A 230,686-nucleotide genomic window follows, 5' to 3' on the forward strand; every position below is an offset into this window, starting at 1 on the left:
TTCGGTTAAATAGGAGCATGCTATGACCCCTGAACTAACCGTAACGTTATTTTCCGATGCAGTATGGCTGATCATTCTGATGGTTGCTGTACTGGTTGTTCCTGGCCTAATTGTCGGTTTGTGTATCGCCGTTTTCCAGGCCGCCACACAAATCAACGAGCAAACACTCAGCTTTTTACCACGTTTGCTCGTTACGCTATTGATGGTGATTTTTGCGGGTCATTGGATGCTCCGAAAAATCATGGAACTGTTTGATTTCTTATTCCACAACATACCGGGGATGATTGGCTAATGGCCATCACATTTGCAGAGCTCTCAGCGATACTCGGTCAACTCTGGTGGCCGTTTTTTCGTGTGGGAGCTGTATTTATTTCGATGCCCTTCTTTGGTGATGCAATCATTCCCGTTTGGATCCGTACCTTACTGGCACTCTCGATCGTCGTGATTACCGCACCATTGATGCCACCAATGCCACAAGTCGAATTATTCTCCATGACGTCTCTCTCCCTTGCTTTTGAGCAAGCGATTTGGGGCGTGATGTTTGGGCTAATTTTGCACATGCTCTTTAACGTTTTCACCATGCTTGGTCAGGTCGTTTCTCTGCAAATGGGATTGGGTATGGCAATGATGAATGATCCTATCAACGGACTTTCTGTCGCCATTTTGGGCCGCATATTTCTTATATTTTCAACCTTGTTATTTCTCGCGCTAGAAGGACACTTGCTCGTCATTGATATCGTGATTCAAAGTTTTGTCGTGTGGCCGGTCGGTTCTGGCATCACATCGCTTTCTCTGCAAGGCGTTGTAAATATTTTCGGCTGGATGTTTGCCTCTGCTTTAGCACTAGCGTTGCCTGCTATTGTTTCAATGCTCTTAGCCAACATAAGTTTTGGTGTGATGAATCGCGCCGCTCCCTCACTCAACGTGTATGCATTAGGTTTTCCAATGACGATGCTTCTTGGCCTGTTCAGCGTATTAATTTCAGTATCTGGTGTGCCGGGTCGCTACACCGCGCTTGTACACGACACCATCAGACACTTGAGTAACTTTATGTTGGGGGGCGCATGAGCGATCAATCGTCTCAGGACAAAACTGAAAAAGCCTCGCCGCAGAAAGTAAAAAAAGCACGTCAGGAAGGACAAATTCCTCGTGCAAAAGAGTTTACTACTGCGGTGATATTTCTAGCGGTAGCGCTCTACTTTTACTCTCAGCTCAATAGCATTTGGGAAAGTATGTCAGGTATTTTTCGCTACAACATGATGCTGACGCGAGCCGACCTAGAAAACCCTAAACAGCTTGTCGAGCAATTGGGACAAAGTTTAGCGGTAATCATCGACATGTTATTACCGTTGTTTACCGTCATTATTATCGTGACCTGTGGTAGCAGCCTTGTACTAGGCGGTTGGATGTTCCGTCCGGCGAACGTGATGCCAAAGCTGAGCAAAATTAATCCTTTAAGTGGGATAAAGCGCATTTTTTCGACACGCTCAGTGGTTGAGCTCTTAAAGTCCACATTCAAAGTAGCCGTTATTTTCGGCATCTTATATGGCTATTTAGACAACCACTTACAGCCTCTGCTAGGTATGCAAAACTTACCTTTAAGCCAAGGCTTTTCCCTCGTGATGTCTATTCTCTTTGAAGGCTTATTGTTGATGGGGTTTGCGTTGTTGTTATTTGGTGTTGTAGACATTCCCTACCAACGTTGGGAGCACCTAAAAGAGCTGCGTATGACCAAACAAGAGCTGAAGGAGGAATTCAAGAACAACGAAGGCCGCCCTGAAGTAAAGCAGCGAATCCGTCAAATTCAACAGCAGTTTGCACGCCGTAAAATCGATAAGATGGTACCAACGGCTGACGTAATCATCACTAACCCAACTCACTACGCTGTCGCTCTGAAGTACGAACCTTCACTTTCTGATGCTCCATTTGTGGTTGCAAAAGGCGTAGACGAAACAGCCATGCACATTCAACGAATCGCCCGAGAAAACAAGGTGGAGATCATCAACTCACCACCGTTGACTCGTTCGATCTATCACACCACGGCGATTGAACAAGCAATCCCAAGCCAACTGTACATTGCCGTGGCACATATTCTTACTTACGTTTTGCAATTGAAAGCCTTCCGTAAAGGTGAAGGAAAAGAGCCAACTCCTTTGCCTCATTTTTCGATTCCAAAACATTTGCAGCACTGATTAACCCGCGTTTATCCAAGGACACGAAAGTATGCTTAACCGGTTAAAACAACTTCAAACATCAACCAAAGGCTACATTGGCATTCCAATTGTCTTGCTAATGATTTTGGCAATGGTGATTTTACCTTTGCCTCCCCTGCTATTGGATGCGTTATTTACCTTCAATATCGTCTTGGCAATCCTAGTATTGCTGGTCAGCACTACCGCAAAGCGACCATTAGACTTCTCAGTTTTTCCAACGATTTTGTTAGTCGCGACATTATTACGTCTTACACTAAACGTCGCTTCCACACGAATCGTACTCCTAGAAGGACATAATGGGGGGGATGCGGCAGGTAAAGTCATCCAAGCGTTCGGTGAAGTCGTTATTGGCGGTAACTACGTCGTTGGTATGGTGGTGTTTGTTATCTTGATGATCATCAACTTCGTCGTAATTACCAAAGGTGGCGAACGTATCTCTGAGGTGTCAGCGCGCTTTACTTTGGATGCCTTACCGGGCAAACAGATGGCGATTGATGCCGACTTAAATGCCGGTCTTATCGATCAGGAAACCGCTCGATTGCGTCGTAAAGAAGTCGCTAACGAAGCCGATTTCCACGGCTCGATGGACGGTGCCTCAAAGTTTGTGCGAGGTGATGCTATCGCTGGTTTGCTGATTCTGTTTATCAACATCATTGGTGGTATCAGCATCGGCGTCTTTGAGCATGGACTCGCAGCATCTGACGCCTTTAAAACATACGCACTACTTACAATCGGTGATGGCTTAGTAGCTCAAATTCCGTCACTTCTATTGGCAACGGCTGCAGCGATTATCGTTACGCGAATTAATGATAGCGATAATGGCATGTCGGAAACCATGCAAAAACAATTGCTGGCAACCCCGGCGACACTGTTTACCGTCGCAGGCATCATGGCTGTGATAGGCATGGTACCAGGCATGCCACATTTGGCCTTTTTTGCTTTCGCGGGTGCTTTAGCTTTCGCGGGTTGGCGTCAAACGAAAAAGCCCGTGCAAGACTCCCAAATCGAGGAGGTCGAAGCACTTTCACAAGCCATGCAAGAGGACGATACACCGCTTACATGGGAAGATATTCCTCATGTTCAAACGTTGTCGCTTTCCCTGGGTTACCGTCTCGTTCACCTAGTCAACAAAGAACAAGGTGCACCTTTATCACAGCGTATTCGCGGTGTGCGCCGTAACCTATCTGAACAAGTCGGCTTTTTATTACCAGAGGTGCGTATTCGAGACAACCTAAGCCTTAAACCGAATCAGTATACAATTTCTCTCAATGGCGAAGTGATCGAACAAGGCTTTATCGAGCCAGAACGTTTGATGGCGATTGCAGTCGGAGAAACGTACGGTGAAGTAGATGGTATTTTGGGCAGTGATCCTGCTTACCAATTACCAGCGGTGTGGATTGAACATCAAGACAAAGCGAAAGCGCTGAACATGGGTTATCAAGTGGTCGATGATGGCACGGTCATCGCGACTCATATTAGCAAGATAATGAAAACAAACCTTGCTGAGTTGTTTACGCACGACGATGTTGAAGCCATGACGCAACGCTTGACACAGCAAGCACCGAAGTTAGCCGAAGCCCTAGCCGCGGCACTTAACCCTGCGCAGCAACTCAAAGTATATCGCCAGTTGTTACTAGACCAAGTGCCACTAAAAGATATTCGTACGATTGCTAACACGATGCTGGAGTCCGCGGAAAACACTAAAGACCCGATTTTACTGGCATCTGATGTGCGTTGCGCACTAAAACGCACGCTCGTAAACCTGATTGCGGGACAGAAAAACGAATTAAATGTCTATGCTCTCTCTGATGAACTAGAACAAATGCTACTGACTTCGCTACAACAAGCACAATCTTCTGGTACAGTAATGTTAGACAGCTTCCCAATTGAGCCAAATATTCTTGGTCAGTTCCAACAAAACTTGCCACTGATAAGACAACAGCTCAAACAACAGGGATTACCTCCGATTCTTCTCGTTATGCCTCAGTTACGTCCACTTCTGGCTCGTTACGCACGCACATTTACGCAAGGACTGGCAGTATTGTCTTACAACGAAATTCCAGAAAACAAACAAATCAATGTGGTAGGAAACCTTGGTTAATCTTATTTCAACACATGCGATGTACGAACATTTGGTTGGTCTCGCAGTACAACATATCGTCACGGATGACGATCAATTAGTATTTGATGCTTTAAAGCACAATGACATTCAACACGCGTGCCAAGCCATTCGCGAGACTCAATCAGGAGAGGTAGAATTCCAACACCTGACGTTGAGATTTGGCACGCGTGGCGAACAAAGCGTCTATCAATTCGAACTCTCTGAACAAATGCAGTACTGCCTAGATTTGTTCAGCCTTTATCTCGCATTGCGACAAACACAGTTTCAGCTAGAAGCCTTTCACCCCGACTTAATCAGTAACGTCGTCGTGCCGATAAGAATTGACGCATTACTATGGGAACCAGGCATATACTTTCTCGAACAGATGATTCAGTTTCACTCTTCCGCTTTTCAACATGTGATTCCTTCTCTTCAAGCAGACAAAACGCTATGCGCCTATGATAAAGTCTCAGCGCTGATAGAGAAGTTAAGAGAAAACGCCTACTCACTTTGGTTTGAAGTCGCGACATCACAAGTGAACTTCGAACGAGTCGCTGACTTTAGTCCCGATATGATCAAACTATCAGTCACATTAGAGGATAAAGAAGAAAGACATGCTTTCCTACCGATTGCTAAGTTCTTAAGAAAGCACAAATACCCTTGGGTAGCCGGGCGGGTAGCGAGCCAAACAGAGCTAAACCGCTATCGCTTGTTAGGGGCCAATTATTACTTTGGTTATTTCAGTGACATCCCGACCTCCCTCTCTTTTCAATCTTTTGGTGAGGAATGACAGAATCCTAACTATTAATCTTTATAAAACAGCGCGAATTATTCGCGCTGTTTTTTTATTTATAACGAAGAACGACAATATTGATAGATGACTGCTTCCCTGATTAAGTCAGGCTTATTCAGGTTATTTGATGTTATATCTGTATTTTCATGGAATACAAGTCACTAAAAATCATCAATTTTGATCTTTTTTAGGAATTTTTTAATTTTCAAATTAATCATTAAAGCTGACCGACCGCCTCTAGTTAGTGACTAGGGAATATCCCGAGGCCTGAAAGATATAGTGACTAACTAAGGAGACTAAGATGGCTTTATCAATGCACACTAACTACGCATCGCTTGTAACTCAAAACACTCTGAACAACACAAGCGGTCTTCTAAACACCGCAATGGAACGTCTAAGCACAGGCTACCGTGTAAACTCAGCTGCAGATGACGCTGCTGGTCTTCAAATTGCTAACCGTCTAGAAGCACAAACGCGTGGTATGTCAGTAGCAATGCGTAACGCTCAAGACGGCATCTCTATGATGCAAACAGCTGAAGGCGCAATGGATGAGATGACTAACATCACATACCGTATGAACGACCTAGCAACACAGTCTTTGAACGGTTCAAACAGCGATAAAGACCGCGCGGCAATGGACGCAGAATTTAAACAGCTTACAGCTGAACTAAAGAACATCGTGGACAACACCTCTTTTGGTGGCCAAAAACTACTAGCAACTGGTGGTGGTTTTGAAGCTGGTGCAGTTACCTTCCAAATCGGTGCTTCTTCTGCTGAAACTCTAGATGTTGACGCATCTGCAAGTATCCAGAAAGTTGCAGCGACTCTTGCTGACGCAGCAATCACAGACGGTATCGGTGATACAACTAAAGCGAAAGCAGCTCTTGATAAAATCAGTGGCGCAGCTGGTCTAGTGGAAGATATCGGTGCTACTCGTGCTCAGTTTGGTGCGAACATCAACCGTCTTGAGCACACTATGACTAACCTGGGTAACATGGTTGAGAATACTTCTGCTGCTAAAGGCCGTATCATGGACGCAGATTTCGCTGTAGAGTCTTCAAACATGACTAAGAACCAAATGCTAATGCAAGCTGGTACGACAGTTCTGTCTCAAACTAACCAGCTACCTGGTATGGCAATGTCTCTACTTCGTTAATAACGAACTAGAAATAAAATATACCAAAATAAAAAGCCTCCCTATGGGAGGCTTTTTTATCACCTGCGAATATAAATATAGCTTTTATTCCCACGTTGCTCTTCCGGTACTCTAAAACCTATTTTCCGCATTATATTATGAAGCACTTTATTAAATAGCTCCAACTCAACTGTCTCGCTTCCCTGTCCTTGCTGATATGTTTTCAACTCAGGGAACTTGGATATCGCTTCTTGTAGGATACTTGCTAGTTCATCTGAATTAATATTTTGTTTGCTCAGTAACTTAGCACTAATAAACGTTTCGTAAGATCGAGCACATTTCATCAGCCGCAAAACAAATTCATTCATTTCTGCCGTTCTTATCTAAGTGTAAAACTAACGTTGGAAAAATATCTTCAAACACCAAATACATACCAAGTTAAAGATACCAAAAAGCGACATTCCACTATGTAGGAATAGTCCCAATAAAATAGCAGGAAGAACCTAAAATACCGCACTATTGATAGTTTACTTAAACTCCCTCCCCCTAAAGTGGATTAAATAATTTAGTTTTTTAGTCGCCTTGTCTTATAAGGAAACACTAGATGTTTTCTAGAGGAAGGCGGAACACACTAGGTGGAAAATCTACTTCCTCTCAAATCCAAATAACATCGTAAGCTTATGTTTTAAAAGCTCATTTTAATTGGGCACGTATCTTGCGATAAGACATATATTCCAGGCATAGAGTTACGCCAATTACCGATGAGAGAGGGAATAAGCTCGTGAGTTCATTAGATCCAATATCCATGGCAACTAAGTTGGCTACGTACGACGTTCAACCATTTAAACAGCGCTATCAGCTACAAGCCGATAAATACCAATCTCAGTTATCTGCCTTGGGCAAAGTTGAAAGTGCAATGCGTGAGTTCCGAACTGCTCTCAAAGAGATGAACAGCAGTACTAGCAGCATCATTAAAAACTCAACAAGCATTTCTCAAGAAGGTTACTTTACAGCTAATGCTGACGCAAAAGCGCTATCCGGTAGCTACCAGATTTTCGTTGAACAAGTTGCAACATCACATCAAGTCTCTACAGGCATGCCTGCAGACCTTGACGCCACTACAGAGGTTCCGACTTCAGGAACTCTCGAATTCACCATCAACGGTGAAACGATGACACTTGATCTATCAACAGTCGATACCGACGGTGATGGTACAGCAACAATAAGTGACTTAGCGACTGCAATTAATAACGACAGCGATAACCCAGGTGTAAATGCAACCTTAGTGCGCTCAAACGGCCAGACTCACTTTATGCTTTCAAGCACTGAAACTGGTGTTGCTAACCAAATCAACGTATCGGCGTCTGGTACTGGCCAAGCCTGGTTTGAAGATGCATTCACAAACCTCAATCAGATAAGTGCTCCACAGGATGCTGTGATTTGGTTAGGAGCAGAAGGAACTGGGCTAAAACTAACAAACTCAAGCAATACGTTTGAAGGTGTTATCGATGGCGTAGATATTACCGTTACCAAGGCTCAAACCTCAGGAGAAACCGCTATTGGTTTAGGTATCGGAGCTGACGACGAAGCAACAAAAGAGCAGCTCAATAAGTTCGTAGAAGCCTACAACACATTGATATCTGCGATTGATGAGCACACGCAAATCGGCGGCGAAGATAAAAAGCGAGGCGCTTTGGCAAGCGATCCAACTATGCGTTCGATTGAAAGCCAGTTAACCAGCCTGGTTCGAGGTGAGCACGGCGGCATGCGCTTGAGCGAAATCGGTGTGACATTGGACCGCAATGGCAAAATGAAAGTGGACCAAGAAAAGTTTGCCGAGGCACAAAAAAACAACGGTGCGGGCTTGGAAGCGATGTTCAATGGCGACGGCGCTTTGCTCGACTCTATTGATGCTATGGTCGAACCATTCCTCAAATTCTCTTCTGGAGCGTTCAAATCTCGTAAAGAATCGCTACAAGCAAACATTGATCGCATCTCAGATAAACAAACTACTTTAGAGCGTAAATACGACATGTCGTACAAGCGTTACCTAAAACAGTTCACTCAAATGAATACATTAATGACCCAAATGAACCAAACCATGTCAATGTTTGGCTAAGGCTTTAGGAGAATATCTCATGCTTATGGACTCTGGCTATGACTCGTACCAACAAGTCGATCTCGACGCGCAAGCGGCAGCAGCAAACCCACACCAATTAGTCATTATGTTGATCGATGGCTTACTTGATGAAGTTGAACGTATTCGTGGCCATTTGGCTGCGAATCGCTTGGCTGAGAAAGGTAACGGAATCAACAAATGCATGAACATCTTGATTGGGCTCACAAGCGCTCTAGATGATGAGAATGGTGGCGAAATTGCTGAAAACTTACGCCAGCTGTATGACTTCTGCCAAGTTGAGCTTTATTACGCCAGCGTGCAGAACGATGCGAATCGCTTGGTTAATGTCGAGCGTGTAATGGGTAACATTCGTGAAGGTTGGATGAATTTTGGACAACAAGCATAAAGTGTCGCCAGAGCGATTTCGTCATTTATCTCAGCTCATCCAATTCGCTACAAAAACAGCAGATTGGCATGCGCTTAAGCGCTATGACTTGCAGTTGCGAGAGCTATTGATCAGTCACAAACCTTTTTTGAAGGATCCTAAGCTTGCACCTGAAATTCAACGTGCCAAAACCGTTCATGCAGATGCATTCGCTAGATTAGAAAAGTCGAAGAACGAGTTAGAAAAAGAGATGAACATGGTCAATGACCATCAAGAGCGCGCTATGGCCTATCAATTAGCGATGACCATGGAGCTAACTCAATGATCGTATCTCCTTCAACTCAAATATCCGGCAATTCATCACCTGGCCATGAAGGCAACATAAAACAAGCAAGAGCTGTACACGGTTTTTCTCATAACCCTATGTCTGAGCATAGCCAGTATGACGGCCAAGGTTTCGCCTCAGCTTCAACCGTGCCGAGTTTTCATCTTACCGCTCCAGCTTTGGACAGCGAAGAAAAGGCGCATGCTCGTGGTTCGGATACTGACGAGCACTCGGCTTCTGAAGCAGATGCTCACCTGACAAGTACACTGGGTTCAACAGAATCACCTGATCTTGCTATGCAAGCTCAGGCTCTAACCCAGAGTATGCTCACTATGGCAGAAAAGCAGTCGGGTCAGTTCGGAAAAACTCCGCCTTTATCGGTAGCTAACGATGTTAAGTCTACAATACAAGACTCAAATAACGCCTTGCTAAACACCTCTCCAAAACAACAAGAGGTGCAACAAAGCCAACCGATGTCATCGAACTCGCGTCTATCAATCTCCAGTGCCGACTTTCAGACCCTATTGAGTCAACCAGTTCAAGGGCAACCAACGGCCTCACCACTCCAAGGACAAACACCAACGCCACAAGCCCCGAACACCGCCGTTGCCACGAGTCATATTCAAACTCAAGGCTCTGAGTGGGCGGCTGTGCGCGTTGACACCAGTGCTGGGAAATGGGGAGAGCAAATGATGCAAGTTCTGCATGACCGTGTGACTCTTCAAGCGCAACAAAATGTACAAGAAGCCAAAATCCGCCTCGACCCACCGGATTTAGGTAAGCTGGATTTACTTGTACGTGTTGAAGGCGACCGACTAAGCGTGCACATCAATGCCAATGCAGCCGCAACACGAGAAGCTTTAATGCAAGTGTCTGAGCGTCTACGCACAGAACTGCAAGAGCAGAACTTCGTCCATGTCGATGTCAACGTGGGCTCTGATCAAAGCCAGAGTCGCAATGACCAACATACAAATGAAGAAGACGCCACTATTTTCGCAGCACGAGAATCTGGTGCATTCCAAACTACAACAACAAACTATTCAGAACACTGGCTGAACACTCAAGCCTAGTTAATCCTCGAGGAAAAAGGTTATGACCAAACAACAAATGATCGCCCTGTTTATCGCCATGATCATCACCAGCGCCCTCGTTTCGGCCGCCACGATTATGGGCGGAATCTGGTACTTAAACAAACACGCTCAAGAGTCACCTGACTCTGGTTCCTTGATCGATGATTCTCCATTGTCATTTTTAGTCACAGAAGAACCGACAAGCAAAGGTCCTAGCTTCCATCCTTTAGACAAAGTCGTTTTAACCGTAAAAGGTAAAAAGCAAACTCACTTTGTCATGCTAGAACTAGCAATTGAAACACGCCGTCCTGAGCGTATCAAAGACATTGATGAATACATGCCAATGGTACAAAACTCATTATTAAAATTGTTTAGCGACAAAACATTTGATGAGTTACAGCAAGCGGGTGCCATTGATATTCTGCAAAACGAAGTAAAACAAACGCTTTTACTGGCTTTTGCTAAGACAGACATCGTTCGCGAAATCGACGATGTTTTGTTGACTAAATATGTTGTGCAATAACGGAGCACAACCATGTTAGACATGAATATACAAGACACCTATACCACAGAAGAGGAAGTGACGACGCCATCACGCCCAATTGACGAAAATGCACTGCTGCAACGTCATCAAGTTATGGTGAAACGCGTCGTTAACCAGCTACGTGTTCATGCCACTTCTCACTGTAGTATTGAAGATATGCAGCAAATTGGCCTTATCGCTCTAGTTGAAGCTGGACGCCGATACGGCGATGTTGACGATCCTCATTTCCCTGCCTTTGCCGTGTGTCGCGTTCGAGGTGCAATTTTAGACGAATTGCGCCGGCTAGATTGGCGCTCACGTAAAACTCGCCAACAGGCTCACGAACTCAACGACGTGACTCGAGATCTCACACGCTCTTTAGGTCGGATGCCTACGGATGCAGAAATCATCCAAGCCTTGGGGACGAATGAGCAGGACTATTACAACCGCCAAAATGCCGCCCTTGCGGGAGAGATGCAAAGCCTTGACCAACTGATGGAAAGCAGTGGTGATAGCTATATTGGCGGGCAATATGATGGCATGGAACATGAGCATATTCGTCGTAGTTTAGATAGCGCTTTAGGCAAATTGCCGAAGCGTGATCAATTGCTGCTTACTCTGTTCTATCAACATGAACTCAACTTACACGAAATAGCTCTGGTATTGGATCTGACACCACCTCGTATATGTCAGCTTCACAAACAAGCGCTGAAACAACTCAACCAATTAATGTCCTCTTAGGAGTCACAAGATGCAAAAGTTTTTTGGAGTCCTCACTATCCTGGTGTGCGTCTTCGGTGGATACATGTGGGCCGGCGGTAACTTAGGCGCTATCTGGCAACCAGCCGAATTCCTTATCATCATTGGCGCTGCTGCTGGTTCTTTGATCATCGGTAACCCACCTCACGTACTGAAAGAAATGCGTCGCCAAGTGCCTGCGACCATCAAAGGCCCGACAGAAGAGCATGAGTACTACATGGAATTAATGGCGCTGCTCAATAACTTGCTCGAGACAGCGCGCAACCGTGGTTATAAGTTCCTCGACTCTCACATTGAGTCGCCAGAACAGAGCTCTATGTTTCTCGCTTACCCGACGATTGCTGAGGATCATCGCCTAATTTCTTTCATTACTGATAATTTACGTTTAATGGCAATGGGACAAATGTCGCCTCATGAATTAGAGGGACTGCTAGAGCAAGAAATTGAAGCTATCCAAAACGAAATGCTTTTGCCTTCACGCTCATTACAGCGTACAGCAGAAGCACTACCTGGCTTCGGTATTCTTGCAGCAGTTGGTGGCATCATTATCACCATGCAGGCCATTGATGGCTCAATCGCTATGATTGGTTATCACGTTGCAGCAGCTCTCGTAGGTACATTCATTGGTATTTTCGGTTGTTACTGTGGTTTAGACCCACTAAGTAACGCCATGGCTCAGCGAGTAAAACGTAATATGACTGCTTTTGAATGCGTACGCGCAACCTTGGTTGCCTACGTAGCGAAGAAGCCGACATTGCTCGCCATCGACGCTGGTCGTAAACATATTCAGCTAGACATCAAACCAACATTCAACCAAATGGAGAAGTGGTTAGCTGAACAGGAGGGATAATGCAAAAACAAGAGCATGTAGTGTTCAAACGTGCCAAAGCACACAGCCATGATGAACCTCATGGCGGCGCGTGGAAAGTCGCGTTTGCTGACTTCATGATCGCCCTAATGGCGCTGTTTCTTGTGCTTTGGGTTATGCAGGTGGTAGACAAAGAAGAGCGTAAAGCAATTGTCGCCCACTTACATAGCTCAAGCGTATTCGACAAGAGTTACGGTAATCCATTTGATACTTCACAAAGTATCTCTCCTATTGACTTGGCACAGGACTCTTCTGTGCCAAGTAAACACAATTCCAACCACGTGGTAAGCTCATACTTTCGAGGTGACGGCGATGGGCCAGAAATCGACTCGTTGATTCCTGGTAACTTCGATACTCAGGAGCAACTTGCAGCGCTGGCGAAAGTCATTGAACGAATGACCGCTCAGATTAACGCACAAGGGAATGTCAACGTAACCGTGACCCCACAAGGCTTACGTATCGTCCTTCAAGATGATTACAAACAGCATATGTTCAGTCGTGGTGGCGCAGAGCTGACCCCTTTCTTCGAAGACTTATTACTTGCACTTGCGCCTGTATTTCAGCGTGTGAACAACCCACTGATCATCAGCGGACATACGGATGCGATTCCATTTAAAAAACGCTTTGGTCGTCAATCAAACTGGGCGCTATCTGCATCTCGAGCTGATGTCGCAAGAAATACGCTGGTTGAAGGTGGCATGCCGGATGATCGCGTCATGCAGGTCACAGGCATGTCGGATAGAGCACTGCTTAACCCTGATGAACCAGATTCAAGCGAAAACCGCCGTATCGAGCTGTTCGTTTTAACGACGCCAGCAGCCAAAGTACTCGAAACTCTTTTTGGTAACCACCAAGAAAGTGAACTGCAAAAAGCGAAAGATAAAGCCGAATTTAACCAACCAGTCATTCGACAAGAAGTCATCAATTACTCGGGTGATACGGCCACCAACGAAGTAAATATTCAAGAATTATAACCTCAAAAGGTCACCTCGCCTGATGGTGACCTTTCTAACTGAAACCTCTGTTACTGTGACTTTTTAGTTGAGTTCTATATGCACATAACACCTTCCGAAAACAAAAAACGCGATCTGTTGAAGAAAGCCTTTTTATGGTTAATTGTCTTCGACTACCTTTTATTGGCGTTTTTCTTAACTCAGCTGTCCAGTTTAACGCTTAACAGTGGGACCATGATTAGTATGCTGCTCGTCGTCTACAACGTCTTACTCGTTTCTCTGTGCTTTCAAAGAACCAATAAACAGGACTCTTATATTATCTACCCTGTTTTATCCGCGACGTTGTTGGCATTTGTCTGCTTTCTTTATTTCTTTTTTTTAATTTAGATACCAGACTCCACCATTGATTTGATTTTTAATGCTTTCTCGAAGTGGTCGAGCCGATGGGTCTGAATCCACCACGTAGCCGCCTCCATCAACTGTTCAGGATCATCATTTTTGTTGGCGAAAAACGCATAAAATGAGAGCCCAACCTGCTCACCTTTGCTTGCGATCTTTTTGTCACAGACCTCTATTATTTTGTCTCTCAATGAAGCTCTCATTTCTATTCCCTTACGCTAGTACATACTCACTAACCATACGGTTGAAAGAAATCAGATCAAACGAGCCTTTAATTTCAAAACGTACTCTTCCCACCTCACTCATGAAGAACTCAATTTCACAGTCTAAGTCAAAGGTACCAGACGTCTCGATAGAAAATGCATTGATCTTGCTATAAGGCAGCGACGTGTAATCCACTTTTGAGCCCGTAATCCCTTGCACATTCGCCGCAATCACTCGCTTGTTGGTAAACACCACTTGGTCGCGAACCGTTTTAAAGCCCGCAAATACCGACTCGCCATCAATAAGAAACTTGTGAAAATCTTCCCTAACTTTTGATACCTCAATGGGTTTAAGCTTAAACACTGACGAATTGTCGAAATCGATCATAGTCATTCCTTTTTAGTTGATAGCGAACAAACTCAACGTAGCAGATACACAGACCGTTGCCTATCAGTTAAGTATCATCTTTCGATTTCAAACCCAGGAAAAAATTCAACAAAGTGCGTTACTTCCACCCTTGCAGCCATAGCTCTGGGTCTTTCAGATCTTGCCAGTTCATCTCTTGCTCACGTTTACTCATAACGGCTTCAATAACACATTTCACAACATTGCCTTCTTCATCCAGCTCCATTTCTGTTACGACAAAGTGCTTCTCTTTATTTTTAGGTGACGTCGCCGTCCATTTGCTGTGCAATAGTTTCTTTGGGTGAATTCTATTCATCGCAGTATACCAATTTAACTTTCATCTCTATGTATACGACTGAATACCAAGAGAGAATCAGATTTTATTTTTAAGCATCCACGAAAGGGAAAAGCCGCAAAAGAGGTCATCCCCCAATGCGGCCTTACTTGCAACCCACCTAGGTCTTTTGACCGTTCAAACGAGGGTTTAAGTACTGACTCTGTAGCAACTGCAACGCCTTACCAACCAGCACAATCACCACAGCGCCGATCAGTACTGGCGTGAACAGAAAGCTCCACCCCTGCCCAGATGCCATGATCAAGATAGGATTTGCACCCGCAGGTGGATGCGTTGTCTTCGTAATCAGCATCGCTGACACACCTAACCCAGTCGCAATCGCGAGCGTGATTGGCGTGATCTCAACGTATTGGCTAAACGCAATACCGATAGATGCCGTAATGAAGTGACCAATGATCACATTTTTTGGTTGAGCGAGAGGGCTGCTAGGCACCCCAAACACCAACACCGCCGTAGCACCAAATGGCGCCATGAGAAGTACAACCTCAGTAAGAGATACCTCGGCGTAAGACAACACACCAATAGCCAATGTCGCACCAAGCCCCGCGACCAACGATAAAATTAAATTATTCATAAACACCTCAAAGTAGACCGAATTGTCTACAAACTAAAATAGACAAACCTGTCTACCTTTGTCAATATGTGTTTGTAGAACTTTTTGAGGACGTAGTTATGAACAAAAAGAAACAGTTATTGATCGATACCGCGTTGTCGCTGTTTTACAAACAGGGCATCAACTCCATTGGCATCAATGAAGTCCTTAAAGTTTCTGGCGTGGCTAAACGCACGCTGTACAGCCATTTTGAGAGCAAAGAAGCGCTCATCCTCGCCGCACTAGAACAACGCCACCAAATCTTCATGGCGTGGCTAGAGGAGAAACTGTCATCAGCACAATCGAGCACAGACGTGATCGACCAGTTGTTTACCGCGCTTAACGGCTGGTTTCATGGTTCTGAGGAAAAATTGGGCGAGTTTCGCGGCTGTTTCTTCATCAACACGTCCGCCGAATTCAGTGACGACAGCGGCGAGATTGCAACGTATTGCCGCCACCATAAACAACAGGTTCGAGAGCTAATTCAACGCTATCTCAAATCAGACAACACATCATTACTCGATGCCATTTGCATCATGAAAGAAGGCGCCATCACTACCGCTTACATGACAAAAGAGTACGACGACGTCACAAAGAAATGCGTGGAAATTTTGCGCAAGCTGTAACGGTAAGAAAGCAAAAAACGAATCGACCGAGCACCAAGCTGGCGAGAATGTTCAGAAATGGTAAGGTTATTTTATCAACCTAATGAGACACGCTTGATATGAAAATTGGCGAACTGGCGCAAAAAACGGGCCTTGCTCCCTCGCGTATTCGATTTTACGAGCGCATCGGACTGCTAAAAACCGTGACCCGTAAAGCCAACGGGTACCGCGAGTATCCGCAAGAAGCATTAATGATTCTGGACATGATCACAACGGGTCAGCAAGCTGGATTCAGTTTGAATGAACTAAGTGCGTTACTGCCATCCGACCTTTCTAACTGGGATCATCATCAGTTATTGACAACCTTGCAGCAAAAAGTCCAAGAGCTCGACGAGCTTGAGCGAAAAATCGCGCAGAGCAAAAGCAAGTTAAAAGAAGTACTTAAAGAGATTGAAGCTAAGCCAGATGACATGGACTGTGCAATGAATGCAAAACGCGTCATGTCTCAACTTGGTCAAACGATTCTGGCCAAAGAAAACCCTTCAAATAAAAAGTAAAACCGTCACCAAATCAAGTCAACGTTAACAAGCGAAGCTTTACTCTTGATGTTGGATTATAGATTCGCCAATTCCCCTGCCAGCCACTAAATTGAGTCTGTCAAAACCATTCGCCCTTAGCTCAGATGTGCCATCTCCTTGTTTCTATAATCAATAAAAAATCAATCCGATTTATCTTCAAAATATGGGTTGACCTTAAACCTAACTTTAATCTTAGGATGAATATCAAAGCAACACAGCAGGAGATTGGCGAATGCAAACGATATTGGGTGCAAGTGGGCAAATTGGCCGTGAGCTGGCATTAAGCCTAAAACGAGACTTTACGAGCGACATCCGTTTGGTGAGCCGCAATCCACATCGAGTCAACGAGACGGATCAACTGGTAAAAGCGGACTTGCTCGACGCGAAACAAACATCAGATGCCGTAAAAGGTTCTAGTATCGTTTACCTTACTGCAGGGCTACCAATGGATACTCAACTGTGGGTGGAACAATGGCCAACAATGATGCGTAATGTCATCGCCGCATGTAAAACTCATCAAGCAAAGCTTGTTTACTTTGATAATACCTACATGTACCCGCAAACGGATACGCCTCAACAAGAAGATGCACCATTTCAACCTAATGGAGAAAAAGGTCGAATTCGTGCGGTCATTACTGACATGCTGCTAGAATCGATGAATAAAGGAGAAATCGAAGCCGTTATCTGTCGTGCTCCGGAATTTTACGGCCCGGGGAAAACACAAAGCATCACTAATTCCGCCATTATCGATAATCTACTTAACCAAAAGAGTGCAAAAGTGTTTTTACGTGATGACACCAAACGCAGCTTAATTTATACGCCAGACGCAAGCCGAGCGATGGCGCTAATTGGGAATACGCCCGATGCTTACGGACAAACTTGGCATTTGCCTTGCGACGATCGTCGACTGACGTATCGGGAGTTTATCGCTGTTGCAGCAAAGGTTTTTAACGTTCAACCGAAATACAAAGTCATCAAGCGCTGGCAATTGTGGCTAGCTGGGCGATTTAATCAAACCATTCGAGATGCAGCCGAGCTTTTGCCTCGCTACGAATCTGACAACCTTTTTGTTTCAGATAAGTTTCAAACTCGTTTTCCAGATTTTCAAATCACCACATTCGAACAAGGCTTGACCACAATTCAACAAGAAAAAGCCAATGACCAGAAACCTCTTTAAGCAGGCATTGATAGGAGCTTTTTGATGAAAGATAACACACCGGCATCATCCCCAGATCGTTGGATCATATACGGAGCCAATGGTTATACAGGCGAGCTCATTGCGAGAGAGGCCGTAAAACGAGGTCACCACCCAATCCTTGCTGGTAGAAGTTTAGAGAAAGTACAAAGCCTAGCGGCTGAACTAGGGCTGCAAAGTCTTGCTTTTTCTCTTGAGGATAAAAGCAGCGCAGTCCAACACATTTCGGGTTCATCACTGGTATTAAACTGCGCAGGACCCTTTTCTTCGACGGCAAAACCGATGATGAAAGCGTGCCTAGAAGCAGGCGCACATTACCTCGATATTACAGGTGAGATCTCTGTATTTGAGTTTGCACAAACGCTGCAATCACAAGCAAAGGAAGCTGGTGTCGTATTGTGCTCCGGTGTTGGTTTTGATGTTATTCCAACGGATTGCATTGCAGCCACATTGAAAGCTGCGCTACCAGATGCAACACACCTGTCTCTCGGTTTTGACTCTCGCTCTGGTTTTTCTCCGGGCACGGCGAAAACGTCTGTCGAAGGTTTGGCTCAAGGCGGTAAAGTGCGGCTTAACGGAAAAATCACCACCGTTCCGCTAGCGTATAAAGTTCGCAACATTGATTTTGGTGACGGCGAAAAACTTGCGATGACCATTCCGTGGGGCGATGTTTCAACCGCCTATTACACCACGGGGATTGAGAATATTGATGTTTTTATTCCCGGATCGCCGAACATGATAAAAAACGCTAAACGAGCGAATTGGGTTCGCCCCCTTCTCGGCATAACCTGGGTACAAAGCCTCATAAAAAGCCGTATTGAAAGAACCGTAAAAGGACCGAATGAGGATCAAAGAAACCAATTACCCACATATGTATGGGGTAAAGCAAGCAACAAGCTCGGACAAAGCAAAACAGCACGAGTACAAACGGCCAATGGCTACAGCTTAACCGTAACGGGATCTCTAGCGATTGTAGAGCACCTGCTACATACGAAGCCTGCAGCCGGTGTATACACACCCTCTAAACTTATGGGCTCCAGTTTTGTGTCGCAGCTTCCCGGCTCTAGTGACATAACCATTGAAGAGTAAACAAAAAGGCACCAATCGGTGCCTTCTGCATTAACAGGGGTTGAGGCCATCACAACTCGTGTTCGGTACGAGCGATGATGTCATCCTGCGCGTCTGGTGACAGCGCGGTAAAGAAGGCTGAGTAGCCCGCGACTCGCACGACAAGGTCACGATATTGTTCTGGGTTCTTTTTCGCCGCCAGCAAGGTTTCACGAGAAACGATGTTGTACTGTACGTGCCAACCTTTGTGGTGATTAAAGAAGGTACGAATCAGCATCGATAGCTTGAGCTTATCTCCTTCTGAAGCGACAGCCGCTGGGCTTAACTTCTGGTTAAGCAGCACACCACCCAAGATTTTATTAGCTTGAATTTTACCGACTGAGTTGTACACCGCCGTTGGTCCCAAACGGTCAGAGCCCGATGCTGGACTTGCGCCTTCTGCCAGTGGCGTTTTCGCTTTTCGACCATCTGGTGTTGCCATCGTGGATGCGCCAAATGGCACGTTAGCAGAGATGCTCGATGTTCCCGCGTAGTAGCCGCCACCAATTGGACCACGCCCATGACGTGTATTGACAAACTGCGCCAACTCATCAATGTAAACCTGATAAGCATCAGCCAGCAATTGGTCGACATAATCGTCGTCATTGCCGTATTTTGGCGCGAAGTTGATTAAGCGTTGGCGAAGTTGTTCGTTCTCAATACCATCGAAGTCTTCTTCTAATGCTTTTGCCAGTTCCGTTTGGCTGATTTGTGCTTCTTCAAACACCAAATGTTTGATCGCCGCCAAACTGTTACCCAAATTGGCGATGCCCACTTGCAGGCCAGATACCCAATCGCATTTCGCTCCGCCTTCTTTTACTGTTTTACCACGCGCCAAACAGTCATCCACCAGCGATGAGCAGAAAATATCTTGCGCTTGCTGCTCAAGCACGCTGTCGACTACGGTATCGATCTCAATCGATTTACGTGTGTAGTAGCGAATTTGCTCCGCCCAAGAAGCGGTGACTTGCTCAAAGCTCTCGAAGTTACCTTTTGCTAGCGACTTATCATGCGGCAAGAAGGCTTTGCCCGTCGTTGCATCCACACCTTCGTTAAGCGCAGCCAGTAAAATACGCGCAAAGTTAATGAAGCTCATGCCCGTGCAACGGTAACCCCACTTGCCTGGAACAGCGGTTTCAATACAGCCAATAGACGCGTAGTTGTAAGCGTCTTCTTTCTCGACACCTAGCTTGATGAATTCTGGAATGACGATTTCATCGTTGTTGAATGCAGGCATACCGAATCCGCATTTGATCACTTCAATACAGCCCATCAAGAACTCTTGATTCAGACCTTCATGATAGCGAACACTCAAGTTCGGTTGCGTGGAACGTAGCTGACCACAAGACTCTAAAATCGCCCAAGATAGCGGATTTACGGCGTCTTCAGGTTCTCCATTCTCATTCAGCTTTTGTCCACCGATACAGACGTTTTGATACAACGGAGAACCTGCCGATGCTTTTGAGTGCGCACCAGAGCGAATCTTGTTTACTTCAAGCAATTTCAACCAACAGCTTTGCAATAGCTCAAGGGCGAACGCTTTGTTCATCGTGCCACTTTCAAGATCACGCACGTAGTAGTCGTTTAGGAACTGGTCCATCCGACCGAATGAAACAGAGTGGCCATTCGATTCAATTTGCAACATCAACTGCACAAAATAGCTCAGTTGCAGAGCTTGCCAGAAGTTGGTTGGCGCATGGAAAGCCACATGACGACAGTTTTCTGCGATTGTCTCCAGTTCCGCTTTCCTCTCTGGTCGAGTTTCGTTTTGTGCCATTTCCAGAGCGAGATCGGCGTAACTCACCATGTGCTCCTGAATCGCAAGCAAGACAATTTCGACGGACTTATAAAACTGCTCTTTCTTCAACCCTTCATACGTCGACACGTCGTTATTAGCTCGATGCTGACGAACCTCATCCAGCAGACCGTTCATACCGATCTTCAGGATTTTTTCGTTATCCACTGCAAGGTGCGCGTCGCCCGAAGTCATGTTGCCCTCGGCTTTAATGATGGTGCTGGCTAGGATCTCTTGTTGCTCGTCGGTAAAAAGTCCATAGCAGCGATCTTGCACCGTTTTACCGCGCCAGTATGGCGTAATGGCGTGAATGCTTTGTTTGTCTTCTTCACTTACCGCAAAACCAGCCCCTGGTCGGTCGGCCAGTTCGTCGATTTCCGCTTCAATCCAACGCACCGTGTATTCAGGGAAGATCGGCGCAGCGCGTACTTTGCTCGCTTGGTTGCCTACAATCAGCTCGTCGTGCTTAATCCAAATGGTACGAGTGCGTAAGTGCTCTTGTAGCGCCAGCGCTCGTTGCACAATCACAGGTTTGTCTTCATTTGCCTGATACGCTCGAGTATAAGCCTCTGCGCGCTCAGTACAGATTGGCGGCGTTACGATGTTGACCAGTGCCAATTTGTGGGCTTTGATTCGCTCTGGAAGGGTATGTAGGTCCATGGTTAACCTCTAACAATCACGTTAAGTTGAGTATGTTCGCTTGCGTATTGCATTGCGTTTTCTAGCAGTTCTGGATTATTTAATGGTTTGTCAGAACACTCGTAAGGCATATCGAGCAAACGGTATTTATTGATGCCGAGGGTGTGATACGGCAACAAGTGGAGTTCTTGACAGCTTTCTAAAGAAGCAGCGAAATCAATGATCGCTTTGAGCTCATCAATGGTGTCATTGAAGCCCGGCACAACCGGCACGCGAATAACAATGCGTTTGGCAATTGGTGCCAATTTTCTAAAATTGTCTTTGATGCGTTTTAACGATCCCTTCGCCCAGAAGAGAAACTTTTCTTCGTCGGTGTGTTTAAGATCCGCTAACCAGCAATCGATATACGGCGCGACTTTTTCTACGTTTTTCCACGGAACATGCATGCACGACTCCACTGCCGTAGACACATGGTTTTGATGCAAACGTTCGGCAAGTTCTGCCACAAGACTTGGCTGCATCAGCGGCTCGCCACCAGAAAACGTCACGCCACCTTGGCTTTGATCGTAGAAAGGCTTGTCTTTCATCAACACTTCAAACAGGTTGTCCGATTTCGCCGCTTCTCCACATATGCTGAGCGCTTGTGTTGGACATACGTTTCGCAGCGCAATGATCTGCGCTTCGCTCATGGCTTTTCGATTGATGATGATTTGATCGTCAATGCGTCGGATACCATCGCTTGCCATGTCGCCGTTTACGGTTTGCTTATAAGCCGACACACAAAGCTGGCAGTCCGCCATACAACTGCGCTCATCAAACAACAGAGAGTGCTTTTCACTGCGGCTTTCTGGGTTTTGGCACCAAGGACAGGACAGACTGCATCCCTTCAGAAACAGAATGGTGCGAATACCATCACCATCGTGGGTCGAGAACCTCTGAATATTGAAATACATTACTGTCCGCCTCTTGGTTTGCTCTTCTACTTTTCACGCTTTTCTTTTGCTGAAAGCTTCACTTGATGATGAAATATTGGCACTTAACTTTCACTTTGTGAAATTATTATAGTTTCAATTGAAATTACAATTGATCAAAGTCAAGATCTAAGCGGATTGTCAGATCTATAGTGATCCCATCATCAAAACGAAGATTTTGTATAAGGTAGAACCCATGATCGAACTCTATTTAGATACTGCTGACGTGGCAGAAGTAAATCGCTTTAACCAATGCCTACCTCTGAAAGGGGTAACAACAAATCCAAGTATTTTGGCGAAATCAAAACAAGGCTTGAACCAAACCTTAGCTGGCATGCAAGAAGCGTTAGGGGGCACACCCCGTTTCCATGCTCAAGTGGTGAGCACAACTGTAGAAGGCATGGTGGAAGAAGCACGCCAAATCCATGAATTACCCTATGATATGGTCGTCAAAGTGCCAGCAATCGAAACGGGCTTAGCGGCAATTAAGTTAATGAAAAAAGAGGGAATTCAGGTGCTCGCCACTGCTATTTACTCTGCTCAGCAAGGTTTCCTTGCGGCATTGTGCGGCGCTGACTATCTTGCGCCTTATGTGAACCGTATTGATGCGATGAACGGAAACGGTGTAGAAGTGGTCGCAGACCTGCAATTGCTACTGGATCAAAACCAACTGCCTGCAAAAATTTTGGCAGCGAGTTTTAAAAATACCCAACAAGCGATGGAAGTGATGAAGTTAGGCATTGAAGCGATCACCTTGCCTGTCGATGTGGCCGCGCAGATGTTTTCTCATCCAGCAGTTCAGCCGGCTGTCGATCAATTTGATAAAGACTGGAAATCCGCGTTTGGCAACAAACTTTCATTTGAAAGTTAAGCATAAAATTATCGAAAGTCCCGTTCCTCCTCGATCGAGGGGCTTTTGATATGGGAATCTCTGAGAAAAAGTAACATTCGCGCAGGCAACTGTTTATAGATGCGGCTTACGAAGAGATTCCCACCCCACTAATCTCGCCTCAACCTTCACGGCAAAGCACTCTATTCGTAACATCACTACTGACGAAAAACGCTCGTTCCACAAGCAAAAATTTTTTGCTTCAAGCCGACAAACTCACAAGCGCAACGCATCAATAAGTCGGTAATTATTAATTTTATCTATTGGAAATGAACACTGTTCATTTATAATCAGCGAACCTAACGCAGTAACAAGGAATCCACTTCATGAAACGCATTGCGCTTCTCTTTGCCATATTTGCATTACTTTCTGGTTGTAGCAGCATGTCGCCAGAACAATGCCAAACCGCAGACTGGTATCGCGTCGGCTACCAAGATGGCCGCTCAGGCAACAACCCAAACATTTTGTACGAATACATTAAAGACTGTCGCGAAGCAGGCGTAACGCCAAATCACGTTGAGTGGCAAGACGGTTTTGATAAAGGCACCATTCTTTACTGTTCGCCAGACAATGGTTACACGGTGGGTGTAGAAGGAAAAACCTACTATGGCGTTTGCTCTAACGATCTTTTCCTTAAAAACTATCAGTTAGGTCATCAAGAATATCAGCGTCAACAACGCATTAACGCATTAGATGCGGAGATATCACGCCTTGATCATCAATTGGATGCAAACTTAGATAAAGACAACGCGAAGCGTATTAGAGAGAGAAGAAAACAACTGGCGCGTGAGCGTGCATCACTCATCTCGCCAGGAGCTAATTACTACTTTAACTTTTAGTCGCGACGGGTTACAACGCTAGGGTCATAAAGCGGCTGTTTGGATCAGGTTGATAGTCGCCAAACGGCTCGCAGTACGCGAAGCCATGTTTTTCATATAGGCGATGCGCGGGTTCAAAAAATGCCATCGACCCAGTTTCCAAACTTAGACGTTGTATCCCCTGATGTTTCGCTTGCTCAATCACGTGATTGAGTAAGCGGGATGCCACGCCCTGTTTTCTCGCCGACGGCGTCGTACGCATCGATTTCAACTCTGCGTGACCATCTTCTAGTTGGCTCATTGCCACACATCCCAATAGCAGCTCACCATCCAAGCCCGTCCAAAACGTGATTGAAGGCAACTTCAACTTACTTACATCTAACGCATGCACGCTCTCTGGTGGCGATGTAGCGTACATGTCCTGTAAATGCTCTTCCAACAACGCAATCACCTGCGGCCGTTCTAAATTGTCGATTTCAATTCTCATATTTCCATCCTTGGTGTTTTTCTAGTTAAAGCGGTTGTCTCATAATGTGCTGCGGTCCAACGGGGCCGCCGTGGTAAAGCTCATTGGAATCTTCAAACCCTGATTTTAAATAGCACTGATAAGCGGGTATGTTGCGGCAATTCACGGTGAGATAAAGCGCATCAAACTCGGGATAATGGCGTTTGGCGAAATCGGCAAACTGTTGAATGGCTTGCTTGGCGATGCCTTTGCCTTGATGACGGTGATCCACCAGCAAAGCACGCACGCCTAAGCTGTTTTTCGGGCAAAAATCGTATTTCTCGCTGTAAGCAGCATCGAACAGAAAAAAACCAACCACGTCATCGTCTGCCAAAATCAGATGCGGAAGTTCTGTAGGTTCAAGACGTGTCAGCATTTCACCCACATCCGCGACCGTAAACTGCGATTGCTCTTCTAGCACGCTAAGTTCGCAAGTTTGTTCATGTCGCTCGGGCGAATACTTTTCAATAGTAATCATAATCTTCCTTGTTGTTTTTATGCTCAATTCATACAGGGTATGTCGTAAATAGAAATACCTAGTGTCGTATTTCCCACTCGCAGGCAAACGTTTAGCACTCTATTATCCTCGCCATTCGATAGAGAGGTTTCCATGTCCCGTTTTTTACTTTGTAGTTTTGCACTCGTTTTACTCTACCCTACTGCCATTGATTTGTATCTTGTTGGTTTGCCTCAAATTGCGTCAGATCTCAACGCCAGTGAATCTCAGTTGCATATTGCGTTTTCGATATATTTAGCTGGCATGGCTACCACCATGTTATTCGCGGGGAAAATTGCAGACTCTGTGGGACGAAAGCCTGTTGCCGTCGTCGGCGCGATGATCTTCGTGCTCGCGTCTTTTCTCGGCGGGATGGCTGAGCAACCAAACGCTTTCTTGATTGCTCGCTTTTGCCAAGGCATCGGAGCTGGATCTTGCTATGTCGTCGCGTTCGCGATTTTACGCGACACGTTAGACGATGAGCGCCGCGCGAAAGTATTGTCGATGCTCAATGGCATCACCTGTATCATCCCAGTGATCGCACCCGTGATTGGTCACTTGATTATGCTGAAATTTCCTTGGCCGAGTTTGTTTACCACAATGGCAGGAATGGGCATTCTCGTCAGTGTATTGGCCATTTTTGTTCTCAAGGAATCACTACCCAACCAACAACGTGAAGAACAGACAGCGCCAGAGAGCCATCAAGAGACTTTCTTCGAGCGATTTTTTATCAGTAGGCTGATCATTACTGCGCTTGGAGTGACCACCATTCTGACCTTTGTTAACGCTTCACCAATTGTCGTGATGAGCATGCTTGGTTTTGATCGCGGTGGCTATTCTTCCATCATGGCAGGGGCTGCGACGATCAGTATGTTGATTTCGTTCTCGGCGCCATTGGCATTGGGGATTTTCAAGCAGCGTACCTTAATGATCACCTCTCAAGTATTGCTCGCTTGTGCAGGCATCGTGCTCAGTGCTGCCCATTTCCATGATGGACAATCTCTTTACTATGTATTCGGACTTGGGCTGATTTGCGCTGGCTTCGCTTGTGGCTTTGGCGTGGCCATGAGCCAAGCGCTCAGCCCATTCTCTCAACAAGCTGGCGTGGCAAGCTCGTTACTGGGCATTGCTCAAGTTTGTAGTTCAGCGTTCTATATTTGGTTTATGGGTTTCATCGGCGTTAGTGCTCTGAATATGTTGGTGTTTATCTTAGTGTTAGGTAGCGTAATCAGCCTTGCTCTAATACTATTGATTCCAAAGCCTGTTCACGATACCCATTATGAAGAAATCCCTAGCGCGACTTGATTTAAACTTATTGTTCACTCTGCAATTATTGCTGCAAGAACAAAGCGTCTCGAAAGCCTCGAAAAAGCTGAACGTTACGCCCTCTACCGTAAGTAAGTCGCTCAACAAACTTCGTCATTGGTTCGATGATCCTTTGTTTGTCAAAACACCTAAAGGTCTTGCGCCAACACCTTTGGCGCAAAGCATGGAGCAAGATCTTGCAGAATGGCTGCAAATTGGCAGCCAGATTGCAGAAAAACGCAGCGATATTACGCCTAAAGGAGTGCGTTTTGATATCACTATTGAGTCGCCATTAGTGCTCACGGTACTGGACAGACTCATCGTCGCTATCCACCAGCGATACCCTGAAGCGAAAGTAAAAACCAGTAACTGGGATTACGATTCACTCGACGCCATCATTCGAGGCGAGGCAGATATCGGTTTTACCGGCCGAGAAAGTCACCCGAGATCGAAAGAGTCGTTGGATCTTCTGCCGTATTTCTTGGATTTTGAGATTCTATTCTATGACCTGCCGATGGTGTATTTGCATAAAGATCATCCGGCATTACAGCAAGAGTGGAATCTCGAGACCTTTCTGAGCTACCAACACATTAATATTGTTTGGGAAAAAAGTGAAACTTGGGCGTTGGATGAAGTGTTAACGGAACTAGGGCTACAGCGCTCTATCGGGCTGACGATGTCCAACTTTGAGCAATCCCTTTTTATGGCAGCGCAGCCCACGCATGACATGATCACCACCGCGCCGCACTATTGCAAAAGCTACACAGAAAAGCTGCATCTCGATTTGGTGTGCTTGCCAATTCCGTTAGACCAAACTCAACAAGACAAGTTACTGATTCCATTTACCATGATTTGGCATAAACGCAATGCGTACAATCCCAAATTGCTATGGTTGAAAAACACCATCAAGTCATTGTACGAACAACCATCCCTACCACAGTAACACTTAGGCTAAGATCAGGTTTTCTCTGGTGATTTTTGATGATTTTCTCGCTCTGACAGCTATAAGTAATCACTTTATCAACTAATGAAAAAGGTCGTTTGACGCTACACTCAATCCATATTTCTGCGTTAAGGGCCAAGGATGTCGACCTTTTTACTCACTGCTATTACGATGCTGGCGTTCGCTGCCAATTCATTATTGTGCCGACTTGCATTGGCCGAAGGGTTGATTGATGCAGGAAGCTTCACTCTCGTTCGATTGATATCTGGCGCGATTACCTTAATCGCATTGCTTGTCGTGAGAGGTCAGTGGAAAACCGATCGGCCAACTTCTCGCTTTCGCTTTTTTGCTGGCGTGGCGTTATTTGGTTATGCTGCCCTTTTCTCTTTCGCGTACTTACAACTGGCGACAGGAACCGGTGCTTTGCTTTTGTTTGGTGCCGTGCAACTGACGTTACTGGCAATCTATTGGTGGCAAGGTGAGCGCTTTCAGTTTCTCGAAATCATCGGTATCGGCCTTTCGATCGTTGGCTTTGTTTGGTTAATGTTGCCATCAGCCACTCGCCCCGATATCAGTTCTGCACTTCTCATGTTGATTTCTGGCGTTTGTTGGGCTGTGTTTACTGCGCTCGGCAAACAAGCGCCTTCTCCAAGTAGTGGCATCACGTGGGGATTTATCGCTGCATCTATGATTGGCATATTCCTATCACCATTGATGCTGTCCTCAATCCATCTCTCTCTAGGCGGAATCTTGCTCGCTGTCACGTCTGGCGCCATTGCCTCTGGCCTTGGTTATACACTTTGGTACCAAGTCGTACGTAAGCTCTCTTTGCTTCAAGCCGCCGTCAGCCAACTTTCCGTGCCAGCCATTGCTTTGCTGTTAGGTACCGTCGTACTCCACGAACCTCTTTCACTACACACACTTTTAACCAGTGGCATCATTCTTGGTGGCATCGCTTTGGTTTTTTTATCTCGATCCAAAAAAGCAAGCGAACAATCGGCAAGCCGATAAAAAATAATAACTTTCCCTCTCAAATACCCATTCATCATCTATGCTTTTTAAAGCAGCAAAGCTCATTGCAGATGGTACGAGTGGCCTGCTTTAGTATCAGGCGAAGGATATAAGGTGAGAATTGGCTCACAAAACACGACGTTTTTGTTTCAAAAGTGAGAATCGTCACAGATCGCGATTTTGCTCGTTTTAGGCGTTTCGTCAATAACGCCAAGGGCTAGCGCGAGATCGAGCCAAATACGCTCTTTGTGTTTTGACAAAGGGTTTACAAAGCACACTTTTTCACCCGCTATATTCCGCCCCCCGAATTTATTCAGAACAAGATTCTGATTATTCACATAAGAAATTCATCAACTTATAACGATAAGCCTGAGCAAACTTTGACACTATGAACGACAAAATAAAATTCGCTATTAAAGTATCGCTTAGCCTGACTCTGGCTTATCTAATCCCGTTTGCCATGGGTTGGCCGCAAGCATCGACGGCCGCAACCACAGTGATGCTGATTGCATCCACAGGCAGTCGTCGTGAATCCCTCGCCAAAGGTACCTTACGCGTGTTCGGTACGTTGGTTGGCGCCGTCGTTGGCTTGTTACTGGTGGGATTGTTTGCCCAAGACCGCTTGCTGTACATGCTGAGCGTGTCGGTTGTGGTCTCTTTCATTTTTTACTTCCGTAATGCCTATCAAAAAGATCCAACGCTACTCATGCTGACCGGTGTGATGACGCTGATGATGTCCAATGGCGGTGACGCAGAAGGTGCGTTTCTTTATGGCGTTGACCGCGCTTATATGACGGTGTTTGGGGTGGTGGTTTACACACTCGTGGGGACTTTCTTATTCCCGACCAAAACAGAACAAAACCTAAGACAGCTCATCGAACAACTCAACCAAGCACAACGCGCGCTGTTCACCGCTATCTTGCAAAATTTCGAGCAAAAATCGGCAGGGCAAGTCTCTCCTCTAGAAGATGGAGAAGAAAACCCAGAAGCTGAAGAGCCACAACCTAGCGTGGATTCTCTTATCGAACAGATGTTTGCCGCCCAAAATGCGCTCGAACAGCGTTTTGCCACAGTCAGTGTGGAATGCAGCGACGTGTCGGCCTACATGAAAGAGTGGCGCTTGGCGGTTCATTTGAACAAGCAGGTAACGCAACAATTGACCGTTGCGGCGCACAGCCACTTTAGCCACCAGCAAGACCGTGAAAGCATCAGCAACTTTGATCAAGCCGTTGCGGAAATTGACGCGCTATTTGATACCTGCCAACAAGGCTGGGACGAAAAAGAGCCCGCTTTTCGTGCTCAAGAGTTCAAAGTCGAATACAACCAAGCGTTGCTTGAAGACGCAGCGCACCTAGAGAAAGGCTCTGCGCTTATGCTGGGGCACCTCTTGGGGCTCATGCATCAAAACTTGTCGCGTTTGGCGGAGAGCATTAGTTGTATTGACTCTGTGACGAACAATGTCTCCTTTGACGTGCCACTGCCAAAACCGAAAGGCAAGTTTCTATGGTGGGACGCAGAAAACTTTAAAACCGCGGTCAAAACCTTTGTCACTTATTGGGTGGCAGGACTGATTTGGATTTATTTCAATCCACCAGGCGGCTACTCGTTTGTAGTCTTCTCGACCATGTTTATGTCTTTGCTGTCGTTCGTACCTGTGCACCCGATTTTGTTGCTTGTGCTGTTCACTTTCGGCTTCTTGTTCGCGGTGCCTTCTTACGTCTTCATTCTTCCGCAATTGGATCTCGGGTTAGAGCTTGGCCTATTCATTTTTATCTACACCTTTATCGGCTTTTATCTGTTTAACGGGCCAGTGACGATTTTCTACATGGTGGGCTTGTTTGTTCTCGGTTTAGACAACAACATGTTTTATCACTTCGGGATCCTCATGACGATCATGCTGCTGTTCTACATGGTGGTGTTCATGATCATTTTCGCGCACTACTTCCCGTTTAGCTCACGACCAGAACACCTCTTTTTGACCATAAAAGAGCGCTATTTTAGGCACACTCGGGATCTGTTTGACTCCTATCAGAAGCAATCCAGCTCGATTATCACGCCGCTCAAACGGGCCTTGCATTTAGTGACGCTCAACGTTTCATCGAAAAAGCTCAAGGTGTGGGGTTCGAAAATCAACCACAAACACTTTGACAAAACCACGCCAGAAGCGATTGGCGCGTTTAGCAAAGCGTGTGATGTACTCAGTAATCACATCAACATCTTAATGGCCGCCGAGAAAAAGTTGCTGACCAATCCGTTGATTACTCAACTTCGCCAACAACACCGCGATTCCATCATTCCTTTGATGGCGGGCGCTTTAGCCAGCCATCAAGCAACACAAGAACTCGATTCCGTATTCGACCAATACAGTCAGGATTACCAAACATTCGAAGATAAACTGGAAGATTTTTTTAGTGAGTTGGATTTATCTGACTACGCTTATTCTGAGATAGCCGGTTTTTATATCTTGCTGAATTTAAAACGGAACGTGTTCGAAGCAATCAAGTATTGCAAGCAAACCTACGAGGATATCGATTGGGTGAACTTACAACAGAAGCGGTTTTAAAGGTGGGGATATGATGCTTCCAAAACTAACCAAACCAAGCCTCGCCATACTTTCTTTACTCGGACTCAGTGCGTGTACCACTATGGGGCCAGATTATGTTCATCCAAAGCTGGCGCCACTGCCAAGTGACTGGTCGGTGCAAAAAGCAGCCAAAGATACGCAGCAATCAGAGCAACAGCTACAACAATGGTGGCAGCAATTTAATGACTCAACTCTCAATCAACTGGTTGAGTTGGCGAGCAAACAAAACCTCGATTTAGAAGCCGCGGGACTGCGCATTGTCCAAGCTCGTTCATTGCTTGGCATTTCGACTGGCTTGCAATACCCGCAAGTTCAAACCATGTCAGGAAATCTAGCGCGTGCCTACGTGAATGATCAGGGTGTAAACAACGCCGCTCTGTCGTTTGATGCTGCGTGGGAAATGGATATTTGGGGCAAATACGCTCGTGGTATCGAATCTGCAGAAGCTGGTTATTACGCATCCATCGCGTCGTATCACGACATCATGGTCACCATCACCGCTGAGGTGGCGCGCAATTACATCAACTATCGCACATTCCAAGAACGTATTTTGCTGTCTCGCCGCAACATCGAAATTCAAGAGCGTGTCGTCCGCATTACACAGGTGCAGTTCGACTCTGGCAACGTTACAGAGCTAGACGTACAGCAAGCGAAAAACCAGCTTTACACCACAAAAGCCGCGCAACCAAGCCTCGAAGTGGCGATGAAGCAGTCGCGCACGGCACTTGCTTTGCTGTTGGGTGTACTGCCTGAAGAAGTAGAGAAATTGCTGCAATCGGACGGTTTGACACAGCAAATTGCTGACTACGAAAAACAGTTCAAATCGACAGGCAGAAAATCGGCGTTATCGGGCACCGACGAGCGCTCCATTGTGCCGCGTCCACCGCTGTTGGATACCCAAGTGGATGCGAACTTAGTGATGCGACGTCCAGATTTGCAAGTCTCTGAGATGCAAGCTCGCGCGCAGAGTGCGCAAATTGGCGTGGCGGAAACCGCTCTTTACCCAAGCTTTTCACTGTTCGGTTCCATCGGTATCGACAGTACGGTTCCCGATGGCAGCAGTTTCAGTTTTAGCGATTCGCTCACCATGGTGGTTGGCCCAACGTTCAGTTGGAATATTTTCCAATACGGACGCGTGAAAAATAACATTCGTTTCGAAGATGCTCGCTTCCAAGAAACGCTGACCAACTACAACAAAAAAGTGCTGCAAGCCGTTAATGAAGTGACCAATGCAATCGAAGCGTATGACCTGTATTTACAGCAAAAAGATTTACGTTTGCAATCAGTCAACTCTTCCATTCGTGCATTCAACATCTCCATGACGCAGTACGAAAACGGCCAAATCTCTTTTGAACGTCTGCTCAACTCGGTAGAGAAAATGACCCGTGCAGAAGACAGCTACGCAACGATCAAAGGGAACGTCGCGAACCAAGTTGTTGCACTCTATAAAGCCCTCGGTGGAGGCTGGCAAACCCAAACAGGCAAACCCTTCCTCAGTGATTCTATATCCAAGCAAATGACAGAACGAACTGACTGGGATGGTTATTTAAATGAAGAAAACCGCGTATTGCCGCCTTTGCGCCTCGAAACTCCGGATGAGACCAGTGATGAGAACAAAACGGAGGATCTCTAATGCCTCATGAACTCTCTTGGGGAGACATTTACTTTTCTCCCACGTTACTGGTGCTCTTTCTCGCCGTCACGGCAACGTGGATAACGGTGATGATATTGAACAAGACACGTCTGTCTCGCTTCATTGCTTTTCCGTCTCTGACGTTTATTGCCATCATGGTCGGTTATGTGGTGGCCATCGACAGCTTTTATATTCAATTTTAGGTGCCAAACAAGATGAAAAAACTATTCGTAATCGCACTCAATCTTGTCATTCTTGGTGGCGCAGCTTGGCTCGGCTATCAAAAATTTGAAGAGTATTTTAATAACCCTTGGACACGCGACGGCCAAGTGCGCGCGAACGTCATCAAAGTAGCTCCTCGTGTATCAGGCCCAATTGTAAATGTCGCGGTGCAAGACAACCAAGAAGTGAAAACAGGCGATTTACTGTTTGAAATCGACCCAGCGACTTACGAAGTTGCTTTGTCTCAAGCCGAAGTGGCACTAGAACGCGCCATTGTTAGCTCTCGCGGTAAAAAAATCGAATACGACCGCCTTAAAGATATTCGCGCGAAAGACCGCGGCGCAGTTTCTCACAAGGATCTGATTCGTCGTGAAATCGCTTACGAAGAATCGCTACTGCAAATCAAATCTGCAGAAGAGCAATTAAAGTCAGCGCGCCTTAACCTCAGCTTTACCAAAGTTTATGCGACCGTCGATGGTTTTGTGTCTAACCTCGATATTCGAAACGGTACGCAAGCGGTCGCAAACCAGCCACTGCTGGCGCTGATCGACAAGAACAGTTTCTGGGTGTTTGGTTTCTTCCGTGAAAACCAACTCGCGCAAATCGAACCTGGCAGCCAAGCACGTGTCACTTTGATGTCTCACCCAGACACGCCAATTGACGCAACGGTTGACTCTATCGGTTGGGGTATTGCGCCGAAAGACGGCACGGTCGGCTACAACCTTCTTCCAAACGTGAACCCTGTATTTCAGTGGATTCGCTTAGCACAACGTATTCCGGTGCGAATCTCAATCCAAGAACTTCCAGAAGATGTTGATCTTCGATTCGGGCTTTCTGCGTCCATCATGGTGATGAAAGATTCATCGGCAGAAAATGAACAGTAACTAAGTGAGAAGAACCATGGTCATTGGTAAAAAACTCAAAAACATTAATGAAGAAAACAACTTCTTCTATCTAACTTTAGCGCTGGTGATTTTGTTGCTAGGGAGTGCGATGGCGCAAGTGGTGGGCGAAGGGACGATTGAACACATACTGCAGGCGTTCACGGTTCTCACGTTCATTGTCTGTTTTGCCAGCCTTCGCTTCGACAAAAAGTGGTCTCGTTTCCTCTATACCCTGTTTGGCGTTTGGGTTCTTGTGATTGTGATCAAGACCGTTTTCAACATCCGAGAGATGAATGTAGTGATGCTTGCCCTCACCTTCGCGTTCTTTTTCGGCACTTTTAAATCCATCGCAAGACAGATTCTTTTCACTGGCCACGTCAACAGCAACAAAGTGATTGGCTCTGTCGCGCTTTTCTTGCTGCTTGGTCTGATGTGGGCAATTGCCTATCTCATTCTTCTAGAGTTCTCACCAACCTCATTCACTGGTATGGAAGCCATTTCTTGGGGGCAGAATTTCTCTAATGCGGCGTATTTTAGTTTCGTCACCTTAACCACGCTTGGTTATGGCGATATCAGCCCTCTAACACCATTGGCTCAAGTCGTGGTGTATTTAGAGGCCATTACAGGTGTGTTCTATATGGCGATTGTTGTTTCAAGTCTCGTCAGTTCTAACATTGATCATCAGGTAAACAAAAATGGATAAACAATCGGTAAAAATCGACAGTAAGCTTTTCATCAGTAATATGGTGGAATCGGCAATACGCATTGGCTTGATCTTCGTCTTGCTGATGTTTACGTACGACATCATCAAACCCTTCATTCTTCCCGTTATTTGGGGTGCAATTATAGCCGTCGCTTTAATGCCACTTACAAAAAAGCTGGAGCGTGCATATGGCGGTCGCAGAGGGCTGGCAGCCACGACGATAGCTTTACTTGGTATTGCACTCTTAGTCACACCACTTGTTATGGTGTCAGGTTCCATTGTGGATGGTGCAACGCATGCGCTTGAAGTATTGCAAAACGGACAAGTGAAGATCCCAGGTCCAAAACCTTCCGTTGCGGATTGGCCTGTCGTAGGTGATAAACTCTATGAGGTGTGGACCCTATTCGCGACTAACCTTGAACAAGCGATTCAAACCTTTATGCCGCAGATAAAGTCCGCGCTCACTTCTTTGCTAGGCACACTTGGCGGTGTATTGGGAAGTTTACTGCTTTCAATCTTATCACTTGCGATTGCAGCAGGTTTTATGACGTACTCTGAATCTGCAGCATCAGGTCTAAGAACCATCGCTATTCGTACCGCTGGTGAAAACGCTAAAAGCTGGACCACGCTTATCGCAGCAACCATTAAAAGCGTACTGCTTGGCGTAGTCGGTGTGGCGGCGATTCAAGCGCTACTGATCGGTGCTGGTTTCTTTGTATTTGGCGTTCCGGCAGCTGGTTTGCTCACTCTGATTCTGATGATCTTGTGCATCGCTCAGCTACCAGCGCTGCTTGCCGTACTACCAGTGATCGGCTTTATGTACATGACTCAAGATACAACGACAGCCACCATGTTTACTGTCTGGGTAGTAGTTGCAGCTCTTTCTGAAAACCTGTTCAAACCAATGTTAATGGGACGTGGTGTCGACGTACCAATGCCTGTGATTCTGCTTGGGGCCATCGGCGGTATGCTTTTCTACGGCATCGTTGGCCTGTTCCTCGGTGCAGTTATTCTGGCGATTTGGTATGAGTTGTTCGTTTGGTGGTTGAGCATCGAGAAAGCACAGCAGCAAGAAGAAATGGCAGAACAACAAGACGCTTCTGATGACCAATCAGAGCCTGGACACGGTGCAGGCATATAATAAATCAATAAGTTAGAAAGAAATTTAATCTATAACTTATGATATCAAACCGCTCTATTGCAGCGGTTTGATTCTATTTGGATCACAGTTTCCCCGTAATAAATGCGATAAAAATGACGTTCTTGTTAAATTTTCATACTTCTTACACTTGGGAGTTGCAATCGGGCAATGAACGATGCACTCTCGATGACCACTAATTTGCTTAGGATAAAAACAATGAAATTGATCAAGCCTTTAACTTGTGCGCTTGCTCTCGCAATGAGTGGCATGGCATTCGCAGATGTAACCGTGAGTGTTCCTGACAACGTTTCAGTATTAGCGGCTAACGGTGAAAAAGCAGACCTTTCGGGTGGTTTTTTCGCCTCGGAAAGAACACTAACGTTACCTGATGGCGTTAACCAAGTCGTATTTCGCTTCGCCCCTTACTTTAACCAAGGTAATGACCGTTTAAGTGTTGAAAGCGATGTTATCGTTACACGATTTGACGCTGCCAATGCCGAGCTGACACTACAAATGCCTGAATACCGCAACCTTCGCGATGCGGAAGAAAAGATCAAGGACTTAGATTGGAAACTGGTTGATGATTCAGGCAACACCGTCGCCGTTGAGCAAGACAAATTGATCAAACCGGGTATGCAAATCGGTCGTGATTACGTGCGTGAAGTGGAAAGCTACAACAAAACAGGCGGCGTTGCTGCTATCGCTGTTGCTGGTGCAGCCGTTGCTCAACCAGTCACACTGCCAGCAAAGATTCCTGAAGATATGAAACAAGCGAGAGCGACTGCGGTTAAATCAGATTCGACAGCAGAAGAGATGCTGCACTTCTGGTACCAAAAAGCAGACGCAGAAACCAAAGCTCGCTTTAAAGCGTACGTTAATCAACAATAAGTCTGATTAACTCTATCGATATTAAAAAAGCCACTTCATGTGGCTTTTTTGATCGAACAAGCTAGGACGTTTGAACGACTTTGGTATTGTTGATCGTCATGTGTTCAATATGGTTATATCAATTTAACCAAACGCTACCAGTAACGCTCATAGATGATATTGCCTCCTGTTTTAGGACGATACTTTTCCAACCCAAGCCCTTGTAAGACTGGCAAGGTATCTTTGATCATCTGCGGGTTCCCACACATCATGACAAAACTACTTTGAGCAGAGAATGGCACATCAGCAGCGTTGGACAGTCTACCCGATTCGATGAGTTCGGGAATTCGACCTTGTAACTGGCCATCCACCACTTCCCTACTGACTATCGGGATGTACTTTAATCTGCCTTCATATCGTTGCTGTAGTTGCTCAATCAGATATTTGTAGACCAGATCTTTTTCGTAGCGAACCGCATGAACAAGCACAATTCGCTCATTATGGGGTGGTAAGTTTATATCATCCAGTAGCGATAAAAACGGTCCAATACCTGTACCTGTAGATAGCAGCCACAGATCATGAGCCTGTTTAGGAATAGAGTCGTGGATTAAGTCACCATGTGCGGTCTCACCAACATAAATACTATCACCAGATTTAAGCTTTTGGAGCCTTGGGGAAAGTTGTCCTTGAGGGTCCGCTACTATTAGGAACTCCAACCAATCGAACTGTTCGCTTGGTGCATTAACCACAGAGTAAGCACGGCTGATCGGCTTGCCCTCATCATCTAGCAAAGCAAGCTTGGTGAACTGGCCGGCTTTAAAGGTAAGAGGCGCGCCTGAGACCCTTAAACTGAACAGCTCGCCAGTCCAGTCAATGCGTTTTTCCACCTTGGCTAGATTGAAACCTTTCAGCTCAGTCATGAGACACCTCCTATTTGGTTACTCTTAGTTAAACTTACGCCTTCAACTCGATTATGTAAAGTTTCTAGTTTACATAATAAGATTGCCATTTCATTTCACATTTTAAAAACAATTTTATTACATATTAAATGATTACATCTAGAATAAATGCTCAAAGTGATAAGTCGCGTCGCAATTTGTGGCAATGCAGATGAAAAAGGAGCACTAAAAATGGACACACTGTTAAAGGACTTTCCCGTTATCACAGAGATCAAAGTCGCATGGGGTGAAATGGATGCTCTGCAACACGTCAATAACGTTGTCTATTTTCGCTACTTTGAGACGGCGCGTTTAGATTACTTCAACAAAATTAATCTGCTAGTCGACCTGCAAACCTCGCAAATTGGGCCAGTACTGAGCGAGACGCAATGCCGCTACAAGCTTCCTGTCACTTACCCAGACACGTTATTAGTCGGCTCGCGCGTGATCGACATGCAAGAAGATCGCATCACGATGGAATACCAAGTGCTGAGTAAGAAGTGGGGTAAGATTGCGACCATCGCCACCGCTACTGGTGTGATGTTTGATTTTAAGAACAACGTAAAAGCGGCGATTCCAGACCACGTTCGCCAGTCGATTTTAGACTTGGAAGGAACTGTGGGTAGCACGCATCATTTAGAGTAGCAAGAAACGAGAGATTAAAGGCGAGGTTCCCGACAGCGCTTCTTCATCGCTATCGGGAATAATGCTGAGGTACTATTCCAGCCTACACGATAAGAAAAGCTGCGTCATTCTAGCGAGCCATAGCGAGACTAAGAATCTACTTACCGCTTGCTGCAGACCCTAGAGCGATGAACAAACTCAATACAATCTGAGAGTAGATTCTGAATCACGCTCGTTCCTCGCTGTTCAGAATGACGAACCTCGTTTAGGTTCTGACTCTAAAACACTATCTAAAAAAACCATCCCGGACGAGCACAAGCGAGTCATTCGGAATCTCGCTTTAGACGTAATAGCAGAGCTACTCTTCCAGCCTACGCGATAAGAAAAGCTGCGTCATTCTAGCGAGCCAAGGCGAGACTAAGAATCTATTACCGCTTGCTGCAGGCCATAGAGTGATTAGCAGAACGTCTCGATGTATAGCGCTTCCACCTTATCTCTTGCCCATTGCGTTTTACGCAAAAACTTCAGCGAAGATTTGATCGACGGATCTTTCTTAAAACAGTTCACTCGAACGCGCTCATACATGCCATTCCAACCAAAGTGTTCAACTAGTCGGGTGACGATTTTTTCTAAACTCAACCCATGCAGAGGGTTATTCGGCTGTTCGTTGCTCATGTTGTTGATCCAGTAGCGATGTAAGTGACGGGCTAATCTAACTCAAAGTGACCACTTAACCTAATGTTTTCACCTTCAAAGGCGTTTAGCTTGAATTACTTTGCTCATCTCCCCTATAGTAGCTCAAACTTCACAAACATCCTTTTCACGATGAAAGCCCTCAACGACCTCAATATTTTTGTCGAAACAGCGCGCCAAGGCAGCTTTTCAAAAGCCGCTAACAGCATGGACATGACACCTGCCGCCATTAGCGCATCGATTAAGCGTCTTGAAGGGCAAATCGGTTTCCCGCTGTTTGTGCGTTCCACCCGAAGCCTGCGTTTAACCTCAGAGGGCGAACTGTTTTTAGACAAAACCACGCAAGCGTTGGCAACATTGCAAGAGGGGTTGGATCAGATCTCAAGTGCGCGTGGCGAGTTATCTGGTCAACTGCACATTACTGCGCCCTCCGATTTTGGTCGCAATATGTTGCTCGATTGGGTGGATGAGTTCATCGATCTCTACCCAAATGTTTCCATCAAACTAGAGCTGTCCGATAGCTTGACGGATATGTACACCAAGCCTGTCGATATTGCGATTCGCTACGGCGAGCCGGCCGACTCTAATCTGGTCGTGTTGGCTTTGTGTGGGTCAAACGAACGGATCTTATGTGCATCGCCAGAGTACGTAGCTACACATCCAGAACTCACCTCTCCTGCCGATTTAACGCAACACAACTGTTTGTGCTATATGGTCGCGGATTCAGTCTACAACAAATGGACGCTCACGCGTGACGGCGAGAAAGAACAAGTCGTGGTCAGCGGTAACTTGATGAGCAACGATAGTGACTTGCCACATCGGTTAGCGATCAAAGGCAAAGGCATTGCGAATAAATCGTTGATGGACATCAGCCGAGACTTAATCGAGGGAAGATTGGTGCGAGTGTTACCAGAGTGGGATTGCGGCCCAGTGCCACTCTACATGGTGTGTGCCGATCGTCGCTTACTGACGCCAACGATTCGGACTTTCCGCGACTTTATCCAACAAAAATGCTGCCAACAACGCGCCAACGTGCTGGCAACCTTCTGTCATTAGGCGATAAATCGAAGAGGACGAATCTGGGTATATTCAACCCAATCGTTCTCTTCTAATGTTTCAAGAAACGTCGACATGTGCGGGCTTTGCAAATGCTTATCCAAGGCCTCTTGCGATGCCCAAATCTCTTGGAACATAAATAGGCCTTCAACTTTTTCGTCGAGATACAACTCGTATTGGCAACAGCCTTCTTCTTTGCGAGTTGGCTCTAGTAAACCAGCAAGCAAATTCACCACCTGATCCTTGCTGTCCGGGTAGGCTTTCACTTCTGCAACTAAGTGGATCATCGTTTTATCACTCTTTTGCAATTTATATATTGATTACAGGGTTCTACGTCACCTGTAAGTAAGCTCGAATTAGATCTCGGTGAATACGGTTTCTGCGTCCCAGCGAGACTTTGGCGTTTTCGCGTTGAAGTCATCTTCCGCGTGGTAGCCAAGCGGCACGATTACAACGCTGGTGTAACCTTTTTCACGCAAGCCAAATTCTTCATCCAGCACTTTTGGATCAAACCCTTCAATTGGCACTGCATCAATTTCTAGCGTCGAAGCACCCAGCAGCAACGTACCCACATTGAGGTAAACTTGTTTCTCCATCCAATGGTTCGCATCTTTCAGATCAAAACGGTGCATGTTTACAAAGTAGCTACGACCACCGCGCACAGCCGCTTTCGCTTCTTCAGTTGGGAATCGACCATCTTTTTCTTCTTGCACCATTAGCGCTTCAATGTAGTCGTTATCGATGCCTGTTTTTGCACAAAACACCAATACGTGAGATGCGTTGAGAATCTTCGCCGCGTTAAACGCGTAATTCTCTTGCGCCGCTTTAGCGATGCGCTGTTTGCCTTCTTCTGTGCTTGCCAGAATGAAATGCCAAGGCTGGGAGTTCACACTCGATGGACTAAAACGAATCAGCTCTTTAACTGCGTCGATTTTTTCTTGAGGTAGCTTGCGCGTTGGGTCAAACACTTTCGTTGAGTAACGAGATTTTGCAGCTTGTACGATATCCATGAGGCTCTCCAATTAATGAGTTTAAGCTGAGTAACAGCATAACCTCATGAGATAAAGGGAAAAACCGATTTCGATTAAAAACATTTTTAAAATAAATTTGAAAATAAAACGATAAGAAAGGCTTTGAGCGTTCTCACTGAACTTCTTCATCTTTTCGGCAATAATGCATGTTTGCTCGCAACCAAACTCAACTCATGCTGCCTCAAGATAACGTTATTACATCCTTTCTGTGCAAAAAGCTCGGTCACAATCACCTTCGAATTGCCGGCGAATATTGGCACATTGAGAAGTTGGTGGCCTTGCAATGCATGATGTTGAAAGAAGCGCCTAACCTCCAAGAAGGGCTGCTTTGGTGGAGTAAAAGTGTCTCATTATTCGACCGCCGTTTGTACGTCACATTGCAACATGGTGATGCCCAAATCCATCTGCAAGTAGAATGCAGAACAGCCGATATGCCAAATTGGGCGGAGTCGGTGTTTGGCTTGCTCAAAATGCAGTTGGAGACGCTTGAGCTAAGCGAATCAATACAAGTACAAGTTCAAGCCAGCAATCCACTCGCGGCCGATATTTTTCTAGGGGAAACGCGAGATTCTAAAACGAGTTCAAGCGTGTTTGAACTGGTGAAACATGTTTATTTGCTGCTTTCTCACCAACCAATTGAACAGCCAGAATTGCTGAGTGTTTTGAACGCCTTGTTCATCAAAAACAGTAATTACGCGCTCAAGTTAGAGCAAGCGGCAAGGCAACTGGGCGTCTCCAAACGCACCTTGCAACGTCGACTGCAAGAAAAGCAAATGAGCTACTCTCAATGCGTTGATTTCGCTAAAAGAAAGCAAGCACTCACTTTGCTTGCCGACACCCAACTCACGACGCAGCAAATCGCCTATCAACTTGGTTATGAAGAACCATCGAACTTTCACCGCACTTTTCGTCGTTGGTATCCGTTTTCACCCATGCAGTATCGCCAACAATGTTTGGATAACCGAACTCAACTAAATCAGCAACCGATCCGCTTGTACTACGCCAAAGCCAATACCTTCGACGATAACCACATCGACCAACCTGTCGGCAAAATCTGGATAGAAGTGGACAATATTGCGTTTGAAAAAGTGGTCTCGGTAGAATGCCGTGACCGTGATGGCGCATGGCGGCGCTATCCCGCCTTCTTCGAGCGTTTTTTAAGTCATGGCACCGAACTCTGGGCAACGACTGAACTTCCGGTGGCGCATCCCCTTACCTTTCGCCTGTGTTATGAAGTCGATGGGGAACGTTACATTGAGAATAACCACCAGCGTGATTATGTGGTTTCTAAGGGGCTTTTAATTGGCGCAACGGAATACATTGTTCCGACTCGGCAGCTGATTAATATTGGGGCGCAATACACGCTCTTTGTCGAACTGGCATGCCGACTTGAAAACGTTGCGAGGATTGACTGTTACGCCGATGATGACCCCACACCTCACGCAATGCGCTTGACCCAGCACTCGCTACATTATGCTTGTTGGGTGCTGCAATTATCGCTCACTCAAACTGCAAAGCAGTGCCGTTTCCGCCTTTATGATGAATCCGACAACGAGCTCGCGAAAGAGCATTACCCGATACAATATCCTATTGTGCAACCGCTCAATTAAAACTGTCGGTCAGATCAAAGTCGCCGCTTCGTGACATCATTTCACGTCTTTTTTGGCGTGAAATGACACTCTCAATTTCAAACCTTTGTTTTATTGTTTCCGCATTGCTGCATAACGGAGACAAAAACCGTGTTTGAAACATTACCTAACCCAATGAATAAAATAAAAATACTCCCTTTAGCGATCGCTCTTGCTCTTTCTGGCTGTGGAAGCGACGAAACCACACCAGTCGATACAGGCAGCCACGTGGCATCTCCTGATTGGCAAGATCAAATCATTTACTTCCTGATGATCGACCGTTTTAACGACGGCGACAGCGCTCTTAATGATCAAGGGCAAAACGAATTCGATCCGACTTCGGATAAAAAATTCAGCGGCGGCGACCTCGTTGGCGTGAGTGATAAGTTAAGCTACATCGAAGACCTAGGCGCTACCTCTATCTGGATTACTCCGCCAGTGGCAAACCAATGGTGGGATGCAGAACAAAACTACGGCGGCTACCACGGCTACTGGGCGCGCGATTTTCAAAAAGTGGATGAACACTTTGGTGACATGGAAAGCTACCAAGCGTTAGCACGCGAAGTGCATGCACGTAACATGTTCTTAATTCAGGACATCGTGACCAACCATGTAGGCAACTTCTTCACCTACGATGATCCTTACAGTTATGTTCCAAGCCTACCTTGCCAAGGCTTCCGTTTGATTAAAAATGCACTACCCGCCGGGCAAGAACTGCCGTACCCACTCAACATGAACGAGTGTAAAACAGACGGCACAGGCAGCTACCACTGGACGCCAACCATCACCGACCATAACGACCCAGTACAAGAAAAAACCTGGCAGCTCTCTGATTTGGATGACCTTAATACGTCCGATCCTGAAGTACGCGCTTATCTAAAAGAGAGCTACCGAAAATGGATTCGCGAAGTCGGCGTCGACGGATTCCGTATCGATACGGTGAAGTTTGTTGAACACGATTTCTGGAACGACTTCCTACACGCCGACGATGGTGTGATGACGCAAGCGGTTGATACTGGTCGTGACAACTTCCTCACTTTTGGTGAAGTATTCGAAACATCTACGCCTTACCACACCGAAGGCGAAGAGAAGATGCTGACTTACATCGGTGAAAGTGGCTCGCCGAAACAGCTAACCTCGGTACTGAACTTCCCATTGCAAGCGACCATGACGCGCGTATTTGCATCAGGGCAACCGACCGACTATTTACGTTTCCGTCTTGAGAAAATGATGGAGATGTTCCCGAATCCATACATCATGCCGAACTTCATTGATAACCACGATATGCCACGTTTTCTATCGCAAGGCAGTGTCAACGATATGAAGCAAGCGCTGATCACAATGATGGCAGTGCCGGGTATTCCTGTGATTTACCAAGGTACAGAGCAAGCGATGTCAGCGGCGCGTGATGCGATGTTCGCCGGAGGGTACCGTGAAGATGGCGACTACGTAGACTCGTTCGACCAAAACAGTGAGATGTACTTGTTTATTCAAGAACTTGCCAAGCTACGCACTGAAAACAAAGTCATGACACGCGGCGAAATAAAAGTGATTGGCAGCGATAAAGCGGGCGCGGGCGTGTTCGCCTTTACTCGAACGTTGGATAACGACGAAGTCTTGGTTGTGATGAATACATCCAACTCGCCGATGTTGATGAACCAACTCGATGTAGAACAAGTTGGCGGCACCGTCTTCAAACAACAAATCATGTCGAACTGGGCAAACGCTCCAGAGCAGTTAGTCGCAGATGAAAATGGTCACGTAACCCTTGAGCTACCAGCCAAATCTGCCGTGATTTACTCGAAAACTAACGACACCCAATCGGTAGATACACCAGACCTCAACATCCAACTAGCGCAGGATTGGGAAGGACAAACCATCACTGGTGATATTGTTATCGCGGGTAGTGCGAACGCCAACGAGAAGTTGAACCTCGTCATCGATGGTAACTTGGAAACAGCGCAAACCATTACTGTAGGCGCTGATGGTCAGTTTAGAGTCACGCTGTCGACTCGTCATTTTGCGATTGGCGAGCAACAGCACCGATTCGCGATTTATTCCACCGAGAAAAAAGCAGGCATCGAGGACGTGAATTTTGTCTCGAACCTAAGCTGGTCAAACACGCCGGATGACACTATTGATGATGCAGGCGATGCACAAGACGGCATGGGCGGTCCCAACGGTAACTACTCGCTACCAACTGATCCAACGTTCGACAAAGACAGCAACCAGCTCGCGATCAACAAAGCAGAAGTGTTTACCGTTGGCAGTAACGTACGTTTGACCTTCACCATGGACAAGATCACCGACACTTGGTTGCCACCAAACGGCTTCGACCACGTGGGTTTCACCATCTTTATTGATTTACCGGAAGAAGCAGCAACCAACTTGTCTGAGCTACCGAAGATCAACGCTTCTATGCCAAGCGGAACCTGGAGTCGCAATGCGGTTGTTTTTGGCTGGCAAAGCTCGATTTACAACACCAAAGGAGCGAACGCGACGACATGGGGAGAAGCCGTAACGCCAGCACCAACAGTGACAGTAGACAAAGCCAACAACACCATTTCAATGGACTTTGCTAGCGATGCACTAGGCCGCCCAGATTCGCTCGATGGTATCCGCTTCTATGTCACGACTTGGGACTTAGACGGTCTTTCAGCAACTTACCGTCCACTGGAACAAAACAAAGGCCCTTGGAACTTCTCCGGTGGCGCATCGGATGAGAGCAAGATTTGGGATGACTTACCAATCATCACCTTGTCTGAATAAACCGTTAAATAAGACACCGTCCAGCGTTTAGCTGGGCGGCCATCAACAAAAGAATGCAGAAAGACACTTCTGCTCGTTTTTATTCTAGTTAAAGAACGATTTCACCCACAGCACCAGACTGTCCCAAAGCTGACCGAACCACGAGCCCTCTTCTACCGCTTGGCTGCTGACCAGGGGATAACTCGCCACGGTACTGTCATCGCTTTTCCAAACGACCTTGCCAATTTCATCTCCTTGCGCGAGCGGCGCAATCAACGGTTCATTTAACACCACACTCTTATCAAGCCCAGCCGTCATAGAACGAGGCAGAGTGAGATAGGCATCTTTGGCGAAGATCGCCTCAACTTGATTGTCATTTCCCTTCCAAACGCGAACTTTAGACTCAACCTGCCCTTGTTTGGCAACTTGTTTGGTGTCATAAAAACGAAAACCATAACTGAGTAAATTCTTGGATTGGCTCGTTCGAGCCTGTTTACTTGGCGTGCCCATCACTACCGAAATCAACCGCATTTTCCCTTCTTTGGCGGAGCTCACCAAACTGTATCCCGCATTGCTGGTGTAACCGGTTTTGCCCCCGTCGACATCAATGGAATTGTCCCACAGTAATTTATTGCGGTTGTACTGCGTAATGTCGTTCCACTTGAAGACTTTCTCACTATATAGCGCATACACAGCGGGAACGTCGTTGATGATCGACTGCATGAGTTTTGCCATATCGGTGGGTGAGGTTTGGATGCCTTCACTATCGAGACCATGGGAGTTTACAAAATAAGTGTCTTGCAGCCCTAACTTCTCAGCCCAACCATTCATCAAGGCGACAAAGCCGCGTTCACTGCCAGCAACGTGCTCAGCCAGTGCAACGCACGCGTCATTACCCGATTGGATGATCACGCCGCGCATTAAGTTCGCAACACTAATTTCATCTTTCGGTTTGATGAACATTTTAGAAGAACCGGGAAACTTGGCCGACCACGCGTTTTCGCTCACGGTGACAACATCATCCCATTTCAAACGCCCCGCTTCGATTTCTTGTCCAACGACGTAAGCGGTCATCAACTTGGTTAAACTAGCCGGAGCAAGGCCTGCTCGCCCGTTATGCTCGGCAATAATGACACCGGATTGAAAGTCCATTAATACGTAGCCTTTTGCCTGTAACTGAGGTGGGTTGGGCGTAACAACGGCAAAAGTAGGTACGCTTATTAAACAAGTCACAATTGTCCATCGAGCCAGTGACACTTTCATCCGACTTCCTCCATGCTCTTACTTTGTCGCAACTCTATTGAGCATAGCTCACTCAACCAGTTGCACCAGTCGCTAATCGTTTCATTTTCTTGAACTTACATTGATTTGACCAAGGTATAGAACTGACGAAGCGATTTGGAAATAGCATTGGTTCTTCACGCCATTCGCAGTAAAGTAGCGCTACCCCTCAATAAGGAAATAAAGATAACAATGAACGCTCAATCATTTATCGACGCAGGATTGCATTACACTCCCCACAGTTTTACCGTTCCTCTGGATTACCAAGACGTGAGTAAAGGCACCATTGAAGTCTTCGCTCGTGCGGTTTGCCTAGTTGGCGATGAAGAATCGACCAAACCTTGGTTGGTTTACTTTCAGGGCGGGCCGGGCTTTCCCTCTCCGCGTCAAAACGGCAATAGCGGCTGGGTAAAACGCGCGCTGCAAGAGTACCGAGTGTTGCTTCTCGACCAGCGCGGTACGGGCAATAGTTCGGTGATTAATCATCAGACTCTGGCTCATTTCACACCGCAGCAACAAGCAGACTACTTGAGCCACTTCCGAGCGGATAACATCGTGCGCGACGCGGAATACATTCGTAAGCAATTTGGCGTCGAAAAATGGGCGATCTTAGGTCAAAGCTTTGGTGGTTTTTGCTCCCTCACCTATTTGTCTTTGTTCCCAGACAGCTTGCTACAAAGCTACATCACAGGTGGCGTGCCATCAGTCTCGCGTCATGCCGACGATGTGTATGAAGCCACCTTCAAACGCACCATGGAGAAAAACCAAGCGTTCTTCCAACAATTTCCAAGTGCGCAACAACTTTGCCAAAACATTGCGAATCACTTGCTGGAAAACGAAGAGTACCTACCAAATGGTCAACGCTTCACGGTGGAGCAATTTCAACAAATCGGCATCAACTTTGGTGTGAGTGATACTTTCTTGCCAACTTACTATTGGCTAGAAAGCGCGTTGATTGAAGTGAACGGCAAACCACAACTTCGTTATGAGTTCTTGAACGATATGTTGGCGCAGCAAAACTTCCAAACCAACCCGATCTACGCCATTTTGCATGAATCGATTTACTGCCAAGGCTTTGCGTCGAATTGGAGTGCACACCGTGTTCGCCAAACCCGACCAGAGTTTAATTATGAACCTGGCCAGCCATTTTACTTTACGGGGGAAATGGTCTTCCCGTGGATGTTCGACCAATACGTCAACCTCAAGCCACTAAAAGACGCCGCAGAAATATTGGCCGCGAAAGAAGATTGGGCTGCGCTGTACGATCAAACTCAACTGGCTCAAAATAAAGTGCCTGTCAGTTGCGCCGTTTACGCCGATGATATGTTTGTTGAAATGGATATCAGCCGAGAGACGCTCGCGTTAATCCCAAATTCAAAAGCGTGGATCACCAACGAGTACGAGCACAACGGTTTGCGTGCCGACGGTGAGCGCGTTTTAGATAAGTTAATTGCGATGGGGAATCAAACCGCCGCTAATTTGAAATAAATACTATAAAAACGCCTCTTCTAGAGGTAAGAGGCGTTTCATTCCTACCATCTTGTTTTTACGAATCTTTTACGCGCTTGGTCATACGTTTCGTCATCACCCGGTAGCCCATTTTATGATAGAAATCCTCACCTTCATGGTTAAATGACGCCACGGTTAAGCCGATTTCTTCTATTCCTTGAGCACACAAATCGCTTTCCATCTTATCCATCAGCGATAAACCTATTCCTAAGTTTCGATGGCTCTCTGAAACAATAAGCTCATTAATAAAACCAACGCGTTTTTCTGGTGAAATCAGCGACTGAACGTTACGAACCGAACCAGAGATAAAACCGACGACCTTTCTTTGCGAACAAGCAATAAAAGCGCTCACGCTGCCGTCAAAATACTTTTCGAAAGTGCCATGTGATTCTCTTAGTTGCGCCAATTCCTTGGGTGGACGATAGAAGTTCGGTTCAGCTTCATAGTGCGATGTATCGAGTTCAACGAGTAATTGTTTGAGCAAGGGAACATCTTCTTCCCTCAGCCGCCTGATATAAAACTGCTGCATGTCCTTTCCTTGCCAACTGATCCGATTATTATTTTGTAGCTCTTGCGCACAACTTTAATGAAGAGCCGAAGAAGGAATCACAGTACAAATTTAAACCAAAAGTGTCGAGTTCAACTTACCTTGTTCTCTACAATTTATGCTTATAATTTGAACACATAGCGATTTTACCCGCGTGACGCTTTGCCGCATCAAAACACCGCTACATCCTGCCTAGCCATAATATCCGCATAATTTGTCCGTATTTCCGACTAATTTAGTCAGGTATACTTCGTGCCGCTAAAATTTTAAGGTCGTTGACCACCTGTATTTTTAAAGGAAACCTCATGAGTCAGTATGTAGTTTGTGCGCTGTACAAGTTTGTTGAGCTGAATAACTATCAAGAACTACGCGAGCCATTACTTGCGTTGATGGAAAAACACCATATTCGCGGAACATTACTGCTGGCAAGTGAGGGCATCAACGGCACTGTTGCCTCTGATCGTGCAGGTATTGATACGCTACTGGAGTGGCTAAACAACGAGCCTCGTTTGACAGGCACCGTATACAAAGAGTCGTACTCTGAGACCCAGCCATTCAATCGCACCAAAGTGAAATTGAAAAAAGAGATCGTAACATTAGGTGTTGAAGGCATAGACCCTCGCCACGTAGTGGGTACTTACGTGAAACCTCAAGAGTGGAACGATCTTATTGCTGATCCTGAAGTGTTTGTTGTCGATACACGTAATGATTACGAAATCGAGATCGGCACATTCAAAGGCGCTGTAAACCCAAATACTGAAACCTTTCGTGAATTCCCAGACTATGTAAAAGAAAACATGGACCCGGAAAAGCATAAGAAAGTGGCGATGTTCTGTACCGGTGGTATCCGCTGCGAAAAATCAACTGCTTACATGAAAGAACAGGGCTTTGATGAGGTCTACCACTTAGAAGGCGGCATTCTTAAATATCTTGAAGAAGTTCCTCAAGAAGAGAGCATGTGGGAAGGTGACTGCTACGTTTTTGATGGCCGTGTTGCAGTAAACCACCAGCTAGAAAAAGCAGATTACGACTTATGTAACGCTTGTCGTCTACCGATCACTGAAGAAGACAAACAGTCTGATTTGTTCGAGCAAGGCGTGAGCTGCCCGAAATGTCACGGCACACACTCAGAAGAACAAATTGCTCGATTCCGCGAACGTGAAAAACAAATTGTTCTTGCAGAACAACGAGGCGAGCAGCATGTTGGTGGCGAAAGTGCCAAGCAAAGAGAAGCTCGACGTGCCGCTAAGTACGCACAAAAAGAAGCTCAGCGTAAACAAGACTAATCTCAACTCTAATTCTATTTTAAGCGAGCTGCCGTAAGGTGGCTCGCTTTTACTATGCACCAACACTCTTTCAATACAATTTTGTATCCCTCACCAAAACCTCTAGTTGATTGTCTCTTTTGCCTTCGGGTAGCCCCACCATCTCGTCATAAGCACTTTGATGTACTAAAACCTGCTTATTTGCTTTGATATTCTTGCACTTCTTTTGCATCTCGATAAGGGAATGAGCCCTCAAAAAGATACCGTTGTCATCAGTGATGAATTGCGCTTTCCCATCAACTACGACAGATGCTTGATACAATGCGAGATCAAGCGAGTGAATGATCAATTTATCTACGTAGAAGAACTTTTCTAACTTACTCAGTGGTATCGACATATCTCACCTCCTTGTGAGCAACCTCTACGTTTTAATGAACAAAACCGATCATTAGGTGAGATCTCTTCGGATCATTTGCGTACAACATCGGAAACAAAGAGGATTCCGATGCAAACAATCAATGTCGTGTGGTTAAAACGAGATTTAAGGCTGACTGACCATCAACCACTAACTCAAGCATTATCAACAAAGCACCTAACTGTGCTTTTATATATTGTTGAACCATTGCTATTGAACAACCCACACTATTCTGAGCGCCACTGGCGATTTGTTTGGCAATCACTGCAAGACATGGATGAGACGCTCAAAGCGTATGGGCATCGAATCACGGTGCTGTATGACGATGCCTTAGCATGTTTCCAATCAATTCAAGCGCAATATCAAATCAACGCTGTTTTTTCTCACCAAGAAATAGGACTCAACTGCACCTTTGAGCGCGATAAACAAGTTGCCGCTTGGCTGTATGAGCAGAACATCGACTGGTTTGAGTTCGAACACGGTGCTGTTATCAGAGGTGCAAAAAACCGGCAAGGTTGGGACAGACATTGGGATTTGGTCATGAGAGCCTCCATAAGCCCTCTTGAGCTCCAAACCGACTTATTGCATTCATTGGATGCAGAAACTCTCGGCTGTTCGTTTTCGCCACCATCATCCTGGCTATCAAAATGCAAAGGAATGCAAACGGGAGGAAGCCGGCTCGCTTGGAAAACACTAGAGGACTTTTTTCATCGTCGAGGTCGTGATTACTATCGAAGCATTTCTAGTCCCACAGCCTCACGCACAGCCTGTACTCGACTTTCTCCATATCTCGCTTGGGGTAACATATCCTTGCGTGAAGTTTATCAATACCTTTTGAAACACTGGAAAGTCGCTGGGTTTCGTCGCAGCTTAATTGCATTGTCTTCACGGCTTCATTGGCACTGTCACTTCATCCAAAAATTCGAATCGGAATACGACATGGAGTTTTACTGCGTTAATCGGGCTTACGAACCATTGATTAAACAAAGTAGTACTTTCGATGAAGAAAAGTTAGCAGCATGGAAATCCGGGCATACTGGTGTACCTTTGATTGATGCCTGCATGCGCTGTTTGCACCACACTGGTTACATTAACTTTCGCATGCGTGCCATGCTGGTTAGCTTTCTTACTCACCACATGAACATGGATTGGCGAGTAGGTGTAACGCATTTAGCGCAACTGTTTCTCGACTTTGAGCCTGGTATTCATTACCCACAATTCCAAATGCAAGCCGGGGTAACTGGGACCAATACAATCCGGATTTACAACCCGGTTAAGCAAGCCCAAGAACATGACCCTGATGGCGCGTTCATCTATAAATGGGTGCCTGAATTGCAAATGGTCCCCACCCCACTATTGTTCGAGCCCTGGAAAATGACACAGATGGAAACCGTCATGTACCACTTGAAACCGGATAGCCGTTACCTAGCGCCTATTATCGACCTAAATAGCGCAGCTAAAGACGCAAGGGAACGTCTATGGACATGGCGCAAACGGGCCGATGTAAAACAAGAAGGCAAACGGATTTTAACGCGACACGTGAGACCATCGAAAGAAAGCAGGGCTCGTTGATCATCTTTTCATTTAGATGCGTACAAACGAAGACATTCTCTAGGGAAACCGTTGTACCCCCAACTCGTAAGGAACACATTATGTTTAAACGTATCTTGGTTATCACGGCTACATTGATGGCGACTTTATCTTTTATGCTTCCCGTCAAAGCTCATGATCATGGCATGATGAAGACTGATATTGTCGACGTTGCCACTGAAAACGGCTCTTTCAATACACTTGTCGCTGCAGTGAAAGCGGCTGATCTAGTCGATACACTCAAAGGAGAAGGCCCATTTACTGTTTTTGCACCAACGGATGACGCTTTTGCAAAACTGCCTGACGGTACAATCGATATGCTCTTAATGCCGGAAAACAAAGACAAGTTAGTATCCATTTTGACTTATCACGTCGTCCCAGGGAAAGTAATGGCTGCCGATGTTGTTAAGCTGGACAAAGCGACTACGGTTCAGGGCCAAGATGTGATGATTAAAACCATGGGCGACAAAGTTATGGTCAATGGTGCAAATGTAATGGTAACCGATGTGAAAGCTAAAAACGGCGTCATTCATGTTATTGATACCGTCATTATGCCTAATTAAATGATTCAGAGGGCGGTATATTCCGCCCTTTAAACGGTGCTTCTTCTATCCTTAATACTGCCCCTTCCCTACCTTCGACCCAACAACCAATCACTCATTCACTCCAACTATCAAAAAGACAAAAACAACATCAAAACCAATACCTTAGAAACAAAAAAGCACAATATCAATGAGGTTGGCGTACCGTTACCTTTCAATTTGAGAACATGATTCCATGTCAGTGTCGTTTACTTTTCCACATGTAAATTCTTGAGCTAAATTTTGGCTGCTCAATCACATTTCGGCAAACCATTCGAAAGGGTGGGACGCAAAGCTTCCGGTCTGTCAGCATTCCATCATCAAAAGTAATGCTCATGATAGCGGGGTTGCCATGTTGCAACACTACATTATCCAAAGTATGGATTCATGCAGCGTTGCTTCATGCTCAGCATGCGCCGAGGTGTGACATTAATTTGTCAGCCATAACAGAGGACATGTGATGAAATCCTTCCCAACCAAATCCGTACTTGCATTAGCACTTGCAAGCATTAGCTCAAGTGCTGCGGCTCACGGCTACGTATCAGAAACCAATGATGGTGTCGCTGCAAGTCGCGCGGCACTATGTAAGTATCCAACACCTGATACTAACGAAAAAAATAATAACTGCGGTGCCATTCAATACGAGCCACAAAGTGTTGAAGGTCCTGATGGTTTTCCACAAACAGGGCCTCGCGATGGAAAAATAGCAAGTGCTGAAACCGCTCTAGCTGCCGCTCTTGATGAACAAACTGCCGACCGCTGGATGAAACGTCCTATTCAATCAGGTACACAGACTTTTGAATGGACATTTACCGCTAACCATGTGACGCGTGACTGGAAATATTACATCACCAAACCTGATTGGAACCCAAATGCCTCACTATCACGCGACTCGTTTGATCTGACTCCTTTCTGTGTAGTCGATGGCAATATGGTTCAACCTCCAAAACAGGTGAGCCATCAATGTAATGTGCCTACGCGCAAGGGGTATCACGTCATTCTGGCGGTATGGGATGTTGGCGACACAGCGGCTTCATTTTATAACGTGATCGATGTGAAATTTGATGGCGACAGTCCAGTCATTCCAGATTGGACGCAAGGCGGTCAAATTATTCCGACGATGGATTTAAATGTTGGAGATTCGGTTTATACGCGCGTATTTGATCAGGCGGGTGAAAACATAGCTTATCGAACCGAGCTAGAAATTACCGATGCAGTCATGGGCAAAGCGAAAAACTGGTCTTACGCTCTAGCAACGAAGATCAACCAAGAGCAAACTAAACTGCAAGCGGGACAGTATGCCGAGGATAAATTCACTCCTGTTTATGGTACTAACCCGGTGTACCTGCAAGCTAATAGCGGCCTTGAGCGTGTAGAAATCGGCTACAAGATAGAAACTCCCGCTCCAGAGTACTCACTCACAGTAGATGGCTTAGCAGACGAATATATTATTGAGTCAACACCGACAACGTTGGATCTGACACTCACTGCTGAAGGCGATTTAAACGCAGAACTCACCGTGTACAATCACCACCGTGAGCCACTTGCAAGCTGGGCAGATGAAATGAAAGACGGTTCGGTGGAGGCTGTATCGCTCGCTTTAACCAAATCAGAGCCTGGCCACCATATGCTCGTGACTCGTATTAAAGACAAAGATGGCAACTTGGTGGATCAGCAAACGCTCGACTTTCACTTAAAAGAAGAGTCAGTAACGCCACCACCATCTGGCGAGTACGATTTTGTCTTTCCTGAAGGGCTATCTAGCTACACGGCGGGCACAAAAGTGCTTGCAAGCGACGGTGCCATTTACCAATGTAAACCTTTCCCATACTCTGGTTACTGTGTACAGTGGAAAGAAAGCGCAAACCAATACGAACCAGGAACTGGTTCACACTGGGAAATGGCTTGGGATAAAGTCAACTAAATCGCCCTTTGAACGTTAAGTAAAAAGAGCCTCGCTATGAGGCTCTTTCATTATCAAACGCAAAAATGGCAGTTTTCCCGATCTAAACCATGAACACCTGACAAATTGGCCAAATGAGCCCGCCCTTCAATCAGCCCCATTTCATAACCTTCCAATAGAACGGTTTGTCGCATTGATAAGCGCTGAACAGGAAAATTATCTGGTGGTGCAATCACTCTGACATGCGTTCCCGGTGGAGGGTTACGAATAAATTCCAACGATTGATTGTAGTTATCTGCACGTCTTAACATCGCGTCCGCCATTTTAGGATGTTCGGCAAATAACTTCTTCATCAGCCATGTGGTTTTTACTGGCTTCTTAGCATAATTTAGCGGGTGAGAAAGCACAACGGTTATGTCTCGAGCCCCGCGACGATAAGCCTCACGCACCGGGATGGAATCAGCCACCCCGCCATCGGTATAGCAGCCTCCAGAAAAGCAAGGGGTATGCTTGTATGCAATGGGTAACGCTGTTGTCGCTTCAATCGCATGGTGAAAATTATCACGCGTCACGCGATAATAATCTGCCTGTCCTGTATCTACATTCGTCGTCGCTGCCAGAAAAGGAATGCCATTAAACAGTTTATTTTCATCGACGGGATACAAACGATTAGACTCTTCAAACAGCCACTTCACATCAATGAGGTCCCCACCTTTAACGAATCGAGTCGGATCAAAAAAGCGTTTACTCGTTGCCAGCTTAGTAATGACATTAATGCTGCGATGCGGATAGTCGGTCAAATAACCAATCAAGTTTGATGCGCCAGCAGATACACCGATGGCAAAGTCAAACGGTTTATAACTCTGCTCTAAAAACGCATCTAGCACTCCGCTTGCGAAGACACCTCGCATCGCGCCACCTTCCACTACAATTGCTTTTGTTGCCATATTTCCCCCATTATTCTTGCCAAAAGAGTAATGAAATTCGTGCAATCAAAACAATTGAATATTCTTATTATTGAAATAGGTGAAGTCTATTTATTTCTTTCTTAGAAAGTGAAAACTAAAGTTCAAAAAATCCACACCAGCTAGAAATGTAGGTGTGGATTTAGACGAGATGGAGACGCCTATGAGAAAACAGTTTTATAGGCTTCGCCCGCGCCATCAATAAACATTTGAGTACCAATAACCGCTAGGATTAAGCCCATCATTTTCGTCACGACGTTCAGAGCACTCGGTCCAACTGCTTTGACCAATTTGTCTCCAAATAAAAACAGTATATAGGTAATAACACACAACACAGCAAAAGAAACGATGGTAATAATGGTTTGATCAAAACCACCCGCCGTAGCAAAGTTCATCGCGGTAGCAATCGTTCCAGGCCCTGCTAATATCGGCATTGCAAGTGGAGAAACGGCAATGCTCAACGCCGCCTGCTGCTGCGCTGGAGAATACGCTTTCTCTTTAGTTTTCTGATGCGTCGAATCACCTTGAAGCATATTAAAACCGATCAAAAACACCAAGATACCGCCCGTTATTCGCAAGGCGTACAGCGTGATACCAAACAAATCAAAAATTAATTTACCGGCGATCGAAAATATCGCAATGATGACAAATGCAATAAAAACCGAACGAAGCGCCATGGAACGTACGGTTTCCCTATCCTCATCAGCCGTTAAACTCAAAAAGATAGGAATATTGGCGATGGGGTTCATGATCGCAAAGAAGCCCATAAACACCGTGACTGTATGAACGATGAGTTCTTTCATATTTTCCACTGCAGTTAAATTGTTGATTCTAAAAACAGTATATACGCTCTCAAGCAGAACGAGTGATGTATTCTCTATTCATCTTCACACTTATGCGCTAAGCATTGTTTTTCTTTTGAGATAGTTTACCGACTCATCAAATATCGCTAAGGTGAGGCTTCAGCCTTTACATGTAACAGGGGATGTTAAGTCACCATGAACAGTACGATACAAACAATTCTCAATCACCGCTCAATTCGAAAGTTCACCTCGCAACCTATTGAAAGCGAACAATTAGAAACGATTCTACAAGCTGGCCTTGCGGCGTCTTCATCAAGTATGTTGCAAGTCGTCTCAATTATCCGCGTTACCGATAAAGAAAAGCGTACGCTATTGGCACAATATGCGGGGAATCAAGGGTACGTTGAAAGCGCTGCTGAGTTTTTGGTGTTTTGCATTGATTACCAGCGCCACGCCAGTATCAATCCTGATGTGCAAGCTGATTTCACCGAGTTAACACTTATCGGTGCTGTTGATTCTGGCATCATGGCACAAAACTGCTTACTTGCGGCAGAGTCTATGGGACTAGGAGGCGTGTATATTGGTGGCTTACGAAACAATGCTCAAAAAGTCGACGAGTTACTAGGCTTACCTAAAAATACAGCCATTTTATTTGGTATGTGTCTTGGTCATCCAGATCAAGCCCCTGAAGTTAAGCCACGTCTACCTGCTCATGTCGTGGTGCATGAAAATCAGTATCAAGACCTAAATTTGGATGATATTCAGGCTTATGACCAAACCATGCAAAACTACTATGCAAACCGTTCGAGCAATCAAAAACAAAGCACTTGGTCACAAGAAGTCACCAGTAAACTAGCTGGCGAATCACGTCCGCACATCCTGCCTTACTTAAACAGTAAAGGGCTCACTAAAAGGTGATGAACACAGTACAATAGGATCAAAAAAGGCCTCTGAAGAGGCCTTTAGAATTTATCAGCAAAAAACTCGCTTAGTTACCGCCTGTCGCGCCAGTACCATCTCCAGGTTGTGGTTCTGGTTTAATTGGCTTACCAGGTTTCGCTTCAGGAATGGTAGGAACAGTTGGTTTAATTTGATCTACAGGTTTACCTTCAGCGATATCTTTTTCAACCTGCTCAACAACGTTCTTTGTATCTTCTTCAGAAATCTCTACGTAAATCACGTCATCAGAACCCGCACTAGCTTTAGGGTAATGTGGATTTTTCGCAATCACTTCTTCGGTAATCGATTTTGCAGCAACTGCTACAGCTTCAGGTGCAGCTGTTGGGTTTGCTTTAATGATATCCGATACAACGTTCGCTGTAGCAACTAACTTCGTAGCAAGTGCACTATTACCGCCTTCGCTTTGAAGATCTTCAACTACTGACTCTGTATCACGAAGGATTTCATCAACCGTTTTACCACTTGCATTGATATCAATACCTAAGTTCTCGAATACTTTTTCGGCGATATCAGAAGAGTAAACCTCACCTTCTTTCAAAGAGTTAGAAACCAAAGTCGTAAATGGAGAGCCTGTTACTAATGAATCCGCCTGCGCTAAGCCTTGAGGGATTTTGTAGTCAGATGTAATAGGTTTGCCATTTGATGCGTCTTTACTCTCATCAGTATGCGTCAATACGAAAGCACAGTCACCTGGCGCATTTACGACATTGATATTTTCAAAACGCGCTTCACCAACCATACCTTCATAGTTTGTTGTCTTTTCAATCGCGTCGTATGTTTCACCACCACATACAGCTTGAACCTTCATGCCGATAACAGCTGGGTCATAAGCCTGAACCGAGTATCTTTTTACCTCAGGGTCGCTGTCACTACCACAACCTGCTAGTAGGACTGCTGCCACACTTGCCGTTAAAAGTTTGATTTTCAAAATTAGCTCCAATATTTGTTGTTATATCCGACCGCAACAGGAAGCATAACGGCAGTTGCATATGGTGTAAATAGTATACATACAACTTTGGCATGAGTTTTTTCACATTCCCGCCTGTTTACTTGTGCAAAATCATGCATTCATCTCAATAACGTTAAATAGACACAATTTTGTCATGTATTCGTCAGTATTTTTTTAAGTATCTTGTTGCCTTTATTGCAACCAGATGGATAATAGTTGACTATTTTTTGTGGGTCAGATTTTTACACCTTCATTAATGAAACTAAGAGCTCTAAGTCGCTAGCAGCCATTTGGAGTGTTTATTACACAAATAATTCTGAATGGACTCGCTTTCTAAAGGCTTAAAACTGCAGTAAATCGTCAACATTGATGAAATGCAGTTCAATTAGAATGAACCAATTTCAGTCGGCAAACTTTCTTTCGGTAGTTATAAACCAATGAACACATTTAATAAATTTTTGGGGATATCAGTACTTCCTATCCTTCTTACAGGGTGTACTCTGCCTGGTAGCCACCTTTCGGTCAGTGACAAAACAGTAATGAGCACTGAATCGAGTGATATAGAATCGCAGGTTACGGTTTATCCTTTAACTTTGGAGCGAGTGACCTCTTTAAATTCAATAGATCCTTTTTCAAAGCCAAATCCAGAGTTAGATATTGAAATCGCCAAGTATGAATACGAAGTAGGACCTGGCGATATCTTAAATATTACTATTTGGGACCACCCAGAGCTCACGATCCCAGCTGGCTCATATCGTAGCTCAGCCGAAGCAGGTAACTGGGTGCACTCAGATGGCACGATCTTCTACCCTTACATTGGCGTTGTACACGTTGAAGGTAAAAACGTTCGCCAAATTCGTGCAGACATTGCCAACCGTCTTGCAAAATACATTGAGAGCCCGCAAGTCGATGTAAGCGTTGCAGCTTTTCGTTCTAAAAAGACTTATGTGACTGGCGAAGTGAACAAGCCAGGGCAACAACCAATCACAAACATTCCTCTTACACTTCTTGATGCCGTAAATAGAGCAGGCGGACTAGCAGCCGAAGCCGATTGGCGTAATGCAACACTGACGCGAAACGGTGTGGTTGAAAATGTCTCTTTATACGCTCTGATGCAACAAGGCGACTTAACTCAAAACCGTCTTCTAAAGCCAGGTGATATTGTTCATATTCCCCGTAACGATGCACAAAAAGTATTTGTTATGGGCGAAGTTAACGATCCGAAGCTACTCAAAATTGATCGCAGCGGTATGAGCCTTACTGAGGCTCTAAGTAGCGTTGGTGGTATTAATGAAATCTCCGCCGATGCCACTGGCGTTTTCGTCATCAGACGTTCAAAAGAAGAAGCTAAAATGGCGGACATCTATCAGTTAGATGTTTCTGATGCTTCTGCTTTGGTGATTGGAACAGAGTTTGATCTCAACCCATACGACATAGTTTATGTAACAGCCGCGCCTGTTAGCCGTTGGAACCGCGTTATTGCTCAACTTGTTCCAACCATTTCCGGCTTTAACGAATTAACCGAAGGTGTACTACGAGTACGCACTTGGCCGTAAAAACGACGTGCCGCAAGAAAGTTATCTCTTGCGGCATGCATTCAATAGTTACGTAGCTCAATTGTGCAATATAAAGAAGCAAGCACTCCAGTTGGGATCATAGGCATACAATTTAAAATAGGGTAAGCATTTGTTTTCTAATATTCTTGTCGTCTGTGTAGGTAATATTTGCCGCTCTCCAACAGGAGAGCGGCTTTTGCAGTCTTTACTACCAAACAAACATGTCGCGTCAGCGGGAATCGCGGTGGATAAAAGTCATTTAACAGGAAAGGCTGCTGATGATATGGCAACCACCATCGCGAACGAACATGGCGTAAGCTTAGATGGACACGAAGCACGACAATTAACACCTGAGCTTTGCGCTCAATACGATCTGATATTGGTTATGGAAAAAGGTCATTTAGAAGCCTTAACCAAAGTCGCTCCTGAGGCACGAGGCAAAACGATGCTGTTTGGACAATGGATAAGTGAAAAAAACATTCCTGATCCATACAGACAAAGTAGAGAAGCCTTCGAACATGCTTATACGCTTATAGAAAAAGCAGCAAAAGCGTGGTCTCAAAAACTATAAGCCGCAAGGCTAAATAAATAAACGCCAATGGCAAGGTATTTAAGAAGTTAAAGTAATGACAACACAAACTATTAAGCAATCACGTCAAGCCGACGATGAGATCGATTTGGGAAAGTTATTTGGGATCATTCTTGATGCCAAATGGCTCATTCTATGTACCGTAGTCCTATTTTCAATTATAGGCGTCGGCGTTGCCATTCTATCAACACCTATCTACAAAGCTGACGCTCTTATCCAAATTGAAAGTAAGAGCTCCGGTGGTATTTCAGCGATGGTTGGTGATATGGGAGAGCTGTTTTCAGCAGAGTCATCAGCGACAACAGAAATTGAGATCATTAAATCTCGTATGATTTTGGGTGGTACAGTTGATAAGTTCAACTTAACCACGGTCGTCTCTCCGAATTACATGCCTATCATCGGTAAGGGCTTAGCTCGACTGCAAGGCGAACAAATCAGTTTGAGCGTTTCACGATTTAATACCCCTTCTTACGCAGTTGGAATTCCTCTAACTCTCGAAGTTATTGATTCTGAAAAACAGACGTTCAGACTTATAGAAGATGACAATAACGTCATTTTAGAAGGTAAGGTTGGCGAGCTCATTGAAAAGAACGGCTATCAATTCTTAGCTACAGAAATGATAGCGCAAGACGGCGCATCGTTTACCGTGAGTAAAGTCAGCAAATTAGATGCAATTAATAAACTTCAAGAAAACTTATCGATAAGCGAACGTGGTAAGCAAACCGGGATTATTTCTTTAAGCTTCTCTGGTGAAGATCGCGCTAAGATTCAAGCTATCTTGAACGACATTAGCCAGAACTACTTCTTGCAAAACGTTCAAAGAAACTCAGCAGAGGCAGAGCAAAGTCTCGAGTTCTTGAAAGGTCACCTTCCAGACATCAAAACAAAACTGACCGCTTCTGAAGACGTTTTAAATCGATTCCGTCAAGAAAATGAATCTATCGACTTAGGCCTTGAAGCTCAATCAACGCTTAAAGTGATGGTTGAATTAGAAGCGCAGTTAAATGAGCTTACATTCAAAGAGAGTGAAATCAGCCAGCGCTTTACACAAGATCACCCGGCTTATAAGTCTCTGCTTGATAAACGTGAGACGCTACTCAAAGAGAAAGAGCGTCTTAATAAACAAGTTCAAAAGTTACCGAAAACACAGCGTGAAGTTCTACGCATGACGCGCGATGTAGAAGTAAACCAACAAATCTACATACAGCTATTGAACAAGGTTCAAGAGCTCAACATCATTAAAGCAGGAACCGTTGGCAACGTTCGAATCTTAGATAACGCTCAATCGTTCTCTAAGCCAATCAAGCCGAAAAAAGCGCTTATCGTTGTGCTAGCAACACTGCTTGGCGGCATGGCAGGCGTGGCTTTCGTATTAATTCGTGCGGCATTCCACCGTGGTGTAGAAACACCAGATCAAATTGAGCAGATTGGTATGCCTGTTTACGCTAGCGTTCCAAAATCTATTCAACAACTGGAATTTGCAAACAAGCTTAAACGAAACAAAGGCAGCAACGATGAGCTAGTCCTTCTTGCTGAAGCTAACCCGGCCGATCTTTCCATCGAGGCCCTGCGTAGTCTTCGTACTAGCCTGCACTTTGCGATGATGGAAGCGAAGAACAACGTTCTTATGATTTCAGGTCCAGCACCATCTATCGGTAAAACGTTCGTATCGACAAACTTTGCAGCCGTCGCTGCGAAAACAGGTCAGAAAGTACTGCTTATCGATGCAGATATGCGTAAAGGTTATTTGCAGCAATGTTTTGGTTTACGTTGGGATAACGGTCTTTCTGATTATTTGAGCGGCAAGACATCCCATAGCAATATCATTAAATCAACATCCATCGACAGTCTAGATGTGGTTACTCGTGGCCAAGTACCACCAAACCCGTCAGAGCTTTTGATGCATCCTCGCTTTAAGAGCTTTGTTGACCAAATGTCGGCGCAGTACGATCTTGTGATCATCGATACGCCGCCAGTACTCGCGGTTACCGACCCAAGCATTGTTGGTGCAATCGCAGGAACAACACTGATGGTAGCTCGTTTTGATCAAACGACTTTGAAGGAAATTGAAGTCGCACAAGGCCGCTTTGAACAATCCGGCGTGGAAGTAAAAGGCGTAATTCTAAACGCCGTAGAGAAGAAAGCGTCAAACTCATACGGATATGGTTACGGTTACTATAACTACGCTTACAAGAGCGAGTAATTAATATCTACATGTATTACAAAGCCCTGCTAGACCTAGCAGGGCTTTTTTATTACTGGATCCTGTAATGCATATCTACTAGAAAACGGATGGTCGTTAACATCTACATAGGCATTGGCTGTCAAACTATTCAGCACTTCTTTAATGGGGCTGATATTTTGTGATGCGGTTCTCTCATGAATAGTTGCATGATGGATTGTGAAACCCTACTATCAGTCTGCTCACGCCTAAAGCCCCCAACACTCGCGGAAAGAACTTGGTTCACGACAACTCTTCCACCCTGCTCTGTATAGCAGGAACAATCTGTTTTTACCTTCTTTTTAGCTTCTATTTAGGCGAGTGTGGAAGAGATAAGAAAGGTGAAAAATGAACTCTACAAATAGCTTCTTAATCAACATTAACCAACAAAAATCCGTTGCTAAAAAAAGGCTCAAAGCTATACGTCAACACGATGATGAGATGTTGGATCGAGTTAAGCGATTTCACTCCAAACCAGAATCATTAGCTCCCAATACAATTCAATTAGCTGACGTTCAACATTCGCTAGCCAGAGAATTAGGTTTACCAAGTTGGAGTAAATTAAAAGCGCATGTCGAAGAGTTAGAAGCTCACAAAGACGCCATCAAAAAACACTTCCCTCCTCTTGATAGCGAACTAAAAACGCTCCATGTCCGCTGTGGGCATGATATTCAGCAACGGCTTAAAGACAGCGGATTCGAGGGGACATTTTTAGCCCTGATAGATCCGCTTTGTATGGGTCCAATCCCAGCAACACCACAAAACTTCCTTGCCATTCGTGCCCAATATGTCGTAGAGACTCTGCTGCCCGTGATGAAGCGTGAAGATTCAGTGCAAGATATTGTCAAATTTGAGCAAGCTAATATTGATACGCTGCTCAGTGATACATTTGAACGAATCGTCTTTTGGGTCGAACATGACAGCTATGACCAATTAATGCTGCTTCGTGCCCTAACCTTGTTAGAGAATGTAGAAAACAAGGTGATAGAGCTCATTGAGTTGAACCAGTTCCCTGGCACTGAGCGATTCATCGGTTTGGGGCAGTTGCCTAAAGAGGCTATTCGCGCTTGTTGGCAATACCGTGAACCCGTGACAGCCAAATTATTCAGTCAGGCTAAACATTCCTGGCACGCTGTCACATCACCGACACCCATCTCTATGGTTAATTTGATCGAGCAGCATGATCTAGATTGCTTACCCAATATGCTCAACGTGCTCATACGCCATATGCAAGAGTTACCTCATTCACAAACAGGATTAAGCTTGACTCAGCAGATTGCATTAGAGGTCCTAAGTTCTCAAAATCGTTCAATTCTCATCAAAGATTGGTTTGAGCAATATCAACAACGTGAACCTCTACCTTACTTGGGCGATGTGATGTTTTACGCCTTACTCCTCCCTCTAGCACAATGTCAAACGCCTTTAATCACGATTGAGTCACGTGAAAGGGACTGGTGGGAACAGAGCGTCCATATCACTGATGCTGGTCAGCATTGTTTGGAAGGCTTCATGCTAGCGAAGCAATGCTATTGGGTTGGGGGTATTAGCAATACCAATCAGAATTATTGGAGTTGGGATCACCTCCAATTATCTACATTGACCAACCATCATTGATTCAGCGGATAGGTAACATAAGCAGGGGCATAGACGGCTCGTTAGCCCCTTGTGTTCAGCCCAATACAAAAACAGTCAAAAAGAGACGGCTTCTAGCCTGAATAAAATCTAGATAGTTATGCAAGAGCAACATTCCTTAGAGATAATATGCACTCCATTTACTACTAAAAATAAATGTAAACACTCCTTCTTATCGGTTGTATGTTCGATAAAAGTGTTAAAATACAAACTTTTCGACCAGTCAAATAGTTAAGTTTTGGTTAAAACTCTATTTTTATTAGTGATAAAGTTCACATCTATTAACCATTTAGAGGATTATTCTTTCGTATTTTATCACTCCACTGCTACTCTGCTCGCCGCTTTGAAGTGAACTCAAGGTGCATAACTATAAGGAGTGTTCTCATGAATACCAAGAAACCGATGTCGCTAACCAGCCGCGTAATTTTGGGTATGGTAGCGGGTATCTTGACAGGATTTGCAATTCGCACACTTTTTGCCGGCAACGGATTTGTCGACGCATACATTGTTAATGGATTATTTGAAGTTGGTGGACAGATCTTCGTCGCCAGCTTAAAAATGCTCGTAGTCCCTCTAGTGTTTGTTTCACTAGTTTGTGGTACTAGCTCCCTCAAAGACCTTTCTACACTGGGTCGCATGGGTGGTAAAACCCTCGCTTTCTACGTTACAACAACGGCTATCGCGATTACGCTTGCTCTAACTATGGGTACTCTGTTCCAGCCAGGTGCTGGCGCTGACCTAACCGCAGCAAGTTCATTCAAATCAGCAGAAGCACCATCTTTGGGTCAGGTGATCATCGATATGTTCCCAACCAACCCTATCAGTGCGATGGCTGAAGGTAAAACCCTGCAAGTTATTGTGTTTGCGGTGCTATTTGGTATCGCGATCAGCGCAGCAGGCAAACCTGGTGAACGTATTGCAGCGTTCTTCTCTGATCTCAATGAAGTGATCATGAAACTGGTTGCGATTTTGATGAACTTGGCGCCTTATGGTGTGTTCTTCTTAATGGCGAAGCTATTTACTGGTCTTGGTCTGGGCGCAATCGTCAATCTGGCAGAGTACTTCTTAGTACTGGCGGGTACGCTTGTCCTACACGGCCTAGTCACTTACAGCTTAATGTTAAAAGGTTTCACTGGTCTAAATCCAATTACGTTCCTACGTAAGATGGAAGACGCGATCATGTTTGCTTTCTCGACCGCATCATCAAACGCGACGATTCCAGTGACAATGGAAACGGCTAAGCACCGTATGGGGGTTGAGAACCGCGTATCATCGTTCACAGTACCACTTGGTGCAACCGTGAACATGGACGGTACGGCGATCATGCAAGGTGTAGCAACCGCCTTTATTGCTCAAGCCTTCAATATTGATTTAACTATGGGCGATTACCTCATGGTAATCATGACAGCTACATTGGCATCTATCGGTACTGCGGGTGTCCCTGGTGTTGGCCTTGTAATGCTAGCCATGGTATTGAACCAAGTTGGTCTGCCGCTTGAAGGTATCGCGCTCATCATGGGTGTTGACCGTCTACTTGATATGATTCGTACTGCGGTAAACATTACTGGTGACAGTGCAGTTACCGTCATTGTCGCAAAATCAGAAGGTGCATTGGATGAAACTCGCTTCAACGACCCAATGGCAGGCGTTGCCGAAGAAGAAGTGCATCTTAAACGCGCTGACGCCTAAATCGTTCTACGATTACCATTCTGAAATTATATAGTCCTGTCTAAAAGAAAGCCCCGATGGAAACATCGGGGCTTTTGTTTTCTCCGCGTCTAGAAATGCTCTTTCTAATCCGCCATCGAATTCAGTTTTTCTCTGGCTCGTTCTTCGTGTTCTTTAGTGATGGCATTGCCGACAGAGTTAGCGGCTAACGTAAGCGCTGCCATGTCATCGGTAAAGCCGACGCCTGCTAACACATCTGGCACCATATCGGTTGGTAATACAAAGTAAGCCAACGCGCCACCTAAAATCGCCTTATGGCGAACGGCGGTGTTGGAATCTGTCATCGCGAGCCATGATTTGATACCCATAACGGCAATTTCTTCACCCGCTTTCTTAACCGACCCTTTCATTTTGCGCCAGAAGGTTTTCTCATCTGGCGCTTGCATCGTTTGATCTTTGGCGTCTTTCGGCGCCGATTTTACAGACATTGTTGTGGTCATCGTTGCCTCCGACATTTATGACTGTGGCCAACATATTAATAAATCGAACCTGAACGCAAGATTAATAACAAGAAATGATAGTAAAGTGAAACAAAAACACAGATAGAAAAATCCCCAAACCGAAGTCTGGGGATCGTGATGTTGAGAACCAAGCTTTAGAAGGAGAATGCCTTATTGAGCAATCTTCTCCAGTACACGCATCAGCATTTTGATTCGTGGCTCGATAGACTCAAGCAATAAATACTCTTGATCGCTATGGAAACCTGCACCGATAGGTCCTAGACCATCCAAAGTTGGAACGCCAAGGATTGCCGTATTGTTTGCATCAGAGCCGCCACCCACTTCTTTCCAGTTGATGTCGATAGACAGTTCACTTGCCGCTTCTTCAACTAATGCCATCAAGCTTTCAGTTTGCACGCTTGGCACCATAGAAGGTTTGTAAGCTTCACGAACCAACTCGATGCTAACGCCATCAACGAATGGTGTTTCCAGCATGCCGTTTAGCTTGCTATCGACATCATCGTATTCTTCATTACTCCAGAAACGCACATCCACGATCGCTTCAGCGTGCTCAGGGACGATGTTTGCGCCGTTACCGCCAGACACAATACCCACGTTTAATGTGGTGCCAGATTCGAAGTTCGTCATAGCATTGATTGCGAGAATCCAGTTCGCCATCTCGGTAATTGCACTGCGGCCATTTTCTGGCTCGTTGCCAGCGTGGGCCGCCACGCCGTTAAACGTGATTTTGTAACGCGCCATGCCTTTGCGCGCTTTGACTAAACCGCCGTCTGCGCGTGCTGCTTCTGCCACCAATACGTTTTTCGCGTTTTTTGCAACAGATTGAATCCAGTCGACCGAATCTAACGATCCGGTTTCTTCGTCTGGGTTCATGCAGATACAAATCGACAGTTTATCCAACACCGCTTGGTCGAGGTTACGCATCGCGTACACAATATTCAGCAAGCCAGATTTCATGTCCGAGACACCCGGACCGTACGCTTTGTCAGCGTCTTGAGACATAGGACGTAATCCAGCGGTGCCGACAGGGAACACTGTATCCATGTGACCAATCAGCATCACGTCAACTTGCTCAGCCTCAGGCTTGTTTCGAACTTCAAGACCGATGCCCGCTCTGCCACAGTCGATGCGTTTTACGCTCCAACCTGACATCGCTTGGTACTTCTCTTCAAATTGAGAAGCGATGAACTCAATGCCATCAGTCGTGTACGTGCCACAATCGACATTGATGAGAGGACGAAGTTCTTCGAGATATTCATTGAGAGAAAACTGCATGATTGCCCCCTAAACAAATAAGTTCATGACTAGCATTGCGCCAAATGCGTTCAATACGGAAATCGCAATCATGATTGGGATGTAACGACCTTCAGTACCGATAGGTCCCATAATTCGACCCATGTACTGAACCTGTGAGCCCATTAGGTAAATTGCAGGTGCAAGAATCGCGATGTGCGTACCGTTCAAGATGCCTTGGTCAAACAATGTGATAACCACGCCAACTGCCCCGCCCATCGACATCCAAGCACCAATCAGCACCGCAGCCGCTTCACCTGGCAAACCAAAAACCGCCATTACTGGAGAAAACACCGAGCCCATCAAATCCAACGCGCCAGTGATCTGCAACGCCTTAATGATGACAAACGCCATAAGTACGTTAGGCACGGTTGATGTTGTCGCAATAACCCAGCCTTTTTTAGCGCCTTCAACGAAAATATCTGTCACCATCGGCTTACTTACTTTTACGTCACTCATTACGCCGTCTCCTCTTTTAAGTTCTCAGATTTGTTTTGCTCTTGCTTGTCTTCTTTACCTTCTGTGATGTTTAGGTAGATACGGAATAAGTTCGCGCCCACAATTTTAAACAAGAACATCACCACAACCGCCAAACCAATAGAAGACGTTACGGCAAGCGAACCATCCGCCATCGTCAGCGTAAACAGCACCGCCCCTGAGGAGAAAAAGTTAACAATGGTGGCACCAGCGGTGAACTGGAACATAGTGAACACATCGGTTTCGCGTTTGGTAAGATGGCCTTCATCTTTAAGCTGACGAGTCATCGCCGCACCTGCGTCGGTACTTTGCAGCGAAGCGATAAGAGCCAAACCAGAGTTACCTGGGATGCCCATTAGAGGACGTAGAAGAGGAGTAAGAAGCTTACGAGCTGCTTCAAGCGCACCATAGTGCTCAAGTACATTGATCATACCCAATGCGAACATAACGGTAGGAATCAAAGTAAGTGCAAAAATGAAACCGTCACGTGCACCGCTACCACCAGTACCACGAAGCGACGTTGTTGCAACTTGCACACCGTCAGCCGTTTCGGTAACACCATAAGCCACCTTGCCGAAAGAGCCATTCAACGTGGTGAAATCAAATACGCCATACCATTCGTTCGATTGCATGAGACCAGAAAAGAAGACGACCGCAAACGCCAGTGCAACGTAGCACCCCAGCGTAACTTTGCGCTCGGTTTGAACAGGATTTTTCATAACATTACCTACACATGTGGGACAGGACACATATGTTCACTCGAATAATGTGCTAGAGAGATGATCAAAATCAATCCGCCTGCCGAACATTCTGGCGACTCAGTTATGAAGTTTTGTTTTATGATTTTAATCACATTTGAAAGATAATAAAAATTTGTGCTAACAATTAGGTATATTAATCTATATCGATACCTCAGGAATTCTTCATCAATCCGACCAATGATTCCAACGAATATTGCTTTCTACAACATTCATGACGTACTTCATACTTTGGCATTGAGGCGATATCGATTAACTCGAAAGTAACATTCCATAATGAAATTTAGGTTAGGATTGTCCGGTCACATGCAAACGGCATAAACCAGAATCAACAGGACTAGGCAGCCCATTGTTACGCTCACAACCTAAAATAGCCAAGTGGACACTCGCCCTCGTGTTTTGGGTGGTGATGGTATGTTTAAGCCAAAACTCCGGCTTCTCGAAAAGCTGCCCTAAGGCTCACCAAATACAGAGTCAGCAAGATGAAAGTGTGAATTTATCACCATCTTGCGACCTTTCAGAGAAGCTGGTTCAAGCGTACCAACACCAGTTGGACCATATTCTTATTCCATTTTTTCTGTTTGCTTTGATTGTGGCGCTGCCGATGGCATCCACAGCAATTCGTTATCTGGAATACACAGAACCGATACCGGAAAAGTATCGGGTTCACCTAAAACTTTGCGTGTTTAGAGAATAAACCCAGCAAGGCGAGAAACCCGCTCGCCTGACTTTTGTACGTATTTTATTCACTTCACATAACAAACAACGAAATCTAAAAGTTTTAGGAAATATTATGACATTCACTCGTACACTTTTGGCGTTAACGATGGCTATCGTACCTGCCGTATCTTTCGCATCAGAAAAGACCTCAGAACAAAAGCTAGAGGAAATTACTCAGATACTAAAAGAGAACCCTCAAATTCTTGATTCATTGCACCAAAACCTGCAAGAGTACATTGCGTATCAACAGTCATTTGGCGACACCTTGAAGGAGGTTCGTCAATATCTGAATGATGGCAAACATTCCTCTTTTGGAGCTGAAACCCCAGAGTTAACCATTATTAACGTAACGGACTACAGTTGCCCTTTTTGTAAACGTTTAGAAGGAGAACTGGTCAAAGTTGGTAAGGAATACCCGCAGATAAAAGTGCTTAACCTCAATGTCTCTTTTAAAGAACAATACGAGAAAAACGGCTACAACTCGGCAAGTTACGCATTAAATGTTTGGCAAAAACAGCGAGATAAGTACGAACAAGTGCATGAGTTATTGGTGAAAAAACCGGGCGCACATGATGCACGCTCGTTAAAGCAAATCGCGAAGAAAACAGGGACAGAAGCGCAGCTTGTCGACGACAAAGAGACCAAAGCGCTGCTTGATAAGAACTATCAGTATTTCACGCAACTTGGTTTACGCGGCACGCCTGCGTTGATCATTAATGATCAAGTCATTCCTGGCTATGTGCCGTTTGACGAGCTAGAAAAAGTCATCGACCAAGAACTGGCGAACTAAAACAACAAAGCCCTTCCTTGATAACTCAAGGAAGGGCTTTTTATTTATCGACATAAAGAGCGTTTAGTTACTTATTACGTCCTACAAACGCCACGACGACTTTGTCATTGCCAAGCGAACGAGAGAACACATACGCGCCTTCTTGTTCAATCACTTCGTGCTGACCCGCACCAATCGCTGGGTGCGCTTTACGAAACTGACCAAGGGTTTGCCAATGTTTCAGCAGCGCTTGCTTCTCATCCGATAGTTTCCATACCATGTCAGAGCGTGTGCCTTGGTGGAAATCATCCGCGTAAGGGCCAATGTTACGACCTACTTCATCACCATAATAAACCTGAACCGCACCTGGGCTAAGAAGCAATGCGTTCGCCGCGTTACGTTGCATGCCGTAATCTTTAAAACGTGAGAAAAACAACTCCGTATCGTGAGAAGACATGTAACTGACTGGGTTGAAGTCTTTCTCGTTCGCGATAGTTTCCGCATAGCTTTGGTAAGTGTCTGCCATTTGGCTAAAGCACGCCGCGCCTTTGTCTAGCTTCTTCTGCATATCGAAGTTGATCAACGCGTCAAAACCATCATCGAAATAAGGGCTGCGATACGCGGTGTGTCCCCAGACTTCGCCCATCATCCAGAACGGCTGACCTGATTTGCCATTTTCTTTACGCCACTGCTCTAGGCTGTTCGATGCCTCTTCTTTCAAGCGTTTCCACACATCACCTTCAACGTGTTTCACCGTATCGACGCGATAGCCATCAATGCCAAAGCGTTTCACCCAATCAGTTTGCCACTCAATTAGATAATCCGAGACGGTGTAATTGTCACGCGCCTTTACGCGAGTACCAGGGTTATCCAATAACCATTGCGCTGGCTTCACGGTTTTGTCTGATTCGGTGATAAAGTCAGGCAAACCCGCCAATGACATAGTGATATCACTGCTACCCGGAGCTGGGTATCCCGGTAGACCTGTTCTTACCCAGTCACCGCCCCACCATTTCGACCAGTTAGGACTCTGATAATCAATATTCTGGTGATAGCTATGCCAATTTTCACCCGCTTTTGGTTGCCAGTCGCCCCATTTCTTGGGCAGATCGGCATTAGGCTTTAACACATCGATACCGTCGAACTGTAGATCCGCCAATGTTGAGTAACCAGAATGGTTGATAACCGCATCCATCAAGACTTTGAGGCCTCGTTTGTGCGCCTCTTCCACCAGCGTTTTTAAATCTTCTTCGTTACCGAAGTTCTCATCAATCTTGGTGAAATCGCGCGTCCAGTAGCCGTGGTATGCATAAAACGGAAATGAACCACTATCGCCACCACCGACAAAGCCGTGCACTTGCTCAACGATTGGCGACAACCAAATCGCGTCTGTACCTAGGCTCTTAATGTAATCCAGTTTCTCAATCACGCCTTTAAGGTCACCGCCGTGGAAAGTACCTATCTCTTCTTTGCCGTCTTTTTTGCGACCATAACTGTTGTCGTTACTTGCGTCTGCGTTGTTGAAACGGTCGACCATCACGAAGTAAATGTTGGCATTGCGATAATCAAATGGCACCGCTTCTTTGGTTTTCTGTACAGGCTCTAAAAGCACTAGGCCGCCAGAGTCTTTGCTTGGCGTCAGCGATACTTGCTGATCTTTCACTTCAACCATTTGCCCCGAGTAAGCATCTCGCAACTTGGTGCCATCCGGGAAACTATCACCTAACGCAATAGTGACTTCTCCGCCTTGGTAAACCTCACATTGCACTTGTGGGATTGGGCGTTTGAACTCTGTCTTGGTGGCTTTCTTGGGTTCGCGCTTAAAGCGCAGTGTTTTCGCTTCCGCATCAAAAGCGAAAGAGTAATCGCCGGTAAAACGGATTTTTAACGGTAGTTCCGTTGGCTTACCGCAGTTCAGCGCAAGAGGTTTGTTGAACTTCACTTTCTGACCATCGGGTGCAACGCAGTCACCTTCAACGCCCGTGATTTTTAGCGTGTATCCGTCTTTGGTTAGAGGCACAACCAAAGGCTGTTCTGCACTTAGTGGGAAGTCACGGCTGTTGGTCGTGGTAGAAATGGTGATGTTAGGCTCGGCGATGGCACTTGCCGACGCAAGCAGTAAAGTAGTGGTAATCAGGTTCAGTTTCATCGTTCAGTCCATTGGCAGCACATGGTAACCATGCACATTTATTAGTTTTATTCACACTAATTGTGCCTAGATAAGAAACTGAACACATCATTCTAACTGCCTACGCCCCAAAGGTTGTGACGCTTCACATTTTATTGATATAGGGGCGTAGTTCTATTTAAACACAATGGATTGAGGGACTTAAAGTTGCACGCTGCCAAGATTGCTCATTTGGTTCATCGCCCATCTTGTGCGGCGAGCAGTGTAATCACTTTGTGGATAGACTTTGATTCGATATGGGTTTGGCAACACCACGGCTAAACGCGCTGCTTGCCACTTCGAGAGTTGCTTTGCACTGACACCAAAATAATTCTGCGCCGCCGCTTCAGCGCCGTAAATACCGGGACCAAATTCAACCACATTTAGATACACTTCGAGAATGCGCTCTTTGCTCCACATCAGCTCCATTAGCAAGGCAAAGTAAAGCTCGTAAGCCTTGCGAGCGTAGGAGTGAGAAGGAAACAAAAACACATTTTTCGCAGCTTGTTGGGTAATGGTGCTCGCGCCTCTCGACGGACCATTATCACCGGCCTCGGAAATCACGTCGAATAGCGATTCGAAGTCCAATCCATAGTGATGAGGGAATTTTTGGTCTTCGGTCGCAATCACCGCTAACTGCATATTTTTTGAAATACGCGACAAGGGTACCCATTCGTGTTGGCTGCTGTCTGGATAGTTCTTTGGTGGCGCAACAATGCGGCTTAACTTCCATCCCCATATTGGCGGATCGACATATTTCACCACACCAACCAAAACGACTGGGGCGATCAGTAATATCAACACCATTTTAAATAGAAATGACTTAAGCCTTTTCAACATGTGTGGCTCCCCAATGCATTAGCGATTGATGATAAACAAACCAGCGAGCTTGCCTGATTCAATCAGGAACAACAAGTTTTCGAGGTAAAAAACAGGTCAAAAAAAGCCCGATTTACATTGTAAAACGGGCTTAGAATTTGATTAGGTTGAATTATTTGTTCAGCTTGTAGAACACGGTTGAAAGTGGTGGTAAACGAAGCTCAAGTGATTGAGGCAGTGATTCACTTTCGACTTTTTCCGTTTTCACACTGGTCTGCACTTTAAAATCGCTGCCGCCGTATTTGCTGTCGTCCGTGTTCAGCAGCAGTTCGTATTGACCTGCATTTGGAACACCTAAACGGAAACGCTCGTGTGGTACGGGCGTAAAGTTGGTGATGATGAGAATACGCTCACCCTCTTTACTGATACGCTCGTGCGCTAGGATGCTTGCATCTGCCTCGTCTTGTAGACGCCACTCAAAACCAGCAGGAACACAATCTTGATTGTGCATCGCCGCTTCATTGCGGTACAAGTGGTTCAAATCGCGCATCAGCTTTTGAACGCCTTGATGACGTTCGTATTCCAGCAAGAACCATTGCAACTGATCATCGTGATTCCACTCCGCCGTTTGGCCGATTTCCGCGCCCATGAAGTTCAGCTTTTTGCCCGGTTGACCATACATGTAACCGTAGTAAGCACGTAGGTTTGCGGTTTGCTGCCATTCATCGCCCGGCATCTTGTTATGGATAGAACCTTTGCCGTACACCACCTCGTCGTGAGAGAGAGACAAGACGTAGTTTTCGCTGTGCGCATAAACCAGCGGGAAGGTGATAGTATTGTGGTGGTATTTGCGGTGAACAGGATCTTCTTTGATGTATGAAAGACTGTCGTGCATCCACCCCATATTCCACTTGAAGCCAAAACCTAAACCACCCATAAAGGTTGGCGCAGACACCCCCGGAAACGCCGTTGACTCTTCCGCAATCGTCATCGCATTCGGGAAGTGCTTGTACACTTCTTCGTTCATCCATTTTAAGGTTGCGATTGCGTCGTAGTTTTCGTTGCCACCGTCGACGTTCGGTACCCACTGATCGTGGCTACGTGAATAATCGAGATAGAGCATCGACGCGACTGCGTCCACGCGAATGCCATCAATATGGAATTGTTCAAACCAGTACAGCGCATTCGATACAAGGAAGCGACGCACATGTTCACGACCTAAATCGTAGATGTACGAATTCCAATCTTGGTGCCAACCGCGACGTGGGTCCGGGTCGTGGAACAGCGGTGTACCGTCAAAGTTTGCTAAACCGTGGTCATCCGATGGGAAATGCGCAGGAACCCAATCCAACACCACACCGATACCAGCTTGGTGACACGCATCCACGAAGAATTTGAAATCATCAGGTGAGCCAAAACGGCTGGTTGGCGCAAACAAGCCAACGGGTTGATAGCCCCATGAACCGTAGAATGGATGCTCAGACACAGGCATCAGCTCAACGTGGGTGTAGCCCATATCCACAAGGTATGGCACCAACTGCTCCGCGAGTTCGCGGTAGTTGAGGAAATCGCCCTTCTCGTTGCGCTTCCATGACCCAGCATGCAGCTCATAAAATGATAACGCTTCATCACGCTTTTGCGTCACTGCGCGATTTTGCCATTTCGCATCTTGCCATTGGTAACGCTTGTGATCGTAAGTAATGGACGCGAACGATGGGTACTGCTCAGAGTAAAAACCCCAAGGGTCTTGTTTGTGTGGCAGCCCTTCCCCATTTGGCCCTTTGAGCTCAAATTTGTACTGAACGCCTTCTTCTAAGCCAGGAATGAACAAGCCCCAAATGCCATAATCTAAACGTTGCATTGGGTGACGACGACCGTCCCATTGGTTGAAGCAACCCACAAGGCTAACAGCCGATGCATGCGGTGCGTAGACAAGGAAGCGAACACCGGAGATGTTTTCACCGCCACGTTCTAGCGTGACAAAGTGTGCGCCCATATAGTGATACATGTCTTTGGGCGTATGCAGATGCTCGTACTCTTGGTAAATATTGTGGTACTGGTACGGGTCATCAATAATTTGTTCAACACCATTCCAATCGACCGCCAAACGGTAGTGGGTCAGGTGTAAATCGAGTTGTTCTTTTAAGATAAAACCGCTGTCACCATCACGCTCAAGCGCCACGCGAGGTTCGCCATTAACAAGCAGTTCAACCTTGTTTGCGCCCGGCATCCACACTCGCAGCGATCCTTCGCCATCATCAATGAATGGCCCCAACGCCGAAAATGGGTCTGAGTAAGCCGCCTCAGCAAGCAGTTCATATGCGCGTTCGTGTTGTTTCTTTATTTTCTTGGTTTTGGTGGTTTTCAAATCTTTCTCCCTAGAGCCAATATCCTTTTCAAGACCAGAAATCTGAATCAAACATCGGTTTCTCCACAGCCAACGTTGTGAACTCACAAAAGACTTCGCTTAAAACATGTATGCATCAAGCGATGTCAAAAACAAAAAATGCCCGCTATTGTCGCGGGCATAATAACGGTACTTCATCCTAACGGATTGTGTTTTCGGAATGAGTGACCTAGACGGAACTTTCGTACCTCTGAGCTAACAAAATTGGTAATCCGCTCATTCATCTACGTCACTCTACGCATCTTATTTGCTCGCCTGTGCGCGAACTTCAGTGAGGCGTTTAGAAATGCGATTCACATCTTCACGGCTGAAGATTTCATCTAGGTTCATCGACAATTTACGACGCCAGTTTGGATACTCATCCACCGTGCCAGGAATGTTGACCGGTTGATCCATTTCTAGCCAGTCTTCAAGCTGAACGCTAAGCAGTGCAGAGTCACCCGCTGCTACGTGCAGTTGCAGCGCTTCGCTTAGGTACGAGTCCATCGGTACGTACTGAGCATCATGACCAATGCCTTCTGGCAAATAGCCGTGCCAACGAACGCTGTCTAAGATACCTTGCTTGCACTTCAAGCGATCAGCAAATAAGCCTTCCAACTGTTTTTCATCTGGGTAAAGGCCAATCTCACGACCCATTTTCAAATCATCGCAGTGCCAGAAACCACGCAGGGTTGGCATGTCATGCGTACACAGTGCCGCCATCGATTGCTCTGCGTAGTGCTTCGGAGAAATGAACCCACCGTCTTCTTTCGAAGTTTCGAAGAAGAATACTTTGTATGAGTGCACACCTGCATCGCGTAGGATATCGACGATTTCATCTGGCACAGTACCCAAGTCTTCACCAATCACAGAGCACTGATGACGGTGTGACTCAAGCGCTAGGATTGCGAGCATGTCTTCCACTGGGTAGTACAAGTACGCGCCTTCTGTCGCCTTCTCGCCTTTTGGAATCCACCAAAGGCGAAGCAGGCCGAGCACGTGGTCGATACGCAATGCACCACAATGCTTCATGTTGGCACGTAGCAACTTGATGTACGCGTCGTAGCCAGTCGCTTCTAAAACTTGAGGGTTAAGCGGAGGCAGACCCCAGTTTTGACCCAGAGGACCAAGTACATCCGGCGGCGCACCGATACTTGCGTCTAACACTAAGTTACCGTCGTCGGCCCAAGTTTCACTACCTGAGTCGGCAACACCGACAGCAAGGTCACGGTACAAGCCCACAGCCATGCCTTTTTCTTCTGCCAGTGACTGCGCTTCTTTGATTTGATCGTCTGCGATCCACTGTAGGTACATGTACAAGTGAACGCGGTCTTGGTTGTCTTTGATGTATTTCTGAGTACCGGCTGCGTCGAATGTGCGGTATTTCTCAGGGAATACAGGCCAACCCCACATGTTTGAATCTTCTGCGTGTAAATCAGCATGAAGCGCATCGAATGCAGCTTGGTGTAGCAAGCTGTCGCCGCCTTTTTCTACAAAGTCCAAGAATGCACGAGCGCGGTCGGTGTTTTTGTCTAAATGGCGAGCTTTGAACTCACTAAACAGCAGCGGAAGAACGCTCATTTTCAGTTGCGAAACTTCTGTGTAGTTCACCCAATGAGAGTCACGTGCTTTTTGTAGACGCTGTTGAAACTCTGCACTGCCAACACGTTGCTGAGCTTCAGCACTCAGTGCGAATTCAGGTACAGAACTTACGTCGATGTACATGATATTCAACCAACGACGAGAAGACGGGCTGTATGGGCTCGCGCCTTCTGGGTTCGCTGGGAACAGTGAGTGAATCGGGTTCAAACCAATGAAGTCACCGCCACGAGAAGCGATATCGCTCACCAACTGTTTTAGGTCACCAAAATCACCGATACCCCAGTTGTGCTGAGTACGCAGTGTGTAAAGCTGGATACTAGGACCCCATAGCTTTTTATGTTGGTTTAGATCGTCTTGTTTGAAACACGCTTTCGGCGTGATGATCAATGACATCTCGTAAGGCGTTTTACGACGCTTACGGCTGACAATCAATTTGTGATAACCCCAAGCCAAGTTCTTTGGCAATGCAAACACTAGAGGGCCACCCTCAGCACGCTCATCACGAACAATTTGGGACTGAAGATAGCCTTCAAGTACCTCTCCTTGTTCTGTTTCTAAACGCCAGCTGAATTCACTCTCACGAGCACTCGTACCTAGGTTTAGTTCCACTTCGACTGGTTCGCCGTCGCGTAAAACAAGAACAGGGGCTAGTACGTCTTTTTTATGTTTCTTTTCAGCAGAAGCCAATAGTTTTTCATCGCTGCTAGTATCGTAGCCAAGCGAAGCGAGCAAGCGGCGTAGCGTCTCCTCAGACACTTTTGCCTCATCTCCCCAAGCACTGACATAGCTATCAGCCAATCTCGCCATTTCCGCGACTTTCTTTAATGCTGTTTGTTCTTTCATCGCTTTCTCCGAAGGTAATACCAACACCTTCCATGTAGGGTTTTATTGTTATCAATAACTTCTTTTGGAAAATGACCAAAGGTAGCGCTTGGCTACCTTGGTCTTAACTCTGTTCTATTAACGGTGAACCGCTTTTAGTTTCCAGATGTTGTTCACATAGTCGCGAATTGAGCGATCTGAGGTGAACTTGCCGACAAGGGCGGTATTAAGAATGGCTTTCTTCGCCCAGCCAGCTTGGTCTTTGTATTGTTCGCTCATGTCTTCGTGCGCTTTCACGTAAGATGCGAAGTCCGCAAGACATAAGTACGGGTCACCACCATCTAGTAGGCTGTCGTACGTTGCACGCAGTAAGCCTGGTTGACCTGGAGTGAATTCTTCACCCAGTAGTAGGTCCATAGACGCTTTGAGTAGGTGATCCGCATTGTAGTAATCAAATGGGTTGTAACCTTGAGCTTTCAGCGCTTTCACACCTTCAACGTCTAGACCGAAGATGTAGATGTTCTCATCGCCTACTTCTTCACGAATCTCAACGTTAGCACCATCCATCGTACCGATCGTTAGGGCACCGTTAAGCGCCATCTTCATGTTACCAGTACCTGATGCTTCTTTACCCGCAAGTGAAATTTGTTGTGATACGTCCGCCGCAGGAATAATAATTTCAGCCATACTCACGCGGTAATCAGGAATGAAGACCACTTTCAGCTTGTTGCCGATGCGAGGGTCGTTGTTCACTTTCTCAGCAATCTTGTTAATAGCGAAAATGATTTCTTTCGCTAGGTGGTAACCCGGTGCCGCTTTCGCTGCGAAGAACACAACGCGAGGCACACATTCGAAGCCTGGTTCGTTAATAATGCGATGGTACAGAGACAGTACGTGTAGAAGGTCTAAGTGCTGGCGCTTGTACTCGTGCAGACGCTTGATTTGAACATCGAAGATCGCATTAGTATCGAGTTCGATACCCATGTTCTCTTTCACCCAGTTAGCTAGGCGTTCTTTGTTCTCTTTCTTCACTGCCATGAATTCTTTCTGGAATTTCTCGTCAGTGGCGTACTTAGCAATGCCTTCTAGTTGCTCTAGTTTCGCTGGCCATTCTGGGCCGACTTTCTCTGTGATTAGCTTAGAAAGACCTGGGTTACAGAACTTCAACCAACGACGTGGCGTAATACCGTTCGTTACGTTGTGTAAACGTGTTGGGTACATTTCGTGGAACTCTGGGAATAGGTCTTTCTTAACCAATTCAGAGTGAAGTGCCGCTACACCGTTTACTGCGTAAGAGCCAATTACACATAGGTTTGCCATGCGAACCATGCGGTGGAAACCTTCTTCGATGATAGAAAGCTTCTGTTGTTTCGCAACATCACCCGGCCACATTACACGTACGTCTTGTAGGAAGCGGTGGTTGATCTCGTAAATGATCTCCATGTGACGTGGTAGTAGGTGCTGAATTAGCGACTCTGGCCATGTCTCTAGTGCTTCTGGAAGTAGCGTGTGGTTTGTGTACGCGAATGTTTGAGAGCTGATTTCCCAAGCCGCTTCCCAAGTTAGACCTTTTTCGTCCATCAGGATGCGCATTAGCTCAGGAATCGCAATCGTCGGGTGCGTATCGTTAAGCTGGATAGTCTCTTGCTTCGGTAGATCCGCTAGCGAGTAGCCAGCTGCTTCGTGGCGACGTAGGATGTCACGTACAGACGCAGCTGAGTGGAAGTACTGTTGCATTAGACGAAGTGTTTTACCTTTCTCGTGGTTGTCATTCGGGTAAAGCACTTTAGTGATGTTGCCTGCGTCGATCAGTGCGTGCTGCGCTTCGAAGTAGTCACCGTTGTTAAAACTTGCTAGCGAGAATGGTGCAATTGCCTGACATTCCCAAAGACGTAGCGGGTAAACCGTGTCTGATTCGTAACCCACAATTGGTAGATCCCAAGGCATTGCTCTTACAGACATGCCAGGAACCCATTTGCGAACTTCTTTACCGTTCTCGTTAACCACTTCAACGTGACCGTAGAAACCGATCTCTTGTGCGAGTTCTGGACGAGCAATTTCCCAAGGGTAGCCTTCTACACCACGCCATGCGTCAGGTGCTTCTTGCTGGCGACCATCTTTGAAAGACTGTTTGAACAAACCGTATTCGTAGTGCAAGCCGTAACCGACGGTTGGGAATTCTTGTGCCGCACATGAATCCATGAAACATGCCGCTAGACGACCAAGACCACCGTTACCCAATGATGGGTCACGTTCTTCTTCTAGCAGGTCAGTTAGGTTGTAACCCAGTTCAGCCATTGCTTCTGTTACTTGTTCGTACAGACCCATGCTGATTAGGTTGTTACCCGTCAAACGACCGATAAGGAACTCTAGCGAAAGGTAGTTAACGCTCTTCGCACTTTTAATGCGTGGATCTTCTTCAGTAGCAAGCAAATCTAAAGTAGTGAACTCAGCCAGTGCATGACCCATTGCTAGGTACCAAGCGCGGCTGTCTGCGTTTTCAATCGTGTGAGCGTAAGTTACAGATAGGTGTTTCTTTACGCTTTCTTGGAACGACTTCTTGTCAAATTGTTTTTGTTGAGTAGGTTTCATTACGAAATTCTCACGTCTTTTGGTAATTCATCTGCCATACATCGTGCATTTACCTCTGTGAATAAACATCCTCCTAATTCTCCTCCTTTGAAGGAGGAGGGCTGAGGGCGTAGAGGGGGTACCATTGCTAGGTTAGTGATCCAAATCTCAACAAAGTGAGCTTTGCTCCAGTTCTTAGTGATTTTGATCACAATGGAATATGAGAAAGGTTAAAACCCGTTCATGACGCTTTTTATAGCCCACTCATCTGATGATGTGAAAATTGTAATATTGGTCACATTAACTTGGTTAACATGGAAAGATTTTTCATAATCGATGTGCAACGAGATCTTAATACGTTCGACACAAAAGATATTTAAGTGACAAAAATCACAAATAAAGGGCGTAGTTGATGGTAAATCCATCAACCCTTGAGAATTAGGAAGTGGATCAAAGTAACGGACATTTCTGATGTCGTAACATCCCACACGGCTCACAGGATTGTACGCTTTTTATACAAACTAGAATTAGGCGGTGTGAGTTATTTCTAGTTTTCGCTAGCTTTTATATCTAAGTGACCGTATGGAATGCTTTTTCAGACGGATGCAAGCCCCAACAAGAGGCGACATCAACCAGCATTCAAACAGTTTTTGATGCCGGTGAAATCATTCAGTAAGACGAAGCTTTCGAGGGGGCCTTACTGAAATGATCATGTCGCAATCACTTGGGTATACATAAATAAGGACATAATTACTAATGTGGATTCCATCTAAGCTTACTCGACCAGGACGCCTGCACAATGCCATCGTGCGCCCACGAGTGTTGGACTTACTACAGCAAGCGCCTTACTACAAATTGGTTTTATTCCGCTCCCCAGCAGGTTACGGAAAAACCACCATGGCAGCGCAGTGGCTATCCGATAAACCAAACGTCGGTTGGTACAGCATTGATGACAGCGATAACGACGGCTTTCGTTTTGTGAACTACCTACTTCAAGCATTAAACAAAGCCACCAACTTCAGTTGCTCTAACGCACAAAAACTGGCGGAAAAACGCCAGATCTCTTCTCTACGTTCTTTATTCAGCGAAGTATTCGCGGAAATGGCTGATTTTCATCAAGAGTGCTATGTGGTGCTTGATGACTATCACTTGATCACCAACGATGAAATTCATGAATCCATGCGTTTCTTCTTAAAACACATGCCAGACAACCTCACCGTTGTGGTAACAAGTCGTGCAGCGCCGCCTCTGGGTACTGCAAACTTACGTGTTCGTGATTTAATGATCGAAATCGGCAACGAGATGTTGGCGTTCGATACCGAAGAAACGACTCGTTTCTTTAATCAGCGTATTGCCGATGGCATCGACGAAGACATGGCAAACAGCCTCAGAACCTATGTGGAAGGTTGGCCATCGGCGATGCAGTTGATCGCGTTGCAAGCGCAACATCAAAACCGTACATTGGCACAAACCGTAGAGTCGGTATCTCAGTTCAATCACGCGCATTTGTGGGATTACCTGGTCGAAGAAGTATTTGACCTACTCGATCACGAAACTCGTCATTTCTTGATGCAAGTTTCCGTGCTTGACCACTTCAATGATGAGTTGGTGTTTGCCCTCACCCAACGCGAAGATGCGCTTGGTTTGATCGAATCATTAAACCGCTACGGCTTATTCATTTACCCGCTCGAAGGGGAGCAAAACTGGTTCCGATTCCATAACTTATTTGGTGAGTTTTTGTCTCATGAGCGCCAAGCGCGTATTCCTCAGCAAGAAAAAGATCTCCACCGCAATGCAGCTGTTGCCTGGTTACAACAAAAAGCACCGCACCAAGCGATTCACCATGCACAAAAGTCGAACGATAAAGACTTGGTGGTAGAAATTCTAAACGAATTCGGCTGGAAGATGTTTAACCAAGGCGAGCTCAGCACACTGGAAAGCTCAATTAATAAGTTGGATGCTGAGCTTCTGTTCAGCCACCCAAAACTTACAATGCTCCGAGCTTGGTTGGCTCAAAGTCAACACCGTTATAACCAAGTAGGCCACTTGCTTGAAGAAGCGGAAGAGGAGCATAAAAAGCGTAACATTGAGTTAGATATTCATTATCAAGGTCAAGCAAACGCGCTGCTTGCTCAAGTGGCTATCAACAGCAACCAGCCAGAGAAAGCACTCGAATTAGCGGAGCTAGCACTTAGCCAACTTGATAACACGATTTACCGTAGCCGCATTGTGGCAACTTCGGTTGTTGGCGAAGTTAACCACGTGCTAGGTAAACTCGACCGCGCGTTACCGATGATGCAACAAACCGAAAAATTGGCGCGTCAGTACCAAGTTTACCACCAAGCGTTATGGGCGATTTTACAACAAAGCGAGATTTTGATTGCGCAAGGTTACGTACAAGCCGCCTTTGAGCTGCAAGATTCCGCATTCCGCCTGATTGAAGATCAGCAACTTCAACATGTTCCTCTGCACGAGTTTTTGCTGCGTATTCGAGCGCAAGTGCTTTGGTGCTGGAACCGACTTGATGAAGCAGAAGAATGTGCCTACCGAGGTCTACAAATTCTCGAAAACCATTCGCCAAGTAAGCACTTACACAGCTACTCGATGCTGGCGCGTATTGCGGTTGGCCGTGGCGAGCTAGACAAAGCCGGTAAATTCATTGAGCACATTCAACATTTGATGAAGCAGTCGACTTACCACGTAGATTGGACAGCAAACGCCTCACTATCGTTGATCCTGTTTTGGCAAGCGCGCGGGAATACCGATGCAATGCAAGAATGGCTCAACACTGCGGTTCGTCCTGAATCGGCATGCAACCACTTTTCACAATTGCAATGGCGTAACATTGCACGCGCACACATCAACTTAGGTCAATATACCGAAGCGCGCGCAGCATTAGATTTCCTCCAAAGTGAAGCTCGTCGAACCAACCTGATCACAGATACTAATCGCAACTTAGTGGTCGAAGCGGTGTTTGCTGCTCGTCAAAAAGACGAAGAGCAAGCAAAAGCTTTGCTAAAAGAAGCGTTAGTGATGACAAACCAGACGGGGATGGTAGGTAATTTCCTCATTGATGGCGCCACCATTGGCGGGCTACTGGAGAAGTTAAGCCTCCGCCATGAGTTAGGCGATCTAGAACGTCACCGCGCTCAACAATTGATGAAGGATATTTCCTCCAATCAGCGCAGCCGCTCTATTCACTTTGATGAAGACTTCATTGAGAAACTGGTAAACCACCCTAACGTACCGGAACTGGTTCGCACAAGCCCACTGACTCAACGTGAGTGGCAGGTGCTTGGTTTGATTTATTCTGGTTTCAGTAATGAGCAAATCGCGCAAGAGCTTGATGTGGCAGGCACCACGATTAAAACCCACATTCGCAACTTGTACCAAAAGCTCAATATCGCCAATCGTAAAGAGGCCATTGTGACAGCTGAAAATTTACTCCAGTTGATGGGGTACTGATCAGCTCAAGAAAACAGATTAAAACCTAAAGTGAAATACAAGGGGTTGGCGTGATGCGTCAGCCCTTTTTTATGAGTCTAGAACGAGAGAAGTGCAATTTGCAAAGCACGTAAGTAACGTTGTTCATATAAAAAAATAGCCAACCGCAATAATCGCGATTGGCTTATATTTAGTGTGAACAAATTGTATTCACTAACAACGTCAGTTGGCTAGGTGACCCTCGGCTTAAGAAGGGTCGAGCAGTATTATGCATTAATCATGCCAAAATGCAAAGACTTATTTTTGGGCACAGGATCTCATATAAAGTGAATTTGTCTATATAAAATATAGCAAAACGCAAATTCAATTATCAAATTGCATTTGCATAATGCAACAGGCGTAGCCATTGATAGTACAGTTAATCATCTCAATAATGTAAACCAAATATTAAGATATCGTTGTATTTGAATCACCTCATAACCTGTAACAAAAATAAGCAATTGCTTGGATATAAAACCCAGTAGCTACAGCACTATTTCATACTTTTTTCGTCGCAATGTTTGTATACTCTGTGCCATCGAAACGACTTAGCATTAGAGCAATGAACTACTTAATTACTTTCTTCAAAGGAATCGCCATGGGCGCAGCAGATGTTGTTCCTGGCGTATCAGGCGGCACCATCGCGTTTATCACCGGCATTTACGATACGCTGCTTGAGAGCATTCGACGCATTAACCCATCACTTTTCTCTATTTGGCGAAAAAAAGGGGTTAAAGCCGCCTTTAATCACATCAACGGTTTCTTCCTTATCGCTCTGTTTGCCGGTATTTTCACCAGCATTGCTACGCTAGCAAAGTTGATCACTTGGCTTCTTGACACACACCCCATCCCACTTTGGTCATTTTTCTTTGGTCTGATTTTGGTATCGGTCTATCACATTATTCGTCAGGTTGAACAACGTGATCTTATCCGCTTTGTGACTCTACTTGTTGGTGTCGGGTTTGCTTACAGCATCACCGTGCTTAAACCTCTGCACATGGAACCAACGGCCATTAACACATTGTTCGCTGGTGCTATCGCGATTTGCGCGATGATCTTACCGGGCATCTCTGGCAGTTTTATCTTGTTATTGATTGGGATGTATGCGCCAGTATTAGCCGCCGTGAAAGGCTTCCAAGTCGATACATTAGCGCTGTTTTTGTCAGGTTGTGTGATTGGTTTGCTGTCCTTTTCGCATCTATTGTCGTGGTTACTACGCAAGTTCCGCGATTTCACTCTGATGTTTTTGACAGGCTTAATGATTGGTACGTTACCAAAGATTTGGCCTTGGAAAGAAACCATCACTTGGCGCACCAATTCAAAGGGTGAGCAAGTGCCCTTGCTACAGCACAACCTATCACCATTTGAATTTGAACACGTAACATCACAACCTTCTCAGTTAGTGCTTGCCGTTGTGATGATGCTCGCTGCCATTGCGCTGGTTTTGAGTCTCGAAAAATTTGCAGATTCAGACAAGTAACTGCGGTATCAAATCAATACGGAATCAACAAACAAGAACGGAGCCAATTGGCTTCGTTCTTGTTTGTTGGCAAAGAGAAAATCATCGCAATTGAAAATCTTTATGGGCTTGATTCAACAGCCCCTAAGCCGCGCGGTTATTTTGCTCTCTGTCATCGAGGCACAACGCACAATTTATCTAGGCCACGAGTTGGCTAATGACGCTTCTGTGCTACGATGCAGGTAATGTTAAGTGATAAATGCTGAACCTTAATGAAAGTGTTACAAATCGCCGCTGTTTCAGCCGCACTGGTTGCGGGATTTTATGCCCCGACTTTACTAAAAAGCTTTTCTTCATCCACTCCGATCAAACCGATAGATGAGTATTGCTTTCTCTCTACTGCCTCGTGCGTTCAAGAGAATGTTACGATGACGCTCAACGCAGATACTGCTCAACCCTTGGTCCCTACTACTCTGAATGTTGAGTGGCGCACAAGCGATGCTGAACAACTCGTCCTAAGCCTTTCAGGAAGAGAAATGGAGATGGGAGAACCCAAGTTTTTACTGAAGCAAGTCGCTCCCGGTCAATATCAAGGTGACATCATTCTGCCGGTTTGCACTCAAGACGCCATGACCTGGGTTGGTGAACTCAGTGATGGAGAGAGTACCGTTTACCCTGCTATAAAAATGCAAAGATAAGGAATCGTTATGAGCCGCAATTGGTCCCTATTTCTCGTAGTTGCTTTCGCCCTCGGGTTTGGCGTAAAAAGCTATTTAGATAATCAGAAAACGAAGCCAGAGCAAGTGGATAGTTCCACGTCTCAACAAACGGTATTGTTTGGGGAAAATAACCAAGCCGTCAATATCTTCGATGTGAATGACCCTCGCATTCGAGTCGTCTATTTTGGTTTTACTCGCTGCCCGGATGTTTGCCCAACTTCGCTTGCTATGCTAGCAGGAGCCCTAAATCAGATCGATGAAGCGCAAAAAGCGCAACTGCGCCCAATGTTCATTTCTTTAGATCCAGAGCGTGATGAGGCCGATGCCTCGGCGAAATATGCCCATTACTTCCATCCAATGATTGAAGGCCTATCGGCACCGCTTGATGTAACCACACCTTTGGCACACAACTATGGTGTTATTTTCCGCAAAACCGAATTGGAAGGCTCGGAGCTCAAATACACGCTTGATCACAGCTCTTACTTTTACTTCTTGAAGCCGGATGGCACGTTAATCACCAAGGTACCGCATACACTCTCGCCGGCACCGATTGTTGAAGCCATTTCAAAACTGACGACTGAAGGCTCCTCAAATGACAGTTAAGTCAGTGCTGAAACAGTTTTTCAGTTTCCTAACTCAAACCAACCCCAATGTCGAACAAGACGTCGATACGATCATTGACGCCATTGGGGGGATAGAAAACCTGCTAGAAACCGGAGCATGCGCGACTCGGCTGCGTCTTACCCTCAGAACGACGTCCATCATAGATAAAAATGCACTCAAAAATCATGGCGCACATGGCGTCGTGATACTGGATGAGCGTCATGTCCAAATCATATACGGCTTAAAAGCCAACACGTATTCGCAGATAATGGAAGAGCGCATCAACAAACAAAGCTAATATTTTCGCAGTATAGCTACCCTCTAAGAAAAAGGGCGGCTATACTCTCTTGGCTTAATTAATTCACTTATTTATTAACCAACGAAGAGGACACATGATGATTGTATTGAATAACACTAACTGGGCATCGCAAGGGTAACCCTAACCGCACCAATTGCGTGGCATAGCCACAACTCCCCTTCTCTGCCCGGTCTTCACCGGGGTCAACTCTATCCGAATTAGACCCTAATGCGATTTGTATTAAGGCGCGTTTTTGCGTCTGGGATAATTCAACAATGAATCAAACACATACTTTTTGTGACACATTAATTTCAACTTCAAACCCACTAAAACGATTGGGTTGGAAACCATTTTTTCAGCAACAACTTACACTAGACGATTACGACGACACTATCTTTGCACGTGTGATTGCGCATCACCGAAGTGGTTACCTATTGGCGACAGAAACGGGGCAAGTTCACCTCAATGCCCACCACTCTCTACCCAATATGACCGTCGGAGACTGGGCTATCTTAAATGACGATCAGCAATTTGTTCGTTTACTGGATCGCTTGAGCCTCTTTAGCCGCAAAGCAGCGGGCAGCAAAGTGGCAGAGCAGCTCATCGCCGCAAATGTGGATACCGTTTTTATCGTCTGTTCCCTTAACGACGACTTCAATTTAAGTCGTATTGAACGCTATCTCGCCTTGGCTCATGAAGCCGAAGTCGAACCCGTCATCGTGCTTTCCAAAGCCGATTTGTGTGGCAACATTGATGAACTAAAAAGCCAAGTACAGAAGCTCGACCCTCTATTAGTCATAGAGACAGTCAACGGCTTAGAAACAGAGAGTGCTTCTAAACTCATGAGCTGGTGCGAAGAAGGACAAACCGTCGCTTTTATCGGTTCTTCAGGCGTTGGCAAATCAACTCTTGTGAATGCATTACTCGGGCAGCAAGAACAGGCGACTGGGCATATTCGTGAAGACGATAGCAAAGGGCGACATACAACCACATCGCGCTCTATCCATCTATTACCTGATGGCGGCATCTTGATTGATACTCCGGGAATGCGCGAGCTTCAACTAGCAGACTGCGAACTGGGCGTCAGTGAGGCATTTTCTGACATTGAGGGTCTCGCTCAACGTTGTCGCTTTGGTGATTGCCAGCATCAAACTGAGCCGGGTTGTGCAGTTCAAGCTGCGATTGAAAATGGCACACTGGAGATTCGTCGTTTCAATAACTATCAAAAACTATTGCGAGAACAAGCCTTTAACGGCGCGACTTTGGCAGAGCAACGAGCTCAAAGTCGACAGTTCGGGAAACTCACTCGAAATGCCATGAGTGATAAGCGCAGGCGCCAACAAAGTTATTGATTTGTTACGTTTGAGTTGTCAATAAAATCAAAGGAGACGAAAGTCTCCTTTTTAACAACTTTATTAAAAACCATTACTCATAACTAATGATAATTTTCAACATAAAAATCTTATTTAAATAACATTGAGCAAACATTTAATCCAAAAACAAACTAAAACTAGACACAAAATATTACCAAGCTAAGATATGTGATATTCAGCAAGAAAATGGCTGAATTTATAAAAACAGGATAATTGATAATCATGTGTCTTAGTGACCAGAAGCAATGCTCACCCCTTGCAATACAAGGGCATTATCGCCGTGTAATGATGGACTATTGCCCTGCTCGCTCTGCCATAAAATTGCAGGAATGATGTATGCAACACAACAGCCTCGTTGCCCGATTTGCTCGTGGTAACCTCGTCGTCCAGATCCTTGTCGGTATTGTCTTTGGTATTTTGCTCGCCACAATTTCCCCAAGCCATGCCGAAAGTGCAGGATTAATTGGTAGCCTTTTTGTTGGTGCTCTTAAAGCGATCGCGCCAATCCTTGTGTTTATTTTGGTTGCCGCTTCAATTGCGAACCAAAAGAAAAACCAGCACACGTACATGCGTCCAATCGTTGTACTGTACCTGATGGGTACGTTCTTCGCGGCTCTATCAGCAGTGGTTCTAAGCTTCCTTTTCCCGACCAATTTAACGCTTGTCACCGGCGCTGAAGGTGCAACGCCGCCTCAAGGTATTGCTGAAATTCTACGCACACTGTTGTTTAAACTGGTCGACAACCCAGTAAATGCACTAGTAGAAGCAAACTACATCGGCATTCTTGCTTGGGGTGTGGGTCTGGGTCTTGCGCTACACCACGCATCTGCAACAACGAAAGCCGTGTTTGAAGATCTCAGCCACAGCGTGTCTCACATTGTTCGCTTTATCATTCGTCTTGCACCATTTGGTATCTTTGGCCTGGTTGCTTCAACGTTCGCAACAACAGGCTTTAGCGCACTAGCAAGCTACGCACACCTTCTGGCGGTTCTTCTTGGCGCTATGATGATCATCGCACTCGTTGTAAACCCGGCGATCGTGTTCGTTAAAACTAAGCAAAACCCTTACCCACTTGTATTCCGTTGCCTACGTGAAAGTGGTGTAACCGCGTTCTTCACTCGTTCAAGTGCGGCGAATATCCCAGTAAACATGGCACTATGTGAGAAGCTAAAACTGGACGAAGATACGTACTCAGTATCTATCCCACTAGGTGCGACCATTAACATGGCTGGTGCTGCAATCACTATCACCACGCTAACGCTTGCAGCTGTGCACACTATGGGTATTGAAGTTGATCTACTGACTGCGCTACTGCTAAGTATTGTGGCTGCGGTTTCTGCATGTGGCGCATCAGGTGTTGCAGGTGGCTCGCTACTACTTATCCCACTTGCGTGTGGTCTGTTTGGTATCTCAAACGACGTAGCAATGCAGGTTGTAGCGGTTGGCTTCATCATCGGCGTGATTCAAGACTCTGCTGAAACTGCACTAAACAGTTCAACAGACGTTGTCTTCACAGCAGCAGTTTGTAAATCAGAACAGCAAAAAGCTCAGTAAGACTGACAGAACAAATAGAAAGGGGAGCCGATGATGGCTCCCCTTTTTTATATACTAATTATTTGCGCTCAATTACGCGGTGGCCAGAGCCACCTCTTCAATTGAGAAATGCTTACTTGGCTCAACAAACTCTTGCTGTGCCGCGATAGTTTGCAGCTCCCACTCCCCGGCATGGTAAGTGGCGCTTAATACCCCGTAACACGCGTCATGGCAGTGTTGGAAAGCTTGTTTAGGAGACCAACCCTTCAATAATCCAGCGGTGAAGATAGCCGAAATAAGGTCGCCTACACCCACAGGTTGTTTGACAAACTCAAACTGAGGGCGCTTCGCTAAGTAAATGCCTTCTTGCGTTGCCAGTAACATGTTGAAGCAGCCATTCTCTAGGCAGTAAAGGTGCTTCACTAGCACTATTTTTGGACCTTTCGCTAGTGCACGTTGGCATGCCGTGATCGCATCGTCTAACGAGTGGATTTCCATCTCTGCAAATTGGCTTAGCTCGAACTGGTTAGGCACGATCACATCTGCCATTGGCATCAGACGGTTTAACAAGTTTTCTGCAATACCCGGCGCCACAATACAGCCTTTGTCTGGCGCGCCCATCACAGGGTCGCAAACATAAAGTGCCTTCGGGTTCGCTTGCTTCACCTTCGTCACGGTTTCTTCGACAGCAAGGCACTGCTCTGCGCTGCCTTGGTAGCCCGTCAACACCGCTTGGCACTTTTCCAATGCACCGATGTTACTAAGACCACGAACTAACTCGCTGATGTCTTCAGCCGCAAACGCTCTCCCAGTCCAGCCTTCTTGATACTGCGTGTGGTTAGAAAATTGAACGGTATGAATCGGCCATACTTCGAAGCCCATGCGTTGCATTGGGAAAACGGCACTGCTGTTACCAGCATGACCAAAAGAAACATGAGATTGTATAGAGAGGATACCTTGCATAGTACCTTACCTCTTATTGTTGTTATCGATAGTTCAAAGACAGCGGCAAGCGCCAGTTTTGCGAAACCAGTAGTGTATCCGACAAACCAAGATTCTCTAACTCAATTCTCGTTAACTTCTTCAGAGTAAGTTGGAGCGCTGGTTTTCAACACCATCTTCTTGATTTCCATTTTGTCTTTATTCAGTGCGATTTCTAGGGTATCTCCTTCCCTTATCCCGAGTTGAGTCAGGATTACGCTTGGAATGACTACGGCGGTATCGTCACCGATTTTAACAGGTTGACTTATCATCTTTCGTCCTCCAAATGTCGAAAATGAGTTTTCACATCATTGGATATTTATTCCCAAGAGCCTTGTTCTGACTTGGGCTTGGCATAAGCGCCTAAAAACAAAGAGCCTTCCACACCGCGTTTGGGAAGGCTCTTTCATTATTATTTTTTAATTTGCTAAAGGCTCATGCTTGGCAGCAATCAGACCGTAAGCACTCCAGCCTAGGAAGGTGACGATTGAGCCCCACATCATCGCTTCGTAGCCAGAACCATATAGCGCGTAGAAGCTGTATAGAGAACCAATCAGAGCGATAATGTTGGTGGTTTTCATCTCGCGCTCTGGCACGTGCGCCACTTGCTGCATGATGAAAATTGCGCCCATACATAGGATGTAAGGAATTACGTTCGTTACTACCGCTAGGTTAACCAGCGCTTCGAACTGCTCGTTCAGCGTTGGAGAAATAGTCATTAAAGACAGTACCGATTGGATAACCGTGATGGCCACCATACCTTTGATTGGCGTACCACGTTTGTCCACTTGAGAGAACAATTTAGGGAAGAAGCCCGCATCAGAAGATGATTTGAACACTGACGCGATAGTGAACTGCCAACCTAATAGAGAACCCGCACAAGCCAATACCGCCATACCAGCAACCGCTTTACCTGCTGCTGAGCCAAGCATCACAGACCATACGGTTGAGAATGGCGCGGTAGAAGCGGCAAGCTCAGAGTTTGCAACGATACCAGAACAGATGTTTGTCGATACAATGTAAACCACCGCAGCAATCAACGTACCGCCCAATACTGCGATTGGTACGTTCTTCTCTGGGTTTTCTACTGCTTCAGAGTTCGCACAAGCCGATTCAAGACCAAGAAACGCCCATAGTGTCATGGCAATAGAAGCGCTCACAGCTTCACCAAATGGCAGGTGGTGTGGGTTCCAAGCTTCGATGTACATGGTTGGGTTAAACCAGAACCAACCAACAATACCTAGCGAACATACCGGTAGGATCACACCCCATACCGTGAAGGTGCCGATTTGACCTGTAATTTTCGCACCACCGAAGTTAGCGAAAGTACAAATCCAAAGAATGGCGATGGTGTACAAACAGGTTTCGACCGGAGATAGGGTCACTTCAAAAAATGCGGAGCCGTAACCCACACAGGTAATCGCTATCGCAATATTCGCAATAAGGAGCGACAAACCGTAAGTCCAGCCCGCCATAAACGCACCCGATTTACCGAATGCGTAAGACGCGTAACCGTTCATACCGCCGTCACGTTTACTAAAGCGACCACATTTTGCAAACACATAAGCCAACGCCAAAGAGCCCGCTGCCGTGATCAGCCAAGATAACACAGAAATGGTGCCCACTTGCGCCAGTTTACTTGGCAGCATAATGATACCGGAGCCAGCCATGTTGATGAACGTCAGAATGGTTAACTGCACCACCGACATTTTTTTAGTTTCAGTACTCATAAATTATTCTCCACGAATAAGCGGTTCGCACCAACGCCGGAGCGTGGTGCGAACGGGTAGATTAATCTTTTAGGACATAGCAATGTGCGGTAGTGCGACCGTCGACATCTTCAAGGTACACACCTTGAATTTCTGGCGCGAAGCCTGGGAATCGGTTGATGCCTTCTTCTAGAGATAAGAAGTAATCCACCACCTGTTGAGTCCAGATTTCACCAGTGATCACACAGATAATGCCTGGAGGGTAAGGTAGTGCACCTTCGGCGGCTACGCGGCCGACGGCCTCTTTAAGTGGTAAGTAATCGCATTCACCGCGGAAGTATTTGCGCGTTGCCACGTCCGGTTTGTGAACCATTTGTGGGAAGTATTCACTGCGGAACATCGCTTTTTGTAGCTGTTTCACGTTCAGCTCTTTGTACATGTCATGCATTTCCTGACATAGCTGACGGATGGTGTAACCACGGTAGCGCTCTTTGTTCGCTTCGTAGACGCCTGGTAGCACGATACTGAGAGGTGCATCATCACGAATGAATTTTTCAAATCGGTTGATTTGTGCGACAAGGTGACGGATCTTACCCATATCTTCGGCAGGAGTGAGTAGGAACAAGATGGAGTTCAAGTCACACTTCTCAGGGATGATGCCGTTTTCGCGAAGGAAGTTCGCCAATAGCGTTGCCGGAATACCGAAATCTGCGTAGCTCCCGTCTTCGGCAATGCCTGCCGTGGTTAGCAACAATTTACATGGGTCAACAAAGTATTGACCTTCGCCATAACCTTCAAACTTGTGCCAGTTTGCATCTGGCTCGAACATGAAGAACTTCTTGTTGGTCGCGATCACATCAGTGTCGTAACTGCCCCAAGGTTGACCTTCAATTTCATTTGGAATGAACGGACGAATTAACTCACAACTTTTGAGAATTTCTTTACGCGCTTCGATACCTGTCTTAACCGCGTCGCTCCATAAACGTAAGCCTGCTTCACCATCGTGGATCTTCGCGTTCACATCCAATGCAGCAAACAACGCATAGAAAGGAGATGTCGATGCGTGCATCATAAACGCGTTGTTAAAGCGTTTGTGATTGCAGTAACGAGCTTGGCCTTTGATATGGCGGTCTTTTTTGTGGATTTGCGACGTTTGAGAGAAACCAGCTTGTTGCTTGTGAACAGACTGGGTCACGATCACACCCGCATCTTCTGGTTTCAGATCCAGTAGCAGTGGCGAACAATCTTTCATCATAGGGATGAACTGCTCATAGCCTACCCATGCCGAGTCAAACAAGATGTAGTCACAAAGGTGGCCGATCTTATCCATGACGTAACGAGCGTTATAAATTGTACCGTCGTAAGTACCCAACTGGATGATGGCCAAGCGGAACGGACGTTCATCTCGTGCACGCTCTGGAGATACTTTCGCGATTTGAGCACGAATGTACTCTTCATCGAAACAGTGCTCATCCATACCACCAATGAAGCCCCAAGGGTTACGCGCCGTTTCTAGATAAACTGGCATACCACCCGCTTGGATTAACGCGCCGTGGTGATTTGACTTGTGGTTATTGCGGTCGAACAATACCAAATCGCCTTCAGTTACTAGCGCGTTACACACCACTTTGTTTGAAGCAGAAGTGCCGTTGAGTACGAAGTAAGTTTTGTCAGCGTTAAATACTTTTGCAGCGTGTGCTTGCGCTTGGTGTGCAGAACCTTCGTGGATCAGTAAGTCACCTAAGTCCACGTCCGCATTACACAAGTCACTACGGAACAGGTTTTCGCCAAAGAAATCGTAGAATTGTTTACCAGCAGGGTGTTTTTTGAAGAACTGACCACCTTGGTGCCCTGGACAGTCAAACGCCGAGTTACCCATCTCAACGTAGTGCGTTAATTGCTTGAAGAAAGGAGGGAGCAGACGACACTCATATTTAGTCACTGCTTCATTAATTTGACGGCAGTAGTAATCGATAGATTGTCTTTCTAAATCAATAACCCCTGTTAACCAAACGTAATCTTCTGCCGAAACTGGAGTTTCATCGGTCACTAAGAAAACAGGAATTCCGTACCCTGTTTCCGAAATCATTCTGTGCAGACCCGCTTTAATGTCTGCTGACGTAATAATAGCTGCACCAACGTCGGTTAATTCAACTTGTTCTAAAGGCAGTAAGTGACGATTAAATTGTTCATCTAAAGATTCAGCTAATAAGCTAAAGTCTTCAGGCATGTAATGACTAACACCTATAATTAAACGTTTCATTTGAAATATCTCTTTTTTGTTCTTTAAAAATGACAAGGACAGATATTACAAACGAAATATTTATTTAAAATTCAAATTACAAATTTCGTGATTAAATTTTCATATTTAAAAGACTTATTTTATCGAATTAAAATTTAGAGACTTTCATCACTTTCCAATTTCTATCTCAATGATATTGAAACGCACCTAAAAAGAAAGATCCTTCAATAATTATGTGACAACGCCCATTATTAAAAAGAAGGTTATTATAATAAAATAAAGTTTTGAGATTTACATCACTATATAATAAGTTAAATTATATTATTGCAGTTTAAAACACCCCGCTTTTAACCAAATTTAAACACATAATAAAAGAGCCATCAACACATGTATTGATGGCTCTTTACTTTGGATATAAAGAAAAAACAACTTAATTGAATAAATGACTATCTAGCTTGACTCCACCATTCGACCATTGCTGATAACGCTTTACAGACATGCCTGACGAGTACATGGTATGTTTACAATCCATACACTCAACAAAATACAACCCACTCATTCCTGCCATAACGTGCAGCCTTCGGCTATCGCAGCGCTTGCAGGACAGGCGCTTTACTTTGGTGTTGACGTCAATACGCCGAGCAAAGTTTAACGTTTCGTGAGAGCATAAAGCGTCAACAGCACTATCTTTAAAAGGATGCTCACTAAGTAAATAATTAATGGCGTAATCGTACACCGGGGGGATTGAAGATTTTCCACTTTCAATATTACTTATCTTAGCAACGGAAACGCCTAATAAAGAAGCGAACTCAGCCTTACTGTACTCTAAGATAAATCTTGAAGAGATGAATTTATCTGCACTAATGATTCTCAACATACACAAATCTCTAATAGAAATAAAAACAGAGCAAACTAATTCGCTCCATTTCTGCTGAAACATGTAATGAAAAAGTTACTTCCTAGTGTAATTCTGCATATTATCTATGCTATTTTATTTTGTACGTCATCTTGCGCCTAATTAATTATAAAATCAATAATCCATGCCTAAATATAAAAACACAATTTAAGATTTATAATACAATTTTTAATTTACATTATTAGATAAAGTAATGAATACTATTCACCTATTACTCTGGGCATCAAGTATTGCTCTTCAATCATTATTACTATCAATTGAAGAGACTTGATTTGAGCCCAACAGGAGAAGTAGATAAAGAGGGAAATCCCTCTATTTGAAGATAAACATATCCCATCTTAGCGAAGCACTAAAAATGTGTTGAAAAATCGAATAAATAGTATGCAGTCCAGTAAATGAATCGCTTAGATAAGTTTACAGTCTGTAATTGTGATCGACAGAGATACTGAGACAGAAAGGCAAAAGAAAAGCCTCAATTATGAGGCTTATGGATAAGATAAATTATGGTTGAAGGAAATTCTGCGTGAAATCGAGCGCCTCTTTAGAGAGCTTTTTTTCGGTAGACGATGTGGTTGTCTGCCCTTCCGTCGTTGCTGTGGTCATGTCTTGCTGGAAGTTCGGCGCCGATGCTTCATCCCATGCGTTAGCATCGTCTTTATTTTCGTCACTCAGCACCGCGTTAAGTTCCTCCTCTGCAGGAAAATACGCTTCGCGTTTGTACACCTTGTTCAGCGCCCGAATAATGGAATGCTTTCTTACCATCCCTGACGCCAGCTTTCTTTGCAACGGTTTCGCTATAGATTGCAATCCAACGACGACGTCAACACCAATATTAGTCGCCACTTCGTCACGCAACGTACGCGCTGGCTGATACCCCATATTGGCAGCAAGAAACAGCCAAACATAAGCAATCGCATTGCCTGTTTTACCTTTGTCCTTCCACGCTTCGCCAGCATGATACATCGCCTCGGCGCTGCCACCTTCTGCGGCCCTTTCAAGCCAATAGCAGCCTTTGACCATGCTTTTTTCTGTACCAACACCATTTAGGTAACATAAGCCAACTTGGATCTTTCCGTCCGCACTGTCTTTTTCAGCCGCTTTCATAAACCAATAAAGTGCATCTGCACTGCGTCCTGCACTATTGTCTGGTGAAAGTTGCCACTCACCCATGTAAAGCATGGCATCAATGCAGCCTTCCTCGGCTGCGGTTTCAATCAGTTGGTTACCTTTGGGAATATTTTTTTCCGTTCCGCGACCAAAAACCAACGCTTTGCCTGTCGCAAATTTTGCTTCGGTATCCCCTTCCATTCCGGCAATGGCGGTACGCCAAAAGTTTGCCTGCTCTTTTAAAATCACATCTTCACGCATGCGCTCACTCAAGCGAACAATACCGTACATTCCCGTCACATTGTCCAACTTAGCGGCTTTATCATACCAATACAGCGCTTGACGAATGTTGTCCTTCTCAGCTTCTTTCGCTAGAAATAAAATGGTGGGGATATGCCCGGTTTCTGCTTTGAACTCACGCTCTTTACGCTCTTGCTCTCGCGCTTTTTGCATCGCCTTTCGATAAGCGGCTTCGCGAGCTTTCCTCTCTGCCTCGAGTCTCTGTTTCCGCATCGACAACGAGATCATCCACACAAATATCAGGACGAGTGAAAGGCCAGTTGCCGCAATGGCAATGCCCATACTACTCATAAATAGCCTCTTTTGGTTTCAGGGCCCAATTCATCTCCCTCTCAGGGAAATCTTAAGATTACGCGCCGACATAACGCCGACTACCTTCATTATATAACGACCACTTAGCGAAAATCTGAAGCTTGCCAAGACTTAATGGCGGTATTTTATTCAATATCACTGCAACTTATTTTTAATTAAAAAATATCACTGCGATTTTTATAGAACTTAATCACGGTTTTGGGGCTGAGATATTCTCCTCCCCTATCATCCCCCCTTGCTCCTCCTATAAAAATTTACATTTTAATGATGTGCAGAAGCTCTCACTATGCGTCTGTTTTATTATTTAATTTGTGAACAAAATCGACTGTGACAGAAAATTTTCACTTGTAAAAAACTTAACTGCCTGCTCTCACATTTTGCTGATGATTCAGTGTATTAGCATCTAGTTGAACATTTCCTTTTTCGGCATCTGCCTTTCTAGCGTGTGCGAAACCTTCTTGATGACTGAGTCAGCGAAGGCAGCGCGCAGCTCAATATCAATTCAATAACAATGGATTTGTAAACGTGGACAATAAGACATTTAAATTATCAACAATTGCCAAAACCGTACTGCCTTTGATTTCCGTCGCAGTCATCAGCGGTTGTGGTAGTGATAGCACGAACGAAGATACGACGAACCCAGACTCAGGCTTGTACCCTGCGGGAGAGAACGAGGTCGTCATTTATTACAAACGCGATGTGGCGTCCGCTTCAACGGCCAGCGACTACGAAGGTTGGGGCTTGCACCTGTGGAACGGTGAGGGCTGTACCAGCACAGATTTAGACGCAATGGGCATTCCTGGCACAGGAACGGATTGGTCGGCACCGCATCCATTCGATGGCATCAACGACACCTACGGTGCTTACTACGTACTGAAAGTGAACCCAGATGCCTCTGACCCACACGAATGCATGAACTTCATTCTGCACAAAGGTGATGAGAAAGCATTCGGCAGTGCAAACTCAAAAGTGGAGCTGACGAAAATCGGCGAATCTAAAGGGTTGTTTGGCTTCCACGGCAGCAGTGAGCTTTACTACGAGCCAATCGAAGAACGCCCTGTTGATATTGATGGTCAAAAAGCGCATTGGCTAGATGCCAACACCATCGCGTGGGAAGCGGCGGCCAATGCGGATTCCATGAAGCTGTTCTACAGCCTCAGCAACGACATTAAAATGGATGAAGACAAGCAAATCTCCGGTGGCACAGCGGTTGAGTTGACGAAAGCAGGTGATTTATCTGATGGTCTGAAATCACGCTTCCGTCACCTTGCTAGCCTCCAAGCTGCAGGCATTGATGTCGATGACGCGACCCTACGCACGATCCTGAAGTCACAAATCGTTATGGTAGCTTACAACGCAAATGGTGACGTCATTTCTGCAACTGAAGTGCAAAAGCCGGGCGTTTTGGATGCGGTGTTTGCCGATTCCAAGGCAGGTAACGCGATTGGTCAAGAACTCGGCGCGATTGTGGAAGGCGGTGCCGCAACCTTCAAACTATGGGCACCAACTGCCCAAGATGTTGATCTGATAATCTACGATGAAAACTTAGCAGAAGAAGCGACCGTTGCCATGACGGAAGACCCAGCAACAGGTATCTGGGTTTCTGAGGCACAAAGCAACGTTGTCAACAAATACTATCGCTACCAAGTTAAGGTATACCACCCAACAACTGGCGTCGTTGAAACGCGTTTGGTAACAGACCCATATTCAATGAGCTTGTCTAAGAACTCACGATACTCGCAAGTGGTTGATTTAGATGATCCAAGCTTAATGCCTCAAGATTGGAAAAACTACGCACGCCCAACGGTTAAAAAAGACGAAGACCACGTCCTTTACGAGTCACACATTCGTGATTTCAGCTTTAACGACAGCAAAGGCACACCAAGTCTTGATGGCAAATATCTGGCGCTTACAGAACCTGAGCGTGAGTCTGTATCTCACTTACAAGCTTTAAAAGATGCTGGCCTAACAACGCTACATATCCTGCCAGCATTTGATATTGCAACCGTGGATGAAGACGCTGACCAGCGAGTCGATATCACCGACACCGTGGGTAAACTTTGTGGCATCAAGCCAGAAGCGTCCATTTGTGAGACCGAAGATGACGGCAAAGTGATTGAAGAGGTATTAAACAGCTACGACCCAACAACGGGCAAAGCACAAGCGTTGATGAACGATCTTCGCATGCTAGACAGCTTCAACTGGGGTTACGACCCATACCACTACACCGTGCCAGAAGGCAGTTATGCGACCGATCCTAACGGGTCTAAGCGTATTCTTGAGTTCCGCGAAATGGTTCAAGCGACGCATAAAATGGATCTGAAACTGGTCATGGACGTCGTGTACAACCACACAAATGCATCTGGTGTGAACGAAAAATCAGTACTGGATAAGATTGTCCCTGGGTACTACCACCGCCTAAACGTCAACACTGGCGGCGTAGAAAACTCAACCTGTTGTGATAACACCGCCACCGAAAACCTAATGATGGGTAAACTGATGGTTGACTCATTGATGGTGTGGGCGGATGACTATAAAGTCGATGGTTTCCGTTTTGACCTTATGGGCCACCAGCCGAAAGATGTCATGGTTTACGCACTTGAAAAAGTCCGTGAAATTGATCCGAATACTTTATTCTACGGCGAAGGCTGGGACTTCGGTGAAGTCGCGCAAAACGCTCGCTTCGATCAAGCGACACAAGTCAACATGGCGGGGACAGAAATCGGTACTTTCTCTGATCGTCTGCGTGACGCAGTTCGTGGCGGAAGCCCGTTTGATGGCGGTGTAGATTCAGAAGGTAAGCACCCACTTCGCTTCAACCAAGGCTTTGGTAACGCCGCTTACGCGAACGAAGAAACTAAAACTGATGCAGAATCTGTGAATGGCCGCCTACACAACCAAGATCTGGTCCGTCTAGGTATGGCAGGCAACTTAGCTGACTACGTCCTTCTGGATTACAAAGGCGAAACCAAACTTGGTAAGAATGTTGATTACAATGGTGCTCCAGCAGGCTACACAAAAGTGCCATCAGAGAACATTTCCTACGTGTCTAAGCACGATAACCAAACGCTGTGGGACAACAACGCTTACAAGATTGCGACAGGCACTTCATCTGCTGAGCGAGCACGAATGCAGTCTGTATCACTATCAACGGTGATGCTAGGTCAAGGTATTCCGTTCATTCACATGGGTTCTGAGCTATTGCGATCTAAGTCAATGCAGCGTGACTCGTACGATTCTGGTGACTGGTTCAACCGTGTATTCTTCGATGGAAGCGACAATAACTGGAACGTTGGTCTACCACGTGAAGACAAAGACGGTGCAAACTGGGAGTTGATCAAAACCATCGTCGGTGACAGCACGGCGAAACCAGACTCAACGGACATCGAGCTGACTAAGCAACAATTCCTAGAGCTACTAAAAATCCGCAGTACAAGCGAACTGTTCCGCTTAGACACCGCGCAAGAAGTGATGAATCGTGTTGATTTCCGCAACGTGGGCCAAGACCAAGTGGAAGGCTTGATTGTGATGTCTATCGACGATGGCACATCAGCAGGTGCCGATTTGGATTCGAACTACGATGCTATCGTGGCCGTTGTTAACTCAACATCAACTGAGAAATCTTTCAAAGTTGCTGGCGCAACTGGTTTCGAGCTGCATGAAGTTCAACAAAACTCTGCGGATGACATCGTGAAAGGTGCAAGCTTCGCCAATGAAACGTTCACAGTACCAGCACTGACAACAGCGGTATTCGTACAGCCACAAGACGGCGCGCAAGGTGCAGGCCTACCAGTAAACACGGACAATAAAGACGTATCGAGCATTCCTCCTTACGGCGAAACTGTGGTTTACGTCAAAGGCACCATGAACGAGTGGTCAGATAACAGTGACTGGGCGATGACCTTTATTGGCAATGGCATGTACTCTGTAACTGGCGTTCTTGAAGCAGGTGAACACGAGTTCAAATTTGCGGACGCAGGATGGGCAAATCCAAACATCGGTTGTGATGCTGCGGATTTGGCTTCTGGCTCACTAGACTTAGGCTCTGCGGGGAACTGTACGTTGTCTGTCGCTGAAACTGGTAAGTACAACTTCACTCTGAACGCGTTACATGTTCAAGATGAAAGCGTAGAAAAACCTGTCGTTTCAGTGACGAAGTCAGCAGATGCACCAACATTCGGTGAAACAGCACTTTACCTACGTGGCACTATCACCACATGGGATACTCCAGCGCAAGACTCAACTGCGAAGTTCAGCTATGTAGCAAATGACGTTTACTCGCTAGACATTGACCTAGCGGCGGGCAACTACGAGATGAAAGTTGCGAGCGCAGACTGGGCAGCAGACACCAACTTCGGTGGCGAAGGTAGTGTTGAGCTTGGTAAAGCGCTAACGATGGAAGTCGGTGGCGGTAGTGCAAACCTCAAAATTGCGATTGCAGAAGCGGGAAATTACAACTTCCACTTCAACGCGGCTGACAAGTCGGCGCCAATCGTGACGGTAACGAAAAACTAGTTTCATTTAAAAACATCCGTAATGAAAAAGGGGAAGCATCACGCTTCCCCTTTGTTTTTTTGGCGTCACTAAATGGTGGATACCAAAATCAAGAAGGTGTTAGTTTCCCCAAATCTGTTCAATAAACTCAGGGTGATCAATGAATGGATTACGATTGCCCTGAAACTCAAACACTTGTTGATTGCGGTTTTGTTCTTTTTCACTAACGGGATCATTTTTGTGCCAACGTTTCAGCATGTTTAACATCCAAGGTTCAAAAACCGTTGAACTTGAACCATCAAGGACAGCATCCGCATTACTTGAGTTACCTTCCCAGTTACCTACAACATTTTCATAGCGGGTTGCCATGTAGAAATAGGCACGAGCAAAGTCGCCTTTGAACTCATCGATCGGCTCAAACACCGTACCGGAATAACCTAGGCTAGTACTTGCTTGACCAAGTTTAGAACCATTACTAGACACGTACGTCGCGGTGGCAACTTCACCAAATGGCCAGTTACTGCGCTTCGCATTCACATAGCCATCGGTCGCAAACAAATGGTGACCATCTGAGTTCATCGGCTCAACTTTGCCGCCAAACCAGCTTTTCGGGAACGAGTGTTCACGGTTGTAGCAATCCCCTTCTTGGCTATATTGACCACATTGGTCTGTCACTTTCGTGAAGCTGATAGCATCACTGCCCGCAGGTTTCTCTGAATACATATCGAGAATAGAGCCATCATTTTCGTAATAGCGATCAATATCAGCATCTTTTACCAAGGTCCACACCGCAGAATAACCTCGGCTAGTGTGGTTGTTGATGATGTTAAACAGCGCCGTTTTTAGAGCGTAGCCCGTCTTGCCAGACGCCGCTTGGTAGTAACCATCAACTACTGGTGGGGTCGTGGTTGAGTCACCTAACGTAAAGTCAGTGGTTTCGCTTTTCGCAAATTCAGCGCCAGAGGCAAGTGTATTATCCCCCACCTTCAACGCGTAAGACCCCGAACCATTGCCACAGCAAATGCCGTCGCCATAGCTGTCTTGAATCGTAAATTGGTAGTTACCATCGGCTAAACACATGATCTTTTCAATAGTGGTTGACGACTCATACCCCTGACCAGAGAAAAGCACTTGCGCTTGGCTATTTTTCAACTCCCAGCTAGTTTCTGAGCCATAGTTGTCCGTCGTGAGTGTAAGAACCACTTCATGATCGCTACAACTTTCTACAGGAGGTTGTGTACTTGTCTCGGTCGGTTGAAAATTATCGATGTAGACAACTTCTGAGCCGTCAAAACCGGCCTCATCATAAAAACGCAACCCGACATTGATGGTCTTGTTCGAACTCGCAGTATAGTTATGCGCCAGCTCTTGCCACTGGTTTACCTGCTGCGGATCTGAGTAATTGTGATAACCATCAACCACCAGACGTGCTTTTACATTTCCTTCGGTGTGATAAACCGAGACAGAAAACGGATAGGTTTTCCCTTGCTCCACATTAATGGTTTGCAAAAGGTCAGTGTTGCTTTGGGTACCTGTATTCACGACGACTTGAGCAGCCAGGCCGCCCGATTTGATTTGTTCGCTGCTTGGCGACACCGCGATGCCAGCGTCAATCACTGACCACTGCGTAGGCGCACTGCCATTCCACTGTTCAAAGTCACCATTGAGAATTTGGCTATATGCAAGCGGAGAGCTAATAACAGCAAGAAGACAGAGGGGTTTCGTTATGGATTTCATTATACTTTTCCATTAGTTATGTAAATCCCAAACACGATAAACATATTAGTAAGGCATAAGTAATCCTTCGGTCACACTTTTACGTTGCACAAGTGTTAATTTACTTTTTAATGTGCAGCTTATCTCACAAATATCTACCGGCTGAAAACAAACGCCAATGCAAAAAGCGAAGCAACTTGTTGGCTACATCGTCGTAAAACCATTAAGGGAAAAGTAAAACGGACGGAAAAAAGCCAAGTGTGCGCCTATGGGGGTCAGCAACAACACTTGGCTTGTGTATGAGAAAAGCTTCTGGTCAGCTCAACCGATGAGCGGCAATGCTAGATAATTCTTCCCTAGGGAGTTACCGCAAAGAATCGCCCTTGTAATGGCGACATCGGAAGTTGATATTGACCATTGCTCGGAGCTATTTTTTCATTCGTGAGCAAATCCACCAACTCACCTGTGCCAACACTCTCCTGAGTAAGAATGACAGTTCTCGGGTTCTCTAAGGTATTTAGCGCAAACAAGACTTTGTCTGTACCAGCTTGTTTCAAGTCCACATAACTGCCGTTACTCGCAACTAAATTCGTGCGTGACCCCTGATACAATGCTGGGTGCGCACTGCGCATCGTCATCAGCGATTTCACGTAAGCTTTGAGATCGGCTTGGTTTGCGTCAAGTGTCGCCGTCACGCCTTCAATTTTTGCACTGCTGCGCGCAACGTGATCATCGCACAAACCTTGAATGGCGCAGGTGTTGTTGTCTTCTTTTGCGGCAAAACCATCCACTTGATCCCCGATTTCATCGCCGTAGTACAGCGTGATTGGCCCAGTGTAGGCAGCTTGGAAGGCAAACGCAGCTTTATGGCGTAACCAATATTCTGCATCATTCACATCCGCCAAGTTTCCGCGTTGCAACAAGTCACCAAAGCGCACTAAATCATGGTTGCCGATCATCAAATTCGGTTGCGCATGCGTTGGATATTGGTTGTGTGTGCTGTAGCCGTTGTCTAGCCAATCCACACCGCGACCACCCACGCCGCTCTCATTCACGGCCAAAGTTTCTACGATGCGATAGCGCATCGGGAAGTCAAATGCAGAGCACAATGCTGGATCGCTGTTCGATCCATACGCCTCATTCTCGATCTCAGACTCCCCTTTCCAAATCTCTGCCACCATGTAACCCAACGGATTCACTTGTTCGCCTTTGCTATTGGTGTACGTGACACCTTGCGAGGCTTCATCGACAGCTTTACGAAGTTGTGTCCAAGCGTCTGTCGGAACTTGATAGGCTTGATCTAAACGCCAGCCGTCAATCTTGAGTTCTTTGATCCAATACGTTGCTACCTCTTTGTAGAAGTCGAGACTGGCCGGGTAATCAACGGGGTTACTCGATCCCGTTGGCAACAAGCCGGAGGGAGATGGTTTGATCAAACCATCTTTGTGATGACCAAATACGCCATCAAAAAACACGTATAAACCGCGCTTGTGTGCTTCTTCGACTAGAGTTTTCGCGGTCGCTAAATCACCAAATTTTGGGTCGATCTTAAAGTAATCTGTCGCAAAATAGCCCGTGGCGTCCAAACGATCGGCCCAGTGATCTTGTCCTGCTATCGCTTCAGACTCAAAAATCGGCGTCAACCAAATCGCGTTCATCCCTAAATCTTGGATGTAATCAAGTGAATCAATCACCCCTTGCAAATCGCCATTATGATGACTGGTGCCATAGCCCGTACCGTGACCAATGCTCGCATCGCCATCCACAAAACTCTCGACCATGATTTGATAAGTACGAAGTTGGTTACTTTGCGCCATGACATTGGCTTGGCAAGCATAACTGGTATCCGGTTGCGGAGTGCTGCTATTAGTATCGCCACCACCAGAAGAATTACACGCAGATAAAGCACCAATCATACTTAATGCAAGCAGCGATCGATACAGGCGATGGTTACGTCGAACGTTACGCATTTTACTCTCCCTAACTTACTCAAATTAAGTAAAAACATTTGAGTAATAAAATAAACCCCAACATGCTTCCCATGTAGGGGTTTATAAATAAAAACAGATTTTAAATAACTGAATGGAATATTACTGACACTTATTTACCATAACATGAAGCGGCTTGCCTTTTCCTTCAAACTGAAGGCTCCAGACATATTTCCCGTCTTCTTTAATATCAACTGAAGTATCTGTACCGTAACCACCAAATGTTAATGGTGTTAATTCACCAACGTTCATTCGATTGCCTTTTGCGGTAAATTGTGGGAACCACAATTCTGTCGCATACTGCATTTTGTAGGAGCCTACTTTTTCTTGAACCACAGCTTGGTAGAAGTTATTTCCTTTGTAGGTGTATTGACGTTGAGGCACGTGTTTCCAGTCGGAATCCGCAAACGTACCCACCACAAACAGTGGTTTAGAAATTGGTCCTTTCGCCGTGCTATCTGGGTTGTCACACGCTTTCATGAAAGCAACCACTTCGTCTTGAGACATATTCACAACTGGCTCTGCGGCCGCTTCTGGTTCTGCAGTCGATTGACAACCCACTAAGGCAACAAGTAGGGCAGCAGCAAGAGAGGTCTTCATCATGTTCATTTCACGTAATTCCTTTTTAGTATATCCAAAGCAAAATAAACTCAACGTTTAAAAGAAATATTAATCGTTATTAAAATGGAAATATCAAACGCTAAATAAATATCGTCGGATTGCGAATTTAAATTACTTCGAGAAGTTTATTTATTTCCTAAATACAAAAAATAAGTTAGGAACTGTCAATAATTATTGATCTAACCAATATAAAAAACAAAACAATAAAAATAAATATGTGAATAAGATAACTCTATGTAGGGGTATTTTTATTGGTTTATATTCTATGAAAAAAGGCCAGCATTTTGCTGGCCTTTTATATTCAATTATTTTTTATTTACGGCTTTCACAAACACTTGTTGCGCACCTTCAATACCCAGCTCTTTTGCTTCATCGAGCAAGGTGAGTGCTTTCGGAATATCGTTCGCTGCGACTGCCGCTTCAATTGAGCTGTGGTAGTAGCTAGTGAGATCTGTACCTTGAGGAATGTTGTCGTTTTTCGCAACAATCTTGGTATTCACGATATCATTTGCGGATACCGACAAACGGAACTGACCCAGTGGGCTGTGATTCGCTAAAGGGTCTGCAATATCTGGCGGCTGAGTGTGGCGCGCCATGGCGAAGGCTTTTGCAGGATGCAGAACTTGCGTACTGCCTTTTAGATCAGCGGAAGTCGTGTACACCAATACATGCAGATCGTTACCTGTCATGTCTGGAATCACATTGAGATCAAGTACGAATTTATCATTGTCCAACAGTTTTGCTGGTTCGTACTTAAACTTTGAGAAATCTGCTTGGTAAATGGTTTCTCCTGCCGAGTTCATCACTGCGACATTAGGAGCATAAAATTGAAGTTCTTTACTTACGAATGTCTCTAATTTGATATCGAGACTGCCACGGTTGCCCGGAAGAGCAAACGCTGCAATAGCGCCAGCACTGTTACCATCCAACAGCATTTGGCTTTTATCAGTCAAAGCGAATTCAGTAACCACAGGTACATCAACCGTTACCCATTGAATATCACCCGATTGAGTGATCACTTGTTGCTGACCTTTTGGACTCATCTCTACTTGTTCTACGGACGCACAACCAGTAGCCAACATGCCCAGCAGTACGGGAGCAAGCCATTTTTTCATTACTGTCTACCTCGACTCTTTATTGTTTTTTAAATAAATACAGCCAGATAAGTTCTGGCTGTATCATTCTAGGACAATTTAGGACTTAGTGGTTAGATGATTACCACCAAGCTTCAGCTTGTACACCGAATTGGAACGTATCGTCTGAACGACCGTTGTCAAATGTGTTAGAGTTGTCTTCTTTGTCAGCCGTTAGGTAAGAAGCGTAAACACGGATTTCAGGACGAGCCCAGAAGCTAGAACCAGCAGACCATGCTTGAGCAACAGTTAGCTTACCGTATTTGTTTTCGTCGCCGTCGTTATCATCGATAGCGTAACCAGCTTCGAAGATAGTTTTGTGGTTGTCATCCCATTTGTACATTGGACGAACTACAACAGACATTGTTTCCCACTTGTCTTGGCCAGCCCACATGTCTTCACCAACACCGTAAACTAACTGGTGACCCATTTCCCAGCTGTCACCCATGCCGATTACACCCCAGTTGATTAGGCGGTAACCAGATGCACCGTTATCAGCTTCTGCACCGTACCAGCTACCGTCGCCGTAGAATGCCATTGTTTTTGAGTAGCCTTCAGTACCGTACTGAAGTACTGTTTTGTTGAAACCAGCGTCTAGACCTTGAGTCAATTCTGCTGTGAACATTACGCCGTTTTTCGCATCTTTAGTGCCGTTTGGCGCAGCGTCAGTTTCGTTAAGGATTGCGTAGTTCAAGCCCATTTCTAGAGAACCGTTGTCCCATAGAGGAAGACCTGCATAACGTACGTCTAGAGTGTTAACGTTTGTATCGCCGCCATCGTTACCTGGATCTGCGATATCGCCACGGTCGTTACGAACCCAAGCGAAAGAAACTTTACCTGGACCAGCTTCGATACCTTCAACACCAGCGCCCGCGCCAGAGATGTTCCAGTAGTAGAAGTCAGAGATATGAATGTCGTGACGTTGGTAGTAGCGCTTACCAGCCCAAAGTGTTGCTTCTGGAGCAAAGTTTAGTAGGCCTTTAGCTTGAACGTTGAATTGACGTAGTGCGAATTGTGCATCGTCAACACATTTCACTTCGCCGTTATCCAAACCACAGTTAGCAGAAGTGCTTTCCCAGTCGTTTGAACCATTAGAAGTCATTGCAACCATAGAGTCTACGTAGAACGTTTTGCCGTTGTTGTTGTAAACTTCTTTACCTAGTTGAATCTCGCCGTAGATATCGCTTTCATTACCTAGACGACCGATCTTGTTCTTTTCGAATGTTAATTGTTGACCACCGTCAGCGTTCACGCCAACGCCAGCACGCATGTAACCGTGGAAATCCACTGCGAACGCAGAACCAGCAGCTAAAGTTGCAGCCACAGCAGCAGCAATTGCACTTACTTTTTTCATTCTTAACTCCATTAAGGGTATTTATAATTCTGTCTTCCCTGCTCACTCTTTTAGGTGAATATAGGCAGTAAAAACACACCTAAAGAAAGAGAGGTAAGATGGGAACGAATCCCCGTTTGTTTCAACAGTTATGAGATTACCCGAGGCGTACAAGGATGACTTCCTCCGCCCCAAACTAATTTAGGGGGGATGAGAAGGGAGTAGAAAATTTACCGAATGGTGTTTTTTCGAGTCAGATCACCAATCTAGGGAGGAATTAGTAAGTTTATTCGGTTTTGAGCCGCTACAAAGTGATAGCCATTTCATATTTTTGACTCTAAGCCGTCACATAAAGTAATTAAATTACATGAATATTTTTATATTTAGGGTGGTTGACCTTAGTAAGACAAAGTTTTTAACTTATAGTTTCCTAAAGGTAGCAATAAATATTAAATAAAGTATCTCCGATGACACGACTTCTCTCTCGCCCTTACCCCTTGGGTGCAACTGTAAATAAAGAAGGTTGTAACTTCTCTATTCACGCACCAGGGAATAAAGACATAAAACTCGCCCTGTTTGCAGACGATGGCAGTTACGCGCTTCATGATTTACCGAATGAATACGCTGGCATACGTCATACTTTTATTCCGGATATTAAGCCGGGGCAAAAATACGGTTACCTTGTCTCCCACAAGGAAGAGCCACTATTAATTTCTGACCCTTACGCAAAGTCAATTGATAAAGCCCTCCACTACCACCCTCCCTACTCTCCAGCCAAAAGTTTCGATATGCCGAAGTGCATCGTTATCGAAGATAATTTTGACTGGCAAGATACGGATCATCCGCGTATACCCAGAGAAGAGATGGTGTTGTTTGAGACACACGTCAAAGGGCTTACCCAACTTCACCCAGAAGTTGAGGACAAGCTGAAGGGGCGCTATTTAGGTCTTGCATCACCTAAAATGCTGGCCTTTTATGAACAGCAAAACATCAACACGCTGCAATTGCTACCTGTCGCAGCGTGTATGCATGAGCCTCACCTACTAGAGATGGAAAAGGTCAATTATTGGGGGTACAACCCTTATCTCTTTATGGTACCCGATCCGCGCTACGCAGAAAAAGACGCCGTCACAGAGCTCAAAACAACGATTCGAGAACTGCACAAAAACGGCATCGAAGTGATTCTCGACGTAGTTTACAACCACACCGCAGAGGGGGGGGAAGGGCCTACAATTTTCAACCTGAAAGCGCTCGATTCCCGTTTTTACATCAAACATGGCAACCACTTCGCAAATTACACTGGTTGTGGCAACACGGTCGATCTCACCTATCAACCCGCTTTAAATCTTGTAATGGATACATTGCGCTACTGGGTTAGCGAATTTAAAGTCGATGGTTTTCGTTTCGACTTAGCCGCAACGTTAGGTCGACAGGGCGATGATTACAATCCTGAAGCAGCTTTCTTTAAAGCCGTTGCGCAAGACCCAATTTTGCGTGAAACTAAATTGATTGCCGAACCTTGGGATATTGGTCCAAATGGCTACCAAGTGGGTAACTTTCCATTTGGTTGGAACGAATGTAATGACAAACTGCGTGATATTTCCCGCAGTTTTTGGCGCGGTGATCAAGGCTATTTAAAAGAGTTTGCCACTCGATTAATGGGCTCTCGTGATATTTATAGTGCAGCGAACTGGCCATACAAACTCACGGTGAATTACATCACGTATCACGATGGCTTCACACTGCAAGATTTAGTGTCTTACAAGCACAAACACAATGAAGCTAATGGCGAAGAAAATCGCGACGGCCACGGTGACAATCGCTCAGAAAACTACGGTGTTGAAGGCGAGACCGAAAATCTGATGATCATCGCCACGCGTGAGAAGCAAAAACGCAACCTTATTGCTAGCTTGCTGTTTGCCTTCGGTATCCCACACATTCTCACTGCTGACGTGCTGTCTCACACCCAAGGCGGTAACAATAATGCCTATTGCCAAGATAACGAAACCAGTTGGCTGAACTGGGAAGAGACAGAACGTAAGCAACATTTCAAAGCATGGATGTCACAAATGGTCGCCAACCGAAATCAATACATGGTGCCATTTATCCGAGCTTTCAGTGGCGAAAACCGCAATAACAACCGCATTTTCTGGCGCCGAACAGACGGTCGCTTAATGGAGCATGATGATTGGAACCGTTTAAGCTCTGTCGCACTTCACCTTGGCATCGGTAAAGAAGGACAAGAGCTGGTCTATCTCATCAACCAAACTAACGCTACAGCGCGCTTTAAGCTCCCTAATGAGCGAAAGCAAGAATGGGTAACGATCTGCGACACAAACGTACGTAACCTTAACCCAGGGCATGCTGAAGGCGAGGTTTTGCTATCACCTACTTCGATGGTGATTTTGCATTACCAGCCGAAATTGGAGCAATCATAGAGCAATAGCCCTGAAAGCTTATATACACGACTTTAATAGTAAAAGACCCGAAGTCCGTTAACGACTTCGGGTCCATTTAGTGTTGTAAGCATTAATGAACCTCTGTATATTTATGAGCCATTACAGTATATGAACCAAATTAAAAAGGCGTATAGTCCATATGGCTACTTATCTTTACACACGTTACTCGCCAAAGAATCGAGCTTATCAAGAGCACCTCGGTGTCCTAAAAGCGTTCGTGCCTGACGCCCAACATTTTGAGGATAAGGTTCGCGGTTGCATGCCTCCAGCAGAACGAGAAGCTTTCCAACAGCTACTCAATATCGTCAAAGCAGGTGATACGATTGTGCTCTGGTGGCTAACGGCATTTGGTCGAGATTTTAGTCAGGCGTTAAATACAATAAAAGTATTACTAGCAAAAGGGGTCACACTGAAAACCGTTTGTGAACCACTCACATTTGAACCGGATTCTGTTCAAACTCAAACGCTACTCACCGTGTTATCTGGATATGGAAAAGTGCAGACTGAACATCGCCTGTTTGCCGCAGAGCAAGGACGGCAAGCCATTAAAGATCAACCAGATTTGTGGAAACAGAAATTTCGCGGACGCCCAGCAGACAAAACTAAACACCAACAGATCGCAACGTTGCTGTTAGAAGGCTATACGTTGAAGAGTGTTTCGGAGCAGTGTGATGTCAGCCTATCTACCGTAAAACGCGTCAAATCTAAGTTAAATGAAGTTGATGATGAAGGCTGCCTCAGAACACGAAAGCAAAGAGGTTATTCTGATGGTGATCCATCATGAGTCGCCCAATCAACTTTCGCACTATCTTACTCGCCTGTCTTATTATCAGTGTTGGCCAATTGAGCATGGGGCTTGTTATGCCCTCTTTGCCATGGATCGCAAAAGACTTTTCTATCTCCCTCGATCAAGCCCAACTGCTCGTGAGTATTTACTTACTCGGCTTTGGTCCCTCTCAGTTCATTTACGGTCCGTTATCGGATGCTTTGGGTCGAAAAAAAGTGCTGCTGACGGGCTTGCTCATCGCGATGTCTGGTCTATTAATGATCATTTTCCTCAGTGACACCTTCACAGGCATGGTGATGGGGCGTTTTCTACAAGGCTTAGGAACTGGGTGCTGCGCGGTACTCGCGAGAGCATCGACTCGGGATAGATTTAGCGGTGATGAGCTCCCTGTTGCCATGTCTTATATCGCTATGGCAGCTTCGATCACGCCACTCATTGCGCCTGTGATTGGCGGCTTTATCAACTTCCACTTTGGTTGGAGTATGGTGTTCATTTCACTGCTAGGTTATGTCTCACTCGCTTGGGTAATCATCGCCTTTAAGTTTACAGAAACCATAGCAAAACGATCTGTTATTCCGTCACCACGCAACATGCTTTTCCAGTATCGAGACTTGGTGACGTCACGTTACTTTATGAGTTTTGCCAGCATCAGTTGGTTAAACTTCAGCCTGATGATAACGACCGTGTCCGTGATGCCATTTATCATGCAAGACCAAATTGGCATGACATCCGATCAATACGCAATGTGGGCACTCATTCCCGCTTTAGGTATGTTAGGCGGCACCACGATTTGTAACCGAGTAAGGCCAATTATCGGCAACAAAAGAATGCTACTTTGTAGTCCATTCTTGCATCTCAGTGCTGCAATATGGTTGTTCTTCTGCCCGGTAGAACCGCTGTATTTAATGTTGGGGCAACTATTAATGATCTTAGGTAACGGCATTGCCCTACCTTGCGCGCAAGCCATGGTAATGCAACCCTACAAAAAGCAGGCTGGTGCTGCAGCAGCCATGTCTGGAGGTGGACAAATGATCGTATCCTCATTGGTCAGCTTAACATTGGTACAGCTTGGTTTAAGCCAAGCCTGGCATCTATCAATCGTTATTGTGGTGTTTGCAGCAATAACGCTCACCAATATTCAACGAGGTTTTGGAGCAGATCAACCTTCAGAACAGTAACGAAAAGACTGACTATTGTCCTTATAATTAAGAACACATCGTATAAGCTTTAACTAAGGATAAGTTGGCGGGTACTAACATGATGTTGCATTTACGAATTGGCGCGCTACTACTCGCCACTTTTATATCCGCTGGCACCGCCGCGAAAGCCAACGAGTACTGGCAATTTGATAGTGACGATAACGGAATCACTATCTACTCTCGAGAGCATACCGGCGGTTTAGTTGAGATTCGTGCTCGGATGTTCACACCCACCAGCTATGGCGCATTTTTAACGCTATTGGAAGATAGTGACAACATCCCGAACTGGATTGACAATGCCAGTCATAGCCGGGTTTTAAATCAAATATCAGCCACCGAAAACATCGTTTATACCCAATTTACGGCGCCATGGCCTGCAAAAAATCGTGATATGCTCACCTACTCTGAATATTGGGTCGATGAGCTTGGGTTCACGATAAAAATCAAAAGCGCACCAGACTCATATCTTGCTGAACAAAAGGGCTATGTTCGCATTCGTTCGGTTGCTGCAACTTGGGAATTACAAAAGCTCACTAATGGCACGACACTCATTGACTACAAAGCGTTTGCTGACCCCGGAGGCCTTTTGCCAATCTGGCTAATCAACAAACTATCAAAACAAAGTGCACGAGCAACATTTAGTAACCTAAGGAAAGAGTTACCAAAATATCAGCAATACTCCCATCCTCAGATAAAGGAGTAAACTTCACGTTTGCTCTTTAATTACGATTACGGTGTTTGAAAAAAGTGCCCACAAAAGAGGCGAAGGCTAACCCTAAAAAGAGCCAAAACAAAGGGATAAACCCAAATGACTCTACTAATAAGCCATTTTCATCTACGTAAGAGCCCTGAGCGTGGTACGCAATTAAACATGTCACACCGCTCAAAAATAAAACTACGCTCAGTTTATATTTACGAATAAACCCCATCTAAACCTCAAGCAATCAATTGATATGTTTTCGACATATTGCCACCGTATATAGTTCACTCAAAAAACATAGTGTCTCTATGTTTGCTCTAATCTTTATTAAAGGCCTTTTAGTCAGAGATAAGATAAAAAACCAAACATAAAGAATAAAAAGTCAAATTTAACTCAAAATATTATATGCGTTCTCAGAACTATCTTGACCTTTTTTCTCACATATACAGTGTAATTGTTATCATTTTGTTTGCTCAATGCTGCCAAAAATCGTTCACATCTCTCCCAAAATAATTAGTGTTCTAAATATTTTTATTACTCTATACAAAAACGAATCAAACAACAAAAGACCTTTAAAATCAAAACTTAAGATTCAGAAATCAATTGTAAAACAATAATAGCAACGAGTTGACCTCTTCATTTCTTTCGCTTTTTTAATTGAACGTCTAATCAAGTTAACGCACAATGCCATCGACAACTCACATAATAAATCATGAAAAAAAGGAAGTGTCTTCATGCATAATTTTTCAAAAAGTGCAGTGGCAACTTTAATCTCTGGCCTTTTGCTTGGAACTTCAGCGAATGCGGGAGTGAGTATCACACAAGGAAAGACCACGATCCCCGATGGCGAAGCTACACACGCTCAAGACATTACCGTTCAAAACGAACATGTCGCCTTCGCTCTCGCTGTTGAATCAGCACCACCATGGGGCGTACCGCGAGGAACATTGGTCGATTTGGCAGCAGTAAAGAATGGCAAAGTAGACCTTGATCGTGTTGCCTTTGCTGACTTCATTCCTAACAGCTGGTCCGCATGGCCGAATGATCGCAAATCCATTGAAATTATCGAAGACAGCGACAATAAAGCGGTCATTAAAGTGAGCCGCAACTTCGATAACGTTGATATCACAACATGGTATACACTCGCTTCTGGATCTGACTCAATTGCGCTTAAAACGGTCATGACCAACCAAGGTAAAAAAGATCTCGCGTTAGAATCAGGGCACACCATTTGGCCAGACACTGGCTACCAATTTGCCGTGCCGGGATTGGAAGGGAAAGAAGAATCCATGGCCGACAATGCCCTCGCCGATCGCATGGTCGCTTATGATCGAGACTGGGCCTTTGCACTTCATGCTCCTTATTTTGATCGCGTCAAATACAATGGTCGTGACATGTACCTAGGGCATACCTTGAAAGCAGGTGAAAGCCGCACTTTCCAATCCCGATTACAAGTGGTTCCAAATGGAGACATGGCCCCCATTGTCAAGGCAGAAGCTGACCGACTAGGACAAGCGACAGGCACCATCAACGGCCAATTACGCGCAGATAATGGTCATGTTCCTGAAGATGCTATCGTGATGATCGAAAAAGAAGGACAACCCTATGCCTGGACATTGGCCAAAGATGGCCAGTACAGCATGGCGCTGCCTGAGGGTGAGTACCAAATCTACGGCACAGCGACTGGTCACGCAAACAGCAAGCTGCAATCGATTAAAGTGGCGAGAAATAGCGAGCAAACACTCGATTTTACGTCTCTAAAACGCCCAGCAACTCTCTCACTTCAAGTTGAAGAGGCAACATCAGGTCTGGCCAAAGATGCGAGAATCACCATCCTTGAAGGTCAAGCGCCACCGGTTGAATTTTTGGGTAAACGCACCTTCTTTACCGATCTGCTGCCTGCAGGTCATGCTGAGCTAAAACTGGCACCCGGTCAATACAAATTAGGTATCAACTCTGGTGGAGGCTTTACAGCTAAAACCCAAACATTAGACGTAACCCTAACGTCCGGTAAAACGATGAAGCAACGAGTAGAAGTGCCTCAAGTGACGTTTCCTAACCGTCAGCATTGGTATGGCGCAGATTTACACCATCATGGCAACGTGTTGGAAGGCGTTACTCCGCCAGAAATTGTTGTGCGTGCTCAATTGGCAACGGATCTTGATCTGACTTTCATTAGCGATCATGACTCAACCATTAACCACCAGAAGTTTGCAGAACTATCTGCGAAACGTGGCGTGCCTTTCATCCCGTCGATCGAAGTTTCGCCATCATGGGGACATATGAACCCATTTCCTATCGATAATGGCGCCGAGCTAACGGTCGATCCTGGCACCGCTGACGTTCACACGTTACTTGACGCCGTACATGAGATGGGGGCTGAAGTCGTACCGATGAACCATCCATACAACGATTATGGCTACTTTACGAATATCGCTAAAAATGCAGTCCCTGGTGGAAAAACGGATCGCTTCGACCTTATGGAGCTTAATGCGCGCGTAGACAATGAACCAACGTTGAAGAAAGCACATAAACTCTGGGACCTGGGTGAAGCAATGTACTTTACGGCGGGAACCGACACCCACGATGCGTGGAACCAACTCACGGGGCAGATTCGAATGATGGCAAGAGTCGATGGAGAGCTAACGCCGTCGAAGTTTGCGCAAGCACTTAAAGCCGGCCATGGCTACGCAACACAAGGCCCTATTCTTTATCCGCAAAACATTATGTTTGGTGAAACAGCAACAGCTGGCGATACGTGGGATATCCACGTCGTTGCAGCCGATGGTCTAAAAGAAATTCGATTGATCGGTAAAGGCGGCAACGTGCTGAATACCCTGACGATTAACCCGAAAGTTGATACTCAACGCATAGAGTTGTCGCTACCTATACCTAGCGGCGCAGAGGGATGGATAAGTTTAGAAGTCGAAGATAAAGACGGCAGCACAGCCTGGAGTAACCCTGTTTGGTTGCAGTCATAATCTTGATGAATGTCCGACTCGATGGTAAACAAATCTGAGTTCGACGATGAAATAAAGGCGGCACTGGCCGCCTTTTTCTACTCGATGTTTTACTGCTGTGCAACCGTCACGGGTTTGGTCGCACCACGGTAATCAAACTCAAAACCAATACCTTGATCTGTTACATCCATCGTCATCCCACCAACAAGCTCACCTTGTAAGCTTTTCATAACATCATCAGGTAACGGCTCACCAGTCACGGCTGACGCACTTTCCAACACTTCCAAAATGCGTTCTGAATCGAAGTCAAAACTGAACAAGCCATTTGGAGAAAGTGGTTGTGCCATCACTTCTTTGCTCGCGTCTTCGGCATTCTCACCACTGTAGAGCGTAAAATGGTTTTCGTTTAAGCGAGCAAACACATCCATCTTCAAGCCTGTATGCATTTCTAGCAGGTCACTGACATTAACAGGCTGGTTATCCGGCTGAATTTGTAATTGAGCAAGTTCAGGGACAAACATTTGCGCGGTTTGAATCAGCATCATTGGATCATTGGCAGATAGAGATAACATACCATCTAGCTGGCTAAATACTTCACCGTGCTGAGCATTAGTGTCAACGTGGATATCAAACATTTGCAGGCTTAATCCTTTCAGGCCGTTAACCATGCCGGAGCCCATGCTCACAGCTGCGGCTGGGTTTTGGCCACCCATCTCTTGCTGCATTTGTGTCAATAAAGAACATTGGTACTGAGGCTGAGTCAAGTCGCTCCAAATCTGACCAATCGATGGCGCTAGCGTATTAATGTCTAAACCAAGCGCCATGCTAAAGAAGCTCTTATCATTGTTCGATTCTGCCAAAACGCCACGAATCGACTTAAGCGCATCTAGAATCACTTTATTTTTCGATTCAACAACAAAAGCACCTTTAATGAATGCCTGCTCGCCTTTCAACTTGTATTCCGCAAATGCGACGGATTGAGGCCAGTTTTCTGCAACTTGAGTAAGTTCTGTATGACAAGCTGGTGAGCGCATCTCCTGAATAGTCGGCTCAGGATCAATGGCATCCAGCATGCTGACTTGACGCGCAAAGATATTGCCATCTTTCGTCGTCAAACCTTTAACCAATTCACGGTGGTCAAAGTAACCGAAAGAGTTATTGTTTTCGCCGTATTTAGCCTGCAACGCCGCTAGGCGTCCACTCTCCGCAATGTTTTGACTTGGTGACTCAAGTCCCAATGCCATTTTAAGCGGGTTTTGAACACCCAGTTGCGGAATATCAACCGTTAACGTAAGTACGTTGTCAACCACGGCAACAACCAAGCCAATGCCATCTTGCGGGTCAACCGAATCTGTCATCTCGTAACGACGAAACTCCACTTCACCAAGTTTAACCAGCTCGTGCTTAGCACCGCTCATCTGCTCTTCGTGATCCAATGTTTTCCATAACGCGGCAGGGTCTTCAATCTTCAATTTGTACACTGGTACCATACCGATTGTGTACAACACAGGATTAATGTTTTCTCCGGTACCTAAGTAGGCTTTTAACGTTTCTGGCGATGCAGCGCTCTCCAGATATCCATCAAACAAGTTAACGGCAAACTGTTGCTGTGGAGAAAGTGGTTCATCGGCAAAAAGTTCAGCAATCGAGCCTTGGTTAGCCGTGCCAAATGCATTCATGTATTTATAATGATTAAAAGGTTCCGTCTGATACGTCACCATGAGCGAATCCGCAGGAACTTGCGAAAGTAGTGATACTGAATCACTCGAGGTAGTATTGTTTTGGTACAGGTAGCCAGCGCCCCCTGCAGCTGCGACCACTGCTGTAGCCAATAGTAGTTTTTTCACGACCAACTCCGTTGTCATAGTTATGTGTTCCTAAGCGAAATATCACGCTTAGGTTTAAAGCCTTTGAATAGCACTTTTATATCGACCGCTATCATAAACAAGTTATCGATATAATGAATGTCGGTTTGATAAATTATCCAACATTTATAAGGTAAACCGTGAAGTAAGTTGAATTGCGTGAGGATGCTATTGGCAATATTCACAATCTAATTTCTCGGATAACCACCTTACAAATCAAAATCTTCAGTTCAATAAAGCGATTTGGAGTAACTACGACCAAAAGCGCTAGGATATTAAATCTTTATTGATTCTTTTATCTAATATCTGAAAACGCCTCACGGCCTGACACTTCTTTCCAATTTGCCTCTAGCGGTCCCCGTTCGTTTTCCTTACATTCCCATTAACTCAGTGACGAGACGTATACCAGATACGAGCAGTAGAAGACGATGAAAGACCAGTTGACGATCTCTATATCAACCATCAATGGCTCCAGACATTGGTACTTCAGTAAAAGGATGCAACGCAATCTAAAAACGTTTTTATGCTTTTTTGTCATTGCTCTGGCCGCAACCGCGATCTTAATTCATCACTTGTACACTCGCGTCGATAATGCCGCGTTAAAACAAGCTGAATTGACAGAACATTCGCGCACTATGGGTGAAGAGCTCAGCACACTGAAAGCATTAAAATCCGAGCTGGAAAGTGATCTCTCAGAGCGAGAAGAACGAGTACAACTTGTTTCGGAGCGTTTGGGAGAGTTAGAGAAAGTCCTTGGAGTTGGAGAACATACTACCACGGATAATTTGGATGCCCGACTTGATGCGGCGGCGATTACGTCGAACGTTCGCATGGTGTTGTTAAACCAAATACCAAGCGGGTCTCCGGTCGGTAAAGCGCGGCTCTCTTCTCGCTTCGGTAAGCGCATTCATCCGGTGACAAAAGTCGCTAAGATGCATCGCGGGCTCGATTTTGCCGTGAATACCGGTACTAAGGTTTATGCCCCAGCAGATGGGGTTGTGGAAGTCACCCGCCGCAGCAATAAAGGCTCTGGTAACTTCCTCAGGCTGCAACATTCTTTCGGTTTTTCGAGTTCTTATTCGCACTTGAAAAAGTTCAAAGTAAAAAGCGGTCAGTTCGTCAAAAAAGGGCAACTGATTGCAATTTCCGGCAACAGTGGGCTCTCTTCTGGCCCTCACCTTCACTACGAGGTGCGTTTTGTTGGGCGAGCACTGAATCCGAAGCCATTTGTCGATTGGAGCCTCAATGATTTCGAGGACATTTTTACTAAGGAGCGAAGAATACGATGGGAATCTTTAATCAAAACCGTGGAACAACGAGTAGCTCAGCAGCTTCAACTCTCATCGCCAAAGGCTGTGCTGTTAGCGGAGAACTCAAAGTAGAAAACGATGTCCAGATTGATGGCATCGTCGATGGTCAAATTAATGTAGAAGGCACTCTCGTCGTTGCAGAAAGCGGCCGAGTAAACGGTGAGATCTACGCTAAGCAACTGATCATCAATGGCATGATGGATGGTAACTGTCACGCAGAACACATTCAAGTACTTGCCAAGGGACGTGTAAGTGGGAGGATCTGGAGTAATAACCTCAGCATCGAACCTGGTGGTAAATTCTTTGGTGAAGCGGCCGAATTACCTGAAAAAGAAGTGGTGACACTGAAAGGGAAGACTCAAGAGAACGCCAGCACGAAAGAAAACAATACCAACAATGAAAAGCGACCTGCGCGTAAATCAGCTTAAACTCTTTGGTTAAAGTGCATAAAAAAGACGGCTTTCACGCCGTCTTTTTTATTACTAGAGACACGAGCTTCGTCAGAAGCTACAGTGATTATTCGGCCGGGTTTAAAATCATCACCGAGCGCTTTGCTTGTGGACCAAAAGCCGCTCTCGCATGCGCTTTCACTTCTTCTAATGTCACACTCTTAGCCGCGTTTTCAACGTCAAGTAACACATCGACGCCGTAATCATGCACCAAGTAGCGAGTATACGACCATGCGCGCTGAGCAGGGTTATCATCTAATCCTTGCATCGCTACCGCCAATTGCTTCGCTGCCGTATCCACCTCTTTTTGCGTGATGTTCGAAGCCAAGTCATCAAACATTTTGCCTAACTTGCTATCTAAAACTGCCACGTCTTCGGGCTCAACTTGAGATTCCAAGAGCCAATCAGAGATTGGTTCGCGATCTTGCGTCACGGTGTAAATATTTGGGCTGTAATCGAGACTAGACTCTTCTCGCACAATATCCAAGACACGCGCATTACTGATACGTTGCAAAATATCTTCGATAACCGTATCCCTTGCCGTACGTTGGTAATCGTTCGTGTTAGTCAAACGCATTACATACAAGGATGAAGGTTCATGACCATCCGCAACGACTGTTCGCGCCGGCACGTCGGTGTTGAACGCAACATGGTAATCAATCGAACGACCCGGTTTCATCTCGATGGAGGCCACATACTTACGCAAGAGTGGCGTAATTTCTTCCGGCTCGACATTTGCCACAATGACCATCTTAAAACCATCATTGGTTTTGAAAAGTTGCTCATGCACCGCCAGTATTTGCTCGGAAGTCACTTGTTCAACATCATCACTGGACACTATACGATGACGACTACCCGGCAAATAAGAATTGCCGTTTGCTTTCTGAATCAGTTTTCCCATCGGCGATTCAAAAAAAGCGCCACTCTGCTGTTTAAACTCTTGCTTTGCTGCCGCCATCTGGCGCTCGTCGACTTTAATCTCCGTCGCTAGGTTGTATAGTCCATTCAACGCGTAAGTTAAATGCGTTGTTGGCGCGGTAATTTGTGAACCGTGACTGGTCGCATCAAGAATCGCGCTAAGCGCAATGTTATTTTTGCGTAAGTAACTGTCTAACTCTGAACCAGAAAATGCCCCTAACCCACTGCGTATCGCCGTCGTTGCGGCGATTTCATACGCAGCATATAACGCTGGATCAACGGCGGCTTTACCACCTTGGCTCGCATAGTAAATATAAGCTCGACCACCCGCTTTGGCATCTTTTTGGAACCACACTTCGACACCGTTTGATAGCGTATAAACTTGAAAGCCACCCGCTTCCTGACGCATGCTGGTGATGGTACCTTCTTGAGTAGGCTGTAAGAATCCATCCACTTTGTCATACATCTTTAACGGTTTTTCGCCCGTTTGGAGGTAGGCACTGTATAGATCGGTAAATACATCATTGAACTGAGCTAACGTTTCACTTTTCCCCAACCCAATCACAAAGATTGGTTGCTCAGACAACAAGGCATTCAATTGCGTGTTAATGCTCTCTAGATTCTCGTTGTTGATGAATTCAGACAAACTCTGGGCGTAACTCTCTTTTGATTGACTCACACCGCCTTGGTCAATTTGGAAAACGCGCGCTTCTGCGTAACTGTTTGGCTTACGCTGGTCCCAGTCTGAATCAATATTTGCGAGCTCACCTTGCCAATTTGACATGATGCTCTCTAACTCAGATTGAGTCGCACCATAATCTCTCAGTGACGCCAACGTGCTGATGAAAGTTTGATGCATTTGTTCACGACGCTCAGGCGCAAACGAAATACCTGCCGACATCATGCGCTGGTAGTTGGAGTAGTAAGGCTGGGCATAAGCATACTGAAAAGGTTCAGCGGCATCATTAAGTACACGAATCAGACGTTGTTGAATTAGCTGTGTTGCGACTTCATCACGCCACACTTGATGCTGTTGTTCAATCGTAGTGCTGCCACTTAGACCACGCTCAATCACTAAATGAAGGCTTGGTGATTCCATCGTGTTACTTGGCAAGATTCGGTTTTGGTTGTTCACTCGAATATCGCGGCGCTTCTCTATTACGGTATCCGAGGTGCTTTCCCAGTTCGAGAATTTGTTTTTGATAATATTGGACAGTGAATCCACGTCGATATTACCGGTCACAACCAACTCGGCATTTTGTGGTTGGTACCACTTGTCGTAAAACGCTTTTAGCTTGCTTGATGAGGCATTTTGAATCGCTTCGCGAGTACCAATTGGGTCGTGCTCACCATACATAGTGCCTTCAATCGACGCTTGATAAGCATGCATAGAAAAGGACTTATCATCCGGGTTAGCACGTCGCCATTCACCAAGGATCACCCCTTTTTCTTTCTCTACTTGTTCAGGAGCAAACTGAAGTCCGTTTCCGATATCTCTCATCCACTTCAGGGCATCTTCCAGCTTTGTATTATTGGCAAGATCAAGTTGGTAAGAAGTTTGCTGATAAGTGGTAAAGGCGTTGATATCAGCACCAAAGCTACCACCAGATTGCTCGAAAAGTTTAACAACGTCATTGCCGGTAAAATGCGTGCTGCCATTAAACGCGATGTGCTCAACAAAGTGAGCGTAACCTTTTTGATTGGTTTCTTCTTGGAATGAGCCGACATTCAGAACCAAGCGGACCGATACTTCTTGGTCTTTTGTTGGGTAAAGATGGTATTTCATACCGTTCGATAACTGGTCGACATGCCAATTGGCGTCAGGCTGAATCGGCGTCGATTGTTGTGTCAGAGCACACCCTGACAGTAATAACGCGGGGACTAACAATATACTGCGCATAACTATTGCCCATAACAATGATTAAGCCGATCAATATAATCCTCGTTCGATGACCTTCACATTTTTAATGGATTATTTACCACTCAAACGTGACGCAAATCACCCTTTAATGAAATCAATTATCATTTACAAAAATAGACAAATCCTTACTTTACAAATAGATAAATAACACAGCTTAAAAGCCTTTTTCTTATTTGATGTAAAACTCAAAATCGCGACATGGAGTCAGTATTTATTTTGAGCAATAAAATATAATTATTGAACAGATTCGAATCTGACTTTCTGCTGCATATTCAACGGCTCGGTGAGTCCTGATGAGAATAAAAACACAACAACTATTATTCAAAGATCTATTATTCGCTTTATGTTCAAAAATCTATCATTAAAAAACAAACTGGCGATCTCTGCCAGTGCTGCCATCATTCTCGGGGGAGTGCTGGTAGAAGGGCTGTCTTTTCGAGATTCATTAAACAGACTGGATGTCGAAGTCGCGCAACGACTAGAGAGCACCAGCGCATCTTACAATCAATACGTAAAGGACTGGTTACTCTCAAAAGAGCGAGCACTGACGTCACTCTCTTCCGATTCAGAGAAGCGTTCTCTGGTTACGCACTTGAAACAAGTCCGAGACTCTGGCGCGTTTGATAACGTCTTTCTCGCTTACCCAGACGGCTCACAAGACAACGCCAATGGGGTGGTTTTGCCACCAGGTAATAACGACCCACGCAAATGGGGTTGGTACACCAACGCCATTGCCAATCCATCGAAAGTCTTTATGGATAACCCGACCGTTGCTGCTGCAACTGGTGCGAATGTAGTGTCGCTCGGTAAGGCGTTACAACTGCACGGCCAAACAACTGTACTGGGTGCAGATGTCGAAATTGGAGATATTTTAAACAGCCTCAACCAAGTGATCCTTCCGGGTGAAGGCTACATGTTTATTGCCAACGATCAGGGCAATATTTTCACCCATAACGACAGCAAGCTCCTAAACCAACCGGTTAGCAAACTGGGCTTAAACAACAACGACATCACCAACGCTGCACGCTCAGGCACTGAACGTCGCGTGTCGATCAGCGGCACCGATTATGTGATTTATGCGCGTCCAATTGAGGGCACCAAGCTCACGACGGTAACGGTGTTGGATCACAACTCGTTGGTTGCACCACTTTACGATGCCGTTTGGGATCAAATTATCGCGACGGCTATCGTGGTGATCATCTGTGTGGCGCTGTTTAACCTGTTATGTAACATCTTGTTCCGTCCACTCTACAACGTTTCGAATGCGCTTGCGCAAATCGCCAACGGTAGCGGCGACTTGACTCAACGCATCAAAGTAGAAAACCGTGACGAAGTTGGTGAGCTGGCTGAAAACTTCAACCAGTTTGTTGAAAGTTTACAGCAGCTTATAGGTCACATTCGTCACCAAGCGGAAGAGCTAAGCCAACAATCAGAACTGAGCACGACTCGCGCTAATCAGTCGGTTTCTGATCTGAACCATCAGCAACAAGAAATCACTATGGTGGCGACCGCTGTGACTGAAATGGCATCGGCAACGCAAGAGATTGCAGCACATGCAGAGCAGACGGCTAAAGCCGCTCAAGACTCTTCAGCGAGCACACAAAATGGTCATGAATTGGTGATCAACTCCAAGTCATCCATCAACAATTTGTCTTCTGAAGTCAACCAAGCGAGCGTTGTTATTGGCGAGCTCAACCAGCACGCGCAAGACATCTCAACAGTGCTATCAACGATTCGAGACATCGCAGAGCAAACCAACTTATTGGCTCTTAATGCGGCGATTGAAGCGGCGCGTGCAGGTGAACAAGGTCGCGGCTTTGCCGTTGTTGCAGACGAGGTTCGCGTGCTATCACAACGCACACACACCTCAACCGAAGAGATTCGCTCGACGATCGAGACTTTGCAGCAAACCACACAACGCGCTGTAACTATCATGGATAAAAGCTCTCAGCTGGCGCAAGGTTCGGTAGAAGATGCAGATCGCGCAGCACTGGCTCTGGATGAAATCAACGCGGCCGTTGCGCTGATCAGCGATATGGCAACGCAAATTGCGACCGCAGCCGAAGAGCAAACGCACGTAACCAATGAAATCACGCAAAACGTCACGTCCATTAAAGATGTGACCGATCACTTGGTGATTGGTGCCGAAGAATCGATGAATCAATCTGCTGAGCTGAAATCGCAAGCCGAGGATCTCAACTCGAAAGTGGCAACGTTTAAACTGGCTTAAACGCCACGTTAGGAACGCTCTTAAAAACAACAAACCCCGCTAGCAACTTTGTTACTAGCGGGGTTTGTTTTTATGGCTCGACGTTTTATTGCCGATAGCTTTCGAAAGACGTAAGACCTACACCGCCACACACATCGGCGTGCCTGAAATTGGATCGTTAAATACTCTCGCTTGTAAATCAAACACCGATGCCAACATGCCTTCTGTCAGTACCTCTTGCGGCGTTCCCTGCGTGACTAACTGACCTTTTTCCAACACCACCAAATGATCGCAGTAACGGCAGGCTTGGTTTAGATCGTGTAGCACTACGACCACTGTTTTGCCTTTGTCGTTCATATGCCTCATGAGTTTCATCAGCTCAACTTGGTGAGAGAGATCCAAGTAAGTGGTTGGCTCATCAAGCATCACTACGTCGGTATCTTGCGCCATTACCATCGCAATCCACGCCCTTTGCCTTTGACCGCCAGACAACGATTCAACTGGCTTGTCAGCAAACTCAATCACGCCAGTATCTTGCATTGCTTGCTCGACCAACGCTTTATCTTGCTGACTTAACCGCCCCCAGTGAGAGAGATAAGGCGATCGGCCATATTCGACCAGTTTTCTGACTGTAATACCTTCAGGACTGACAAGAATCTGCGGCAGTAAAGACAACGAACGCGCCAAGCGTTTATCGCCGTAGTTGCTTAGCGGTTTATCGTCATACAACACTTCGCCAGAAGCTGGTTTATTGATGCGTACCAAGGTTTTTAATAGTGTCGATTTACCGCAACCATTTGGGCCAACAAGCGCGGTAATTTTACCTTGAGGAATCGACAAAGAGAGATCTGGAATGATGGTCTGTTTGCCGTACGCGACGGATAAATTCTGCGTTCGTAACATGCTTACCAACCTCGATAACGATACAAAAGAAAAATGAAATATGGTGCGCCAATAACAGAAGTCAGCACACCCGCTGGCAGCTCAATCGGCGGCTGTAAGCCTCTCGCCAAGCCATCAGCGCAAATCACCAACAGCGCGCCAAGGGTTGCCGCGGCAGGAATCAACAACTTGTGGTTGTGACCAAACAGCAAACGCGCAAGATGCGGCGCAAGCAGGCCAACAAAGCTGATCGTGCCGGCCACAGACACGCTGACGCTCGCCAGCAGCACCGCAGCAATCAACGCAAGAATTTGGATCTGTCTTGGTTTCGTGCCAAGTGTAGTGGCACTTTCTTCTCCCAGTCCCATCACATCTAACCGCCATGCCAGCCAAAACGCCAATGGCAGTAGCAGCAATAGAGCACTCCAAATAAACGGCACTTGTTGCCAGTTTCGTCCCCACAAACTGCCCGTTAGCCAGACCATCGCCGTATTGATTTCGATAGGGTGCACAATTAGAAGAAAGTCGATACCGCTGGCTAAAAATGCGCTGACAGCAACACCAATCAGTGCCAAGCGCGCAGGTGTTGGCTTCGACCAATAAGCCAGCACAGCAATAAAGCCTGCGGCAAGCAAGCCTCCCGCCATGGCGACCATCGGCAACATTGCCACCGGCGCATTCGGATACAACACCAAGCAAGCGGTAGCCGCCAGCCCTGCCCCTGCGCTTATCCCCATCAAATCTGGGGAGGCAAGTGGATTGCGGATGACGCCTTGCACTAAAACGCCTGACAGCCCTAACCCAGCGCCCACGCCAATGGCGAGCAACATTCTCGGCAGTCGATATTGGTGAATCACAAAGTCCGAATCAGAGAAAGAAAACAGCAATGCAAAAACCTGTTGAGCCGATAGATTCGCCGCGCCAACAAACAACGTGAGAGAAGACGCAATCAGCAACAATCCAAGTAATACAAACAGTTTGGTTTGATTCATCATGATGATTTCCTCATTGCAATCGCGATAAAGCAAGGTGTGCCCAACAGTGCGGTAATCACGCCCACCGGCGTTTCGGCCGGAAAGGCAATCGCGCGTGACAAAGCATCTGACCACGTCACCAATGCCGCGCCACACAAAGCGGAAACAGGAATGAGAATGTGATAGTTGTGACCAACAATCGGGCGTACCAAGTGCGGCACTAACAACCCGACAAAGCCAATTGGCCCAGCAATCGCCACGCTAGTACCCGCCAACAGCACAACAGCTAAACCACTGATTAATCGAGTAAGACGAATGTTCCCACCCAACCCGACAGCCACTTCATCCCCCAATGCGAGTAAATTTAAGTTTCGCGCTAATCCCATGGCGAGCACCAAACCTAAAGTTGCAAAAGGCCACAGTTGCTGCCACTGCTGAGAGTCCACCGCAGAGAGTGAACCCGTTAACCAATGCAACACGCTGTAAGCCATGTCATCCGCCAAAATTACCGACGCACGAGTTAACCCTATCAGCAGCGCACTGATGGCAATGCCCGCCAACACCAAACGCAACGGGTGAGAACGCGCAGAGAAAAAACCACCCAACAACATGACCGCACCACCACTTAGTAGCGCGCCGAATACTGCGTTGATGATTGGGTTCAATTGACTAAAGAATGGTACGCCGATGGAGGCCAAGGCCATAAAACACGCCGCACCAGCATTAATGCCGAGAATGGATGGCGACGCCAAAGGGTTGCGAGTTAACCCTTGCATCAGCACACCGGATACCGCAAGCGAAGCACCAATCAATAACCCAGCATAGGTGCGAGGAGCGCGCAACGTCGCAAGAATTTGATGCAGCATATTGCCCTCATCAAACGCAAACCAATAGCTTGTCAGATCATTAACGCTCAAAGAAAAGTTGGACCAGCCAATCATTGAGGCTGCATAGCCTGAGAGCGTACACAACGCCATAGCACAGACAAACAAGCTCGCTTTCCAATGCGATTTGCTAACCGAAGACGGGCTTTCTGAGATTATCGACACACTCATGAGCGCCCCAATAACGCTTCAAGGTTGCGGGCAATTTCTTCCGCCGCCAACATGCCGCGATTTAATGACCACAGTTCCGGAGAGACTTCGACCAGTTGCTGTTTTTTCGCAGCAGTTAGCAACCTAAACAATGGGTTTTTGCGCCACTCATCCACAATATTTGGTTGAGAGTAAAGTCCAACTAACAACCAATCAGGGTTGGTTTTTAGTAAAAGTTCGAAACTGGTTGGGATATACGCTTTTTGCTCAGATGGAGCCAGCGGGCTTTGGATGCCCAGCGTACTCAAAACGCCCCCAGCGTAAGAAACCGGGCTATGCAGCCACATCCCTTTGTCAGAAACCACACCAAACTGAATGGTTTCTTGTGTCGCAAAATGCTGTTTGAACTCCGCCATTGTCTGTTTGTGCTGCTCAATTCGTTGTGTCATTTTCGCTTGTTTGCCAATTGCCACGCCGATTTTGTGTGCGGATTCGAGATTTTCTTGATATGTCTCACCACGGCTTTTTAGCAGCAAGGTTGGCGCAATTCGCTGCAAATCTTGATAAATCGCACGATGACGTTCTGCATCAGCAATGATCAAATCCGGCTTGAGCACCGCAATCGCCTCTAAACTCGGTTGTGAGCGCATGCCGACCGATTGCCAAGGTTCAATCTTGGCTCGAACAGCAGGGATAACTCGTGTGGCATCGTTGTCATCGGCAACGCCTACCGGTGAGACATCGACTGCCGCTAATGCATCGACAAACGAAAACTCTAAAACCACAATACGTTGAGGTATCGCTTCTAGCTCAAACGTGCCTTGCTCATCTTGCACGCTGCGCGCCTGAGAAAATGCGCTAAATGACATCAAAGCTGAGCTCAGTAGCATCAGCAAAACGGTTGAAAAGTGTTTGATCGTAAATTGTTTTTTATTTTTCATCTTGCTTTTTTCCAGTGCTAAGAGTTTTCCAGTACCTAAGATCGGCAAAGTCGCCAAGGTAAATTGGCGACTTTTCTTTTCAAACTCGGTGAACGAAACGCTTAAAACTGATAGTTCAGATCCAGTGTGTAAGAGCGTCCCGGAGCTGGGTACCGACCAACTGGGCTTGTATCAATCCCGCGGAAGTAATACTCCTCGTCAAACAAGTTGTTCACCGCAACATTCATGCGTAACTGGCCTTTGTCGTCTTTGTATAAATCCGTCCCCAAGTTGAAGTTCCATACCATGTAAGATGGTACTTTACCCGTTGCGCCTGTTGCATCTTCGGCACTGGTGTTGGCGTTATCGGTATACGAATCACTGAAGTAGAAGCCCGATAGCGTGGTGTCCATGCCGTAAAACGCGTAGGTCGCATCCCAACCAAGTTGATGTTTAGAGGTGTAAGGCAGCTGGTTACCTTTATTCGCACCTTCTTCTTCAAGCGTGGCATCGAGGTAGTTGTAACTTGCGCCCAAGCTCAGAGCAGGTAGAACTTCAGGCACGTAACGAGCAGAAAGTTCTAAACCTTGGTGAAGTGTTTTTCCGATGTTATCGAAGGTCTGCGTTGAGCTTTGCCATTGCAATTGATCTTCAAAGTCGATGCGATAAAGTGCAGCGTTAAAGCTGGTCGCATCTTGGGTGTAACGCGCGCCGACTTCGTAGTTCCAAGCCAGTTCGCTACCTTCTTCACCCAAACCTCGGATGTAGGCAATTTGTGGCGCACGAAGTGATTTTTGCGCGTTCGCATACGTCACCCACTGGTCAGTTAAGTTGTATGCCACCGTCAAACCTGGCAACCATTCCGTCACGGTGTTGTCTGCCGTTTGTTTTTTACCACGATCGGTAAACGTCATTCGAACCGACTCAACACGCAACCCAGGCGTTACCTTCAATGTATCATTGAACAAACCAATTTCGTTGCTAACGTATCCAGCAAACGCGTCCGTATCTAAATGCCAATCACGCGGAACGCTGGTTGCACCACCGGCGATTGGAGTCTGAGTGAGTTTGTAGTCAATGTCTTCGTTAACATAACGGGTACCCACGATCCAGTTTTGAGTAACGGATTTACCTTCGCCAAAGTACATCGCCATTTTTGGCTCTATACCATACACGGTAAATTCACGTGGAGAGGTACGAACGTCCGTCGCTGGCAAAGCCGGATCCGCCCAATGGCCACCCGCGCTGTTAAAGCCCCACTTGAAAAGACGCTCTGACTTATGACCAAACGTTAGCACTTCTAGCTCGGCACTGTCGGCAAATGGCAAATCGTGGATGTACTTAACACTCCAGCGCGTCGACTTACCTTCATAATCATCGTAAGGACGTTTCGATTGGTGACGATCTTGCTCGTAATCTTGTGGCGAAAGTGCGCCCGGCATTTGCGTTTCAGCATCGTAACGTTGCAGGAATGCTTGAATCTCTTGAGTGTCACTCAATAGCCACTGTGCTTTAGCTTGAAAGTTCTTCACGTCCGTATCGGAATGTTCACGGAAGCTTTCACCTTTTAGGAAGTTACCTTCCAACTGCAGTGCAAACGTGTCGCTTAACCAGCCGCCCGTGCGCAGGTAAAAATCATTCAGCGGCGCATCACCGCCATCAAACACGGTAAGACGGTTACTGATTTCAGTTTGCCACGTGTGTGGAATCGGTTTGGTCACTAAGTTGATCACACCACCGACGTTGTTTGGGCCGTACTGTACTGCGGCACCACCGCGTACAATGTCAATACGATCAAGCATCGACAGTGTTGCTGGGAAGATAGACTGACCAGTATGGCCGTATGGCGCGAGCGTTAGCGGCACACCATCCATCAAGAACTGAGCATGACCACTACGGCTTGCTTTCAAACCACGTACAGAAATGTTAGGCAATACGCCCGTTCCGCTTTCATCCTGAACTTTAATACCCGGCACGCGCTGTAGCGCGTTATCAATCGAGCCTGCGGCGGTTTTCTCGATTTGATCGCGGGTAATGACGGTACGAGCACCTGGGTACTCTTTGACATCTTCAATTTCAGAGTTACCAATCACGCTACCAGTGACAACGACGGTTTCCATCGCGGTAGTTTGTTCTTTTTTAGCAGGAGCGGCAACCGCGCTCATGGATGTGGCAGAAGCGATTGCAATCGCAAGCACACTGTAAGTGGTAGACAAACCAGCACGTACACGCACTTTACCATCCAAATTCTGGTAAGACATTAAGATCTCCTTTGCGAGAAATTGAGCCTCGGGCAGAATACATCCCGTAGGCTCTCGGGGCTAAACATCCTCAATATGAGGTAAAAATTGGCTAACAGGCGCTAACTACGCACAAAAAGCCTAGAACTGATATCCGTAGCTGAGCATGAACTCGGCTGGTGCGCCGTAGCCAATCTGGTTTAAGCCAGACGTGCCGTTTGTTGCGCCAAGAATGTATTTCTCATCCAAAATGTTGTAAGCGTTCGCTTGGATTTTGTGACGACCAGTGGTGTACGCCGCCATCAAATCCACCGTTGTGTAATCGCCAAGTGCGACTGCTTCGTCGTTACCTGCGTAACGATCGCCCACGTACTTCACACCACCGCCTAAACGCCAGTTGTCATCCAATTGGTAAGTGCTCCAAAGAGAGAACAAGTGGTCTGATACATCGTTCGGCTTTTTGCCTGTGGCTTTGTCTTCCGCATCCAAATAGCTGTAACCCACAGAGATGTCCCACTGTTTGGTGATTTGACCGCGAGCCTCTAATTCAATGCCTTGGTGACGCACTTCAATTTTATCGATCACATCGCCGTCTACGTTAGTTTGTGGCTGCTCTTGATCAATCTGGAACAGTGCCGCATTCAACATTAATGCGTTATCCAGCAGGTACGCTTTCGCCCCCACTTCTTTTAAGTCGGTATGGAAGAATTCCGCCAACTTTGGATTGATGTAGATGCCTGCGTACGGCAACTGCCAAGAGCGCGCTAAACTGGCGTAAACGGATGTGTCGTAATTGATGCGGTATACCAAACCAGCGCGATAGCTGACTTTGTCATCGTCCAATTTTTCCTTACCTGAACCCGCTTTTTGTTGTTCGAGTTCCATCGAGTCGTAGCGCACATTACCGATCAAAGAAAGGTCGCCCCACGTGTACACATCTTGCACGTACACACCCGTGGTTGTGGTGGTATTGTCACGGAATGGTTTGAAGCCCGGATCGGGTGTTGGGCCCACAACTGGGTTGTAGATATTTTGCGGAGGAAGCGTTTTGTCACTTGCCAACGTCAGGTCGATATCAATTTGGTTGAAATCCGCGCCCAACATCAATTGGTTGTCGTTGGTTTCCCAAATCAGCTCAGATTGCAAAGTGGTTGTAGTACGAGGGTCGTAGCCAAAGTTATTCACGGTTTGAGACACTTCATTGCCCGTCACTTTGCCCTGACGCGTGCCTTTTTGCTCAAGTTCGATATGGTTGAACGCCGCTCGGTTGTTCCATACCCATTGATCGTTCAAACGCCATTCGTAGTCCACTGCAACGCGAAGACTGTCCGACTCCTGATAATCGTTCGTGCCACCAAAGTAAGTACTCACTGGCAAATCAACTGGCTTGCCATTTTTTGATGGCACACCACGATATGGCACTAATTCTTGATGGGCGTATTCAACGTCAATATCAATGGTGTGACCGTCCGCTGGCAACACGCGAATGGTCGGCGCGATGAAGAAATCGTTCGAATCAACATGATCGACGTAAGAATCGGCCTGACGGTATTCCAAATTAATACGTCCGTTGACCTTGTCGGAAAACGCCATTGAGCTGTCGACTTGACCAACATACTGGCTGTTGCTGCCCACACTGCCTTTTACGTGGGTGAAGTTATCGCCGTTTGCGCGCTTCGTCACCAAGTTGATGATGCCACCTGCCGAGCCACGGCCATACAGCGCGCCTGCCGGGCCTTTCACAATTTCAACGCGCTCAACGTTCGCCAAGCTGCGGTAAGACTGCAACGTACCGTCGTCTCGCATACCGTCACGGTACATATCATTGAGTGAATCAAAACCACGGATCATGAACTGATCGCGGCTGCCTTCACCCAAGGTGTTATTGACCCCAGCCACCCCATCTAACGCATCCACTAAGCGCACCGCGCCGCGATCTTGCATTTCTGTTTTGGTCACCACCGAGACCGCTTGCGGCACATCAAGCCACTCGACGTCCGTTTTGGTGCCCGATTGAGGCATATGTTCAGCGTAACCTTCGTACTGATGTCCGTAGACTTGAATGGTTTCGGTTGCCGATGGGGTTGAGTTTGTCTCTTCTGAAGCCACTGCGCTTGGTACCACTAGTGAAGAACCAATCGCGACCGCCAAAGGGGTCAGGGTCAATAATTTATTCATTCCATAATTCCGTTTAGTTGTTATAAAGCCAACGGATAGAAATAAGAACAAATATTATTTACATTTGCAATATTAATTTTATGCTCTATATTTATTTACCCTAAAAACACAAGCAACAACAAAAAATCAAACACAATAACAATAAAGACCAAACCTTCTGCCCCGTAGCCTCGCGAGAGGCACATTGGAAGCCGACTGTGAGCAGACAGTATCAACGTTAGGAAATGTTAGAAAATTAGGAAAGCTCATGAAATCTACGATGATTATCGTAAGTCATGTCGTTAATGATGCAGTCACTCACGGCTTCGTGCCTGCAGCTAAAGCGATGGACCTCCACGTCGTTCTTATCACCGATCACAAGCTCAGCCATTTAGAGCTGGCAAGTCGTGATAGTCACTTTAATCCGGATGCCATTCTAGAGTGCGATGTCTTCAATCCCTTGGAGATCATCGAAACCATCACTGAGAATGAGTTAAAACCCGACGCTATTTTCAGCAATAGTGATCACTTACAAACTTCCACCGCCATATGCGCACAATTTTTTGGTCTACCGGCCAAAGATTGGTCTGTCACGTTAAAGGCCAAAAACAAACACTTAACTCGACAAGTGTTGAATGAAAAAGCCCTACCCAACACACAAAGCTGTTTGTTGCACCGGCATTCGAATGTGGCATTAGGCATGGCCTTCCCTGTCGTAGCAAAACCCAAAGAAGGCGTGGCGAGTTTGGATGTGCAGCACTGTGACTCCCAAAGCGAGCTCGACGCATACTGCGATGCGTTTTGGCAAAAACACCCAAACGCCGCCATTCTGGTGGAGCAATTCCTTCAAGGACCTTTGGTTACGCTCGAAACTCTGGGAGATGGTGAGCGCCTTATCGCCGTCGGCGGTTTTGATGTGTCGCTCTCTGAGCCGCCTTACTTTATCGAAACAGCCGCAGACTGGAACGGACCAAACGGCATTGCTCACCGAGAAGCTTGTTTGGCTCAACTGAAAGCGTTCGGCGTTGGTTTTGGAGCTTGCCACAGCGAATTTATCATCACGGAAAACGGCCCAGTTCTGGTGGAAATTAACTACCGCAGCATTGGGGACGGTCGCGAATTCTTGCTCAACAATCTCGCTCACTTCGGTTGGTTTAGCACAATTTTAGGTCTGCATTTGGGCCGAAGATTGGATGGCGATTACCAAATTCATGGCTCAGCACACGTGCACTATGTGGTTGCGGAGCACAGTGGTGTGATTGATGGAGATTCGACCTCCTTCATCCAACACGATGGCGATGTCATCACCCAGCAACAAGTACTAAAAAACGCAGGAGAACTCTTCCAACAGAGTTATTCCAACAAGGATTATCTCGCCCGAATTTCGATTGTCTCGCCATCGGGGCGAAACCTCGACCAAGCGCTGCAGAACGCGCTTAGCAATTTCAATCTAGCTCCGACTCGCGAGGTGGCAGCATGAATCACAACGCTTTATACCTAACCCAACGATTGATCGATACTTGCCTGCGCGAAGACATGTTTGGCATTTTATCGAACGCCAAGTTCAGTAGCGCCGCACCAAAAGGGGTTATTGTTCCTCAACGCGAGCAAGTCTGGCTAACCTTTGATAATCCGGATTTCACGCTCTATTTACCTGTTGTGCCAACGTATTACATGCAGCATTGGTGTTACGGCCAAACCAATGGCCAAGCGCCGCTAGGTTGGTGGGTGGAGAAAAATGGCCAAGTCGAGCATCAGCAGCATTATCAAGAGTGGATTGCGCTACTAACGACATTGGCGCATGAGAGCTCTCACGAATTGTTGGCGGGCTATCTTCAAGAGCTGGAATGCGCAGAGAAACACAAAGCACTGTGTGACCAAGCGTTTCGTCACCACGCCGACCACATTTCTCAACCAATATCCAAGCTTGGCTCTTGGCATCAAAAACTGCTGCTTGCCGACCAGATCGCTTCTTACCTTGACCACCCGTACTATCCAACTGCGCGTGCGAAGTTTGGTCTGAGCGATGAAGACCTTGCTGAGTACGCGCCCGAGTTCGCACAAAGCTTTGCTCTGCATTGGATTGCGATTGAAAAATCACTGGTGACATTAACCAGCGAACAACCTGATTGCTGGCCGACGATGGAGCAAGTGGGGCTTCCTGCTGATTTTGCACTGAGCCACGTACTGTTCCCTGCGCATCCGCTCACCCTTCGCTCTTTAGAAGCCTTACCCGAAGGCATGATAGAAGCGCCGTTTACGTACCTAGACGTGACGCCAACGCTTTCCGTTCGTACTGTGGTAGTCAACGACGCGCCGCATATTCACATCAAAGTTCCGCTGATCATGCGCTCGCTAGGCACGAAAAATATTCGCTTAATCAAGCCTTCAACACTGTATGACGGCCACTGGTTTGAACGCCTACTCAGCCACCTTGAACAAACGGACGCCGACTTAAACAGTCGCTTGTTCCATTGCAACGAAAAACACGGTGGACACGTCGGCGAGGATAAAACCTTCGCGTACATCGTACGTGAGTACCCACTTACTCATTGCAAAGATAAAGCGTTAGTTCCGGTTGCCGCACTGGCAAGCCCAATGCCTGACGACCGCTTGTTCTTAGAACATTTGGCAGAGCAGTACTATCAACAAGATACGCTGGCGTGGTTCCAAGATTACGTCGACCTATTATGCCAAGTGCACCTCACCTTGTGGCTTCGTTATGGCATCGCATTGGAGTCCAACCAGCAAAACGCCATCGTTGCATTTGATCAACAGGGCAAAATGACGCTCGCGATGAAAGACAACGACGCAGCGCGAATTTGGCCAGAGCACTTCCACTTTGCAACAGAGCATGCAGCCCAAAAACAGGGCGCAGGAACAATTCCAGTGGATTGCGATGAACTGCTCGACCAACGCATCAAAGTCGACAATGAATTGGCGCTCGGTCAGATGTTTACCACCATCACATTACAATTGGATATCGCAGCGATTGTAGAAGCCATGGCAGCGAAGGGCATTGCCTCTTCAGCATCGCTTTACGCCATCGTGGCCAAAAGCATTGCAGAGCAACTCAACCGATTGGAAGGCGAAGGGTTAGAAACAAAACTGGCACGCGAGTTACTGCAAGATGCGCCTGATTTGTACGCCAAGTACTTGTTGAGCTCTGGCAGTTTGCTCTCGAAAGAGGCCTCCGGCGCGAGTGACATCAATAAGTTCTATGGTTTGTCGGCTCCGAACTTCTTGCTGCTTTCTAGCGAAGAAGCGCAACGCGCCTACTTAGAAGCCATCAAAAAAAGCGTACGTTAAACGATTATGACCAAACTCATCTACAGTGTGTTGTTGTGCCACTTTATCGCTGCGTTTGCCGCGTTAGGTATGCCGCTATTTCTACCCGTCGTGTTGCCAACGTTAGGCGCAAGCATTGATGCGGACTGGGCAGGGGTATTGTTTATCCTACCCACGTTTTGTACTGCGTTGGCGGCGCGATTTTGGGGCAACTTTGCCGATCGCTACGGTCGCCGCCGCTCACTCTTGCGTGCGCAACTTGGCCTTGCAGCAGGGTTTGCGCTGTGCGGCTTGGCAGACAACCTCGCCATGTTTGTGTTTGGTCTTATTGTTCAAGGAACCTTTGGCGGCACCATGGCCGCCTCGAACAGCTACTTATCTAGTCAAATTAAAGAAGCCAAAACACTCGGCAAGTCACTCAATAAAACCCAACTATCTGCTCGCTTGGCGCTGATCGTTGCGCCCATTGGGCTCGGCTGGAGCTTGTCAGAGACCAACCCGCTCAACGCATACCTGTGGTTATGCGTTTTGCCTTTAATTGCTATGGGCATCACGCTAACACTGCCTGCGGATAAACCCGCCGAACGAAACCTCGAAAAGCCAAACTCAGAATCTCAGCAAGAAAAACCGGTTGCACAGAAAAACGCAATGCATGCCATTCGTTGGATCTTCTTTGCTCAGTTCGGGTTTGCATTTTCCATGGTGGTGACCTTTCCTTATTTCTCGCCGTTTGTGCAGCAATATGGCATCACTAACCACGCATGGATCGGTTTTTTGTACGCACTGCCGCATGGCTTCTATCTGTTGCTGGCAGGCAAAATCCACGTGTTGTCAGATGGGCTGAATCGCCATCAACCGCTGCGCACGTTGTGGCTCGGGTTTGCATTGCTGGCCGTGAGCTCTGCTTTGCATTTGATTGCGTCCGAAACCGCACTCATTGCTGCGAGAATTATCTTCGGCATCGCGATGGTGTGTTGCTATCACGGATTGCATCAGCATCTTGCGAGCAATCTGGATCGCAAACTCAGTGGCAAAGTATTTTCTCGCTTTGATGCCATGTCCAAATGGGGTGGCGTGGCGGCGGGATTTTGCGCTTCTTTCATTTCTAGCTTGGGGCTACTTGAGGTTCCTTTCCTACTTTCTGCGATAGTCAGCGTAATCACCTTGATCGCGCTGGTTCTCCATTCAAAATTTGGAAATCAACATGTTACAAACTCAATCCTCTCAGACTAGCGAGTTGCGCGCGCATGATGTGGAGCTCAATCGGGAGAAGGCCCAACTCAACACGATAATGGGTGTTCTTAATTGTTACTTACGTGAATTTGCGCTACCGAATCAACAAGTGGAATGGCACTACCAATCGACATCGCTGCCCCAAACGTTAAAACGCAACTATTCCGCCAAACAACGGGTAGCCGTTCATCTGTCTCAACAAAATGGCGTGTTGGTTTTGCCGATTCACTACGCGAGCAAACTGGGCAAAATCAAATTGGCAGAACTGCCTTGGGCGAAAATGCCGGGATCTGGTTGGGCGAAATTGGATGCCACGCAAACTCTTACGCTTTTGCTTAACTATCTCAAGCAGGTGTTGGCGATCCCATTTAACCATGAGCTGATCGAACAACTGGAAAATAGCGTGCTGGTTACCGAGCAGTTTCTCAACGTCGCACCCAAATCGCATCACAACGAATTTATCGCTTCGGAACAATCTCTGATTTGGGGGCACACTTTCCATCCGACCCCAAAAAGTCGTTCGGGCGTCACCATGGATGATCTCTTGGCGTTTTCTCCAGAAGTCGGCGCGCAAGTGCCGTTGTACTGGTTTGAAGTGGATACGTCCTTACTTGATGTGCTGAGTTCCGACGGAGACGCTAACCCTGCGCAGCGCATGCTACAACAGCTCGCGCCACAACACACCACCAGCAATGGGAAGACCCTCTACCCTTGCCATCCTTGGGAAAGCTACACCATTTTGAGCACCCCAAGCGTGAAGCGTGCCATTGAGCAAGGCAAGATCACGCCACTGGGTTTAGGTGGTGAAAAGATGCAGCCGACCTCTTCAGTTCGTACCCTCTACCACCCAGACATGGACTGGTTTGCAAAATTCTCCATCAACGTACGATTAACCAATTGCGTGCGCAAAAACGCGTGGTACGAACTCGACAGCGCCGTGCAGCTCACGTCGATTCTTAAACCAATTAGAGAAAACGAACAGCTGCACAACCCCGTATTTAAAGTGATGACAGAGCCTTACGCCACCACGTTGAATCTAGAAAGCGTCGCTGAGCGTAATTGGGGCGACAACACCAAAGCGCGCGAATCGTTTGGGATTTTGTATCGCGAAAATTTCTCGCTAAGCGAAGTCGATATCTTAAAACCAACCCTCGCTGGCGCTCTGTTTGCTTACGACAAAAACGGCAACAGTTGCATTGCTCAACGCCTTAAAAACAAAGCGCGTACTACGCAAAATCGCTATTCCGACATCGCGACACTGTGGTTTGAACGCTATTTGCATTGCCTAATTCCGGGTGTGTTTAACTACTACTTCAAACACGGGGTGGCGTTTGAGCCGCATTTGCAAAACACCTTGATTGGCTTTGAGCAAGAGATGCCGTGTTGTGTTTGGATTCGTGATTTGGAAGGCACTAAATTACTGCCGGAGTTCTGGCCAGCAGAAACATTAGCTGACTTGTCTGAACGCGCGCGACAATCGGTTTACTACAGTCGCGAACAAGGCTGGAATCGCATCGGATACTGCACCTTTATCAACAACATCAGCGAAGCGATTTTCTTCATCGCAGAAGGTGATGAACCACTAGAGCAAACGCTGTGGAATGCGGTGCAAAGTGCCATTGTGCGTTGGCAATCCGTGAATGGAAAACAGCCGGAACTAGAAGCGTTGCTGAATGGCGGTCACTTCCCAAGCAAAAATAATTTCACCACGCGCTTGATGCAAAAAGCCGATAAAGAGTCGGGCTATACCCAAGTCGCCACGCCTTGGCAGCAACACGAAAAAGGAGCGCAACATGCCTAATTCCCTCTCTCTACCGACACGCGTTAGCCAACAAGTTCACACGCTCGCACAGCAGCAAAATCAACCCTTGTGCGCGTACTTGTATGACCTAAACGCCTTAGAAGAACACATCAAACAACTGCGTCACGTTTTGCCGAAAAATGTCGAGCTATTTTACGCGGCCAAAGCCAATCCATCGGGCCCGATTCTCAAAACGCTCGCGCCGTATGTCGATGGTTTTGAAGCAGCATCTGGTGGGGAGTTGGCACACCTCCACCAGCAACAACTCGATAAGCCATTGATCTTCGGCGGCCCAGGAAAAATGCCAAATGAATTGCAACAAGCGATTGAACTTGATGTCGATGCGATTCACGTCGAAAGCCTCACTGAGCTGCAACGCATTGGTGCCCTAACCGAGCGCCTCAACCGCCCTGCTTCGATCTTTTTGCGTATGAACATCGATATTGGCGACATCACGCTCAGCAAGTTGGCAATGGGCGGCAAGCCGACTCCTTTTGGTTTGGACGAATCCGAACTGAGCAATACTTTGATGTTGCTGCGCGATTTTCCGCAAGTGTCACTGAAAGGCTTCCATTTTCACTTGATGTCGCATCAGCTTGATGTTGAACGTCACTTAGCGTTAATGCAGCGCTATTTCCAAGTCGTGAAAGCGTGGCAACAGGAGTTCGAACTCGGTGAGCTGATGATCAACTTGGGCGGCGGCATGGGCATCAACTACCAAAACCCTGAGCAACACTTTCCGTGGATGGAGTTTTGCGACAAGTTGGAATTCCTCATCGCTAAAGAGCAAGTGCAAGATTGGACACTGCGTTTTGAATGCGGACGGTTCATCACGGCGGCATGTGGTTATTACGTCATGGAAGTGCTGGATATTAAGCAAAATCTTGGCGAAAACTTTGTCATCGCGCGCGGAGGAACCCACCATTTCCGCACGCCAGCAGCGCAGAGCCATGATCATCCATTCGTCATCCTGAAAAGCGAGCAACACCATGAGATTTCTCACCCAATTCAGCATGCACAAGCGACCTTTGTCGGCCAGCTTTGTACGCCCAAAGATGTGCTGGCACGCAATCAACCCGTCGCCCACGTCGATATTGGTGATTATGTTGTGTTTACCTTAGCGGGCGCCTATGCGTGGAACATCTCCCATCAAAACTTCTTGATGCATGAACCGCCGATCTTCCACTATTTCTAAACGGCATACTTCGCTTTACTCAAGCCCCAATCATTGGGGCTTTTTTATTCCACTCGGCACAAATTCATTGCCATTAACCGCTTTGCGAAATAGCAATAATGCGTTTTATCAGCTCGTCGGGTTCCATATTGGGATTGCGGTAAAAACGGAAGATTTCCGAGTTTATCGCTTGCTGAGCAACCGGATTGACCGCCATCGAATCAATCATACTCGGCACAGCGAGGTTGTGTTTAACGCCGTAGTGAAAGTCTTGATATGACTGGACCTGACACGGATTAAAATCGCTGATGTCGATATCGGTGCGTACCGGAATCGAGCCTTTTATCTTATTGAACTTAGCTTGAAACTCGACGTCTGCCAGCGCGCTTGCGGTTTGCTGAGCCGCCTCGGCAGAAAACGACTTGCTCGACATAAACACCAAACTGTCCATGTTGTAGAGGAATACACCATCGCTGTCAGGTGTTGGGTAACAGCCGACCTCTTGCGGAACTGAGACTTGATTGGCGAGCAGCTCACCCAAAATCCAATCACCGCCGATTTGAAACAGCGCCTGACCGTCGGCTAGCGCTTGGGTCGCCGTATCCCACTTACTGTCAGGTAATTGGTTGTCGATCAACAAACTCAGGCGACGAAATTGCGTCAGTGCTTGGCGCAGTGTTTCGCTGTCGATGCTGTTGCGTTCAAGTTTAACCATTGCATTGGTGTAGAACTCAACGCCGCCAGTGGAGATCACTAAGTTCTCGAAAAGTTGGGCGACTTGCCATGGCTGCTCACCGACCGCGATCGGTACGATGCCATTGTGCTTAGCAAGCTCCATGGCAGCGAACATCTCTTGCCAGTTTTTCGGCGCGGACAGATTCAGCTGTTTAAGCAGCTTGTGGTTGACCCACAACCAGTTCAAACGGTGCAGCGTAAGTGGCAGGGCGATATAGCCGTTTTGTGTTTTATTGATTTCGATAGACAGCGGGTAGAGCACCTCGTCCCAGCGCTGCTCATCGGCCACCGCGTTGACGTTGTGCAAAATACCGATGGCATCCCACGCTTTAATACTTGGCCCTTCGATTTGCGCGAAGCTCGGTGGATTGCCCGCCAGCGCGCGAGCTTGCAGTACCGTCATCGCGCTGTCACCACCACCGCCTAACACCGGACTTTGCAGCAGCTCAATATCGTGCCGTTTTAGCTGAGCTTTAAGTGTTTGCAGCGCTTGCTGCTCGCCGTCAGAAGTCCACCAATGTAAAAACTCTACCCCTTGTGGCGACTCAGCGTGAGCGACGCAAGGGGCGAGCAACAGTGGGAACAAGAATGCCAGTTTGTTCATAGTCAGTCTCTCGGGAAAGTCAGTGTGGCGCAGAGGCCGCCAAACTGAGAATGGCTCAGCAACAAGTTGCCTCCGTGAGCCTTTGCAATGCTCTGTGAAATGGTTAATCCCAGCCCACTGCCTTCTTTATCGTTGCTAGCGCGGAAGTATGGCTGGCAGAGCTTTTCAAGTAATAAATCGTCAACACCATCACCGTGATCTTCAATTTCAATCTGGATCGACTCTGGGCTTTCACTCAGCGTAATGTCCGCTTGATGGCCGTATTTGAGCGCGTTATCGACCAGATTCTGAATGCAGCGCTTAATCGCTAACGGTTTACCAGCAAAGTGGGTGCGGATTTCACCGTGGATGCGAATTGTGTCCGGCGCATCGGCGATATTGGCGGAAATGTGCTGAATCAGTTGGGTGAAATTGATCGGCTCGATTTCCTCGTGGATATCGGTCTCTTTAATGCATTGCAATGCGCCTTTGACCATCAAGTCTAGGTCGTTACTCAGGCGGATAAAGCGTTCTCGGTCGGCGTCGTCATCTAGCATTTCCGCCCGCAGTTTTAGGCAGGCTATTGGCGTTTTCAGATCGTGTGAAATGGCACTGAACAGCATCTCGCGGTCTTTAATGTGGCTGTCGATGCGTCGATTCATTTTGTTAAACGCACGTACTGCCGCTTTCAGTTCGTTACTGCCTCGCTCAGAGACTTCGGGCACGTCTAATCGGCTCGACATCAGGGTTGCGGCTTTTGCCAGCTCTCGAATGGGTTGAATTTCTTTGCGAACGATAAACCAGGTACACAGCAACAGCATTAGCGCGGACACCAATAGCGTCAGCCATTGGCGCAGCTCAAAATAGTTAGTCTCTAGGTTGATGTAAGGCGCGGGTAGGACCGCCGCGAGATAAAACCATTCGTTCTGTGCGACTTCGACCTGCATCACCAGAATCGGTGGGTTGAGGTCACCAAACGAAAGCGAATAATGCGCCCACAATAGTGGCAGTTCATCGATAGGTAGCTCGTTGTTGAACACTTTGAGTTTGTCGCGCTGGGTGAACTCCACCTCAATATTAGGAATGCCGCTCAGCTCGCTTTCTAATACCTCGCGAACTTGGTTGATAACCAACGTTTTGCGCTCGCTCTCTGGCAGTGGGTCGACCTCAATCTGGTGATTATTGAGTGAGACGAAAAAGCGCGTACCACCCATGTTGCGTAGTTGATTGAGCACCAAGTGGCGGTATTCCGAAGGGAGGGTTTGAAAGAAAGCGATGGTGGAAGAAGCGCTCAGTGCTAAGCTTTTGACCGTGGTGGTCAGGCCTTCTTTATCGCGTTCGCTGGCGTGTTGATACCAGATTATCCCGGATAATACCTGCGCCAGAATGATCACCAACAACAAGAACACACTGGTACGAACGACCAGTGATCCCGTCCAGCGTTTAATTCTCATAGTGCACGTCCGTGGTCAGCATGTAGCCTTTATTGCGCACCGTTAGGATCAGCGAGCGGTCTTTATCTTCAAGGTGATGACGCAAGCGGCTGATCTGCACGTCAATGCCGCGTTCAAACGGGTCGGCATCGCGTCCCCAGATCTCGCGCGCAATGTCATCGCGAGACAATATTGATTGCGCGTGGTTGACGAACAAACCGAGCAGCGACAAATCCGCGCCACTCAGTTGCTTGACCTCGCGGCTAGCAATGTGGGTCAGTTGCCGGGTTACGGTATCCAACAACCAATCGTCAAAACGCACTTTACGCGTCAGTTTGCTATTGGCGGTCGATTGGCTGCGTCTCAGAATGGTTTTGATGCGCGCGAGCAGTTCACGCGGGCTGAATGATTTGGTGATGTAGTCGTCAGCGCCCATTTCTAGCCCTGCGACTCGGTCGGCTTCTTCAGTGACGGCGGTCAGCATGATGATCGGGATATCGGAGTTTTTGCGCAGTTTCTGGCACAGGGTAAAGCCGTCTTCACCGGGCATCATAATATCGAGGATGATCAAATCAGGATGGTGATCGTTGAGCAGCTGCCACATCACGCCGCCGTTTTCTGCGCAAAGCACTTCAAACCCAGCGCGGCCAAGGTAATCTGACAACGCTTCGCGAAGGTCGAGGTTGTCATCGACGACCAGTATCTGCTTGTTTTCCATCCTACTTTCCCTGTGTCCGTCCCTGAGTTTGGCGCTGGCCAATATGATGCATTCTTAAACGCACATTCACAATCGAGCCGATTACAATTTTCACTTCTCGGTGTAAGAGATTTGTAAGCGGCCACTTACAAACTGATTGCCTTTTGTAACCTTAGGCGCCGCCTTGCTCGCTATGATCATTCTGACCTTACGTGAAACAACATGACCTGAAGGAATCAGGTCCTACAACACTGGCATTCGTCAGGAGGAAACCATGTTTGCAAGTATATTTGGACAACTACAAAAAATAGGGCGGTCGTTGATGCTGCCTGTGGCGGTGTTACCGGTGGCCGGCTTGATGCTGGGGATTGGTAATGCGGGGTTTGCGTTTATTCCAGACGCGGTCAACAAAGTGATGCTCGCCGCCGGTGAAGGCGTGTTCGGCAACATGCAGTTGATGTTTGCGGTCGGTGTGGCGCTCGGGTTATCAAAAGGTAATGACGGTGCCGCGGCGCTCGCTGGCTTAGTTGGCCTAATTATTATGAACGCATCGCTCGGTATCGTGACAGGCTTGCGTGGCTTAGAAACTGACGCCACCATCATGGGTGTTGAGACGCTGCAAACTGGGGTGTTTGGCGGCATCTTTATCGGTGCGGTCGCGGCAATCATGTACAACCGCTTCTACAACATCAAACTGCCGGAATATTTGGGCTTCTTCGCGGGTAAGCGATTTGTGCCCATTATCACCGGTTTATCGGCGATCGTCGTTGGTGCGATTCTCGCGTTTGCATGGCCACCTGTCGGACAACTTCTTGATGCATTCTCTCATTGGGCAGCGTACCAAAACCCGGTACTCGCGTGGGCGGTATACGGCGCGGGCGAACGTTCATTACTCCCTGTTGGTTTGCACCACATCTGGAATGCGCCGTTCTTCTTCGAAGTTGGCAGCTATGTAGACCCAGAAACTGGCAAAGAGTTTACTGGTGAGCTCACTCGCTTCTTCGCTGGCGATAAAACCGCAGGTTATCTGTCTGGTGGCTTTATGTACTCCATGTGGGCGCTACCAGCAGCGGCACTGGCGATTTACCACTGCGCGTCTCCTGAGCGCAAGAAAATCGTCGGCGGTTTGATGATGTCTGCGGCGTTTACCTCTTGGTTAACGGGTATCACAGAGCCAATCGAATTTACCTTCCTATTCGTCGCGCCAGTGCTGTACGTAATCCATATTTTCCTTACCGGTATTGCGTTTGCGATCACCGCATTTTTGGAAATCAAACACAGTACGGACTTTGCGCACGGCGCGATCCAGTTCTTCCTTTACTACCCAATGTCGAGCAACGCGTGGATGTTCATCATCATTGGTCCAATCTGGGCGACGCTGTACTACGGCTTGTTCCGATTCCTAATTGTGAAGTTGGATCTAAAAACGCCGGGTCGCGAAACCGACATTGCAGAAGTGAAGATCGCCGGACAACCTGATGAAATTGCGGTGGATGTCGTGGCTGCATTGGGCGGTAAAGCCAATATCAAGTCAGTCGATGCGTGTATCACCCGTCTGCGTGTCTCGGTGAAAGACATTGCCAACGTTGATGTTGCTAAGCTAAAAGCACTCGGCGCGCGAGATGTTTTAGTGATTGGCGACAGTTTACAAGCGATTTTCGGTACGCAGTCTGACTCAATTAAGTCAGAAGTGCACAGCGTACTCGCCACCTCCTGATCTTACCTCCCCCAATATAGGTAAGATTTGCCAACCTCCTTGTGAGGTTGGCTTTTTCGTTTTCGGAGTTAAAAAAGCGAAGCCAATAACCAGCCCTACTTCGCCGCCGCGTTGGTTAAATTGCCCAGCACGCCGCTGATTTTGTTCAATACCTCGTCGCAGCCTTCAATATGATGGCGCTGTTTTAAATACATCGGATCGTTGTAAGCTAACCACGTTTTGCCTTCAGCATCTTCATACACCAACACTTTTTGGGGTAAATCGAGCGCCACTTCCTGCGCACAGATCATCAGTGGCGTGCCCACTTTAGGGTTCCCAAACACGATAACTTCGGTTGGTCGCAACGTCATATCGAATTTCGTGGCGTTCTCTTGATGGTTAATGCGCGCAAAGACGTTCAACCCTTTTTCTTGCGCGATAGCGACAAATTTATCCGCCGTATCTTTTGCTGAATGCGTGCTCGCAACGGTTACCACACCCTCCCCAGCCAACGCACTCAATGACGTCAACGCCACGACCAACCCGATGATTACTTTTTTCATTTGTCGTCCCTTCCTCTCTCTGAGTCGAAAACTAGATATAGAAAAACCAAGTGTAGGAAAACTATAGAAGTCAGATCCCACTATCGCGAATTGCACTCTACCCACTCAAGAGTCGACCGTGTAACACGGATTAATTGATTCAGATTAATAAAGCGTTAACTAGCTGAGCATCAAAAGCGTGAAATACGTAACATTTGCCGCCTATTTTAGTAAGAAAGAGAAAAGTAGTGACACGCGATCAATTTGAGTTATTAGCACCCGGTGGTGATTTAGATTCCATCAAAGCCGCCATTGCCGCTGGCGCCGATGCAATTTACTGTGGGCTCGACCGCTTTAATGCTCGTAACCGAGCGACCAACCTCACCTTGGATAACTTAAATGGCGTGTTAACGTTAGCCCACCAGCACAGCTGTAAGATTTTCCTAACGTTGAATGTGCTGATTTTAGAAAGTGAAATTCCGGCGATTGTTCGCTTACTCAGCCAACTGAACACCACCAAAATCGATGGCGTGATCGTGCAAGATCTCGGTCTGGCCTACATTCTCAAACATCACTTTCCCGATTTGGATGTGCACGCTTCAACGCAATTAAACACGCATAACGAAGGCCAGATCCTCTTTCTCAACCAGCTCACCGCAAGCCGAGTAAACTTATCTCGCGAACTTAACATCGATGAAATAAAACATCTGGCGCAATTTGGTCGCGAGCACAACGTAATGATGGAAGTGTTTGTCCACGGCTCATACTGCATCGGATTCTCCGGAATTTGCTACATCAGTTCCGCTCGCAATGGCGCATCAGGAAACCGTGGACGCTGCAGTCAACCTTGTCGCGAACAGTACGAAACGACCAAAACGGACAACAACTACCCACTCAATATGAAAGACAACTCCGCCTTTGGGGACTTGGAAGCGCTTGCCGATGCTGGAGTGTATTCTTTAAAAGTAGAAGGGCGAATCAAGAAATCGCACTACGTCTATACCGTGGTCGACAATTGGCGTCAGCAAATCGATCGCTTGTGCGAGGGTTTGGAACTCTCTGAAGACACCACCGAGTTATACACGGTGTTCAACCGTGATTTCTCCAACGCATTTTTGCAAGGTGATTTCGGCAAGGCGATGTACATCGACAACCCGCGCGACCACGCTGTAAAACATTTTTCGAAGGTTTATCAATGCCAGTCTGCTGATGATGTGCAAGCGGTGAAAAAGAAACTCTACGACGACAAAACCGCGATCATTGAGAAAGTGGCTGAGCAAACTAAGTCGTTCGATGTCGCTTCGACACAAGTATCCGGCAGCAGCTTGAAAGGGTCGATTGATGTGCCAACTCTGCCAGCGTTACCTCAACCAGAACCTCGCCAGGGTGCACCAAAATTATCGGTTCTGATCTCGTCAGCACAAGAAGCCATGCTGTGCGAATACCACGACGTTGATGTTTACTATCAATTGCCAATGGGATTGTCTGGTGAACTGAGCGCGATGATAGAATTGTTCCAAGCCAACCCAATGCTCAAACCTTGGTTTCCTGCCATTTTGATTGGCGAAGACTACCAAGCCGCGCGCGTATTTTTGGAAACCATCCAACCTGAGTTGTTGATCACCAACAACTCAGGCGTCGGCATGATCGCAAAAGAGCTCGGCTTAGGCTGGGTGGCAGGCCCACAAATGAACACGGTGAACTCATACGCGTTTAAATGCCTTCAAGATGAGTTCGCGGCAAGTGGCGCATTTGTTTCTAACGAGCTGAATATGAAGCAGATGCGCCATATCAAGCGTCCGCAAAACATGCGCAGCTTCTACAGCATTTATCATCCAAATACCCTACTCACGAGCCGCCAATGTTTGTTCCAACAAACCGAAGGATGCCGTAAGGTGAAGGTCAACAAAGGTTGTTTGAAACGCTGTGATAAACGCACGTCTATCATCAACTTAAAAGACAATCCTTACGTGGTGCAAAAACAGAAAGGCAGCCACAATTCGATCTACAGCGAACACAACGTCTTAAACCTGCAAGTGCTGCACGATCTGCCGCAATTGTTTAGCGATGTGTTGATCGATCTGCGTGATATCCAGACCGAAACGAAAGTCTCAGCAAGCAAACCTGAGTTGATTGACGCGTTCTTAGCTCTACTTGAAGAACACAGCGAACAAACCATCCAAACGCTGAATGACATGATTCAACCAACAGCCAACGCGCAGTATTTAAAGGGGTTGTAGAATTTTTCTAACGAGGCAAACAAAACAATAAATTATCCTACACTCTACTAGAGGGAAGCGTAACGCTTTGTAAGTCAGATGGTTGGCTGAAGAACATAGTTCATCAATAGAAGAACTTCCTGGCCATTTGAGATAATTTATTTGAGTACGCCATGAAAATATCTAAAGGTATCGAAGAGCAGGGGATCCCTGTCGGAAACTATTACGACAAATACAATACTCAGAACCCCATCGCCAGAAAAATGATGAGCAATTTCGATCATCATTTATCGCAACTGGTTGATATGGTCACACCAAAGTCGATACACGAAATCGGCTGCGGAGAAGGAGTCTGGGCACTTAAATGGCATCAACAAGGGATCCGTGTGAAAGGGAGTGACTTCTCCCAACAAGTGATTCAACTAGCAAGAGACAATGCCCAAGCACGCAACTTGGAAGACATTTTGTTTGAACAAAAAAGTGTGTATGACGTTGCTAGAAAGACTGATTCTGCTGACCTTGTTGTTTGTTGTGAGGTCTTGGAACACCTAGAGCATCCCGAGCAAGCACTAGCAACATTGCAAGATCTCGATACTGACTATTACATTTTTAGTGTGCCAAGAGAGCCGTTGTGGTGTGCGTTAAACATGGCAAGAGGTAAATATTTAAACCGTTGGGGCAATACTCCCGGACATATCCAACACTGGTCCAAGAATGCCTTTCTGACTTTGCTCAATCAACACTTTGAGATTCTCGAAGTACGCTCTCCCATTCCTTGGACCATGGTTTTATGCCAGCGTGTGAATCATGAAACATAATAAGAGTAAATTCATATTAAGTTGGGTTGGGCGAATCATTACTATTTTTTCCATCGCCTTTGTATTAATCAAGCTCTCTACATACTCGCAGCAACTGAATATTCAGGATATTCCCTCTTACTCCTATCTGGTATTTATTTTTTGCATAGGCCTCTACGCCTTTGGCAATTATGTTCTTTCTATGGCGTGGCGACTTTTAGTCGCGAACAGTGAATATACTTTGTCTGCATCAACTGCCATTTGGGTGTTTGGCGGATCTCAAATTGCTAAGTATCTACCTGGAAACATTTTCCAATTCGCTAGCCGACAAGTAATTGGCGTACAACACGGAATTAAGAATAATGTATTACTGAAATCGACCTTATGGGAAATAGGGTTGATGGGTATTGCGGCTGGTTCGTTTGGCGTCTTTCTGCTGAATGAGTACTTCCCTAGTTTAATGGGGTACGAGATGACTTTATTCGCTGGACTTATCGTGATCACCGGATCAATATTAAGCTTGATAGCCAGTCGCAATTACCTAAAAGCTTGTGGGCTGTATCTTTGCTTTTTTTTGGTATCGGGCGGTATTTTCTCACTCATATTTTTTACGCTAAACGACAATCTAACTCCAACTTTAGAGACATTTTTAAAAACATCTTGTTACTTCATCATCGCATGGTTAATAGGGTTTGCCACCCCAGGCTCTCCTGCGGGGTTGGGTGTCCGAGAGGCTGTTTTAATAACACTCCTAGATTCGCCGAGTATTGAAGATACACTCTTAGTTGCCGTCCTTATTTCCAGAATCGTCACGGTTCTAGGAGATATGTTGTTCTTCGCTATCTCGAGTTTATTTAGGCCTAAGCAAGCCGTATCAAATAACTCACTTCTTTAAAGTATCGAGGTAACTCGCTATTACTCTCCAGATCGTTTTCGCTTGGTTTCAAACTGATAAGTGGGCGACTTTTCCCGATGCTCCAGTTTTTCTTCCAGCACCTCAATTCGATGCAATACTTTTTCGGTCAGTTTTCGATTGAACCCTATTAGATCGGCCACCAACCCCATCAATAAAGTGATGAAACCCAAGATAAGTAGCGTTGACCCCAAGACCAATGACTGAATATGGCCATCTCCCGCTCCATTTAAAAAGAAATACAGGAATCGCATAATGGGAATCACACCACAAATCATCGCCACCGAGCCAATAAACAAAAACACTTGCAGAGGTCGGTACATGGTATAAACCCTGACCAAAGTAGAGAGCGACATTTTTAGAAACTGCGGAATGCTCTTAAACAGACGGGACTCTCGCGTTTTTTCATTAGTTCGGATTGGCACCGAAACCACACCAATCCTTTTTGCACTTGCTTGAATCAACATTTCTATTGTGTAGCTAAAATCCGATACGATATTAAGTTGTTGTGCCGCACTTCTCGATATTGCGCGAAAACCACTCACAGCATCTTTAACATCCAATCCCGTCGCTTTGGCAATAATAAAGCTCCCCGACACTTGTAAACATCGTTTAAATACAGAGAAATGTGTATTGCTATACCCTCCTCGGTCACCAACAACAATTTCTGCTTTGTGCTCGATAATAGGCTTAACCAAGTGCGGAATATCGGCCCCATTATATTGATTATCGCCATCGGTGTTCACAATGATATCAGCATGAAGACGAAGGCACTCCTCAATCCCTCTTCGAAATGAGTAAGCAAGCCCCTTATTGCCCTGGTTAGTAATAATGTGCTCAACACCACACTTGCGTGCGACTTCTGAAGTACCATCCGTAGAGCCATCATCGATGATTAGAATCTCTATCTTAGCGATACCATCAACGCGCTTTGGTATTGAGCGAATAACATCAGCAATATTGTCCGCTTCGTTAAAGCACGGAATTTGAACAATTAACTTCATGCTTGCTCCTCATGTTCTGAATCAACATTACTGTGCGTATTAGAAGCCGGTAAATAACCTCTGCTTCTCTTCAAGGTTGCGAGGTCGGTACAGGTTATCTCCCCAACGCAGAACGACTTTACCTGGCTCTTTCGACGCTAATTCATAGCCCCCCCGCGCCAAGTATCGAGCTTGACCTGCCAACCAAACCTTGCCATTAATCATAAGACTATTGCTAGCTTCAAGCGTATATAGGCCCTCTATGTTGACCATAACTTCCCGATTAAGAGAGTTGGGCGTCAGTTCAAACGTCTTTCCTGCAACATACAGGTGCGACCAGTGATGAATGTAGTTCTGCCTTAACGCTTGAATATCTTGCCTTAATAGCCCTTTATCGTTTTTGTCAGGGCCAAACACATCTAAATAGTGCGAATTAACCAGTACAAAAGCCGGATTGTCTTGCTCTATAGCATTGCGAATAACGGGGATGTTTCTCGCAATATAATCTTCGTAGCCCCACGTACTCATGAAAAAACCTTGTTTTGAAAAAGTCGGAACCATGGAGCATCGATCAATATAAGCAACAGGCTGAGGAAAGATTTTATGTATTTCATCAAGAAACTGACGCTGGTAGGCCAAGTTGCTTTTTATCGGTAAAACAAAACCATTCACCACAATGGATACCGCAAACAAGCAAGGAACAATAAAATTAAAAAATTGTGCAACTCTTGCGTTAGTGAAATTCTGGATACCAACCCAAGCCACAGCAAACAAAGCACTCACTGGAGCAAGCATAAAAGCGTAATAGTATGGGAAAGCGTTGCGATAAAAGAGCAAAGTGAAGAGTAATAAACTTAGGCACAAAAACTTAATCGATGACTCACGGCTTAATAGCTTTTGCGAAAAACACGCATAAACAGCAGTACCAATACCAATGAAAAGAGCTACCCAATACCATGAGTTCGTCGAAACTGAATGAACAAAGTAAAACAATCGAGGAAAAAGCTCGCGCTGGTTTAGTGTCTTATCCGCAGCACCGAACATCGTTCCTGCATCACCAACCGAACTCGCTCCATGTATAGAGAAGTAATGCCAACTGTATAGCATCGCAAAGGCAACCAGTATTGCGACTCCATACATGAGAACTTGCCTAAAATAACGCTTACGATTTCGCGACCAATAAAGCGAGGTTAAAACTATGCCTATAAAAGTCGGGATATACAGAGCGGTCTTTAAAGTGACGAGCAAGGCGACAGCCGTAAGGACACCAGCAAGAATGGATACACGCCAAGAAAATGTTGTACTAAACACATAATACAGCGCCGCCATAATCATACATGTCGCGATAGGATCAGTACGAAAACTGGCCCCCATACGAACATTATAAACAAAAGAAAAATAGGCAAGCACCGCAAAAAGTGCTGCCGATTTGTTGCAGTACAATCGACATAACTTGTATAGATAAAATCCCGTGAGTAATTGAAAGAACACCATAACGACTCTCGCCACAATGATCTGGTCAACATCGTTATCTGATACACCACTCAGCCAAGTAAAGAAGTGAATGTGAAAGGTTTGGAAACTATTAATCACCTCGCCGTTAATAAACCGATGCACAAAAGATAGGTAATAAAACTCGTCCCAATTTACTTCGTAATTAAACGCAACAAAAAACCGAGCGATTACAGCTACTACGATTAGAATACAAAGAAAAATAGAAGTGCTAGAGGTAGTATCTCTATCCGATAAATGACGTTTATTAACCTGTTCAACAGTCTCCATTCACCCTTCCTTGTTAATCGTTTCTCGACTAGTGGCATGCTCTGAGACACTAAGTTGTATGAATAAGGTTAGAACCGCCAGTAATGAGTATAGTCATGATTCAAAACCAAATAAGGGGTGGCAGGAGAAGTTTCGAGAGCAAAACACCTTTGAGCAACGAGACCATGTTTTTATTCCACGCTTTGAAAGCGGGAAACTTTGCATTATTTCAAAAGGCTTTAGTATTAAGTCTCTCAACATATCTTGAACACACACAGTGCACTGACTACAATGGCGCACTTTTTACGGAATTTAGGTCACAAACATGACAGATACAGCTAAACCAGCTCTACCAGATCGCCTAGCAGGTAACCCACGTAGCCCATTCTTCATCAAAGAATGCTTCGAGCACCAAATCGGTATTCGTATCAACGGCCAAGAGCGTACTGACGTAGAAGAATACTGCATCAGCGAAGGTTGGGTAAAAATTGCTTCTCCTAAAGCAAAAGACCGTTTCGGTAACCCAATGCTAATCAAACTTAAAGGCGAAGTTGAAGCGTACTACGTGTAAGCTGACCACGCTGAATTTCTTTGAAAGCTCGAGTCTGACTCGGGCTTTTTTAATGCCTGTCATATCCCTTCCTCATTTAATCTCTTCCCTCTTCTTTTCAGTACAAGTTATTAAGAAATCGATGTAAATCGCTGTTTTTATCTGATTGTTGTCTAAAGTTTCTAAAGGACTAACTGCAATAGCGATTGCCAAAAGAAACGACACCTTTTGATTGTAGGGAGAGGAAATGGAAAGCCCACTTGTCACACTCAAACACGCCAGCAAAAGCTTTGTTGATGGCAAAGAGAGCCATCGTGTGCTGGAAGGCGTCGACTTCACCCTGAATTCAGGAGCGAGTGTCGCACTGACGGGGGCGAGTGGCAGCGGCAAAAGTACCTTACTCAATATCATCGCTGGCTTTGAGCCGCTTTCCGAAGGTGAGTTGTGGTTAGATGGCGATAACACGGTTGCTTGGAAAGACCCACAATGGAGCCGCTTCCGCCATCAAAAACTCGGGGTTATTTTTCAGCAATTCAACCTCTTAACACCTCTTAACGTAAAGAAAAACATCGCCTTTCCTCTCAATTTGAATCAACAGAAATGGAATGACTGGTGCGATTATCTGGTCGAAACGTTAGGCATCAGCCAGCTTCTCGAGAGGCATATTTCTGCTCTTTCAGGCGGTCAACAACAACGCGTCGCGATTGCACGAGCATTGGCACACAAACCCAAACTTCTGCTTGCCGATGAACCCACAGGAAACCTTGACCAAAAAGCGGGCTTAGAAGTGATGAAACTGTTGAATGAAATCACCACCCAAGGCAATACCGCTGTGCTCTTGGTGACCCACAGCCCTGAGTGTGCCGAGTTCATGCAAACCCAATTACGTTTAAAAGATGGGCGTTTGAAGGATGGTCGTTTGCAAAGCGGACTGACGCAAAATCAGAGCGATGTAAATGAGCAACATCATGAAGCAAGCTAAGCAACCAAACACCAGATTCACTCATATTCGACTCGCCCTGAATCTGTTTGCGGCGCACTATCGGCAGGCACCACTGCAAGCCGCCGCGATTCTGATCGGTATTGTGCTGGCTGTGACCTTGTTTGTTGCGGTGCAAGCCATCAACCTCAATGCCAAGCGCAGTTATGCGGAGTCTACCGAGCAGCTTAGCGCACAAGCTCAGAACTTAATTATTCCACCAGCAGGGCAAAACTATCTGCCCGAATCTCTTTACTTCACCCTTAGACAAAACGGACTCAGTGCAGCGCTACCTATAATCGAAGGGAGAGTGAGAGACGAACAAGGGCGTCGCTGGTCAGTACAAGGTAGCGAGTTGATTGCCGCCATCTCTTCACGTTCTCGCTATTCATCAGAAAACCAGCAGAACGTATCTTTGTTCGACAGTGCTTTACCTTTACCAGAGCTTTTGGCTGGCAAGCCGATCGTGATGATGAGCCAATCTCAACATCAAAACTTAGGAGAGGTAGAAACCCTAACTTTAGACGACATTCCAACCCAAGTGGTGGTATTACCCGATGATTGGCAATTGGGCAGCCGAATGTTGATGGACATTGGCTTTACTCAGCAACTGCTCAATAAACAAGGACAGCTCAGTTATATTGCAGTTTTCCATTCGGGTGATAAAGGGAATAAAGACACGCAAGCAAATTGGCAAAGCATCATTGGTGAGCAAGGGCAATGGATTTCCAATAACCAAAGTACAGACCTTGGCTCGCTGACCGACAGCTTTCACCTCAATCTCACCGCGATGAGCTTACTTGCCTTTTTAGTCGGGTTGTTCATTGCTTACAACGGCGTAAAGTACAGCTTGCTTAAACGCAATCGGCTGTTAGTACAAATTCAACAGGCAGGTGTTGCGTCGAGCATTGTGTTCTCTGCACTGTTAGTTGAACTCACTATCCTCGTTACCATCGGCGCTTCCCTCGGTTTTGTGTTGGGCATGTTGCTTAGCCATTGGCTACATCCGACCGTAGCACTGACTTTAGAACAACTTTACGGCGCGACACTACTGCCCGGCACTTGGCAGTGGCAATGGTGGGCGCAAGCCGTGCTGCTCACGCTAGCCGCAACCCTGTTGGCGTGTTGGCAGCACTTTAAACAACGAGTGCGCCAACCGCTCTCTTCTCATGGCGGATTTTATCAAGCACCTGAAGCCTCTAACGACAACCAATTGTTCGTGATAGGTGCTGCGTTGACGGCTTTCGCACTTGCCGGGTTATGGCTGAGTGAGCATCACCGCTTCACCATGGCGTGGCTCGGCGTGCTTGTGGTGTCGATTCCTTTGTATCTACCCAGAACACTCAGCGTATTAGCCAATTGGTGTGAAAAGCGCACCAGTTCTGGTTTGATGCAGTATCTGTTTGCTGAGCTGCGCGAGCTGATTTCTCCGCTTTCTCTCGCCATGATGGCACTGCTACTCGCCGTTACTGCCAATATGGGGATGAACACCTTGGTGGGCAGCTTTGAATCAACCCTAAAACAGTGGTTAGAACAAAGGCTACACGCCGATATTTACGTCAGTCCTGCCCAAGGAGAAATCGCTGATGTAGAGCGCGCGTTAGGGCAGTTCGACAAGGTTGAGACCGTCTACAAGCAATACTACGTCGACGATAACCTGCAAGGCTTACCGATTTTGCTTGGCACCAAAGACAAAGACACCTTAGAGCAAACCATGGTGTTCAAATCGCATTTGGAGAACTTCTGGTTACGTTTTTACCAAGGTGAATTAGTCGCCATCAGTGAACCAACCGCGGTCAAATTGAGTTTGTCACTGGGTAGCGAGGTCACGCTTGATGCCGTTCCAAGTAAGAACCTACTTGTGGGTGCGGTATTCCACGATTACGGCTCACCTAACGGTGAAGTCTTATTAGCACCAAAGTTATGGCAAGAGAGTGGCTTTACCGACTTGCCAACAAGCCTTGGTATTAAAGTCTCGGGGGACCCACAAATCGTCTACGACCAACTGCGCGAGCAATTGAATCTGCATCCAAGTCAGCTCTACGATCAGGCGCAAATCAAATCCATCGCGTTGGATATATTCTCGCAAACTTTCGCCATTACACGCGCGCTCAACGGCGTGACTTTGATGGTCGCGGTGATTGGTTTGTTCAGTGCTTGCTTCATGTTGCTCGACGCGCGCAAAGCCGCCATTGCAAGGCTGTATGCACTTGGTGTTAGTCGTCGCAAATTAATGACCATGGTGGTCGGACAGATCGTCGCTTTGGTCAGTTTTACTCTGGTTATCGCCCTACCTTTAGGAGCCATGGTGGGTTATGTGCTGACAGACATCGTCACCTTGCGCGCTTTTGGTTGGAGCTTAAATTATCTGTGGAATTGGAGTGATGCCCTCAGTATTGCGGCGATCACCATCTTGGTGGCGGTGATTGCAACCTTGATTCCGATGTGGCGATTGGTCAGCAAGCCTGTCGTATCCAGTTTGCAAAGCGAGGTGTTGTGATGGTTCGGTTGGCAAGCAAACTTACTCTACTCATAAGCAGTCTGTTCCTATTTGGATGTGAAGATCCCCAACAAAAAAATATGGGCACGCAAAATATGGGCACGTTGCTAGGCAGTGGAGATACGCAAAGCGAGAGCAACCTATTCACACCCGTAGAAAAAGGGAATGAACTCACCTTCCCGGCAGACCATCAAGCGCACCCGAATTTTCGTCATGAATGGTGGTACTTAACCGCTAACTTAATTGATGAAGATGGCAACCCACTTGGCGTCCAGTGGACACAATTTCGCTTTGCTGCTGCGCCGCCAACGGGCGAAGATGACGTGAAGAAAACCGAGTGGCAAACTCAGCAAATCTATATGGCGCACAGCGCGGTCACTACAACGGATAAACACTACGCCGATGAAAAATGGTCACGTGACCAAGCCTCTCTAGCTGGCGTCGACACTTCACCATTTCGAGTTTATCTCGATGATTGGCAGTGGACCTCTTCAACCAACGACCTCTTCCCTGCAACTGTGAAGGCTAACTCCGAACAGTTTGGCTATTCGCTGACGCTTACCAGCAGCGCACCTTATCAAAAGCAAGGCGAGCAAGGTTACAGCACCAAAAGTGCCGATGGTCAGGTGGCTTCGTATTACTACAGCCAACCGTTTATTGATGTCTCAGGTCAAGTCACCATCGACGGCGAAACCCATCAAGTGTCGGGCAAAGGCTGGATAGATCGAGAGTGGAGCTCGCAATTCTTACTCGACTCACAACAAGGCTGGGACTGGTTTGCTCTAAGGTTGAGTGACGAGACCAGCTTGGTGGTGTTCCAATTGCGGGATTCCAAAACAGGACAAGCCAGTTACTCCAGCGCAAGGCTGATGCAGCAAGATGGATCTGGCATCGCTATCCCACAAAAAGACATTCAGTTAGAGGCGACCAAGCAAACAGAAATCCAAGGGCGAAAGTATCCAATCCAGTGGCAAGTGTCGATTCCAAATCAGCAAATTGAGCTTACCGTTTCTGCTCTCAACCCGAACGCGAAAATGCCGCTTTCTGTGCCTTATTGGGAAGGCCCAGTGCGTATTGAGGGCTCTCATTCAGGGACAGGTTATATGGAGCTGACGGGATATTAAGCGCTCTGAACAGATTTCAATTACCGTTGAGAAGCCATCTTAAGAACCCTCTCCTACCCGCAACAGAATGCATCACAATCAGAAATAAATGACTACGACGCATTTATTCGATACTAGCCTTGAATCCTTGCTTCGTTGCGGTACGCTTTGAGCAAATCAAACAAGGGTGGCCCCTCTCATGCGTGTCGATTATCACCAACGACTCGTTCCTGTTATTCGCTATCTGGAACAGCACTTTAACGCTCCTCTCAATTTGCTCGAAGTGGCAGCGCTAGCCAACCTATCTCCCTATCATTTTCACCGTACCTTTAAGGCGGTACAAGGCGAAACATTAGCCGACTTCATTCGACGTTTACGGCTAGAGGCGGCAGCAGACGACCTTTTCAAATCAAAGCAACCAGTGCTGAACATCGCGTTAGAGTACGGCTTTTCTAGTTCGCAAAGCCTAGCTAAGGCGTTTAAGCAGCATTATGGCGTAACACCAACCGCCTTTCGCGACTGTAAAAACTACCAGCAATTTTCTGAACTCGCGCGAAACAGCAAGATTGGACACGCACTGCGCAAGAATGGAAACGAACGAGCCCTAAGCGATTCATATACTGACTCTGAACTCACAACATGGAGCAACAATATGGAAACGCAAAACTTTGATAAAGCAAAACTGGCTTACATTCGCGTAAACGGCCCTTACGGCAAAGGCTATGAAGAGCCATCAGGTCGCTTGTATCAATGGGCAGGGATAAAAGGTTTGGCGGGTAATACCTGTATCTTCATTTATCACGATAACCCAGAAATCACGCCAGACGAGAAGTGTCGTACTGACATCTGTCTAATGGTGCCAGAAGATACCGAAGTACCAAAAGGCATTGAGCTGCAAGACTTCCCCGGCGGTCAATATGCGGTGATGCGCCAGCAAATTACCGAATTCAGCCAATACCCTAAAGCATGGGATGATTTGATGAGCAAAGTGGTTGAATCTGGTATTGAAAACGACTGTCGACCTTGCTTCGAACTTTATCATAGCTACGATCCACAAACGCACCATGCAGACGTCAGCTTCTGCACTGCCATCAAATAATCGAAAAAAGCCTGCACGTTCGCAGGCTTTCCTTCTATTAGAAATAATGTCTAAATCGATTAGATCGCTTCGCCGTTTACTGTAACAGCAACATCAATATTGCCACGAACGGCGTTTGAGTATGGGCAAACTTGGTGTGCAATGCGCGTTAGCTCTAATGCTTGTTCTTGTGGCATATCTAGCTCTACCGCTAAGCTCACTGTTAGTGCAAAGCCGCCGTTATCGTTCGGACCAATGCCCACTTCCGCTGTTACGGGTGCACTTTTCAGGTTTACTTTACCTTCACGTGCTACGTGCAGAATCGCGTTAGAAAAACATGCTGAATAGCCCGCTGCGAAAAGCTGCTCAGGGTTAGTTGCTGCACCTGTGCCGCCCATTTCCTTCGGGTATGACAGCTCTAGATCGAGAAGACCGTCATCTGTTTTTACTTGACCATTACGACCAGCCAAAGCAGTAGCTTGAGTTTTGTATAGAGTAGTCATGCGATTGTCCTTCTTAATTTAGGTTGCGCACAATTTAATTGCCTGCAATCTTATATCGAAGTAAAGATCGTTTGCAACTATATTGTGCACAATTTATTTTGTTACTCTCTTTCTCTGTGAGCAGGTAGGCAACGCCAATGAGCCAGTGTTACACCGACAACACCCTGACCAACGACGATAAACTCTTACTCGAAAACCAAGTTTGCTTCCCGCTCTATAGTGCAGCAAATGCGGTGATCCGAGCTTACCGCCCGTTGCTGGACGAGCTTGATCTGACTTATTCGCAATACTTAGTGATGATGGTGTTGTGGGAGAAAGACGGTGCCAGCGTTAAAGAACTGGGCTCGCAACTGCATTTGGATTCAGGCACGCTCACGCCGCTGCTTAAACGCCTAGAAGCAAAAGGCTATGTAGAGCGTGGTCGTAGTGAATCCGATGAGCGCGTTCGCGTACTCAACCTTACAGAGCAAGGTCTTGACCTCAAAGAGCAAGCCAAGTCAGTGCCAAACGCCATGATGTGTAAAATCACGTTAGAGCTGGATGAAATGATCATGCTGAAGAAGTTGTGCGGCAAGGTGCTCGACAATCTGAACTAAAAAATAAAAGCATCAGCTTCCCCACTTCCTATTAGAAAGAGCCTGCCGAGATGCAGGTTCTTTCGATCTTAGCCAGACGATATCTTAAAGGTCATCATCAGTATTCTCTATTACCACTTGGCCTTCCTCTTCAATAAAACCTATCAAAGCAAACTCACTTACATCGGGTTTCTCTATTAAGAAAGATAGGAAATGACTATCAATAGGATAGTTACAAGCAATTTTCCTTAAACACAATCCAATGCGAATATACTTTCCGAAAGCAAGAACTGCTCACCCTAAAACATTCTGAGGAAAGTAAAAATGATTAATACAAAGATCAAACCATTTGCAGCTACAGCATACAAAAACGGCGAATTCGTTGAAGTAACAGAACAAGATGTTCTAGGCAAATGGGCTGTATTCTTCTTCTACCCAGCAGACTTCACATTCGTATGTCCGACAGAACTAGGTGACCTAGCAGACCACTACGAAGAGCTACAAAAACGCGGCGTTGAAGTGTACTCAGTATCAACAGACACACACTTCACTCACAAAGCTTGGCACGATAGCTCAGAAACAATCGGCAAGATCCAGTACTACATGCTTGGCGACCAAACAGGCAACATCACAAACAACTTCGGTGTGATGCGTGAAGGTCAAGGTCTTGCAGACCGTGCAACGTTCCTAATCGACCCAGAAGGTACTATCCAAGCAATGGAAATCACTGCTGAAGGTATCGGTCGTGACGCAGAAGACCTACTACGCAAAGTGAAAGCAGCTCAGTACGTAGCAGCACACCCAGGTGAAGTTTGCCCAGCGAAATGGAAAGAAGGCGAAGAGACGCTAGCTCCTTCTCTAGACCTAGTAGGCAAAATCTAAGCCACTGAATTTAAGCTCAATTTGACATGCTAATTGACGCTTAACTTAGAGAGCATTCCAGGTTAGATACCTTGACGACCTTCTGCCTGGTTTGCTCTCTCCCTACTGATTTTATCCAGAGTAACCACTCTTTTGTTTATTTAAGGTAACAACAACTATGTTAGACCAAGCGATCCAACAACAACTCAAACAATATCTGGCTAATGTAAAAGAAGACGTTCGTCTAGTGGTTAGTCTAGATGAAAGCAAAGCATCGAATGACATTCTGTCTCTGGCGAACCAAATCGCAGAGATGAGCGACTTTATCACCGTTGAACGTGACGACAACGCAAGCGCACGTAAACCAGTGATGACGGTGACCAACCCAGTAAAAGGCACAGCACTTCGCTTTGCTGGCCTACCAATGGGTCACGAATTTACCTCTCTGGTATTGGCATTGCTGCACTCTGGTGGTCACCCAATTAAACTCGAGCCGGAAGTGATTGAACAAATCGCAGCGCTAGATAAAGAATTGGATGTTGAAGTGTTCATTTCACTGTCGTGCCAAAACTGCCCAGACGTTGTTCAAGCGTTCAACATGATGGCGGCGATCAACCCGAAAGTGAAAGCAACCATGATCGACGGTGCACTATTCCAAGATGAAGTGAAACAACGCGACATCATGGCAGTACCAAGCGTATTCGTGAACGGTGAGCTATTCGGTCAAGGCCGTATGTCTTTGACTGAAATCCTAAACAAAGTAGATGACGGCGCGAACGAGAAAGCCGCCAAAGCACTGAGCGAAAAAGACCCATACGACGTGCTAGTTGTCGGCGGTGGCCCTGGTGGTAGTGCAGCAGCACTATACGCAGCGCGTAAAGGTATTCGCACTGGCGTTGTCGCTAAACGCTTCGGTGGTCAGGTGATGGACACCATGGCAATCGAGAACTTTATCTCGGTAAAACGTACTGAAGGTCCAAAACTGGCAACTGACCTAGCCGAGCACCTAAAAGAATACGACGTAGACGTCGTGACTGAGCAACAAGCTGAGAAGCTAATGGGTGCAGCACACACAGAAGATGGCTTGATTCATATCCAACTTGAAAGCGGCGCAACGCTGAAAAGTAAGAGTGTCATCCTAAGCCCTGGTGCACGCTGGCGTGAAATGAACGTTCCGGGTGAGCAAGAGTACCGCAACAAAGGTGTCGCGTACTGCCCACACTGTGATGGTCCACTGTTCAAAGGCAAGAAAACCGCGGTTATCGGTGGTGGTAACTCAGGCATCGAAGCAGCTATCGACCTTGCTGGTATTGTTGAGCACGTAACCGTTCTTGAATTTGCAGACGTACTTCGCGCAGACCAAGTGCTTATCGACAAAGCGAACTCACTACCAAACATCGACATCATCACGATGGCGCAAACCACAGAAGTAGTGGGTGACGGTACTCGTGTAACAAGCTTGAAGTACAAAGATCGTAACACAGATGAAATCAAAGAGATTGAACTGTCAGGTATCTTTGTTCAAATCGGTCTAGTACCGAACACAGAATGGCTAAAAGATTCAGAAGTAGCCCTATCTGAGCGCGGCGAAATTGAAGTTGGTAGCCGTGGTGAAACCAGCCTAGAAGGTGTCTTCGCAGCGGGTGACGCAACGACGGTTCCTTACAAACAGATCATCATTGCGATGGGTGAAGGTGCAAAAGCAAGCTTAGGCGCATTTGACTACCTAATCCGTAAGCAAGGTTAATCTCCAATTTCTTGAGCACAAAGCGCACGGTGCTGTGTTTTCTTCCCCGGAAAACCAATCGGGGCACCGTGACAGCGATGAGGAACAAGAAATAAAATCAAAAGACCTAGAAGCCCAAAGACTTTGCCAGCAGGTATTAACTGCTGGCTTTTTTGGTTTTGGGGAGGGGTGTAAGTACATCCTCCAGCACTCCGAGTTCAAACTGGAGAGACTGGCTCTACAATCGCGGATAATTCAGTTCACTCCACTAGCATCACAACGCGCTGCGAATAGATTCTGAATAATCGCTTAGGCTCCTTCAGAATGACGCTGTTCGTTTAGCGCTCTCTTCACGTCATTACCGCGAACCTAGGTGAGACTGGGAATCTATCCATCGTAAGCTTGAACGAAAGAAATTTACACACATACACGTGACGCATCAACGGTTAGAGGGTTCTGAACATAATCCTCCTCTCAACCTCAAACCACCAACCCCACCTAACCTTCGCTTGTATCAAACTCTAAAGATCTCAACACTCCGAGCTCAAGGTGGCAAGTTCTACAATCGCGGATAATTCAATTCACACCACCAGCATCGAAACGCGCTGCAAATAGATTCTGAATACTCGCTTAGGCTCCTTCAGAATGACGTTGTTCGTTTAGCGCTCTCTTCACGTCATTCCCGCGAACCTAGGTGAGACTGGGAATCTACTCACCACAAACTCGCTCGAAAATGATTAGCACGAACAAAAGATGAAAGAGGGTTGCAAGCACCTAACCCAACTCGCAGATTCAAGTACCACCCCACCGAATCTCTCCATGTATCAAGATCCAAAGATATCAACCCTAAAAAATTTTAAAAAAGCTCTTTACCTCAACTTAACTTGAGGTTTTAGCATGTTCATCGTTGGCTAGGAAATGACAAAAAGGAGCACATCATGATCCAACTAGAACATATTAATTTAGTCGTGAAAAACATCCCTGAAATGCTGAAGTTTTATCAAACTGCATTTCCACATTGGTACGTGCGTGATGAGGGGAAAGGCGAATGGAGTGGTAAGCCAAGAAACTGGCTACATTTTGGCGACGAGTATCAATACATTGCCATGAGTGACCACGGTGAAGGAGAGAACCGCGAGTTGGGCGGCCACCAAGTAGGGCTAGCGCATTTTGCTTATGTGACCAACAACGTCGATGCCATCACAAAAAGACTGACCGATGCAGGTTATCCGATTGCCCAACCTGGGGCTGATGAGCCATATCGCAAGAATGTGTATTTTGTTGACCCTGCAGGTTTTGAGATCGAATTCGTTGAATACCTGACGGATGATCCAAAACTTCGTAACCTGACAAGCTAAAAGAGACGTAAATAATAAAACGCCAGCAGATGGTTACTGCTGGCGTTTTAGTTTATCTATCAGGTTTCTTGATCGCATTAGCGCTGTTTGGCAAAAACCTGAGTCCAGTAATACCCGTAGCTTGCCGAGTGATTTTCGACAAGCGACGCGCCCATCTGATCAAAATCCGAACTCATGATATTTAGGCAGTGACCTTCGCTCGATAACCAAGCATTAACGACGGCGTTAATGGAACTTTGCCCTACGGCGACATTCTCACCAATAGCGCTCCAAGCATAGCCCGTTGCGTTGATTCGATCTGACATATTGCTGCCATCGGAGCCTGTGTGACTCATGAAATCGCTGTTCGCCATGTCGCTTGAGTGTCGATAAGCGGCGCTTTCCAAAGCGTAGCTCCAAGTCAGGGCCCCAACAGGTGGCATGGTGGTTGCGCCACACTGTTGTGTAGTAGAGCGAGCGCTGTTGACCGCTTCGAGCATCTGCTCGGCAAATGTGCCTTGTGACGATGTGGAACCTGTGTTTTGAGAGCCGCTGTCTACAGGTGCTGACGACTCCCCGTCGCCGCCACATGCGCTGAGAAGTAGAGCCAAAACTGGCACTAAGATCTTAGTTGGCATTGTCTTTCCTTTATGAGTGACGAAGAGCAAACTGCGCTTGTCGATAATAACGCCCAATAACCTAACAAAAACCCATAAAAGCACCATATGGCTTGGAGTGTTTTAACCAAAGACTCACATGAAGTTTTCAATCTCCTTGGTTCGGTTGGTAAATCGGCAACGTTTCAGCCCACGTATGGAATGGCGTTTCATCCATATCCTGTATCGCTTGGGTGATAAAATCGATGAACACCCTTACTCGGGCAGGCACATATTCCCGGTTGGCATAGAGAAGATACACGCCATTTCCTGCTTGGCGCATACTCGGAAATATCGGCACTAAACGCCCCGATTTAAGCCAGTCTCTCGCGATAAAATGAGGGATCTGAGTTAATCCTAAGCCTTCTGCGCAAAGCTCTGCCATGGATTCACCGTCATTTACAATATAGTTTCTTTCGGGGTCATATTCACTCGCACCGTCTGGTTCTGGCATCCGAATCGGCAACAGTTTCCCCGTTTGTTTAAAACGAAAACGAACCCAAGAATGGTCATTGAATACATCCGGGCCACTCGGAACACCATGGCGCGCTAAGTAATCCTGACTGGCACAAATGATAAAATCGATAGGGCTCAGCTGGCGCACAATCAACTGGCTGTCCTGAACGACACCAGATCTAATCGACACATCAATACCTTGCTCAATAATATCAACGTAGGCGTCATCGTAATGAATATCGATAGTGATGCAGGGGTAGCGGCGACAAAACTCTTTTAATAAAGGGCGAATGTAAAGGCGACCGTAGGAGACCGGCACATTAATCTTAAGCAGTCCTGAAAGCGCATCATTGTGGCTTTTCAATGAATCCTCACACGCCGTCAGTTCGTCCAGTACAAACCTAGCGGTATTTGCGTATCGACGACCGGCTTCTGTCAGACGGATCTGTCGCGTAGAACGTTGGAAAAGCTGTATTCCCAAGTCGCTTTCAAGACGATGGATGGCCTTACTCACCGTAGAAGGGTCTGTGCCATACGCTTTGGCGGCCGCAGCAAAACTGCCACCTTCTAAAGTGGCAATAAAAAATCGTAGGGACCGTATCTTATCCATAAAACTCGTGCACTCCATTCGTGAACTTTATTCACTTTAGTAAAGACAAAGTGGCTATTCAATCACCAATCAGCCCAAATATAATGAATCTCAATAACTTGATGCTCTGTTAGCGAGGAAAAAATAATGGGTAAAAATGGATTAAAGAATGCACTACAACTATTGATAGCGACCTTAGTCCTATTCTTTGGGATGCTTCAAACGGCACATGCGGCGGATAAACGCATTGGCATTCTAGTTTACGACGGCGTACTGACCTCTGATGTTACTGCGCCTTTAGAGGTCTTTGGCGTCGCAAGTCGGCTGACTTGGTTTAGTGATTATGAAGTGCTCACTATTTCCGTCTCTGAGCAGAAAACCATCACCACTGAAGAGGGATTAAAAATTGGTGTGGATGCTTGGATTGGCGATCAGCCGGAACTCGACGTGCTGGTTTTAACATCCAGCTACGACATGGATGCGCTAATCGAAAACAAGGATCTCATTCACTTTATTCAAACCACATCAAAGGCGGCAGATTGGATGGCAAGTAATTGCTCTGGTGCGTATCTATTGGCCGAGGCTGGCCTTTTAAACGGTAAGAAAGCGACGACGTGGGCAGGAGGTGAAAACGGATTACAAAAAGACTATCCAGCAGTTGATGTACAGGTCGACCAGAATTTTGTTGTTGATGAGGGTGTCATCACCTCAAACGGCAGCCTAGTTAGCTATCAAGCCGCCCTTAAATTGCTGCATCTCATGACTTCAGAATCTAAAGCTCAAGAAGTCGCAGACGCCCTTCAATACTCACGTTTTTCTACCCAGCCCTTTTAAGCGGGCAAGAACGAAACCGCAGGTAACCTTCGAAGCTTCAGAGGTTACCTGCTGCTCAGCTCTACACTTCTGATCTTAATGCTATGGAAAAACACAAACGATACGAAGCACTGACGAAGGAGCGATACCAAGATATCTATCGTCTCGCATATTGGCTATGCAAAGATCATCACCTTGCTGAAGATTTGGCGCAAGACACCTTCCTGAAAGCGTGGCGATTCTTTGATAACTTAAATGATCCCAATGCCGCGAAGCCTTGGCTCATCACCATTTTGCGTCGTGAGAATGCTCGGCGCTTTGATAAAAAGCAGTACGATTTTGTCGATATTGATGAGTGTGTAATACAGGCAAAAACCTACCCTGGCAGTGACCACGACATGGCACAAGATTGGCTTCAAAAACAAATGATGATTCTCGAACCCAAATACCGAGAGCCATTGGTCTTAAAACTCGTAGTCGGGTTTAATCATAATGAAATTGCTCAAGTATTAGAGCTTAATCACAACACCGTGGCGACTCGATTATTCAGAGCACGCAATCAGATCATTGCGCAGAGGGAGCGCGATTAAGACACAAAAAAGTAGTCAATCATGTCAACTAACTGGCTATGCTCCGGTCTATTTCATAAGTCGTTACACAACTCGGCGCTTTAACGCTTTACATCAAGCGCGACTAGATGAACACTTCTCGTCAAAGTACAATAACAGCCGACATAGAGTAGAGTCAGTAAAACATTATGAGTAACACAACGGCGAAAAAGCCGAATCCCCTATTCGAGATTCTTTTTAACGTATTCATCCCTTCCTTTATTTTGATGAAGTTTAGCGGCGATGAACACCTAGGAACAGCAATGGCGCTGGTTGTCGCTTTGCTATTTCCTATCATTTACGGCGGTATGGACCTTGTCCGGAACAAGAAATTTAACTTTATTTCTGCACTTGGCTTTATCAGTGTTTTATTAACTGGCGGCATTGGCTTGTTAGAGCTTGATACACGTTGGTTAGCCTTGAAAGAAGCCCTGATCCCTGGCCTGATCGGTTTAGCGGTTTTGGGCTCAACGTTTACCCGCTACCCACTGATGCAGAAGTTAGTACTGAATGACACGGTATTGAATTTATCGCTGATTAACGAACGCTTGAAAGAGAACGGTCAATCAGAGGCATTTGAACGTTGTCTAATGTCATCAAACTATCTGTTTGCGAGTACTTTTGCGTTCTCATCCGCGATGAACTACTTCCTTGCGACTTGGATCGTGACCAGTCCTTCGGGCACGGCTGCCTTTAATGAAGAGTTGGGTAAGATGACGCTTTACAGCTACCCGATGATTGCAATTCCAAGCATGTTAATGATGTTCGGTATTTTTTATTACATTTGGCGTCAAGTACGTACGATGACATCGCTCGAAACAGAACAAATTTTCCATCTAAAATAGTCCCATCATTACAAATAACCCATCAAAAAGGGAGGATTTTATCCTCCCTTTTCTCAACAGACTCACTGTAATTCATAGCGTCAAAATGATTTTTCCTGACACTGCCGATGAGCGTTGCTCAACCATTTCAATCGCAGTTTGAAAATCCTCTAGTGGCAGCTCAGACGCTACATTTAACTTTATATCGTTGGCAATAAAGTGGTCTAACATTTCAGCGAATACCGCTTTTCTCCCGCCTTTACCTACCGACTCTTCCCAATATCGCAAAAAGAAGGTGCTAAAGTCGATGTTGTTGGTCTTCATCGATTCAAAAAACGCCGGCGTATAAGGCGCCAACGACAACGTTCCGTAGTTGATGTATTGACCGTTTTCTTTCAAGGTACGAATGAGATACGTGCCAGCCTCACCGCCTATCGCATCCAAAGCGGCCGTTGGTTGTGGCAGTTTGCGCGTTTGCAGTTGCACGTGTAAGTCTTGCTTCGCGTCCAACACTGGAATCGTATCGTATGGATACTCGTCTGGCTTTGAAGTCACAGCAATCAGTGTAAAACCCAGTGAATGAGCAAGCTGGGCAAATATCTTACCGATCGCTGACCCTGCCGCATTGATGATCACCACATCACTTTTGTTCAACTTAGCCACTTTCGTGGTGATAACCCACGCGGTTAGCGCATTGATGTACAACTGGCAGGCATAGCCGTTATCCAAACTTTCAGGTAGCGGAAAAAGATTCTCAGGCGAAGCATCTATGCAGTATTGCCAAGTACCACTCATCGCCACCAACACTTTTTGCCCAACTTGAAGGCCAGTTTGACCAACAGCACTGACGTCCACCACACGCCCAACCGCTTCAAATCCCGGCACGCGAGGTGGTACGTGAACGCGGCGGTATTGCCCAACACCATAAATGGAAAGCAAGTCACTTGGGTTAATGTTTGTAGCTTCGAGCCTCACCCGAATCTTGCCCTGAACAAGCGGTTTGAGGGGCTCTTTTTCCAACGACAGCGACGTTTTGGGCTGACCAAAACAGAATTGATTCACTCGAGTATTTATCGTTGGTGCCATTGTTATTCATACCATGTAATTGAAATTAAAAAGGGACGTTTCGCGACTTCTTCTCAAAAGCATTAAGTGAAGTCGAAGCTCTGTATTTCTACCTGCGCGATGCGCCGTTCACTCTAAACTGTTGTGGCGTCATATCAAAATAGGCTTTAAATGCTTTGATGTAGGAGGAGTCGTTTTGATAACCCACTAGGTCTGCAATGGCTTGGATTGGCAACGATTCATCTAACAAAGAAAGCGAGTAAATCAGCCGAATTTGTTGCCGCCAAAGCAGAAATGAAGTGTTGAATTCCTTGGCGAACAACCGTGATAAAGTGCGCTCAGACGCCCCAATTTTCTCCCCCCACTCTTTTAGCGAACAGCTCAACGCGGGCTCGTCAGTCAGTTGCTCGAAAATCAGTTTTAGTCGGCGATCTGGTGGCAGTAATAACTGAAATGTCTGCACGTTGCTTTTCAAAATTTGATCATGCAACACCGCCAGCAAATGCAGCACTTCTTCGTGGCTTGTCTCACCTTCACACTGTCTGCGGATCTCTTGTAAAAGCTCATTTAAAAACGGCGTTAAAGCAATGGTTCTCACTTGTGGCTCGTACGTTGCGCCAAACGCAGGGTTGAGGTAAATGCCAACAAATATCGTATTGCTCAGAGCAATCGACTCGTGTTGAACACCCGCAGGAACAAATAACGCAGAAGTGTGCGGAACCAAATGCTGATAATGCTCCGTTTGCGTTTGCAATAACCCTTTGATAGGAAAGATGATTTGATGCCAAGTGTGTTGATGTAGCGCATCAATGTAACCTTTTGGCATGTCGATGGTTTTCACCAAAACAGGAGAATGGGGATTCGCGGCCATCATTTCATTGGAGGTCATGACGCCTGACTTCGAATCAATTTGGCGAGTTAGCATTGTTGATTGTCTTTTCATCCCTATTCCGACACAAGTTCACTAGGCTATCATGCTCCGCATCGCGAATGAAGGTAAACACTTTATCTCTCATTCAAATAATAAGGAGGTTACATGAAGAAAATCGGCGTCGTAAAAGCTGTGCTAGCAGGGAAAACTGTCCCTTATGCTCATGGAGCGCAAAGCGCAATCAACAAACAAGTGTTGCCCGAGCGCCAGCACGCAACAGAGCTTGGTTTTACCAGTGATGAGCAAGGCGATCCGCGCTTTCATGGTGGGATTCAAAAAGCGCTTCATATTTACCCAAGCGAGCACTACCCAATCTGGCAACAAGAATTAGGCGAAAGAACTATTTTCCAATCCGCTGGCGGCTTTGGCGAAAACATCAGCTCCGAGGGCGTCACCGAATCCACGATTTGCTTGAAAGATAAAATCCGTATCGGCTCAACACTACTTGAAGTGTCGCAAGGTCGCATGCCTTGTTGGAAACTTAACGTACGATTTGACCAACACGACATGGCGAGAAGACTGCAAGATACGCTTCGAACAGGCTGGTATTTCCGAGTATTGGAAGAAGGCGATATCGGTGCAGGTGACGAGATTATTCTGTGTGAAAGACCTTATCCAGAATGGCCATTGGCTCGCATCATGGGCGCGGTTTTCACTGGCTGTTTAGATAGAGAAGAACTCACTAAGCTGTCTGAACTGCCGTTAGTCGAGTCTTGGGGCAAGTTGGTCGAGCGCCGCCTAGAAACTGGCGAAGTCGAGGATTGGGAAATGCGCTTGGTTGGCCCAACAAGACAATAAAAAACGCAGAGTAAAAGCTCTGCGCTCACTATAAAAACGTGGCCTTGGTTATTACTGTCCTGCTGCATACTGACCATCGGTGACCTGCTCTTTCCAGATAACGTTTTCACCGTCTTTTGACGCCGTAACCACTAGGTGAGTCATTGGCGCATTTGGTGTTGCACCGTGCCAATGGTCGATACCAGGAGGACACCAAACACTATCACCAGCAGCAAATCGAATTACATGCCCATCACGCGTTCCTGTAAGTGCGGTACCGGAAGTGACGATCATGTGTTGTCCTGCAGGGTGAGTATGCCAAGCGGTTCGAGCTCCTGCATCAAAAGTGACATAGGCGGCGCTGTAGTTTGCAACTTCGTTTTCAGGAAACAACATCTCGACGTTAACTTTCCCGGTAAATAGGTTTTCAGGTCCTTGAAACGATTTCTGATCAGCAGAGCGATAAACTTGCTGCGAAGATGAGTTACCATCGGCTGCTTGAGCGATTGGAAGCATAAATCCCGTCGACAACAGCACAGACCAAATAAACAATGATGATTTATTTTTCATAAAACGAATTCCTTTCTAATTGATATGATTGGCCAAATAATATTTATTTTTCCAAAACTGTTTTTAGGACCGATTGAGCATTGTTAGACACACTTTCACCACAGCACTCATTTAATACAACAATAAATTCCTCTAACTCTTTAAGAGAAACATTGTTATTCATACTGATATTATAGTGAACTGCTAATTGGCTATTAACACCGTTCATATTTGCTAATGCTGCAATCGTAGCAATTTCACGCTCTTTCCAAGTGAGCACATCGCGTTCAAAAATATCACCAAACAAATGTGCTTTTAGGTATTCATCAATTTGCGGAGAAAAATCGAATAGCGCGCCTTTTACTTCTGCACCAACAAGTTGTGTTTGGTTTTCAGCGCCAAATTCTAAGCTGGTTTTATCGTTAGGTAACGCGCTTGATTCTCGCCCTAAGATATCGGTAATACCTCGGCTTTTACGTTCCTCCAACACCGTCATAAATGTTGCTAGTCCATTCAAACTGCGCGGAAATCCAGCATACGCGTACAACTGAGCCAGCACTTCTTTTGTCTCGTTGACCGTTAGGCCTGCGTCTAACCCATCATTAAGGCTTTGTGTTAGTTTTTCTATTTCACCACTCGCAGTAAAAGCAGAAATAGGAATAATAGCTCGCTCTTTATCACTGAATATTTCTGATGCTGAAGCGATATTCGTTGTGCATAGTGTTGCCATAGTGAGCACCAATATTAATATTGATTTAACAGATTTGTTTAATGCTTTCATATCAAAATTCCATTATGTAACGGTGTTCTAATCCATAGAAGTTCTAGAAATATATTTATTAGCGTTCTGATTTCTACATTAATAATTCACATTGTTAACTAGGTCATTAATTTACTTTTTCGATCGTGACACGGTTTGTTTCTTTCGAAATAAAGCAATGAATCCCATCATCGATTTGACCTAATTTAATTAACCCAGACGCGTAACCAAAGTCCTTATAAAAGATAACCAAATTTCCCCAAGGGGCGTAATAAGAGATGTCACCCGTTTTTGATTGAGTTCCAGAAGGTGCGCCTTCGCGAGTTAACTTATTCGGTAAGTAAGCAATTTTCTCTGTATTTGCGTAGTCTTGTAGATCTAATGTTAGAGGCAATTGACGAACAAAATCGTCTGTACTCGCACTGCTCTTCAATGTACCTAAAACACTGCAATCATCGAAAATAAAACGAATTTTCACTATATTTTCCTCCAATCCAGCGCTATTAACTTCTGCGTTTACAATGCAGGGGAACATCCAGGCACTACTCACCAAAACGCATCTCACCCACTGATTGAAACGGTATGCTTGTCTCATCGAGATTCCCTTTTCTCACTGAAAACTTGCTCGGGCTACTTTAGTTGCATGTACTCTTGATCAGAGACTGGTTCGCACCATTCATTACTTGCGCCTTCAGCCGGTATTTCTATTGCTACATGTGAGAACCAACTGTCTTTAGCTGCGCCATGCCAATGCTTAGTACCTGGCGCGATATGCACGACATCGCCAACATTCAACTCTTGTGCTGGTTGGCCAAATTCTTGATACCAACCTCGCCCTCCTGTCGCTAACAGAATCTGCCCACCTTCATGATGAATATGCCAAAAATTGCGACACCCTGGTTCAAACGTTACGTTTGCCACGATAAGACCAGGCTGATTGAGCAACGCCAGATAACTCGTACCGGTAAAGTAATCCGCATACGCTTCATTCTTTTCACCAAACTCGAAAATGCCTCGACCTTGAAATACACCGGCTTGCAGTACGTCAGGGATTTGAGTATTGCTTTTGTTATTCATCATGACTCCAAATAGTGTTCTTGAGTGCTTTCATCACCCTACAAACGTAAGGCATGTTCATTCACTCACCAAACCATAGGTTCACTGTATTGCGATTTGATAGATGACCGTTAGCCTATTCATTGCTAATACTTGCCCAATATTCCAAACTAATATAAAAGACAACCATACTTGAGACCGGTTAGAAAAACGGACCAAAAACCCAGCAAAAAAATAATAGCTTGATTTTTAAAGAATAAAGTTCATGAGAGACAATTACCTCGCTCGACAATCAAGCAGAAAGATCGATCTCCGATCGCTTAACCTCGAAATAGACACTTGCCCAATATTCTTTACTTAAAGAAATGAACTGTTATAACTATGCTTAATGAAGTCGCTTAATTGACTCCGAAGAGGCGTTAACTACAAAGGCAGAAATCGCATGCCGTTAACACCGAACCTGAGGCCAACCAGAGGAGAGCACTGACCTATGCAAGAGCTACCGTCAAACACTTCGTCAACCCTGGCCAGTGCAATAGAAAAGCTTGCCAAGCACATTGAGAAATGGGCAAATGGCGCGAACCAATACGACACAGAAATTCCAGGATTAAGGTTCAGTCGTTGGGCAACTCCAACACCACCGACAAGCTACACCCACAACCCAAGTATTTGCTTAATTGCTCAAGGGAGAAAGCGCGTGTTGTTGGGTGAAGATAGCTTTGTTTACGATGCGAACCACTTTTTAATCTCCTCTGTCGACTTGCCGATTATCGCCAATATCATTGAAGCCAGTGAAGATAAACCTTATTTAGGGGTGATTATGGAGCTGGATCTGACTGAAATATCTCAACTTATTGTCGATAGTGAGCTGACGTTTAATCAAAGCAAAGAAGCACAAAAAGGCATAGCGGTTGGAGAGTTGTCGGAGCCATTACTTGACGCTTTTCTGCGTTTAATAGAGTTGCTGGATGAAGGACAAAGCATCAAAATTTTAGCGCCGATTATTAAACGAGAGATTTTTTATCGACTGTTAATCACCGAACAGGGCGCTCGTCTTAATCAAATCGTGACTGCAGGAAGTCACAGCCATCAAATCGCGAAGGCCATTGATTGGTTGAAGAATAATTTCGTAAAGCCGTTAAGTGTCAGTGAGTTAGCCGCATACAGTGGCATGAGTAAATCGGCATTTTATACCCACTTTCGTTCTATGACATCCATGACGCCACTGCAATTTCAAAAGAAATTAAGACTCAGCGAAGCTCGGCGTTTAATGCTGACAGAAAACCTCGATGCCATGGCGACTACGTTTAAAGTGGGTTACGAAAGCCCTTCTCAATTTAGCCGTGAATACAGCCGTTTATTTGGTGCGCCACCGTCCAAAGACATCAAGTCTTTGCGCGAGAGTATGGGTTAAGCTCGGAATATCCTAGGAAGAAGCTAGAAAGTGAAACCGTCAGCCTCGTACTGCCTCGAGGCTAACGGTTTTATTATTTGGGAGAGAATGAACGTCACCTGCATGTGCAAGCAAAACTGCACAATATGTTTATAACACCGCTTGTCGACTAGGCAAAAATACCTCACCCAACATACAGCGAACCGAACCACCACCAATAGATTCTATGGTAGAAACGTCGAATGGCAGCAATTTACCGTGCGTCGCAAGTTGATTTCTTTGTGCAGGAGAGAAAGCATCGTATGCCGATTGCGACATCGCAATGACTTTATCTCCATTGATGGTTTCCAACTGAAGAATGTTGCCGCAGAAGTGGTTCATTTGCTCAATCGAGATAGAGATCACTTGCTTATCTTTGGCGAGTGATTTCATCACAAAACGACGCTCAAATTCTGGGATCACTTCGTCACAAATCACGCAGAACTGCTCACCCACAGCCATCATCACGTTGGTATGGTAAATAGGCGCACCAGATGGCAAACGAGTTTGGAAAGAGATCACTCGTTCATAGCCAATACGATCGGCGTAATCTTCTAAAACCAGACGATCACAACGTTGTGAGAGTGCGGCATAGACCGTTTTATTTAAGTGGTCAAAGACCATCACACCCGTGCTTTCTAAATACGCTTGCTCATCAAGATATTCAGTTAGGCTGCTACGTCGATGAACTTCTCGCCCAGCTTGCGCTAGTGCCGCCACAAGCGCATCGGGACGCACTTCTTTTTGACGGTTTTCACAGGCCATTGGAAAGGTGTACAACGTGCCATCTGGCGTAGTGCTAAACCAGTTGTTTGGAAATACCGCGTCTGGCGTCGCAACATCTGAAGCCGGATAATCAAACTCAACAACTTGAACGCCCTCTTGACGCAGCGTTGCTACCATACTCGCGAACTCGGCCATCACTCTACGCGAGACTTCTTCTTGGCTGAGTGACACTTTATGTTGGAACTCATTATCTTGTGCGGTTTCTTCATTAAAACGAAACTCTTTCGGTGGCACCATCACTACGCAGTTTGCGGTTTGGCGCTGAGCACTTTGCGTGCTTTCTTCTTTCCCATTAGCAAATTGGGTCACTGATTCGTGTAATAGCATCCAATACATTCCTTATCACTAGAATGAGGAGATTGTAAATTTATTGTTAACTTCAGTTTTGCTGTTTTCACAATTAATTTAATTATCTAGAAGTAATTTTCACTGAACTTAACTTATTTCTCCCGAAATTTTATTGTCACTATGCAGGTTTAAGGTTTTATGGCATCGCGATGAACATGCTAAGAATTCATCATAAGAATCAGAACCATAGACAACCACACCCATAACCAACTAGTTACATTTAAAACACAATCGGTTAGACTATTTTTTCGCCCCTCTCGTCAATCCGTCTGCTTTCTCGAGGAGCAGCCAAAAACTCTTATACACGCGACTTCGTCCAAAGCTGCGTGAATCGATGGATTTAGCCACCCCAAATGGCACTGTTTTAACTTTAGGATGAGTTATGTTTAAACGATTTGAAGGCTTTACAGAGCCGTTCCCCAAATCCACACCAGATCAGCCTCCTTCAGGGATGCTCGCTTTTTTACGTTATTACACCCGCGGCTACGAAAAGCCTTTGATCATCATGTCTTTGATGGCCACGATTGTTGCTGTCGTTGAAGTTATGTTGTTTGGCGCGATGGGACAATTGGTTGATTGGTTGTCCACCAGCAATCCAGAAACGTTCTTGCAAGACAATAAAGCAGATTTGATTTTTTACGGAACCTTATTGTTGGTTGTCATGCCCATTTTGGTGATCGTGTATTCGTTGCTCGTTCACCAAACATTATTAGGCAACTATCCAATGTCTATCCGCTGGCTTGCACACCGGTATTTGCTCAATCAAAGCTTAAACTTCTATCAAGATGATTTTGCAGGCCGAGTTGCAACTAAAGTCATGCAAACGTCACTAGCTGTGCGTGAAACCGTCATGAAAGCTATGGATGTATTTGTTTATGTTACGGTTTACTTCACCAGCATGATCATTATGTTAGCGACGGCAGACTGGCGTTTGATGATCCCAATGATCGTCTGGCTGCTCGCTTACATCGCTATCCAAATCTATTTCGTTCCTAAGCTCAAAGACGTCGCTTCAGCGCAGGCCGATGCTCGTTCGACAATGACAGGACGCATCGTCGACAGCTATACCAATATTCAAACGGTCAAACTGTTTTCTCATAGCCAGCGCGAAACCCAATATGCTGAGCAAGGGATGAAGGGATTTTTGAATACGGTCTATCGTCAAATGCGCCTAGTGACCGGCTTCGACGTTGCTGTAGAGATCTCAAACTATATTTTGGTGTTTTCCGTTGCTGCTTTATCGATTTACCTGTGGTTGGATAGTGCCATCAGCGTTGGCGCGATTGCGATTGCTGTTAGCCTTGCATTACGCGTAAATGGTATGTCGATGTGGATCATGTGGGAAGTTGGCGCCCTCTTTGAAAATATGGGAACCGTAGTCGATGGAATGAAAACGCTCTCTAAGCCTATTGATATTAAAGATAAACCAGGCGCAAAAGACTTAGTAGTCACTGAAGGTGGCATTCACTTTGATAACGTCAGCTTCCATTACGGTGAGAACAAAGGCGTGATTAGCCACCTCGATCTCAACATCAAACCAGGAGAGAAAGTCGGCTTGGTTGGGCGCTCCGGCGCCGGAAAATCAACTTTGGTGAACTTGTTACTTCGTTTCCACGATGTCGAAGACGGCAGCATTAAGATCGATGGAAAGAACATCTCAGAAGTCACACAAGACTCTTTGCGTTCAAAGATCGGTATGGTGACCCAAGATACTTCTCTGCTACACCGTTCGATTCGAGACAATATTTTGTATGGCAACCCAGATGCGACAGAAGAAGATTTGTTGAAAGCCACCAAGCAAGCGCATGCCCATGAGTTTATCGAAACACTGACCGACCCATTTGGTAATGTCGGATACGATGCGCAAGTTGGTGAACGTGGTGTGAAACTGTCTGGCGGCCAACGTCAGCGTATCGCAATATCTCGTGTGCTACTCAAAGATGCACCATTGTTGGTACTGGATGAAGCAACATCGGCTCTGGATTCAGAAGTCGAAGCAGCCATCCAGGAAAGCTTGAATGAGTTAATGCAAGGAAAAACCGTTATTGCGATTGCGCACCGATTGTCGACCATCGCACAAATGGATCGCCTCATCGTACTTGATCAAGGCAGTATTGTTGAACAAGGTTCTCACCAAGAGCTCATCGCGAACAACGGTATTTATGCCCAGCTTTGGGCCCATCAAACTGGCGGATTTATCGCTGAAGAGTTAGAAAATCAACACGTTTCTTAATTAGCGAGAAACCCAATAAAAACGGCGCATGAAGCGCCGTTTTTCATTTTTATTGATAACCCTATACTCATATAGCCATTATAGTTTCTCATATATGAAACATTCTCCATGATAAAGCTCACATTTTTTCTGCTAATATACCGCCTCGTTGCGTATCCATTGCAATGAACACAATACAGAGTTTTGAGCTGTCTTCATTTGTCATTTCACTTTTTGAGAAGCAGCTATACTCAATAGGTGGCTTAGTTATTAGATTAACAATAAGGTAATTAGCTTATGTGTAAATGTGGTTCAATGCAGATCGTACAACTCAAACCAAGTTGGGCTGACAAGCTATTCGGCTACTCAGAAAGATGGAAATGCCAACTTTGTTGTAAGATCTACCGCATCTAAAATTAAAAATAGAATCTTAGTTTTTCTAAGAAAAAGCAGTGGCCCGACAGTAATTGTCGGGTTTTGTTTTTCTGTACATCCATTTTTATCCCTTCGCAACACGGTCACTCATCACGGCAAAACCTAGCATCTCAATGTGACTTAGGTATAGAATCAGGCCCACTTATTTATTCCGATATTCACATATAACTGGTCACTATGAACAAAAGTTTGCTAACGAATGTCCTCGCTATCGCTTTGATGGCTGGAGGTCATCAATTACAAAACGACTACCTTTGGTATGCGGGGCTGTTTGCGTTCTCAGGCGCCATCACTAACTGGCTTGCCATCTACATGCTGTTTGAAAAAGTGCCTGGATTATACGGTTCTGGCGTGATCCCCGCGCGATTTGAAGAGTTTAAACTGGCTATCAAAAACTTGATGATGGAGCAGTTCTTTACCGAAGCGAACATCGATCGATTCTTGAACAAAGAAATGGCGGGCGGTGTAAACATCGATCTTCAACCTGTGATTGAGAAAGTGGATTTAAACCCAGCGTTTGACTCTTTGGTAGAAGTGATCGAAGGCTCTCAATTTGGCGGCATGCTAGCGATGTTTGGCGGCGCGGAGGCATTACAACCTATGCGGCAGCCTTTCGTCGAAAAGATGCAAGAATCCATTATTGAGTTGAGCAAGAGCGATAACATCAAAGAAGCACTGAAAGAGCAGTTCGAGTCTCCTGCTATGATGGATGAGATAAAGCAGAACATTGAAGGCATCATTGATCAGCGCTTGAGCGAATTAACACCCGCACTGGTCAAAGAAATAGTGCAAAAAATGATTAAAGAACACCTTGGCTGGCTAGTCGTTTGGGGCGGTGTTTTTGGCGGTTTAATTGGCGTTATCAGCACCTTTATCGGCGCATAGTCGCTCACCGATTTATCAAAAAGGAGCTTCGGCTCCTTTTTGATCTTGAAAAAGTAATCCGCCAAGTCACGTTAAATAATATGCTCAACGCATAAGCGCTGTAGTCATAGACATCAGCCTCGCCTAACCAAGGAGCTCCGGGTTCACGCCAAATCCTGTTTTATGTTCTTCAATTACCACTTCACTACGAGTCTGGATCACGCCCGGAAGCGTGCCTAACTTACTCGACATAAACTCCTGATACGCTTTCATACTCTTAACACGAACCTTTATCATGGTATCGAAGTCCCCAGAGAGCGAATAACACTCTTCAATTTCCGGCATCAATTCGACGGCTTTCGCAAACTTTTCAAAAATGGAAAAACTGGTTTGGTCTAAGCGAATATGGATGAATACTTGCACATCCAACCCTAATTTTTCCGCATTCAGCTCCGCATGGTAGCCATTGATATACCCCTCTTTTTCTAGCCGCTTCACGCGGTCAGAACACGGCGAGGTCGTTAAGTTGATCTGCTTTGCGAGTTCAACAACTGGAATTCTGCCTCTTGAATGAAGCACTCTCAAAATGTGTAAATCAATCCGGTCCAATTGGTAACTCATTAACCACATCCTTGTAACCACTCAGGAAGCATCACATTAATCGTTGCTTAAACAATTGCAAACCATCAAATGCACAGCATGTGAAATTCAGCAGAGAATAATTAGAAAATAACTAAGGAAGGAAAGGGCTGCGATTACTGCCGCTCTCTCCATAACCGAGTATGAAGAACAAAAGTAATCTAGCGGCTCCCGTAGAGTCGCAAATTTGAAAGCGTGTGATACGCCTTTATAGATCTGGCGTGCGGGACAAGCCGCCCTGTTTAGCTATTAATCATAGCTATCGCTCTGAATTAGAGAGCTGCCGACGTATGCCTGGTAGGATGAGGAATCACTTCTCCAATTGCACGATGATTACAGCATCGGCAGTAGTATTGTGGTTCCATCTCGTAGTAGTGTTCACCTGATACAAATTTCGCCATCAGCTGTGTAAAACTCACCACTTTACCTGTCAACGAATCAACGGGCTGTGGCTCGCAACGCTTCATGATCACTTTATGTTGCGTTGATTTTCTACAAGCTGCGCAATATATATCCGGCATTTCTCTTCTCCCTGTTTTTCAGTACTACTGACAATTGACATATTTTGTTCAAAATAATTCCACAATAAAAAAGCCCCTTTAATTTTTTGTGCCCTATCTTCAAAAAATTGGACGAAAGTATCAAAAAATTGAGACATTGGTCAGACCTCAACTTTTGTACCATTATTATGAACGAACGCACTTATGTGTGTAATAATACGACACATCACACATAAGCAATTGTTGCTACTCGCTATTTCAATCTGCAATGAACAGTTCTATGGCGTTTTAAATATGGCTTTCACTCACATTTCCTATTCAGGCATTACTTAGTTGTTTAAACATGCCTGATTTACAGTGTGAATCTGCAATTTCCACGATACTGACGCATCTCAAGGACGCACGATGACGCTTCAACCAACACTCACGACACAAAGGCTTATTCTTCGCCCATTTCATCCGACAGACAGCGAAAAAGTCGCACGACTCGCAGGAGACAAGAGCATTGCAGATATGACGGCAAATATTCCTCATCCCTATGAAGAGCCGATGGCACAAGTTTGGATTAAGAGCCATGTTGGCCTATATCACCAACGTAGTGGGGTCATATATGCCATTACTCAACGTCAAGACGATGCGTTAATTGGTGCTGTTAGTCTGCTAAACATCTCCGAGGGAGTCGGCACATTAGGGTATTGGCTTGGCGTCGATTATTGGGGGAATGGGTTGGCTCAAGAAGCGTCAATGGCTTTAATTCAATTCGCCAGACCACATTTTGAGTTATCGGGCCTAAAAGCGATGCACTTGGTCGAAAACAGACAATCCCAATCAGTCATTCAAAAGTTGGGCATGACGTATATCGACAATCACATCATCAAAATGCAGGGAAAAGAACGAGAAGTCTGTGTATACCAGCAAATATTTTCGCCTCAAGTAACCGTAGCGACCTCTCAAAATTAAGGCACTAAAAAACCAGCCTCTCAGCTGGTTTTATCTTTCACCTTGAAAGGCATAAATACTAGTCTTGTGCGACTTTCACACGAATCTTGCTCTTGTGTACTGAAGACAGGTTTAGTGCCTCCAACGCCGCAACGGCTTCGGCTTCATCCGGCATGATCACAAAACCAAACCCTTTTGATAAACCCGTTTCTTGATCAAGCACGACGGTGCAAAGCTCAACTTTGCCGTAGTTTGAGAACAGAGTACGGATGTCTTGCTCTGTCGTCTCACGAGCTAAGTTTCTTACTAGAAGTTTCATATTAAACCATTTTATGTTTATAACGCCTCAATTCTCTCAGCTTCTCCCTTACAAACCAAGTGAATAATGTTCTTGCGAAGGCTAGATGTCTCTAAGTGTTTCTGTTTAAATGATTTTTAGTGATAACGCTCTGAATCCTGCATTACGAGACGATTGGAGTATAAAAGCCTAGGAGATTCGACATGGAAACCAAACGTTTAAAGCTCATCCCAGCTTGCTTGGAACGTGCAGAAGAAGCACATCAGGCCGTTGTTCGTAGCCAAAAAACGCTTGAAGTTTACCTGCCATGGGTACCTCACGTGCTCACTTTAGAAGCGATGATTGCAGGAACAGAGAAAGCCATCGCAAACTTTGAAAACTTCGAAGAAGAGTTACGCTACTACCTAATCGACAAGGAAAGCGATCGTTTACTCGGCGCCATTGGGTTAATGATCCATGATCAAGAGATACCGGCATTTGAAATTGGCTATTGGCTTGATGATCGCGCGGTAGGCTACGGTTATATCTCTGAGGCGGTAGCGGCGATTGAAAACTATGCATTCGAAGCGTTGGACGCGAAAAGAATCGCGATTTTAGCCGATGCGAATAACCGCAAAAGCCGTGCGGTTGCTGAGCGCTGTGGGTATGAGTTTGAAGGTGAGCTACGCAATGCTCGGCGTGCGTCTTCTGGCGAGCTGAGTAACACCGTCATTTACGCCAAAGTTCGTCGTGACTAACACACTCACAATGAATAAAGCGACGTGAAAATCTGGCCTCAAGCAATCACCATTAACGTTTATTAAATTCAGATAAAACAAAGCCCGCTGTATAAGCGGGCTTTGTGTTCGTAAAGGAAGTAATTAGTCTAGTTCAACTAGTTTCTTCTCGTACGATTGATGTTGGTCTAATACGTCTTGCGCAGCACCGCCCGTTGCTTTACTTACCACAATGATAGCAAGCGTAGAGAAGATGATGCCCGGTACGATTTCATACACATCAAACCAACCGCCAGTTAGCTGCTTCCAAACTACGATAGTGATACCACCAACAAGGATACCTGCTAGTGCGCCATTACGGTTCATACCGCTCCAGTAAAGGCTAAGTACAACCGCAGGACCAAATGCAGCACCGAAGCCAGCCCAAGCGTAAGAAACAAGACCAAGTACTGAACTATCTGGTGTCATTGCTAGGAATAGCGCAACAAGCGAAATCACGATAACGCCGATACGGCCAATCATTACGATTTCTTCAGAAGAGGCTTCTGGCTTGAATACTTGCTTGTAGAAATCTTCTGCAAGCGCTGAAGATGAAACAAGAAGCTGTGAGTCTGCTGTACTCATTACCGCCGCGAGGATTGCTGCTAACAACATACCCGCAACGACAGGGTGGAATACTGCGTTAACCAATAGCATGAAGATCTTCTCGCCATCTTCTAGTTGAGTGCCCGGATGACCCGTAACCCAAACCAGACCGACAAGACCAACAAGCATTGCACCAACCATAGATAGTGCAGTCCAAATCACAGCGATACGACGTGCAGTCGTTAGATCTTTGTTTGAACGAGACGCTTTAAAACGCGCTAGGATGTGTGGCTGGCCAAAGTAACCAAGACCCCATGCCGCTAAAGAGATGATCGCAATCGCAGACAGTGGTTCGCCTTTGGCGTCATTCCATAGCGTTGCAAGTTCTGGGTTGATGTCATGCAGATCAGAAGTTAGCTGACCTAGACCACCGTCCATTACTGCAACAGGAACAATCATTAGCGCAGCCGCCATTAGCAAGCCTTGCACTAAGTCAGTCCAAGATACCGCAAGGAAACCACCGAATAGTGTGTAAGAAACCACACACACCGTACCGATGATAACAGCGTAGGTGTAATCTAGACCGAATACCGTCTCAAACAGTTTGCCCCCTGCGACCAAACCTGAGCTGGTGTAGAAAAGGAAAAATAGAAGAATGAAAAACGCAGAGATTGTCTGGATCAGTTTCGACTTATCGTTGAAGCGACGTGACAGGAACTCTGGCAACGTTAACGCGTCAGTTTGGATACTGTAGGTACGTAGGCGTTTTGCACTGATGAGCCAGTTTGCCCATGTACCAAGAAGTAGACCGCCGGCTAACCAGAAGGCCTCGATACCCGCAGCGTACGCATAGCCAGGCAAGCCTAGCAGCAACCAACCACTCATGTCTGAAGCACCTGCAGATAATGCAGCAGGCCACGGACCTAGGCTACGGCCACCTAGGAAGTAATCAGATGAATTGGAAGTCCTCTTATACGCGTAAACGCCAATAGCAACCATAATCAGTAAATACGCCACAAAAGTGGACGTGATAGCAAAGCTATTTTCTATCATTAGATAGTCCTCGTTATAATTATTTCCTTCCTTGCCTGCCCTGATATTTTACCGTCTCAGCAATACATCAGAGTATAAGAAACCAATCTGGACCGGCTCTCAGTCCAGTTACTCCAGATTGGTATCACAAGTCAGGTTAGTGAGTTTCGTTCCCCAACTCGAGTAGAGTCGCGTTACCACCCACCGCGGTAATATTTATCGTTCGAGTGCGCTCGGTAATGAAGCGCAACGAGAGATGAGGATCATGAGCCAATTTCGGTGACTCTAAATCCGTTTCAGAAACTAAGCCGACGATTGCACCGTCACGCTTAGCTAGTTGAAGATTGAGCGCATGCTCAACCTGTGAACGCCCAACATAACCCACACTACGTACATCGCTCTCAAGCAACGGGGCAGACGCATCGTACGCAACAACCTGGACTAAGTTAGATGGGAAGTTTGCCAACGCTACAGCTTGCTTAACCAGTTGGTTTAGCTCTGCATTGTCACTGCAAACGACCACGCTGTTGCCTGCAATTAAGGCACAGGTGATCATTGCAAAAGCACTGTATAACGCATTATCAGCAGGCTCGATGTTGTTTTCACAAATCACCAAAGCCACACCGCGTCCTGCGGCATACAGTTCGTTAGTTTCCCCTGTAGGGCCAACTAACTGGTGAGTTTCTGCAAGAAGAGTTGATGCTTGTTGCAAGTGGTAAGAAACCACTTTGGCAACGGTAGACTGCTGCCCTTCTAATGCAGATTTAAATGCCAGAACATGCTCGCATTTGTAATCAAAATCAGTCAGATTCCACTGCTCCCACGCAGAGAATGCATCGTTAAAATAGGTGATCTGATGAACCATAATGCGACTCCTTATGCGTTTTCTGCTTGAGCAAGAAGATGTTGAGTAAAGCGGAATAGGTAGTGTGGACCACCAGCTTTCGGGCCAGTACCCGACAAGCCTTGACCACCAAACGGCTGTACACCAACCACAGCACCAACTTGGTCTCGGTTGATGTAGCAGTTACCTACTCGAGCGTGTTTCTCAATCCAACGGTACGTGGTTTCGTTACGGCTATGGATACCCATCGTCAAGCCAAAACCCGTCTTGTTGATCTGCGCAACCACGTTCGGTAATTCAGACGCTTTAAAGCGAACAATGTGCAAGATTGGACCAAATTGTTCTTCTTTCAGCACATCGATGCCCGAGATTTCAAACGCACTTGGTGAGACAAAGTCACCATGCTGGCACGATTCATCCAGCTGTAGCTGAGCGACTTTAGTCTGTGTTTTGCTCATTTGCTCAAGGTGAGCAAGGAGTTTTTGTTTTGCATTGCTGTCGATAACCGGACCAACATCCGTTTTGTGTAGGTAAGGTAAACCAACATGCAGCTCGTTCATCGCACCTTGAATCAGGTTGATCATACGGTCTGCTACATCTTCTTGTACAAATAGAACACGAAGGGCAGAACAACGCTGACCGGCAGATGCAAACGCTGAACGAATCACATCACGCACCACCTGCTCTGGCAATGCAGTACTGTCCACGATCATTGCGTTTTGACCACCTGTTTCCGCAATAAACGGAACCGGTTTCGCGCTGCGCTCCGCAAGCGTGACGTTAATGCGTTGCGCAGTTGCCGTTGAACCAGTGAATGCCACACCAGCAATGGCATCATGAGAAGTCAGTGCATGGCCGATCTCAGCGCCGCGACCAGTAAGTAACTGAATCACACCAGCAGGGAAACCCGCATCAAGCATTAGTTCAATAGCGCGAGCGGCGATTAAGCTTGTTTGCTCAGCAGGTTTTGCAACCACAGTGTTACCTGCAATCAGTGCTGCCGTTACCTGACCAAGGAAGATAGCCAGCGGGAAGTTCCAAGGGCTGATACACACAAACACACCAAGACCTTCACGGCTAGAAATGCGTTTCACACCATCGAAACCCTCTAGCTCAAATGGCTGTAGGTTTTGCGCTTGTTTCGCGTAATAACGACAGAAATCCACTGCTTCACGAACTTCATCAATACTATCGTGAATCGTCTTGCCCGCTTCTTTGTGACAAATCGCTACCAGCTCAGCCAGATTTTCTTCCATTAAGTCAGCAAGCTTTTCTAAACAAGCCGCTTTTTGCTCAACAGGAACACCTTTCCAATCAGAGAAAGCAGTTTGCGCCGCATCAATTGCAGCGGAAACATGATCAAGAGTTGCAAATGCCACCTTGCCGACTTCAATTCGGCGATCGTACGGTGCGGTGATGATCTCAGCCGCATTTTCCTTGATCATGCTTTCGGCAAAACGCTCACCATTGATCATCGGGCCTGCAACCCACTGATTGTCCATGAAGCTTTCTACTTGCGCTTCAAATGGCTTCGCCTCACTGTCGATATCAATGTTGACGCCGTATGAGTTCTTACGCTCAGGGAAGATGTCGGCAGGTAATGGGATCTTGTCGTTGTGTAGCGTGTCAAAACCCGTCAACACATCAACAGGGTGATGAGTCAACTCGTAAATCGGACAACGCGCATCAACCAATCGATGTACAAAAGAGCTGTTCGCGCCATTTTCAAGCAGACGACGAACCAAGTACGGAAGAAGATCAGCATGGCTACCGACAGGAGCGTAAATACGTACTGGCTGACCATACATTTCCATAACATGGTTATACAGTGAATCACCCATACCATGTAGACGCTGGAACTCGTACTCTTTGTGCTCAGCCATAACGGCGATTGCCGTCACCGTGTGGGCATTGTGGCTTGCAAATTGCGGGTAGATATTACCGCGAACACCTTCGCTAAGTAGGAAACGAGCACAAGCTAGGTACGCAACGTCCGTCGCTTCTTTGCGAGTGTATACCGGGTAATTAGCGTAACCCGCTTGTTGAGACCACTTGATTTCGCTGTCCCAGTACGCGCCTTTAACCAAACGCAGCGGAATAAGGTCACCCTGCTCTTTTGCGAGTGCGTTTAGCCACACCAAGACTGGTAGAGCACGTTTTGAATAGGCTTGAATAACCAAACCAAACTTGCCCCAACCTTTCACAAGATCGCTACGGTACACTTTCTCAAATAGCTTCAGAGAAAGCTCAAGACGATCCGCTTCTTCTGCATCGATTGTGATTGCAACGTCGACTTCAATTGCACGTTTCAATAGCTGCATTAGTGAGTCATACAACTCTGTCATTACACGTTCTTCATTTGCGACTTCGTAGCGCGGGTGTAATGCAGAAAGCTTGATGGAAATCGAAGGCGCAGGACTGGTGTCATTGCCGTAAGTCTCTCGACCTACCGCTTCGATCGCCATTAGGTAATCTTTGAAGTACTTGTTCGCGTCCGCTGTAGTTAACGCCGCCTCACCTAACATATCAAATGAGTAGGTGAAACCTTTGTCGCGCATTGGGCGACCGTTCTTTTGCGCTTCTTCGATCGTACGACCACGAACAAACTGGTGACCCATGATCTTCATTGCCTGATACATGGCTTTACGAATCACAGGCTCAGAGAATTTATTTACCAGACGGTTTACAGCCTGACCTGGGCTCTGGGTGCCTTGCTCACCAAGGCCAACCACTTTACCTGTTAGCATAAGTCCCCATGTTGATGCGTTAACAAACACAGAGTCAGAGTTTTTCAGGTGAGATTTCCAGTCTGCGACGCTCAACTTATCTTTAATCAAAGAATCTGCTGTCGCGGCATCTGGGATGCGCATTAATGCTTCTGCAAGACACATCAGCAAGATACCTTCTTGAGTATCTAAGCTGTATTCCAACAATAGAGCATCAATCATCTGGATTGACTTCTTATCGGCACGAATGGCTTCGATAAGTTGAGTCGTTTGGGTAGTGATCGCCGATTTTTCATCCTCTGTCGGCGTCGCTAGTGGCAATAGTTGCTCTAGCCATTGAGACTCGTCCACCATATACAATGGCGAGATCAGTGACCACAACTTATCAAGCGGCTGCCCGATAAATTCCGGTGTCAACACGTTCGTAGCTGTAAACATGTGTGTTCCTCAATCTCACTCCTCGAAAACCGCTTCGAGGATTATCAATGGCTGGCAGTGTATTTTGAGGCCGATAAGAATACTTGTCAAAAACTACGACATTTTTGCCAAAAACTCGCTTTTATAACAAAACATCCACATAGTCACATTCAAATAGGTAATATTTTGTGTTGTAAATTTTAATTTTTTCATTGCAATCACAACAAAATGTCAAGAATATCAATAAGATTTTTGTGAAGCGTCCGCTCTAAGAGAAAATGTAGGATCAAGTGGCATATCAGTCACACCAAAGGACAGAGAATTTAACAAAACGAGAGATAGGTCACGTGAATAAAACACAAAAAACCATGCATATTGCATGGCTTTGTTCTGATTGCTGCTAATTTGACCTAAAAATACGCGTTGTTATCCAACTTGTTTTTTATAACGGGATGGCGATATTCCCTGTAAGCGAGTAAAAGTATGAGTAAACGTACTCTGGCTTGAGAAACCAGTGAATTCGGCAATTTGCCCTAAAGAAAGGTGGCCTTGCTCGATTAATTCACGAGCCATGTCGATACGCTTTCCGAGAACATATTGATGAGGTGTAATCCCCATCTGCTCCTTAAACAAGCAATGGAACTGACTTTCCCCAAGAAACACTCGTCCCGCTAACTGAGCCACACTGATTTTATGGCTAAGGTGCTGCTCGATGTAGCGGTCAATCGCCTCCAAATCAAAGCGTGACTCTTTTCGGCTAGTCTCAAATGCCGAGATATGGCGCTGCATTAATGCAATCACGGTGTCATTGCACGCGCGACTTAACAGCAGATCATCCGGATGGTTTCGCATTTCCTGAACCAACATCTGTATCAGCTTCTGAATTTGACCGTCTAACTGAAAGTAGACATGGTCTCTCTCCAGATTATTGATTTTCTGCAGCATTTCAGGATCATCATTTGTTGGTTTTGGCATATTCAACACCAAAATATCCGATTGATTAATGACGCCACCGAAAGCATGATCAGAGCATGCGGTTACCACACAACCTTGGCCAGGACCGACAAGATTACCTCGTCCACGCACTTCAAATTCGGCTTGTCCTTTTAAACCAATCACGATCTGTGTGTAAGAATGATCATGGCAATCCATATAAGACGGAAGTGTGATCAGTTCTGCTGGCTTAGGCAGCATAATCTCTTGATATGGCGGGGCTTTGGGGTTATCTGAATCACTCATTTTAAACAGTCGTCTTTACACGGTCAGCTTACGTCTTGGCATCATATACCTTCCTTGTTGGGTTGCAACTTTTCCCCAACTCAATCGCACAAGATCAAAACAGCATGATCAAGTTGGTTTACATGATCATAGTTCCGGAACGATGATCATGCGAGGTTAACTTACGGTCAATGAGCAACCAATTTTATTAACAAAAACGGATAGATAGAAGCACCTTACGTATACATAACCAATAGATATAAAGATCCTTGTTACCGAACAATCCGTTATTTGGTAGAACACTGCGGTTCAAAATAGATAAATCGCCTCATAAACAGATCAAAGCCACCTCTTGAAATCAACATAGAGGGATTTCCCCCCTTACTAATATGCTTCTGATTCAATACATTAGTCCTCGAGCTTTAAGATGCATACGATCTAAAGCTCTCGGTATCTCATTGATACCTCTAACTTACTTAGCAGACCCTCGCTAGGTAATTTAGAACCTCTTCTACACGTCGACAAGATTATATCTTGTGTTGCCAGCCCGTCTTCAGGCTGGCTTTTTTTTCGCTTCTCAACAATGAAAACAATGGCATAAGCTGATATTATAGCTTTCGTCTCACTGTCCCTCTCATATGACTTAGGCGCCGTTCTCCCTCTCGATGAGTGATATGAACGCCAACTAAATTACAACTGAGTTGTAGGAAGCATGATCAAGGACGATACGAGTTGTAAGCCGAACATCAGGCGGACATCCGTGAGCGCACATATCTGTAATGAAACAGACCATTTTCCCAATTAAATTCTTCGTTCAATTTCGTTGTTGTTTGTCGCTGTGTGACGAAAATATCGAACACCATGAACTTAATTGGATTGAGCGCCAATCAACGAACGTGTTCTAGCAACGTGACTGCCTACTTGGCAATGTCAATATTAACAACGCAACACAAACGTCGCTGTATTGGTAAAAGCAGTATGTAGTGAGTCCTTTTGTGAATATTTCAGTCGATACCATAGAACAATCCCTCCTTAAACAGCTACCAGGTTGTTGGGGATGCAAAGATAAAGATTCGGTATTCCGCTACGTAAATCAGGAATACGCAGAACTGTTGGGACACACGTCGCCCGAGGAGTGCGTCGGTAAAACTGATTTTGAGATGGCAAGCCCAACCACTGAATGTGCACAAGAATTTCAACGCCAAGATAAACACGTCATCGAAACTGGTGAGTCACTCAAAATTCTTGATATACATCCTTATCCAGATGGCCGCTGGCGAGCGCATATCTTTACTAAAACACCGTGGCGAGATGACAATGGTAACATCGTAGGGACCATTTTCTACGGAAGAGAACTCACCGACACCGCCGTGATTGAAGTGGGGTATTGGGTTTGTCGTGCAATCAGCACCAACCCTAATCAGCAATCCATCTTTCGTTTCTCTGATTTACAACCAAAACCAGAGAAACTCACATGTCGCGAGCAAGAAACGCTTTTCCTCCTGCTCTACGGCAAGAAGCCACAATTCATCTCTCAGGTCATGGGCATATCAACAAAAACCGTTGAAGGACACGTCGCACGCTTACGTAATAAGTTTGCAGCGAACAGCAAGAACGAACTAATAGATAAAGCAATGGAAGCTGGCTACGGCTCTGTTGTACCCAAAACGCTGCTTAAGCATCAATTATCGGTAGTGTTGAATGGAGAACGATAATTCGCGCCACTTTCCATCTACAAAAACACCGCCCAAGTGACGGTGTTTGTTTATTCATGAGGCAAGAGAGTTTATGGCGCTAGACGGTCAATGTCCCAACTTCCATCATGTTGGGAGAAAAGAAAGCGGTCATGAAGACGATGTTCACCACCCTGCCAAAACTCGATGCTCTGTGGTTTTACGCGAAAGCCACCCCAGAAGGTTGGAACCGGTATTTCACCCTTCGCAAATTTCTGTTTTAGCTCTAAAAACTTACCTTCTAATACGCCTCGAGCAGAAATACGGCTACTTTGCTTGCTCGCGATTGCGGCTAATTGGCTCTCTTTTGGACGAGAAGTAAAGTATTTCATATTTTCTACGGCGGTGAGCTTTTCCGCCACACCAGTAATATGAACCTGACGCTCTAACGGATGCCAAGGGAAGTGCAAACTAATATTGCTGTTATGCTCAAGCTGCTGGGCCTTGCGACTGCCTAGGTTGGTGTAAAATACAAAGCCATTTTTGTCGACGTTTTTTAATAGAACAATGCGTTGAAACGGCATGCCATTTTCATCAACCGTTGCAACTGTCATCGCAGTCGGATCCGTTAAACCCGCTTCAACTGCTTGCTCTAGCCACAGATTAAATTGATCAATAGGATCAGCTTTCAAATCTTTACGACGTAGCCCACCTTTGGTGTACTCACGACGAATATCAGCAAGTTCCATCTTTACTCCTTCACTCGTTTTTGTCGATTGTGCTCCCGATACTGAGGAAATACAAGGACATCATTGTGCTTGTTATCGTTGCCGCTCACAGCATCACAGTGTGTCATTTGATACCATGACACAAAAAACCAGTGAGCTGATCGTGAACTTACTCAACCCTAAAGCCCTACGCCATTTTCTATTGCTACTGTGTGCCGTTGGCATTTCAGGGCTCGCGCTTACTCATCATTACGCAACTCAATACCAACATGATCAGTGGCAACAAAAGCTAGAGAGACAAGCAGCGCAAGTGTCGCAAGAAGTCGACTACGAGCTGGCAAAGTTTGAACAGATACCAAACCTATTAAGTCACGATCCGAGATTACTCAAAGCAGTAGAACGCGGAGCGCCCTCTCACGAGCTCAACCTATTGTTAGCAGATTGGTTGAAACAAAGTTTGGCCGATACGATTTACGTTCATGACCGCACAGGGTTAGTCATTGCCTCAAGTAACTTTCAGCAAGAAGATACGTTTGTTGGTTCCAGCTTTAGCTATCGTCCCTATTTTAAAAATGCGCGACGCGGTGAACCCGCTCAATATGTCGGGTTAGGCGTTCGCTCAAATAAACGTGGGTACTTCTTCTCATCCCCGCTTTGGGTAAATGATGAGGTCGTTGGCGTGATCACGGTAAAAGTGAATTTGGAGCAGTTAGAACAGCGTCTTTCGCAAACCACGACGGACGTACTCATCACGGATAAACACAATGTCGTGTTTATGAGCAATTTGCCTAACTGGCGCTATCGTGCACTTTTCCCGCTGTCACCGAGTGCGATAAACGAGCTTACCGAAACGCGTCAGTATGGCGATACCTTACCAGAGTATTTTGGTGAGCTTACCGCGCAAAGTGGCGTCAGCGAGTTTGCTGATAATCAATTGCTCCTCTCACCCAATTACCTCGCATACGCGACACATGTATTGGATAAAGGATTTCGCGTCGTGGCCTTGATAAACCACAACACCGTCCTTGCCGCCGTGTTACAGGCTGATGTCGTCTTTCTGATTCTATATGCGCTCATTGCGCTGATTGCGTTGGCGTGGTTCCAAACACTCGTGAACAAGGCTCGCCTAGCCGACCTTAATGTGAGCCTAGAAGAAAAAGTAGTGCAACGGACACTAGTGCTGAGTGAAGCCAACCAAAAGCTACAGCAGACCATCCGCCAATATGAGCAAAGCCAACAAGAGCTTAAACAAACACAACAAGAATTGACTCAAGCCGCGAAATTGGCACTATTGGGCGAGCTGTCTGCCAGTATTAATCATGAGATAAATCAGCCACTTTCCGCACTAAGAACCTATACCGAAAACTCGCAGCGTTTGTTGGCAATGGAAAAATACCCAATGGTCGCCGACAATTTGGGCAAAATGCTGACACTCAATGACACCATTTCGGAAGTGATCGCTCGCTTAAAAGTCTTTACTCGGAAAGCCACGCACGATTCACACAATGAAATCGCGGTACTGCATGACGCAGTACATACTGCCACCAGCATTTTGAGCAACAAACTCATTAAACAAGGGGTGACATTAAAAGTCCCAGCTATCGATTATAATGTGAAGCTAGCAATTCACAGCGTTGAGTTAGAGCAAGTTCTGATCAATCTCTTCCATAATGCTGCACAAGCGATGGAAAACTACTGCATTGATCCGCAAATATCTATTGCCGTTCAGTGTCATGATGACAACTGTGACATTCTTGTTTCCGACAACGGGCCCGGCATGTCGGACGAAGCCCTAGCAAAAGTCTTTGACCCATTTTTTACGACTAAGCCAGAGGGCTTAGGATTAGGTTTGACCATCTCCAAACGCATTTTAGAAAGCTATCACGGCTCACTCAGTGCTTATAAACATCAGAACACGGAACAACAAGCAGGAGGCATGACCTTTATCGTAACGCTGCCAATCGCTATCCAAAACCAACGCAACCCAGAAGTGGAAAACAACCATGAATAATCCCGTTTTCTTTGTTGATGATGAACCACATATTCGTGATGCCGTATCTCAAGCACTACTTATTGAAGGGATAGACGTCACCTGCTTACCAAACGCCGTGGAAGCCTTACGCGTTATCGACCCAAATACGCCAGCGATCATCATCACCGATATCCATATGCCCGTGATGGATGGATTGGAGTTCATGCGAACGTTGCGAAGTAAAAACGATCACTTTCAATTTATCGTACTTACCGGACATGGAGATGTGAAAACCGCGGTAGATGCGATGAAAAGCGGCGCGTACGACTTTCTCGAAAAGCCTTTTTCAACAGAACAACTGATGAAGTCGCTCAATAATGCTGGCGATAAGTTGAATCTATTGCAGGAAAACATCTGGCTTAAAAAAGAGCTCGACATGCAAACTCACGTTGGTCCGAAAATGATTGGTCACAGTAAAGCCATGGTGAGCATTCGTCGCGCTTTGATCAGCGCACCAACGAACCAGCCGCTCATTTTTGTTGGTCAAGATGGCACAGGTCGCCGGCTCGCCGCACAATTTGCCCACGACATACATGCAACGCCAGACAGCGAGTTAATCGCCGCTTCTGGTGAGGATCTCTATGAGCTTTCATTAGAAGCTCTCGATAAAGCCATACATCGCTTGATTGAAGGAAAAAGCCATTGCAGCTTGTACTTACATAGTGCTGAGCATGTGTTATATGAACAATGGCAATGCTTATTTAACCACCCGAAACTTGAGCGTGTTTTTGGTGCAACAACCCAAGTCGATCCGTCTATCAAAGCCCTGGCTACTCTAATTCACTTGCCGACACTCGATGAAAGAAAAGAAGACATTGGACCTTTATACAAGCATTTTGTACGCCACGCAGCGAGCCGTTATCAGCTTCAACCGCCACACATTAGCTTAGAAGAAGTCAAACATCTGACCGATTTAGAATGGCCAGAGAATATAAAGCAGCTGCGCCAATTTGCAGAACTTCGCGCACTCAAGCCAGATACCTTCCGAATGGAAGATTGGAACAGTGAAAAAAGTATCGAAATTCAGAGTATGACTCAGCGCACAGAATACTTTGAATATTGCTTATTATTCGATGCACTACAAAGACACCGAGGCAGACTCAAAGAGGTTCAACTAGAATTACAGGTATCACGCAAAACCTTGTACGACAAACTAAAAAAACATCAGTTGGATAAAACCAAGTTCAAGGCGCAATAGCCATACTCTGACGGTATCTCCACTTTTCTTTTGCTAGAGAAGCATTGAAAACGCTCATTCGGAGAGAGAATGGTCTTCGTCTCATATTTTTATTCGCCGAGCATACTGACATGATCGGTTAATAATAATAAGATCAAAAAGATAATCAGCATTTATATAAGCAGGGACTGTGATGAGCCGAGATAACTACAACAAACTCAACAATGAAGAGTTGGATTTTGTTGACGACAAAACTGCAGCATTGCTCCTCAACACCCCCAACAGCGCACGTTTGATGCTCTGGGTGATGGTGTTGTTTTTTATTGCTGCAATAGGCTGGGCATCTTGGGCTGAAATCGACCAAGTCACTGTTGGTCAGGGAAAAGTCATTCCTTCTTCACAGATTCAAGTTGTCCAAAACTTAGAAGGTGGCTTAGTCAAAGAAATTTTAGTCAAAGAAGGTCAGTTGGTTGAAAAAGGTCAGCAGTTGCTTCTTATCGATGACACTCGCTTTCGCTCTGATTTTCGTGAGCGTGAACAACAAGTTGCCAACCTAACTGCGTCTGTGCTGCAACTCTCAGCTTCAATCAACAGTGTTGCCGTGAATCGTGATTTTGAAACGGAAAACTGGCGCCAAAGCGTAGTACTCGATTATGGCAAACTGACCTTTCCGCCAACTTTAGAAGAAACTCAGCCGAAACTCACTCAGCGCCAGAAAGCAGAGTACCGCGAAGATTTAGACAATTTACGCAACCAACTTTCGGTGATTGACCAACAAGTTCAGCAAAAGCAGCAGGACTTAGTAGAGATTGAAGCGCGAGTAAGGAACTTACGTCAAAGCTATCAATATGCAAAGAAAGAATTAGACATCACCAAACCGTTGGCTGATGAAGGTGTTGTACCTCGTATTGAATTACTCAAATTACAACGCCAAGTCAACGACACCCGCCGCGAAATGACTTCCAGTGAGCTCAAAATCCCGGTACTAAAGTCAGCAATTCGAGAATCTATGCTTAATCGCATCGATGTTGCGCTCAAATTCCGCTCTGAACAGCAAGAGAAACTCAATAGCGCCCAAGACCAGTTATCTGCCTTGGTTGAATCAGCAGTGGGTTTAGAAGATAGAGTTAATCGAACCGTTGTGAACTCGCCAGTAACAGGCAAAATCAAAACGCTGAACATCAACACCGTTGGGGGTGTTATCCAGCCAGGCATGGATATCGTCGAAATTGTACCAACTGAAGATACGTTATTAGTAGAAGCGAAAATTGCGCCCAAAGACATTGCATTTTTGCGCCCGGACCTACACGCCATCGTGAAGTTTACGGCTTACGACTTCACTAAGTACGGCGGCTTAGAGGGTGAATTGGAGCACATCAGCGCAGATACAACCCAAGATGAAGAAGGAAATAGCTTTTACATCGTTCGTGTCCGCACCGATAAAACGAATTTTGGTCAAGATGCAGATTTACCAATCATTCCAGGAATGACGGCATCGGTCGATATCATCACAGGGAAGCGAACCGTTTTGGAATATCTACTTAAACCGATTTTAAGTGCCAAAACGAACGCCTTGAAGGAGTAAATCACACCAAGGTACTCACAACGGCGAGTATTGAGCGATAAGTGACTAAATAAAAAGCACTTGTTTCTCACTGACGAACCCTTTAGAAGAGTATACTTGTGATATGAGTCGAATATGCGATCCAATTTGAAGCGTAAAGTTACATTATTAATCAGTTTAAGTTGTTTTTCGTTCCAAATTGGTGCGTTAAGCAGTAAAGAACAACAATGGGTCAATACGGTCACAGCGGTGTACGGCGAACGTGCGGGATTGCGCGTAAATACATGGCGAAAAAACCTCGACTTATTTAAACAATTAGAGACACATGAACAGCTCGCTGGCGTCAACGACTTTTTTAACCAGCTGTATTTTGTTGACGACATAAAACTGTGGGGAAAGACAGATTATTGGGCTACGCCACTCGAATTTTTAGGGAGTAATGCAGGGGATTGTGAGGATTTCACCATCGCCAAGTACTTCTCGTTACTCGAGCTAGGAATACCAGATTCTAAGATGCGTTTGATCTACGTAAAAGCCATCGAACTGAATCAGTTTCACATGGTATTAGCTTACTACCCAACCCCAAGCTCTGAGCCGCTCATTCTCGACAATATCAACCCTGATATTGTCCGAGCCTCTAAACGTAGCGACTTGCTACCGATATACAGTTTTAATGGTACAAACCTGTGGTTGATGAAGTCTTCTGCTAGCACTGGAGAGCTGGCAGGGAAAGCATCACGGTTGAGCCTTTGGAATGACTTACGCTCGCGCGAACGTAAGTTGCAGTTAAATAAACCTAAAATTAACTATGACGAGTGAGAAACATGACCCTATATAAGAAGCTTGTAGTGGGAATGGTTACGGTCTTTATACTCTTGTTGGCATCAGTATTCGTAATCCAATTCAACACGACTCGAGACAGCTTGGAACAACAGCAACGTTCAGAGGTCAACAACACCATTAACACCGTAGGTTTGGCATTGGCTCCTTACCTTAAAGACAAAGATAAAGTCGCGGTAGAATCCGTGATTAATGCTCTGTTTGACGGCAGCACCTACTCGGTTGTTCGCCTGACCGCTTTAGATTCTGACTACCAAATCGTGCGCACTTACCCGGTAAAACCAAGTACGGTGCCACAATGGTTTATCGACATGAATCTATTCAAAGCCATTCACGATAAGCGCGTAGTAACCAGTGGTTGGATGCAACTTGCTGAAGTGGAAATCATTAGCCACCCAGGAGCAGCTTACGAGCAGCTCTGGCAAGGCTTTATTGGTTTGTTATCTGCGTTCAGTGTCATTTTCCTGGCTGGTTTAATTGCGATTTCGTACATCCTCCGTCGCTCACTAAAACCATTAGCGGCCATCGTGAAGAAAATGCATGAAATCGCTAATAACCAATTTGGTGAACCACTTGCTCGTCCAAGAACCAAAGATCTGATCGCGGTCGTAGATGGCATTAACATGATGTCTGCTCAAATTGAGCTGTCATTCAAAGAGCAAGCGAAAGAGGCACAACGACTGCGTGCTCAAGCTTACCTAGATCCTATCTCCAAACTGGGTAATCGCTCGTTCTACATCAACCAAATCGACCAATGGTTGGCAGAGCAAACGCAAGGGGGTATCGCGCTACTCCATGCAGAATACATTGGTGACATTTACGAGACAAAAGACTACCAACGCGCCGATGCCCACGTAAAAGAGTTGTCTCAACGTCTGAAGAACACCATTGATGTGCCGGGAGCTACCATTGCACGCCTGTCTAGTGATGAATTTGGTCTGCTTTTCCCACACATGGATGAAAGCGAACTACGCATTTTGGCGGACAGCATCGTGAACTGCGTTAACGGGTTGAACACTGATCCAACCGGTCTAGCCAAACCAAAAGCAGCCTTAGGTGTTGCGCATAGTAAAGACCAAAAAACGCGCTCTGAAATCTTATCTATGGTGGATAATGCTCTCTCGAAAGCAAAAGCTCAACCAGACAAAGCTTACGGCTTTATCGGCAGTGACACACCTTCTAACTTAATGGGTAAACAGCAGTGGAAAGCGCTGGTTGAAGAAGCGATTCATAGCGATTGGGTTAAATTCCGCTTCCAAGCAGCGAAGAACACTTGGGGTAAAGTGTTCCATAACGAAGTGTTCTCAAGCATCGAAAAAGAGGGCGAAACGTTCCGTGCCAACCAATATTTATTCGCACTAGAGCAGCTAGACGCCACCAATATTTTCGACCAATACGTTATTGAGTCGATGATTAAGATGCTGGAAAGTGGCGAGCTAACCGATCCTGTCGCGATCAATATTGCGCAAAGCAGCTTGTCTCAGCCATCGTTCATTCGCTGGACCACCAGCATGTTGGAAAAACACGCAAAAGTGGCCTCTAAGCTACACTTTGAAATTCCAGAAGAGTGTTTTATTGATCAGCCTCACCACACGGCGCTGTTATGTAATGCCATTCGCCAATCCGGGGCTGAGTTTGGCGTAGATAACTATGGACGTAACTTCCAGTCATTGGAGTACATCCAAGAGTTCCGCCCTAACTATGTGAAGCTTGATTACCTATTCACACACAACTTACACGACGAAAAACAGAAATTCACGCTAACGTCGATTTCTCGTACTGCCCATAACCTAGGCATTACGACTATCGCGTCGCGTATTGAAACTCAAATCCAGTTGGACTTCCTCACCGAGCATTTTGTTGAGGTATTCCAAGGATTCATCGTCGACAAGGAATAAAAAGGTTTACCACAGATGAAAGACCCTTTACTGAATTCGCTCATCTACGTTAGCCGTTACTATGGGTTAGCTAACTCGCCAGAAGCGCTGGTCAATGGCCTTCCGCTTTCAGACGGCAAGCTAACTCCATTTTTGCTACCAAGAGCAGCGGAAAGGGCCGGATTGGTTGCCAAGGAAAACCGTGCAGAGCTGGAGAACATCTCCAGCCTGATTCTGCCGGCAATCTTAGTTCTTAAAGGCGGTGACTCATGCGTTCTCAACAGCATTAACGCGGAGACACGCGAAGCCGAAGTCACCACCTTAGAAAGTGGAATGGTGCCAATCTCCATTCCATTAGAAGACCTACTTGAGCAGTACACTGGTCGCTACTTTTTAGTTAAAAAGCAATTCCGTTTCGATGAGCGCTCTCCCGAGGTGCTCAAAACCAACGAAGGTCACTGGTTTTGGTCAACCTTGTGGCAGTCAAAACGTATCTACCGCGATGTTTTAATCGCCTCACTTCTCATCAACCTCTTTGCCGTTGCCGCCCCGCTGTTCACTCGCTTGGTGTACGACAAAGTGGTACCGAATCTCGCGTTTGAAACCTTATGGGTATTGGCAAGCGGCATCTTTGTTGTCTTTCTATTCGATTTCATACTCAAATCGTTGAGAAACTACTTTATTGATGTCGCAGGAAAGAAGTCTGACATTCTGATTTCCTCCAAACTGTTCAGCAAAGTGATGGGCATCCGAATGGAGTCCAAGCCGCCTTCGGTCGGCGCATTCGCTCGCCATCTTCAAGAGTTTGAATCTATTCGAGAATTCTTCACGTCTGCAACCGTCAGTGCCCTAATTGACCTGCCTTTTGCCATTCTGTTCTTGGTGATTATATGGCTAATGGCTGGCGATCTTGTGTATGTTCCAATGGTCGGCGTGGTCATTTTGATTGTTCATTCACTGCTGATTCAAGGACCGCTGCGTCGCTCTATAGAGGAAGGGTCACGCTTAGCATCGCAAAAATACGCCAACTTAATTGAGAGTCTAGCGGGGCTAGAAACCGTAAAAATGCTCAGCGCGCAAAGCCAATTCCAATACCGTTGGGAAGAAGCGGTGGCGCACATGGCGAACTGGAACATCAAAAGCCGCCGCATTACCGACAGCATCCAGAATGCGGCAGGCTTCGTGCAGCAAAGTAGTAACGTTGGGATGATCATTCTCGGTGTTTATCTGATTGCAGAAGGCGAACTCACCATGGGTGGCTTAATCGCCGCAACCATGTTGAGTGGTCGCGCCATAGGGCCTTTGGTTCAGTTGTCTTTGCTCTCAACGCGCTACAACCAAGCAAAGTCTTCTATGACGATTATCAATCAAGTCATGGAAATGCCGGACGAGCAAGAAGAAGGGAAACGCTATATCCATCGCCCAATCATCCAAGGTAAGATTGAAATTGATCGCGTAACGTTTCATTACCCAGACTCTCCTGTCGCGTCTGTACGTAACATTTCTCTCACGATAAATCCTGGAGAAAAAGTCGCGATAATCGGTCGGATTGGTTCGGGTAAGACAACGTTGGAGCGCTTGATTATGGGCTTGTATAAGCCAACAGAGGGGCACGTACGTATCGATGACACTGATATTGCACAGCTTCACCACGTTGATGTTCGACGTAACATCGGCTGTGTGCCTCAAGATTCGAATCTATTCTTCGGTTCGATTCGCGACAATATTACCTTGGGTCGTCCACTAACAGATGACCGAGACGTGCTTGATGCAGCAAACCGTGCAGGCGTGACCGCATTTACACAATCGGATCCAGCTGGTTTAGAACGTCAAGTTGGTGAAGGTGGTACGATGCTTTCTGGTGGTCAACGTCAAGCCGTCACGATCGCTCGTGCATTTTTGGGCCGTCCTCCCGTCCTACTTATGGATGAACCGACCAGCGCGATGGATAACCGCTCTGAAATGCATATTAAGCACCAGCTATCTCAGCTCAAACCGAGCGAAACATTGATACTGATTACGCATAAAACGTCGATGCTCGACATCGTTGATCGAGTAATTGTGATGGAGAAAGGCAGCATCATTGCTGATGGTCCTAAAGCGCAAGTGCTGAATGACCTGAAGCAAGGCAAAGTACGTGCGGTTAGCTAACCGAAATTAGCATTTATAAAAGAGAAAGGCCCCGTTTGACTCATGTTTAACGGGGCTTATTTTATTGAGAATCCAAGATAGTTAAGCTCTTCAAGCGCTATCCAAACGAGCACTAGCCCCACAATCACTATCAACATCATAATCGCCTTTTCATCTTCTTCCATTTGATAGATATCCTAGCAAGCCATTTCACTCAACACGTCTTAGGTTATCAGGACAAAAATCATATTCAGCACGTTTATACGATCCTAGCCTCATACAATACCGGATATGAGATACAGCTCAAACATTAAACACTTTAAAACCGCATCAACTTTGGTTGAATATATGCGGTGAGCGCAAACAGAAGCAAAGCTCTGCACACTATTGATAAAACTCTACAACTCTCCGTAGGTTCTAGGGCGAAATTCCTAGGTAGAGAGACGAAAAATGGAGAGAGAAAATTTGTGATTACTTACATCAGAAAATCAGCTATAACAGCGGTTTTCTTAATATCGTCGAGTTGAAGAAATGAATGATTGGATCCATCTAGATCAAGTGAGCCAGTATTTCACCGCTGGCTCTCTCGGGTACAAAGTCTTAATGGGCATTATTGTCCTGATTGCTTATCGCATTCTGAAGAGAATCGTCAATCGAGCCATTTTAAACTTAGCGACCTCAAAAGGTGTAAAAAAGGCCCGCCTGAGTTTTATTCAGCGTTGTTTTAACGTCGTGCTTTTATTTTTAACCGCGTCTGTTTTTGCCATTATCACCGGTATTGGCTATGGTGATGTGTCATTGTTCCTATCGTCCATTTTCGCCGTATTGGGTGTAGCGTTTATCGCGCAATGGTCAATTCTGAGCAACATCACTGCCAGCTTTTTGATCTTTTTTGTCTTCCCATACCGAGTGGGCGATCGCATCAAAGTCGTAGACAAAGACGAAGACATCAGCGGCGAGATTCAAGAAATCAGTATGTTTCACGTGTTAATTAAGCACGACAACGGAAACTTGATCACTTACCCAAACAACCAGATTTTGCAAAAAGCAGTGCTAAAGCTGGCAAAAAGCAAGCCAGAGCCAAGTAAAGCAAAATCTCGGATTTATACTCGCAGAAAGAAATAACCCACTAAAAAGCCGATGTATCTACATCGGCTTTTTAATATCACTTGGTAGTCACAAATAACCCAAAGTTAATGGAGAACAACAGTGAAGAGACAAAACGTATAAGCTGAAGGTCACCACTGTATTCTTTCATGATAAAAACATGACACATCGCCGAAACCAAAAGCGCCACTTTAACCAAAGGAAGCTTCTTATTTACGAACCTTAAATAAATACAAAAAATAGAGATGGTGCAAGCAAAGAAAAAATCGTCACTAGTTCCATCTTCCTTAAAATACAAGGACATGGTTTTAGTTAAGCTTATATTTTTAGCTTCATTATGAGCCACCCACTAATATTTAGCGAGATAAGGGCAGAAAAGAGGTAAAAAACAAGACTGACCGAAACAAAAAGTAGTGCATGCACTTTTTCTTCTAAGCTCTCTGGATGAACATTCATATCCACATCAAACACCCCCGCTATAAAGTGTGCAAATACCGTGGAAGAGGCTGTAGAAAGGCCTCCTACCATAATGATAATAATCCCTCGCCTTAAGAAACGATGAAATGTACTTTTCCCGCCTTGGATCAGGTCTGAGTTTACATATTTTAATCTATTTTTCCGCCTATTAATCATCACTAGTATCGGTACCTTTATCATTGTTTCCAAGAGAGTTTTCTACATTTTTAAGATCTTCCTTTAACGCTTTTATACACGATATTCATCGTCGTTGCATTCACTGTAGTTATGCCGTCGGCTTACCCTATAAGAAAGCTCTTTAGATACCAATTCGTACTTTATCTATCTCAAATCTCTTCTTGACCTCAACTTAGCTTGAGGTTTTAGCCTTAGTCGCACGATTAAAAATCAACAATGAAAAAAGGAACCATTGTGTCCAAAATTGCGATTATTTATTTCTCTAAAACCGACGTTACTGGTCAGCTTGCTCGCGCGATTGCCGCAGGCGTTGAACAACAAGGCATTAAGCAGCAAGATGACTGTGAAATCCTCTCTCACCGAATTGAAGGCAGTGAGATTATTGAGGGACGTTTTGTGAACCCTAAACTAATGGATGAACTTGCTGAGTGTGATGCGATTATCTTTGGCTCACCGACCTATATGGGCGGTGTAGCAGCGCAGTTTAAAGCATTTGCAGATGCAAGCAGTGAATCTTGGTATTACCAAAAATGGGCGAGCAAAATCGCGGCTGGCTTTACCAGTGGTGGGGCAATGAATGGCGACCAATCTTGCACATTACAATATCTACAAACGCTCGCTAACCAACACGGCATGATGTGGGTCGGGTTGGATAAGATCAGCAATTCTGGGGAGCAAAACCTGAATCGTTATGGTGTACAAGGTGGTATTGTTGCACAAGGTGGTGAAGGTGGTCAGTTGCATGCTTCTGATGTTGCAACGGCGGAGTATCTTGGCAAACGAGTCGCAATGCTAGTGGACAAGCTCTCCGCTCGCTAACAATAAAAAGAAGCCCCGTAAGACACATCTTCGGGGCTTCGTATTTATCGCTTGTTTTGAGCGCTACTTCTTGATGTAGAGATCTTTCGAGTAGATGCGCCCTTCTACGTTGTTCTTTGCAAAGCCACCCACGGTTGGACGAACCAAACGCGCTTGCATGTAATAATAGATTGGCGCAATGGGCATATCTGCCGCCAGCAACCGTTCAGCTTGGTCGTAAAATCCTTGGCGCGCTTTCTCATCGGTTGCAGCCAATGCACTGTTCATCGCGTTGTCGTACGCTGCATTGCTGTAACGTGCAAAGTTACCCGAAGAACCTGAGCGAAGTAAGCTCAGGAAAGTAGACGCTTCATTGTAATCACCGCACCAGGAAGCACGCATCACATCGAAATTGCCTTGTTTACGCGCCACTAAGTACGACTTCCACTCTTGGTTTTCTAACTCCACGTTTGCACCGAGATTTTTTTGTAGCATCGACGCTATCGCAACCGCGATCGATTTGTTTGCCTCACTGGTGTTGTACAGCAATTTAAAATCGAGCGGCTTGTCTTTGCTGTAACCCGCTTCTTTTAACAACTGACGCGCTTTCTCGTCACGTTGTTGTTGACTCCACTTACTGTATTCAGGCGGCGTCGCATCAAACCCGGCGGTGTACTGATGCGCAAAGGTATAAGCAGGAAAGTTGCCCACTTGCGTGACACCATTCGTAATCACATCACGCATGATGGAGTACGACACCGCTTGACGCACTCGCGCATCATCAAATGGCGGACGAGTGGTATTGAACGCGTAGTAATACGTGCACAGTAATGGCACCACCGTGTAAGCCTGCTTGTAATCTTGTTTAAGCTTCTGCGCCATATGAGTCGGCACATCTGACGTGATATCCAGCTCTCCTGCCGCATAACGATTGATCGACGCGTTTTGGTTTTCAAACGGAATGTAAGTCACTCTGTTTAAATGCGTATCTGCGCTGTCCCAGTAACTTGGATTCTTAACCAGTTCAATGCGCTCATTCACGACCCACTTATCCAATGTGAATGCACCGTTGCTAACAAATTGGTCTGGATCGCTCCACGGCTTGTCGCGGTTTTCCACTGTCGCTTGATGCACTGGCATCATGGACGTGTGCCCAGTCATAGCAACAAAGTACGGTACTTGACTGTCCAACTCAAAACGTAAGGTGTATTTATCCACCGCCACGATACCGAGATCGTCCAAAGGCTTTTTGCCCTCTGCCACATCGGCGATGTTTTTGATCTTGGTGAGTTTGAGATACCAAACATTTGGAGAAGCGGTCTTCGGGTCCACCGCTCGGCGCAGTGAATAGACAAAATCATCCGCCGTCACAGGCTCGCCATTCGACCATTTCGCTTCTTTGCGCAAGTGAAAAACAAAGGTTAGGTTGTCCTTGGTTTCCCACGATTCCGCCACACCGGGAATGATGTTTCCGTCACGATCTTGAATCACCAGCCCTTCAAATAAGTCACGAATCACGTGCATTTCTGGCAGACCTTCGGCTTTTGCCGGATCAAGCGTTGCCGCCTCTGCGTCATTCGCACGTACCAAATGTTGCTCTGCGGCGAGTTGAACGCCGTTAGGTAAGGTATCTGCAACGACAGATGCAGATAGAAAAGGGGTGAATAAAGAGGAAATCAGCAACGCCGTTGAATGTTTTTTAAAATCCATATCGTTTTTCGTTCTCCTAACGCGTCTTGTGAAGCAAGCGCCACAATTAACATTTCAACCGTTGACGAGTTTAAACGGTTCGGTTTAGCTAGGTTTAATTAGCTTAGATATTGATATTACTTCATCAATCAGGAGATTACGGTGAGTCTAATTCCAAGAACGGAAAGAGCGGCATTTTTAATTCGGCCAACAACATACGGTCATTCCGTGCTTGGTGCGCCATTACTGTATTTTCCGGCGCAAGTCGAAAGTGCTTCGCGAGGTTTGATTTTGGCAGGCACTCACGGGGATGAGACAGCCTCGATTGCAGGTTTGTCCTGTGCGCTAAGAAGCTTGCCAGCTAAAAACTTACGACATGATGTGATTCTGTCAATGAATCCTGACGGCAACCAGCTAGGCACACGTGCAAATGCAAACCAAGTGGATCTCAATCGCGCGTTTCCAACCCCAAATTGGACAGAGCATGGCACCGTGTATCGATGGAGCTCTCACACACCCGTTCGAGACGTAAAGGTGAAAACAGGCTCTAAAAACCAGCTAGAGCCAGAAGTTGGCGCATTAATTAACTTGATTGAACTACGTAGGCCAAAGTTTGTGGTGTCATTTCATGAACCGCTTGCGTTTGTGGATGATCCCAAACATTCCAACCTTGCCAAATGGCTCGGCGAGCAGTTTCAACTGCCAATCGTTGACGATGTCGACTACGAAACACCCGGCTCATTCGGCACTTGGTGTAGTGAACGTGATTTACCTTGCATCACGTTGGAATTGCCCGCGATTTCTGCCGATCTCACCATTGAAAAGCATCTGTCCGCTTTTATTGCTTTACTGATGCACGATCCGGATCTTTAGTCCGCGGTTGTTTGAGCGATCATGTGAGGATCTGTTTGATGTCGGTACTGATATCGCTGATCAACTGACGTGCACTTTCGTCTCTTTGCTGAACCAAGATGATAAACAGCAAATCGGTGATCACGTTTTGCGCGGTGCGCGAAGCAATGGATGAGCTGCGATGTTCCGTTTCATTGGCAATCGTATTAAACGTAATATCGGCAATACCGCGCAAGCGACTTCTCCCAGGAGCAGATAACGCAATTACCTTCGCGCCCTGCTCTTTTGCCGCTTCTGCTGCGACGAGAATTTCTTTGCGTTCGCCTGAATACGAAATCGCAATCTGCACATCTTCTGAAGAGAGGGTACGAGCAACAGCAATCTGCACGTGGCTGTCTTGTTCGGAAAGCGCCGTAATACCGAGTTTAAGCAGTTTAAAGCTTAAATCCTTCGCGGTCAGGGCTGAGCCCCCAATCCCGACCACTTGCACTCGACGCGCTTCACTCAACCATTTCACCGCTTGGTGACACGCTTCAAAAGACAGCGCATTGGTGGTTTGAAACATAGCGTCGGTTTTCGCTTTCACCAGTTTCTGTGAAATAACCGCGATGGGATCATCTGCCAAAATATCACTGTGCAACGGTGTCGACTGCATCGCATGCTTACGGCCAATCTCTTCATTCAGAGCTAACTTAAACTCGCTGTAGCCTTTAAAGCCAATACGCTGAGTAAATTTTACAATGCTCGATTGACTCACTTTTACTTGCGCCGCAAGTTCTTGGCTAGTGAGCAGCGCCGCCTTTTCTGCGTTTTCAACAATCCAATCGCCGACCAAACGACCACTTTGCGAAAGCTGAGTACGCCTCGCGACTATCTTATTGACAACTGACACAACAAAAACCTCAAAAAATTTAAATAATTTATTCCAAAACAAAAATAATTGGAGTTTGACTTAACCCCATGATTACTCTAACCAAGCCAGTTTATACCGGATGTAATGGACGTATATTTTCTCTCATTATTCCAAATTTCTCCTGCACAAAGAATAACCTCAAGTGTGATTTTTATCACCAAAACAGAATATTTTATTCCATAGAATCGCCCTCAGATTGAACATTACGAAGAGTGTAAAACATGAAAATTGATTTAAGCCGATTGGTGACAGAAAGCCGTAATCCAGCCAGTGCAGAGATTGATACGCTTTCGACCATCGAGATGCTGCAAGTCATTAATGAAGAGGATCAAAAAGTCGCGCTCGCGGTCAAAGCAGTGCTACCACAAATTGCAAAGGCGGTTGATGCGATTACCCAAGCTTTTACAAATGGTGGCCGCTTAGTTTACATGGGAGCTGGCACATCAGGCCGCTTAGGCATTCTTGATGCGAGCGAGTGTCCTCCAACCTACGGCACGCATCCAGACATGGTGATTGGCTTAATTGCTGGTGGACATCAGGCGATTTTGAAAGCGGTAGAAAATGCAGAAGACGACGCGCAAATGGGTCAAGACGACTTAAAAGCACTTCACCTCACCAGCCATGACGTGGTTGTAGGCATTGCAGCGAGTGGCCGTACACCTTATGTACTTGGTGGTTTGGAGTACGCTAAATCCATCGGAGCTACGACCGCATCTATCGCCTGTAATCCAGAATGTGCCATGGCAAAAGCGGCCGACATCGCGATTCTGCCGATTGTTGGCGCAGAGGTCGTTACTGGATCTTCTCGCATGAAAGCCGGCACCGCACAAAAACTGGTGTTAAACATGCTCACGACAGGCGCAATGATTCGTAGCGGTAAGGTATTTGGTAACTTAATGGTGGATGTAGAGGCCACCAACGCCAAGCTCATCCAACGCCAAACCAACATTGTTGTAGAAGCAACTGGCGCATCAAAAGAAGAAGCAGAGCGAGCATTAAATGCCTGCGCTCGCCACTGCAAAACTGCCGTCTTAATGATTTTGGCCGATTTGGATGCCGAACAAGCCAAATCACGGCTCGCCGCGCACAACGGTTTTATTCGCGCAGCACTAAATAATAACTAAATAATCCGAGTTCTGAAGGATAGACCCTATGGCAAAAATAACTTCAAACACAGTATCGCAGTTGCTGTCCGCAGTGGGTGGCAGCAGCAATGTAAGCAAATGTGGTAACTGTATGACGCGTTTGCGTTTATCGCTCGCCAACAATGGCTTGGCTGACCAGTCTGTTATCAAGCAAATTCCCGGCGTAATGGGTGTGGTGGAAAGCGATGAGCAATTTCAGATCATTCTCGGTCCCGGAAAAGCTCAACAAGCGGCTGAGATGATGAATCAATTGATCGACAGCTTAACCTCTGGTGATAGTGAAGAACCAGATATGCCGCAACAAGATCTTTCTGCCGTCGCGGCCGAGCAGAAAAAACAGATGAAGAGCAAACAAACCAGTGCGGTTCAGCGTTTTTTAAGCAAGTTTGCCACCATCTTTACGCCGTTGATCCCTGGCTTTATTGCCGCTGGTTTGTTGCTAGGTTTCGCGACGTTATTGGAACAGATGTTTGTTCTCGACCAGACACCAAGCCAGTTTATGTTGGATTTCATCGCCTACATGAAAGTCTTTGGTAAGGGTCTGTTTGCTTTCTTAAGTATTCTGATTGGTTACAACGCGCAGCAAGCGTTTGGCGGCTCTGGTGTTAATGGTGCCATTCTCGCCTCTTTGTTTGTACTGGGTTACAACCCAGAGGCTACATCCGGCATTTACTCTGGCATGAACGAGTTTTTCGGCTTTGCGATTGATCCGCGCGGCAACATTATCGGCGTACTTTTGGCGGCGATCATCGGTGCGCAAGTCGAGCGTAAGGTTCGTCAATACATGCCAGATGATCTGGACATGATCTTAACGTCCGTTATCACTCTGTTGATCATGGGTGCGGTAACCTTCTTGATCATCATGCCAATCGGCGGCGAGCTGTTTAAAGGGATGTCTTGGTTGTTCCTCAACTTGAACGATAACCCATTAGGTGCTGCAATCTTGGCAGGTTTGTTCTTAATTTCTGTGGTATTTGGAATCCACCAGGGTTTCGTTCCTGTGTACTTCGCATTGATGGAAGCACAGGGTTTTAACTCGCTGTTTCCTATCCTGGCGATGGCTGGTGGCGGTCAGGTTGGCGCGTCAATGGCGCTGTATTTCAAAGCCAAAAAAGGCGCTCTACTGCGCACTCAAGTTAAAGGCGCTATTATTCCTGGCCTTCTAGGTATTGGCGAACCATTGATTTACGGCGTGACATTACCACGCGTAAAACCATTCGTTACCGCTTGTATTGGTGGTGCTGCGGGCGGCTTCTTTATCGGCTTAGTTTCTTACCTTGGCTTACCAGTTGGTCTTAATACGGTGTTTGGCCCGTCCGGTATCGTGGCAATTCCTCTCATGACATCAGAAAATGGCATCTTCCCGGGCATGATGGTGTTTGTTGCTGGCCTGCTTATCTCTTACATCGTCGGCTTCCTCGCGACTTACTTCTTTGGCTGCAAAGACGTCGATTTAAGCTAAATCATTCTTCCCCTATAGGAATGGACTAGCTCGCGCCCTTGGCAAACAAGGGCGCCCCCTCTCTCTACTTCACGACAGTTTTTCTTATTCCGTTACTCGGAAGGGGCTTTGTCGTACCTAAAACAATAGAAATGAAAGGTCGTTAATCATGAAAAAGCACATTTTGACTCTACTTCTCCCAACATTGATGGCATCAAATGCAATGGCAGCGCAGCTGTATCAAGCGGAAGATGGGTCAGTTTTAAATATTTACTCTCGTCTTGGTTTCAATGTCACCAGTAAAAATGATGAGCATGGCGATGCAAATGGCGAGTTTGATGGTCGTATTGGTTTAAACGGTTCACAAACCATCAACGAGTACGCGTCGATCATCGGCCAAGCGCAATACCAAGTGGGTGCCGCTGAATACGCAAACCAAGTAAACGACAAACCGTCTCTGACCGCACGTTATGTATGGGCAGGTATTGATGCGAAAGATTATGGTCGCATTACTGGTGGTCGCGTGGCATCTGGATTGATTATGTTTACCGACATTGGTGATGTGTTCGCCTCTTCCGATGTTTCTATGGCGCGCCAAGCGAACAAAGTCGACAAAACCGCGACGCAAGTTTTCCGTCAAGATGGCACGCTGCAATACCAAAACAGCCTAGGTAATTTCGACTTTTCTGTCGCGTACATTTTAGGAAACAACACTTCTGAGCTTGACTACGGTTACAACGCTGCACTGCGTTATACGCTAGACATGGGGAATTTGGGTACCTTGGCACCAGTGGTGGCGATGCAGAAAAATAAAGGTGATGCACGTGAAAGCAACGACACCGATTACACATTCTGGGGCGCAGGTACGCGTTACTACTTAGGTGATTTGATGTTGGGTGCGTTGTACTCGGAAGATGAACTAGAGGGCTATTACTCACAAACTAGTACCGACAAAGTTATGGAACTGACGGCGGTTTACAGTGTAAATGACAAATGGGCACTACGTGCTGGTTATCGTTCTTTAGAAAACAGTGAGGGTGACGAGCTAGAGCTGAAAGATACAACGCTAGAAGTGCAATACAAACTGACGCCTCGTTCTTCTATCTACACAAACTACGTTGATCGTAACGGCTCGCGTGGCTACAGCAATGGACAAGAAGTCTCGTTTGGCGGTGCGCACGCAGACGAAAGCTACTACCACTTAGGTCTGCGTTACGAGCTGTAAGCACGATATTTAATGTAAGTTAGCTGAATCCATGAGCTTCTTCTATGTCCGGTCAGTAGTTATTGCCTTTAATGCTGATTTGAAGAAGCTCACCCTCGCAATATGTTTTCTTCGTTACCTGTTTTGACCAACACGCCTGCATCAGGAAAGCTGGTGACAGTAGCTAACAATTTTCCATCTACAAAGTGCAATGCCGCATAATCGTGAATGCCATAACAAGTGATGCTCGGTTGAGAACGAGCAAAGGCTTGGAAAACCTCAAATTTCTCACCGACATGGGAAAAATGCGCCGCAGCCAAACCGTCAATTAATCCAAGACAACGCATAACTTGGTATGCTTCGGGATCACTGTCTGTCACCGCAAACTCAAACCAACAAATTGCACCAGCGCTCATGCCACAAATGATGATGCCTTGTTCATAGCACTGCTTGAGTATTCTATCGATTCCCCATTCGCGCCAAATGGCCAACATCGAACGCGTATTACCGCCACCGACGTAAATGATGTCTTGTTCAAATAGCGTTTCTTTCCAACCAGCTTCAAACTTAAACAGCGGAAAATGGGTCACGTTTTCACTAAGCTTCGCATCGTAAAAACGTTCAATAACTTCATCAGCGTCTCCCGCGGCTGTCGGTAGAAAACAAATGTTTGGATTCTCCTTACCAGACAAAGACAAAATGTATTGATCGAGCGGACTCGGATGCTCTCCCATCATCCAGCCACCACCACCAATCGCAATACAGTGTTTTCGCATTCCTTTACTTCCTCAATTGTCGCTATTCGCCGACAGAGTATATGTTCCTAAAGTGATCAATGAACGCTCGCGTTCTTCTTGGTAAGTGCTCACGTTTTGGGTAAAGCAGATAAAGCGGCAAAATCGCATCCGTTTGCCATTCTGGCAGCAAACTCACGAGTTGTTCTTTTTGTACAGGGTCGAGTTTAGCCAGTGCAAATTCATCTAACATGGCAACACCACAGCCAGCCAAAGTAGCATCCAACATGGACTGGACAAGATTAAAACTCAGCGTACTTTCTAACTCAATGCTGCACTGCTGCTGAGTTTGCTTATGCGTAAACGTCCATTTATCTAACACCAAGTCGCGACTTTTATAAAGGATGTGCTCCAAGTCGCCAAGCTCCTCTGGCGTACTTACATTTGGTTTATCAGCTAAATACGAGCGATGAGCGATTGGTTTACAGTGTAAAGTGCGTAGCTGATGGCCGACGTATCCCTCTGGAGGATTATCGGTAAAGTAGAATGCGATATCAAACCCAGCCTCAATCAAGTCGAGAGGTGTCTCTGTGAAGATCACTTCGACGCTCACTTGTGGATGCTGCAATCGAAACTCGATCAATGTTTGGCTGAGTAACGCGGCTCCGAAAGAAGCAGACGCCGCTATTCTCAATTTTCCCGATACGATCTCGTTTGCCATGACTTGCTCATTGATCTGCTCAGCGCCTTCGAGCAGTTGCTTTACCTGCTGATAAAACCGCAAACCATCGTAGGTCAAATTAAACTGGCGCGTAGTTCGCTGAATAAGCTGCACCGACAATATCTCTTCAAGCTGTTTAAGTTGCCGACTTACATGCGCATTCGAACAATTCAGGCGCTTTGCCGCGCCAGCAATACTTCGCTCCTCGCACAAAGCGACGTAAAGTGGTACGTAGCTGAGCCATTTTATTTCCATACAGTAATTCTGAATCTCTAAAATCAAACTACTGGAAATAATAGAAAGCATCTAAACTCTGTACAACCTAAATTTGAAAGGATGAGTTATGAGTGTTTTCGACACGTGGTTAAAAGGTCAAATCATTAAAGATCACATCACTAATCCCAATATCATCGTTGGCGATTACAGCTATTACTCGGGCTTCTATCATCAAAAAAGCTTCGAAGAGCAAGCGGTACGCTACTTGTTGGGTGACCCCGTCACACTTCAAGAATGGCAAAGTAGAGAACCCGATAGCATCGACAAATTAATCATTGGCAAGTTTTGTTCCATCGCTTCTGGAGCCACCTTCATGATGGCAGGAAATCAAGGTCATCGCATTGACTGGATTTCGACCTTCCCCTTCTCTCCTGAAGAATTTGGAGAAGGCGTGCAAGACGGTTTCGAGCGTGCCGGAGACACGGTGATGGGGAACGATGTTTGGATTGGCAGCGAGGCGATGATCATGCCCGGAGTAAACATCGGCGATGGAGCCGTCATCGGAGCACGCGCCGTAGTGACGCAAGACGTGCAACCTTATTCGGTGGTGGTTGGAAACAACCAAGTCGTACGTCAACGATTCAGCGATAAAGAGATTGAAACTCTACTCAATATCCAATGGTGGAACTGGCCAATAGAACACATTAAACAAGCAATGAAAGTAATGTGTAGCAGCCAAGTCGGTGCGCTTGCGGACTACTATCAAGAGCACATTGTCGATTTTTAGATAAAAAAGCCCACACATCTTGTTGCGACGTGTGGGCTCAGTGAGTAAGAAAGCTTAAACCGCAGCGACGTCCTCTTCTTCTAAGTTCGCCGAGACTTTAATTTCGTATTGATTGAAACGGAACGAACAACCGCCATGAGTGCGCTTTGTCGTTACTTGTTCGTCGCCAAACTGCACCGTCACGCGAGTGAAGACACGCTCTTTGGCTTCGACAATATTTTCTTCTAACGCGACTTCAAAGTCATGTTCCGTTTGTTCTAGCTTTTGCTTTATCGCTTCAAGCTGCTCGTTGTTTTGTGTTTTCATCACATCAATCTGAGCTTGTTCTTCGCCGGTACGTTCGGCTTTAGGACGTTTCTTAAATTCGAGCTCTTTACGAATCACATCCATCGTTCCTTCTTGAGCGCGTTTGTATTGATCTTTGAGCTCTGCTAAACGCTCCTTAAATGCAGAATAGCGCGCGAACGCTTCTACCTTAGTGGCGGTGTCGCCTTCTACGCCCAATTGTAAGCACACCACTTTGTCACCGACTTTTGCATCTCCGCCGCTGAGCGTGCCGTTCCTACCGTTCGCATCCAACACCATCAGATTGCGCCCACAAACAATATCGTTATTCATGCTGTGCACCGCCAATTCAATATCTTCGCCGGCTTGCAAATCACAATATTGGGCGTAGCTGGCACGAATCGAACCTTTGGCTTTGACGTGACAACTTTTTGGCTGGCCATCACTCACGGTGTGGCCAATGATACCTTTACCAACTTGAATGTCGTCTTGCGCTTGTACGTCAGCCGATTCAATGAAGCCGCCGACAGTAATAGAGCCCGTCGCTTTAACAATCATTCCGGATTCAATGTTGCCACCGATAATCACATTCCCTTTAAATTTCACGTGACCTGTATTCACGCCAACGCTATTGAGACAGAGTGCGTTATCAACTTCAATGGTTTTGTCTTTAATCAGAGGCGTACCGGACACCGATGCGATCAATAGGTTTGGGTCGTGCTTGCTTATCTCGGTGCCCTTGCCTGGCTTCATTGGGCTGTCTTTCCCGGCTTGTGGAGGAATCACTCGCCCTTGAACAGTAAAACCAGGCGTACCTTTGGTCGCAGGCGTGCGGCGCATCACCTCATCGCCTACGTCAACCGCGATAGTTTCACCGAGGTTACGTAAATCAATTTTGTCGCTAGCAGATTGGCCGTCTTTGGGTTTGAGGATGCGTTTGGTGATGTCTTTAACGAGAGGAGTAAAAAGAGCGTCTTTGCCTTTGATAGGTTGCTTACCTACCGCTACAGGTTGAGAAAAAGTTTCGCCGGGTTTGAGCTGAGTGCTGACAACCAACACTTTCTTCAAAGCCAGTTTGTTGATGCCTTTCGAAACTCGCGCTTGAGCAAGGGCTTGAACAATCTCGGGGCCACGTAAACCTCGGCCTCCGTACGCGCCGACAACGTTCATACTGGCGAGCATGTCATTATTCGATAATTCAACCTCAACTTGCGCGTTGCGCTTTTCCGCAATGACGATGCCTTCGTAAGCCTCGGCTTTACGTTCTTTGGCGCAGTTCATGAATCTCACGACTTCCCCCTCAACAACAAACATCTTTTCAGCGTTCATTGCGACGAGCTGCTCGTTTAATTCATTTTGATTTAGCTCACCACCGAGGTCCACTTCTCCCGGAAGACGGGCTATCACCTTGGTCTTATCTTCAGATAACTCAAGACACAGCTTCCACATACCCTTACCACTTTGCTTCCCATCAACACTTTCAGTCTACCCAAATCCGTTTTCTGAACAAACCTCGCATTTCTTATTATAGGGCTCACGTCACTAAAGAAAGTAATCCATCAATAACGGTTAAACAGATATTAAGAGAGCATTTCGATTTAACCTAAAGCTCAATCAAAATACACGCCGAAATAAAAAGGAGCTTGATTTACAGTGTAAAATCAGCTCCTAATAATTTCATTTACAGTGTAAATTTCCCTTTAGTGTTTACAGTGTAAATCGTTCCAAATGTGTCTTACTTCGTCCCTTAACTGCTGCTCAACTTGCCTTCTTCCAGGTAAACCAAATTGCAGAGCACATTCAGTCCAGCTACGGTTAAGAAAAAGCTTACTGATCATCAAGTCGGAAGCGGAGTTCAAACCTAAGTTAAGTAACCACTGCTGAAGCCAAGCAGACACGGACTCATAACTGTTACCACCATCAGCATAGCATTCAATTAGTAATAACTTAGCGGGATGAAGTGGACTCATTCCCAAAGGTTGCGGTAATAGAGCTCGAAAAATAGAGGCTTCTAATTTTGGATAGACGTCAGCCACATTGTTAGACAACATTTCTTCAAATAGCGCCTGAGATTCATCGACCCAAGCCGTCTGTTGGGAATCACAAGGTTTGACCATCAAGACTGAATAACAACCGCTAGCAGCATCGCGCATTGACCCTAAGCGAATTGCACGGAAGTTCGATTGTCGCCAGAAATGGACCAACTCTTCCGTCGCACCGAAACTCGTGGATAAGTAAGCAATGTGTTTAGCCGCCATTTGATCAATTTGCTGCAACATTTTTTGACCGATGCCTCTTCCTTGCAATTCCGGATGAACAGCAATTCTCATGACTCGCAGCGTCGATAGCTTCGCAACATTGGGGAATCCAAGGTGGTTTGCAATCGTAACTGGGGCTAAGTGTCCTTTAGGACGACGCTTACCAAGCTGAATTTCTTCAACCAATTCGGCGTCAAGCCCACCCTCTTCGACCGCTAATATTACCCCCACAACCGCATTATCTTGCTTAGCAAAATAGAGCTGACTGTTGTCGTCTTGCAAAAGGTGAATCAAATCATTCGGCGAGGTCTGATAATGAGCATTAACCAAAAGAGCAAAGCCCTCGCGCAGCAAACTAGGCTGCGATATCAAATCGTCCTTATCGGCTTTAGAAAGGGAAATTGAGTCGACCTGGTTAAGTTGATGGTGCGTCAACTCCGCATCCAACAAAAACGCGTCATAGAGCCATGATTCGAGTGCATCATTCATGCTCCAGCGGATGGGCTGTGTCATGTGCCATGTTTTCATTCCCGAACGCTGTTTCTGAAGCCAATCAACAAATTTAATCGTAAAGCCCCGGCCACAACCTTCATAACCGTGAATAGTCGTAGAAAAAACGAGTCGATGATAATGTTCGGTAATGCTTTTGAGCATAGGAACTGGAATTGCAGCCGCTTCATCGACAAGTAACAAATCACATTCAGGTCGGCTCGATAGAAGTTCGTCAGGAGCAATAAATTGAATGGCTCCCTGCCCTAATTCTAATCTGTCCTTCTTAATACGCAGTGCGTTAGGGAGTAAACGTAAAGCATGTTGGTAAACAGGCTCAACAGCTTTTATAGATGGTGCTGTAATTAAGATTCTAAGTGGCTTCTGCTGTAATAAGTTCGCACACGCAATGCCGAGGGCACTTGTTTTTCCACGCCCACGATCAGCGGTCAAAACTAACGGTCGCTTTCGATGTCCAGTTACCACCTTTTCAATTAGAGAAATGGCATGTTCTTGTTCCGTGTAGTGGCTTTCTTTTTCTGCTTGCTTGATGTCTGGAGCCGTTGGCAATGGTTTGTCTTGCTCAATAACAACGAGCTTCTCCCATTGTTTGTGCATCCATTGCTGAGCAAAATTCGCAGTTTGTCGCGGCTCAGTAATGATAATAAGAAGGCCACCGCCAACCAATGAGCCAAGCGCGGCGGTAAAACTATTTGCGTCAAAGCCATTTCGAGCATCAAACAATAGAACGTCACACTCTCTGCCTAACAACATGTGCCCTTGTTTAGGCGAAACACTGTATGCGTTTTCCAAACCAAAATCGCCGACACAAAACCAACGTTGATACATCTGTGTTTTATGGAACTCTGACACCAATGCATCTTGCCAAGAAGACTCGCCTTGAATGACGATGCCGAATCTTTGGAAAGATTGGTGAGCTTGTTGTTGAAGTGATGAAAGGAAATCAGATTGTGTCTGCATTTTGTCTATCCAACGTTGAACTGACGCAATGGTATCACATCTTTAATTTGACGCTTCTCAGATATAAAAAAACCGCCCGGAGGCGGTTGATTCAATCATCTTTTATTATTGCAGCTTGTTTTGCACAAAGGCAAGAATCTCTTCCATCAAGCTGTCGTCAACTTTCTTCAAGTTCAACGCCAGACTGCTACCTTTTCGGCTGTAGCTTGCTCGACCTTTTACTAAGTCGACTTTTTCGGTCTTCTTGCCAGGTTTTGCTGGTGCAAGCTCAGCAATCCAGTTTTCGATGCTTTCCGTTACTTCTTTTGTCAGACGAGCAACGCCTTGAGCTGTGCTTCGCTGCCATAAAAAGCCTTCGCTAGAGCGACACTTATTTAACAGCTCTTGCTGCTGCTCTGGCGTTAACGTTGAAAACTGTTTGTGCAGTTTCACGATAGTTGGACGACCAAGATCGCCGACATTGGGATACGCTTGAAGCAGTTCTAACGGTAATGCCGCCGCTTTTAAAGCGCCACTTACTAACGCTTCACTGCACTGGAACATTTTCGCCAATGCTTTCTGATCTTCAGCTTCACCACTATCTAGTTTAGCCTGCATCTCTTTACCTTTTTCGTACAAAGAGAGCGGCTTGTGAGCATTTGCCACATCAGATAAAAACTTAGCATGGTCAGTATTGATGTTGTCAGCAACATAAACCAAAAAATCTTGCTCCGCGAGGATACAAGACATGCGACGACGGCTACCATCTAAAACTTCAATCTTGCCATCTTTAGTTCTACGACCCACCGCTGGGTATTGTTGGCCACGCTCTTTGAGTGTGACTAAAACATCAGATAAAGCATGTTCGTTTAAGAACGATTGCTCACGAGCGTTATCAACAAACACCGTTGTTTCTGTCGCGACTTTCTCTGCAGGAATACGAACAAGTTCAAACTGAACAATGTTTTCACCTGCGACAGCTAGCTCAATCGTTTGAGCTTTTTCTTTTGCCGCGGTTTGCGCCTCTTGTGGAGTCACAACACGACGTTTATTCGTTTTACCAAATAATTTCGCGTTTAATTCAGACGTTTTCAAAGCCATTTACTTATTACCCCTGATTCAATGACGGCCAATTAGAATGCAGCACACGCTCTAATTCCAGTGCGCTTTTATGAACAGCATCTTGTGCGGTGGCTAGCGTCTTCTTACCGCCTTCAAAATCGCTTACTGTCAGATCAAATACTGTGCTGTAGGTATCGGCACAGGTTTCAAACGCACGGCTACGAGGGATAGTAGCCATCATAACTTGGTCACCTAGAAGATAGTTCATTTCAGTTAAAACAGAAACTTGCTTCTTATTGTCGTCCTCAAACATGGTTGGCATCAAGCGAACAAACTCAAGACCATTCCAGTCTTCCGGAAACATTTCATATACCGTAGGCAAATGCTGGAAGAAGTTTACTGTTGAAGCCCAGTCCAGACGCTTAGCCGCACAAGGGATTAACAATGCATTTGATGCATACATCGCATTCCATACTAGTGGGTCAACGTGTGGGCCGGTATCAATCATGATGATATCGAAGTCATCAGCAATTTTATCAATCAGTTGCTCTTTTAGCAGACGAACGATATCGAGTGATGGATCTTCAGATAGCGTTTGCCATGCTTCAGCATTAAACATTGCGTCTTCTGGAAACGCTGAAATCGACTTTAAGTTCGGGTATTGCGTTGGCAGTAATACGTTTTTACGCAAAAATTCACTGTCAATTTCTACACCATCAGGCACGTTACCCAACATAATGTCTACAGCAGAATAGATATTGTCATGCTCTGCCATGCTGATTTGTGGGTTGAGGAATAAACGTAGCGAGCCTTGTGGGTCTAAGTCGATTAAACAAATACGGTAGCGTTTATCCAAATTTAGCGCTAAACATGCCGCTAAATGGACCGCTGTCATTGATTTACCTGTACCACCCTTCTGGTTCTGCACGTTAATAATCCAAGGTTTGTTACCTGAATTCTTCTTACGCTCATGAAATTTAGGCACTTCAGCCGCATCCATAAGCATATGTGCTTCTTCTAACGTAATTGAATAATGATTCGCGTTATTTTTAGTAAATTGATGGCCAGCCGCTTCCATCTTACCAATCGCGTCATCGAGCTTACGACGAGTTAAACCTGAACGGGTTTCCATCATCGCCTTAGACATTGGTGGGAAATAGTTATCGCTTCGCTCTTCTAAAACAATTTCAATACGGTCAGCTTGAACCTGCTGAGTCAGCTCCGCCAACTCAAGAAGGTTTTCAATCGTTTTTTCTCTTTTCATGCCAAATTCCGTTGGAAGGATTTATGCTTGCAATTGTACAGCAGTAAAGACCAAAAACAACAAAAAGGTGCACGAACATTTTGAATAACCATCACATAAAAAAACACTCAAATCGACGCTTTTATGATTTATGGTAAAAAACATAACTATTTTTAATTAAATAATCTTCGAATAAATGGACACCTTAAACTTAAAAATAAAAATGTTACAGTGTCACCCATTTACAATGTAAATCAATTTTCTACCGGAACGATTATATTCTTAAGCTAAATTACGGATTATGTTAGGCCAACCTAATTTAAACAAAAAATAGAAAGCAATCTTTCAACATGAACGCTAATAACAACCTTGATCATGTATCCGAGCCAAAAAGGGCAGTTCAAGTGATGTTCCTATGGAAGTATGATCAAGGTATGCTTATGATCATGCTTCCATGATAAAACACAAATACGAAAGCATGATCATGGAAAAATAGAGTAGACGAGGGTGTAAACACGCGGATTAAATAAGATCCATCAATCGGAAATATGATCAAGCTATAGAATCTCTCGGAAGCATGAGTTTTTGTCTCTAATTTACGGTTGAATGCAGTCAGAATGGGGGATGGAGAAGAAATTAGTGGATAGAGAAGCCGGAACAATGAAATTGTTCAAGTTACTATGATAAATCTTACTCTCATGATCATGCTTCCTAAGAATAGTCCGAAACTAGGTTTTACTGCGGAATAAGAGCTACTTGGATGCATTTTCATCACATGAGTAATTTATCATCAATACTGTCTCCAGAACGATAGCTATCTCAGCTCTTGATCATCGATCCGAGTATCAATAACATCGACAATGCTCAATAAAATTCTCATTAAGATCATTATTAAACACAGCATCTGTGGATAACCTGTAAAAACATCATGATCATCGTTTCAAGACTCTTTTGATCATCTTTTCATAAACTTAATGATCATGCTTACGAGCAAATGTGATCATGCTTTCAGGCTATTGTTGATCATAGTTTCAGAATTAACATGATCATAGTTCCGACATGCATGAAAACAATCACTTTATAGAACATGCACTTAGCGGCAAAACGATAGCCAGATCATTAGATCATATAATCAATTAAGATCAGATTAATCAAAAAGATCAGTTATTTAAAAAACAATCTTTTTTCTTTATTTATGATCTGTTTTTCTTTATTCTTCGGAACCATAGCACAACTACGGCTAGTGTGATCTGGATCTAAAATGACGGCTGATGAAAAAATTCTGATTAAAGCACCTAGAAGCCATAAGGATGGCCATCTTTTTGAGGTACATGAATCCTCTGCAGATTGGGTAGAGCAGTACCAACATTTCAAAGGGGTGACCAAAAGCATCTTAGAGTTGCTTAATCTGATCTCATTGCGAGGTTTCAGCAGCAAAGATGGATTGGTTTCAACCACAGAGATTGTGGAAGCAACGGACGGACAACTCACTCGTGCAGCTCTGCAACAACGCTTACGTGCAGCAGTAAACATTGGTTTGTTTACTCAAACTCCAGTGCGGTTTGAAGAAGGACTTGCTGGTAAGACGATGTTACATAAGTTTGTTAATCCTAATCAGCTTATTTCAGTGTTGGGTGCAACAAGTCTTGTTACAGACAAAGTACGCCAAAACGAAAAGCAAAAACGTTCAAAAGCATTGGCTCAAACCCAAGTGAACAAGCGTTTGTTGAATGAACATGGGTTGAATACCCCTCCAACGATGAAAGATGAAGCCGATCAATTTGTCGTGTCTCCAACGAATTGGGCTGGGATCATTGACCAAGCACTTGCACCACCAAGAACTCGAAAAAGTTATCAGAAATCCATGGTGTCGATCTCTGGTACCAAAGCGGTTATTGAAACGCGATCATCCAAAAATATCATGACTGTGGATGATCTGATGACCTTGTTTGCTCTGTTCACGTTGACCGTGCAATACCATGATCATCACAAAGATCAGTATCAACTCGACGCAGCACATGTGCCGAACAAGACGCCGTTATACATTACTGATATTTTGTCGCTTCGAGGCAAAAAAGACAGTGGTCCAGCACGTGATTCTATTCGCGACAGTATTGATCGTATTGAGTTTACCGATTTCCAGCTGCATGAACTTACTGGTCGTTGGCTAAGTGAAAACATGCCAGAAGGATTCAAAAGTGATCGTTTTCGTTTTCTTGCTCGAACCATCACTGCGTCTGAAGAAGCGCCTGTAGAGGGAAGCGATGGTGAAATTCGTATCAAGCCAAACTTGTACATTTTGGTTTGGGAGCCTTCGTTTTATGAAGAACTATTAACGCGTGATTATTTCTTCTTGTTCCCACCAGAGATCTTGAAGCAACATACTTTGGTATTCCAACTGTATTCTTTCTTCCGTAGCCGCATGGTGCGTCGTCATACTGACTGCATGCTGCTGAGTGAATTAAACCAGAAGCTGGCACGTAACATCGAATGGCGACGATTCTCGATGGATTTGATCCGAGAGCTGAAGCGTTTATCGGATGGTAAGGGAACGGATGAACTGTTTGTCGTGAATTTGTGGGGTTATCACCTGACGATCGAAACTATGATCGAGAATGACAAAGTGATGGACTACCAGATCGATATTAAATGCGATGTGGAAGAAGTCTTACGTTATTCACGTGCGCGAACAACCAACGCAGGAAAGCGTAACATGGCGCCTACGCTGCCAAACCCACTTCGTAATGAGATGGTTACCCGACAACAGCTTGAAGAGCTCTCAGGCATCATAGACGGCGAATTTGAGCCTATCCAACGCAAAGCGCCATCTCCAAGAGGGAATTTAGGCCGCCGCGTGAAGCAAAGAAAACACCTGGTAGAGATCAATGCAGACGAGATCACCATTACTTTATCTAAATATACCTCACCAGAGGCCCTAGAACGCAGTATAACGGCTTTATCTGCGATGACAGGGCACTCGTATGCCTCAATCAAAGAAGAGTGCTCTGATTACATAGAGAAGCTTGATTGGCTAAGGGTAGGGGATGAGCCAATTCCTTATGAGACATTAAGCAAAACCGTCGAGCTGTTTAACACTCAAAATGATATCAAGCATCTTACCATTGAGCGCTTGATTGCTGGATTAGCGGTACGTCGGAAGGTGTGCCGTCAAATCTTCGATGGCCACATGGATGAAATGGTATTCCGCGCTCTGGATGAAATGGCGATTTAAAAGCGTTGCTTGATACACATCAAGCAATAGGCGTGGCGTATTGATTTGAAATGTAACAATGTCTTTCGATGATAAAAAACAGACTTAACTCTAACAAATCACTGACATTAGGAGCCAAGCCTGAGACTACTATTTATCACGAATAGACAACCTTTTGTCCTTTCTGATGATTAATAGATTGGCTCATATTGTTACATTCATTCTGAATAGACTTCGCGAGTTTCTCCTCAGGAAACTCGCTTTTTTTTACCTCAAATTCCTCAAAGTAAGCCTTGATCATTTTTCCAGATTAATGAGATAAACCTTGATCATGCTTCTTGGCTTCATTCCAGTGTAAAGAACGCATCAAAGCAACATGCGACTCGATCAAGTTATGTGCTTGTTGTTGCCACTCATTTTGATCGCATTGCTGATTACAAAACTCTAGAGCTAAAACGGTAAGGTGCTGAAGTCGCTTTAAACACCAATCTTTGATCAGAATATCGGTCGATACCTGACATGCCGCTTGCTCGAGCTTTGCGCTCGTGTAAAGCAAGGTTTGATACGCTTTTTGAGGATCTTGGTACCTAGCATGTTGAAACACACGTAAACAACCGTCTAGCCAGCAAGCAATCGCTTTGCTTTGAACTTCGTTTAGTTCTGGGCCAAACACGCCGTCGGGCGCTTGATATAAGATCGTTTCCAGTTTTTCAACTTGATCATGCTTCCGATGTTCATACCACATGGCGATCTGATCTTGCCAAGTCCTCAATTCCATTACGCAGCCTCAGTCCATTGTTTTACATAGTGATTGGGTCCTATTTGATCAAATTCGTCGACAATGATGCTGCTACGACTACGAATTTCATCGGCATCTATCGAATAGTTTGGCTCACTTTTCACTAAGTTACCAAAAGGAAGATCTGGATCGGGAACGGCTGAAATCAATAGTTTGGTGTACGGGTGCTGCGGATTCTTCAGTATTGAGTGTGTATCACCCCATTCAACGATTTGCCCTTTGTACATCACAGCTGTTTCTTCCGCGATGTAGTGTGCGGTCGCCAAATCATGAGTAATGTACAAAAAGCCGATTCCTAGCTCTTGCTTCATGCGCTGCATTAGATTCAGTACGCCTAGGCGAATGGAGACATCCAACATCGATGTTGGCTCATCCGCAAGAATGATTTGCGAACCGACGGCGAGAGCACGTGCTAAGTTTACTCGCTGACGTTGTCCACCACTAAGCTCGTGAGGAAACTTATTTAATGTCTCTTCAGGTAGTTCCACCAAATTTAAAAGCGCTTCCAAACGGGCAGGAATGTCACGTTCACTTTTGATTTGCTTATGAATCTTTAAAGGGCGTGTGAGATGATGGCGAATGGTATGAGTTGGATTGAGTGAGCCAAACGGATCTTGAAACACCATTTGTACTTTACTGCGATACTCTTGGAGCGCTGAACGTGACGTAATCTCATTGATATTAGTGCCATTGAAAAGGATCTCGCCTTCTGTTGCCGGATAGACTTTAGTGATCAAGCGAGCACACGTACTTTTACCGCAGCCTGATTCTCCAACCAAAGCCAGCGTTTTTCCTGCATACAGATCAAAGCTCACGCCTTGGAGCGCACGGAAGGTTTCCTCTTTCGCTAAACCACCGCCTACTCTGAACTCTTTAATCACGTTTTTCATTTGGATGATAGGCTTATTCATGATTACGCTCCTGGTTGCTCTGGTTGCTCTGGTTGCTCTGGTTGCTCTGGTTGCTCTGGTTGTTTGTGGACGTCGTGGATGTTTGGGAAAGAAGCCCATAGCTTTTGTGTGTAGGGATGTTGAGGATTATTGCGAATTTCGTATGCCTGATTGACTTCGACGATTTCTCCATGCCGCATGATGGCAATGCGATCACACAATTGGCTCATCAGCGCCAAGTCGTGCGTAATAAAGAGTACTGAGAAGCCAAATTCATCTCTAAGCTGGTAGATTTGTTGTAAAATCTCCCTTTGTACCACCACATCTAAAGCGGTTGTGGGCTCATCCATAATTATCAGCTTGGGGTTCAAAGACAAAGCAATAGCAATCACCAAGCGCTGACGCATTCCACCTGAAAATTGGTGAGGGTATTCCGTTAACCGTTCTCGTGGAATATTGACCAAGTCCAATAGTTTTTCTGCTCGATCTTTCGCTTGAGCGTTGGTGAGTCCTTGGTGATGACGCAATACATCTGCGAATTGCTCTTGGATCGTTAAGACAGGGTTGAGTGAGTTCATCGCGCTTTGAAACACCATGGCGATTTCACTCCACCTCAGAGCGGTTAGATCAGAATCTGAGAGGCTAAGAATGTCTTTGCCATCAAATAATATTTTACCGCCAGAAATGAACGCTGGCGGCTTATGGAGACGATTGATCGACAATGCGATCGTGCTTTTGCCACATCCCGATTCACCAGCAAGCCCAAATACTTCTCCTTTGCCGATATCGAAGCTGACGGATTTTACCGCATTGAAATCACCATTATCGGTGATGTAATCGACGCATAAATCTCGGATCTGGATGACCGGATTATTGTGGTATGCATGATTTAAGTTAATACCATCCATATAAACACCTTACCAATGTAAAAGATAATTATTATCATTATCAGGTGTGATGGTTTTTAGAAAGTGGCAAGCGGCGAATCAGTGAAGTGACTCGAAAGTTAGGCGAAATAAAAAGTGGTATCCGGCGTTGTTAATGAGGCCAAGGAAGACGAGAATTGAGAGCTGGATCAGCACACTTTTCTTAGGGGTAATTATTCAAATCTAATCGTAAATTTGCCCCTTGGCAAAACTTAAATGATGGATCTATTAAGGAGTTAACGAAAGGGCGGGAGGGGTCACATTTCCCTACAGTTTTTCTTACCACCTCGTTCCTGTTTTGCTATAGATTACGCATCGAAAACATGGTGTGTTCGGAGGAAATATGTCCATTAATTCTATCGACCATGACGAGATGACCAACATCGCTCACAAATGGGAATTACCTGATGAAGAAGCCGTTGTGAAGCCTGAGAAAACAGTGAAATCAGCAGAAGCCAGAAGACGCATTGAAGCGCTACGTGAAATCCGTGAAAGTGGATTGACCATTGAAGAAGCAAGGGAGCTTGGCTTGATACACTGATTGCTCTAGTTTGGTATAGCAATCCATAGGGTAGTCGTCGGACTGCCCTTTTTATTTTTCCTTCCATTTTAGCCATAGCGTCTCACCACAACATCTCACATCTCTTTATTTTTCTTATCCAAACGTTCTAATTCACCTCTCTTTCACCTAAAAAGTTCTAGATCCAAACTCATTTTCATCTGTGTAGAAGTTTGACAATCTTACCTAGCGTTACTAAAAGATATATCAATAGCGATATGCTTTTTGTTGATTATCGCGACCACAAAGCAAGGAGCGCGAGTATGGTTGACCAAATCCTTTTTTATGAGCCCGATGAGCCCCACGGTTTTCTTTCCAATTTTTGCCATGCCCCAGTCAATATATCCTCCCAAACTTGGCCCACCAGCGAACATTATTATCAAGCCCAAAAGTTCCTCGATGCGCAGTTACAAAGCAAAATTCAACACGCGAGCACTCCCGATGAAGCATTCGCCTTAAGCCGAAAATACGAACATTTCGTCAGAAGTGACTGGGAGGATATGAAGCTGGCCGTTATGGCTTTCATCGTTAGAGAAAAGTTTCTGCAAAATCCACCTTTAGCGCAGCAGTTAATGAGAACGGGTAACGCTTGTCTTACAGAGCATTCTCACAAAGATGCCTTTTGGGGGGATGGGGGAGACGGTAAAGGAGAAAATCATTTAGGAGAAATTCTGATGAACGTTCGGGCTGAGCTGAGACATGTCGAGCCCTACAATCTCGTGAAGTTCATCGATAAAGCCAAATTGCCTACCCAATGGGGCACATTTATGATGTATGGCTTCGTTGAAACTGCCACGAACAAAGAGCATCTTGCCCTCGTGTATGGAGAGCCTGCAAACAGCGCAGCACCGCTTATTCGGTTGCATTCGGAGTGCCTTACTGGCGATGCCTTGTTTAGTACGCGTTGCGACTGTGGTTTTCAGCTCAATAGGGCGCTACAAAATATTGTCGAAGAGGGATGTGGTGTACTGCTTTATTTGCGTCAAGAAGGACGTGGTATTGGCTTGATTAATAAAATTCGAGCTTATCACCTCCAGGACGATGGCGCCGATACTGTAGAAGCCAATGAACGTTTGGGCTTTGCTGCCGATATGCGTGATTACGCATTCTGTAAAGGGATGTTAGAGCATTTGGGCATTGATGCGGTGCGACTAATGACGAACAACCCACGTAAGCTGGCTGCGTTAAAAGCGGTTGATATCAACGTCATTGAGCGTGTGCCCTTGCAAGAAGGTAATAATCCAAGCAATCAACACTACTTGCAAACTAAGGCGAGTAAATTAGGGCACATGTTTGATCCTAAGTTTGTCAATCACACCAAGTAAAGCATCATCTATGTCTCAATAGATGAAAACGCCAACGATTCTATCGTTGGCGTTTTCATTCGTTAGGTCATTTATTGATACCTTTGAATGATCTCATCAATTTCACCCGATGTTTTTAACTCAGCCAAACGTGTATTGATGTAGTCCTGAGTTTCTGGCTGCATTTGGGGCGAAAAGGCCAAATAGATCGAGTAGTCAGGGATAACTGAGTCGAAAGATTGGATCTGAAAATCTTCTAGCGACAAATTGAGGCGTTTTAAGTTGTACATAACGCGTGATTCCATTTCGACGAAGGCTGTATCTCCTGGTGTTCGGGTTATCACTCGATATGCGGCATCATAATCTTTAACGCGTATTTCATTCACACTACCATCCTCAAAGAATGGGATTAAATTCGGATAATCAAAACCGAGTAGTAATACGATAGATCGGCCATGCATGGTGTCCATATTCTTGAACTCTAACGGTTTCTCACTACTAGAGACCAATACATGTTTTACAGTGTAAATGGGCTCTTCAGACAAGTTTTCTGATTGCACCTTGCCCCAATTTGGGCTGCCGTAAGTTAGCCAGTTTGGTTCGCCACCTTCTTCTAATATGGAGATCATTCGTTTAAACGGATAAGTATGATAATTCACCTGATAATCTGATTCAGCGAAAATGGCACTGACGATGTCAGTCACAATCCCGGAATGCATTTGCCCCTGTTGTTCTATTTGAAATGGCCTTGCTTGGTCGGCGATAACGTAATAGTTCACTTCAGCGGCAGTAGCATAAGTTCCTATCGCAATAAAACTAAAAGCCAATCTAAGTAGAAGTCTTTTCATCGTATCCTCGATTATTATTTGCGCGTGGCTATATTTAGAGTAGCGCAAGTTTATCGGAGCGATTTCATATGGATGAAAAAGAGCGATCTCAACGTCGATTTAGTATCGGCAACCAACTTATGTTGGCGGTGCTAACGTTGAGTTTAATCTTTACTGTCATCATTTCCGCTGTGAGTTTATATCGAGTTTTTAACGAAGATTTAGCCCATTTGCACGTCGAGCTAAAGCAGGTCGAATCCAGTTACTTATCGAGCTTTTCTGCCAGCTTATGGGTGGAGGATAGGGAGCTGTTACTCACTCAAGCAGAGGGCGCAATGCGCATGCCCTCTGTGGATTATTTACGTATCGCTAATGAAGATGAAGTTATCGTCGAACTGGGCACCGCACTTTCTGAGGATGTCGTAGAAAGAAGTTGGCCGATGCAATATCGTGTTGGTGATAAAACCTATGATCTGGCGACATTGACTGTTCAGGCGGATCTGAGCTCGATTTATGAAGATCTTTGGCAACAATTTTTTTTCTTGCTCACGACAGAAGCGATCAAGATCCTATTGCTCATAATTGGCGTGCTTTGGGTCGCCTTCCGCCTCTTGGTCAATCCTCTCCAACTGCTTTCCGGCGCCGTGAGCGATTTTAGTGGCGGGAAGGTCCCAAGCAAAGTTACGCTCCCAAAGCGTTGGTGTTTTGATGAAGTGAGCGTGTTGGCGGAGAAATACAACCGAAGCGTTGAGAAAGTCCGTGAACATCAGACTGAGCTTGAAGAAGAAAGAGATAGAGCGGAAGTCGCCAACCGCAAAAAAAGTGAATTTCTTGCCACTATGAGCCATGAAATTCGAACACCGATGAATGGCATTATTGGTGTCGCTTCATTACTGGGTGACACCAAACTCGATCCTCAGCAAAAAGAGTTTGTAGAGATCATCGATAGTTCTTCTCACTCTTTAATGACGATCATCGACGATATTCTCGACTTTTCTAAAGTCGAAGCAGGTAAAGTCGAATTAGAAAATGCGAGCTATGATCTGCGCCGTATTTTGGATGATGTGATCAGCTTACATACCGTCAAAGCCAAGCAGAAGAATCTGCAATTGCTTAGCGATATTGATCCTCACTTGCCAGCGGAAGTGCAAGGTGATGCTGCACGCTTAAAACAGGTATTGAACAATTTGTTGAGCAACGCGATCAAATTTACTGATCGTGGTCATGTGAAGCTTCTTGTTGAGTTAACACGTCAAGAGCATGATGTCGCCATGATTCGATTTCGCGTCGTTGATTCTGGCATTGGTATTGCAAAAGAGAACCAACAAGCGATCTTCGAACGTTTCCAACAAGCCGATGGCAGTACAACCAGAAAGTACGGTGGTACCGGCCTTGGTTTGGCGATTGGTGCTCAGTTGGTGAACTTAATGGGAGGAGAAATCCAACTGACAAGTGAGTTGGGGCTTGGTAGTTGTTTTGAGTTTTCGATTCCAGTTGTAGTAAAAGCACGGTCTACCTACACGGAACGACCTAATGTTTTGACGTTTCCAAAAGTTGAAGATAATGAAACCAGCCTCCAGCATGACAATCAACCTTGGGTATTGATTGTTGAAGATACCATCGTAAACCAGAAAGTCGTGCGTATTATGTTGGAAAAGCTCGGCGTTCGAGTGAGCGTCGCAAATCATGGTGAAGAAGCGCTTCAGCTATGTGAGAAGCAAGCTTTTGACTTGGTGTTTATGGATTGCCAAATGCCAGTGATGGATGGTTTCATTACTACTGAGCGTATTCGACAAATGGGAGAGTGGGGGAAACACGTTCCCATTATTGCGTTGAGTGCCAATGTTATTAAGGAAGATCAACAACATTGCTTTGACGTCGGTATGAATGAGTTTGTCGCCAAACCTGTGACCAAAGATCGGTTGCATCAAATATTCGAGCAGTTTTTACCAAAAGCACTGAAAATCAGTGCGGGTCCCAAATAGTTAACTTGAAATT

195 protein-coding genes and 1 riboswitch (1 of these 196 running past the window's edge) are annotated in these 230,686 nt (G+C 45.8%); of the genes, 110 read left to right on the top strand and 85 right to left on the bottom strand.

All coding sequences use genetic code 11. The features are described 5' to 3' along the window. The 7 genes from fliP to lafA all read left to right on the top strand — a co-directional run. Positions 1–9 carry the 3' end of a flagellar type III secretion system pore protein FliP gene (gene fliP, locus R2S67_RS01565; RefSeq protein WP_005398045.1) on the top strand. The gene continues 750 nt to the left of window position 1, outside the view, so the window shows 9 of its 759 coding nt (coding positions 751–759); its start codon lies off the left edge, out of view; the stop codon is at positions 7–9. Positions 10–22: 13 nt separating this feature from the next. Continuing rightward, complete coding sequence (gene fliQ, locus R2S67_RS01570) at positions 23–292, top strand: flagellar biosynthesis protein FliQ (RefSeq protein ID WP_005375036.1); 270 nt, start codon at positions 23–25, stop codon at positions 290–292. After that, the gene (gene fliR / locus R2S67_RS01575; protein WP_317341794.1) at positions 292–1,068 is read left to right on the top strand and encodes a flagellar biosynthetic protein FliR; all 777 of its coding nucleotides are present in this window, start codon (positions 292–294) and stop codon (positions 1,066–1,068) included. Before fliQ ends, fliR begins: the two co-directional genes overlap by 1 nt. Then, entirely contained in the window at positions 1,065–2,192 is a 1,128-nt protein-coding gene (gene flhB / locus R2S67_RS01580; RefSeq protein ID WP_006741983.1) for a flagellar biosynthesis protein FlhB, read from the top strand. The genes fliR and flhB overlap by 4 nt, the downstream gene beginning before the upstream one ends. Before the next feature lie 31 nt (positions 2,193–2,223). Then, on the top strand, positions 2,224–4,314 hold the full coding sequence (gene flhA, locus R2S67_RS01585; RefSeq protein ID WP_006741984.1) for a flagellar biosynthesis protein FlhA: 2,091 nt from the start codon (positions 2,224–2,226) through the stop codon (positions 4,312–4,314). A 19-nt stretch (positions 4,315–4,333) separates the two neighbouring features. Further along, complete coding sequence (locus tag R2S67_RS01590) at positions 4,334–5,104, top strand: EAL domain-containing protein (RefSeq protein ID WP_046875750.1); 771 nt, start codon at positions 4,334–4,336, stop codon at positions 5,102–5,104. Positions 5,105–5,408: 304 nt separating this feature from the next. After that, entirely contained in the window at positions 5,409–6,263 is an 855-nt protein-coding gene (gene lafA, locus R2S67_RS01595) for a lateral flagellin LafA (protein WP_053807553.1), read from the top strand. A 59-nt stretch (positions 6,264–6,322) separates the two neighbouring features. Here lafA and R2S67_RS01600 read toward each other — a convergent pair whose 3' ends face one another. Then, on the bottom strand, positions 6,323–6,610 hold the full coding sequence (locus R2S67_RS01600; RefSeq protein WP_053807552.1) for a hypothetical protein: 288 nt from the start codon (positions 6,608–6,610) through the stop codon (positions 6,323–6,325). A 413-nt stretch (positions 6,611–7,023) separates the two neighbouring features. Between R2S67_RS01600 and fliD the strand changes: the two genes are divergently transcribed. From fliD to R2S67_RS01645, 9 genes are all read left to right on the top strand, one after another. Continuing rightward, positions 7,024–8,361 (top strand): flagellar filament capping protein FliD, encoded by a 1,338-nt coding sequence (gene fliD, locus R2S67_RS01605; protein ID WP_104970451.1) that lies wholly within the window; start codon positions 7,024–7,026, stop codon positions 8,359–8,361. Between the two features lie 19 nt (positions 8,362–8,380). After that, the gene (fliS, locus tag R2S67_RS01610; protein WP_005375014.1) at positions 8,381–8,767 is read left to right on the top strand and encodes a flagellar export chaperone FliS; all 387 of its coding nucleotides are present in this window, start codon (positions 8,381–8,383) and stop codon (positions 8,765–8,767) included. Further along, the gene (locus tag R2S67_RS01615) at positions 8,751–9,071 is read left to right on the top strand and encodes a hypothetical protein (RefSeq protein WP_005398525.1); all 321 of its coding nucleotides are present in this window, start codon (positions 8,751–8,753) and stop codon (positions 9,069–9,071) included. The genes fliS and R2S67_RS01615 overlap by 17 nt, the downstream gene beginning before the upstream one ends. Then, entirely contained in the window at positions 9,068–10,141 is a 1,074-nt protein-coding gene (locus R2S67_RS01620) for a flagellar hook-length control protein FliK (protein ID WP_317341795.1), read from the top strand. Before R2S67_RS01615 ends, R2S67_RS01620 begins: the two co-directional genes overlap by 4 nt. A 22-nt stretch (positions 10,142–10,163) precedes the next feature. Continuing rightward, positions 10,164–10,664 (top strand): flagellar basal body-associated protein FliL, encoded by a 501-nt coding sequence (gene fliL, locus R2S67_RS01625; protein ID WP_005398533.1) that lies wholly within the window; start codon positions 10,164–10,166, stop codon positions 10,662–10,664. A gap of 12 nt (positions 10,665–10,676) precedes the next feature. Next, entirely contained in the window at positions 10,677–11,405 is a 729-nt protein-coding gene (locus R2S67_RS01630) for a FliA/WhiG family RNA polymerase sigma factor (RefSeq protein WP_005396579.1), read from the top strand. 10 nt (positions 11,406–11,415) lie between these two features. Then, positions 11,416–12,273: a flagellar motor stator protein MotA gene (motA, locus tag R2S67_RS01635; RefSeq protein ID WP_005396580.1), complete on the top strand. Its 858-nt coding sequence runs from the start codon at positions 11,416–11,418 to the stop codon at positions 12,271–12,273. Continuing rightward, positions 12,273–13,265, top strand: coding sequence for a flagellar motor protein MotB (locus R2S67_RS01640; protein WP_005396581.1), 993 nt, complete (start codon positions 12,273–12,275; stop codon positions 13,263–13,265). Before motA ends, R2S67_RS01640 begins: the two co-directional genes overlap by 1 nt. Before the next feature lie 78 nt (positions 13,266–13,343). Continuing rightward, a complete protein-coding gene (locus tag R2S67_RS01645; RefSeq protein WP_031780567.1) occupies positions 13,344–13,631 on the top strand; it encodes a hypothetical protein in 288 nt (95 codons plus the stop codon). Here R2S67_RS01645 and R2S67_RS01650 read toward each other — a convergent pair. The 4 genes from R2S67_RS01650 to R2S67_RS01665 all read right to left on the bottom strand — a co-directional run bounded on the left by R2S67_RS01650 (position 13,628) and on the right by R2S67_RS01665 (position 15,181). Beyond that, on the bottom strand, positions 13,628–13,846 hold the full coding sequence (locus R2S67_RS01650) for a DUF6500 family protein (RefSeq protein WP_114322771.1): 219 nt from the start codon (positions 13,844–13,846) through the stop codon (positions 13,628–13,630). The genes R2S67_RS01645 and R2S67_RS01650 overlap by 4 nt on opposite strands. Positions 13,847–13,856: 10 nt before the next feature. Further along, a complete protein-coding gene (locus tag R2S67_RS01655) occupies positions 13,857–14,234 on the bottom strand; it encodes a PH domain-containing protein (RefSeq protein WP_005396583.1) in 378 nt (125 codons plus the stop codon). 118 nt (positions 14,235–14,352) lie between these two features. After that, the gene (locus tag R2S67_RS01660) at positions 14,353–14,568 is read right to left on the bottom strand and encodes a TIGR02450 family Trp-rich protein (protein ID WP_193447783.1); all 216 of its coding nucleotides are present in this window, start codon (positions 14,566–14,568) and stop codon (positions 14,353–14,355) included. Positions 14,569–14,707: 139 nt separating this feature from the next. Next, complete coding sequence (locus R2S67_RS01665) at positions 14,708–15,181, bottom strand: HPP family protein (RefSeq protein ID WP_005462762.1); 474 nt, start codon at positions 15,179–15,181, stop codon at positions 14,708–14,710. A 98-nt stretch (positions 15,182–15,279) separates the two neighbouring features. On the opposite strand from R2S67_RS01665, the gene R2S67_RS01670 reads away from it, so the two are divergent. From R2S67_RS01670 to R2S67_RS01685, 4 genes are all read left to right on the top strand, one after another. Then, positions 15,280–15,825, top strand: a complete 546-nt coding sequence (locus R2S67_RS01670) for a TetR/AcrR family transcriptional regulator (protein WP_025788520.1) — start codon at positions 15,280–15,282, stop codon at positions 15,823–15,825. A 98-nt stretch (positions 15,826–15,923) separates the two neighbouring features. After that, the gene (locus tag R2S67_RS01675; protein WP_046875740.1) at positions 15,924–16,361 is read left to right on the top strand and encodes a MerR family DNA-binding transcriptional regulator; all 438 of its coding nucleotides are present in this window, start codon (positions 15,924–15,926) and stop codon (positions 16,359–16,361) included. A 253-nt stretch (positions 16,362–16,614) separates the two neighbouring features. After that, the gene (locus R2S67_RS01680; protein WP_005462753.1) at positions 16,615–17,559 is read left to right on the top strand and encodes an SDR family oxidoreductase; all 945 of its coding nucleotides are present in this window, start codon (positions 16,615–16,617) and stop codon (positions 17,557–17,559) included. 24 nt (positions 17,560–17,583) lie between these two features. Further along, positions 17,584–18,666, top strand: coding sequence for a saccharopine dehydrogenase family protein (locus R2S67_RS01685; RefSeq protein ID WP_317341804.1), 1,083 nt, complete (start codon positions 17,584–17,586; stop codon positions 18,664–18,666). 49 nt (positions 18,667–18,715) lie between these two features. Here the strand turns inward: R2S67_RS01685 and R2S67_RS01690 are convergent, their stop codons facing one another. Both R2S67_RS01690 and R2S67_RS01695 read right to left on the bottom strand, forming a co-directional pair. Then, on the bottom strand, positions 18,716–21,139 hold the full coding sequence (locus R2S67_RS01690; RefSeq protein WP_269043499.1) for a formate C-acetyltransferase/glycerol dehydratase family glycyl radical enzyme: 2,424 nt from the start codon (positions 21,137–21,139) through the stop codon (positions 18,716–18,718). Between the two features lie 2 nt (positions 21,140–21,141). Then, positions 21,142–22,071, bottom strand: a complete 930-nt coding sequence (locus R2S67_RS01695) for a glycyl-radical enzyme activating protein (protein ID WP_104972928.1) — start codon at positions 22,069–22,071, stop codon at positions 21,142–21,144. A gap of 214 nt (positions 22,072–22,285) precedes the next feature. Between R2S67_RS01695 and R2S67_RS01700 the strand changes: the two genes are divergently transcribed. Both R2S67_RS01700 and R2S67_RS01705 read left to right on the top strand, forming a co-directional pair. Further along, positions 22,286–22,960, top strand: a complete 675-nt coding sequence (locus tag R2S67_RS01700) for a fructose-6-phosphate aldolase (protein WP_317341805.1) — start codon at positions 22,286–22,288, stop codon at positions 22,958–22,960. Between the two features lie 344 nt (positions 22,961–23,304). Then, positions 23,305–23,817, top strand: coding sequence for a DUF2799 domain-containing protein (locus tag R2S67_RS01705; RefSeq protein WP_053808269.1), 513 nt, complete (start codon positions 23,305–23,307; stop codon positions 23,815–23,817). A gap of 10 nt (positions 23,818–23,827) precedes the next feature. Here the strand turns inward: R2S67_RS01705 and R2S67_RS01710 are convergent, their stop codons facing one another. Together R2S67_RS01710 and R2S67_RS01715 are read right to left on the bottom strand one after the other, a co-directional pair. Beyond that, positions 23,828–24,283, bottom strand: a complete 456-nt coding sequence (locus tag R2S67_RS01710) for a GNAT family N-acetyltransferase (protein WP_317341806.1) — start codon at positions 24,281–24,283, stop codon at positions 23,828–23,830. Between the two features lie 25 nt (positions 24,284–24,308). Continuing rightward, complete coding sequence (locus tag R2S67_RS01715; RefSeq protein WP_140145270.1) at positions 24,309–24,779, bottom strand: GNAT family N-acetyltransferase; 471 nt, start codon at positions 24,777–24,779, stop codon at positions 24,309–24,311. 132 nt (positions 24,780–24,911) lie between these two features. Between R2S67_RS01715 and R2S67_RS01720 the strand changes: the two genes are divergently transcribed. From R2S67_RS01720 to R2S67_RS01765, 10 genes are all read left to right on the top strand, one after another. Further along, a complete protein-coding gene (locus R2S67_RS01720; protein WP_317341807.1) occupies positions 24,912–26,102 on the top strand; it encodes an MFS transporter in 1,191 nt (396 codons plus the stop codon). Beyond that, a complete protein-coding gene (gene yidZ / locus R2S67_RS01725) occupies positions 26,077–27,045 on the top strand; it encodes an HTH-type transcriptional regulator YidZ (protein ID WP_024702169.1) in 969 nt (322 codons plus the stop codon). Before R2S67_RS01720 ends, yidZ begins: the two co-directional genes overlap by 26 nt. A gap of 141 nt (positions 27,046–27,186) precedes the next feature. Next, on the top strand, positions 27,187–28,056 hold the full coding sequence (locus R2S67_RS01730) for a DMT family transporter (RefSeq protein ID WP_317341809.1): 870 nt from the start codon (positions 27,187–27,189) through the stop codon (positions 28,054–28,056). Positions 28,057–28,444: 388 nt separating this feature from the next. Beyond that, positions 28,445–30,619: an FUSC family protein gene (locus tag R2S67_RS01735; RefSeq protein WP_317341810.1), complete on the top strand. Its 2,175-nt coding sequence runs from the start codon at positions 28,445–28,447 to the stop codon at positions 30,617–30,619. Positions 30,620–30,629: 10 nt separating this feature from the next. Next, entirely contained in the window at positions 30,630–32,273 is a 1,644-nt protein-coding gene (locus R2S67_RS01740; RefSeq protein WP_317341812.1) for a TolC family protein, read from the top strand. Beyond that, the gene (locus tag R2S67_RS01745; RefSeq protein ID WP_005462724.1) at positions 32,273–32,476 is read left to right on the top strand and encodes a DUF1656 domain-containing protein; all 204 of its coding nucleotides are present in this window, start codon (positions 32,273–32,275) and stop codon (positions 32,474–32,476) included. Before R2S67_RS01740 ends, R2S67_RS01745 begins: the two co-directional genes overlap by 1 nt. A 12-nt stretch (positions 32,477–32,488) precedes the next feature. Further along, complete coding sequence (locus R2S67_RS01750; protein ID WP_006740779.1) at positions 32,489–33,379, top strand: HlyD family secretion protein; 891 nt, start codon at positions 32,489–32,491, stop codon at positions 33,377–33,379. A gap of 16 nt (positions 33,380–33,395) precedes the next feature. Then, complete coding sequence (locus tag R2S67_RS01755) at positions 33,396–34,082, top strand: potassium channel family protein (RefSeq protein ID WP_167394246.1); 687 nt, start codon at positions 33,396–33,398, stop codon at positions 34,080–34,082. Continuing rightward, a complete protein-coding gene (locus tag R2S67_RS01760; protein ID WP_005396613.1) occupies positions 34,075–35,223 on the top strand; it encodes an AI-2E family transporter in 1,149 nt (382 codons plus the stop codon). The genes R2S67_RS01755 and R2S67_RS01760 overlap by 8 nt, the downstream gene beginning before the upstream one ends. 216 nt (positions 35,224–35,439) lie before the next feature. Continuing rightward, positions 35,440–36,111 (top strand): DUF2057 domain-containing protein, encoded by a 672-nt coding sequence (locus R2S67_RS01765; RefSeq protein WP_054866817.1) that lies wholly within the window; start codon positions 35,440–35,442, stop codon positions 36,109–36,111. A 134-nt stretch (positions 36,112–36,245) separates the two neighbouring features. On the opposite strand, the gene R2S67_RS01770 is transcribed toward R2S67_RS01765, so the two are convergent. Beyond that, positions 36,246–37,010 (bottom strand): ferredoxin--NADP reductase, encoded by a 765-nt coding sequence (locus tag R2S67_RS01770; RefSeq protein ID WP_047009626.1) that lies wholly within the window; start codon positions 37,008–37,010, stop codon positions 36,246–36,248. 210 nt (positions 37,011–37,220) lie between these two features. Between R2S67_RS01770 and R2S67_RS01775 the strand changes: the two genes are divergently transcribed. Beyond that, positions 37,221–37,673, top strand: a complete 453-nt coding sequence (locus R2S67_RS01775) for an acyl-CoA thioesterase (RefSeq protein ID WP_005374933.1) — start codon at positions 37,221–37,223, stop codon at positions 37,671–37,673. Between the two features lie 435 nt (positions 37,674–38,108). Here R2S67_RS01775 and R2S67_RS01780 read toward each other — a convergent pair whose 3' ends face one another. After that, positions 38,109–38,327: a VF530 family DNA-binding protein gene (locus R2S67_RS01780; RefSeq protein WP_014234972.1), complete on the bottom strand. Its 219-nt coding sequence runs from the start codon at positions 38,325–38,327 to the stop codon at positions 38,109–38,111. A 150-nt stretch (positions 38,328–38,477) separates the two neighbouring features. On the opposite strand from R2S67_RS01780, the gene R2S67_RS01785 reads away from it, so the two are divergent. Next, a complete protein-coding gene (locus R2S67_RS01785) occupies positions 38,478–39,401 on the top strand; it encodes a LysR family transcriptional regulator (protein WP_005484216.1) in 924 nt (307 codons plus the stop codon). On the opposite strand, the gene R2S67_RS01790 is transcribed toward R2S67_RS01785, so the two are convergent. Both R2S67_RS01790 and R2S67_RS01795 read right to left on the bottom strand, forming a co-directional pair. Next, a complete protein-coding gene (locus R2S67_RS01790) occupies positions 39,398–39,688 on the bottom strand; it encodes a putative quinol monooxygenase (protein WP_021450535.1) in 291 nt (96 codons plus the stop codon). The genes R2S67_RS01785 and R2S67_RS01790 overlap by 4 nt on opposite strands. Before the next feature lie 69 nt (positions 39,689–39,757). Further along, positions 39,758–40,411: an oxygen-insensitive NAD(P)H-dependent nitroreductase NfsB gene (locus tag R2S67_RS01795; RefSeq protein ID WP_005374924.1), complete on the bottom strand. Its 654-nt coding sequence runs from the start codon at positions 40,409–40,411 to the stop codon at positions 39,758–39,760. A 167-nt stretch (positions 40,412–40,578) separates the two neighbouring features. Here R2S67_RS01795 and R2S67_RS01800 point away from each other — a divergent pair, with 167 nt between their 5' ends. Together R2S67_RS01800 and R2S67_RS01805 are read left to right on the top strand one after the other, a co-directional pair. Continuing rightward, on the top strand, positions 40,579–42,042 hold the full coding sequence (locus tag R2S67_RS01800; protein WP_317341859.1) for an AraC family transcriptional regulator: 1,464 nt from the start codon (positions 40,579–40,581) through the stop codon (positions 42,040–42,042). Positions 42,043–42,171: 129 nt separating this feature from the next. Then, the gene (locus tag R2S67_RS01805) at positions 42,172–44,829 is read left to right on the top strand and encodes an alpha-amylase family glycosyl hydrolase (protein WP_317341860.1); all 2,658 of its coding nucleotides are present in this window, start codon (positions 42,172–42,174) and stop codon (positions 44,827–44,829) included. 84 nt (positions 44,830–44,913) lie between these two features. Here R2S67_RS01805 and R2S67_RS01810 read toward each other — a convergent pair whose 3' ends face one another. Then, positions 44,914–46,071: a D-alanyl-D-alanine carboxypeptidase family protein gene (locus R2S67_RS01810; protein WP_145533860.1), complete on the bottom strand. Its 1,158-nt coding sequence runs from the start codon at positions 46,069–46,071 to the stop codon at positions 44,914–44,916. 210 nt (positions 46,072–46,281) lie between these two features. Between R2S67_RS01810 and R2S67_RS01815 the strand changes: the two genes are divergently transcribed. Further along, the gene (locus R2S67_RS01815; RefSeq protein WP_317341862.1) at positions 46,282–47,577 is read left to right on the top strand and encodes an alpha/beta fold hydrolase; all 1,296 of its coding nucleotides are present in this window, start codon (positions 46,282–46,284) and stop codon (positions 47,575–47,577) included. A gap of 58 nt (positions 47,578–47,635) precedes the next feature. On the opposite strand, the gene R2S67_RS01820 is transcribed toward R2S67_RS01815, so the two are convergent. Further along, positions 47,636–48,127 (bottom strand): GNAT family N-acetyltransferase, encoded by a 492-nt coding sequence (locus R2S67_RS01820; RefSeq protein WP_317341864.1) that lies wholly within the window; start codon positions 48,125–48,127, stop codon positions 47,636–47,638. A 323-nt stretch (positions 48,128–48,450) separates the two neighbouring features. Between R2S67_RS01820 and R2S67_RS01825 the strand changes: the two genes are divergently transcribed. Further along, positions 48,451–49,431: a rhodanese-related sulfurtransferase gene (locus R2S67_RS01825; protein ID WP_047009631.1), complete on the top strand. Its 981-nt coding sequence runs from the start codon at positions 48,451–48,453 to the stop codon at positions 49,429–49,431. Between the two features lie 70 nt (positions 49,432–49,501). On the opposite strand, the gene R2S67_RS01830 is transcribed toward R2S67_RS01825, so the two are convergent. Continuing rightward, complete coding sequence (locus tag R2S67_RS01830) at positions 49,502–49,807, bottom strand: DUF6482 family protein (RefSeq protein WP_006740792.1); 306 nt, start codon at positions 49,805–49,807, stop codon at positions 49,502–49,504. Positions 49,808–49,915: 108 nt separating this feature from the next. Here R2S67_RS01830 and R2S67_RS01835 point away from each other — a divergent pair, with 108 nt between their 5' ends. The 3 genes from R2S67_RS01835 to gbpA all read left to right on the top strand — a co-directional run bounded on the left by R2S67_RS01835 (position 49,916) and on the right by gbpA (position 53,920). Next, the gene (locus tag R2S67_RS01835; RefSeq protein ID WP_317341865.1) at positions 49,916–51,397 is read left to right on the top strand and encodes a deoxyribodipyrimidine photo-lyase; all 1,482 of its coding nucleotides are present in this window, start codon (positions 49,916–49,918) and stop codon (positions 51,395–51,397) included. An 80-nt stretch (positions 51,398–51,477) separates the two neighbouring features. Beyond that, the gene (locus R2S67_RS01840) at positions 51,478–51,978 is read left to right on the top strand and encodes a fasciclin domain-containing protein (RefSeq protein ID WP_256965366.1); all 501 of its coding nucleotides are present in this window, start codon (positions 51,478–51,480) and stop codon (positions 51,976–51,978) included. Between the two features lie 272 nt (positions 51,979–52,250). After that, a riboswitch (cyclic di-GMP riboswitch) is annotated at positions 52,251–52,351 on the top strand. 105 nt (positions 52,352–52,456) lie between these two features. Then, positions 52,457–53,920 carry an N-acetylglucosamine-binding protein GbpA gene (gene gbpA / locus R2S67_RS01845; protein ID WP_317341866.1) on the top strand — a complete coding sequence of 488 codons (1,464 nt, stop codon included), beginning with the start codon at positions 52,457–52,459 and terminating at the stop codon, positions 53,918–53,920. Positions 53,921–53,973: 53 nt separating this feature from the next. Here the strand turns inward: gbpA and R2S67_RS01850 are convergent, their stop codons facing one another. Continuing rightward, on the bottom strand, positions 53,974–54,846 hold the full coding sequence (locus R2S67_RS01850; RefSeq protein ID WP_005397800.1) for a patatin family protein: 873 nt from the start codon (positions 54,844–54,846) through the stop codon (positions 53,974–53,976). Between the two features lie 179 nt (positions 54,847–55,025). Then, the gene (locus tag R2S67_RS01855) at positions 55,026–55,667 is read right to left on the bottom strand and encodes a MarC family protein (RefSeq protein ID WP_046875716.1); all 642 of its coding nucleotides are present in this window, start codon (positions 55,665–55,667) and stop codon (positions 55,026–55,028) included. Positions 55,668–55,862: 195 nt separating this feature from the next. Here R2S67_RS01855 and nfsA point away from each other — a divergent pair, with 195 nt between their 5' ends. Continuing rightward, positions 55,863–56,585: an oxygen-insensitive NADPH nitroreductase gene (nfsA, locus tag R2S67_RS01860; RefSeq protein WP_006740796.1), complete on the top strand. Its 723-nt coding sequence runs from the start codon at positions 55,863–55,865 to the stop codon at positions 56,583–56,585. Between the two features lie 70 nt (positions 56,586–56,655). Here the strand turns inward: nfsA and R2S67_RS01865 are convergent, their stop codons facing one another. Next, on the bottom strand, positions 56,656–57,555 hold the full coding sequence (locus R2S67_RS01865) for a hypothetical protein (protein ID WP_074190350.1): 900 nt from the start codon (positions 57,553–57,555) through the stop codon (positions 56,656–56,658). 458 nt (positions 57,556–58,013) lie between these two features. Between R2S67_RS01865 and R2S67_RS01870 the strand changes: the two genes are divergently transcribed. The 5 genes from R2S67_RS01870 (at position 58,014) to R2S67_RS01890 (ending at position 65,263) form a co-directional block, all read left to right on the top strand. Beyond that, entirely contained in the window at positions 58,014–59,132 is a 1,119-nt protein-coding gene (locus tag R2S67_RS01870) for a polysaccharide export protein (RefSeq protein WP_006740798.1), read from the top strand. Positions 59,133–59,262: 130 nt separating this feature from the next. Further along, positions 59,263–59,703 carry a phosphotyrosine protein phosphatase gene (locus R2S67_RS01875; protein ID WP_031780663.1) on the top strand — a complete coding sequence of 147 codons (441 nt, stop codon included), beginning with the start codon at positions 59,263–59,265 and terminating at the stop codon, positions 59,701–59,703. A 55-nt stretch (positions 59,704–59,758) separates the two neighbouring features. Then, positions 59,759–61,924 carry a polysaccharide biosynthesis tyrosine autokinase gene (locus R2S67_RS01880; RefSeq protein ID WP_317341871.1) on the top strand — a complete coding sequence of 722 codons (2,166 nt, stop codon included), beginning with the start codon at positions 59,759–59,761 and terminating at the stop codon, positions 61,922–61,924. 366 nt (positions 61,925–62,290) lie between these two features. Beyond that, complete coding sequence (locus tag R2S67_RS01885) at positions 62,291–63,556, top strand: DUF1835 domain-containing protein (protein WP_317341873.1); 1,266 nt, start codon at positions 62,291–62,293, stop codon at positions 63,554–63,556. 402 nt (positions 63,557–63,958) lie between these two features. Beyond that, positions 63,959–65,263 (top strand): dicarboxylate/amino acid:cation symporter, encoded by a 1,305-nt coding sequence (locus R2S67_RS01890; RefSeq protein ID WP_104970431.1) that lies wholly within the window; start codon positions 63,959–63,961, stop codon positions 65,261–65,263. A 104-nt stretch (positions 65,264–65,367) separates the two neighbouring features. Here the strand turns inward: R2S67_RS01890 and R2S67_RS01895 are convergent, their stop codons facing one another. The 4 genes from R2S67_RS01895 to R2S67_RS01910 form a co-directional block, all read right to left on the bottom strand. Further along, complete coding sequence (locus tag R2S67_RS01895; RefSeq protein WP_140348663.1) at positions 65,368–65,742, bottom strand: YkvA family protein; 375 nt, start codon at positions 65,740–65,742, stop codon at positions 65,368–65,370. A gap of 171 nt (positions 65,743–65,913) precedes the next feature. Then, complete coding sequence (locus tag R2S67_RS01900) at positions 65,914–67,038, bottom strand: M20 family metallopeptidase (RefSeq protein ID WP_101945472.1); 1,125 nt, start codon at positions 67,036–67,038, stop codon at positions 65,914–65,916. A 9-nt stretch (positions 67,039–67,047) separates the two neighbouring features. Next, positions 67,048–67,515, bottom strand: coding sequence for a YjiG family protein (locus R2S67_RS01905; protein WP_005458317.1), 468 nt, complete (start codon positions 67,513–67,515; stop codon positions 67,048–67,050). Continuing rightward, a complete protein-coding gene (locus R2S67_RS01910; RefSeq protein ID WP_104970429.1) occupies positions 67,515–68,252 on the bottom strand; it encodes a nucleoside recognition domain-containing protein in 738 nt (245 codons plus the stop codon). The genes R2S67_RS01905 and R2S67_RS01910 overlap by 1 nt, the downstream gene beginning before the upstream one ends. A gap of 448 nt (positions 68,253–68,700) precedes the next feature. Between R2S67_RS01910 and R2S67_RS01915 the strand changes: the two genes are divergently transcribed. Beyond that, positions 68,701–68,988, top strand: a complete 288-nt coding sequence (locus R2S67_RS01915) for a hypothetical protein (protein ID WP_308322742.1) — start codon at positions 68,701–68,703, stop codon at positions 68,986–68,988. A gap of 96 nt (positions 68,989–69,084) precedes the next feature. Then, positions 69,085–69,801 carry a DsbA family protein gene (locus R2S67_RS01920; protein WP_256950660.1) on the top strand — a complete coding sequence of 239 codons (717 nt, stop codon included), beginning with the start codon at positions 69,085–69,087 and terminating at the stop codon, positions 69,799–69,801. A 67-nt stretch (positions 69,802–69,868) separates the two neighbouring features. Here R2S67_RS01920 and R2S67_RS01925 read toward each other — a convergent pair whose 3' ends face one another. From R2S67_RS01925 to R2S67_RS01945, 5 genes are all read right to left on the bottom strand, one after another. Continuing rightward, positions 69,869–71,929 carry an alpha-amylase gene (locus R2S67_RS01925; protein WP_317341882.1) on the bottom strand — a complete coding sequence of 687 codons (2,061 nt, stop codon included), beginning with the start codon at positions 71,927–71,929 and terminating at the stop codon, positions 69,869–69,871. Between the two features lie 180 nt (positions 71,930–72,109). Beyond that, complete coding sequence (gene mtgA, locus R2S67_RS01930; RefSeq protein ID WP_317341883.1) at positions 72,110–72,787, bottom strand: monofunctional biosynthetic peptidoglycan transglycosylase; 678 nt, start codon at positions 72,785–72,787, stop codon at positions 72,110–72,112. 151 nt (positions 72,788–72,938) lie between these two features. Beyond that, entirely contained in the window at positions 72,939–75,134 is a 2,196-nt protein-coding gene (glgB, locus tag R2S67_RS01935; protein ID WP_317341885.1) for a 1,4-alpha-glucan branching protein GlgB, read from the bottom strand. A gap of 282 nt (positions 75,135–75,416) precedes the next feature. Then, positions 75,417–77,597, bottom strand: coding sequence for a 4-alpha-glucanotransferase (gene malQ, locus R2S67_RS01940; protein WP_005396760.1), 2,181 nt, complete (start codon positions 77,595–77,597; stop codon positions 75,417–75,419). A 117-nt stretch (positions 77,598–77,714) separates the two neighbouring features. Beyond that, entirely contained in the window at positions 77,715–80,168 is a 2,454-nt protein-coding gene (locus R2S67_RS01945; protein ID WP_317341886.1) for a glycogen/starch/alpha-glucan phosphorylase, read from the bottom strand. Between the two features lie 735 nt (positions 80,169–80,903). Between R2S67_RS01945 and malT the strand changes: the two genes are divergently transcribed. The 7 genes from malT (at position 80,904) to sstT (ending at position 89,636) form a co-directional block, all read left to right on the top strand. Continuing rightward, a complete protein-coding gene (gene malT / locus R2S67_RS01950; protein WP_005396763.1) occupies positions 80,904–83,612 on the top strand; it encodes an HTH-type transcriptional regulator MalT in 2,709 nt (902 codons plus the stop codon). Between the two features lie 580 nt (positions 83,613–84,192). Next, on the top strand, positions 84,193–85,110 hold the full coding sequence (locus R2S67_RS01955; protein WP_041853110.1) for a DUF368 domain-containing protein: 918 nt from the start codon (positions 84,193–84,195) through the stop codon (positions 85,108–85,110). A 251-nt stretch (positions 85,111–85,361) separates the two neighbouring features. Further along, positions 85,362–85,787: a hypothetical protein gene (locus tag R2S67_RS01960; RefSeq protein WP_256949527.1), complete on the top strand. Its 426-nt coding sequence runs from the start codon at positions 85,362–85,364 to the stop codon at positions 85,785–85,787. 9 nt (positions 85,788–85,796) lie between these two features. Further along, positions 85,797–86,411 carry an SCO family protein gene (locus tag R2S67_RS01965; RefSeq protein ID WP_006740812.1) on the top strand — a complete coding sequence of 205 codons (615 nt, stop codon included), beginning with the start codon at positions 85,797–85,799 and terminating at the stop codon, positions 86,409–86,411. Further along, a complete protein-coding gene (locus tag R2S67_RS01970) occupies positions 86,401–86,709 on the top strand; it encodes a PTS transporter subunit EIIB (RefSeq protein ID WP_046875700.1) in 309 nt (102 codons plus the stop codon). Before R2S67_RS01965 ends, R2S67_RS01970 begins: the two co-directional genes overlap by 11 nt. 275 nt (positions 86,710–86,984) lie before the next feature. Next, positions 86,985–88,061: a ribosome small subunit-dependent GTPase A gene (rsgA, locus tag R2S67_RS01975; RefSeq protein ID WP_053808242.1), complete on the top strand. Its 1,077-nt coding sequence runs from the start codon at positions 86,985–86,987 to the stop codon at positions 88,059–88,061. A 357-nt stretch (positions 88,062–88,418) separates the two neighbouring features. Continuing rightward, complete coding sequence (gene sstT / locus R2S67_RS01980) at positions 88,419–89,636, top strand: serine/threonine transporter SstT (RefSeq protein WP_005396770.1); 1,218 nt, start codon at positions 88,419–88,421, stop codon at positions 89,634–89,636. A 72-nt stretch (positions 89,637–89,708) separates the two neighbouring features. On the opposite strand, the gene pdxY is transcribed toward sstT, so the two are convergent. From pdxY to R2S67_RS02010, 6 genes are all read right to left on the bottom strand, one after another. Beyond that, complete coding sequence (gene pdxY, locus R2S67_RS01985) at positions 89,709–90,578, bottom strand: pyridoxal kinase PdxY (RefSeq protein WP_046875698.1); 870 nt, start codon at positions 90,576–90,578, stop codon at positions 89,709–89,711. A gap of 101 nt (positions 90,579–90,679) precedes the next feature. Further along, positions 90,680–90,868, bottom strand: a complete 189-nt coding sequence (locus R2S67_RS01990) for an AbrB/MazE/SpoVT family DNA-binding domain-containing protein (RefSeq protein ID WP_005396772.1) — start codon at positions 90,866–90,868, stop codon at positions 90,680–90,682. Between the two features lie 147 nt (positions 90,869–91,015). Further along, positions 91,016–92,326 (bottom strand): putrescine-ornithine antiporter, encoded by a 1,311-nt coding sequence (gene potE, locus R2S67_RS01995; RefSeq protein ID WP_005396773.1) that lies wholly within the window; start codon positions 92,324–92,326, stop codon positions 91,016–91,018. A gap of 61 nt (positions 92,327–92,387) precedes the next feature. Then, the gene (gene speF / locus R2S67_RS02000; RefSeq protein WP_317341889.1) at positions 92,388–94,568 is read right to left on the bottom strand and encodes an ornithine decarboxylase SpeF; all 2,181 of its coding nucleotides are present in this window, start codon (positions 94,566–94,568) and stop codon (positions 92,388–92,390) included. Positions 94,569–94,977: 409 nt separating this feature from the next. Continuing rightward, positions 94,978–95,424 (bottom strand): helix-turn-helix transcriptional regulator, encoded by a 447-nt coding sequence (locus tag R2S67_RS02005; protein WP_031780583.1) that lies wholly within the window; start codon positions 95,422–95,424, stop codon positions 94,978–94,980. 540 nt (positions 95,425–95,964) lie between these two features. After that, positions 95,965–97,161, bottom strand: coding sequence for a tetratricopeptide repeat protein (locus R2S67_RS02010; protein ID WP_134646176.1), 1,197 nt, complete (start codon positions 97,159–97,161; stop codon positions 95,965–95,967). Between the two features lie 546 nt (positions 97,162–97,707). Here R2S67_RS02010 and pulA point away from each other — a divergent pair. Beyond that, positions 97,708–101,697, top strand: coding sequence for a pullulanase-type alpha-1,6-glucosidase (gene pulA / locus R2S67_RS02015; protein WP_268853911.1), 3,990 nt, complete (start codon positions 97,708–97,710; stop codon positions 101,695–101,697). A 99-nt stretch (positions 101,698–101,796) separates the two neighbouring features. Here pulA and R2S67_RS02020 read toward each other — a convergent pair whose 3' ends face one another. From R2S67_RS02020 to R2S67_RS02040, 5 genes are all read right to left on the bottom strand, one after another. Continuing rightward, a complete protein-coding gene (locus R2S67_RS02020) occupies positions 101,797–103,413 on the bottom strand; it encodes an endonuclease (protein ID WP_317341893.1) in 1,617 nt (538 codons plus the stop codon). A gap of 335 nt (positions 103,414–103,748) precedes the next feature. Then, positions 103,749–105,362, bottom strand: a complete 1,614-nt coding sequence (locus tag R2S67_RS02025) for an alpha-amylase family glycosyl hydrolase (RefSeq protein ID WP_317341895.1) — start codon at positions 105,360–105,362, stop codon at positions 103,749–103,751. Positions 105,363–105,482: 120 nt separating this feature from the next. Then, positions 105,483–105,989: a hypothetical protein gene (locus R2S67_RS02030; protein ID WP_006740821.1), complete on the bottom strand. Its 507-nt coding sequence runs from the start codon at positions 105,987–105,989 to the stop codon at positions 105,483–105,485. 317 nt (positions 105,990–106,306) lie between these two features. Then, positions 106,307–107,116, bottom strand: coding sequence for a MalM family protein (locus R2S67_RS02035; RefSeq protein WP_006740822.1), 810 nt, complete (start codon positions 107,114–107,116; stop codon positions 106,307–106,309). Positions 107,117–107,216: 100 nt separating this feature from the next. After that, positions 107,217–108,488, bottom strand: coding sequence for a maltoporin (locus R2S67_RS02040; RefSeq protein WP_006740823.1), 1,272 nt, complete (start codon positions 108,486–108,488; stop codon positions 107,217–107,219). 446 nt (positions 108,489–108,934) lie between these two features. Here R2S67_RS02040 and glgX point away from each other — a divergent pair, with 446 nt between their 5' ends. From glgX to R2S67_RS02060, 4 genes are all read left to right on the top strand, one after another. Further along, entirely contained in the window at positions 108,935–110,905 is a 1,971-nt protein-coding gene (glgX, locus tag R2S67_RS02045) for a glycogen debranching protein GlgX (RefSeq protein WP_317341896.1), read from the top strand. 160 nt (positions 110,906–111,065) lie between these two features. Further along, positions 111,066–111,710 carry a recombinase family protein gene (locus R2S67_RS02050; RefSeq protein WP_109169267.1) on the top strand — a complete coding sequence of 215 codons (645 nt, stop codon included), beginning with the start codon at positions 111,066–111,068 and terminating at the stop codon, positions 111,708–111,710. Further along, positions 111,707–112,891 (top strand): multidrug effflux MFS transporter, encoded by a 1,185-nt coding sequence (locus tag R2S67_RS02055; protein ID WP_317341897.1) that lies wholly within the window; start codon positions 111,707–111,709, stop codon positions 112,889–112,891. Before R2S67_RS02050 ends, R2S67_RS02055 begins: the two co-directional genes overlap by 4 nt. A gap of 79 nt (positions 112,892–112,970) precedes the next feature. Continuing rightward, on the top strand, positions 112,971–113,615 hold the full coding sequence (locus tag R2S67_RS02060) for an START domain-containing protein (protein ID WP_301566909.1): 645 nt from the start codon (positions 112,971–112,973) through the stop codon (positions 113,613–113,615). A gap of 16 nt (positions 113,616–113,631) precedes the next feature. Here the strand turns inward: R2S67_RS02060 and R2S67_RS02065 are convergent, their stop codons facing one another. Beyond that, positions 113,632–113,841, bottom strand: coding sequence for a DUF3955 domain-containing protein (locus R2S67_RS02065; protein ID WP_005395601.1), 210 nt, complete (start codon positions 113,839–113,841; stop codon positions 113,632–113,634). A 505-nt stretch (positions 113,842–114,346) separates the two neighbouring features. Here R2S67_RS02065 and R2S67_RS02070 point away from each other — a divergent pair. Further along, positions 114,347–116,593, top strand: a complete 2,247-nt coding sequence (locus R2S67_RS02070) for a CehA/McbA family metallohydrolase (RefSeq protein ID WP_317341902.1) — start codon at positions 114,347–114,349, stop codon at positions 116,591–116,593. Positions 116,594–116,682: 89 nt separating this feature from the next. Here the strand turns inward: R2S67_RS02070 and R2S67_RS02075 are convergent, their stop codons facing one another. Then, positions 116,683–118,437 (bottom strand): hypothetical protein, encoded by a 1,755-nt coding sequence (locus R2S67_RS02075; protein ID WP_208623554.1) that lies wholly within the window; start codon positions 118,435–118,437, stop codon positions 116,683–116,685. Positions 118,438–118,865: 428 nt separating this feature from the next. On the opposite strand from R2S67_RS02075, the gene R2S67_RS02080 reads away from it, so the two are divergent. Both R2S67_RS02080 and R2S67_RS02085 read left to right on the top strand, forming a co-directional pair. Next, complete coding sequence (locus R2S67_RS02080) at positions 118,866–119,819, top strand: M23 family metallopeptidase (protein ID WP_005395595.1); 954 nt, start codon at positions 118,866–118,868, stop codon at positions 119,817–119,819. Further along, complete coding sequence (locus R2S67_RS02085; RefSeq protein ID WP_074190324.1) at positions 119,723–120,175, top strand: polymer-forming cytoskeletal protein; 453 nt, start codon at positions 119,723–119,725, stop codon at positions 120,173–120,175. Before R2S67_RS02080 ends, R2S67_RS02085 begins: the two co-directional genes overlap by 97 nt. An 88-nt stretch (positions 120,176–120,263) precedes the next feature. Here R2S67_RS02085 and R2S67_RS02090 read toward each other — a convergent pair whose 3' ends face one another. Next, entirely contained in the window at positions 120,264–123,014 is a 2,751-nt protein-coding gene (locus R2S67_RS02090; RefSeq protein WP_317341906.1) for a M16 family metallopeptidase, read from the bottom strand. Between the two features lie 364 nt (positions 123,015–123,378). Here R2S67_RS02090 and R2S67_RS02095 point away from each other — a divergent pair, with 364 nt between their 5' ends. Beyond that, positions 123,379–125,265, top strand: coding sequence for a methyl-accepting chemotaxis protein (locus tag R2S67_RS02095; RefSeq protein ID WP_317341907.1), 1,887 nt, complete (start codon positions 123,379–123,381; stop codon positions 125,263–125,265). A gap of 117 nt (positions 125,266–125,382) precedes the next feature. Here R2S67_RS02095 and fecE read toward each other — a convergent pair whose 3' ends face one another. The 6 genes from fecE to R2S67_RS02125 all read right to left on the bottom strand — a co-directional run bounded on the left by fecE (position 125,383) and on the right by R2S67_RS02125 (position 133,472). Continuing rightward, a complete protein-coding gene (gene fecE / locus R2S67_RS02100; protein ID WP_005500016.1) occupies positions 125,383–126,147 on the bottom strand; it encodes a Fe(3+) dicitrate ABC transporter ATP-binding protein FecE in 765 nt (254 codons plus the stop codon). Positions 126,148–126,149: 2 nt separating this feature from the next. Continuing rightward, complete coding sequence (locus R2S67_RS02105; protein WP_317341914.1) at positions 126,150–127,121, bottom strand: FecCD family ABC transporter permease; 972 nt, start codon at positions 127,119–127,121, stop codon at positions 126,150–126,152. Next, positions 127,118–128,077, bottom strand: a complete 960-nt coding sequence (locus tag R2S67_RS02110; RefSeq protein WP_236579292.1) for a FecCD family ABC transporter permease — start codon at positions 128,075–128,077, stop codon at positions 127,118–127,120. Before R2S67_RS02110 ends, R2S67_RS02105 begins: the two co-directional genes overlap by 4 nt. 74 nt (positions 128,078–128,151) lie before the next feature. Continuing rightward, positions 128,152–129,075 (bottom strand): Fe(3+) dicitrate ABC transporter substrate-binding protein FecB, encoded by a 924-nt coding sequence (locus R2S67_RS02115; protein ID WP_317341918.1) that lies wholly within the window; start codon positions 129,073–129,075, stop codon positions 128,152–128,154. A 101-nt stretch (positions 129,076–129,176) separates the two neighbouring features. After that, positions 129,177–131,315: a TonB-dependent siderophore vibrioferrin receptor PvuA gene (pvuA, locus tag R2S67_RS02120; RefSeq protein ID WP_317341919.1), complete on the bottom strand. Its 2,139-nt coding sequence runs from the start codon at positions 131,313–131,315 to the stop codon at positions 129,177–129,179. Between the two features lie 120 nt (positions 131,316–131,435). Next, on the bottom strand, positions 131,436–133,472 hold the full coding sequence (locus tag R2S67_RS02125; protein WP_120459634.1) for a TonB-dependent receptor: 2,037 nt from the start codon (positions 133,470–133,472) through the stop codon (positions 131,436–131,438). A gap of 247 nt (positions 133,473–133,719) precedes the next feature. Here R2S67_RS02125 and R2S67_RS02130 point away from each other — a divergent pair, with 247 nt between their 5' ends. From R2S67_RS02130 to R2S67_RS02150, 5 genes are read left to right on the top strand one after another with little or no spacing between them, the layout of a single operon-like run. Beyond that, entirely contained in the window at positions 133,720–134,931 is a 1,212-nt protein-coding gene (locus tag R2S67_RS02130) for an acetyl-CoA carboxylase biotin carboxylase subunit family protein (RefSeq protein WP_203527848.1), read from the top strand. Next, positions 134,928–136,760, top strand: a complete 1,833-nt coding sequence (locus tag R2S67_RS02135) for an IucA/IucC family protein (RefSeq protein WP_203527845.1) — start codon at positions 134,928–134,930, stop codon at positions 136,758–136,760. The genes R2S67_RS02130 and R2S67_RS02135 overlap by 4 nt, the downstream gene beginning before the upstream one ends. Before the next feature lie 6 nt (positions 136,761–136,766). Further along, entirely contained in the window at positions 136,767–137,972 is a 1,206-nt protein-coding gene (locus tag R2S67_RS02140; protein ID WP_047009667.1) for an MFS transporter, read from the top strand. Beyond that, positions 137,944–139,773, top strand: a complete 1,830-nt coding sequence (locus R2S67_RS02145) for an IucA/IucC family protein (protein ID WP_203527843.1) — start codon at positions 137,944–137,946, stop codon at positions 139,771–139,773. The genes R2S67_RS02140 and R2S67_RS02145 overlap by 29 nt, the downstream gene beginning before the upstream one ends. After that, complete coding sequence (locus tag R2S67_RS02150; protein WP_203527841.1) at positions 139,766–140,968, top strand: type III PLP-dependent enzyme; 1,203 nt, start codon at positions 139,766–139,768, stop codon at positions 140,966–140,968. Before R2S67_RS02145 ends, R2S67_RS02150 begins: the two co-directional genes overlap by 8 nt. A 73-nt stretch (positions 140,969–141,041) precedes the next feature. On the opposite strand, the gene R2S67_RS02155 is transcribed toward R2S67_RS02150, so the two are convergent. The 3 genes from R2S67_RS02155 to R2S67_RS02165 are packed head-to-tail and all read right to left on the bottom strand — an operon-like array spanning position 141,042 to position 144,416. Next, entirely contained in the window at positions 141,042–142,286 is a 1,245-nt protein-coding gene (locus tag R2S67_RS02155) for an ABC transporter substrate-binding protein (protein WP_317341924.1), read from the bottom strand. A gap of 2 nt (positions 142,287–142,288) precedes the next feature. After that, positions 142,289–143,719 (bottom strand): ATP-binding protein, encoded by a 1,431-nt coding sequence (locus R2S67_RS02160; protein WP_140215248.1) that lies wholly within the window; start codon positions 143,717–143,719, stop codon positions 142,289–142,291. Beyond that, positions 143,709–144,416, bottom strand: a complete 708-nt coding sequence (locus R2S67_RS02165) for a response regulator (RefSeq protein ID WP_031850184.1) — start codon at positions 144,414–144,416, stop codon at positions 143,709–143,711. The genes R2S67_RS02160 and R2S67_RS02165 overlap by 11 nt, the downstream gene beginning before the upstream one ends. A 253-nt stretch (positions 144,417–144,669) precedes the next feature. On the opposite strand from R2S67_RS02165, the gene ptsG reads away from it, so the two are divergent. Then, a complete protein-coding gene (gene ptsG, locus R2S67_RS02170) occupies positions 144,670–146,112 on the top strand; it encodes a glucose-specific PTS transporter subunit IIBC (RefSeq protein ID WP_317341928.1) in 1,443 nt (480 codons plus the stop codon). 95 nt (positions 146,113–146,207) lie between these two features. Here ptsG and R2S67_RS02175 read toward each other — a convergent pair whose 3' ends face one another. After that, a complete protein-coding gene (locus R2S67_RS02175; RefSeq protein WP_005395563.1) occupies positions 146,208–146,654 on the bottom strand; it encodes a DUF302 domain-containing protein in 447 nt (148 codons plus the stop codon). A gap of 227 nt (positions 146,655–146,881) precedes the next feature. Here R2S67_RS02175 and R2S67_RS02180 point away from each other — a divergent pair, with 227 nt between their 5' ends. The 3 genes from R2S67_RS02180 (at position 146,882) to R2S67_RS02190 (ending at position 150,544) form a co-directional block, all read left to right on the top strand. Further along, positions 146,882–148,873 (top strand): U32 family peptidase, encoded by a 1,992-nt coding sequence (locus tag R2S67_RS02180; RefSeq protein WP_317341930.1) that lies wholly within the window; start codon positions 146,882–146,884, stop codon positions 148,871–148,873. 152 nt (positions 148,874–149,025) lie between these two features. Further along, positions 149,026–149,670 (top strand): class I SAM-dependent methyltransferase, encoded by a 645-nt coding sequence (locus R2S67_RS02185; RefSeq protein WP_317341932.1) that lies wholly within the window; start codon positions 149,026–149,028, stop codon positions 149,668–149,670. Further along, positions 149,660–150,544, top strand: a complete 885-nt coding sequence (locus R2S67_RS02190; protein WP_317341934.1) for a hypothetical protein — start codon at positions 149,660–149,662, stop codon at positions 150,542–150,544. The genes R2S67_RS02185 and R2S67_RS02190 overlap by 11 nt, the downstream gene beginning before the upstream one ends. A 20-nt stretch (positions 150,545–150,564) precedes the next feature. Here R2S67_RS02190 and R2S67_RS02195 read toward each other — a convergent pair whose 3' ends face one another. Beyond that, positions 150,565–151,566, bottom strand: a complete 1,002-nt coding sequence (locus R2S67_RS02195) for a glycosyltransferase family 2 protein (protein ID WP_317341936.1) — start codon at positions 151,564–151,566, stop codon at positions 150,565–150,567. Between the two features lie 39 nt (positions 151,567–151,605). Then, on the bottom strand, positions 151,606–153,327 hold the full coding sequence (locus tag R2S67_RS02200; RefSeq protein WP_317341938.1) for an ArnT family glycosyltransferase: 1,722 nt from the start codon (positions 153,325–153,327) through the stop codon (positions 151,606–151,608). 304 nt (positions 153,328–153,631) lie between these two features. Here R2S67_RS02200 and R2S67_RS02205 point away from each other — a divergent pair, with 304 nt between their 5' ends. The 5 genes from R2S67_RS02205 to R2S67_RS02225 all read left to right on the top strand — a co-directional run bounded on the left by R2S67_RS02205 (position 153,632) and on the right by R2S67_RS02225 (position 159,537). Beyond that, the gene (locus R2S67_RS02205) at positions 153,632–153,877 is read left to right on the top strand and encodes a DUF3297 family protein (protein ID WP_005374689.1); all 246 of its coding nucleotides are present in this window, start codon (positions 153,632–153,634) and stop codon (positions 153,875–153,877) included. Between the two features lie 226 nt (positions 153,878–154,103). Then, complete coding sequence (locus R2S67_RS02210; RefSeq protein ID WP_317341948.1) at positions 154,104–154,838, top strand: ABC transporter ATP-binding protein; 735 nt, start codon at positions 154,104–154,106, stop codon at positions 154,836–154,838. After that, positions 154,825–157,335, top strand: a complete 2,511-nt coding sequence (locus R2S67_RS02215) for an ABC transporter permease (RefSeq protein ID WP_317341949.1) — start codon at positions 154,825–154,827, stop codon at positions 157,333–157,335. The genes R2S67_RS02210 and R2S67_RS02215 overlap by 14 nt, the downstream gene beginning before the upstream one ends. After that, the gene (locus R2S67_RS02220; RefSeq protein WP_317341951.1) at positions 157,335–158,459 is read left to right on the top strand and encodes a lipocalin-like domain-containing protein; all 1,125 of its coding nucleotides are present in this window, start codon (positions 157,335–157,337) and stop codon (positions 158,457–158,459) included. Before R2S67_RS02215 ends, R2S67_RS02220 begins: the two co-directional genes overlap by 1 nt. 178 nt (positions 158,460–158,637) lie before the next feature. Further along, positions 158,638–159,537 (top strand): GyrI-like domain-containing protein, encoded by a 900-nt coding sequence (locus tag R2S67_RS02225; RefSeq protein WP_182019654.1) that lies wholly within the window; start codon positions 158,638–158,640, stop codon positions 159,535–159,537. A gap of 59 nt (positions 159,538–159,596) precedes the next feature. Here R2S67_RS02225 and R2S67_RS02230 read toward each other — a convergent pair whose 3' ends face one another. Then, on the bottom strand, positions 159,597–160,019 hold the full coding sequence (locus tag R2S67_RS02230) for an organic hydroperoxide resistance protein (protein ID WP_005374640.1): 423 nt from the start codon (positions 160,017–160,019) through the stop codon (positions 159,597–159,599). 137 nt (positions 160,020–160,156) lie between these two features. On the opposite strand from R2S67_RS02230, the gene R2S67_RS02235 reads away from it, so the two are divergent. The 4 genes from R2S67_RS02235 to R2S67_RS02250 all read left to right on the top strand — a co-directional run bounded on the left by R2S67_RS02235 (position 160,157) and on the right by R2S67_RS02250 (position 164,539). After that, entirely contained in the window at positions 160,157–160,615 is a 459-nt protein-coding gene (locus tag R2S67_RS02235; RefSeq protein ID WP_317341954.1) for a MarR family transcriptional regulator, read from the top strand. A gap of 303 nt (positions 160,616–160,918) precedes the next feature. Continuing rightward, positions 160,919–161,476 carry an alkyl hydroperoxide reductase subunit C gene (gene ahpC / locus R2S67_RS02240; RefSeq protein ID WP_005395542.1) on the top strand — a complete coding sequence of 186 codons (558 nt, stop codon included), beginning with the start codon at positions 160,919–160,921 and terminating at the stop codon, positions 161,474–161,476. A gap of 157 nt (positions 161,477–161,633) precedes the next feature. Continuing rightward, positions 161,634–163,202 (top strand): alkyl hydroperoxide reductase subunit F, encoded by a 1,569-nt coding sequence (gene ahpF / locus R2S67_RS02245; protein WP_317341993.1) that lies wholly within the window; start codon positions 161,634–161,636, stop codon positions 163,200–163,202. 917 nt (positions 163,203–164,119) lie between these two features. After that, positions 164,120–164,539, top strand: a complete 420-nt coding sequence (locus R2S67_RS02250) for a VOC family protein (protein WP_045545589.1) — start codon at positions 164,120–164,122, stop codon at positions 164,537–164,539. A gap of 77 nt (positions 164,540–164,616) precedes the next feature. Here the strand turns inward: R2S67_RS02250 and R2S67_RS02255 are convergent, their stop codons facing one another. Together R2S67_RS02255 and R2S67_RS02260 are read right to left on the bottom strand one after the other, a co-directional pair. Beyond that, positions 164,617–165,156 (bottom strand): CAP domain-containing protein, encoded by a 540-nt coding sequence (locus tag R2S67_RS02255; RefSeq protein ID WP_317341994.1) that lies wholly within the window; start codon positions 165,154–165,156, stop codon positions 164,617–164,619. 127 nt (positions 165,157–165,283) lie between these two features. Next, the gene (locus tag R2S67_RS02260; RefSeq protein WP_317341995.1) at positions 165,284–166,240 is read right to left on the bottom strand and encodes a LysR family transcriptional regulator; all 957 of its coding nucleotides are present in this window, start codon (positions 166,238–166,240) and stop codon (positions 165,284–165,286) included. A gap of 126 nt (positions 166,241–166,366) precedes the next feature. Here R2S67_RS02260 and R2S67_RS02265 point away from each other — a divergent pair, with 126 nt between their 5' ends. The 3 genes from R2S67_RS02265 (at position 166,367) to R2S67_RS02275 (ending at position 168,485) form a co-directional block, all read left to right on the top strand. After that, the gene (locus R2S67_RS02265) at positions 166,367–167,053 is read left to right on the top strand and encodes a DJ-1/PfpI family protein (protein ID WP_046875663.1); all 687 of its coding nucleotides are present in this window, start codon (positions 166,367–166,369) and stop codon (positions 167,051–167,053) included. 83 nt (positions 167,054–167,136) lie between these two features. After that, positions 167,137–167,622, top strand: coding sequence for a sigma-70 family RNA polymerase sigma factor (locus R2S67_RS02270; protein WP_012842407.1), 486 nt, complete (start codon positions 167,137–167,139; stop codon positions 167,620–167,622). A gap of 167 nt (positions 167,623–167,789) precedes the next feature. After that, positions 167,790–168,485, top strand: coding sequence for a VC0807 family protein (locus tag R2S67_RS02275; RefSeq protein ID WP_046875662.1), 696 nt, complete (start codon positions 167,790–167,792; stop codon positions 168,483–168,485). A 72-nt stretch (positions 168,486–168,557) separates the two neighbouring features. Here the strand turns inward: R2S67_RS02275 and R2S67_RS02280 are convergent, their stop codons facing one another. Further along, positions 168,558–169,550, bottom strand: a complete 993-nt coding sequence (locus tag R2S67_RS02280) for a zinc-dependent alcohol dehydrogenase family protein (protein WP_237308910.1) — start codon at positions 169,548–169,550, stop codon at positions 168,558–168,560. Between the two features lie 88 nt (positions 169,551–169,638). Next, a complete protein-coding gene (locus R2S67_RS02285; RefSeq protein ID WP_317342140.1) occupies positions 169,639–170,454 on the bottom strand; it encodes a helix-turn-helix transcriptional regulator in 816 nt (271 codons plus the stop codon). Positions 170,455–170,565: 111 nt separating this feature from the next. On the opposite strand from R2S67_RS02285, the gene R2S67_RS02290 reads away from it, so the two are divergent. Then, complete coding sequence (locus R2S67_RS02290) at positions 170,566–171,258, top strand: MOSC domain-containing protein (RefSeq protein ID WP_114322693.1); 693 nt, start codon at positions 170,566–170,568, stop codon at positions 171,256–171,258. A gap of 51 nt (positions 171,259–171,309) precedes the next feature. Here R2S67_RS02290 and R2S67_RS02295 read toward each other — a convergent pair whose 3' ends face one another. From R2S67_RS02295 to R2S67_RS02310, 4 genes are all read right to left on the bottom strand, one after another. Next, the gene (locus R2S67_RS02295) at positions 171,310–171,807 is read right to left on the bottom strand and encodes a cupin domain-containing protein (protein ID WP_005398244.1); all 498 of its coding nucleotides are present in this window, start codon (positions 171,805–171,807) and stop codon (positions 171,310–171,312) included. Between the two features lie 43 nt (positions 171,808–171,850). Beyond that, a complete protein-coding gene (locus R2S67_RS02300; RefSeq protein WP_317341998.1) occupies positions 171,851–172,567 on the bottom strand; it encodes a carboxymuconolactone decarboxylase family protein in 717 nt (238 codons plus the stop codon). Positions 172,568–172,673: 106 nt separating this feature from the next. Beyond that, on the bottom strand, positions 172,674–173,024 hold the full coding sequence (locus R2S67_RS02305) for a cyclophilin-like fold protein (RefSeq protein WP_114322691.1): 351 nt from the start codon (positions 173,022–173,024) through the stop codon (positions 172,674–172,676). 152 nt (positions 173,025–173,176) lie between these two features. After that, positions 173,177–173,626 carry a cupin domain-containing protein gene (locus R2S67_RS02310; protein WP_086015559.1) on the bottom strand — a complete coding sequence of 150 codons (450 nt, stop codon included), beginning with the start codon at positions 173,624–173,626 and terminating at the stop codon, positions 173,177–173,179. 466 nt (positions 173,627–174,092) lie between these two features. On the opposite strand from R2S67_RS02310, the gene R2S67_RS02315 reads away from it, so the two are divergent. Beyond that, positions 174,093–175,016 carry an AraC family transcriptional regulator gene (locus tag R2S67_RS02315; protein WP_237308914.1) on the top strand — a complete coding sequence of 308 codons (924 nt, stop codon included), beginning with the start codon at positions 174,093–174,095 and terminating at the stop codon, positions 175,014–175,016. Positions 175,017–175,145: 129 nt separating this feature from the next. Here R2S67_RS02315 and R2S67_RS02320 read toward each other — a convergent pair whose 3' ends face one another. Then, positions 175,146–176,147: an arginine deiminase-related protein gene (locus R2S67_RS02320; protein WP_085342453.1), complete on the bottom strand. Its 1,002-nt coding sequence runs from the start codon at positions 176,145–176,147 to the stop codon at positions 175,146–175,148. Between the two features lie 403 nt (positions 176,148–176,550). Here R2S67_RS02320 and R2S67_RS02325 point away from each other — a divergent pair, with 403 nt between their 5' ends. Together R2S67_RS02325 and R2S67_RS02330 are read left to right on the top strand one after the other, a co-directional pair. Further along, positions 176,551–178,401, top strand: a complete 1,851-nt coding sequence (locus tag R2S67_RS02325; RefSeq protein ID WP_317341999.1) for an ABC transporter ATP-binding protein — start codon at positions 176,551–176,553, stop codon at positions 178,399–178,401. Positions 178,402–178,992: 591 nt separating this feature from the next. After that, positions 178,993–179,700 (top strand): DUF445 domain-containing protein, encoded by a 708-nt coding sequence (locus tag R2S67_RS02330; protein ID WP_317342000.1) that lies wholly within the window; start codon positions 178,993–178,995, stop codon positions 179,698–179,700. Between the two features lie 123 nt (positions 179,701–179,823). Here the strand turns inward: R2S67_RS02330 and R2S67_RS02335 are convergent, their stop codons facing one another. Both R2S67_RS02335 and R2S67_RS02340 read right to left on the bottom strand, forming a co-directional pair. Further along, on the bottom strand, positions 179,824–180,300 hold the full coding sequence (locus R2S67_RS02335) for an Lrp/AsnC family transcriptional regulator (protein WP_006740877.1): 477 nt from the start codon (positions 180,298–180,300) through the stop codon (positions 179,824–179,826). Between the two features lie 290 nt (positions 180,301–180,590). Then, positions 180,591–180,839, bottom strand: a complete 249-nt coding sequence (locus R2S67_RS02340; protein WP_012842405.1) for a hypothetical protein — start codon at positions 180,837–180,839, stop codon at positions 180,591–180,593. 384 nt (positions 180,840–181,223) lie between these two features. Between R2S67_RS02340 and R2S67_RS02345 the strand changes: the two genes are divergently transcribed. Then, positions 181,224–181,778, top strand: coding sequence for a GNAT family N-acetyltransferase (locus R2S67_RS02345; RefSeq protein ID WP_317342002.1), 555 nt, complete (start codon positions 181,224–181,226; stop codon positions 181,776–181,778). Positions 181,779–181,836: 58 nt separating this feature from the next. Here R2S67_RS02345 and R2S67_RS02350 read toward each other — a convergent pair whose 3' ends face one another. Further along, positions 181,837–182,076, bottom strand: a complete 240-nt coding sequence (locus tag R2S67_RS02350; protein ID WP_005392166.1) for an RNA recognition motif domain-containing protein — start codon at positions 182,074–182,076, stop codon at positions 181,837–181,839. 182 nt (positions 182,077–182,258) lie between these two features. On the opposite strand from R2S67_RS02350, the gene R2S67_RS02355 reads away from it, so the two are divergent. After that, positions 182,259–182,792, top strand: a complete 534-nt coding sequence (locus R2S67_RS02355; RefSeq protein WP_054866771.1) for a GNAT family N-acetyltransferase — start codon at positions 182,259–182,261, stop codon at positions 182,790–182,792. 123 nt (positions 182,793–182,915) lie between these two features. Here R2S67_RS02355 and putP read toward each other — a convergent pair whose 3' ends face one another. From putP to R2S67_RS02375, 4 genes are all read right to left on the bottom strand, one after another. Next, entirely contained in the window at positions 182,916–184,409 is a 1,494-nt protein-coding gene (putP, locus tag R2S67_RS02360; RefSeq protein WP_193447572.1) for a sodium/proline symporter PutP, read from the bottom strand. A 136-nt stretch (positions 184,410–184,545) separates the two neighbouring features. Then, positions 184,546–185,253 carry a 1-pyrroline-5-carboxylate dehydrogenase gene (locus R2S67_RS02365; protein WP_317342004.1) on the bottom strand — a complete coding sequence of 236 codons (708 nt, stop codon included), beginning with the start codon at positions 185,251–185,253 and terminating at the stop codon, positions 184,546–184,548. 11 nt (positions 185,254–185,264) lie between these two features. Beyond that, positions 185,265–188,396 carry a bifunctional proline dehydrogenase/L-glutamate gamma-semialdehyde dehydrogenase PutA gene (putA, locus tag R2S67_RS02370; RefSeq protein ID WP_006740881.1) on the bottom strand — a complete coding sequence of 1,044 codons (3,132 nt, stop codon included), beginning with the start codon at positions 188,394–188,396 and terminating at the stop codon, positions 185,265–185,267. Between the two features lie 405 nt (positions 188,397–188,801). Further along, positions 188,802–189,614 (bottom strand): AraC family transcriptional regulator, encoded by an 813-nt coding sequence (locus R2S67_RS02375; RefSeq protein ID WP_006740882.1) that lies wholly within the window; start codon positions 189,612–189,614, stop codon positions 188,802–188,804. A gap of 974 nt (positions 189,615–190,588) precedes the next feature. On the opposite strand from R2S67_RS02375, the gene R2S67_RS02380 reads away from it, so the two are divergent. Beyond that, positions 190,589–191,308 (top strand): PAS domain-containing protein, encoded by a 720-nt coding sequence (locus R2S67_RS02380; RefSeq protein WP_005392144.1) that lies wholly within the window; start codon positions 190,589–190,591, stop codon positions 191,306–191,308. 71 nt (positions 191,309–191,379) lie between these two features. Here the strand turns inward: R2S67_RS02380 and pdxH are convergent, their stop codons facing one another. After that, positions 191,380–192,015 (bottom strand): pyridoxamine 5'-phosphate oxidase, encoded by a 636-nt coding sequence (gene pdxH, locus R2S67_RS02385; RefSeq protein ID WP_005392142.1) that lies wholly within the window; start codon positions 192,013–192,015, stop codon positions 191,380–191,382. 115 nt (positions 192,016–192,130) lie between these two features. On the opposite strand from pdxH, the gene R2S67_RS02390 reads away from it, so the two are divergent. The 7 genes from R2S67_RS02390 to R2S67_RS02420 all read left to right on the top strand — a co-directional run bounded on the left by R2S67_RS02390 (position 192,131) and on the right by R2S67_RS02420 (position 202,739). Further along, positions 192,131–194,005 carry an ATP-binding protein gene (locus R2S67_RS02390; protein WP_317342141.1) on the top strand — a complete coding sequence of 625 codons (1,875 nt, stop codon included), beginning with the start codon at positions 192,131–192,133 and terminating at the stop codon, positions 194,003–194,005. Beyond that, positions 193,998–195,224, top strand: coding sequence for a sigma-54-dependent transcriptional regulator (locus R2S67_RS02395; protein WP_317342006.1), 1,227 nt, complete (start codon positions 193,998–194,000; stop codon positions 195,222–195,224). The genes R2S67_RS02390 and R2S67_RS02395 overlap by 8 nt, the downstream gene beginning before the upstream one ends. 172 nt (positions 195,225–195,396) lie before the next feature. Continuing rightward, positions 195,397–196,788, top strand: a complete 1,392-nt coding sequence (locus R2S67_RS02400) for an HlyD family type I secretion periplasmic adaptor subunit (RefSeq protein ID WP_005392136.1) — start codon at positions 195,397–195,399, stop codon at positions 196,786–196,788. A 114-nt stretch (positions 196,789–196,902) separates the two neighbouring features. After that, complete coding sequence (locus R2S67_RS02405; protein ID WP_005392134.1) at positions 196,903–197,586, top strand: transglutaminase-like cysteine peptidase; 684 nt, start codon at positions 196,903–196,905, stop codon at positions 197,584–197,586. 5 nt (positions 197,587–197,591) lie between these two features. After that, on the top strand, positions 197,592–199,505 hold the full coding sequence (locus tag R2S67_RS02410) for a LapD/MoxY N-terminal periplasmic domain-containing protein (protein WP_031780239.1): 1,914 nt from the start codon (positions 197,592–197,594) through the stop codon (positions 199,503–199,505). A 15-nt stretch (positions 199,506–199,520) separates the two neighbouring features. After that, complete coding sequence (locus tag R2S67_RS02415; RefSeq protein WP_317342009.1) at positions 199,521–201,635, top strand: type I secretion system permease/ATPase; 2,115 nt, start codon at positions 199,521–199,523, stop codon at positions 201,633–201,635. Between the two features lie 510 nt (positions 201,636–202,145). Then, complete coding sequence (locus R2S67_RS02420; RefSeq protein WP_268978527.1) at positions 202,146–202,739, top strand: mechanosensitive ion channel family protein; 594 nt, start codon at positions 202,146–202,148, stop codon at positions 202,737–202,739. 300 nt (positions 202,740–203,039) lie between these two features. Here the strand turns inward: R2S67_RS02420 and R2S67_RS02425 are convergent, their stop codons facing one another. After that, a complete protein-coding gene (locus tag R2S67_RS02425; RefSeq protein ID WP_104973199.1) occupies positions 203,040–203,378 on the bottom strand; it encodes a hypothetical protein in 339 nt (112 codons plus the stop codon). Between the two features lie 231 nt (positions 203,379–203,609). Here R2S67_RS02425 and R2S67_RS02430 point away from each other — a divergent pair, with 231 nt between their 5' ends. Continuing rightward, positions 203,610–204,194, top strand: coding sequence for a flavodoxin family protein (locus R2S67_RS02430; protein ID WP_048625492.1), 585 nt, complete (start codon positions 203,610–203,612; stop codon positions 204,192–204,194). A gap of 63 nt (positions 204,195–204,257) precedes the next feature. Here the strand turns inward: R2S67_RS02430 and R2S67_RS02435 are convergent, their stop codons facing one another. Beyond that, positions 204,258–205,883 (bottom strand): ABC transporter substrate-binding protein, encoded by a 1,626-nt coding sequence (locus R2S67_RS02435; RefSeq protein ID WP_317342012.1) that lies wholly within the window; start codon positions 205,881–205,883, stop codon positions 204,258–204,260. A 141-nt stretch (positions 205,884–206,024) separates the two neighbouring features. Here R2S67_RS02435 and mpaA point away from each other — a divergent pair, with 141 nt between their 5' ends. Then, positions 206,025–206,735: a murein tripeptide amidase MpaA gene (gene mpaA, locus R2S67_RS02440; protein WP_015313722.1), complete on the top strand. Its 711-nt coding sequence runs from the start codon at positions 206,025–206,027 to the stop codon at positions 206,733–206,735. A 19-nt stretch (positions 206,736–206,754) separates the two neighbouring features. On the opposite strand, the gene R2S67_RS02445 is transcribed toward mpaA, so the two are convergent. Further along, on the bottom strand, positions 206,755–207,606 hold the full coding sequence (locus R2S67_RS02445) for an SIS domain-containing protein (RefSeq protein WP_317342016.1): 852 nt from the start codon (positions 207,604–207,606) through the stop codon (positions 206,755–206,757). A 242-nt stretch (positions 207,607–207,848) separates the two neighbouring features. On the opposite strand from R2S67_RS02445, the gene murQ reads away from it, so the two are divergent. The 3 genes from murQ (at position 207,849) to R2S67_RS02460 (ending at position 211,438) form a co-directional block, all read left to right on the top strand. Next, positions 207,849–208,751 (top strand): N-acetylmuramic acid 6-phosphate etherase, encoded by a 903-nt coding sequence (gene murQ / locus R2S67_RS02450; protein ID WP_317342018.1) that lies wholly within the window; start codon positions 207,849–207,851, stop codon positions 208,749–208,751. 28 nt (positions 208,752–208,779) lie between these two features. Continuing rightward, on the top strand, positions 208,780–210,234 hold the full coding sequence (murP, locus tag R2S67_RS02455; RefSeq protein ID WP_317342019.1) for a PTS N-acetylmuramic acid transporter subunit IIBC: 1,455 nt from the start codon (positions 208,780–208,782) through the stop codon (positions 210,232–210,234). 148 nt (positions 210,235–210,382) lie between these two features. Continuing rightward, positions 210,383–211,438, top strand: a complete 1,056-nt coding sequence (locus R2S67_RS02460; protein ID WP_015313726.1) for a porin — start codon at positions 210,383–210,385, stop codon at positions 211,436–211,438. An 89-nt stretch (positions 211,439–211,527) separates the two neighbouring features. On the opposite strand, the gene R2S67_RS02465 is transcribed toward R2S67_RS02460, so the two are convergent. Both R2S67_RS02465 and R2S67_RS02470 read right to left on the bottom strand, forming a co-directional pair. Then, the gene (locus R2S67_RS02465) at positions 211,528–212,193 is read right to left on the bottom strand and encodes a peptidase E (protein ID WP_317342024.1); all 666 of its coding nucleotides are present in this window, start codon (positions 212,191–212,193) and stop codon (positions 211,528–211,530) included. 22 nt (positions 212,194–212,215) lie between these two features. Continuing rightward, on the bottom strand, positions 212,216–213,127 hold the full coding sequence (locus R2S67_RS02470) for a LysR family transcriptional regulator (protein WP_256949463.1): 912 nt from the start codon (positions 213,125–213,127) through the stop codon (positions 212,216–212,218). Positions 213,128–213,215: 88 nt separating this feature from the next. Here R2S67_RS02470 and catC point away from each other — a divergent pair, with 88 nt between their 5' ends. Beyond that, positions 213,216–213,875, top strand: coding sequence for a type C chloramphenicol O-acetyltransferase (gene catC / locus R2S67_RS02475; protein WP_256949462.1), 660 nt, complete (start codon positions 213,216–213,218; stop codon positions 213,873–213,875). A gap of 54 nt (positions 213,876–213,929) precedes the next feature. Here the strand turns inward: catC and R2S67_RS02480 are convergent, their stop codons facing one another. From R2S67_RS02480 to R2S67_RS02495, 4 genes are all read right to left on the bottom strand, one after another. After that, a complete protein-coding gene (locus R2S67_RS02480; RefSeq protein ID WP_317342027.1) occupies positions 213,930–215,609 on the bottom strand; it encodes a FapA family protein in 1,680 nt (559 codons plus the stop codon). 251 nt (positions 215,610–215,860) lie between these two features. Continuing rightward, positions 215,861–217,888: a tRNA(Met) cytidine acetyltransferase TmcA gene (locus R2S67_RS02485; protein WP_317342028.1), complete on the bottom strand. Its 2,028-nt coding sequence runs from the start codon at positions 217,886–217,888 to the stop codon at positions 215,861–215,863. 105 nt (positions 217,889–217,993) lie between these two features. After that, positions 217,994–218,968, bottom strand: a complete 975-nt coding sequence (locus tag R2S67_RS02490) for a ParB/RepB/Spo0J family partition protein (RefSeq protein ID WP_109169318.1) — start codon at positions 218,966–218,968, stop codon at positions 217,994–217,996. Positions 218,969–218,975: 7 nt separating this feature from the next. Next, a complete protein-coding gene (locus R2S67_RS02495; protein ID WP_005374503.1) occupies positions 218,976–220,193 on the bottom strand; it encodes an AAA family ATPase in 1,218 nt (405 codons plus the stop codon). Between the two features lie 1,240 nt (positions 220,194–221,433). Here R2S67_RS02495 and R2S67_RS02500 point away from each other — a divergent pair. Next, positions 221,434–223,404, top strand: a complete 1,971-nt coding sequence (locus R2S67_RS02500) for a replication initiator protein RctB domain-containing protein (protein WP_005392102.1) — start codon at positions 221,434–221,436, stop codon at positions 223,402–223,404. A 289-nt stretch (positions 223,405–223,693) separates the two neighbouring features. Here R2S67_RS02500 and R2S67_RS02505 read toward each other — a convergent pair whose 3' ends face one another. From R2S67_RS02505 to R2S67_RS02515, 3 genes are read right to left on the bottom strand one after another with little or no spacing between them, the layout of a single operon-like run. Beyond that, the gene (locus tag R2S67_RS02505; protein WP_134646286.1) at positions 223,694–224,161 is read right to left on the bottom strand and encodes a transcriptional regulator; all 468 of its coding nucleotides are present in this window, start codon (positions 224,159–224,161) and stop codon (positions 223,694–223,696) included. Next, a complete protein-coding gene (locus R2S67_RS02510) occupies positions 224,161–225,093 on the bottom strand; it encodes an ATP-binding cassette domain-containing protein (RefSeq protein ID WP_104972138.1) in 933 nt (310 codons plus the stop codon). The genes R2S67_RS02505 and R2S67_RS02510 overlap by 1 nt, the downstream gene beginning before the upstream one ends. A gap of 2 nt (positions 225,094–225,095) precedes the next feature. Then, positions 225,096–225,980 carry an ABC transporter ATP-binding protein gene (locus tag R2S67_RS02515; RefSeq protein WP_317342036.1) on the bottom strand — a complete coding sequence of 295 codons (885 nt, stop codon included), beginning with the start codon at positions 225,978–225,980 and terminating at the stop codon, positions 225,096–225,098. Positions 225,981–226,341: 361 nt separating this feature from the next. On the opposite strand from R2S67_RS02515, the gene R2S67_RS02520 reads away from it, so the two are divergent. Next, positions 226,342–226,539: a PA3496 family putative envelope integrity protein gene (locus tag R2S67_RS02520; protein WP_005392088.1), complete on the top strand. Its 198-nt coding sequence runs from the start codon at positions 226,342–226,344 to the stop codon at positions 226,537–226,539. 281 nt (positions 226,540–226,820) lie between these two features. Beyond that, the gene (gene ribA / locus R2S67_RS02525; protein ID WP_006740907.1) at positions 226,821–227,882 is read left to right on the top strand and encodes a GTP cyclohydrolase II; all 1,062 of its coding nucleotides are present in this window, start codon (positions 226,821–226,823) and stop codon (positions 227,880–227,882) included. A gap of 71 nt (positions 227,883–227,953) precedes the next feature. Here ribA and R2S67_RS02530 read toward each other — a convergent pair whose 3' ends face one another. Continuing rightward, the gene (locus R2S67_RS02530) at positions 227,954–228,709 is read right to left on the bottom strand and encodes a substrate-binding periplasmic protein (protein WP_006740908.1); all 756 of its coding nucleotides are present in this window, start codon (positions 228,707–228,709) and stop codon (positions 227,954–227,956) included. Positions 228,710–228,777: 68 nt separating this feature from the next. On the opposite strand from R2S67_RS02530, the gene R2S67_RS02535 reads away from it, so the two are divergent. Then, positions 228,778–230,673 (top strand): ATP-binding protein, encoded by a 1,896-nt coding sequence (locus tag R2S67_RS02535; RefSeq protein WP_046875634.1) that lies wholly within the window; start codon positions 228,778–228,780, stop codon positions 230,671–230,673. Positions 230,674–230,686: the final 13 nt, after the last annotated feature.

The organism is Vibrio sp. T13N (assembly GCF_032970445.1).
GTDB lineage: Bacteria > Pseudomonadota > Gammaproteobacteria > Enterobacterales > Vibrionaceae > Vibrio > Vibrio diabolicus.

Bases quoted from the DNA above. Each gene is read 5' to 3' on its own strand.
- fliQ (WP_005375036.1), top strand. From the start codon at position 23: ATGACCCCTGAACTAACCGTAACGTTATTTTCCGATGCAGTATGGCTG.
- fliR (WP_317341794.1), top strand. From the start codon at position 292: ATGGCCATCACATTTGCAGAGCTCTCAGCGATACTCGGTCAACTCTGG.
- flhB (WP_006741983.1), top strand. From the start codon at position 1,065: ATGAGCGATCAATCGTCTCAGGACAAAACTGAAAAAGCCTCGCCGCAG.
- flhA (WP_006741984.1), top strand. From the start codon at position 2,224: ATGCTTAACCGGTTAAAACAACTTCAAACATCAACCAAAGGCTACATT.
- R2S67_RS01590 (WP_046875750.1), top strand. From the start codon at position 4,334: ATGTACGAACATTTGGTTGGTCTCGCAGTACAACATATCGTCACGGAT.
- lafA (WP_053807553.1), top strand. From the start codon at position 5,409: ATGGCTTTATCAATGCACACTAACTACGCATCGCTTGTAACTCAAAAC.
- R2S67_RS01600 (WP_053807552.1), bottom strand. From the start codon at position 6,610: ATGAATGAATTTGTTTTGCGGCTGATGAAATGTGCTCGATCTTACGAA.
- fliS (WP_005375014.1), top strand. From the start codon at position 8,381: ATGCTTATGGACTCTGGCTATGACTCGTACCAACAAGTCGATCTCGAC.
- R2S67_RS01620 (WP_317341795.1), top strand. From the start codon at position 9,068: ATGATCGTATCTCCTTCAACTCAAATATCCGGCAATTCATCACCTGGC.
- fliL (WP_005398533.1), top strand. From the start codon at position 10,164: ATGACCAAACAACAAATGATCGCCCTGTTTATCGCCATGATCATCACC.
- R2S67_RS01630 (WP_005396579.1), top strand. From the start codon at position 10,677: ATGTTAGACATGAATATACAAGACACCTATACCACAGAAGAGGAAGTG.
- motA (WP_005396580.1), top strand. From the start codon at position 11,416: ATGCAAAAGTTTTTTGGAGTCCTCACTATCCTGGTGTGCGTCTTCGGT.
- R2S67_RS01640 (WP_005396581.1), top strand. From the start codon at position 12,273: ATGCAAAAACAAGAGCATGTAGTGTTCAAACGTGCCAAAGCACACAGC.
- R2S67_RS01645 (WP_031780567.1), top strand. From the start codon at position 13,344: ATGCACATAACACCTTCCGAAAACAAAAAACGCGATCTGTTGAAGAAA.
- R2S67_RS01650 (WP_114322771.1), bottom strand. From the start codon at position 13,846: ATGAGAGCTTCATTGAGAGACAAAATAATAGAGGTCTGTGACAAAAAG.
- R2S67_RS01655 (WP_005396583.1), bottom strand. From the start codon at position 14,234: ATGATCGATTTCGACAATTCGTCAGTGTTTAAGCTTAAACCCATTGAG.
- R2S67_RS01660 (WP_193447783.1), bottom strand. From the start codon at position 14,568: ATGAATAGAATTCACCCAAAGAAACTATTGCACAGCAAATGGACGGCG.
- R2S67_RS01665 (WP_005462762.1), bottom strand. From the start codon at position 15,181: ATGAATAATTTAATTTTATCGTTGGTCGCGGGGCTTGGTGCGACATTG.
- R2S67_RS01670 (WP_025788520.1), top strand. From the start codon at position 15,280: ATGAACAAAAAGAAACAGTTATTGATCGATACCGCGTTGTCGCTGTTT.
- R2S67_RS01675 (WP_046875740.1), top strand. From the start codon at position 15,924: ATGAAAATTGGCGAACTGGCGCAAAAAACGGGCCTTGCTCCCTCGCGT.
- R2S67_RS01680 (WP_005462753.1), top strand. From the start codon at position 16,615: ATGCAAACGATATTGGGTGCAAGTGGGCAAATTGGCCGTGAGCTGGCA.
- R2S67_RS01685 (WP_317341804.1), top strand. From the start codon at position 17,584: ATGAAAGATAACACACCGGCATCATCCCCAGATCGTTGGATCATATAC.
- R2S67_RS01690 (WP_269043499.1), bottom strand. From the start codon at position 21,139: ATGGACCTACATACCCTTCCAGAGCGAATCAAAGCCCACAAATTGGCA.
- R2S67_RS01695 (WP_104972928.1), bottom strand. From the start codon at position 22,071: ATGTATTTCAATATTCAGAGGTTCTCGACCCACGATGGTGATGGTATT.
- R2S67_RS01700 (WP_317341805.1), top strand. From the start codon at position 22,286: ATGATCGAACTCTATTTAGATACTGCTGACGTGGCAGAAGTAAATCGC.
- R2S67_RS01705 (WP_053808269.1), top strand. From the start codon at position 23,305: ATGAAACGCATTGCGCTTCTCTTTGCCATATTTGCATTACTTTCTGGT.
- R2S67_RS01710 (WP_317341806.1), bottom strand. From the start codon at position 24,283: ATGAGAATTGAAATCGACAATTTAGAACGGCCGCAGGTGATTGCGTTG.
- R2S67_RS01715 (WP_140145270.1), bottom strand. From the start codon at position 24,779: ATGATTACTATTGAAAAGTATTCGCCCGAGCGACATGAACAAACTTGC.
- R2S67_RS01720 (WP_317341807.1), top strand. From the start codon at position 24,912: ATGTCCCGTTTTTTACTTTGTAGTTTTGCACTCGTTTTACTCTACCCT.
- yidZ (WP_024702169.1), top strand. From the start codon at position 26,077: ATGAAGAAATCCCTAGCGCGACTTGATTTAAACTTATTGTTCACTCTG.
- R2S67_RS01730 (WP_317341809.1), top strand. From the start codon at position 27,187: ATGTCGACCTTTTTACTCACTGCTATTACGATGCTGGCGTTCGCTGCC.
- R2S67_RS01735 (WP_317341810.1), top strand. From the start codon at position 28,445: ATGAACGACAAAATAAAATTCGCTATTAAAGTATCGCTTAGCCTGACT.
- R2S67_RS01740 (WP_317341812.1), top strand. From the start codon at position 30,630: ATGATGCTTCCAAAACTAACCAAACCAAGCCTCGCCATACTTTCTTTA.
- R2S67_RS01745 (WP_005462724.1), top strand. From the start codon at position 32,273: ATGCCTCATGAACTCTCTTGGGGAGACATTTACTTTTCTCCCACGTTA.
- R2S67_RS01750 (WP_006740779.1), top strand. From the start codon at position 32,489: ATGAAAAAACTATTCGTAATCGCACTCAATCTTGTCATTCTTGGTGGC.
- R2S67_RS01755 (WP_167394246.1), top strand. From the start codon at position 33,396: ATGGTCATTGGTAAAAAACTCAAAAACATTAATGAAGAAAACAACTTC.
- R2S67_RS01760 (WP_005396613.1), top strand. From the start codon at position 34,075: ATGGATAAACAATCGGTAAAAATCGACAGTAAGCTTTTCATCAGTAAT.
- R2S67_RS01765 (WP_054866817.1), top strand. From the start codon at position 35,440: ATGAAATTGATCAAGCCTTTAACTTGTGCGCTTGCTCTCGCAATGAGT.
- R2S67_RS01770 (WP_047009626.1), bottom strand. From the start codon at position 37,010: ATGACTGAGCTGAAAGGTTTCAATCTAGCCAAGGTGGAAAAACGCATT.
- R2S67_RS01775 (WP_005374933.1), top strand. From the start codon at position 37,221: ATGGACACACTGTTAAAGGACTTTCCCGTTATCACAGAGATCAAAGTC.
- R2S67_RS01780 (WP_014234972.1), bottom strand. From the start codon at position 38,327: ATGAGCAACGAACAGCCGAATAACCCTCTGCATGGGTTGAGTTTAGAA.
- R2S67_RS01785 (WP_005484216.1), top strand. From the start codon at position 38,478: ATGAAAGCCCTCAACGACCTCAATATTTTTGTCGAAACAGCGCGCCAA.
- R2S67_RS01790 (WP_021450535.1), bottom strand. From the start codon at position 39,688: ATGATCCACTTAGTTGCAGAAGTGAAAGCCTACCCGGACAGCAAGGAT.
- R2S67_RS01795 (WP_005374924.1), bottom strand. From the start codon at position 40,411: ATGGATATCGTACAAGCTGCAAAATCTCGTTACTCAACGAAAGTGTTT.
- R2S67_RS01800 (WP_317341859.1), top strand. From the start codon at position 40,579: ATGTTTGCTCGCAACCAAACTCAACTCATGCTGCCTCAAGATAACGTT.
- R2S67_RS01810 (WP_145533860.1), bottom strand. From the start codon at position 46,071: ATGAAAGTGTCACTGGCTCGATGGACAATTGTGACTTGTTTAATAAGC.
- R2S67_RS01815 (WP_317341862.1), top strand. From the start codon at position 46,282: ATGAACGCTCAATCATTTATCGACGCAGGATTGCATTACACTCCCCAC.
- R2S67_RS01820 (WP_317341864.1), bottom strand. From the start codon at position 48,127: ATGCAGCAGTTTTATATCAGGCGGCTGAGGGAAGAAGATGTTCCCTTG.
- R2S67_RS01825 (WP_047009631.1), top strand. From the start codon at position 48,451: ATGAGTCAGTATGTAGTTTGTGCGCTGTACAAGTTTGTTGAGCTGAAT.
- R2S67_RS01830 (WP_006740792.1), bottom strand. From the start codon at position 49,807: ATGTCGATACCACTGAGTAAGTTAGAAAAGTTCTTCTACGTAGATAAA.
- R2S67_RS01835 (WP_317341865.1), top strand. From the start codon at position 49,916: ATGCAAACAATCAATGTCGTGTGGTTAAAACGAGATTTAAGGCTGACT.
- R2S67_RS01840 (WP_256965366.1), top strand. From the start codon at position 51,478: ATGTTTAAACGTATCTTGGTTATCACGGCTACATTGATGGCGACTTTA.
- gbpA (WP_317341866.1), top strand. From the start codon at position 52,457: ATGAAATCCTTCCCAACCAAATCCGTACTTGCATTAGCACTTGCAAGC.
- R2S67_RS01850 (WP_005397800.1), bottom strand. From the start codon at position 54,846: ATGGCAACAAAAGCAATTGTAGTGGAAGGTGGCGCGATGCGAGGTGTC.
- R2S67_RS01855 (WP_046875716.1), bottom strand. From the start codon at position 55,667: ATGAAAGAACTCATCGTTCATACAGTCACGGTGTTTATGGGCTTCTTT.
- nfsA (WP_006740796.1), top strand. From the start codon at position 55,863: ATGAACAGTACGATACAAACAATTCTCAATCACCGCTCAATTCGAAAG.
- R2S67_RS01870 (WP_006740798.1), top strand. From the start codon at position 58,014: ATGAACACATTTAATAAATTTTTGGGGATATCAGTACTTCCTATCCTT.
- R2S67_RS01880 (WP_317341871.1), top strand. From the start codon at position 59,759: ATGACAACACAAACTATTAAGCAATCACGTCAAGCCGACGATGAGATC.
- R2S67_RS01885 (WP_317341873.1), top strand. From the start codon at position 62,291: ATGAACTCTACAAATAGCTTCTTAATCAACATTAACCAACAAAAATCC.
- R2S67_RS01890 (WP_104970431.1), top strand. From the start codon at position 63,959: ATGAATACCAAGAAACCGATGTCGCTAACCAGCCGCGTAATTTTGGGT.
- R2S67_RS01895 (WP_140348663.1), bottom strand. From the start codon at position 65,742: ATGACCACAACAATGTCTGTAAAATCGGCGCCGAAAGACGCCAAAGAT.
- R2S67_RS01900 (WP_101945472.1), bottom strand. From the start codon at position 67,038: ATGCAGTTTTCTCTCAATGAATATCTCGAAGAACTTCGTCCTCTCATC.
- R2S67_RS01905 (WP_005458317.1), bottom strand. From the start codon at position 67,515: ATGAGTGACGTAAAAGTAAGTAAGCCGATGGTGACAGATATTTTCGTT.
- R2S67_RS01910 (WP_104970429.1), bottom strand. From the start codon at position 68,252: ATGAAAAATCCTGTTCAAACCGAGCGCAAAGTTACGCTGGGGTGCTAC.
- R2S67_RS01915 (WP_308322742.1), top strand. From the start codon at position 68,701: ATGGTATGTTTAAGCCAAAACTCCGGCTTCTCGAAAAGCTGCCCTAAG.
- R2S67_RS01920 (WP_256950660.1), top strand. From the start codon at position 69,085: ATGACATTCACTCGTACACTTTTGGCGTTAACGATGGCTATCGTACCT.
- R2S67_RS01925 (WP_317341882.1), bottom strand. From the start codon at position 71,929: ATGAAACTGAACCTGATTACCACTACTTTACTGCTTGCGTCGGCAAGT.
- mtgA (WP_317341883.1), bottom strand. From the start codon at position 72,787: ATGTTGAAAAGGCTTAAGTCATTTCTATTTAAAATGGTGTTGATATTA.
- malQ (WP_005396760.1), bottom strand. From the start codon at position 77,597: ATGAAAGAACAAACAGCATTAAAGAAAGTCGCGGAAATGGCGAGATTG.
- R2S67_RS01945 (WP_317341886.1), bottom strand. From the start codon at position 80,168: ATGAAACCTACTCAACAAAAACAATTTGACAAGAAGTCGTTCCAAGAA.
- malT (WP_005396763.1), top strand. From the start codon at position 80,904: ATGTGGATTCCATCTAAGCTTACTCGACCAGGACGCCTGCACAATGCC.
- R2S67_RS01955 (WP_041853110.1), top strand. From the start codon at position 84,193: ATGAACTACTTAATTACTTTCTTCAAAGGAATCGCCATGGGCGCAGCA.
- R2S67_RS01960 (WP_256949527.1), top strand. From the start codon at position 85,362: ATGAAAGTGTTACAAATCGCCGCTGTTTCAGCCGCACTGGTTGCGGGA.
- R2S67_RS01965 (WP_006740812.1), top strand. From the start codon at position 85,797: ATGAGCCGCAATTGGTCCCTATTTCTCGTAGTTGCTTTCGCCCTCGGG.
- R2S67_RS01970 (WP_046875700.1), top strand. From the start codon at position 86,401: ATGACAGTTAAGTCAGTGCTGAAACAGTTTTTCAGTTTCCTAACTCAA.
- rsgA (WP_053808242.1), top strand. From the start codon at position 86,985: ATGAATCAAACACATACTTTTTGTGACACATTAATTTCAACTTCAAAC.
- sstT (WP_005396770.1), top strand. From the start codon at position 88,419: ATGCAACACAACAGCCTCGTTGCCCGATTTGCTCGTGGTAACCTCGTC.
- pdxY (WP_046875698.1), bottom strand. From the start codon at position 90,578: ATGCAAGGTATCCTCTCTATACAATCTCATGTTTCTTTTGGTCATGCT.
- R2S67_RS01990 (WP_005396772.1), bottom strand. From the start codon at position 90,868: ATGATAAGTCAACCTGTTAAAATCGGTGACGATACCGCCGTAGTCATT.
- potE (WP_005396773.1), bottom strand. From the start codon at position 92,326: ATGAGTACTGAAACTAAAAAAATGTCGGTGGTGCAGTTAACCATTCTG.
- speF (WP_317341889.1), bottom strand. From the start codon at position 94,568: ATGAAACGTTTAATTATAGGTGTTAGTCATTACATGCCTGAAGACTTT.
- R2S67_RS02005 (WP_031780583.1), bottom strand. From the start codon at position 95,424: ATGTTGAGAATCATTAGTGCAGATAAATTCATCTCTTCAAGATTTATC.
- R2S67_RS02010 (WP_134646176.1), bottom strand. From the start codon at position 97,161: ATGAGTAGTATGGGCATTGCCATTGCGGCAACTGGCCTTTCACTCGTC.
- R2S67_RS02020 (WP_317341893.1), bottom strand. From the start codon at position 103,413: ATGAAATCCATAACGAAACCCCTCTGTCTTCTTGCTGTTATTAGCTCT.
- R2S67_RS02025 (WP_317341895.1), bottom strand. From the start codon at position 105,362: ATGCGTAACGTTCGACGTAACCATCGCCTGTATCGATCGCTGCTTGCA.
- R2S67_RS02030 (WP_006740821.1), bottom strand. From the start codon at position 105,989: ATGAACATGATGAAGACCTCTCTTGCTGCTGCCCTACTTGTTGCCTTA.
- R2S67_RS02035 (WP_006740822.1), bottom strand. From the start codon at position 107,116: ATGAAAAAATGGCTTGCTCCCGTACTGCTGGGCATGTTGGCTACTGGT.
- R2S67_RS02040 (WP_006740823.1), bottom strand. From the start codon at position 108,488: ATGAAAAAAGTAAGTGCAATTGCTGCTGCTGTGGCTGCAACTTTAGCT.
- glgX (WP_317341896.1), top strand. From the start codon at position 108,935: ATGACACGACTTCTCTCTCGCCCTTACCCCTTGGGTGCAACTGTAAAT.
- R2S67_RS02050 (WP_109169267.1), top strand. From the start codon at position 111,066: ATGGCTACTTATCTTTACACACGTTACTCGCCAAAGAATCGAGCTTAT.
- R2S67_RS02055 (WP_317341897.1), top strand. From the start codon at position 111,707: ATGAGTCGCCCAATCAACTTTCGCACTATCTTACTCGCCTGTCTTATT.
- R2S67_RS02060 (WP_301566909.1), top strand. From the start codon at position 112,971: ATGATGTTGCATTTACGAATTGGCGCGCTACTACTCGCCACTTTTATA.
- R2S67_RS02065 (WP_005395601.1), bottom strand. From the start codon at position 113,841: ATGGGGTTTATTCGTAAATATAAACTGAGCGTAGTTTTATTTTTGAGC.
- R2S67_RS02070 (WP_317341902.1), top strand. From the start codon at position 114,347: ATGCATAATTTTTCAAAAAGTGCAGTGGCAACTTTAATCTCTGGCCTT.
- R2S67_RS02075 (WP_208623554.1), bottom strand. From the start codon at position 118,437: ATGACAACGGAGTTGGTCGTGAAAAAACTACTATTGGCTACAGCAGTG.
- R2S67_RS02080 (WP_005395595.1), top strand. From the start codon at position 118,866: ATGAAAGACCAGTTGACGATCTCTATATCAACCATCAATGGCTCCAGA.
- R2S67_RS02085 (WP_074190324.1), top strand. From the start codon at position 119,723: ATGGGAATCTTTAATCAAAACCGTGGAACAACGAGTAGCTCAGCAGCT.
- R2S67_RS02090 (WP_317341906.1), bottom strand. From the start codon at position 123,014: ATGCGCAGTATATTGTTAGTCCCCGCGTTATTACTGTCAGGGTGTGCT.
- R2S67_RS02095 (WP_317341907.1), top strand. From the start codon at position 123,379: ATGTTCAAAAATCTATCATTAAAAAACAAACTGGCGATCTCTGCCAGT.
- fecE (WP_005500016.1), bottom strand. From the start codon at position 126,147: ATGTTACGAACGCAGAATTTATCCGTCGCGTACGGCAAACAGACCATC.
- R2S67_RS02105 (WP_317341914.1), bottom strand. From the start codon at position 127,121: ATGATGAATCAAACCAAACTGTTTGTATTACTTGGATTGTTGCTGATT.
- R2S67_RS02110 (WP_236579292.1), bottom strand. From the start codon at position 128,077: ATGGCGTTGTGTACGCTCTCAGGCTATGCAGCCTCAATGATTGGCTGG.
- R2S67_RS02115 (WP_317341918.1), bottom strand. From the start codon at position 129,075: ATGAAAAATAAAAAACAATTTACGATCAAACACTTTTCAACCGTTTTG.
- pvuA (WP_317341919.1), bottom strand. From the start codon at position 131,315: ATGTCTTACCAGAATTTGGATGGTAAAGTGCGTGTACGTGCTGGTTTG.
- R2S67_RS02125 (WP_120459634.1), bottom strand. From the start codon at position 133,472: ATGAATAAATTATTGACCCTGACCCCTTTGGCGGTCGCGATTGGTTCT.
- R2S67_RS02130 (WP_203527848.1), top strand. From the start codon at position 133,720: ATGAAATCTACGATGATTATCGTAAGTCATGTCGTTAATGATGCAGTC.
- R2S67_RS02135 (WP_203527845.1), top strand. From the start codon at position 134,928: ATGAATCACAACGCTTTATACCTAACCCAACGATTGATCGATACTTGC.
- R2S67_RS02140 (WP_047009667.1), top strand. From the start codon at position 136,767: ATGACCAAACTCATCTACAGTGTGTTGTTGTGCCACTTTATCGCTGCG.
- R2S67_RS02145 (WP_203527843.1), top strand. From the start codon at position 137,944: ATGTTACAAACTCAATCCTCTCAGACTAGCGAGTTGCGCGCGCATGAT.
- R2S67_RS02150 (WP_203527841.1), top strand. From the start codon at position 139,766: ATGCCTAATTCCCTCTCTCTACCGACACGCGTTAGCCAACAAGTTCAC.
- R2S67_RS02155 (WP_317341924.1), bottom strand. From the start codon at position 142,286: ATGAACAAACTGGCATTCTTGTTCCCACTGTTGCTCGCCCCTTGCGTC.
- R2S67_RS02160 (WP_140215248.1), bottom strand. From the start codon at position 143,719: ATGAGAATTAAACGCTGGACGGGATCACTGGTCGTTCGTACCAGTGTG.
- R2S67_RS02165 (WP_031850184.1), bottom strand. From the start codon at position 144,416: ATGGAAAACAAGCAGATACTGGTCGTCGATGACAACCTCGACCTTCGC.
- ptsG (WP_317341928.1), top strand. From the start codon at position 144,670: ATGTTTGCAAGTATATTTGGACAACTACAAAAAATAGGGCGGTCGTTG.
- R2S67_RS02175 (WP_005395563.1), bottom strand. From the start codon at position 146,654: ATGAAAAAAGTAATCATCGGGTTGGTCGTGGCGTTGACGTCATTGAGT.
- R2S67_RS02185 (WP_317341932.1), top strand. From the start codon at position 149,026: ATGAAAATATCTAAAGGTATCGAAGAGCAGGGGATCCCTGTCGGAAAC.
- R2S67_RS02190 (WP_317341934.1), top strand. From the start codon at position 149,660: ATGAAACATAATAAGAGTAAATTCATATTAAGTTGGGTTGGGCGAATC.
- R2S67_RS02195 (WP_317341936.1), bottom strand. From the start codon at position 151,566: ATGAAGTTAATTGTTCAAATTCCGTGCTTTAACGAAGCGGACAATATT.
- R2S67_RS02200 (WP_317341938.1), bottom strand. From the start codon at position 153,327: ATGGAGACTGTTGAACAGGTTAATAAACGTCATTTATCGGATAGAGAT.
- R2S67_RS02205 (WP_005374689.1), top strand. From the start codon at position 153,632: ATGACAGATACAGCTAAACCAGCTCTACCAGATCGCCTAGCAGGTAAC.
- R2S67_RS02210 (WP_317341948.1), top strand. From the start codon at position 154,104: ATGGAAAGCCCACTTGTCACACTCAAACACGCCAGCAAAAGCTTTGTT.
- R2S67_RS02215 (WP_317341949.1), top strand. From the start codon at position 154,825: ATGAAGCAAGCTAAGCAACCAAACACCAGATTCACTCATATTCGACTC.
- R2S67_RS02220 (WP_317341951.1), top strand. From the start codon at position 157,335: ATGGTTCGGTTGGCAAGCAAACTTACTCTACTCATAAGCAGTCTGTTC.
- R2S67_RS02225 (WP_182019654.1), top strand. From the start codon at position 158,638: ATGCGTGTCGATTATCACCAACGACTCGTTCCTGTTATTCGCTATCTG.
- R2S67_RS02230 (WP_005374640.1), bottom strand. From the start codon at position 160,019: ATGACTACTCTATACAAAACTCAAGCTACTGCTTTGGCTGGTCGTAAT.
- R2S67_RS02235 (WP_317341954.1), top strand. From the start codon at position 160,157: ATGAGCCAGTGTTACACCGACAACACCCTGACCAACGACGATAAACTC.
- ahpC (WP_005395542.1), top strand. From the start codon at position 160,919: ATGATTAATACAAAGATCAAACCATTTGCAGCTACAGCATACAAAAAC.
- ahpF (WP_317341993.1), top strand. From the start codon at position 161,634: ATGTTAGACCAAGCGATCCAACAACAACTCAAACAATATCTGGCTAAT.
- R2S67_RS02250 (WP_045545589.1), top strand. From the start codon at position 164,120: ATGATCCAACTAGAACATATTAATTTAGTCGTGAAAAACATCCCTGAA.
- R2S67_RS02255 (WP_317341994.1), bottom strand. From the start codon at position 165,156: ATGCCAACTAAGATCTTAGTGCCAGTTTTGGCTCTACTTCTCAGCGCA.
- R2S67_RS02260 (WP_317341995.1), bottom strand. From the start codon at position 166,240: ATGGATAAGATACGGTCCCTACGATTTTTTATTGCCACTTTAGAAGGT.
- R2S67_RS02265 (WP_046875663.1), top strand. From the start codon at position 166,367: ATGGGTAAAAATGGATTAAAGAATGCACTACAACTATTGATAGCGACC.
- R2S67_RS02270 (WP_012842407.1), top strand. From the start codon at position 167,137: ATGGAAAAACACAAACGATACGAAGCACTGACGAAGGAGCGATACCAA.
- R2S67_RS02275 (WP_046875662.1), top strand. From the start codon at position 167,790: ATGAGTAACACAACGGCGAAAAAGCCGAATCCCCTATTCGAGATTCTT.
- R2S67_RS02280 (WP_237308910.1), bottom strand. From the start codon at position 169,550: ATGGCACCAACGATAAATACTCGAGTGAATCAATTCTGTTTTGGTCAG.
- R2S67_RS02285 (WP_317342140.1), bottom strand. From the start codon at position 170,454: ATGCTAACTCGCCAAATTGATTCGAAGTCAGGCGTCATGACCTCCAAT.
- R2S67_RS02290 (WP_114322693.1), top strand. From the start codon at position 170,566: ATGAAGAAAATCGGCGTCGTAAAAGCTGTGCTAGCAGGGAAAACTGTC.
- R2S67_RS02295 (WP_005398244.1), bottom strand. From the start codon at position 171,807: ATGAAAAATAAATCATCATTGTTTATTTGGTCTGTGCTGTTGTCGACG.
- R2S67_RS02300 (WP_317341998.1), bottom strand. From the start codon at position 172,567: ATGAAAGCATTAAACAAATCTGTTAAATCAATATTAATATTGGTGCTC.
- R2S67_RS02310 (WP_086015559.1), bottom strand. From the start codon at position 173,626: ATGATGAATAACAAAAGCAATACTCAAATCCCTGACGTACTGCAAGCC.
- R2S67_RS02315 (WP_237308914.1), top strand. From the start codon at position 174,093: ATGCAAGAGCTACCGTCAAACACTTCGTCAACCCTGGCCAGTGCAATA.
- R2S67_RS02320 (WP_085342453.1), bottom strand. From the start codon at position 176,147: ATGCTATTACACGAATCAGTGACCCAATTTGCTAATGGGAAAGAAGAA.
- R2S67_RS02325 (WP_317341999.1), top strand. From the start codon at position 176,551: ATGTTTAAACGATTTGAAGGCTTTACAGAGCCGTTCCCCAAATCCACA.
- R2S67_RS02330 (WP_317342000.1), top strand. From the start codon at position 178,993: ATGAACAAAAGTTTGCTAACGAATGTCCTCGCTATCGCTTTGATGGCT.
- R2S67_RS02335 (WP_006740877.1), bottom strand. From the start codon at position 180,300: ATGAGTTACCAATTGGACCGGATTGATTTACACATTTTGAGAGTGCTT.
- R2S67_RS02340 (WP_012842405.1), bottom strand. From the start codon at position 180,839: ATGCCGGATATATATTGCGCAGCTTGTAGAAAATCAACGCAACATAAA.
- R2S67_RS02345 (WP_317342002.1), top strand. From the start codon at position 181,224: ATGACGCTTCAACCAACACTCACGACACAAAGGCTTATTCTTCGCCCA.
- R2S67_RS02350 (WP_005392166.1), bottom strand. From the start codon at position 182,076: ATGAAACTTCTAGTAAGAAACTTAGCTCGTGAGACGACAGAGCAAGAC.
- R2S67_RS02355 (WP_054866771.1), top strand. From the start codon at position 182,259: ATGGAAACCAAACGTTTAAAGCTCATCCCAGCTTGCTTGGAACGTGCA.
- putP (WP_193447572.1), bottom strand. From the start codon at position 184,409: ATGATAGAAAATAGCTTTGCTATCACGTCCACTTTTGTGGCGTATTTA.
- R2S67_RS02365 (WP_317342004.1), bottom strand. From the start codon at position 185,253: ATGGTTCATCAGATCACCTATTTTAACGATGCATTCTCTGCGTGGGAG.
- putA (WP_006740881.1), bottom strand. From the start codon at position 188,396: ATGTTTACAGCTACGAACGTGTTGACACCGGAATTTATCGGGCAGCCG.
- R2S67_RS02375 (WP_006740882.1), bottom strand. From the start codon at position 189,614: ATGAGTGATTCAGATAACCCCAAAGCCCCGCCATATCAAGAGATTATG.
- pdxH (WP_005392142.1), bottom strand. From the start codon at position 192,015: ATGGAACTTGCTGATATTCGTCGTGAGTACACCAAAGGTGGGCTACGT.
- R2S67_RS02390 (WP_317342141.1), top strand. From the start codon at position 192,131: ATGACACAAAAAACCAGTGAGCTGATCGTGAACTTACTCAACCCTAAA.
- R2S67_RS02395 (WP_317342006.1), top strand. From the start codon at position 193,998: ATGAATAATCCCGTTTTCTTTGTTGATGATGAACCACATATTCGTGAT.
- R2S67_RS02400 (WP_005392136.1), top strand. From the start codon at position 195,397: ATGAGCCGAGATAACTACAACAAACTCAACAATGAAGAGTTGGATTTT.
- R2S67_RS02405 (WP_005392134.1), top strand. From the start codon at position 196,903: ATGCGATCCAATTTGAAGCGTAAAGTTACATTATTAATCAGTTTAAGT.
- R2S67_RS02410 (WP_031780239.1), top strand. From the start codon at position 197,592: ATGACCCTATATAAGAAGCTTGTAGTGGGAATGGTTACGGTCTTTATA.
- R2S67_RS02415 (WP_317342009.1), top strand. From the start codon at position 199,521: ATGAAAGACCCTTTACTGAATTCGCTCATCTACGTTAGCCGTTACTAT.
- R2S67_RS02420 (WP_268978527.1), top strand. From the start codon at position 202,146: ATGAATGATTGGATCCATCTAGATCAAGTGAGCCAGTATTTCACCGCT.
- R2S67_RS02425 (WP_104973199.1), bottom strand. From the start codon at position 203,378: ATGATAAAGGTACCGATACTAGTGATGATTAATAGGCGGAAAAATAGA.
- R2S67_RS02435 (WP_317342012.1), bottom strand. From the start codon at position 205,883: ATGGATTTTAAAAAACATTCAACGGCGTTGCTGATTTCCTCTTTATTC.
- murQ (WP_317342018.1), top strand. From the start codon at position 207,849: ATGAAAATTGATTTAAGCCGATTGGTGACAGAAAGCCGTAATCCAGCC.
- murP (WP_317342019.1), top strand. From the start codon at position 208,780: ATGGCAAAAATAACTTCAAACACAGTATCGCAGTTGCTGTCCGCAGTG.
- R2S67_RS02460 (WP_015313726.1), top strand. From the start codon at position 210,383: ATGAAAAAGCACATTTTGACTCTACTTCTCCCAACATTGATGGCATCA.
- R2S67_RS02465 (WP_317342024.1), bottom strand. From the start codon at position 212,193: ATGCGAAAACACTGTATTGCGATTGGTGGTGGTGGCTGGATGATGGGA.
- R2S67_RS02470 (WP_256949463.1), bottom strand. From the start codon at position 213,127: ATGGAAATAAAATGGCTCAGCTACGTACCACTTTACGTCGCTTTGTGC.
- catC (WP_256949462.1), top strand. From the start codon at position 213,216: ATGAGTGTTTTCGACACGTGGTTAAAAGGTCAAATCATTAAAGATCAC.
- R2S67_RS02480 (WP_317342027.1), bottom strand. From the start codon at position 215,609: ATGTGGAAGCTGTGTCTTGAGTTATCTGAAGATAAGACCAAGGTGATA.
- R2S67_RS02485 (WP_317342028.1), bottom strand. From the start codon at position 217,888: ATGCAGACACAATCTGATTTCCTTTCATCACTTCAACAACAAGCTCAC.
- R2S67_RS02490 (WP_109169318.1), bottom strand. From the start codon at position 218,968: ATGGCTTTGAAAACGTCTGAATTAAACGCGAAATTATTTGGTAAAACG.
- R2S67_RS02495 (WP_005374503.1), bottom strand. From the start codon at position 220,193: ATGAAAAGAGAAAAAACGATTGAAAACCTTCTTGAGTTGGCGGAGCTG.
- R2S67_RS02500 (WP_005392102.1), top strand. From the start codon at position 221,434: ATGACGGCTGATGAAAAAATTCTGATTAAAGCACCTAGAAGCCATAAG.
- R2S67_RS02505 (WP_134646286.1), bottom strand. From the start codon at position 224,161: ATGGAATTGAGGACTTGGCAAGATCAGATCGCCATGTGGTATGAACAT.
- R2S67_RS02510 (WP_104972138.1), bottom strand. From the start codon at position 225,093: ATGAATAAGCCTATCATCCAAATGAAAAACGTGATTAAAGAGTTCAGA.
- R2S67_RS02515 (WP_317342036.1), bottom strand. From the start codon at position 225,980: ATGGATGGTATTAACTTAAATCATGCATACCACAATAATCCGGTCATC.
- R2S67_RS02520 (WP_005392088.1), top strand. From the start codon at position 226,342: ATGTCCATTAATTCTATCGACCATGACGAGATGACCAACATCGCTCAC.
- ribA (WP_006740907.1), top strand. From the start codon at position 226,821: ATGGTTGACCAAATCCTTTTTTATGAGCCCGATGAGCCCCACGGTTTT.
- R2S67_RS02530 (WP_006740908.1), bottom strand. From the start codon at position 228,709: ATGAAAAGACTTCTACTTAGATTGGCTTTTAGTTTTATTGCGATAGGA.
- R2S67_RS02535 (WP_046875634.1), top strand. From the start codon at position 228,778: ATGGATGAAAAAGAGCGATCTCAACGTCGATTTAGTATCGGCAACCAA.